The 230,686-nt window shown below is 48.1% G+C and carries 190 protein-coding genes, 8 pseudogenes and 1 riboswitch (2 of these 199 cut by a window edge); of the genes and pseudogenes, 31 read left to right on the top strand and 167 right to left on the bottom strand.

Annotation, left to right across the window (positions count from 1 at the left end; all coding sequences use genetic code 11):
- From FHS19_RS16430 to FHS19_RS34915, 10 genes and pseudogenes are all read right to left on the bottom strand, one after another.
- Positions 1-1,547, bottom strand: partial view of an elongation factor G gene (locus FHS19_RS16430; protein WP_183582814.1) — the 5' portion only. Its footprint begins 418 nt before the window's first position; 1,547 of the gene's 1,965 nt are visible here — the first part of the coding sequence; it begins with the start codon at positions 1,545-1,547; the stop codon falls past the left edge of the window.
- 956 nt (positions 1,548-2,503) lie between these two features.
- On the bottom strand, positions 2,504-4,390 hold the full coding sequence (locus FHS19_RS16425) for a heparinase II/III domain-containing protein (RefSeq protein WP_183582813.1): 1,887 nt from the start codon (positions 4,388-4,390) through the stop codon (positions 2,504-2,506).
- A gap of 1,111 nt (positions 4,391-5,501) precedes the next feature.
- A complete protein-coding gene (locus FHS19_RS16420; protein ID WP_183582812.1) occupies positions 5,502-6,542 on the bottom strand; it encodes a sensor histidine kinase in 1,041 nt (346 codons plus the stop codon).
- A complete protein-coding gene (locus FHS19_RS16415) occupies positions 6,539-7,240 on the bottom strand; it encodes a response regulator (RefSeq protein WP_183582811.1) in 702 nt (233 codons plus the stop codon). Before FHS19_RS16415 ends, FHS19_RS16420 begins: the two co-directional genes overlap by 4 nt.
- A gap of 23 nt (positions 7,241-7,263) precedes the next feature.
- Positions 7,264-8,013 (bottom strand): ABC transporter permease, encoded by a 750-nt coding sequence (locus FHS19_RS16410; protein WP_183582810.1) that lies wholly within the window; start codon positions 8,011-8,013, stop codon positions 7,264-7,266.
- A gap of 13 nt (positions 8,014-8,026) precedes the next feature.
- Entirely contained in the window at positions 8,027-8,812 is a 786-nt protein-coding gene (locus FHS19_RS16405) for an ABC transporter permease (RefSeq protein ID WP_183582809.1), read from the bottom strand.
- Complete coding sequence (locus FHS19_RS16400) at positions 8,809-9,549, bottom strand: ABC transporter ATP-binding protein (RefSeq protein ID WP_183582808.1); 741 nt, start codon at positions 9,547-9,549, stop codon at positions 8,809-8,811. The genes FHS19_RS16405 and FHS19_RS16400 overlap by 4 nt, the downstream gene beginning before the upstream one ends.
- Positions 9,546-11,069: a DUF1349 domain-containing protein gene (locus FHS19_RS16395; protein WP_183582807.1), complete on the bottom strand. Its 1,524-nt coding sequence runs from the start codon at positions 11,067-11,069 to the stop codon at positions 9,546-9,548. Before FHS19_RS16395 ends, FHS19_RS16400 begins: the two co-directional genes overlap by 4 nt.
- A gap of 210 nt (positions 11,070-11,279) precedes the next feature.
- A pseudogene (locus FHS19_RS35850) lies at positions 11,280-11,606 on the bottom strand (IS4 family transposase); the annotation flags it as partial.
- A gap of 762 nt (positions 11,607-12,368) precedes the next feature.
- Positions 12,369-12,656: pseudogene (locus tag FHS19_RS34915) on the bottom strand (L-aspartate oxidase); the annotation flags it as partial.
- Between the two features lie 252 nt (positions 12,657-12,908).
- On the opposite strand from FHS19_RS34915, the gene FHS19_RS35710 reads away from it, so the two are divergent.
- Positions 12,909-13,229 (top strand): 5' nucleotidase, NT5C type, encoded by a 321-nt coding sequence (locus tag FHS19_RS35710; protein ID WP_183583009.1) that lies wholly within the window; start codon positions 12,909-12,911, stop codon positions 13,227-13,229.
- A 226-nt stretch (positions 13,230-13,455) separates the two neighbouring features.
- On the opposite strand, the gene FHS19_RS16380 is transcribed toward FHS19_RS35710, so the two are convergent.
- The 7 genes from FHS19_RS16380 to FHS19_RS34905 all read right to left on the bottom strand — a co-directional run bounded on the left by FHS19_RS16380 (position 13,456) and on the right by FHS19_RS34905 (position 19,332).
- Positions 13,456-14,019, bottom strand: coding sequence for an RBBP9/YdeN family alpha/beta hydrolase (locus FHS19_RS16380; RefSeq protein WP_183582806.1), 564 nt, complete (start codon positions 14,017-14,019; stop codon positions 13,456-13,458).
- Between the two features lie 384 nt (positions 14,020-14,403).
- Complete coding sequence (locus tag FHS19_RS16375) at positions 14,404-15,630, bottom strand: serine hydrolase domain-containing protein (protein WP_183583008.1); 1,227 nt, start codon at positions 15,628-15,630, stop codon at positions 14,404-14,406.
- A 320-nt stretch (positions 15,631-15,950) separates the two neighbouring features.
- A complete protein-coding gene (locus FHS19_RS16370; RefSeq protein ID WP_204797535.1) occupies positions 15,951-16,856 on the bottom strand; it encodes a helix-turn-helix domain-containing protein in 906 nt (301 codons plus the stop codon).
- Between the two features lie 213 nt (positions 16,857-17,069).
- Positions 17,070-17,846, bottom strand: coding sequence for an alpha/beta hydrolase (locus FHS19_RS16365; RefSeq protein WP_183582805.1), 777 nt, complete (start codon positions 17,844-17,846; stop codon positions 17,070-17,072).
- A gap of 268 nt (positions 17,847-18,114) precedes the next feature.
- The gene (locus FHS19_RS16360; protein ID WP_183582804.1) at positions 18,115-18,414 is read right to left on the bottom strand and encodes a hypothetical protein; all 300 of its coding nucleotides are present in this window, start codon (positions 18,412-18,414) and stop codon (positions 18,115-18,117) included.
- Between the two features lie 92 nt (positions 18,415-18,506).
- Positions 18,507-18,968, bottom strand: coding sequence for an MFS transporter (locus FHS19_RS34910; RefSeq protein ID WP_246426591.1), 462 nt, complete (start codon positions 18,966-18,968; stop codon positions 18,507-18,509).
- A 28-nt stretch (positions 18,969-18,996) separates the two neighbouring features.
- Positions 18,997-19,332 (bottom strand): MFS transporter, encoded by a 336-nt coding sequence (locus FHS19_RS34905; protein WP_246426590.1) that lies wholly within the window; start codon positions 19,330-19,332, stop codon positions 18,997-18,999.
- 93 nt (positions 19,333-19,425) lie between these two features.
- On the opposite strand from FHS19_RS34905, the gene FHS19_RS34900 reads away from it, so the two are divergent.
- A complete protein-coding gene (locus FHS19_RS34900; protein ID WP_246426589.1) occupies positions 19,426-19,701 on the top strand; it encodes a hypothetical protein in 276 nt (91 codons plus the stop codon).
- Positions 19,702-19,715: 14 nt separating this feature from the next.
- Here FHS19_RS34900 and FHS19_RS34895 read toward each other — a convergent pair whose 3' ends face one another.
- From FHS19_RS34895 to FHS19_RS16345, 3 genes are all read right to left on the bottom strand, one after another.
- Positions 19,716-20,195: an MmyB family transcriptional regulator gene (locus FHS19_RS34895; protein WP_312887240.1), complete on the bottom strand. Its 480-nt coding sequence runs from the start codon at positions 20,193-20,195 to the stop codon at positions 19,716-19,718.
- The gene (locus FHS19_RS34890; protein ID WP_246426587.1) at positions 20,162-20,590 is read right to left on the bottom strand and encodes a helix-turn-helix domain-containing protein; all 429 of its coding nucleotides are present in this window, start codon (positions 20,588-20,590) and stop codon (positions 20,162-20,164) included. Before FHS19_RS34890 ends, FHS19_RS34895 begins: the two co-directional genes overlap by 34 nt.
- Before the next feature lie 329 nt (positions 20,591-20,919).
- On the bottom strand, positions 20,920-21,618 hold the full coding sequence (locus FHS19_RS16345; protein WP_183582803.1) for a class I SAM-dependent methyltransferase: 699 nt from the start codon (positions 21,616-21,618) through the stop codon (positions 20,920-20,922).
- Positions 21,619-21,771: 153 nt separating this feature from the next.
- Here FHS19_RS16345 and FHS19_RS16340 point away from each other — a divergent pair, with 153 nt between their 5' ends.
- Positions 21,772-22,539, top strand: a complete 768-nt coding sequence (locus FHS19_RS16340) for a helix-turn-helix transcriptional regulator (protein WP_183582802.1) — start codon at positions 21,772-21,774, stop codon at positions 22,537-22,539.
- 296 nt (positions 22,540-22,835) lie between these two features.
- Here FHS19_RS16340 and FHS19_RS16335 read toward each other — a convergent pair whose 3' ends face one another.
- The 8 genes from FHS19_RS16335 to FHS19_RS16300 form a co-directional block, all read right to left on the bottom strand.
- Complete coding sequence (locus tag FHS19_RS16335) at positions 22,836-23,162, bottom strand: hypothetical protein (RefSeq protein ID WP_183582801.1); 327 nt, start codon at positions 23,160-23,162, stop codon at positions 22,836-22,838.
- A 329-nt stretch (positions 23,163-23,491) separates the two neighbouring features.
- Entirely contained in the window at positions 23,492-23,938 is a 447-nt protein-coding gene (locus FHS19_RS16330) for an NUDIX hydrolase (RefSeq protein WP_183582800.1), read from the bottom strand.
- Between the two features lie 405 nt (positions 23,939-24,343).
- On the bottom strand, positions 24,344-25,699 hold the full coding sequence (locus tag FHS19_RS16325) for a sulfatase family protein (protein WP_183582799.1): 1,356 nt from the start codon (positions 25,697-25,699) through the stop codon (positions 24,344-24,346).
- 27 nt (positions 25,700-25,726) lie between these two features.
- Complete coding sequence (locus FHS19_RS16320) at positions 25,727-27,187, bottom strand: ABC transporter substrate-binding protein (RefSeq protein ID WP_183582798.1); 1,461 nt, start codon at positions 27,185-27,187, stop codon at positions 25,727-25,729.
- Between the two features lie 116 nt (positions 27,188-27,303).
- The gene (locus FHS19_RS16315; protein WP_183582797.1) at positions 27,304-28,128 is read right to left on the bottom strand and encodes a carbohydrate ABC transporter permease; all 825 of its coding nucleotides are present in this window, start codon (positions 28,126-28,128) and stop codon (positions 27,304-27,306) included.
- A gap of 11 nt (positions 28,129-28,139) precedes the next feature.
- Positions 28,140-29,075 carry a carbohydrate ABC transporter permease gene (locus tag FHS19_RS16310; RefSeq protein ID WP_183582796.1) on the bottom strand — a complete coding sequence of 312 codons (936 nt, stop codon included), beginning with the start codon at positions 29,073-29,075 and terminating at the stop codon, positions 28,140-28,142.
- Between the two features lie 5 nt (positions 29,076-29,080).
- Positions 29,081-30,064: a LacI family DNA-binding transcriptional regulator gene (locus FHS19_RS16305; protein ID WP_183582795.1), complete on the bottom strand. Its 984-nt coding sequence runs from the start codon at positions 30,062-30,064 to the stop codon at positions 29,081-29,083.
- A gap of 361 nt (positions 30,065-30,425) precedes the next feature.
- The gene (locus FHS19_RS16300; protein WP_446686412.1) at positions 30,426-36,500 is read right to left on the bottom strand and encodes a CLIPPER-2 domain-containing protein; all 6,075 of its coding nucleotides are present in this window, start codon (positions 36,498-36,500) and stop codon (positions 30,426-30,428) included.
- A 179-nt stretch (positions 36,501-36,679) separates the two neighbouring features.
- Here FHS19_RS16300 and FHS19_RS16295 point away from each other — a divergent pair, with 179 nt between their 5' ends.
- Positions 36,680-38,548, top strand: coding sequence for a beta strand repeat-containing protein (locus FHS19_RS16295; protein WP_183582793.1), 1,869 nt, complete (start codon positions 36,680-36,682; stop codon positions 38,546-38,548).
- A 421-nt stretch (positions 38,549-38,969) separates the two neighbouring features.
- On the opposite strand, the pseudogene FHS19_RS16290 reads toward FHS19_RS16295, so the two are convergent.
- The 4 genes and pseudogenes from FHS19_RS16290 to FHS19_RS16275 all read right to left on the bottom strand — a co-directional run.
- A pseudogene (locus FHS19_RS16290) lies at positions 38,970-39,431 on the bottom strand (serine hydrolase); the annotation flags it as partial.
- A 90-nt stretch (positions 39,432-39,521) separates the two neighbouring features.
- The gene (locus FHS19_RS35705; protein ID WP_183583006.1) at positions 39,522-39,668 is read right to left on the bottom strand and encodes an SDR family oxidoreductase; all 147 of its coding nucleotides are present in this window, start codon (positions 39,666-39,668) and stop codon (positions 39,522-39,524) included.
- 91 nt (positions 39,669-39,759) lie between these two features.
- A complete protein-coding gene (locus FHS19_RS35700; protein WP_183582792.1) occupies positions 39,760-40,023 on the bottom strand; it encodes an SDR family NAD(P)-dependent oxidoreductase in 264 nt (87 codons plus the stop codon).
- 17 nt (positions 40,024-40,040) lie between these two features.
- Complete coding sequence (locus FHS19_RS16275; RefSeq protein WP_183582791.1) at positions 40,041-40,316, bottom strand: hypothetical protein; 276 nt, start codon at positions 40,314-40,316, stop codon at positions 40,041-40,043.
- An 806-nt stretch (positions 40,317-41,122) separates the two neighbouring features.
- On the opposite strand from FHS19_RS16275, the gene FHS19_RS16270 reads away from it, so the two are divergent.
- A complete protein-coding gene (locus FHS19_RS16270; protein ID WP_183582790.1) occupies positions 41,123-42,508 on the top strand; it encodes an MFS transporter in 1,386 nt (461 codons plus the stop codon).
- A 298-nt stretch (positions 42,509-42,806) separates the two neighbouring features.
- Here the strand turns inward: FHS19_RS16270 and FHS19_RS16265 are convergent, their stop codons facing one another.
- Positions 42,807-43,433, bottom strand: coding sequence for a hypothetical protein (locus FHS19_RS16265; protein WP_183582789.1), 627 nt, complete (start codon positions 43,431-43,433; stop codon positions 42,807-42,809).
- 386 nt (positions 43,434-43,819) lie between these two features.
- Positions 43,820-44,104 (bottom strand): hypothetical protein, encoded by a 285-nt coding sequence (locus FHS19_RS16260; protein WP_183582788.1) that lies wholly within the window; start codon positions 44,102-44,104, stop codon positions 43,820-43,822.
- Positions 44,105-44,189: 85 nt separating this feature from the next.
- Between FHS19_RS16260 and FHS19_RS16255 the strand changes: the two genes are divergently transcribed.
- Positions 44,190-45,218 (top strand): phosphotransferase enzyme family protein, encoded by a 1,029-nt coding sequence (locus FHS19_RS16255; protein ID WP_183582787.1) that lies wholly within the window; start codon positions 44,190-44,192, stop codon positions 45,216-45,218.
- Positions 45,219-45,899: 681 nt separating this feature from the next.
- On the opposite strand, the pseudogene msrB reads toward FHS19_RS16255, so the two are convergent.
- The 6 genes and pseudogenes from msrB to FHS19_RS16225 all read right to left on the bottom strand — a co-directional run.
- Positions 45,900-46,370, bottom strand: a pseudogene (gene msrB / locus FHS19_RS16250) (peptide-methionine (R)-S-oxide reductase MsrB); the annotation flags it as partial.
- A gap of 304 nt (positions 46,371-46,674) precedes the next feature.
- Complete coding sequence (locus FHS19_RS16245; RefSeq protein WP_183582786.1) at positions 46,675-47,220, bottom strand: PadR family transcriptional regulator; 546 nt, start codon at positions 47,218-47,220, stop codon at positions 46,675-46,677.
- A complete protein-coding gene (locus FHS19_RS16240; protein WP_183582785.1) occupies positions 47,217-48,059 on the bottom strand; it encodes a sialate O-acetylesterase in 843 nt (280 codons plus the stop codon). The genes FHS19_RS16245 and FHS19_RS16240 overlap by 4 nt, the downstream gene beginning before the upstream one ends.
- Positions 48,060-49,191: 1,132 nt before the next feature.
- Positions 49,192-50,565 carry a copper amine oxidase N-terminal domain-containing protein gene (locus tag FHS19_RS16235; RefSeq protein ID WP_312887239.1) on the bottom strand — a complete coding sequence of 458 codons (1,374 nt, stop codon included), beginning with the start codon at positions 50,563-50,565 and terminating at the stop codon, positions 49,192-49,194.
- Positions 50,566-50,885: 320 nt separating this feature from the next.
- Positions 50,886-51,119, bottom strand: a complete 234-nt coding sequence (locus FHS19_RS16230; protein WP_183582784.1) for a hypothetical protein — start codon at positions 51,117-51,119, stop codon at positions 50,886-50,888.
- Between the two features lie 407 nt (positions 51,120-51,526).
- On the bottom strand, positions 51,527-52,579 hold the full coding sequence (locus FHS19_RS16225; RefSeq protein WP_183582783.1) for an oxidoreductase: 1,053 nt from the start codon (positions 52,577-52,579) through the stop codon (positions 51,527-51,529).
- Between the two features lie 154 nt (positions 52,580-52,733).
- On the opposite strand from FHS19_RS16225, the gene FHS19_RS16220 reads away from it, so the two are divergent.
- From FHS19_RS16220 to FHS19_RS35695, 3 genes and pseudogenes are all read left to right on the top strand, one after another.
- A complete protein-coding gene (locus FHS19_RS16220) occupies positions 52,734-53,162 on the top strand; it encodes an Lrp/AsnC family transcriptional regulator (RefSeq protein WP_183582782.1) in 429 nt (142 codons plus the stop codon).
- Between the two features lie 269 nt (positions 53,163-53,431).
- Positions 53,432-53,539: pseudogene (locus FHS19_RS16215) on the top strand (hypothetical protein); the annotation flags it as partial.
- Positions 53,540-53,575: 36 nt separating this feature from the next.
- Positions 53,576-54,013, top strand: a complete 438-nt coding sequence (locus FHS19_RS35695) for a tyrosine-type recombinase/integrase (protein ID WP_376771887.1) — start codon at positions 53,576-53,578, stop codon at positions 54,011-54,013.
- 372 nt (positions 54,014-54,385) lie between these two features.
- On the opposite strand, the gene FHS19_RS16205 is transcribed toward FHS19_RS35695, so the two are convergent.
- The 4 genes from FHS19_RS16205 to FHS19_RS16190 form a co-directional block, all read right to left on the bottom strand.
- Complete coding sequence (locus FHS19_RS16205; protein WP_183582780.1) at positions 54,386-55,132, bottom strand: SDR family NAD(P)-dependent oxidoreductase; 747 nt, start codon at positions 55,130-55,132, stop codon at positions 54,386-54,388.
- 129 nt (positions 55,133-55,261) lie between these two features.
- Positions 55,262-55,669 carry a MarR family winged helix-turn-helix transcriptional regulator gene (locus tag FHS19_RS16200; protein ID WP_183582779.1) on the bottom strand — a complete coding sequence of 136 codons (408 nt, stop codon included), beginning with the start codon at positions 55,667-55,669 and terminating at the stop codon, positions 55,262-55,264.
- 456 nt (positions 55,670-56,125) lie between these two features.
- Positions 56,126-56,548, bottom strand: coding sequence for a serine hydrolase domain-containing protein (locus FHS19_RS16195; RefSeq protein WP_183582778.1), 423 nt, complete (start codon positions 56,546-56,548; stop codon positions 56,126-56,128).
- A 65-nt stretch (positions 56,549-56,613) separates the two neighbouring features.
- Positions 56,614-56,928: a M3 family metallopeptidase gene (locus FHS19_RS16190; RefSeq protein ID WP_183582777.1), complete on the bottom strand. Its 315-nt coding sequence runs from the start codon at positions 56,926-56,928 to the stop codon at positions 56,614-56,616.
- Positions 56,929-57,601: 673 nt separating this feature from the next.
- Between FHS19_RS16190 and FHS19_RS16185 the strand changes: the two genes are divergently transcribed.
- Complete coding sequence (locus FHS19_RS16185; RefSeq protein WP_183582776.1) at positions 57,602-59,308, top strand: DUF4855 domain-containing protein; 1,707 nt, start codon at positions 57,602-57,604, stop codon at positions 59,306-59,308.
- Between the two features lie 669 nt (positions 59,309-59,977).
- Here the strand turns inward: FHS19_RS16185 and FHS19_RS16180 are convergent.
- The 7 genes and pseudogenes from FHS19_RS16180 to FHS19_RS16150 form a co-directional block, all read right to left on the bottom strand.
- The gene (locus tag FHS19_RS16180; RefSeq protein WP_183582775.1) at positions 59,978-62,173 is read right to left on the bottom strand and encodes an alpha-amylase family protein; all 2,196 of its coding nucleotides are present in this window, start codon (positions 62,171-62,173) and stop codon (positions 59,978-59,980) included.
- A gap of 55 nt (positions 62,174-62,228) precedes the next feature.
- Entirely contained in the window at positions 62,229-63,125 is an 897-nt protein-coding gene (locus tag FHS19_RS16175; RefSeq protein ID WP_183582774.1) for a carbohydrate ABC transporter permease, read from the bottom strand.
- 18 nt (positions 63,126-63,143) lie between these two features.
- Positions 63,144-64,106: an ABC transporter permease gene (locus FHS19_RS16170; protein ID WP_246426586.1), complete on the bottom strand. Its 963-nt coding sequence runs from the start codon at positions 64,104-64,106 to the stop codon at positions 63,144-63,146.
- Positions 64,107-64,138: 32 nt separating this feature from the next.
- On the bottom strand, positions 64,139-65,809 hold the full coding sequence (locus FHS19_RS16165; protein ID WP_183582773.1) for a type 2 periplasmic-binding domain-containing protein: 1,671 nt from the start codon (positions 65,807-65,809) through the stop codon (positions 64,139-64,141).
- Between the two features lie 182 nt (positions 65,810-65,991).
- Positions 65,992-67,047, bottom strand: a complete 1,056-nt coding sequence (locus tag FHS19_RS16160; RefSeq protein WP_183582772.1) for a response regulator transcription factor — start codon at positions 67,045-67,047, stop codon at positions 65,992-65,994.
- Positions 67,025-68,830, bottom strand: a complete 1,806-nt coding sequence (locus FHS19_RS16155) for a sensor histidine kinase (RefSeq protein WP_183582771.1) — start codon at positions 68,828-68,830, stop codon at positions 67,025-67,027. The genes FHS19_RS16160 and FHS19_RS16155 overlap by 23 nt, the downstream gene beginning before the upstream one ends.
- Before the next feature lie 577 nt (positions 68,831-69,407).
- Positions 69,408-70,045, bottom strand: a pseudogene (locus FHS19_RS16150) (IS3 family transposase).
- A 744-nt stretch (positions 70,046-70,789) separates the two neighbouring features.
- Here FHS19_RS16150 and pdxR point away from each other — a divergent pair.
- Complete coding sequence (gene pdxR, locus FHS19_RS16145; RefSeq protein WP_183582770.1) at positions 70,790-72,223, top strand: MocR-like pyridoxine biosynthesis transcription factor PdxR; 1,434 nt, start codon at positions 70,790-70,792, stop codon at positions 72,221-72,223.
- Between the two features lie 5 nt (positions 72,224-72,228).
- On the opposite strand, the gene FHS19_RS16140 is transcribed toward pdxR, so the two are convergent.
- The 11 genes from FHS19_RS16140 to FHS19_RS16090 form a co-directional block, all read right to left on the bottom strand.
- Complete coding sequence (locus FHS19_RS16140; protein WP_183582769.1) at positions 72,229-73,209, bottom strand: FecCD family ABC transporter permease; 981 nt, start codon at positions 73,207-73,209, stop codon at positions 72,229-72,231.
- Positions 73,206-74,234 carry a FecCD family ABC transporter permease gene (locus FHS19_RS16135; protein ID WP_183582768.1) on the bottom strand — a complete coding sequence of 343 codons (1,029 nt, stop codon included), beginning with the start codon at positions 74,232-74,234 and terminating at the stop codon, positions 73,206-73,208. The genes FHS19_RS16140 and FHS19_RS16135 overlap by 4 nt, the downstream gene beginning before the upstream one ends.
- 15 nt (positions 74,235-74,249) lie before the next feature.
- Complete coding sequence (locus FHS19_RS16130; protein WP_183582767.1) at positions 74,250-75,224, bottom strand: ABC transporter substrate-binding protein; 975 nt, start codon at positions 75,222-75,224, stop codon at positions 74,250-74,252.
- Between the two features lie 292 nt (positions 75,225-75,516).
- Positions 75,517-75,693 (bottom strand): S26 family signal peptidase, encoded by a 177-nt coding sequence (locus tag FHS19_RS35690; protein WP_376771886.1) that lies wholly within the window; start codon positions 75,691-75,693, stop codon positions 75,517-75,519.
- A gap of 740 nt (positions 75,694-76,433) precedes the next feature.
- Positions 76,434-78,053 (bottom strand): FAD-dependent monooxygenase, encoded by a 1,620-nt coding sequence (locus FHS19_RS16125; RefSeq protein ID WP_183582766.1) that lies wholly within the window; start codon positions 78,051-78,053, stop codon positions 76,434-76,436.
- Positions 78,054-78,254: 201 nt separating this feature from the next.
- Positions 78,255-78,878 carry a TetR/AcrR family transcriptional regulator gene (locus FHS19_RS16120; protein WP_183582765.1) on the bottom strand — a complete coding sequence of 208 codons (624 nt, stop codon included), beginning with the start codon at positions 78,876-78,878 and terminating at the stop codon, positions 78,255-78,257.
- 455 nt (positions 78,879-79,333) lie between these two features.
- The gene (locus FHS19_RS16115) at positions 79,334-80,104 is read right to left on the bottom strand and encodes a nucleotidyltransferase domain-containing protein (RefSeq protein WP_183582764.1); all 771 of its coding nucleotides are present in this window, start codon (positions 80,102-80,104) and stop codon (positions 79,334-79,336) included.
- A 408-nt stretch (positions 80,105-80,512) separates the two neighbouring features.
- Positions 80,513-81,400 carry a serine hydrolase domain-containing protein gene (locus FHS19_RS16110; RefSeq protein WP_183582763.1) on the bottom strand — a complete coding sequence of 296 codons (888 nt, stop codon included), beginning with the start codon at positions 81,398-81,400 and terminating at the stop codon, positions 80,513-80,515.
- 12 nt (positions 81,401-81,412) lie between these two features.
- A complete protein-coding gene (locus FHS19_RS16105) occupies positions 81,413-82,249 on the bottom strand; it encodes an excinuclease ABC subunit UvrA (protein WP_183583015.1) in 837 nt (278 codons plus the stop codon).
- A gap of 566 nt (positions 82,250-82,815) precedes the next feature.
- Entirely contained in the window at positions 82,816-83,196 is a 381-nt protein-coding gene (locus tag FHS19_RS16095; RefSeq protein WP_221223927.1) for a hypothetical protein, read from the bottom strand.
- A gap of 684 nt (positions 83,197-83,880) precedes the next feature.
- Positions 83,881-84,315, bottom strand: coding sequence for a GNAT family N-acetyltransferase (locus FHS19_RS16090; protein ID WP_183582761.1), 435 nt, complete (start codon positions 84,313-84,315; stop codon positions 83,881-83,883).
- Between the two features lie 295 nt (positions 84,316-84,610).
- Here FHS19_RS16090 and FHS19_RS16085 point away from each other — a divergent pair, with 295 nt between their 5' ends.
- Both FHS19_RS16085 and FHS19_RS16080 read left to right on the top strand, forming a co-directional pair.
- Positions 84,611-84,976 carry a hypothetical protein gene (locus FHS19_RS16085; protein WP_183582760.1) on the top strand — a complete coding sequence of 122 codons (366 nt, stop codon included), beginning with the start codon at positions 84,611-84,613 and terminating at the stop codon, positions 84,974-84,976.
- A gap of 26 nt (positions 84,977-85,002) precedes the next feature.
- Positions 85,003-85,521, top strand: coding sequence for a hypothetical protein (locus tag FHS19_RS16080; protein ID WP_183582759.1), 519 nt, complete (start codon positions 85,003-85,005; stop codon positions 85,519-85,521).
- Positions 85,522-85,860: 339 nt separating this feature from the next.
- On the opposite strand, the gene FHS19_RS16075 is transcribed toward FHS19_RS16080, so the two are convergent.
- The 3 genes from FHS19_RS16075 to FHS19_RS16065 form a co-directional block, all read right to left on the bottom strand.
- Positions 85,861-86,646: an SDR family NAD(P)-dependent oxidoreductase gene (locus FHS19_RS16075; protein WP_183582758.1), complete on the bottom strand. Its 786-nt coding sequence runs from the start codon at positions 86,644-86,646 to the stop codon at positions 85,861-85,863.
- A gap of 246 nt (positions 86,647-86,892) precedes the next feature.
- Positions 86,893-87,762 carry an aminoglycoside phosphotransferase family protein gene (locus FHS19_RS16070; RefSeq protein ID WP_183582757.1) on the bottom strand — a complete coding sequence of 290 codons (870 nt, stop codon included), beginning with the start codon at positions 87,760-87,762 and terminating at the stop codon, positions 86,893-86,895.
- 325 nt (positions 87,763-88,087) lie between these two features.
- On the bottom strand, positions 88,088-88,417 hold the full coding sequence (locus tag FHS19_RS16065; RefSeq protein WP_183582756.1) for a winged helix-turn-helix transcriptional regulator: 330 nt from the start codon (positions 88,415-88,417) through the stop codon (positions 88,088-88,090).
- 136 nt (positions 88,418-88,553) lie between these two features.
- Here FHS19_RS16065 and FHS19_RS16060 point away from each other — a divergent pair, with 136 nt between their 5' ends.
- Positions 88,554-89,756, top strand: a complete 1,203-nt coding sequence (locus FHS19_RS16060; RefSeq protein ID WP_183582755.1) for an MFS transporter — start codon at positions 88,554-88,556, stop codon at positions 89,754-89,756.
- 369 nt (positions 89,757-90,125) lie between these two features.
- Here FHS19_RS16060 and FHS19_RS16055 read toward each other — a convergent pair whose 3' ends face one another.
- On the bottom strand, positions 90,126-90,413 hold the full coding sequence (locus FHS19_RS16055) for an aldo/keto reductase (RefSeq protein WP_312887247.1): 288 nt from the start codon (positions 90,411-90,413) through the stop codon (positions 90,126-90,128).
- A gap of 1,071 nt (positions 90,414-91,484) precedes the next feature.
- On the opposite strand from FHS19_RS16055, the gene FHS19_RS16050 reads away from it, so the two are divergent.
- Complete coding sequence (locus tag FHS19_RS16050) at positions 91,485-91,688, top strand: hypothetical protein (protein WP_246426585.1); 204 nt, start codon at positions 91,485-91,487, stop codon at positions 91,686-91,688.
- A 187-nt stretch (positions 91,689-91,875) separates the two neighbouring features.
- On the opposite strand, the gene FHS19_RS16045 is transcribed toward FHS19_RS16050, so the two are convergent.
- The 3 genes and pseudogenes from FHS19_RS16045 to FHS19_RS35680 form a co-directional block, all read right to left on the bottom strand.
- Positions 91,876-92,814, bottom strand: coding sequence for a phosphotransferase (locus tag FHS19_RS16045; protein WP_183582753.1), 939 nt, complete (start codon positions 92,812-92,814; stop codon positions 91,876-91,878).
- A gap of 218 nt (positions 92,815-93,032) precedes the next feature.
- Positions 93,033-93,287, bottom strand: coding sequence for a cold-shock protein (locus FHS19_RS34880; RefSeq protein ID WP_376771911.1), 255 nt, complete (start codon positions 93,285-93,287; stop codon positions 93,033-93,035).
- Positions 93,288-93,317: 30 nt separating this feature from the next.
- Positions 93,318-93,515: pseudogene (locus tag FHS19_RS35680) on the bottom strand (phosphotransferase); the annotation flags it as partial.
- A 327-nt stretch (positions 93,516-93,842) separates the two neighbouring features.
- Between FHS19_RS35680 and FHS19_RS16035 the strand changes: the two are divergent.
- Positions 93,843-94,730 (top strand): aminoglycoside phosphotransferase family protein, encoded by an 888-nt coding sequence (locus FHS19_RS16035; protein WP_183582752.1) that lies wholly within the window; start codon positions 93,843-93,845, stop codon positions 94,728-94,730.
- Positions 94,731-95,552: 822 nt separating this feature from the next.
- Here the strand turns inward: FHS19_RS16035 and FHS19_RS16030 are convergent.
- Positions 95,553-95,933, bottom strand: a complete 381-nt coding sequence (locus FHS19_RS16030) for a helix-turn-helix domain-containing protein (RefSeq protein ID WP_183582751.1) — start codon at positions 95,931-95,933, stop codon at positions 95,553-95,555.
- Between the two features lie 121 nt (positions 95,934-96,054).
- On the opposite strand from FHS19_RS16030, the gene FHS19_RS16025 reads away from it, so the two are divergent.
- On the top strand, positions 96,055-96,705 hold the full coding sequence (locus FHS19_RS16025; RefSeq protein WP_183582750.1) for a nitroreductase family protein: 651 nt from the start codon (positions 96,055-96,057) through the stop codon (positions 96,703-96,705).
- A gap of 351 nt (positions 96,706-97,056) precedes the next feature.
- Here FHS19_RS16025 and FHS19_RS16020 read toward each other — a convergent pair whose 3' ends face one another.
- The 10 genes from FHS19_RS16020 to FHS19_RS15975 all read right to left on the bottom strand — a co-directional run bounded on the left by FHS19_RS16020 (position 97,057) and on the right by FHS19_RS15975 (position 109,088).
- The gene (locus tag FHS19_RS16020) at positions 97,057-97,815 is read right to left on the bottom strand and encodes a formylglycine-generating enzyme family protein (protein ID WP_183582749.1); all 759 of its coding nucleotides are present in this window, start codon (positions 97,813-97,815) and stop codon (positions 97,057-97,059) included.
- A 253-nt stretch (positions 97,816-98,068) separates the two neighbouring features.
- Entirely contained in the window at positions 98,069-98,929 is an 861-nt protein-coding gene (locus tag FHS19_RS16015) for a protein phosphatase 2C domain-containing protein (RefSeq protein WP_183582748.1), read from the bottom strand.
- 418 nt (positions 98,930-99,347) lie between these two features.
- On the bottom strand, positions 99,348-99,644 hold the full coding sequence (locus FHS19_RS16010) for a hypothetical protein (RefSeq protein ID WP_183582747.1): 297 nt from the start codon (positions 99,642-99,644) through the stop codon (positions 99,348-99,350).
- Positions 99,645-100,109: 465 nt separating this feature from the next.
- Positions 100,110-101,300, bottom strand: coding sequence for an N-acetylglucosamine-6-phosphate deacetylase (nagA, locus tag FHS19_RS16005; RefSeq protein ID WP_183582746.1), 1,191 nt, complete (start codon positions 101,298-101,300; stop codon positions 100,110-100,112).
- A 63-nt stretch (positions 101,301-101,363) separates the two neighbouring features.
- A complete protein-coding gene (locus FHS19_RS16000; protein ID WP_183582745.1) occupies positions 101,364-102,161 on the bottom strand; it encodes a DeoR/GlpR family DNA-binding transcription regulator in 798 nt (265 codons plus the stop codon).
- Between the two features lie 183 nt (positions 102,162-102,344).
- Positions 102,345-104,783 (bottom strand): alpha-mannosidase, encoded by a 2,439-nt coding sequence (locus FHS19_RS15995; protein ID WP_204797533.1) that lies wholly within the window; start codon positions 104,781-104,783, stop codon positions 102,345-102,347.
- 2 nt (positions 104,784-104,785) lie between these two features.
- Positions 104,786-105,718: a class II fructose-bisphosphate aldolase gene (locus FHS19_RS15990; RefSeq protein WP_183582744.1), complete on the bottom strand. Its 933-nt coding sequence runs from the start codon at positions 105,716-105,718 to the stop codon at positions 104,786-104,788.
- Positions 105,719-105,845: 127 nt separating this feature from the next.
- Positions 105,846-106,655 carry a carbohydrate ABC transporter permease gene (locus FHS19_RS15985; protein ID WP_246426583.1) on the bottom strand — a complete coding sequence of 270 codons (810 nt, stop codon included), beginning with the start codon at positions 106,653-106,655 and terminating at the stop codon, positions 105,846-105,848.
- A gap of 77 nt (positions 106,656-106,732) precedes the next feature.
- On the bottom strand, positions 106,733-107,668 hold the full coding sequence (locus FHS19_RS15980; protein WP_183582743.1) for a carbohydrate ABC transporter permease: 936 nt from the start codon (positions 107,666-107,668) through the stop codon (positions 106,733-106,735).
- Between the two features lie 97 nt (positions 107,669-107,765).
- Positions 107,766-109,088: an ABC transporter substrate-binding protein gene (locus FHS19_RS15975; RefSeq protein WP_246426582.1), complete on the bottom strand. Its 1,323-nt coding sequence runs from the start codon at positions 109,086-109,088 to the stop codon at positions 107,766-107,768.
- Between the two features lie 428 nt (positions 109,089-109,516).
- Between FHS19_RS15975 and FHS19_RS15970 the strand changes: the two genes are divergently transcribed.
- From FHS19_RS15970 to FHS19_RS15950, 5 genes are all read left to right on the top strand, one after another.
- Entirely contained in the window at positions 109,517-109,690 is a 174-nt protein-coding gene (locus FHS19_RS15970) for a Rossmann-fold NAD(P)-binding domain-containing protein (RefSeq protein ID WP_183582742.1), read from the top strand.
- A 221-nt stretch (positions 109,691-109,911) separates the two neighbouring features.
- The gene (locus FHS19_RS15965; protein WP_183582741.1) at positions 109,912-111,363 is read left to right on the top strand and encodes a spore germination protein; all 1,452 of its coding nucleotides are present in this window, start codon (positions 109,912-109,914) and stop codon (positions 111,361-111,363) included.
- Positions 111,364-111,385: 22 nt separating this feature from the next.
- The gene (locus tag FHS19_RS15960) at positions 111,386-112,471 is read left to right on the top strand and encodes a GerAB/ArcD/ProY family transporter (RefSeq protein ID WP_183582740.1); all 1,086 of its coding nucleotides are present in this window, start codon (positions 111,386-111,388) and stop codon (positions 112,469-112,471) included.
- Positions 112,468-113,541, top strand: a complete 1,074-nt coding sequence (locus FHS19_RS15955; RefSeq protein ID WP_183582739.1) for a Ger(x)C family spore germination protein — start codon at positions 112,468-112,470, stop codon at positions 113,539-113,541. Before FHS19_RS15960 ends, FHS19_RS15955 begins: the two co-directional genes overlap by 4 nt.
- Before the next feature lie 254 nt (positions 113,542-113,795).
- A complete protein-coding gene (locus FHS19_RS15950; RefSeq protein ID WP_246426581.1) occupies positions 113,796-113,945 on the top strand; it encodes a Rossmann-fold NAD(P)-binding domain-containing protein in 150 nt (49 codons plus the stop codon).
- 272 nt (positions 113,946-114,217) lie between these two features.
- Here FHS19_RS15950 and pgmB read toward each other — a convergent pair whose 3' ends face one another.
- The 16 genes from pgmB to FHS19_RS15870 all read right to left on the bottom strand — a co-directional run bounded on the left by pgmB (position 114,218) and on the right by FHS19_RS15870 (position 136,287).
- A complete protein-coding gene (gene pgmB / locus FHS19_RS15945; RefSeq protein ID WP_183582738.1) occupies positions 114,218-117,190 on the bottom strand; it encodes a beta-phosphoglucomutase in 2,973 nt (990 codons plus the stop codon).
- Between the two features lie 51 nt (positions 117,191-117,241).
- Positions 117,242-118,585 (bottom strand): FAD-dependent oxidoreductase, encoded by a 1,344-nt coding sequence (locus FHS19_RS15940; protein WP_183582737.1) that lies wholly within the window; start codon positions 118,583-118,585, stop codon positions 117,242-117,244.
- A 42-nt stretch (positions 118,586-118,627) separates the two neighbouring features.
- Positions 118,628-119,458 (bottom strand): carbohydrate ABC transporter permease, encoded by an 831-nt coding sequence (locus tag FHS19_RS15935; RefSeq protein ID WP_183582736.1) that lies wholly within the window; start codon positions 119,456-119,458, stop codon positions 118,628-118,630.
- 19 nt (positions 119,459-119,477) lie between these two features.
- Complete coding sequence (locus tag FHS19_RS15930) at positions 119,478-120,380, bottom strand: carbohydrate ABC transporter permease (RefSeq protein WP_183582735.1); 903 nt, start codon at positions 120,378-120,380, stop codon at positions 119,478-119,480.
- 206 nt (positions 120,381-120,586) lie between these two features.
- Positions 120,587-121,927, bottom strand: a complete 1,341-nt coding sequence (locus tag FHS19_RS15925; RefSeq protein WP_183582734.1) for an ABC transporter substrate-binding protein — start codon at positions 121,925-121,927, stop codon at positions 120,587-120,589.
- A 113-nt stretch (positions 121,928-122,040) separates the two neighbouring features.
- Positions 122,041-123,639 carry a response regulator gene (locus FHS19_RS15920; protein ID WP_183582733.1) on the bottom strand — a complete coding sequence of 533 codons (1,599 nt, stop codon included), beginning with the start codon at positions 123,637-123,639 and terminating at the stop codon, positions 122,041-122,043.
- Positions 123,636-125,468 carry a cache domain-containing sensor histidine kinase gene (locus tag FHS19_RS15915; RefSeq protein ID WP_183582732.1) on the bottom strand — a complete coding sequence of 611 codons (1,833 nt, stop codon included), beginning with the start codon at positions 125,466-125,468 and terminating at the stop codon, positions 123,636-123,638. Before FHS19_RS15915 ends, FHS19_RS15920 begins: the two co-directional genes overlap by 4 nt.
- 624 nt (positions 125,469-126,092) lie before the next feature.
- Positions 126,093-126,581 carry an ATP-binding protein gene (locus FHS19_RS15910; RefSeq protein ID WP_183582731.1) on the bottom strand — a complete coding sequence of 163 codons (489 nt, stop codon included), beginning with the start codon at positions 126,579-126,581 and terminating at the stop codon, positions 126,093-126,095.
- Between the two features lie 214 nt (positions 126,582-126,795).
- Positions 126,796-127,545 carry an alpha/beta hydrolase gene (locus FHS19_RS15905; RefSeq protein ID WP_183582730.1) on the bottom strand — a complete coding sequence of 250 codons (750 nt, stop codon included), beginning with the start codon at positions 127,543-127,545 and terminating at the stop codon, positions 126,796-126,798.
- Between the two features lie 1,385 nt (positions 127,546-128,930).
- Positions 128,931-130,406 carry a sulfatase family protein gene (locus tag FHS19_RS15900; protein ID WP_183582729.1) on the bottom strand — a complete coding sequence of 492 codons (1,476 nt, stop codon included), beginning with the start codon at positions 130,404-130,406 and terminating at the stop codon, positions 128,931-128,933.
- Positions 130,407-130,894: 488 nt separating this feature from the next.
- The gene (locus FHS19_RS15895) at positions 130,895-131,356 is read right to left on the bottom strand and encodes a GNAT family N-acetyltransferase (protein ID WP_183582728.1); all 462 of its coding nucleotides are present in this window, start codon (positions 131,354-131,356) and stop codon (positions 130,895-130,897) included.
- A gap of 343 nt (positions 131,357-131,699) precedes the next feature.
- Positions 131,700-132,548: a phosphotransferase gene (locus FHS19_RS15890; protein WP_183582727.1), complete on the bottom strand. Its 849-nt coding sequence runs from the start codon at positions 132,546-132,548 to the stop codon at positions 131,700-131,702.
- A gap of 176 nt (positions 132,549-132,724) precedes the next feature.
- Positions 132,725-133,636, bottom strand: coding sequence for an aminoglycoside phosphotransferase family protein (locus FHS19_RS15885; protein ID WP_183582726.1), 912 nt, complete (start codon positions 133,634-133,636; stop codon positions 132,725-132,727).
- A gap of 638 nt (positions 133,637-134,274) precedes the next feature.
- On the bottom strand, positions 134,275-134,655 hold the full coding sequence (locus FHS19_RS15880) for a hypothetical protein (RefSeq protein ID WP_246426580.1): 381 nt from the start codon (positions 134,653-134,655) through the stop codon (positions 134,275-134,277).
- Positions 134,656-134,865: 210 nt separating this feature from the next.
- On the bottom strand, positions 134,866-135,555 hold the full coding sequence (locus FHS19_RS15875) for a class I SAM-dependent methyltransferase (RefSeq protein WP_183582725.1): 690 nt from the start codon (positions 135,553-135,555) through the stop codon (positions 134,866-134,868).
- Between the two features lie 123 nt (positions 135,556-135,678).
- Positions 135,679-136,287 carry a YdcF family protein gene (locus tag FHS19_RS15870; protein ID WP_183582724.1) on the bottom strand — a complete coding sequence of 203 codons (609 nt, stop codon included), beginning with the start codon at positions 136,285-136,287 and terminating at the stop codon, positions 135,679-135,681.
- A 536-nt stretch (positions 136,288-136,823) separates the two neighbouring features.
- Here FHS19_RS15870 and FHS19_RS15865 point away from each other — a divergent pair.
- Complete coding sequence (locus tag FHS19_RS15865) at positions 136,824-136,994, top strand: hypothetical protein (protein ID WP_183582723.1); 171 nt, start codon at positions 136,824-136,826, stop codon at positions 136,992-136,994.
- A gap of 352 nt (positions 136,995-137,346) precedes the next feature.
- Here FHS19_RS15865 and FHS19_RS15860 read toward each other — a convergent pair whose 3' ends face one another.
- Positions 137,347-138,369: a zinc-binding alcohol dehydrogenase family protein gene (locus tag FHS19_RS15860; RefSeq protein ID WP_183582722.1), complete on the bottom strand. Its 1,023-nt coding sequence runs from the start codon at positions 138,367-138,369 to the stop codon at positions 137,347-137,349.
- 165 nt (positions 138,370-138,534) lie between these two features.
- On the opposite strand from FHS19_RS15860, the gene FHS19_RS15855 reads away from it, so the two are divergent.
- Complete coding sequence (locus FHS19_RS15855) at positions 138,535-138,912, top strand: winged helix-turn-helix transcriptional regulator (protein ID WP_183582721.1); 378 nt, start codon at positions 138,535-138,537, stop codon at positions 138,910-138,912.
- 264 nt (positions 138,913-139,176) lie between these two features.
- Here the strand turns inward: FHS19_RS15855 and FHS19_RS15845 are convergent, their stop codons facing one another.
- The 7 genes from FHS19_RS15845 to FHS19_RS15815 form a co-directional block, all read right to left on the bottom strand.
- A complete protein-coding gene (locus tag FHS19_RS15845) occupies positions 139,177-140,061 on the bottom strand; it encodes an RNA polymerase sigma-70 factor (RefSeq protein WP_183582996.1) in 885 nt (294 codons plus the stop codon).
- A gap of 38 nt (positions 140,062-140,099) precedes the next feature.
- Positions 140,100-141,398, bottom strand: coding sequence for a phytoene desaturase family protein (locus tag FHS19_RS15840; protein WP_183582720.1), 1,299 nt, complete (start codon positions 141,396-141,398; stop codon positions 140,100-140,102).
- Positions 141,399-141,814: 416 nt separating this feature from the next.
- On the bottom strand, positions 141,815-143,059 hold the full coding sequence (locus FHS19_RS15835) for a Gfo/Idh/MocA family protein (protein WP_183582719.1): 1,245 nt from the start codon (positions 143,057-143,059) through the stop codon (positions 141,815-141,817).
- A 1,147-nt stretch (positions 143,060-144,206) separates the two neighbouring features.
- Complete coding sequence (locus FHS19_RS15830; RefSeq protein WP_183582718.1) at positions 144,207-144,524, bottom strand: rhodanese-like domain-containing protein; 318 nt, start codon at positions 144,522-144,524, stop codon at positions 144,207-144,209.
- Positions 144,525-144,572: 48 nt separating this feature from the next.
- On the bottom strand, positions 144,573-144,842 hold the full coding sequence (locus FHS19_RS15825; protein WP_183582717.1) for a metal-sensitive transcriptional regulator: 270 nt from the start codon (positions 144,840-144,842) through the stop codon (positions 144,573-144,575).
- A 76-nt stretch (positions 144,843-144,918) separates the two neighbouring features.
- Positions 144,919-145,392, bottom strand: a complete 474-nt coding sequence (locus FHS19_RS15820) for a DsrE/DsrF/DrsH-like family protein (protein ID WP_183582716.1) — start codon at positions 145,390-145,392, stop codon at positions 144,919-144,921.
- A 109-nt stretch (positions 145,393-145,501) separates the two neighbouring features.
- A complete protein-coding gene (locus FHS19_RS15815; RefSeq protein ID WP_183582715.1) occupies positions 145,502-146,296 on the bottom strand; it encodes a sulfite exporter TauE/SafE family protein in 795 nt (264 codons plus the stop codon).
- Between the two features lie 112 nt (positions 146,297-146,408).
- On the opposite strand from FHS19_RS15815, the gene FHS19_RS15810 reads away from it, so the two are divergent.
- Positions 146,409-146,579, top strand: a complete 171-nt coding sequence (locus tag FHS19_RS15810; RefSeq protein WP_183582714.1) for a hypothetical protein — start codon at positions 146,409-146,411, stop codon at positions 146,577-146,579.
- 37 nt (positions 146,580-146,616) lie between these two features.
- On the opposite strand, the gene FHS19_RS15805 is transcribed toward FHS19_RS15810, so the two are convergent.
- Genes FHS19_RS15805 through FHS19_RS15790 form a run of 4 tightly spaced genes read right to left on the bottom strand, consistent with a single transcriptional unit; the run spans position 146,617 to position 149,026 of the window.
- Positions 146,617-146,844 carry a sulfurtransferase TusA family protein gene (locus FHS19_RS15805; protein WP_183582713.1) on the bottom strand — a complete coding sequence of 76 codons (228 nt, stop codon included), beginning with the start codon at positions 146,842-146,844 and terminating at the stop codon, positions 146,617-146,619.
- A 16-nt stretch (positions 146,845-146,860) separates the two neighbouring features.
- The gene (locus tag FHS19_RS15800) at positions 146,861-148,012 is read right to left on the bottom strand and encodes an MBL fold metallo-hydrolase (RefSeq protein WP_183582712.1); all 1,152 of its coding nucleotides are present in this window, start codon (positions 148,010-148,012) and stop codon (positions 146,861-146,863) included.
- Positions 148,013-148,034: 22 nt separating this feature from the next.
- Entirely contained in the window at positions 148,035-148,430 is a 396-nt protein-coding gene (locus FHS19_RS15795) for a DsrE/DsrF/DrsH-like family protein (protein ID WP_183582711.1), read from the bottom strand.
- Complete coding sequence (locus tag FHS19_RS15790) at positions 148,427-149,026, bottom strand: sulfurtransferase TusA family protein (protein WP_183582710.1); 600 nt, start codon at positions 149,024-149,026, stop codon at positions 148,427-148,429. Before FHS19_RS15790 ends, FHS19_RS15795 begins: the two co-directional genes overlap by 4 nt.
- Positions 149,027-149,139: 113 nt before the next feature.
- On the opposite strand from FHS19_RS15790, the gene FHS19_RS35675 reads away from it, so the two are divergent.
- Together FHS19_RS35675 and FHS19_RS34580 are read left to right on the top strand one after the other, a co-directional pair.
- Positions 149,140-149,442, top strand: a complete 303-nt coding sequence (locus tag FHS19_RS35675; RefSeq protein ID WP_376771884.1) for an alpha/beta fold hydrolase — start codon at positions 149,140-149,142, stop codon at positions 149,440-149,442.
- Positions 149,443-149,676: 234 nt separating this feature from the next.
- Positions 149,677-149,928: a hypothetical protein gene (locus FHS19_RS34580; RefSeq protein ID WP_204797531.1), complete on the top strand. Its 252-nt coding sequence runs from the start codon at positions 149,677-149,679 to the stop codon at positions 149,926-149,928.
- Between the two features lie 887 nt (positions 149,929-150,815).
- Here FHS19_RS34580 and FHS19_RS15780 read toward each other — a convergent pair.
- The 4 genes from FHS19_RS15780 to FHS19_RS15765 all read right to left on the bottom strand — a co-directional run bounded on the left by FHS19_RS15780 (position 150,816) and on the right by FHS19_RS15765 (position 155,038).
- On the bottom strand, positions 150,816-151,820 hold the full coding sequence (locus FHS19_RS15780) for an oxidoreductase (RefSeq protein ID WP_183582709.1): 1,005 nt from the start codon (positions 151,818-151,820) through the stop codon (positions 150,816-150,818).
- A 154-nt stretch (positions 151,821-151,974) separates the two neighbouring features.
- The gene (locus FHS19_RS15775; RefSeq protein WP_183582708.1) at positions 151,975-152,721 is read right to left on the bottom strand and encodes a 3-oxoacyl-ACP reductase family protein; all 747 of its coding nucleotides are present in this window, start codon (positions 152,719-152,721) and stop codon (positions 151,975-151,977) included.
- A 75-nt stretch (positions 152,722-152,796) separates the two neighbouring features.
- The gene (locus FHS19_RS15770) at positions 152,797-153,357 is read right to left on the bottom strand and encodes a TetR/AcrR family transcriptional regulator (protein ID WP_183582707.1); all 561 of its coding nucleotides are present in this window, start codon (positions 153,355-153,357) and stop codon (positions 152,797-152,799) included.
- 295 nt (positions 153,358-153,652) lie between these two features.
- Positions 153,653-155,038, bottom strand: a complete 1,386-nt coding sequence (locus tag FHS19_RS15765) for an MmgE/PrpD family protein (protein ID WP_183582706.1) — start codon at positions 155,036-155,038, stop codon at positions 153,653-153,655.
- Between the two features lie 768 nt (positions 155,039-155,806).
- On the opposite strand from FHS19_RS15765, the gene FHS19_RS15760 reads away from it, so the two are divergent.
- Positions 155,807-155,986: a TetR/AcrR family transcriptional regulator gene (locus FHS19_RS15760; protein WP_183582705.1), complete on the top strand. Its 180-nt coding sequence runs from the start codon at positions 155,807-155,809 to the stop codon at positions 155,984-155,986.
- Positions 155,987-156,718: 732 nt separating this feature from the next.
- Here FHS19_RS15760 and FHS19_RS15755 read toward each other — a convergent pair.
- The 34 genes from FHS19_RS15755 to FHS19_RS15595 all read right to left on the bottom strand — a co-directional run bounded on the left by FHS19_RS15755 (position 156,719) and on the right by FHS19_RS15595 (position 203,636).
- On the bottom strand, positions 156,719-158,467 hold the full coding sequence (locus FHS19_RS15755; protein ID WP_183582704.1) for an SgrR family transcriptional regulator: 1,749 nt from the start codon (positions 158,465-158,467) through the stop codon (positions 156,719-156,721).
- A 1,338-nt stretch (positions 158,468-159,805) separates the two neighbouring features.
- Positions 159,806-160,822 carry a zinc-dependent alcohol dehydrogenase family protein gene (locus tag FHS19_RS15750; protein ID WP_246426579.1) on the bottom strand — a complete coding sequence of 339 codons (1,017 nt, stop codon included), beginning with the start codon at positions 160,820-160,822 and terminating at the stop codon, positions 159,806-159,808.
- A 664-nt stretch (positions 160,823-161,486) separates the two neighbouring features.
- Positions 161,487-162,500 carry a LacI family DNA-binding transcriptional regulator gene (locus tag FHS19_RS15745; RefSeq protein WP_183582703.1) on the bottom strand — a complete coding sequence of 338 codons (1,014 nt, stop codon included), beginning with the start codon at positions 162,498-162,500 and terminating at the stop codon, positions 161,487-161,489.
- Between the two features lie 124 nt (positions 162,501-162,624).
- Positions 162,625-164,637 (bottom strand): hypothetical protein, encoded by a 2,013-nt coding sequence (locus tag FHS19_RS15740; protein WP_183582702.1) that lies wholly within the window; start codon positions 164,635-164,637, stop codon positions 162,625-162,627.
- 100 nt (positions 164,638-164,737) lie between these two features.
- Positions 164,738-166,960: a DUF6259 domain-containing protein gene (locus FHS19_RS15735; RefSeq protein ID WP_183582701.1), complete on the bottom strand. Its 2,223-nt coding sequence runs from the start codon at positions 166,958-166,960 to the stop codon at positions 164,738-164,740.
- A 24-nt stretch (positions 166,961-166,984) separates the two neighbouring features.
- On the bottom strand, positions 166,985-167,809 hold the full coding sequence (locus FHS19_RS15730; protein WP_183582700.1) for a carbohydrate ABC transporter permease: 825 nt from the start codon (positions 167,807-167,809) through the stop codon (positions 166,985-166,987).
- A gap of 19 nt (positions 167,810-167,828) precedes the next feature.
- On the bottom strand, positions 167,829-168,716 hold the full coding sequence (locus FHS19_RS15725) for a carbohydrate ABC transporter permease (RefSeq protein WP_183582699.1): 888 nt from the start codon (positions 168,714-168,716) through the stop codon (positions 167,829-167,831).
- Positions 168,717-168,794: 78 nt separating this feature from the next.
- A complete protein-coding gene (locus FHS19_RS15720) occupies positions 168,795-170,207 on the bottom strand; it encodes an ABC transporter substrate-binding protein (RefSeq protein WP_183582698.1) in 1,413 nt (470 codons plus the stop codon).
- A gap of 85 nt (positions 170,208-170,292) precedes the next feature.
- Positions 170,293-171,417 carry a glycoside hydrolase family 183 protein gene (locus FHS19_RS15715; protein ID WP_183582697.1) on the bottom strand — a complete coding sequence of 375 codons (1,125 nt, stop codon included), beginning with the start codon at positions 171,415-171,417 and terminating at the stop codon, positions 170,293-170,295.
- A gap of 27 nt (positions 171,418-171,444) precedes the next feature.
- A complete protein-coding gene (locus tag FHS19_RS15710; RefSeq protein ID WP_183582696.1) occupies positions 171,445-172,551 on the bottom strand; it encodes a glycoside hydrolase family 172 protein in 1,107 nt (368 codons plus the stop codon).
- A 107-nt stretch (positions 172,552-172,658) separates the two neighbouring features.
- A complete protein-coding gene (locus FHS19_RS15705; protein ID WP_183582695.1) occupies positions 172,659-174,332 on the bottom strand; it encodes a ribulokinase in 1,674 nt (557 codons plus the stop codon).
- A gap of 11 nt (positions 174,333-174,343) precedes the next feature.
- Positions 174,344-176,098, bottom strand: a complete 1,755-nt coding sequence (locus FHS19_RS15700) for an L-fucose isomerase (RefSeq protein WP_246426655.1) — start codon at positions 176,096-176,098, stop codon at positions 174,344-174,346.
- 87 nt (positions 176,099-176,185) lie between these two features.
- Positions 176,186-177,193, bottom strand: a complete 1,008-nt coding sequence (locus FHS19_RS15695; protein WP_183582693.1) for a LacI family DNA-binding transcriptional regulator — start codon at positions 177,191-177,193, stop codon at positions 176,186-176,188.
- Positions 177,194-177,652: 459 nt separating this feature from the next.
- Positions 177,653-177,907 (bottom strand): cold-shock protein, encoded by a 255-nt coding sequence (locus FHS19_RS15690; RefSeq protein ID WP_183582692.1) that lies wholly within the window; start codon positions 177,905-177,907, stop codon positions 177,653-177,655.
- Positions 177,908-177,988: 81 nt separating this feature from the next.
- On the bottom strand, positions 177,989-178,465 hold the full coding sequence (locus tag FHS19_RS15685; RefSeq protein WP_246426654.1) for an NUDIX domain-containing protein: 477 nt from the start codon (positions 178,463-178,465) through the stop codon (positions 177,989-177,991).
- Between the two features lie 293 nt (positions 178,466-178,758).
- Positions 178,759-182,172, bottom strand: a complete 3,414-nt coding sequence (locus FHS19_RS15680; protein WP_183582690.1) for a rhamnogalacturonan lyase family protein — start codon at positions 182,170-182,172, stop codon at positions 178,759-178,761.
- A gap of 910 nt (positions 182,173-183,082) precedes the next feature.
- On the bottom strand, positions 183,083-183,571 hold the full coding sequence (locus FHS19_RS15675; protein ID WP_183582689.1) for a hypothetical protein: 489 nt from the start codon (positions 183,569-183,571) through the stop codon (positions 183,083-183,085).
- A 330-nt stretch (positions 183,572-183,901) separates the two neighbouring features.
- Entirely contained in the window at positions 183,902-185,278 is a 1,377-nt protein-coding gene (locus tag FHS19_RS15670; protein ID WP_246426578.1) for a UDP-N-acetylmuramoyl-tripeptide--D-alanyl-D-alanine ligase, read from the bottom strand.
- 334 nt (positions 185,279-185,612) lie between these two features.
- The gene (locus FHS19_RS15665) at positions 185,613-186,044 is read right to left on the bottom strand and encodes a hypothetical protein (protein WP_183582688.1); all 432 of its coding nucleotides are present in this window, start codon (positions 186,042-186,044) and stop codon (positions 185,613-185,615) included.
- Positions 186,045-186,291: 247 nt separating this feature from the next.
- Positions 186,292-186,525 (bottom strand): DUF6199 family natural product biosynthesis protein, encoded by a 234-nt coding sequence (locus FHS19_RS35670; protein ID WP_376771883.1) that lies wholly within the window; start codon positions 186,523-186,525, stop codon positions 186,292-186,294.
- A gap of 490 nt (positions 186,526-187,015) precedes the next feature.
- Positions 187,016-187,828 carry a carbohydrate ABC transporter permease gene (locus FHS19_RS15660; protein ID WP_183582687.1) on the bottom strand — a complete coding sequence of 271 codons (813 nt, stop codon included), beginning with the start codon at positions 187,826-187,828 and terminating at the stop codon, positions 187,016-187,018.
- Positions 187,829-188,710 carry a carbohydrate ABC transporter permease gene (locus FHS19_RS15655; protein WP_183582686.1) on the bottom strand — a complete coding sequence of 294 codons (882 nt, stop codon included), beginning with the start codon at positions 188,708-188,710 and terminating at the stop codon, positions 187,829-187,831. It abuts the gene before it with no gap.
- A gap of 87 nt (positions 188,711-188,797) precedes the next feature.
- The gene (locus tag FHS19_RS15650) at positions 188,798-190,111 is read right to left on the bottom strand and encodes an ABC transporter substrate-binding protein (protein ID WP_183582685.1); all 1,314 of its coding nucleotides are present in this window, start codon (positions 190,109-190,111) and stop codon (positions 188,798-188,800) included.
- Between the two features lie 38 nt (positions 190,112-190,149).
- A complete protein-coding gene (locus tag FHS19_RS15645) occupies positions 190,150-190,944 on the bottom strand; it encodes a sugar phosphate isomerase/epimerase family protein (protein ID WP_183582684.1) in 795 nt (264 codons plus the stop codon).
- Positions 190,941-191,780, bottom strand: a complete 840-nt coding sequence (locus FHS19_RS15640; protein ID WP_183582683.1) for an AraC family transcriptional regulator — start codon at positions 191,778-191,780, stop codon at positions 190,941-190,943. The genes FHS19_RS15645 and FHS19_RS15640 overlap by 4 nt, the downstream gene beginning before the upstream one ends.
- A 28-nt stretch (positions 191,781-191,808) precedes the next feature.
- The gene (locus FHS19_RS15635) at positions 191,809-192,873 is read right to left on the bottom strand and encodes a zinc-dependent alcohol dehydrogenase (protein ID WP_183582993.1); all 1,065 of its coding nucleotides are present in this window, start codon (positions 192,871-192,873) and stop codon (positions 191,809-191,811) included.
- A 456-nt stretch (positions 192,874-193,329) separates the two neighbouring features.
- Complete coding sequence (locus tag FHS19_RS15630) at positions 193,330-194,436, bottom strand: glycoside hydrolase family 172 protein (protein WP_183582682.1); 1,107 nt, start codon at positions 194,434-194,436, stop codon at positions 193,330-193,332.
- A 1-nt stretch (position 194,437) separates the two neighbouring features.
- The gene (locus FHS19_RS15625; RefSeq protein WP_183582681.1) at positions 194,438-195,466 is read right to left on the bottom strand and encodes an ABC transporter ATP-binding protein; all 1,029 of its coding nucleotides are present in this window, start codon (positions 195,464-195,466) and stop codon (positions 194,438-194,440) included.
- Positions 195,426-196,424, bottom strand: a complete 999-nt coding sequence (locus tag FHS19_RS15620; RefSeq protein ID WP_183582680.1) for an ABC transporter ATP-binding protein — start codon at positions 196,422-196,424, stop codon at positions 195,426-195,428. The genes FHS19_RS15625 and FHS19_RS15620 overlap by 41 nt, the downstream gene beginning before the upstream one ends.
- Before the next feature lies 1 nt (position 196,425).
- A complete protein-coding gene (locus FHS19_RS15615; RefSeq protein ID WP_183582679.1) occupies positions 196,426-197,250 on the bottom strand; it encodes an ABC transporter permease in 825 nt (274 codons plus the stop codon).
- A gap of 21 nt (positions 197,251-197,271) precedes the next feature.
- A complete protein-coding gene (locus FHS19_RS15610) occupies positions 197,272-198,270 on the bottom strand; it encodes an ABC transporter permease (RefSeq protein WP_204797528.1) in 999 nt (332 codons plus the stop codon).
- A 90-nt stretch (positions 198,271-198,360) separates the two neighbouring features.
- The gene (locus FHS19_RS15605) at positions 198,361-200,301 is read right to left on the bottom strand and encodes an ABC transporter substrate-binding protein (protein WP_183582677.1); all 1,941 of its coding nucleotides are present in this window, start codon (positions 200,299-200,301) and stop codon (positions 198,361-198,363) included.
- Between the two features lie 96 nt (positions 200,302-200,397).
- Positions 200,398-201,897, bottom strand: a complete 1,500-nt coding sequence (locus FHS19_RS15600) for a response regulator (RefSeq protein ID WP_183582676.1) — start codon at positions 201,895-201,897, stop codon at positions 200,398-200,400.
- A 17-nt stretch (positions 201,898-201,914) separates the two neighbouring features.
- Positions 201,915-203,636, bottom strand: coding sequence for a sensor histidine kinase (locus FHS19_RS15595; RefSeq protein ID WP_183582675.1), 1,722 nt, complete (start codon positions 203,634-203,636; stop codon positions 201,915-201,917).
- 460 nt (positions 203,637-204,096) lie between these two features.
- Between FHS19_RS15595 and FHS19_RS15590 the strand changes: the two genes are divergently transcribed.
- Positions 204,097-204,381 (top strand): hypothetical protein, encoded by a 285-nt coding sequence (locus FHS19_RS15590; protein WP_183582674.1) that lies wholly within the window; start codon positions 204,097-204,099, stop codon positions 204,379-204,381.
- A 399-nt stretch (positions 204,382-204,780) separates the two neighbouring features.
- On the opposite strand, the gene FHS19_RS15585 is transcribed toward FHS19_RS15590, so the two are convergent.
- The 20 genes and pseudogenes from FHS19_RS15585 to FHS19_RS15490 form a co-directional block, all read right to left on the bottom strand.
- On the bottom strand, positions 204,781-205,107 hold the full coding sequence (locus FHS19_RS15585; protein ID WP_183582673.1) for an NIPSNAP family protein: 327 nt from the start codon (positions 205,105-205,107) through the stop codon (positions 204,781-204,783).
- Between the two features lie 140 nt (positions 205,108-205,247).
- Positions 205,248-205,328, bottom strand: a riboswitch (ZMP/ZTP riboswitch).
- Positions 205,329-205,752: 424 nt separating this feature from the next.
- Complete coding sequence (locus FHS19_RS15580; RefSeq protein ID WP_246426577.1) at positions 205,753-206,196, bottom strand: sensor histidine kinase; 444 nt, start codon at positions 206,194-206,196, stop codon at positions 205,753-205,755.
- An 11-nt stretch (positions 206,197-206,207) separates the two neighbouring features.
- Positions 206,208-206,528, bottom strand: a pseudogene (locus FHS19_RS35665) (histidine kinase dimerization/phospho-acceptor domain-containing protein); the annotation flags it as partial.
- Positions 206,529-206,729: 201 nt separating this feature from the next.
- Entirely contained in the window at positions 206,730-207,446 is a 717-nt protein-coding gene (locus tag FHS19_RS15570; RefSeq protein ID WP_183582671.1) for an SDR family oxidoreductase, read from the bottom strand.
- Between the two features lie 163 nt (positions 207,447-207,609).
- The gene (locus FHS19_RS15565; protein WP_183582991.1) at positions 207,610-208,725 is read right to left on the bottom strand and encodes an NADH-dependent flavin oxidoreductase; all 1,116 of its coding nucleotides are present in this window, start codon (positions 208,723-208,725) and stop codon (positions 207,610-207,612) included.
- Between the two features lie 371 nt (positions 208,726-209,096).
- Positions 209,097-209,672, bottom strand: a complete 576-nt coding sequence (locus FHS19_RS15560) for a TetR/AcrR family transcriptional regulator (protein WP_183582670.1) — start codon at positions 209,670-209,672, stop codon at positions 209,097-209,099.
- Between the two features lie 522 nt (positions 209,673-210,194).
- Positions 210,195-210,338: a hypothetical protein gene (locus FHS19_RS15555; protein WP_183582669.1), complete on the bottom strand. Its 144-nt coding sequence runs from the start codon at positions 210,336-210,338 to the stop codon at positions 210,195-210,197.
- Positions 210,339-210,405: 67 nt separating this feature from the next.
- Complete coding sequence (locus tag FHS19_RS15550) at positions 210,406-212,418, bottom strand: MGH1-like glycoside hydrolase domain-containing protein (RefSeq protein ID WP_183582668.1); 2,013 nt, start codon at positions 212,416-212,418, stop codon at positions 210,406-210,408.
- Positions 212,419-212,798: 380 nt separating this feature from the next.
- Entirely contained in the window at positions 212,799-214,358 is a 1,560-nt protein-coding gene (locus FHS19_RS15545; RefSeq protein WP_183582667.1) for an extracellular solute-binding protein, read from the bottom strand.
- A gap of 549 nt (positions 214,359-214,907) precedes the next feature.
- Positions 214,908-217,166, bottom strand: a complete 2,259-nt coding sequence (locus FHS19_RS15540) for a helix-turn-helix domain-containing protein (protein ID WP_183582666.1) — start codon at positions 217,164-217,166, stop codon at positions 214,908-214,910.
- Positions 217,167-217,319: 153 nt separating this feature from the next.
- Entirely contained in the window at positions 217,320-218,840 is a 1,521-nt protein-coding gene (locus tag FHS19_RS15535; RefSeq protein WP_183582665.1) for an extracellular solute-binding protein, read from the bottom strand.
- Positions 218,841-218,901: 61 nt separating this feature from the next.
- Positions 218,902-219,774: a carbohydrate ABC transporter permease gene (locus tag FHS19_RS15530; RefSeq protein WP_183582664.1), complete on the bottom strand. Its 873-nt coding sequence runs from the start codon at positions 219,772-219,774 to the stop codon at positions 218,902-218,904.
- 2 nt (positions 219,775-219,776) lie between these two features.
- Positions 219,777-220,634, bottom strand: a complete 858-nt coding sequence (locus FHS19_RS15525; RefSeq protein WP_376771910.1) for an ABC transporter permease — start codon at positions 220,632-220,634, stop codon at positions 219,777-219,779.
- 173 nt (positions 220,635-220,807) lie between these two features.
- A complete protein-coding gene (locus tag FHS19_RS15520) occupies positions 220,808-221,032 on the bottom strand; it encodes a hypothetical protein (protein WP_183582663.1) in 225 nt (74 codons plus the stop codon).
- Positions 221,033-221,385: 353 nt separating this feature from the next.
- Complete coding sequence (locus FHS19_RS15515; RefSeq protein WP_183582662.1) at positions 221,386-222,120, bottom strand: nucleoside phosphorylase; 735 nt, start codon at positions 222,118-222,120, stop codon at positions 221,386-221,388.
- A gap of 1 nt (position 222,121) precedes the next feature.
- Positions 222,122-222,796, bottom strand: a complete 675-nt coding sequence (locus FHS19_RS15510) for a sulfite oxidase-like oxidoreductase (RefSeq protein WP_183582661.1) — start codon at positions 222,794-222,796, stop codon at positions 222,122-222,124.
- 81 nt (positions 222,797-222,877) lie between these two features.
- The gene (locus tag FHS19_RS15505; protein ID WP_183582660.1) at positions 222,878-223,801 is read right to left on the bottom strand and encodes an ABC transporter permease; all 924 of its coding nucleotides are present in this window, start codon (positions 223,799-223,801) and stop codon (positions 222,878-222,880) included.
- Positions 223,785-224,852 (bottom strand): ABC transporter permease, encoded by a 1,068-nt coding sequence (locus FHS19_RS15500; protein WP_183582659.1) that lies wholly within the window; start codon positions 224,850-224,852, stop codon positions 223,785-223,787. Before FHS19_RS15500 ends, FHS19_RS15505 begins: the two co-directional genes overlap by 17 nt.
- Positions 224,849-226,345, bottom strand: a complete 1,497-nt coding sequence (locus FHS19_RS15495) for an ABC transporter ATP-binding protein (RefSeq protein ID WP_183582658.1) — start codon at positions 226,343-226,345, stop codon at positions 224,849-224,851. The genes FHS19_RS15500 and FHS19_RS15495 overlap by 4 nt, the downstream gene beginning before the upstream one ends.
- A gap of 72 nt (positions 226,346-226,417) precedes the next feature.
- Entirely contained in the window at positions 226,418-227,449 is a 1,032-nt protein-coding gene (locus tag FHS19_RS15490) for a BMP family protein (RefSeq protein WP_183582989.1), read from the bottom strand.
- A 425-nt stretch (positions 227,450-227,874) separates the two neighbouring features.
- On the opposite strand from FHS19_RS15490, the gene FHS19_RS15485 reads away from it, so the two are divergent.
- Both FHS19_RS15485 and FHS19_RS15480 read left to right on the top strand, forming a co-directional pair.
- Positions 227,875-228,657, top strand: a complete 783-nt coding sequence (locus FHS19_RS15485) for a phytanoyl-CoA dioxygenase family protein (protein ID WP_183582657.1) — start codon at positions 227,875-227,877, stop codon at positions 228,655-228,657.
- A gap of 116 nt (positions 228,658-228,773) precedes the next feature.
- A complete protein-coding gene (locus FHS19_RS15480; RefSeq protein WP_183582656.1) occupies positions 228,774-229,691 on the top strand; it encodes an AraC family transcriptional regulator in 918 nt (305 codons plus the stop codon).
- Between the two features lie 248 nt (positions 229,692-229,939).
- Here FHS19_RS15480 and FHS19_RS15475 read toward each other — a convergent pair whose 3' ends face one another.
- On the bottom strand, positions 229,940-230,686 hold the 3' portion of the coding sequence (locus FHS19_RS15475) for a phytanoyl-CoA dioxygenase family protein (RefSeq protein ID WP_183582655.1). The gene runs 90 nt beyond the window's last position; 747 of the gene's 837 nt are visible here — the last part of the coding sequence; its start codon lies beyond the right edge, outside the window — the gene reads right to left on this strand; the stop codon is at positions 229,940-229,942.

Below are 230,686 nucleotides of genomic sequence, written 5' to 3'. Positions count from 1 at the left end.
CGTAGTGCTCGAAAGGTAGCTTCACGAAAATCGCCGCCATGGGTATGTTCTTTATGCGCGCGACCCCTCAGCAACGTGATGTTCACGTCAGTGACCGGCATGCCGGTCAGCAGTCCGTGATGCTCCCGTTCGTAGAGGTGATTCCGAATCAAATTCTGATAGCTGACATTCAGATCATCGGCATGACATCTACTATCGAACGTGATTCCGTTGCCCCTTTCTCCCGGTTCAATCTGCAGATGCACTTCGGCATAATGTCTGAGCGGTTCGAAGTGGCCGTACCCTTTCACAGCCGATATAATCGTTTCCTTATACAAGATTTCCGGTTGTCCAAAAGAGATAGCAAAGCCAAACCGCTCTCTAACAAGCTGCTCCAGCACTTCCAGTTGTATCAATCCCATGACGCGGATAGAAATCTCCTGCAATTTCTCATCCCAAACGACGTTCAGAGACGGCTCCTCCGCCTCCAGCGTGCGAAAAGCACCGAGAACCTTCTGTACATATATCGAATTGTCGAATAATACCTTCGATTGTAACGTCGGCTCCGAGTCGTAAGCTAACTTGTCTGATATTGACCCCAGGCCTTGTCCGGTCTCGGCGGCGGACAATCCGGCAACCGCAAACAAATCGCCGGCTTCAACTTGTTCCACCGGCTGCGACTTAAGGCCGTTAAACAAGAAGAGCCGCGTAATTTTTTCGTCATATTGAACCCCGCTGCTCTCATAACTAAGCTGATCTCTCACCTTCAACCGACCACCCAGTGCCTTAATGAACGTGAGTCTCACTCCGCCTGCATCGTGCCGAATTTTATAAACCCGCCCCTGGAACAAAGCATCCTCGTCATATGTGGTTGTCGTCAGCAGATGCAGCTGATCCAGAAATTCAATGACGCCTGTGTCCTGAAGCGCAGAGCCGTAAGCACAGGGGAAGAGAAGACCCGCCGCTATCATCCTCTGCAAGGCCTCCAGCCAGAAGCCAGAATCACCTTTCCCCTCCAGAAATGCTTCCAGCAAAGCTTCGTCCCGCTCCGCCATGGCCTCACGCAGCGGCTCACCGATTATGCCGTCAGCGAAACCCTGTGTAATGCAATATACTTCCCCTGTCAACTGCTGATGGATATTCGCCTTGGTTCTGCCTGCATCCGCTCCGCTCCGATCCGTCTTGTTGATAAAGAAAAACGTTGGAACCCGATGCTTGCGCAGCAGCTGCCAGACTGTCTCAGTATGGCCCTGGACACCTTCAACTGCGCTCACAATCAGAATGGCATAATCAATGACCTGAATCGCCCGCTCCATCTCCGGGGAGAAATCGACGTGTCCGGGCGTATCTATTAAATAGTAGCTGTCTCCTTTATATTCTATTACAGCCTGATCTGCGAACACCGTAATGCCTCTTGCCCGCTCGATGTCGTGGCTGTCCAGAAACGCATCCTGATGATCCACCCGCCCTCGCGACCGGATACTATTCGTATGGTAAAGCAGCTGTTCCGCAAAAGTTGTTTTACCTGCATCCGCATGGGCGAACAGGCCAATCGTTAGTCGCTTCATAGAATCCCACTTTCACAATTTCTTGTTTTTACTGCTCATTTTATTAAAGCATAGAAATCGGGAGAGTGGGTAGGAGTCGGTTTGGAGAGAGGTCTTTTTTCATAGATAGAGGATACATATAACGAGTTACACTTCTATAACACTTTAACATGCATTAGTAATCTAAAAGAAAGACGGCGATCAACGAAAAAGTCGAAGAATGCCACTTTTTAATAGTCCTGATAAATTTCGCAATTTCAAGTTTCGCCCTTCTTGTGGTACAGTTCATCTTGGCTAATCTTCAACTAGATGTTGTGGGGTATTATCCCAGTATTTATATTATTCCTATAATCATTGGCGGATGGATTTTACGCAGAAATTTTAACATTCTTGTTGTTTTTTTATCAAAGCGGCCAGTCGTCGATAATCAATCAGCGACTGGTTATTTAGTTTCTTTGAATACTAATTGAATTATAGTAGTGGGCTTGTAGTTCCTTATGTACTCTCGCGTCCTTTACTTTCGAAATGTCGAGAAGTATGCCAAATATTTAATTGAGCTCATTAAACTAACCTGCCCGTTAGCTTAATAAGATCGCATGGATGTTAAATACTTATCTTATCGGTAATCGGCTCATGTTCTTGTCGATTACGGCAATCGGTACAAGTTCTTGTCCTGGGCTCGGGGCAAGAACTTGTACCGATAAAACAAAAAAGCCGCTAAAATAGCGACTTTCAATGGGAATATGTTCTTGTCCTTCGACAACCGAGTCAGCATACATTTCACTTTGGTTTTGACAAGAACTTGATCCCATAAATACAAAAAGCCGCGAATATCGCAGCCTTTAATGAGATAATGTTCTTGTCACCTGACAAGCTAACGTTAACACAAAAAAGACGCAGTTACACGGCTTTTAAGCGTGTATGTTCTTGTCGTCTTACAGTTGCCCTCATTGAGCTTAGTTTCCCTGCTCATCATTTTAGCATAACGCCACTATTTTGCTTATCCTGATTACACTCTCACCCTGAGCGGCGGGTTTAATGGCTGTAAGCTTAATCCGATACAAGGTATCTCCCCATATCTCTCTCATGATTTCGTCCTCGAGTAAAATTTTCTCTACCGAGTCAGCATACATTTCACTGTCATATTGTATTTTTACCCTATTGTATTTTTTATCTTGAAGGATAATATTCCCAATTCCTTGGGTTTGAGGAGGGTGAGGCGTTATTAGAATCTGTGTGATATCATCCGTCACTTGATTTAGAAAAAAATTGTCATTGATTTCAATATTCGGGGACAAATCACGATAGAGACTAACTGATCGTATCCAGCTTCTTATTCCGGCGAATTCGGGGTAGGCTCCCGCAAGATTCATTGATAACGAAGCAACTTTATCATTCAGGTTATACTCGACTTCATCGGCTCTAAATTGTCTTCCATCCCGTTGCTGAACGCCATTTACCATAGGCAGATTATGATATCCTGATTGCATCGCCCATAGGGTATACCGCTCCGAGAAGAACGATTTAGATGTATAGGTCAATAATCCGGGATCAATTATCATCGGGGAGCCATTACAATATACAATGAATTGTCCAATGTCATTGTGATTATGACTTTCACCGTTATGCCCGCCCTTGGCAGCTAGGAATAGCCCTTTGGACGAACCCTCCTGCTCTCGTGCCACCATGATTTGAATTCTGTCAAACCATGCATCTCGAATATAAGGAGATTTTCCGGAATATTGCTCTACTTCCGTATAATTAAATAAAGCCGGCAATAGGCGAAACATGGATGAAAACTCTAAGCGGGTCCCTTCTTCCCGCTTCATTCTCTGGACCCTTGCTCCAAGTTCACACAACCTCGAATCTCCAATACGGCGTCCATATCGATATGTAAGTTCCGCGGGGATATGGACTTGCGCCTGGCTGTCAGCGAAGTTGACAAAATACGAGTCATCGATAAAAGCTTTGTAAATATAACATCCTATTTGCCTAATTTGAGGTTCTTGGTATACATCAATTTTACCGCCGGAAACGCCGTGAAGCAGTTCCAGACTATCAAAAATCGTTCCTCCGGCATACATCCAATACTTGGGACCTTCCTCACAACCGCCGTCTGAAGGGAGTCTATGTAGATACATATCTAAGCTTCTCATCGCCTTGACCACCGCTGCCTCTCGTCGATTGGGGTCGTCTTCCAACAGCAAAAACGCCGCTAAGCAGTTTGAATTACACCATGAATTCCAATTGTTCAGCATCTTCTCCTGATTGAAACCCATCCACCAAAAATCATTCCGCTGTAAATAAGGATCAAGAATCCTCCTTTTCACCTCGTGCTGTATACGCTCGCTTACCATAATGCTTATTCCATCCAATTTGGTTTTCAGCAGATAATAAGTCCATGCAAGCAGCGCGGCCGTCTCGGCAGAGAATAATTCAATGATCCGATCCGATAGGTCTGGAAGGGGATCCTGCCTCTTCATCATATAACCGTGACTAGGGATCCCCCAGAATGTTTCTTCACATATACACCATATTCCGTTTATGACATCATCCATAAAGCGTCCCTGATTTTCAAAACATTCAGCGATGACTAAAGAAGCCAGCACCTCTCTTCTTTTCCACGAAGCAGTGTCATAATCGACCCGATTCCCCGTTCTGGTATAATCCATATATTGAGTGGCAGTTATAGTAGGCCATGCATAATGAAGCTTACTTGAGGCTTCATTGATCCAATATGACCTAAGATTCAATGGTAGCTGATTCCATTGATTTCGGTCTTCAATTGTAGGAAATGGTCTGTAATTATTCCGGTTAAGCAAACACTTTCCAAGATTGTCATTAATAAATCGCTCTGCTAACATGAACGTCAACCTCTTCCGAATATATCACTTATGAAAGCCTTTTACATTAGCCCAATAAAGAATACCTGTTATACGGTTGCACACCCATAACTTTCGTCCACGAATATTATCATCCACTCCAAAATCAATTACAGATGTGTTGGCAGTTTTACCCCGCAGCCTTCCTCGTAAGAACGAATGGTCGCTTCCGCCAGGAGGAGTGCCCGGTACGGTACCAGGCACCAGCGTCCACCGGCGGAGCCTGCCCATTGCGCAGCGCGTACAGCAGTGCATCGACATGCCTGTCAAACGTCCGATGGAACTCCCGGTCAGCATCATTAAAATAACCGGCTTCTGCATTAGTGGAGCAAAACTAATGGCTTGTTTGAAGCAAATTGATATACATGCCCCGCCACATGATCGTTAAAAAATACGAAAACCTTCCCCAATCCTGTGGGACGGTTATTTGTTATGCTTTCTTTAAGTATAGCACCTTTGACTTTATCCATTAAGTCTTTGTAACTCCATTTTTGCCGGCATCAGCTTATCGCTCTCGGTTCTTCTTTCGACCCTGATCAGCCACGTATTATAAGATGCTTAAAACTACATCTGAAATGAGAATCCTTATCAACCACGGTTAACCATATATGTTCTTGTCTTTTTCGGCAAACGATATATGTTCTTGTCGTCGGGTTTGGACAAGAACATGTATCGTTAAAACACAAAAAGCCGCAGTTACGCGGCTTTTAAGCGTGTATATTCCTATCGTCTTACAAAAATTCATTTTGTGTAAGCATTCAATTAATGTTACTTAGAATAATTTTTAATGGTATCACCATTATTTGTTGTACTCGATAAAAGTTGAGTAGTTAAACCTCCACTTTTCCAATTTCCCCGAATTGGTTAAGACCCCAAACGACAAACAGATTAGCTGCTTTTGGTGTTATTTTTTATGTACTACGGTCTGAGAAAGAGCATCCTGCTCTTCTGCTTGATGGTACAGCGGAAAGATCAACATGAGTATGATGGTCAAAAAGCCTGCATTCAAACGTGGTTCACTCCTTTATAGAAGACTTGTACCCCTTGTTTGACTAAACCGTTGTTACTGGATAAAAAGAGAATACTTCTCTTACTAAACAATGGGGAGCGTAAAGTTGAACTTTGTTATGGTATTCGGAATGCTTTCAACCCATATGGTACCGCCATGATTTTCGATTGCTTTTTTGCATATGGCAAGCCCAAGTCCTGCGCCGCCGTAATTGCGAGAGCGTGATTTCTCGGCGCGATAAAATTGGTCAAACACATGCGGCAAGTCCTCCGGCGATATGCCGGCACCGTCGTCTGCCACCGATACAGTCAAATATCGATCATCAGCTTTTGCCTGAACGGTAATAATGCCGCTTTCACCGACGTAACGTTTCGCATTTGCAATCAGGTTGTCAAACACTTGAGAAAGACTTCTTTCATTCGCAAGAATCTCAACCCTTGGAAACGGAAGGACAATTTCAAGCCGTATTTTGCAGTCTGTAAATTCAACCTTATACGGTCCAAGTATGGCTTCAAGCATTTCTTTCGAGTTACGCCTGCATAAATCATGATCGCCTCCACTCAGCTCAAGCTGGGAATACTGAAACAGACTTTCAATCTGGTTATCAAGGTATTCGGTTTTGTTCTTAATTACAGAAATATACCGATTAAATTTCTCCCGGTCATGGACGATACCGTCCTCCAAACCTTCGACATAACCGCGAATAGAAGAAAGCGGCGTGCGCAAATCGTGAGATATACTGGCGATAAGCTCTTTGCGGGATTGTTCAAGGGCGGCTTGCCTTCTTAGGGATCCTTTAAGCTGCACACGCATTTGCTCAAACGCCTGACAATACCTGCCCATTTCATCACTCTTCTTGTATTGGATTTCATAATCCAGGTCACCGGACATGATTTTTTCCGTCGCTTGATGAAGCTCATCCAAAGGCTTGAGAACGCTACGGATAATAATGCCGGAAACAATAGATGTACAGGCAACAAGCAAGATACTCTGAGCGATGATGAGCGCGAACGCGTTTTCTACCCCGCCGCTTTTGCTGCTCCCTTCAGCCAAAAACACGAGTACAGGAATAACAACCGTTGCCTCAAAAGCAAGAACAAGTTTCGTACGGATGCCAAGCCTCATTTTTTACCTCCGTCAAACCGATAGCCGACACCCCAAACGGTTTTAATATATTGCGGGTTTGAGGGGCTGATTTCAATTTTTTCGCGTATTTTCTTGATGTGAACCGTTACCGTGTTCAAGTCGCCGATATGGTTAAATCCCCAGATGTTCTCAAAGATCTGCTCTCTGGTAAGCACCTGGCCGGGATGCAAAGCAAACAGTCGTAAAACTTCGAATTCCTTCGCAGAAAATTCAATGGGCTTGCCATTTATGGCAACCGAGTAACCTTTCAGGTCAATCTCCATATTATCGAATCGCAGCAGGTCACTCAGCGTGTCCGCGGACGACATCATATGGTAACGCCGAAGCTGTGCCTTGACCCGCGCGACAACCTCTCCGGGACTGAAGGGCTTTACGATATAATCGTCGGCCCCCAATCCCAAGCTCACAATCTTATCAACATCCGCCTTTTTGGCGCTCAACATAATAATGGGAACATTGGATTCCGAGCGGATGGTCCGGCAGACCTCCATGCCGTCAAGAACAGGGAGCATGATGTCCAATACCACCAGATTCGGCTGATGGGTTCGGAACACTTCAATCGCTTCCTTCCCGTCCGCACAGATCATAACGCTGTACCGTTCTTCCTCCAAATAGTCCTTTATGAGTTCTGCAAGTTCCAGTTCATCATCGACCACCATAATTTTTGTGTTTGCCATACATCCGCTCCGTCCCGGGCTCGTTATATCAACAGGTCTTTTTTACGAAAAAGCAGAACGCACCCTGTATAGAATATAATGATATACGCGGCTATCACCGCAATATTGATTATAACTTGTTCCCATTCAAATTGAAGAAAAAGGTTCTTATAAAATGCCTGTATCATGTAAATGATGGAGTAGTCCCGAAGTTCGTCCGAAATCTCAAGCATTTGCGATATAAGCAGAAGCCCCACCGTACAGCCAACTGTTACAGCCATATTCTCGGTGAGAACGGCGATAAACAATACAAGCAACCCAAAGCCAAACACGGGAAGCAGCGTTACTGCGCCGGATTTCAATATCAATAACAACTCGCCAATTTTTATATGTTCTCCCCAACCTGATAGGATTGCTCCGACGGCATACGCGGACAAGAGCAAGAATCCCATCAAGGCAGCCGCACAGACAAAATAGGAAATCACCTTGGCATTTAGAAACGCGATTCGATTTACGGGACGAAGCAATGACAATTTCAGCACGCCGCTTCTATATTCATCCACCCAACTGTCTGTAAAGAACACGGCTGCAAATATCACAAATAAAAACGGCAGGTAATCGAAAAGCAGTATTGGGAAATACTGAATTTTCAGTCTCCGCAATTCGGAAGGCACACCTCCGAGTTTGCCTTGCAGCGCGGCGGCTATTTCAATCACCAGCGCCACAAGTGTGAGAAGGTATAGCTTTTTCAATCGAAAGACTTTGTAGAGTTCATTCTGGATTAAACAGCCCATACGGTATCTCCTCTCAGCACAAAACATCTTTCTTTCGGAATACAACCAATGTCAGCAAATAAAAAACTGTGATATATGACAGATTGACCACAACACTTAACGTTATTTCGAAATGGTGATTGTTTTTCACAAAGTAATCGCTGAAAAAAAACAACTGGTTCACGATCAAGCAAGTCCTGATCACAGAAGGAATAACGCTTAAAGCACTTAAGAACTCCCCAACTATAAAAAGAATAAACGTAACCGCAACTACAGTGACCATGTTTTTCGAGGCAGCCGCAACAAATATGCAAATCATACCGAAAGCGATAATGGGCAGAAATGATGCGGCATATACTTTTGCCGTCAGCAAAAGCCCGTCCCCTACGGAATAAGTGACGCCGTGGTATACCGTGCTGTCGCCCCATCCAAACGCAAATAATCCTACTATATAGGTGGCCAGAACCAAGAAGAGATTTAATAAAACTGCAAAAGCAGCCATAGCGGCAAATTTTGAATTTAATAGCTGTGCCCGGCCAATGGGTCTAAGTAGTGTTAATTTGACCGTGCCGGTCTTAAACTCATCTGTGAGGATGTCCGCGATATAAATCCCCATGAAGATGACCAAAAACTGCACGGCGTCATATTTCATAGCAATTGGGAGTGATTGCGCGTTCGCAACTTCAATAACCGTTTGAAATTCTGTACCGGCTTTATACAAATATACAGCCATAATCCTCATCACCACGAGAATGAGTAAGAAAATATACAGTTTTTTTGTCTTGAACAGCTTATATAGCTCGTTTTGCAATAGCTTCATGCCAAATCTCCGCCTTCACCAGTTATGTCAAAGTAAATATCTTCTAAAGATTTCCCTTTTGATTTTTGTGTAAGTTCTTCAACCTCTGCCTCGCATAGCAGTGTGCCACTATGGATAATGCCGACACGGTTACAGATTTGTTCCACTTCGTGGAGCAAATGACTGGAAATGAAAAAGGTGATATTTCTCTCTGCGGCTAGCTGCACGATCATTTCTTTAATTTCCTTCATACCTTGAGGGTCAAGCCCGTTGGTCGGCTCGTCAAGAATGATCAGCTTCGGACTGCTCAGGAGTGCATTGGCAATTCCCAGCCTTTGTTTCATCCCGAGCGAATAGGTTTTAACCTTATCCTTTGCTCGGTGATTAAGCCTGACCATGTCCAAGACCTCGTCGATCCTGTCTTTTTTTATGCCGGGTATAAGATTTGCCATTAGCTTGAGGTTGTCATAACCGGAAAGATAGCCATAAAAAGACGGCGATTCCACAATTGCCCCAACATTTGAAATAGTATTCTTGAAATCGTTTCGAAGATGATGTCCATCGATGATTACATCTCCGGAATCGGGGAAAATGAGTCCGGTTACAAGGCGTATTGCGGTTGTTTTCCCTTGACCGTTACGCCCAAGGAAACCATATATATCACCCTTCATGACATGTAAGTTTAATCTGTTGATAATTTTTCTATCGCCAAACGATTTGGTGAGATTGCGTGTTTGCAGCAACAAATTCGAATTCATTTCATAATAACTTCCTTTCGATGGAATTGAAATGCAGACAGGCCGATAGCAAGCACCGTGTATCCGCAGAGCACAGAGAGGCCGGCCCACGGCGCCAATGGGTAGTAGCCGAATTGTGGTATATAGGGACCCACTACCTGTGGAAACCGAGGAATACTCTGCTGAATGGAGAACCCGGCGGCCGGGGTAAGCTGCAACAGCCACTTGGATACATCCCCCAGACGTGAAGGCAAGATATTTGCAATGACGTAGGGAAGGGCAATCCCCATGATACTGATCGTCACAGCCAATACACTTTTTCGGAGCAAGAAGGCAAGTGCAAAGGCAAAAACAGCGGCAAAGGCAAAAAGCATAGCCGTACCAAGTAAGACGCGCAATTCAGTAAGCATGGTAACCGGTAAGACTTGGCTGCCATTGGAGGTTAGAATTTGTTTGCAGATCACAATGACTGCAATTGCCGCAAACAAGCCGATAACAAATGATACTATGCTGATAACGCAAGCTTTTGCCGCCATTGTTCGGCCAAACCCTAGGCTTGCATTTTGAGCACTACGATTTTTATTCCGACGGTATTCGGTTGTGAAAAAAAGCACTGCCACAATCATCACTTCTATTAGTCCTGCGAATGTTCCAATAAGTGCGCGTTCAACAGGCCAGCCATCCACAGCCCCAAGCGGCGCAATATCTCCGTTTCCGTTTATGGTAAACGATCCATCAGATTCGTTACTATTGCCGTATAATATCGGGTTCCCCAAGCCTTTTTTGGCGCCAAAATCATCATTTCTCCATGTGCTGCTCAAGCCTTCCCCCTGAACGGCCACTTCATCAATAACAGCGGTGGCGCTGGCAAAACGATTGGCTCCGTCATCCAGTGTCACATTTCCTGGGGATGTAACGAATAGACCAATCTCTACCGTGGAAGGAAATCCAATTAAATGCGCCGTATCAACTTTTGTCCATTGTGTTCCATCCATCGATTCGTAACCTGTGATTACATCGCCTGAACGTAAAAGCCGCAGCCATCGGGGGGATTCCGGACTGACACTGCCAGGACGCCCCGCTGTATCATTTATGAAGTTATATTGCATCCGAACGCCCTGTTTACCGGTAACCATAATCGCGGCATAAGCCGATCCATGTTTGAGGCCATCCTTTATAAGGACACCTGCTTTTGCCCATGGCACAACACCTGAGACCATGTATTCATCATGGTTTGGTGGCGGATAAGTAATGATACCGGTTAACGAGGTTACCCTTACTGTAATGCTCCCATCACCTATAAGTGTCTTATGCACGAAATAGAACTTATCCGACACCGCTTCGCCATTAGGACCAATCGGAATAGTCTCGCCTTGATTTGTCATCATTGTCGAAAGGAAAAGCCCAGGAAGCACGGTAAGCAGCAATGCAACCAAAATACCGATTACCAAGCCACGCGCATTTCGAAATTTCGCCCATTCCATTCGAAGTAATTGAGGGAAACTGTTACCTTCTGAGGGTTTGGTATTTCTAGTTAACATAACTTTATCTCCTTATCTTCAGAATTACGTTCAAGGTTCTTCTTTAACCTTTCTTAAGTATCTACGATAAATATAAAATGCTGCATTTTGATAAATAAACAATCGATGTTGAAATTATTAAAATCTGATAAACACGAATCTCGAGTTGAATATCACAATATCTTTGGTTGCGTAATTGATATATCTATCTTTATATGCTCATGTTCATGAGCGCTGAATGAGGGCTGAAAGCTTTTTGCTTGCTTTTCGTGGCGACTTCGTGAATCAAATCGGGCAACTGTTGCAAGCGAGCGTCCAGTCGATTGTGCCGACTTCGTCGCACTGTAAGTAGATCAAGCCATCAAACGATCGCGTATCCGTACTTTGCCGATGCTGCCAAGCGATCAAGATATAACGCGTGAACACAATGGCGGTGTGGTCACACGAGCAAGTCGTACGAACGCCTTGGAACTCTTTTTGCAAGCACAGCAGCGATTTCGCGCACTTAAAGAAAATTTCTATATCCCGTGCATCCTGTAGATTCCGGATGATCTCCTGATCGATGCTCTTCTTCATACATTAGATACATAAATCATTTTCTAGCAATTGGTAGATTTCGAAATATGGTTGTGCAGCTGCTTCTTCCCACATTGGTTTCCCTCACCAGCTTTCGCCGTAATAGAAGCGCAGTATGCCGTTCTATTCGCCTCGAAATCCACGACAGAACCCTCAAAATAAAACGGTTCGGTAAACTGATTGACCCAAAGGATACAGTATGATAGCTCATGAACATTGATCTCCCGCTAGTAGCCTAGTGCCAAGGTGAACTTCAAACAATCTGAAAGCTATGATTTCGGCTCCCGTGCAATAGTCCATCTGATCGAGGGATAGTCTCGAGCAAACCAAAATATCTTAATAAAAAACGGCCTCTTCGCAACCGATGCGAATAGAGGTCGTTTTGTTGCGCTATCCTGCCCGTTAGCTTAATGAATTGCATGGAAACAATGTTAGATACTTATCTAATCGGTAATCGGCTCATGTTCTTGTCCATTACGGCAATCGGGACAAGAACTTGTACCGATAAAACAAAAAAGCCGCTAAAATAGCGACTTTCAATGGGACTATGTTCTTGTCCTCCGACACGTGGCCCTATTTATTTAGTGTCATACGACGGTCCACCGGAACGATCGTCGTGGTCGTAATATCGCCGTATCCGATGTCTTCCTCCAGCCATTCAGGAAAGCTGGGTTTCAATCGTTCACTGTTGATCTTAAGCATCTTGAATACACTCCACCAAATGGCCTTCCTCCCCAGCCGGTAGACGATATGCTTCACCCAGGCGTCGCTTCGCTGCGGAAAATCCACGCGGAAATGGCCGCCGCGGCTTTCCCGGCGCAGCAGCGCCGCTTTCGTAGTTAGCATTGCACAGATGAGCAAATTGGCAAATTCATACTCCTCGCGCTTCATCAAAGCATATTCGAAGAAGGCCGGCTGCCGCTTGAGTTCATCCAGCCCTCTTTGCAGCCCGGCGGCGTCGCGCTTCATTCCCACTTGGCGAAGCATGACTTTCTGCAGCTTGAGCTTTTTCTCGACGACCGCTTGCTGCGGCATCTCCTTTCGGTGAACCGCAACATGTCGGAAGCGATCGTCTTCGGCCGACGCATCATCGAACGGATCGCCGAGCTTTCGTCTTATTTGCACTTTAATAACAAGGTTTCTGGTTTATTTTATACTCCCAACGATGTTAACGATTTTTATTTTTACCATTTGTATGGATGGGACAATGCAGAACGTGAAAAAGTTTATCATAAGTATGGTCGTGATATTCAGTAGAAGTATTACAGGAATTATCTCTTAGTCATCAAATATCAAATATCAATAATTACTGCTCGTCCTTTACTTTTTCGGGATGTCACAATTGATTGGCTTAAACATCATGGGGTTAGATACAACAATATAGCTTTCACTGAGAACAAGCTTCAGGAATGTATAAACTCCGAGGTAAGTGTGTTAATAGATGATGCTCCGCATTATGCAAAGGAGTTTGCTGATAGGAATATTCCACTTATTTTGTTTGAACAGCCGTACAATACGTCTGTGAATATTGATATGGTTTACCGTGCCTCTAATTGGTTAGAGGTAAGGAGACGCATCAGTGACCTCGAAGTGTCATTGCGCTAACTGGGAAACGATAGTTTTATTGAAAGGGGCGCCGCACAGCGCCCCTTTCGAATGAATTTATATAATCTTCAGTAAGGGACGCCCGACATTAAAGATTTGCCGGTGCCACTGGAACTCTGCAATTCCGCTTCTCTGGTATCGCTTACGGTTCCTATGTGACGACCCACCCCACAGCTTTCACAGTTACTTCTCAAACCGTGGTCTTGTTGGGCCGTCCCTCCCCGAATCATAATGTAACTTGCTCGTTCAAGCATACATCAAGAATCCACGGCCACGGACCGTAGCCCGCATCTACGTTGATGTGACCCATTTTAGGCAACATAACGCAAGGAATCCCTAGATCAAAATACTGTGAAGCATCTTCCACCGAGCAATAAGGATCTGTTGACGATAAAACCAACAACGTTTTTTCCGCAGCCATTCCGATCTCATGCATGTTTTCCGGTACAGGAAAAAAAGTCATCACTGGTTCATATTCCAAAAATGGCGAGGGTGGGGCTATAAGAATGGCTCGCTGAATTTTTCGTTTCGGGTTTGAAGCCGCGTAGTGAAACCACATGATGCACGCTAAACTATGAGCCACAACGATGACTTCTTCATCGCTTGGAATTACTTCAAAGACCGAAGTTAAATGATCGAGCCAAACATCCTTGTCAGGTTGATCTTTGTCTGGAAAGTCAGGAAATCGGACTGTTTCACCTTGTTTTATCAGCTCTTGATGTAACCAAGTTTGCCAATGATCGGGGTCACTGCCGCCGACCCCATACAATAGCAGAAAACTTCTGCTCATGATGAGAGACACCTCCACAATGGTCGTTGTGATGTCATTGCTCACGATTCCTATCACTTTAATCTTCTTGTTCAAAGAGTAATTGATATTATACAATCAATCAAATTGATTCTATTCATATTTGATTTGAGGAAATACTCATGACATTTACACAACTCCAAGTTTTCTTGAAATGCCTATGGCTAGATCCTTCATTCAACTGGATAAGAACAATATATTGGATATGTCTATCTGTCGCTAAACTGCCCGTTAGCGTAACGAAAAAGGAGCAGTTGCGGCTGGAAAACTGCTCCAAGATGCGTTGCTATCTTGCTTCCAATCGGCCGTCAGGGGGCTGACCGCCCGGTGTCGTGGGTTGAGGGCTTACCAGGCGCGGGCTCGGCGTCAATCTTCGATTGCCTGATAGACCGTGGTCCAGAAGTCGAGCATAAGATGCATCGGATCCGGAACGGTCGACCCAAGTTGGGTGAGCAGGATTCCGATGAGCTGATTTTCTGGGTCGGCGTAGGTCGAGGTGCCGCTTCCACCGTCCCAGCCGAACTGGCCAATGGGCGCGTAGTCGCCGCGGTAGGTGCGCACCGCCATCCCCATGCCCCAGCCTCCGTGCTGCCCTTGGCCGAATGATATATGGACGCTGTTGGTAGCCATTTCGTTTCGGACGGCTTGTTGCTCGGGCGTAAGGCGGTTGGTAGTCATCAGCTCGACCGCGGCCCGGGACAAGATCCGTTTGCTCCCGTGCATCCCTTTATTCAGCAGCATCCGGAAGTAGGCGTGATAATCGTCGACGGTGGAGGAAAGTCCGCCACCTCCGCTCTCGAACGCTGGAGGCTGGCTATGGAGTCCCCCCTTGGCCTCGTCCCACACGATGAACTCTCCGGTTTGCGAATCGGGGGCGTAGAGGGGCGGCAGTCGGTCGATCTTGCTTTCGGGCACGTAGAAACCGGTGTCTTTCATGCCCAGTGGATCGAAGATGCGTTCGCGCAGGAACGTTCCATACGACTGGCCTGTGACTCTAGCAACGAGCACGCCGAGTAGATCGTTGCTGATGTTGTATTGCCAGCGCTCTCCCGGCTGGTACTGCAGCGGAAGCGAGCCAAGGCGGCGCATCCACTCATCCGGATCGGGCATCGGCGGTACATTGGCCGCGAGATTCTTCTCGAGGATCGCGTTCATGATCGGAGTGCCCAGCGCCGTAAAATCCAAGCCGAGCCCAAACGTGGAGGTTAGCAGATCCCGTACGGTAATCGGCCGCCGTGCTGGCACAGTATCGTCCAACGGACTGTCGGGCCGTTTCAGCACCTGCCGATTGGCGAGTTCAGGCAGCCACTGCTCTACCAGGTCATCCAGCCGCAGCTTGCACTCGTCGAGCAGAACCATCGCCGCCGCCATCGCGACCGGCTTGGAAGTGGACGCCATACGGAAGATCGTGTCCCGGCGCATCGGCGCGCCACCGTCATGGCGCATCGTGCCGATCGCTTCGACGTGCGTCTCGCCGTTCCGGCTGACCAGGACGACGACCCCAGGAATCTTCCCGGAAACGACATGCCGTGTCAGCACGTCGCGCATTCTGCACAGCCCTGTTTCGGAGAAGCCTCTGTTGCTTTGTCCCATCATCTTTTGCATCTGGTTTCCCTCTCTTTACTTTTTATTAGCCCTAATGTTTTAAACTACAAATTCTTTTTTTGTTATTCATGCTTGAAAGCCCTTCGTCAAAAAGGTGTTTTCGATGCAACAAATCGATTGAATATCTGCAATAGTCAAAATCTGACTCACCTATGTCCAACAGAGCTTTTCATTGAGGCTGAAAAAAAGTATATAGGAGTTATGAATTGCTGGATTGTAAGATACAAACTTCTTTTTGTACAATATAACAACCAATTTATTCCATATAAAAAGCCACAACGAATTGTGGCTCGTGATCCTTATACCAATTAAGATGACATGTATTCTCCCGGTGACAACCCTGTAATTTTCTTAAAATGACGATTCAAATGACTTTGGTCAACAAATCCGAGCATCACAGCAATTTCTCCTATCGTAAATTCACGACTCTTGATTAGCGTTTTAGCTTTGTCGATCCTTAAGTGTATGAAATATTGATAAGGACTTAGTCCCGTTGATTGTTTAAACATTCGATTCAACTGTGTCTGACTAAAATTGACCACCTTAGCCAATTCTTCAAGCGAAATATCTCGATCATAATGGACATGCATATACTCAATGACTCTTGATATTTGCCGATCCGTTAAATTTCGGGAAATATAAGGTTGTTTACTGGGATTGGCGATTATCTCCAATAGATGCTGGGCCATCAGGTTGGACAATGATTCTATGTATAGTTTGCCTCTGGCCCCATTGCCATTAACTTCATCCATCAACCATTGACTCAATTGAACTAGTTTGGAATCATAAATAGAAAGTTTATTCGTTAATTCATCTTGGCATTTAAATGTCATATCCAATTGGCACGCGACATCATGAACCAAAGAAGGAGACAACAAAATGCAGCTATAGGAAGCTTCAACTTTCTCCCATCGAAAATAATCAAAATTTCCTGGTACGAAACAATTAGCTTCGCCGGTTTTCATCACTCTCTCGTAATCACACCCATCGAAGCGTGATAGGGTCTTTATCGGCTGGGGCGATGTATGCATGGTAATCAAATAATTAGGCATTGCTTCTATATAGCCTTCCTGGGGACCGACTTTCTCCCATTTAGAAAAATGGATGTACTTCCACCCTAGATGTTGGCTATCCAGAACAGGCTTGCTGTTTGACATATATCGCGCCTTACTATCCAGCCACGACCACACCATGCCGTCACTTTTCAAAGTCATTCCGTACTGGCCTCCTTTTCATTATTTACGGTGCAATCCCAGACCCAGATTTTTGCATTATATCTAATCACCGAAAATATGTGTACTCATTAACCGGAATGCAACGATTCGGCAGGCGTTTATCAGCCCTTAAATCAACTACAACCTCAGCCCTCCGCTTTACCACTATTTGTGATACGTTTCCTCGCATTGTCTATAACGGCAGGTATGAGTTTAGGCGTTGACGTTTAAAAATTTTATAATACACGCTTTAAGTTCTGTGAGGTGTCGCGAGAAGCCATGGTCTGCACCTTCAATGAGGTGCAGCTCTTTTGGACCTGAATACTGATTGTAATACGACTTGGACCCGCTGAATGGAACCGCATCATCTTCCGTACCATGAATAAGAAGAACGGGACAATCATAAGACTTGCTTGCTTCTATCGGATCGTGTTTTTTGTCCAACATGTCACGTACAAAACCGGGCTCCAGTGAATAACTTTTTCCAAAAAAATGAGAAATGATCTTCCCATTCTCTGACTCTCTCCATAGCACCGGACCTAGAATCGAGTTGCGATAATTCTCTTCAGGGAAAACTTCCGGAGCAATAGCGATGCGTCCGGCGATCCGATGCTTTGGATCATCACAAAGCAGTGCAATACAGCCTCCCAAACTATGGCCAAGTATATAAATCGGGGAGTTTTCATAAGATTTTTGACTTGTAACCCAAGCAATGACATGCTGCAGATCGGTTGTCCAGCCAGTAACTGTCGTATCGATAGCAAATTCCCCTTCGCTTTCTCCTGATCCCGCGTAATCAAATCTAAGTGCGGCATAACCTGCAGCCTCTATGGCGTTTGCAAGATGTAAATAAAATTGGCTGCCTCCTACTTTCTCACCTGTGAAGCCATGACAAAAAATAACGATGGCCGGGTCATGACTCCCCTCCTGCTGATGAAGCATGGCGGATAAACGTTTATTTCTGCTATTAATCCAAACATGTTCTTTCATAAAGTTTCCTGCTCCTTTGCGGTTAATGACTGTACCACGGAGGCCACATTACAACGATATTGCAAGGATCTCTCTCCAGCACCATCTTTAGAAATTTTTCCGTTACCTGTGGTAAGATTCAGCACATCACACTTCCGACTCTAATCTTCTCTTTCGTCGCCTTTTCGTGCAAGGACATTCACGGCAATAACCGCAAAACCTTCACTTGAAAGTATATATAATGATTTTGAAACACACAAAGCCCCTCCCGCGAGGGGGATTAATTTTTTCAGGAGGGAAACACTTGCGAATTATCAACGCTCGGCAGGACGTCGAAGACCTTTTCCGGGTCAGCGCCACAACCGCAGCGCTGACCAAACACATCGTCGGGTTCTTTCGACAGCCGGAGGCCGAAATAGCCGACGACTAAGGTGCGTTCCGCCTCGACCAACACGTGCCGATCATCTTGTAAGATGCTGACGGCGAACGAGCTCTTCGTCCAGAAGCTCAAAGAGACATTCTCCGGAAAATAAGTATATTGAAGTACGGGGCCCAGTATAATGGGAATTGCTTTCACGAAGCGTTTCATCTTAACCCTCCATCATATCGTGCATCGTATCCGCTAGCTTCGTCATTGTTCCGGATGCCATCGTTCTTGGCGAGTAATCTTTTTATTTATAGCTACGTAAGATTGGCCCGTTCTTTTACACTTCGCGGCGACAGCATCAAGCCAAGCTGCGTCACGACAACCCCGAGCGCCGTCACGAGCGAGGCGAACAAAGGGACGAAGTGGAGCCCGTACTTGCTGTCAATGACGACTCCGCCCAGCCAAGCTCCCGTCGCATTGGCGATATGCAGCGCGGAAACGTTCATCGTTGTCGCCAGATTGGGTGCGCCCATGGCCTTATTCATGACGTTGATCGTGAGACAAGGAAGGATGCCGAAGATGAAGATGCCGAGCAGGAAAACATCAATTACAGCCGCCGCCTTGCCATGGGATGCCCATGTCAGGGCAAGCAGGCTCGCACCTAAACCGATCGTTAAAGCTATTAGGGAGATGTTCAGCTTCCAGTCCGCCAGGCGGCCATCAATGTAATTACCCAGCGTCACGCCGACGCCGAACAGGACAAGAATCCAGCTCACGGATTTCGCTCCAAACGAAGTTATCTGCTCAAGAATCGGGGTGATATACGTAAACGTCATGAATACCCCGCCGAAGCATAGTGCCGAGACGACTAGAGCGAGAAGCACCTGCGGAGCGCCAGCCGAACCATTGCCCCAAGAACGTACCGAAGGGGACCCCGACGATGTTCGCGGCCGAGGAGCCGCTCACGATCATCGATACAGCCCAGCCTCGCTTGCGCTCTGGTACCATGCCAGAAGCGACGACGGCAGCCGCTCCGATGAAGGAGCCGTGCGTCAGGGAGGCAAGTACGCGGGCGGCCATCAGCATGTTGAAGCCAGAAGCGGCGATGGCCAATCCGTTGCCGACGACGAACAGAATCATAAGAAACAGAAGAAGACTGCGGCTGGAGAACTTGCCTGTCAAGAGAATGACGAATTGGCGCGGTCAGCGCGACACCGAGAGAGTAGGCCAGTAATGAGCGAACCGGTAGTCGGTATGGACACGTTCAAGTCGGTTGCGATATCCGGCAGGATTCCCATAATGACGAATTCGGCCATTCCTATGGCGAACGAGCACAGTGCCATGGCTAGCAGGGATCGAAGCGTTGCGGCGGGCATTTTGGTTTCCGTCGATGACATTAGATCCAACCCTCTTTCAGCGCATGATGATTTACAAGATACATCACCAAGGAGAAGAGAGACAGATCCGATTTTAACTAGCATGATTTCTACTACTTTGATTGCCGCTTAAAGAAGGAAAGCAATTTAGCAACGATCCGGATTCAGCCACGATGCGGAAGGAACGGGGCCGGCACCGGACGCTTCCAGCATCTTCTCCAGCGTTCCCGTGCCGGGAACGGGAGCGTAAATGCAGCTCATCAAATGTTCCTGATCGTTGATCTGATTGAACGTAATCATTTCGAACTGCAGCCGCCCCATCTCCGAACGGTGAATTTCTATCTGGAGACCGTTCTTGTCCGCCACTTCGTGTAGAGACCACCGTTCAGCGAATTCCGGGCTCCCTTTTCGTATGTCGGCAACCAACTTCGAGTACCACGGTAGGCGGGCGAAGCGGTCGTACGTTTTCCTAAAAAAAGACAGCGACACCTTCGACACATGCTCCCAGTTGAACGTTTTGGTGCGAAACTCCGGGTCTTGGAATAGTAGCCGGAGTGCTTCCCGCCGACCGGACGGTATAGCGGAGTAGTCGGTCAGAACGTCGCAGGCGATCCGATTCCATGCCACGATCCGGTTACGCGCTCCAATAACGAGAAAGGGTATGGCGTGCGATCGACCCAATCGCGAAAAGCGGGGGTCAACTCGTGCTCGGGTGGATCTTGCTCAGGCAGGGCGTACCGGCCGGTCAGCAAGTACAAATACTCGCGCTCCGCAGAGATGAGGCGCATGGCGTCCGCGATTCGCTCCAGCACTTCGGGTAAGGCGGACACTTCTCGCCCCTGTTCGAGCCATGTGTACCACGTCAGACTGACGTCGGCCAGATCCGCCACTTCTTCACGCCGTAAGCCAGGCGTTCTTCGCCTCGTATGTCCTTCCGGCATGCCGAACTGCTTTGGAGACAGGGCCGATCTTCTTTTTCTCAAAAATTCCCCGATCGATTTGCGTTGGTGTTCCATCTCCATGTCGGTCAACCTCCTGACGAGTATTTTTTATGGTACAGCCATCTCCGATCCCCAGATCTCGCTACCGTAGGAGATCTTACAGTCGATGGACAGCACGGCGTGATACCTCTACGAATTTTTCTCTTAAGTCAATTGATAAATTCTTGAGCTGCCCAATCATTTTTTCTTAATGAGAGGCTTCTTCGATTCGAGATAGAGCCTGTATTTTCCACAAGATGGTATATTTCCAAATTCTTAATAAATCGACTTGATAATAAATAGTAACAAGGTTGGAATGTGGAAACAATTGTTGATTACTTCACAGGTGGTATGCCTATTAAAGTGAAGTTTTAATTTTCTTTTTTACACATGTATGTTGCGTAGGTATTCCCGCTATATTCTGCACTCATCAGAAGAAATCCTGAATTTCTAAGCATACCTTCCAGAATCCATCCAAATGTAGAATATTCATCCCTCACATGTGCACACCACTCGGCCTCTTGAAAAGAGGAACCGTTTCGGGTCATATCCTCAATCCATGAGTCAATCGATTCCTCATAGTTTCGAACCGGAAATGAATATACGACATCCTGAAGATACAGCACTCCACCTACTTCCAATTGATCATACATTCTTTGGATGGCGATGGATTTCCAAAAATCCGGAAGATGGTGAAGGGCGAAATGAGAAATGATTCGATGAATAGGCTCCTTAATATGCTGATAAGTCAAAAAACCTCCATGATTAAATGTGATATTATCAACCTCGTGAAGACGTGCTTTTTCAGACGCATACTCGAGCATCGTCTTTGATACATCAATTGCATAGAAATGTTTGCACGCAGATGCCAAACCGACCGCAATACTCCCGGTACCGGTACCTATCTCCAATACGGTTTGTGAGCCGTCCAGCTTCAAGACACTAATCAGTTTTTTAACTTCACCGGATCGATCGGACATGTTTGAATCGTATTTTTTAACCTGTTCCATATTCGTAAAATCAGTCCCTACCTGCCGAACTTCATCATAAAACCAATCAAATTTGGACATGCTGTTCCTCCTTATGGTTTTTAATACAAAATGGCTTCGTTGTCTTGTTGTAAATTTTCTTTTATCATAATGGAAAGAAAGCATTTGCAGCTATCGGAATCCGGCTAAAAGATTTGCAGATTATGGCTAATGTCATTACGTAAGGAGGACACGATGGGCGCAAAGATCGAATATCTGTATTATGAAACAAGAAGTCCTCAACACTATCAAGACTTACACAGACATCACTGTTACGAAATTGTTTATTATCGGACCGGCGTTGGATATACAAATATTGATAAAAGGCCCTTTCCTTACCATGAAAACACCTTCTCTTTTATGAATCCATTCTGTAATCATGATCGGCACACGAGTATGGAGACGGAATTTATTGCGATCGGTTTCTCTTTTGATTTCCCTGTGACTTTTGAAAATGGAGTATTCTACGACTCTCATAATGAAGTATTGAGGCGCTTGAACCAAATGAAGGAAGAAATGTTTACCGGGAGAATTCATTATAGGTTTAGGTTAGAATTGCTTGTTCAAGATTTGGTTATTGAACTAGATCGAATGCTTAATGGGCAGCGAAAAGCACATGAAGAAGAGTGGCATGCCTATGTAAAAAACTATATGGATCTCCATTTTAACGAAAAAATAAACCTGCAAACTCTTGCTAGTCTGACGGCTTACAGCTATGACCGGTTCAGACATAAATTTAAGGAATCGACCGGTTTTTCGCCTCATCATTATTTATTGGTAAAGCGGCTGGAATCGGCGAAAGAAAAACTTCTACTTACGAACAAAAGTGTTACCGAAATCTCACAGGAGTGCGGGTTTTCCAGCTCGTCGCAATTTTGCCATCTCTTTAAAAAACGCTTTAACGAAATCCCGAGTAAATTTAGAATCGATAAGCTGTTTTCCGAAAATAATGAATCTAATTAAGAATCATATATTTTCATTGCAATATATGATCATTACGTTCAGTTTTTTGGTCCAGGCGGAATATTCCCGAAAGTTCTACACAAAAGAAATGATTAATACAAAAGAGGAGGCTTTGGGGGCTCCTCTTTGAGTCTCTTGCCTCCTCCGGAGTGGAACCTTCTCTTGGTGATGTTATTAAAGTGATGAACTAAAAAAAGAAGAGGTAAGCCTACTAAAAGGGGCTCCCTCTTCATTTTTTAGTTAACGAAATCAGAATTGTTTCAAGTAAAATTCACCTGAGTATTATCACTAGCTGGTTATTCCACTAATTTAAGTTTATAAAATTTGTCGTTCATTTTAACTGCAAATGTATTTCTATTATCCTTCAATTTATATAACTTATCGGTATATTTAATATTTGGAGCCTTAGACTCTGAACAATTAATGTTAATTCTATGAATACTCCTCTTATCAGGAAACCCCATCTCATCTCCAATCTCTTTTGTACTAACCTCTTCGTTTGTTAGTACATAGGTAACCTTATTAAAATTCAATGCATCTGGGGAACCCGAAATATTCAAATCATTTTTGCTTTCACATCCGAGTATTATTAACAAAAGTGAAAAAACAATGACACTATCCAACTTTTTACCATCTTTTAATCCTCATCTTTTTTAGTATCCTTTATATCCTTTAATTTTTCCTTCTTTCCTTCTCTGCTTGGTCTTTGGAAGTGACATTCATTTCAATTGGGTCGTTAGTTTCAGAATCAAATACTGTTGTTACAAGTGGCCCTAATCTAATTTCGTATCGACCTAAAATCAAATTGTTAAACCTCCGTCAAATGGTTAACTCCAGAATAACAAGCTTTCCAGGTGAAATAAAGATTGAACTATCCTGCCGTTAGCGTAATGAAGCTGCCGATCAGCACCGGCAGCTTATTCTTGACCGTTTATTCAACTATCGTTACCCGTTAGTTTAATAAGTATTGCTTGATGATTGGTAAATCGGGTGGACTGATTTTAGATGGGATTTCCTTAGAATCAAAAAAGCGTAATTCCATCACTTCTTCTCCATCCTTTTCTAAAGTGCCGATATAATCATTACATAGATAAGCGGTCACAACATTATACACTTCGTCACCATGAGGATATCTGTAATAAAACTCGTTGCCTGAAAACACATCAAACAATGTTAATGAGTTCGCGATTAAACCCGTCTCCTCAAATAGTTCTCTCTTAGCTACATCTGGGAGGCTCTCTCCTGGTTCTAATGAGCCGCCAGGTAACCCCCACAAACCATTGTCGGTTCTACGTTGTAATAATAAACGATTCTTATCGTCGGTTAATAACACACATGCACCAGCCATGATTACGGGGTGTGTGCCTATAAGCCGTCTTAATTCCATAATATAACCCAAGATGATTGCTCCTCTGAAAGTGGTATGATTTGAATTATTATTTCGTAGTAGAATGTCTATGTTCCTGTCTATTCCTTACTGAAGTTATTGCGATATCCTGCCCGTTAGCTAAATGAACAATGGAGCAGTTGCCATCGGCGGAATTTCTTTATTTGTTGAATTTGACACTCGTAACCACTCACTTCATAGTCACATCGGGAATGCAGTCGGAAATGACATCAAGCTCTTGTCAAAACGAAATGGCATAAATTTGATGTCATAAAAACAAAAAAAGCCGCTTAAATAGCGGCATTAAATGATACTATACTTTAGTCGATCGATGGTTTTTTTGTTTAACATCTGAGGCCACCAGATGAACACCGGTAGAGTTCTTGTCATTAGATTGCATCGCATTAATGATTTTATTTAAGCAGTGCCTGACTCGCGAATCGAAACCTTTCGCTGACCAGATGGCCTGCCCTCCGCTGGAACGATAGTGGGTCTCGTGCGTTCCACCTCTGATATGCGCTGCAACAGCCGATCCCGAAGCTTCGCGGCCACATCGTTGTAGCTGTCAAGACCAACCAGGTTTGTTAATTCGTACGGGTCAGCCTCCAGATCGTATAGAAACTCTTCCACGTATACATCCGATGCCGCATCGTTCCATCCATCCTTGTCGGGCGCCGTAACGCCGTACTTCCACCGCGGCGTCCGGATCGCGCGAGCAACTTGAGTTTCGCTGATTTGCACGAATACGTCGTTTGGTCCCTTCTCTTCTTTATGGCGGATCGTCGGAAGCAGCGATCTCCCTTCCATTTCTGAGGGTACCGGAATGGAAGCCGCTTCAAGCAAAGTAGGCGGGAGATCCACGAGACTGACCAGTCGTTGCAATCTGCCTCCCCCGTTGAATCCTGGTCCTATGAGGGCAGTCGGCACGCGGATCGAGCTGTCGTGGCAGGACCGCTTGTATTCCAAGTTTCGAGTCTTGAAATGACAACCGTGGTCAGATGTGAATAAGATGATCGTATTATCGGATAACCCCAAGCTACGCACTGCATCGATTAGCCTGCCTAGCGCTTCGTCGAGGCGCTTAACCATACCGTAATAACCACCGAGATGCTGCGGTGCGCTTCCGCCGAGCGCCGCCAAATCCGGCGGCATCCATTTCCCAGTATAAACGCCCTCGTAGCCGATTGGTGCAGGATAATTGTCCAAGTGATTCTGGTGATGCGGCTCAATATACGAGAGAAACAAGAAGAACGGGTCATGCCGATGCTGGTCGACATATCGGATGGCCGCATCCGTGAGCGCGTCCACCCGATAGCCCGGCAGCTTCACCGCTTCGTTGTCACCGTTATACATTACGGTATCGTAACTGTCTGACGTGAACTCGAGCAGGTTGGAGGCAAGCCAGTAATCATAACCTCCACGCTTTCCGGTGGGGACCGGCTCTTCGTCAGCGAGGTGCCACTTCCCGATATAACCGGTATGGTAACCGGCCGCGGAGAAATGGTCGGCCAGGGTGTCGTGTCCCGCGCTAAGCGGGATGCCGTTCCGATAGCTGCCCGTCGTCGTTGCATATTTGCCGGTCTGCAGGCAGGACCTGGCCGGACCACAAACAGGCTGGCAGGTAAAGGAATACGCCGCGTGGGTACCTTCCTGCGCCATACGGTCAAAATTCGGAGTGAGGCCCAGTGGATTGCCGTGAACGCCCGTTGTGTCCCAGCGCTGCTGGTCCGTGAAGAACACGATCACATTGGGCTGTTGTTGATTCGTACGCATAAACCGCTCCTTCGTTGCCATTGGCCATTATTTTTTTGTGCCGTAACCGTTCCCTTCATTCCAACCCTGCGACTGCATGAGTGATGCCGCTTCCTGCTTCGCCACCTCGTTCATCTTGCCGAGGAAGGCGTCGAGCGACAGCGAACCGTCGAGATAAAGCTGCCCGTCCTTCCCAAACGTATCATACAAATTTTTGCTGAATGCCGGTCCGAACAGGTTCATCTTGAATGGTTCGTTAACTGCAAGAAACGGTTTGATGTTGTCGGGGAACTCGGCGTCCTTCAAAACCGGCACGCGGTACAACTGCTCAGCGATTTCCTTCTGAACAGCCGGTGAAGTCAGGTACATCAGAAAATCGAGGGCTGCCGCTTTCTTCTCTGCCGAGATCGTTTTTGGCATAACATAGACACCGTCAGGATTGCCGGAAGCCACTTCGTAATATTTGCCCTCTGCCATCGGGTGGTTCTCCTTCGTAAGGTAAGGCACCCGCATCACACCGTAATTCATACCCTCCAGCTGCTTGATGAAGTCGGGCGAGGCAAGCGTCATCGCCGCGTCGCCGCGGAGGAACATCTCATTCGCGTCGTCCACGGTGATGCCGTTGAACCCTTTGGGCCAATAACGGGTCCAATCCTTCAGGATAAGGAAAACGTTTTTCCACGGATCCTTTGTGAAATCGAGAAGGCCGCCTTCAATCGCAGCGACGATTTCATTAGAGCCAATCAACTTGTTTTTGTCCAAATCCATTTGAGGGATAAGTCGTTCGACCGTCTGATCGGACAAATACCGCAGCATCCAGTCGGGACGGTCGCCACCTTGCTTGGCAAAGCCGATCGCCATCGGCGTAATGCCCTCCTTCTGGATTTGATCCTGTACAGCCAGAAAGTCGTTCCAGGTTTCCGGGAGCGCCGACACGCCGGCTTTCTCGAAGAGATCCTTGTTGTAGAAGAGTCGGATCGTCCCAGAATACGTAGGAATGCCTGCATATTTATCGGTACCGGGAACGAGCATGTTCGCCATGACGGTATCGGACAGTGTATCGCGCCAATCCGCGCCACCGTTGTACGGATTCGGCTGCGACAAATCGCTGGTCAGGTCCACGACAAGCCCTTTTCCATAGTCTTCCTGCGACCATAAGTACTTGGACTGGAATAGATCCGGCGCATTGTTGCCGATCAGCTGTGTCGTGACCCAGGTACGTTGTTCTGTCCCGTTCTCCCCCCAGTTCGCCAGTGTCAGATTCACTTCGGCCTTGGCGTTCGGATCGGCATTATAATCACGGATGAGCTTCTCATAAAACTTGTTGTCGTCCTCGATTTTGCTTTTGCTGGTCGTGAAGTTGATGATGGCTTTGGTGCTCTGCACTCCGCCGGGATTACCAGATTGGCTCGCATCCGTGCCGAGAGGCGCCTCGTTATTCGCGCAACCCGCAAGCAGGGCAAGACCAATCGCCAGAATCACGGGGGTTTGCAAACGTTTCAATGACATGGTTGAGATTCTCCTATCCTAAGTATTAGGTTGGTGCTATAAAACATTAAAGCAAAGCGTTACTCTGTCGTGAACGAGTGCCTCTCACCTCCTATCCAGAATCGTGGCTTGAACGATCAGCCTTTCATAGCGCCGGACGTTAGACCAGAGATAAACGGCTTGGTTGCGAACAGAAACAGGACGAGAAATGGCAAGGAAGAGAATACGTATCCAGCTAACTGCAGCCCCGTTCCCTGTTCAACCGTACCGGAGATCTTGCCAAGCACCAGAATAACCGGCTTCAGCTTCTCGTCGGAAATGATGACCAGCGGCCAGATGTAGTTGTTCCAGCCGCTGATGGCCGTCAGAATGCCAACAACCGAAAGGATCGGCTTCGCCAGAGGCAGCGCAATTCGACCGAAGATCCGCCAAGAGCTGGCCCCGTCCAGTTGCGCCGATTCAAACAAGCCGGCCGGCAGCCCCGCCAGAAACTCGCGGATCAGCATCGTGCCCATCGCGGAGCCGACTGCGGCGGGGGGCAGGATTTGGCCGCTGTACGAATTCAGCAGCCCCATCGACTTCACCAAGGTAAACTGTGGGACCAGCAGCAAGAAGCCCGGAATCATCATCATCATGATAACAAGTACGTACAGCGCACCCTTCCCGGGAAAGTCGTAAGCAGCGAAAGAAAAGGCAGCCATGGATGATAAGATGAGTACCGTAAGCACGATACCGATGGCAACGACAAATGAATTCAGCATATATGGCAGCAGGTAATCGGCAGCGGTTTTGTAATTGTCAACGTAAAAGTTAGTAGGCCAGCCCCAGAAATGCTTGTAGATGTCCATACGGTGTTTCCACGAATTGATTAAGGTCATATAGAACGGAAATATGGTGGCAAATAGCAGCACCGCCAAGACGGCATAATGGACAATTGACCGGAAGGTCGTTCTTGCAACCATAAGCATCCCTCCTAATCCGATGACTCGGAAGATTTAATTAGCTTCTGTACCGCTTGCGTCAGAAGCAAAATACCAGCGAACAGCACAATCCCAAGCGCAGACGCGTACCCCATCTCGTTGTACGTGAACGCCCGGTCATATAGATAGAGCGCCGGTGTCAGCGAAGATTCGCCGGGTCCGCCTCCTGTCAAAATCAGCGGAAGTTCGAAGTTTTGTAGTTGTCCGATGATCACGAGTAGCGAGACGAGGCGGATTTGTCCACGGATGAGCGGCAACTCCAGGTATCTGAATCGCTGCCAGACGTTCACGCCGTCAAGGCTGCCGCTCTCGAAGAGCTCCGCCGGAATATTCATCAGACCGGCAAGATAGATTAAGAAATAGATGCCGCCGATCCATGGGAAATTGTAGAAAATCAGCGCCCATAGCGAGGTCTCGCTCTCGCCCAACCAGGCATGGGTCCAGCCGTCCAAGCCAATCTGCTTTAACAGACTATTGAGGATGCCATTCTGTCCGTCGTAGATCCAGGTCCAGATTTTGATGACGACGAGGCTTGGTACGATTAACGGTACAATGAACAGCACACGGGCCCATTCCGCCAGCCGCTTGCGCCGAATATGAAAGACGAGCACGGCAGCGAGCAACGGAAGCGTCAGCGATTCGATCAGCGCGCCGGCAGTCAACGCGATGACATTGTCTATCGACCCTAGGAACGAGTCGTCATGGAGCACCTTGGCGTAATTCGCAAAGCCGACGAACCGGTTGACGTTCGCGCCGTTCCAGTCGAAGAACGATTTCTGCATAGCGATTAAAAGCGGACCGTATTTGAACGTGCCGAGCAACGTGAAAACCGGAATCAGGAAGAAATAGGCGTGACGAACGCGCCACATTTTACGAAGTCGTCCAATTTTGTTCATCTTGGCGTCCGTGCTCGGTAGAGCGGTTGACATGGGCTTCATTCCCCCTTAGTAGACGCGCGCACGATTAACCGCGCCGGCAGTAACTTTTGAATTCGAACATAGTCGTCTTGCCTAATCAGTTCATCGAAAACGATGACGGCCGTTCTTCCGATGTTCGCAATCGGCTGGTGCACCGTCGTCATCGGTGGATTCATCAGCGGCGATACGTCATAGTCGCCAAAGCCTGCAATAGCAATGTCCTCCGGTATGCGCAGTCCCAGAACCTGAAGCTCGCCACTGACGGCCAGCGTGCCTCGGTACGTCGTACAGAAAACGGCGGTGGGCTTGATTTCTTCCATCACTCTCTTGACCGTATCCTTAACTGGTTCGCGATAAGCATTCAACTCCTGAATCCAGCTGGGGTTGACTTCGATGCCCTCCTGCTGTAACGCTTCGTAATATCCCCGCACCCGATCTGCATCGCACGGGTGAATGACAGGCGCATGGAATAACACGATTCTTCTATGACCCAGCTGGAGCAAATGCCGCACGGCCTGCCTGCAGCCATCGGCGTTATCGACGTCGACCCAAGACAGGTCGGTTTTCGGGTAGGCTGCGGCTACGACGACGTGGGGAATTCGACTCGCGACTAGCGCCTGTGGCAGGGAAGATTGGAGAGGCGGATTAATCACGATTAAACCCTTTAATCCGTTTGATCGGCAAAAATGCGCGACTGAACCAGCATCCTTGAAGACTTTGCCATGATAGGGAACCAATGTCAGGTACAAATCGAGCGTATAGGCTTTCTCCATGATCCCGTTCATGAGCTCGCCCATGTATTCCGGTAACGATACCACTGGCGTTACGATACCGATCATTTCCTGACGATTGGTAACGACAGTAGGCTGGAAGCCATATTCGTTCATGAGGCGAATCACTTTCTCTCGCGTCTTCGCATTGACGTCGGGCTTGTTGTTGAGAATGCGGGATACGGTAGAAACCGACACGTTGCACAACTCGGCGATTTTTCGAATATTCATGAAATTTCCTCCTCCTTCTCATTTTCGGAACGTTTTCGGTACAGTACCGAAAAACGCAAAAAAGGAGACATCGCTTCAATCGCGTGTCTCCGGTGATCCGGTTAACTAATGTTAAATTTAATAATACCTATTTATTTTCTTGGTTTATTGTAACAACTCTAATAAAACCAGTCAACTTGATTTTCGAAAGACTGCTCCCTCCGATGAAATTGCGGTTTTACAGCCCAAGCCACATTTTCGAGACGATTCCCCCCCATTTTTTAACAACTTCAAGAAATTTTCAATGGTCTTAACAGCAAAGAACCGCTTTTTGGATCAACGGAGTAATACCCCGGTTCATTATAGGCCGGGGTATCCTCCTTCACTCCTCTTCTTCCGCGATCACAAGCACAGAGGCACTTGCCCGTCTGGTCGGTCCATTATCAGAAGTGAAAGTCACCGGACTCGTGATTGTGGTATTTTCTTTTACATCCGGAAGGATAAACGATACATGGAGCGTTTTTCCTGTGCCAGGGTCTAAACGGTCAATCTGTTGTTGCACGCCCAGCAGCGGAGCGATTAATTTTCCGTTAAAGAGCGTGATGTTTCCTGTGTTCACGACTTGAATGGTGAAAATCACGGTTTGCCCCGGCCGGCCTTGATTCGGGTCTACCGTTTCGGTCAGTTGAGCATCGGCTACTTGGGCCTCCACAATCACCTCGACCGATGCACTTGCCGTTCTGAACGGCCCGTTATCCGATGAGAACGTGACCGGACTGATGATCACTGTGGTTTGATTCACGTTCGGAAGGACGAACGGTACTTGGATGGTTTCGATTGCACCAACTTCGAATCGTGAGATATGAAATTGGATGCCCAAAAGCGGGGCAGTCAGTACTGCGTTGGTAAGCGCGACGTTTCCCGTATTGCGTACCTGGATGGTGAAAATCACGGTTTCCCCCGGCCGGCCTTGAGCCCGGTCGACCGTTTCGGTCAGTTCGGCATCCGGGATCACTGTCGTGTTAATGAATACCGTCTCCTGCTGTAGCGGGGTTTGATCAGATATGATCGTGACGATGTTCGGGAATACCGTCCCGCCGGTCGTCCCTGCCGGAATCGCAAAGGGCAGGTTGAACACACGCTGCTCGCCGGGCGCCAGTGACGCGATGACGGTCCGGAAGCCGACAAGCGAATCGGAGACACGGATGTGCGTAACCGTCCGGCCTGTTACATTCGTGATCGTGATCGTCTTGATCACCGTCCTTCCCGGGTTCGCTGTTGACGGATGGCCCTGAACGTCCAATTCCAGCAGGACTATCGGATCGGCGACCGTGACGCGTGTTTCGCTTTGCGCCGGAGGAGAACCCGGAGGCTGCTCCGTCCAAGTAGCGGTCACGCGGTTCGCTATGACGGTTCCGTTCACTGCCGTTACGGGGATCGTAAATGCAAAAGTTACCACTGCCGTATTGCCCGGCGCGATCGCCGCAATTGTCTCCATCGTTCCCGTCAGCGAATCGTTGACGACCACATTCGTCGCCGGATTGCTGCCGGTGTTCGTGACCAGTACTGTATAATGAACCGTTTCGCCTGGCGCTGCCTCATTGCGGTCCGGAAGCTTCAATACCTCCAGCGTCGTTTCCACCCCTAGTGCTGATTCTACGACGACCTCAACCGTCGTCTCCAGCGGCGTCGTTTGATCGGACGAAACCGTGATCGTGTTGGTGATGACACTGTCAGCAGGTGCATCCAATGGCACGGTGAACGTCACGGTTCGGGTAATCGTTTCGCCCGCAAGCAGGACCGCTACCGTTTCGCTCAGGCCCAGCAGCTCATCTGTCAGGATTACATTCGTCTGCGGAATGCTCAGCAGGTTCGTTACCGTCAGCGTATACGTGATCGTCTCGCCAGGGAAAACCGCGTTGCGGTCCGGCAGCTTCTGAATGACTAGAGACGGAACGGGGAATGCCTGCACGACGACATTGGCCGTCGTCTCTATTGCCGGCGTTTGATCCGACGAAACCATGAACGTATTGATAATGGTACTGCCCATTGGCGTACCCACAGGTACGGTGAATGTCGCGGCTCGGGTGGTCGTTTCGCCCGCGAGCAGGACCGGTACCGTTTCGCTCAGGCCCAGCATCGCATCCGCCAAGACTACATTCGTCTGCGGAACCGCCAGCAGGTTTGTTACCGTTAGCGTGTAAGTGATCGTCTCGCCAGGGAAAACCACATTGCGGTCCGGCAGTTTGTGAATGACCAACCCCGGTCCGGGCGCCGACTGTACGATAACCTCGGCCGTCGTTTCCAGCACCGGCGTTTGATCCGACGAAGCCGTAAACGTGTTGGTAATGGTACTGCCAATCGGCGTATCCAATGGTACGGGGAACGATGCAGTGCGGGTAATCGTTTCGCTCGGTAGCAGGACCGGTACCGTTTCGTTCAGGCCCAGCAGCGTATCCGTCAGGACTACATTCGTTTGCGGAACGGCCAGCAAATTCGTAACCGTCAGGGTGTAAGTGATAGTTTCGCCGGGAACCACTCCATTGCGGTCGGGAAGCTTTTGAATGACCAATCCTGGCCCGGGCAGAGCCTGCACGGCGACCTCTGCCGTCGTAATCAACTGCGGCGATTGATCCGACGAAACCGTAAACGTGTTGGTGATGACACTACCAGCTGGCGTAACCGGAGGAACGGGAAACGTCTCGGTGCGGGTGATCGTTTCCCCAGGTAGCAGGACCGGTACCGTTTCGCTCAGACCCAGAAGTGGATCCGCCAAAACTACATTCGTCTGCGGAATGGGCAGCAAATTCGTAACCGTCAGCGTATAAGTGATCGTCTCACCAGGAAAAGCTGTATTACGGTCCGGAAGCTTGTGTAGAACCAGAGACGTGACGGGAAATGCTCGTATGACCACTTCGGCCGTCGTTTCCTGCGGCGGCGTTTGATCCGACGAAACCGTAAACGTGTTAGTGATGACACTGCCAGCAGGCGCATCCAATGGCACGGTGAACGTCACGGTTTGGGTAATCGTTTCGCCGGAGAGCAGGACCGGTACCGTTTCACTCAGGCCCAATAGCAGATCTCTAAGGATCACATTCGTCTGTTGTCCGACCATTAGATTCGTGACCGTCAGCGTGTAAGTGATGGTCTCGCCGGGAAAAGCCACCGCCAGGTCCGCCTGTTTGCTAAGCGAAAGCCCGGCGCCCGTAACAGTTACGGTGGATTCGACCTCCTGCGTTCCAGCCTCCGCCGAGGTAACCGTAAGCAGGTTGACGATATCCGATCCGATCGGCGTTCCCTGCGGTAGGGTGAAAGGGATCGTCAGCTCCGTGGTCTCTCCGACTTCAATCGTCCCAAGCGTCTGATCAAGCCCGAGCAGCGGATCAGCGAGCCGGATACTGGTCAGCGGAACGTTGCCGATATTCGACAGCGTGATCGTGTAGGTAATCGTCTCGCCCGGCGTGACGGTTAAGGATGACGGCACCTTGCTGACCCCTAGCAGCGGGCGGGCTGATACGGTCACTTCGGCGCTGGTGGTTACAGGTTCCGTCTCATTGCTCACGGCCGTAACCGTATTGATGTACGTCTGCGGCGGCGACTCCAGCGGAACAAAGAACGGCACATGCAAAATATCCGTCTGTCCAACCGCAATCAGGGGAATAACGGTGCTAAATCCGGTTAAATCGTCCGTGACGGATATGTTCGTTAAATCGCTGTTCCCGCTGTTGGATAGGGTTATGGTGAACGTAACCGTTTCTCCCGGAGGCACCGCGGTGCGGTCTGCGGTTTTGGTCAGCGTGAGGCGCGGAACGGCGAGGACCTCGACAACCGCACCCACGGTCTCGGGTTCAGGCAGATTGTCAGCGGTAACCTGTACCAGGTTGGCAATCGTGACTCCGGCCAACGCTTCAGGCGGGATGACAAACGGCCAATTGATCGTGACCGTTTCCCCCACCAAAATTTCGTTGATGGTTTCATCGAGCCCGATGAGCGGATCGGTAATCCGTACGTTGATCAAGCCGACATTTCCCATGTTCTGGATGGTGATCGTGAAGATGACCAATTCTCCCGGGGCCGCGGCGGGTGGGTTCACGGTCTTGGTAAGCAGGAGGGCAGGTGCTTCCGTGACGAGGATTTCCGACTTTGTAAATTGCGGTTCAGGAATTTGATCGGATATTACCGTTACGACATTCGTAATAAATCCCGGAGGTGCTTCCGGCGGAACATGGAAGAAAACCTCGAAAATTTGCACTGCAAATGGAGGCAATTCAGGCAGCACTGTAAAAAAGCCGAGCTGCGGATCCTCAATCCTTACATTCGTAAGCGTCACGACGCTTGGGTTGGTTATTTCGATAAAAAAGGTCACCGTCTCTCCCGGTCGGACTTCGAATCGATCCGGAAATTTCAGTAATGATATCTCTGCATTCGCTCCGATCTTCGTAACGAAGGAATCGCCCCCTCCGGCTAAAGATTGCTGAAACGCTCCCGGTGTGATCGGATAATTCAGAGATACGGTTTGTCCCGTCAGGTAGGCGCTGCCTGAACCATCAACCGCAATGCTCGTAGCACCGTCGTTCGAACTGCCGCCAAAGTAGGTAGAAAAGACAAGTGAGGAGCCGGTTACGTCGAATTGGGTCAAGTAAACGTCGCTTCCCCCAGATAATGTTGGCTGAATAGAGTCTGGCGTGACGGGAAAATCACTAGAGCCGGTATTCCCCGTCACATAAGCGCTGCCTGCGAGGACCTCGATTCCGGTTCCGTCTTCACTCCCGCTTCCGCCAAGATAAGTAGAATAGACAAGCGAGGTACCATCCGAACTCAATTTGGTCACAAAAACGTCCGAAACGCCGCCAAAAGAGGGCTGAAACGCGCCTGGGGTGACTGGAAAATCAGCCGAAAAGGTAAGCCCCACTATATAAGCATTGCCTGAACCGTCAATAGCGATGGCTTTGCCGGTATCACTCCCGCTTCCGCCTAGGTAGGTGGAATACATTAGCGCGGTACCTCCGGCATTCAATTTGAATGCGAAGGCATCTGCACTTCCAGCAGACGCGATCTGAAACGCCCCCGGCGTGGTCGGAAAATTAGCGGAAAGAGTGCGTCCCGTCACGAAGGCGTTGCCTGAACCGTCGACTGCGATACCAAAACCTTCATCAAGACTACTGCCGACAAGGTAGGTGGAATAATCAAGCGCGGTGCCATCGGCGTTCAGCTTTGTAACGAATACATCGGCCAAAGCGCCTCCACCCGTAGTCTGAAATGCCCCTGATGTGGTGGGGAAATTGGTGGATGCTGTTGACCCCGTTACGTAAGCGTTGCCCGTCCCGTCAACAATGATCGCATTGCCGACATCCCCGGAACTGCCGCCAAGATAAGTAGAATAGACGAGCGCGGAGCCGTCGGCGTTCAATTTGGTTACGAACGCGTCCGAGCCACCGCCCAATAGAGTTTGTAAGGCGCCGTTGGTAACGGGAAAATTAGTGGATTGTGTTTGCCCCGTCACATAGGCGTTGCCTGCACTGTCGACCGCGATGCCAAAACCGATCTCAAGGCCGCTGCCGCCAATAAACGTAGAATAAACAAGGCCGGAGCCATGGGCATTCAATTTGGTCACGAAAGCGTCCGAAGAGCCGGCAAAGGTTGCCTGAAAGGCTCCCGAAGTGAGCGGGAAATTGGAGGAAACCGTTTGTCCCGTCACATAGGCATTGCCTGCACCGTCAACCGCGATGGCAAAACCGGTCTCCGTACCACTGCCGCCCAGATAGGTGGAATAATCAAGGGCCGGATCAATGATCAAAGCATAGCCGGGATGGAATTCGTCGATTTCGAATCCGTAGACACACGTGCCCGGTTCGCTTTGCTTGATCACAAACCGGCTTTCCACGGCTGCCCTTTTACCCGCAATCTGCTGAAAGCTTACGGGGCGTTCCTCAGTCAAGACACCGAACGGGGTATGAATAAGAAGATTTCCTTCCTTGTCCAAAGATAATCGGTCTGCGCCGCGGTAGGCGAATTGAATGCTGTCCAGTTTGGCTTCGGGCTGAACAACAAGTTCGTATTTCAGCTTTCCGCCCTCTCCAAAGAAGATCATATCGACACCTTGCCATAGCTCCCGATAGATAATTTCCCGGTAAGCGGAGAGACCGGTTTGCCACTTTGCAGGATCGTTTCCGAGCAAGTAGTTGATCTTCTCCAGGCCTTGGCGGCGAGCTTCGAGCTTTACTGCCGGGCTAGCGCGGAGAAATTCCAAGGAAAGTGCCCGCCCTTCCCGCTCTTCACGTGCATCCCCATTGAACACAAATATAGCCTCTTTGGGAGTAAAGCCAACCCCACATCCCAATCGATTTGCTAAAAATCGTATGTTTGCACTAGCTTGGCCGGTATTGGCAACAAAGGCCAAAGGAAGTTTATTGTAATTTTCAGTAACGGTTCGCCGATGGGTTCCAACAGTTGACATGAATGGGCCTCCTGAATAGGTATTTGCATATAATATATTCACCGAGTGCCATCTGGTACTTCCTCACAAAAGATAAACAATGCACATAATTTAAAAGGAGTAATTTCAAATCATAAATTAAAGCAGGGATTAAATGAACAAGTCAATACACATGAACATAGGACAGGGGCTGAAAAGCAATGGCGAATGAATCGGTGAATACTTATGCAGGTTTGTCCGCCGCCATCAGCAGCGCACCTGCCGATGGTACTCAATTTACGATTGAAGTGACCGGAGATATTTCAAACTTCGGAAACGCGCTTACGATTGCAAGCGGGAAGAACATTGTCATTACGTCGGACGCCAATGGCCTTTGGACATTAACCAAAAGCACGAGCGGGTTTCATTTTATCGTCAACGGAACCTTGACACTTGAGAACATCTTGCTGAATGGGAACTGGAACGGTGTGACTACCACCAGCAGATTCGGCGGTGTAACCGTTGGCACCGCCTCGATCGCCGGCGGGGTTCTTTATTTGAATGCAGGTGCCGAAGTGTTCAACTGCTTTACCAGCACAGCTGCTGAAGGAGGTGGAATTACCTGCGTCAATGGGGGCACGGTGATCGTCGATGGCGCGACGATCCGCGATAATACGAAGACAGGGACTAACGGCGGCGGCGGCTTTTACGTGAACGGGCCTGCGAGCATTTTTATCATGAACGGCGGAATCATCACCGGAAATAGAGCCACAAGCAACACAACCGGGAGCGGCGGCGGTATCAGCGCAACCACTTCGAGCTCGGTGACCATCAACGGCGGCCTCATAAGTAGGAACACGGCAGCCATTAACGGCGGCGGTGTAAGCTGTGGAAGCGGCGCAGGCTTTACGATGGCTGGCGGGACGATTAGTGAGAATACATCTTTGAGCATTGGCCCTACAGGAGACCCGTCATCTACTTTCGGCGCCGGCGTGTTCGTCTCCAACGGTCCCTTTACGATGACTGGCGGTACCATCAGCCGTAATATTTTGCCTAGAGGCAACGGAGGCGGCATTAGCATCAATTCCACCATCGCCGCAACCTCTGCCTCCATCCTTATCAGCGGCGGCACGATCTCCGGTAACGAAACCACATCCAGCGGCAGCGGCGGAGGGATTTACATCAATTTATCCGCAACCACGGCCGTTGCCGTCTCTATCAGCAGAAGCACAATCAGCGGAAACAGTTCGGCAATCAACGGCGGTGGCGTTTATGTCAATTCATCCACAACGGCTCGCGCCGCCATAATAGTCAGCGACAGCGATATCATCGGCAACCGAACTAACAGCAACGGTGGCGGCATTTATGGCGGAAATTTCAGTACAATCGAAATTCATGACAGCACGATCAGCAATAACGTATCAACTGCCAGCAATAGCACGAGCAACGGCGGCGGAGGCATTTTCGGGAACACAAGCAGTCAAATTACCGTTGGCAGCAGCATCATCAGCGGCAACTCAACGACCAGTAATGGCGGCGGCATTTACGGCGGCGGTGCCTCCAGTCAAGTTAACGTTATCGGAAGCAGAATTTTCGAGAACTTGGCGACTGTCAACGGCGGAGGCATTTTTGGTTTTAACAACTGCCAGATAACCGTCACCGGGGGCGCCGTCATCGGAGGCGAACAAGGCAACAGGGCCGGCAATGGCGGAGGTATATGCGGCTTCGGAGGGGCTAGTGGACCGTCCCTCGTCACCATTGACGGAGCTGCGGTTGTCGGTAATGTGGCTAGCACGAATGGCGGCGGCGTCTATCTCACGGGCTCCTCAGGCAATGTAAGTATCTTGGTGATGGAAAGCGGAGCGATTGCCGGCAACACAGCTCTAAACGGCGGCGGTATCCATACAGGGGGCACGACTTATAATAATCTGACCACCGGCAGCGGAGCCGTGTTTGGCGGCAATACGTCAACTGCGGCGTTTCTCCCACCAGCCAACGCGGCCTTTGTGCATCCCAACATCCTCTTCGCTAGTGCTAGCATTGCCAATCATCCGGTCAACAACTACGACATCAACTTTATAAGCGGATAACTTCTCGACTATCTGTGATAAACGACGCCGGCAGAGCACTTGTTCCACCAACGAGGGCACCCCATCGGGTGCCGTTTTTTTCGTCTTAGAGATGTGATACAAAGTGGATAAAGAAATAAAAGGATTAATAGTTCTGTAATGAAATCACGATCCATTCTTTACAATTTATAACAGCAGCCAAAATTGGCGGCTATATGCTTTATTTCAGTTATAGTACTTTTATTTATACCACTGTCATAGTTGTCAATTAAATTCTGGTTGCTGCTTACCTGTCACAGTAAGCGCAAATCTATGATAGTATTACTCTTCTCCTCCGCGATCACTAGCACAGAACCAGTGGCAATTGTGGACCCCCTCTAACATTAAGGACAATGGATTTATTAGCCGTGTTGGACAAAAATTAACTGTTACCGGCATTTTCCAGCGAAAGCGAACCAAGGCGGCACATCCACTCATCCGGATCGGGCAGCGGCGCTACATTGGCCGCGAGATTCTTCTCGAGAATCGCATTCATGATCGGAGTGCCCAGCGCCGTCATATCCATGCCGAGCCCAAACGTGGAGGGGAGCATATCCCGTGCGGTAATCGGCCGGCGTGCCGGCACGGTATCGTCCAGCGGCCTGTGGGGCCGTTTCAGCACCTGCCGGTTGGCGAGCTCAGGAAGCCACTGCTCTACTAGGTCATCCAGCTGCAGCTTGCACTCGTCGAGCAGAACTATCGCCGACGCGACCGCGACCGGCTTGGAAGAGGACGCTATCCGGAAAATCGTATCCCGACGCATCTTGCCGATCGCTTCGACGTGCGTCACGCCGTTCCGGCTGACCAGAGCGACGAACCCAGGGATCTTCCCGGAATCGACATACCATGCCAGCACGTCGCGAATTTAGCACAGTCTTAGAAGCCTTTGTTGATTTGTCAAGTACCTTACCTATTCTTAATTGAAAGCTGGACTGGCCGGTTTATTAAATCTGTTTTAATGAACCACCATTACCATATTTTCAGATCCGGTTACAAAGGAAGCTTGATCTGAGGCAACGAAAGCGATCACTGCGCCTACTTCATCTGGAGTTCCCAAATGCTCCAAAGGTAACCCTCGAACATTCTTCGCAAAATGCTGAATCGCGTCTCTTTTTCCATCTTATATGTCGTAGCAAATCCTTCAGCAAAGCCGCCAGAACGATCCCAAAGTGGAGTTCGCCACTCTTCATCACTTACACTGAAGAAGCCATTGCGAATAGGTGCGATTCCAACATTGTTGACAAGAATGTCAATCTTCCGAATGAATCAATTGCAGTCTGGATCAGTGACTCAGCCCCTTCCGGATTACTTAAATCTATGGAAGCAGCAACGAGATTCTCAGAATCGATACTCTGCAGCATATCAATCCCCCGGCTGGCTCCAACAACCTTTACTCCTTCTTGTAGGAACAGTTTCGTTGCTATTAAACCAATGCCTGAATTAGCTCCAGTAATCACGGCCCACCTCAAAAGAGCTAGGGTATTTGCTTCCAAGCGATAAGATGTGCCTTTTGGATATTAAACAATCCAATCCTGCGTTCTTTATTTTGCTTACCATTGAAAAAATCAATAAAAGTATCACTTTGATTTTTAACCCATAAGTCAGGGATTCCTGACCATTGTTTATCATTAATTAAGTTAATATATGTTGTGACTATATTTTCAGTTGTACCTTCATTTGAATATGCTGAATTTCCCGTCAGCATGTTCATACATAATAAAAGTAAAAACGTAATTATTTGTTTAGGCACTTCGCATCCCTCCAGAATTGTTACCGGAGCTAGTATGCCCAAACAATTTTATAACGAGTATCCTGTCGCTATCCTTCCCGTTAGCGTAGCCGTTTTTTACGACTTCCAAGACTCCTTCATCCATCCACCAACAGGCCCAAGCACGTATGAACAGATGTTTTGTAACTCTTCCGTCGAACCAAGCGAGCTAATACATTTACTAAGATGACTGGCCATGATGGGATCATGTGCTTTTAATTCTTCAATTTGATATTTAGTTTTGACTGCCCACCTGTTTTGGAAGATAAAATGTGCCTCTCTACACACTTTTGAAGTATATCTAACGCAAGCCATTTGCTGTAACATGTTCCATTTACTTATTGCGTTATCCTGCCCGTTAGCTTAATGACCAGTAACATATGTGTTGGGGTACTTGAAGCAATCCGCATAGAATTTCAACGCTTCCAAATAAAACGATCAATGTTCCTCATTATCCACGTACTTTCAACACCTCTCAGACATTTCCCCAAAGAAAATTTTTTGCCGTCACTTATGGGAAGGTTCACCGCGTTGCCCCTCACCCTGTGTATGCCCTGGGGATTCCATAATACATTTCGAATTGAGGACCCTCAACCTGTTCTTATCCAGATACCGGAAACCATTCCGTATAGTTTTTGTAGCTGGAATGGTTCTAATTCAAGTACGGCGCTCAGTTCTTGATGATTATATATAGTTAATTCCTATTAATATAATACATTTTATATATTAGAACTATAACGCTTTTGTGTTTTACAATAAGTTAACAATATTCTAATGGGGGTAGATGCATGAAGGATTCTGCTGATCAAAGTTTGGTACACAATGAGTCTTATCTCTCCATCGTACTTGTAGCTGGAACAGGTATGTTTCTTACGACCTTAGACTCAGGAATACTTAACGTTGCTATCTCTTCCCTTGTTCAAGAGTTTCATTCTTCTGTCACGACGGTAGCCTGGACCATTTCTCTTTATACGATTGTCATATGCAGCTGTATTGTAGTCTTCGGTAGACTAAGCGATCGTTATGGACGTTTAAAAATCTACTCAATGGGATTAACGTTATTTGCGCTTGCTTCAATGTTTTGCGCCTTTTCAGAAACAGTAATGCAGCTGATTTTATTTCGAATTTTACAAGGGATAGGGGCTGCCATGCTTCAGGCAACTTCAGTTGCCCTAATAACAACCTTAGTATCACCTAATAAAAAGGGCGAGGCATTAGGGGCTCTAGCGTCATTCTTTGGTTTAGGGCATGTCCTCGGACCTGCGGCGGGTGGAGTGATCTTATCGACTGTAGGCTGGAAATGGCTTTTTTTAATGAATATACCCATTTGTCTCCTTTGTTTACTTGCATGCCGATCTGTCTTAAAAGGAAAAGGATCACCAATAAGTAACCATCAGCCGTTAAATTTGTCCGGCAGTCTTTTGCTGTCAGCCTCCATTTTTTTTCTTGTTTATGGATGCTCTCAGCTAGAATCTCTTCATCCCGGCACATATATTTACATTCTGATTTTTGCAATCCTTATGTTCCTGTTTATTCATAGAGAAAAAAGGGTAGTCAATCCCATTGTTCCCTTATCGTTATTTAAGAACGGGTTCTTCACAATCTCTCTATATGCGATTTTTTCTTATGGGGGCGTTACACGCCTTTGTATGGTTGTCGTACCCTATTATTTAGAAAAAAAACACGGTTTTGTCCCTTGGCAATCCGGCATAGTAAATTTGTTGTTACCCCTGGGCATTGTCCTGACTTCTAGCATAGCCGGCAGGCTGATGAGGAGCTGGGGCACGTTTCGATTAATGATAGTTGGACTTTGCTGTATGTTCGTTCCGCTACTGATTCTTGCTTTTCAACAACTGAACTGGCACTTAACAATCGTTTGCTTCATGCTTTTTGTTTATGGTTTAGGCGCAGGGCTTTTCCAACCCTCAAACATAGCGGCTATCATGGAAGCCGTTGGTCCAGCGCATCAAGCAACAATTGGCTCTGTCCAAAGACTTGTGCAGAACGTTGGAATTTCATTGTTCACTGCAGTTACAGCCGGATTCCTACAATCCTCCACTCATGATGTATCGTTAGGCTCACGCAACTCTTTCTACTTGGCAGCTGCGGTCACTATCTTAGGTATTTTGGGGTTTATCATAGTAAAACTATTTGAAAAATCATACAGGAAGTAAATAAGGCTCAGCAGAGGAAGAGACTTCTTACCACTGACAAAAAGGAGCAACATCAAGAGCAATTTAGAAAAATGATGTGCATATTAAAGCACGTCATAATCTCAGTTGCTTGATAAATCCATTACATATTTATCTATATAAAGTTGCGCTATCCTGCCCGTTAGCTTAAAGAAAAATGGAGCTGTTGCCAACGGCCAACTGCTCCTTTGCTGGGCTAAACTATAAACCGTGTGAACACTGGACTGCGCAGCAGCCCCGCCTTGGTCCAGTTCCTCATTTTTACCTCGGCGCGGATCGGTTACTTCTTATGCTTTTGAATATATTCATTGATTTCGGAGTAACTTCCCTTTCCTGCTTCGTCCCCGAACGTCAGTCTTGCGGTATCACTTACGCCCCAATAGTCGCCATGACCAGTACCAAACGCCCAATAATCCAAGTCATGCAAGATTCGGTGCATATAACGCATAGCGGTAACGTCGTTTTCGTTTTGGGCTATTTCGGCAAGGTCGGCAAGCCGCAATAAGTCAATTTCAGCGCCTTGGACCTTTACAAGAACTTCCGCAAGATGGCGGTACGTTTCGGGCTTCATTTCGTCGTATGTGCGGGCGTCCTTCCAGTTTCCGTTTTCGTCGTCTTTTTTAAAAGTCTTGTACGCTCCGTAACCTAGCCAAGTATTGAATTGTTCGTGAAATTGTACGATTGTTTTCCTAGCTTCGTCTTCAGTTGGGTCAAGACTCTTAACGTCCGTACCCGCGAGCGCTTCAACACCTTGGGACGTTGTTACCGGGTTCGGCGCTGCTTCGTCGTTTGAAGTTGCGTCGGCCTTGGTGGGATTTACGAACGCGTTGACGCCATACCAAGCGCCAACCCCAACGATACAAAGCGCAAGAGCGGCGGAAGCGACTTTAATTTTCCAAGTAATCATAATTCAATTCCCCCTAAATGCCAAAAATCGTATCATAAAATTATAGGTTGACGTTGGTAAGATATGCACTAAAAGTTATAGACGGAAGAAAGTCAAAATGAGTTTCAACAAAATAATACCCCGACAAATAGCTTGTGCATGAAAATGATTATAAAAAGATTTCAACGACCCTGCGGAGGTAATATACGCGCCGCCTACCTTTACGCAATCTGCGTCAAACTTTTCAATTATCGTGCCTTCTTCGTGAACAAATTCTTCCCCGGTTTCTTTATTTGACGTTTCGTTGATGAATCGCTGCGGCGAACAATTCAACGTTTGACTTTAACATTCTTTTTTCCATTGTTACGTCCCTTCTTTATTCCGTTAAAAAAACAATAATACTCATTTTATCCAGGTAGCCCGATTACTCTAGAAATACTGTACTCACCAAGGTTCTTTTTAGTTTCAGGATTTGTGAAGTATACGATATCGCCAGGGCTAATCGCTTGGTCATTGTAATACTTCAAATCAATCACAACCTGTCCTTCTAAATCATGATTTCCACGATCCATATTGTCATAATTATGATTATAGATGATCTGCCCTGAATCCAACTCATTATTGGTTACTGTACTAATCATTGGTCTTGTTATGGAATCAGTGATAATTTTACTTGTGTCACCGAACTGCATCCTGCAAAGACTTACGGATAGCCTTGGTAAGCAAGTAAAACATGCCCAACAAACAAAATATTGGTTTGGTATAGGGGGGATTTTTATGACAAATGCATTGCAATCAATTATTGAACATTACTTTCCTCTAAAAACTGTAAATATTGAACCTGTTCCGTTCGGGTTAACGAATACAACCTGTTTCGTAACGGTAAGCGACCAAAAATACGTAGCTCGTCATTACGACCGTTACACCAAGTCCGTAGAAAGTTTGCACTTAGAAATGGAAGTGACATCATTTCTGCTACGCTCGACTCTTTCGTTTAATATCCCTTCGTTTCTGCCAACGCAGAATGGAGACATGTTTGTGACGTTATCAGATGGGACAATGGGTGCTCTCGTATCTTATATTCAGGGCACGGTTCCACCGCTTCAAACACCAGATGATGCACACTTATTGGGTCGCGTTGTCGGTGAAGTCAGTGCGAGATTGAGCGAATATGAAAGACCGAAAGATATAAAATACGATGGAATCCAATTTACTGACCTTTATCGGCTACATCCCCTTGCGAGTGCGGAAAATGTAGCTTCTTTCTGGAAACGACCGCCTTTTCCAGTTACAGACGAGCAAAAACATTTTTATAACGAAGCACTGATTTCTGTTAAGGCAAATCGTGAAGCTCTATTGTCCCTGCCCCGACAACTGGTCCATCACGACTTATTGGTCTTCAACTTATTATCAGTGGACCGCTGTATTATGGGGGTCTTAGATTTTGATTTCCTTGCGGTTGATATCTCATTTTTGGAATTCGTGATAAGTCTTAATCATGTTCTCCAGATGTCTGGCGGCTCACTTGAATTGGCGGCGGCTTTTATTGAAGGGTATGCTGTGTTTCGGACCTGTTCATCTGAGGAATTGCTGCAACTACGCACATTGACCCGTTTGTACCATATTGCTGTCCTACACATATATATTGGACAATACGGGGCAGGTAAGGATAATTCTACTGCTTTTGCCTACATTGCAAATCAACTAATTGAGCGAGATAACTGGTTAAATCAAAATGAAGGTCATCTAGAAGAGTTGCTTTCACTGTTATTAAGATTAGGAAAGTCCCAAAAATCAGAAGAATAATCGACCGCAGAACAAGCGTCGATTATTTAACATGAAAATCAACAATAAAATTTAACATAGCCTAAGACAAAAATGTCTTAAATAACAGAGCAAGGTAATCCAAGTATTGAGTAACCGATCACAGTATACAAAAAATAAATTGAAAACGGGGCATAACCATGAAATCTGACGAGAATAATTGAAAGACTTGCTGCCATGAATATACTGGAGATCAACTTCCTGCCAATCCATACTCCTGCGACTACTGTGAATTCCCCCTTCATGAACCACGGAGCACTATTTTGAAAATATCCCGAATAACAAGGACGTATTAATTATGTAATAGTTACGTTATCCTGCCCGTTAGCTTAATGAATTTTTGCATGGCTACCCTGTTGGGATACTTATCTAATCGGTAATCGGGCTATGTTCTTATCCATTACGGTAATCGGAACAAGTTCTTGTCCTCGACTCGGGACAAGAACTTGTTCTGATAAAACAAAAAAGCCGCTAATAATAGCGACTCTCAATGGGACTATGTTCTTGTCCCTCGACATTATTTTTAATAAAATCGACAAAGGCTATGTCAAGTCCTATTGTTGATTTATAAAAGAAGACCACCTTGGTGAGAAGGTGGTTTATTGAGCTCTTGTTTCCCGTAAAAGGACTCTGTATTGGAATCAACTGCGGATCTCATAAAACTCAGTACTCCGAGGAATCATTATCAAACCAGTGAAGGTATTCCCCGTATCCTTCCTTCTTCAGATCCTCCTTCGGAATAAAGCGAAGCGCCGCCGAGTTAATGCAATAACGCAACCCGCCTTTATCCTGCGGGCCGTCGGCAAAGACATGGCCCAAATGGGAATCCCCTTCCTGGCTCCTCACCTCGGTACGAATCATGCCATGGCTTTGATCCATCTTTTCCGTCAGGCGAGATTCACCGATCGGTTTAGTAAAGCTGGGCCATCCACAGCCTGAATTAAATTTATCAAGCGAACTGAAGAGGGGCTCTCCCGAAACAACGTCCACATATATCCCTACTTGATCATGATCCCAATATTCATTATGAAATGCCGGCTCTGTGCCGTTATTTTGGGTCACTTCATGTTGAATCGGCGTCAACTTCTGCTTTATTTGCGCCAGATCCTTCCTGTGCTTCCAATGCTGTTCTTCATAATGTTTATCGTTTATGCCGTTCATTTCAGCACCTCTTTCTTCAATATTCAAGATGACGAAGGTATAAGAAACATGCCTCATTACAATGATCAGCAGCTGGCCGGCCAAATTAAATTTACTGCTCTAACTGGGTATCTATTTATGTAGAATCCCCAATTCCCGTGATTTTATCAACTCCCTCACCGTACCCATAACCTGGCGCCGGCTGCAGATCCTTTTAAAGAGCACTTTCTAATTACGTCAAATCATATACCGGAAGCACTCGGATCTCTATCCAGGTGCTTCCGGTATATAATGAATTTCAAAGCCTTGACAAGTGTCCCTCTATTTCTGCTCTCAATTGTTCAAACCACTCTAAGTTAACCAAGTGATGGGAACGGGAATTTTCGTTCATTCGGCGGTAGTAATCGATTGTGCCGGGAAGCTCTTGTGTTTTGGACAGGTATTCATCAAGGAGGGCGATTCGGGTCTTAGTCTGGTCAATTTGCGATTGGATCAGTTCCAGCAATTTGTTTTTGTCGTAATCATCAGCAAAGAGCAACGCCCCATAAAATTGCAGATTCACATATTCCGATTTGGTGCCGTATTTGACCATTAATTTTTCGAATTCAGACATTCCCGATTCGGTGATTATAAAGTTCCGAGTTTCGCGCCCACTGATTGAAGAATTCTGCTGAATCTGTTCAATCCAACCTTTTTCTTCAAGTTGCTGCAGATTGTAATAAAACGAGCCTTTTGTGAAATTTACAATGTATTTGTAATGGCGTTTTTCCATTAAGGCCAGCAGTTCATAGCCGTGAGCGCCGGGGTTTTGGATGAGCAAGCCAAGGATGAGTAAGGGAATCAAGGCTGCATCACCTTCGCCATCAGCGTCTCGAATTCTGCGTACGTGATTTTATCCGAAGCCAAATCCATGCTATGAAGGTAAATCTGTTCTGTTTTCGAATAGTTTCGCTTCACTTTCAGCGACTGCTCCTCCCCAGGGATGGGTTCCATGACATGACACTTTTTCGAAAAAGCTTCGAAATAGCGGTAGCCGAATTTGCGTTGGGAAACAGCGTCTAAATGAATGCCATCAGGATTCGCGGTCAAATCTGCCGCTGTTACAAAATAACAATTTTGCTGTTCATTAGCGAAACGCTCTAATTGTTCATTGACCTGTCGATACTCTGTCGCGTGCTGTCCAAAACCGGTCATCCCAAGGAAATCACCAAGTCCGCCAATGATCAAAGGTACCTCATTAAGATTTAATTCTTTTCTTAGGATCTCGATGATAAGGGTTAATTTCTCATCATAAGTTTCATGTAGTGAACCATAACTATCGCTCTCACCCTGGTGCCATAGGATTCCTTGGATTTGACTGGACCGCAGGGCGAAGCGGGCTTCGGACAAAGCATGCTGAAAAAGGATGCCATCCGGATGCCAGTCATCCAAGGAACTGCCGCCTTCCGCACAAGGAATCAAACCAATTTCTTCATCGGGATTGGCTTTCGACCAGGCATCGGCAAAAGACGCCGCCAGGCTTATACCGGAAACCGGACGGTCGTAATTAATCGGCTCTGTCATCATCTGCCACTGTCCATTGCGCAGCATTTTTATTTTTTCATTATAGATAGGATCGACTTCATTCAAAAATCCTCGACCCGCCATATTCGATTGCCCCAACATTAAGAATGACTTTATCATTTACTCTTCATTCCTTTTCATCACTATTATGGTCTAATTAGACTTAAAAATACTATATAGTCTAACTAGACTATAGTCAATGGAATTATAAGGGCTCAATTCTTTATCTAACACCATATTCACGCTTCTGGGCATCCGGCAAGGTCCTTTACACTGGCGTAAACCTTGGACAGAATTCATGTTGTATTCTCCTTGGTTTTGTTTTGGTATCCGTTCGCTGGCCAGCTACCATCTCAAAACAATTTTACCAAGGAGTCTTTTTCTTTCTCATAACTGATATTTCTGCGTTATAGGAATGCTGCCTGTTAGTTTAATGAGCTTATCGGTAATCGGCTCATGTTCTTGTCCTGGGCTCGGGACAAGAACTTGTACCGATAAAACAAAAAAGCCGCTAACATAGCGACTTTCAATGGGACTATGTTCTTGTTCTTCGACATCGGAGGACAAGAACTTGTACCGTTAAAGTACCCATTACAGCCGCTGCTGCGCCCTTTTCGCTTAGTTGCAGAAAAAACGGGCTACCTATTACCCCCATCACTTTGCCCTTAATTTTATCCCCGGTGGTATAACGAGAAAAGGTCGCTGCATAGAGGTTATAATTTCGCTCAGCTAAACTGCCCCGTTAGATTGATTGATTAAATCACATGGAAACATAGTTAGTCTTATTTAATCGGTAATCGGCTCATGTTCTTGTCCATTACGGCAATAGGTACAAGTTCTTGTCCTCGACTCGGGACAAGAACTTGTACCTATAAAACAAAAAAGCCGCTAAATTAGCGGCTTTCTATGGGAATATGTTCTTGTCCCTCGACATGTCACATGCAATGGCCCATTCAATTCCCCTATGATCGACAACAGCTCATGCGCCGGAGGTCGGGTGGCTTTCTCTTGCCCACAATTTACTCAAAAAAGCTGCCGTGAACGCCAAAAACGAAAGAGCTAAGCGAGAATAGACGCCTAGCTCCTTGGTTTTTTACGAGCAACATCCTATTTTGTTGCTGAGGGTGTTCCAAGGTTTACTTTTGGGACACCCTCTTCAGTTGAATCAAAGCAGACCTTCGAGCCCTAATTAATTGTAACTTGCCTTGCGGCAAACTCGTGGGTAACCAATTTTACTCAAGATGGTAATTCATTATGGCTTCAAAAGCTCGTGTTGGTGCCCACTCAGCTTGATTTTGTACTGTCCAAACGTTTTTTTCCTTTCATCTGAACTTAGATTTCCAGCGCGTTGATAACCGAATGTAGAGATCCCATCTTTATCAATGGGCCAATCATAGACCTTACCTAAGGTATCAAACCCATAATAAAATCCAGGCATACCTAAATAATCTGAGGACCATTGTCCATTATTGTGTGTTGCATATTTCAAATTGGTTGTTTGATCGGCATCTTGCGAGCCACGTTGATACTGAGTTAGATAATAGACATTGCCTAAATATGTTTTTACCGACTTTATTGGCATATTTTCAGTAGCTACTCTTGAAATCGATTCTCCATTTACCTGATATAAAATAAATTTTTGCGTTGTAATCCAGTCATAATTCAGATAGAAGTCACTCTTCTCAGTTTTGAACCAAATATCTCCAAGATGAATTGTGTTCTTGTCGTCATTTGTTACATGATAACTAAAGTCGTCGAACGTATAGAAATCTTGGCTTACCCGTAATTTATTGTTCTCTTTTATTACAACCAAATATTTATCACTATAAATAACATTCTTACCTTCGTAGGTCAGCCCATAGACGCGAATTAGTTTGGACTCTTCAATCGTTGAAGTATTGACATCCCTTATAATAATAAGTCTATATGGCTGAGTTTTAGTGCTTTTTTGATATACTACTTTTTTGTTCAGAGCCTCCCCAATGTATCTAAGAGGAATATAGGTTGAGCCATAGTAGATGTTTGCAGGTACATCCATAGCAACGGTTTTACCGTCTATAGTGATGTTTTTATTTTTTATTTTCATTAAAATTGTTTTATTTGAATACTGAATGCGAATGGACTGACTTTTTGTATTGAAATCTACTGCTGCACCAAATCCTTCAGATATCAAACGAAGTGGCACTAATGTTCTGCCATCTTTAACAATCGGTTTTACAGCCGGTTCCTTTTGACCATTGATTAATGCCACGGAACTGTCCAGGGAAAGAACCATCGTGTTTTTAAAATCAGTACTCGTATCATTTTTAGTTTGAATACTCTCTGCTTCAATCGTACCCATTAAGGAAAAAAATAATGTGGAAGAAACAATAGTTAATAAAAGAAAAAGCTTTGACTTCATAAATACACCTCTCTTTTTGTATATTAGCTTTAAGTTAACAATATATGTATAAGCTGTATTATACACGTAATTTACTGGAATTACCCGAAAGTTACCGGCTTTCCTAACTTCGACTCCCCGGAAGTCCTGGGCCCGAGCCACGTGCTTAGACTTAGCGATATCTACCCCGACTATGAGAGTCGTTGATGTGATTTGAGTTATTCGCTCGTTTTGAGTAGAATTCATGTTGTATTCTCCTTGGTTTTGTTTTTGGTATCCGTTCGCTGGCCAGCTACCATCTCAAAACAATTTTACCAAGGAGTCTTTTTTTTCTCATAACTGATATTTCTGCGTTATAGGAATGCTGCCTGTTAGTTTAATGAGCTTATCGGTAATCGGCTCATGTTCTTGTCCATTACGGCAATCGGTACAAGTTCTTGTCCTGGGCTCGAGACAAGAACTTGTACCGATAAAACAAATAAGCCGCTAACATAGCGACTTTCAATGGGACTATGTTCTTGTCCTTCGACAACAAAGTCAATTGTGTTGTGCGACTTCCAATGGGACTATGTTCTTGTCCTTCGATACGGCCATAGCGGCAGGTGGTTGCTGTCCAAGTCCTGCAGCCGGGTTAACCAGACCTGCTCCGAGCGAAGGATATGACTTAGCAAACGGACCGCTTCAGGCTCGGCGTTCCCGTCCCCTGCAGTTTGCAGCGAATCCAGTATGCGCCCGTCGGCCCAATAAAGCTGTTCGAACATGCTGCGAATCGTTTTCATTTTGCCAATACCCTCTTTCAACAGTTTCCCTTCTTAAATCAGGGTAAATGAGGAGTTCTCCAACGGCCTATTGTTTCCTTATAAATCATTTGCAATTTCAAGGATATCATCAAGCTTTTTTTGTTTAATTTCAAAAGTACTCACCTTTGTATAGTGTTTGCCCAGATAAAACAAAGAAGCCGCTAAAATAGCGACTTTCAATGGGAATATGTTCTTGTCCTCCGACAACGGTTAACCATATATGTTCTTGTCTTTTCCGGCTAACGATATATGTTCTTGTCGTCTTACAAATGCAATGAGTCTGTTACGTCACACTATCTAAGATCAGTAGTAAATAATACGTAAATATGCCGCCCTCATCTGAGGGCGGTTTTAAGGCCATCCACTCCATGGATGACTTCACCAAAACTTAACGGCTTACCGATGGATTATAGCAGCTGCTTCAAATGAACTTCCGGCTCGTAAGGGATTAACGGTTGATTATTCCGAAGCCGCCACACGAAATCTGGATTTGCTAACAATGGCTTTCCAAATGCGGCTATGTCGATGACACTTGCGCGAATCGCATCCGCCGCAGAACTCGGGGTCAACCCACCTACGCCAATTATGGCACCGTCCCAGCGCTTGCGGATGAGCTCGTGCAGCGTCATACCGTCAGCCACTGGCTGGGTGAACGTATTCGTCGAAGGATGAAGCACACGCAAGTCCGTCTCCCGAAACACCTCCAAATACGCTTCTATTTCCGCCATTGGATCCTGCCACTTGAAGTTGGGTTGATCGTCCTTCAATTCAGAGAAGCGAACGATAACTCGATCCATGCCTATAGCTTCTCCGACGGCGCAAAGCACCTCTTTCATGAACTGAAACCGCCCCGATCTCCCTCTTCCGTAGCGATCGGTCCGGCGATTCGTGACCTCCCAGGCGAATTGGTCGATCAAGTAGCCATGTGCTCCATGGAGTTCTACGCCATCGAACCCCGCTTCAATCGCGAACCTCGCCGCCTGTGTATACTGTTGGACAGCTCCCCCGATCTCCCGGATTGTCATCGATTCGGGCATTGCAAAAGGCTTGCGAAGCCGGTGCACGAGTCCCTCCGCTTGCACGGCTGACGGGGCTTGCGGTGCATGTCCTCCGGTAAGATCGGGATGCGTCAGCCTCCCGACATGCCATAGTTGCGCGATGATCGTGCCGCCTTCCTCATGCACCGCTTCCGTTACTTTACGCCATGCGTTTGCTTGCTCTCTCGTATATAAGCCTGGAACTCCGAATGTCCCTTTGCCTCGGGGCGACGGTGTAATGCCCTCCGTAATAATCAGGCCGATCCCATCTTGAGCCCTACGCTGATAATAGGCGACAACGTCTTTACCGACTGTCCCCGTTGTATCATCCGCAAAGCTACGCGTCATCGGCGCCATCGCAATGCGCGTCCGAAGGTGCCAGTTTCCGATGCGTACAGGCTGTAGTAATTCTTTATATTTCATTTTGTCTCTCTCCTTATCGATTTCATTTCAGTGAATAAATTTTATATAATTAATTCGATAGATCACATAGAATTTTAAAGGTATTAAACCTGAATGTTTGATATAATCATTTAATTTCTCGAAATTCACATTAAATATAAAGGGGTCTTGCCATATGGACGACTTGGACAAACAAATATTGCTCGTGCTGCAGGAGCAAGGACGCATCTCGATGACGGATTTAGGCAAAACCGTCTCCTTATCACAACCCGCCGTCACCGAGCGAGTGCGCAGGCTGGAAGAGAAGGGAGTCATCGACCACTATCGTGCCGTCGTCGCTTCGGAGAAAATCAACAAGCCGATCGCCGCGTTCGTTCTGTTCTATACGAAAGGATGCGACCGGTTCGTGGAATACTGCGAGCAAACGCGCGATGTTGTCGAGTTGCATCGTATCAGCGGTCACCAATATAATTTCCTCGTCAAGCTGGTCACCGAATCGCTGCAGACGCTGGAGAGTACGATCAATCAGTTGGGAGCCTTCGGCGATTCCACCACGCTTATCGTATTATCATCTCCTCTCAAGCAGAAACCACTGGCTCCTTAATTCGAAACGAACCTAAAGAACAACCAATTGGGTGCCCTTAGAAACTTACGGAACAAACTTGCCGTTACTTATGATACGGTTTAGCGCGAATTATCTTAAACTATCCTGCCCGTTAGCTTAATGAATAATGGAGCAGTTGCCATCGGCGGAATTTCTTTATTTGTTGAATTTGACTTGAATTTGATGTCATAAAAACAAAAAAGCCGCTTAAATAGCGGCATTAAATGATATTTTTTTGTTTAAACATCATTTTATGAGTAGAATATTCACTTACTGAATTTGGTCTTTCGTTGATTCCCATTATTAATTTAATGCGCGCTTGGGGTGATCAAAATGAAAATGTAATTATTCAACGGAGAATGGAACATTTTTCTTGAACTCCACTTAGATTGATTTATTTTTAAGCGTACCGGTTGCCTCCAGGCGTTTTAATTTTGCCATCTCCTCTCGCACATTCGAGAGAAGCATTTGATAGTCTTCCCTGCTCGTTGCTTGGCTCGGACATACTGAGAACTGAGTGGATTGGTATTGATCTCCCCCTAGATCCCAGCTCTAGAAGGATACACATATATCCAACTGATCTCACTCCCTTTTACCTTAATCGTTATGGTAAGCACTATTCTTTGCCTAGTTTATCATCTGCTCTTTCTCGATATATGGAGGCAGCCGGTCTAAAAACGATTAAGCTCCAAAGGGTTACGCCACATTTTTTGCGTCATTATTTCGCTCAGGCTGCCCGAGCTGCAGGAGCATCTGTATCTGATATTGCAGAGACACTTGAACATGAGTCAGAACGAACCACTAAAGAAAATCAATTTGCGTACACAACTAAAAAAGGAAAAGGATGTTAGCGATCTGGTTGATATTTTAATTTAAATATTTTTTAGTTAACTATTTTAAACTTGAAAAATCGGTCTGATCTTACATGCTAAACATCTAGGTGTCTCTTGGGATAAAAAATGCTTGGACATAAGAATGCCCAAAAACGTTGATGAATTAGAATCTACAGCAGCTGAGTTTTCTGAAGAAAATATATAAAATTCACAACAAAAAGACGGCATACCGGACCGCTGCCGTTTTCTCAACTAACGGGCAGTAAAGCGTGATTAACACTATTGTTTATAGAGTCTTGTGGCACGCAGAAAAAGGAGCTGCAGTATTAGCAGCTCTTTCGTAATAAAGTAACAATCGTTAACCCGTACTAGTCATAGAGCACGACAACATCATGCGATGGTAAGTCCGCCGTCAACCGGAAAAACTTGTCCCGTTATCCAGTTTGACTCGGGATCGGCCAAATGAACGATCCAGCGCGCTACGTCATCCGGTACTCCTCTGCGCCCTAGCGGGATGGACCGGATCTCCTGTTTCTTGACCGCATTGATTTGCTCCTCGGAGAGACCCATACGTTCCCGGAGGAAGTCGGACTCGACCGGTCCGGATGCAATCGCGTTCACACGGATGCCCTTTGGGGCGAGCTCAAGCGCCCAGCATCGCGTCAACTGTTCTAAGGCAGCCTTACTCGCCGAATAAATTGACAGCCCGGCACTTGCCTTGCTTCCGAAGGTACTAGATATGTTGATGATGGTGCCTTTGGTTTTCTCGAGATGCGGAAGAGCGGCAGCAGCAAGTAGCGTAGGAGCAGTGACATTTACGCTGAATATATCATTAATCTCTTGTGCGTTTGTTGTCGCGAGCGGCTGGACTGAGCCGTTGCCCACATTGTTGACGACGATATCGAGGCGACCCCATCGCTCGATGGCTTCGGTGACCGTTCGGGCAGCCGCTTCGGGATCAGCGGCATCTGCAGTAAATCCTTCGATGTTCGGATAACTGGCGGCAATCTGTTCAAGTACGTTTGTTCTGCGTCCGGTAATGAGGACTTTTGTTCCTTTTGTGGCGAGCAACTGAGCCGCAGCAAGTCCGATACCCGCGCCGCCTCCTGTTATAATAGCAACCTTGTCTTTATACATAAATAACATCCCCTATTGGTTTATAGTATCAGGACGATATCCCCGTTTGAGAGATCTAAAAATCAATTAAATAGATAATAATTAATTGGTTAATCAAAATATAGGTGCCTCCGCTTAAGAGGCGTATGGCTAAAACAATTTTTTCAGCAATTCCTTTAGCTGTTCCTGCTCCTGAGCGGTAAGCTTTTCTCCGACATGATGAATGATCGTCTGCTCATAGATCGGCCAAACATCCGTTATGAGCTGATGGCCTTCGGCTGTTAAACGAACCAGAATTCTTCTCCTGTTTGTGGGATCGAATTCCCGCTGGATCCGACCCGTCTTCTCTAAAGCATTCAACAAGTTGCTGATATTCGCTCTCGTAACCGCAAGGTTGTCGCTGATCTCGGAGGGAAGCATTGCTCTGTCGCTGGTGCGTAGAGCTACTAGCAGGCACCAACGGCCGAGTGTCAGGTCGAAGGTTGCCAGCTGCTCCTCTAACTGTTGGACCAGATGGTGATTAGTTTTATACAACGTCAGAAAAACATCGACCGACATGACGGGTTGTTCAAAAGGATTCCATTTCTCGATAACAAAACCTCCTCGGACGCAAAAGATGCGATTTTGAAATTTTAATGACAGGGTATACATAGTTAATTGATTAACTATTCGTAGATTAACAATAAAATTAGACTCTTGTCAAGTAACCTAAATTAGTTCAAGAGAAAACTGCTTGAGATATTTGTGGATATATTCACAGATATTATCGTAAGACCGTAGCCTTAAGTGTTATTCCCATGATCTTTTCCCCCACTTTTAGAATAATGTAACAAAGCCTTTAATAGAGTGTTGGAAAAAATATCACTGAACTTCCTGCCAGTTAGTTCAACAAAAACAGCAGCCGATTAGTTGCCGGCTGCTGCTGTGTTGTTTTGAACTATTGTTCCCCATTAATTCAGATGGCTCGACGATTTATTTTTGACTTCTCCCCCCCCATTGCTAGCACATGTTGTGCTAAATCAAAACAACAGATTTCTCAAGAATTTCCTTATGAATATCTCCATAAGTTTTGCTTGATGGAGTTGAGATAGCTTGGATAACTGTTATCATGTTTTGTTTAGGCAGAATATTTATCTCTTGTCCCCCGAAACCCCTACATGCATAACCATTCTCCAGTATCCACCATAAGTATCCATATGAACTGTTGTTTTCGTTTGGCCTTAGCATTTCCTTAATGTATTGTTCAGAAACAATCCGTTGGCCTTCTACAATGCCGTTGTTTAGAACTAGAAGTCCTATCTTTGCAAGATCTCTGGCAGATAAATCCGAATGTTCCTCTCCTTTCATTACAGTATACGATACACCACAAGGACTTTCAGCCCATCTTGCCGCTAAAATAGCGACTTTCAATGGGACTATGTTCTTGTCCTTCGACAAATGTCAATAAGTATCCGTCGGAAGCCGCTAAATTATTCCTTGTGGCGAACACCAATAAATATCGGCTATAGATTGATTGGGATCCGCCCCAGTACTTCCGCGCGAAGGTGGTGCTCTTGAATCCCTTCCCCGGATTCGTACTGCAGATACGCGTTCACCGCATGACCCATTTCGTGAATCAGGGCAATGAGCGCGAAGAACGATGGACTGAAATTACAAAATATAAATGCGTTTTGGGTCGCTGGCAGGAATTCTAAAAACCCGCCGGGCGCCTTTCCTTGACGAACCTCCAGATCGAGCAGGCCATTCCCGCGCATGTGACGGAATCTTTCCTGGAAGTAGGGATCGGTCATGCCAAGCATCTGATCCACGCCGTCCATCAATTCGGTAACCGTTTGGAGGTTCCGGGAAGAGATTGAAGAGGCAATGTACGGCCACCATCATCAGTATAGATTATACTTTTAAGTTCGTTATTTCCGTTAACACTAACGATATTCCCATTTTCATCATATTTGTATGAACTGAATATCCCCATCTGATATGTTGCTGTTGATTAATTGGTTTAACCCGTCATTTGAATAAGTGATGATTTCGCCATTTGGCTTTTTGGTTTTGACAAGATTACCGTTCGAATCTAACGAGCGCGAAAATCGTGTTGGTCGTGCAGTACTAATCCAAATCGGAAACTTTCCGTGAACGCTCTATCAGTTTCGACACTGCTTCACCATATGTCCAATAATCGCCTTGCCTCCAACGAACCAGTTTTCCTCCATGCTCCTGTGCCTGGTTCAGCGCCTCCTGCCGTAATTCCAATAACATCAATTCATCACCACACAAATCTTCTACGTAATCTCTGTCGCCAAAACGTCCGACGAAGTAACCCCTCTTTCCCCGTTTCAGCGAGTAACAACCATTAAAGCACGGAGCTCTGAATATTTTCTGAAAAAGAAATTGCATAAATACGAAAAAACAAAAGGAGATGAACTTATCTTCATAGAAATAATTCTCCGTAAAAATAAATATGTAAGGCGATATCCAATCTGAGGAGGAATCATGATGAGATTTCGGCGAATCGGAAGCTATCTTTTATCTGCATTGCTGATGACGGGCATCCTGCCGCCCGTTGCCGCGCAAGCTGGTTCATCGCATCCGCAGTTAGCGACCGGTAATAATGGAGGCGGCGAAACGAATTTAGCGCTAGGCAAGCCTTATACTGTCTCGGAGGCGGCGAATGATCCGCACCCCGATACGGGTGGCGGAATGACCGACGGCGTACTAGCAAGCGACGACCCTGCCGACGAGGCGTGGACCGGATTCTACAAGGGTTCCAGTCGGGTCATCACCATCGATCTTGGCAAAGAACAATCGATCACATCCATTCACGCAAACTTCCTGCAGATCCCGTCCGCAAGCATCCAGTATCCGAACGCACTGTCTTTCTACACCTCGAAAGACGGGAAGAATTGGACGGCCCTGAAGCATGCCGGACCGCCTGTGGCATTCTGGATCGGCGTCAAGCCTCCTCAATACACCTTCGAATGGGACGCGGCGAAAGACGGCGTTCCGGGGGGAGGGGACAAGTCGTCAGCGGCCTTCTCCCGTTATGTCAAAGTCCGGTTCACGACCAAGGATTGGGTGCTTCTTGACGAAATTCAAGTCATGGGTCAAGACGGAAATACCAAAGGGGCAACGGTTCTCAATGCAAAGAAGGAACAATATATGCAGCCTGGCGCCCAGACTGGCGGTATCTCCAATTTGGCGCTTTTGTATAACGGATCTTACCAGAATGGACTAGGGGACTGGACAACGGAAAAACTGATCCCTTATCTCGCGCACGTAAATCCGAACGGAACGCCGAGTGACTGGTTATTCGACGGCATTCTCTATTTGGGTCTCAGTTCGCCTGCAGGACGTGCATTCAGCATGTCCGTGAACGGGTCCAATTGGGACGACTGGAAATGGTATCTGGACAAGACTTTCGCCAGCGACGGAGATCTGGATGCCTTGAACACTGCCGTAGGAGAAGTGGTGACGAAGCTCGGCAAGCCCGACGGCAAAAACGGAAGCAAATACCCGGTGGTGCTAATGATTCCCTACCCGGCTGAGCCGCAGACCGATTTTGGAGATGTGGATAGCGACGGCATCTCGGAGAACTTCAACGCCGTTCAAGTAGGTGCCGATGCTTCGCTCGCAAGCAAGAAGAAAGCGGTCGACTGGTATATCGAGCAGTTGATCCAGCGCTGGAACGCGAAGGGTTATAATAATCTTAAACTCGCCGGATTATATTGGCTGAACGAAGAAGTAGCACCGGACGGAACGATGGATGCAGAGTTAATTCAACATACGGCCGACGTCGTCCATGACAATGACTTATTATTCTACTGGATTCCACATCTACGCGGCTATCAATTCTTCACCTGGGAAAAATTAGGGTTTGATGCCGTAACCTATCAGCCGAACTATTTCTTCCAAGCGGATAGTCCGGCGGATCGCATCCGGGATACGGCCGACTGGGCCAAATCGCTCGGGATGGGGATGGAGATGGAATTCGATGAACGCATCCTGACAGATGCCGCCTTGCGGCAGAAATATTATAACTATCTTAATGGTGCTGCCGAATTCGGTTATGCAAAGGATGCTTTTAAAGCCTACTATCAAGGTAATGACACTTTGCTCCAAGCAGCACGATCCGACGTACCGGCAGTTCGCGCCAGCTATGACGACATGTATAGGTTCATAAAAGGGAAGTACAAGCCGTAAATAGCCCGAACCATCATGCGATATTTTAATAAATAAGAGTTGTACAGAGGCCGTCCCGATGGGGACGGCCTCGCTTTATTTGAAGAAGACGCCTCTCCAAAATGCATCTGCACTTTTGGTGAATCCTCTAGGCCAGTTGGTATAACCAGTCATATCCCCCAGTTGCCGGATCAACCTTGATTAGACGATCAGCACCGTACGGAATCAACCATATACTCGTGCCATCGAAAATAGAACCATAGAATGGATAACTGCCGAGATTTGTTCCGCTTGGCCAACTATTATAACTGGTCATTGCTCCAGTCGTTGTATCGACCTTGATTAAACGACTGCCGGAATAAGGGGTGAGCCATATGTTGGTACCGTCAAAAGCACCTCCAAAAAATAGCTCGCTCCCTCTCGATCCTCTGGCCAATCGCTATACCCTGTCATTACACCAGTAGTAGCGTCAACTTTAACAACCTGACTCGCACTATATGGAATTAGCCATACCGTCAAGAAAGGTGCCCATCACGTATCCGCCGAAACTACCTTTTCCATTACCCGCTCCCGCAGCACCTGCAAATCCTGCATGAGATACCTTCGTACTTATCATTCCTAAATTAAATACGACTAGAGAATACGGTTGCTGAAAAAAGGTGAATTTATGTTAGCCCTTGGAAAGGTGAACTAATCTACGGCACTATTGTTTCCTCTTTTATCTTCTTGCGTCTGATCCATAAATGTCAGTATCACTTCTGCTTCTTCCTGGTCAAAATGAATTGTAAGCCTAACCGTTTCGTGCTCTGACGTAATCCGGGTGGAAGCTCCATCGGTTCTTTCCCCAGATAAAGCAAAATGATCAGGGACGAAAATCCAGTAATCCTCCGACGTCCCGACTACACCCTTCAATTTTAATATCAGCTCACCGTGATTCCATTGCTCCTCCTGTACACTGATTACATCCATACTAACATGGCGAGAAGAAGCTATCAGCATCGGACGACCGTTAATCGGGTGAACAGCTAGGATCTGGCAACTGCCGACATCAAGTTCCCGGCATGGAATAGAAGCCGTATGCCTTCCCAAGTACTCTTGTTTCCAAAAATCAAATACCGCATACTCTCGGTCCGGAGCAAGTCCCAACTTCACTGTCTCCAAGGCTGAAGCCTGCAATGCTTCCGTAGCAAAGCGACCTGCTACGCACCAGCTTCTGTCTACGGTCTGTATATGGATAGCCCACAGAGTCGTAAAGGGATGAAGCGCCGCCTTCGCGCTTTCTGTATAATCTTCGTTCCTTTTCTCATCCTTCTGATCTGCTTTATGCAAATCAACCGCATACCCCTTAATATGGGTCCAAGCAAAAGCAGGCATACTCATATCAAGCAATCCAGTTTCAGCAGTCACTGTAGTGAGCGGTGGAAGATTGCGCTGGATCATGTTGATTCTTTCATCGTCGTAATGTTCTGGCTTGTCGCTGATCATTAAAAGTCCTCCCGTAAGCGATACCAGGGATATGGCCGACTTGGCCCATTCCTGCGGCGCCCGGACGCAAACATGATCCGGATCATTCAGATAAAGAATTCGGTGCGTATGGTACCAGCGTGCCGTCTCCACAAGTTGCATGCGGATGGCAGGCCAACTTGGATTCGAGTCTGTCGCTACACGACAGGCGTCAGCAAGCCCCACGGTCTCGCTAAGTACGCCCCAACACGACAGGAGATACGCATCCGTGCCAATCTGCCCCCTCGCGCATTCAATGAAAGCCCTAAACTTCGCCTCTGCCTCGTCACCCCTGATGAGCCCCAACTTGACCGCTTCGTGCAGTCCGTCATAGATCAAGTGACGGATGGCATCGGTTTTAAAATAAGTATATCCTGCATCTCTCAGGCCTCTATAATAAGGAGCCACATGCTCAGCCAGCGTTTCAGGCGAGCAGTCCAGGACATATTGAATCCACTTCCCCTTAATCGGATTCCCTTCCTCATCTTTGATGCAAGCCGTTCCAGAAGAAGCAAATTCCGAATTGGTGACGACTGCATTCGTCCATATCCCCGGTTGCAACCCGTGAGCTTTGATGCCAGATACCAAGCCCGCGTGACCGGAGGGAAACTTATCATTGGTTGTCAGCCACGCATCGGCAACGATACCAGTGGCCTCCGGCGGAACCATTGGCAGCTGAAAGCCATCGTCGATTTGAACATATTCAAGACCATAGGCTTTGAAATGCTCTCCTACAAAATGGGCAGCATCCATCACATCTTCCTCACGAATTTCACTGCGGTACGCTTCCCAGGAACACCATCCTGCTACCGGCTTTAAATCCGGCCGCCAATCCCATGGCTTATGGTAAGCGTAATTTAAATGCTTTCGATAATACTGCATTCGCAGATTGATTACCCATGGAGTCGTACCGACCTCAACGTCGATTTCTGCAAAAGAATTGCCCTCCTTCGTCATCTGAATCCGGTCATATACCCACTCCCACTCGGCACCATGCCACTCAATCAGTAAATCCTGCAGTACATCATATAATCCGTTAGCACCGTATAGGGTGGGACGGCCGCATTGCCCTAAAATAGCTTCTCCGTCTTCCGCCCGCCGCGGCCGCATATTCAATGCATCCCCGCTTAGCTCAAACCTCACCCGAATGCTCTGAGGCTCATCAAAAGCCAAGTACAACTGTTGAATAAATGGACTGCTCTGAATGTTTCCATCCGAAATGCGTCGGTAGTATTCTTTGCCTCCGGGAGGCAGATCAATAGAAATAATCGTGAACCCATTATATTTATATAACAGTCGGTTCGTTTTCTCGTCCAGAAAATGATTGGCCTGGGCGCACGGCGGCTCCAAGGCACCAGACGGATATGCCTGCTTTAACTTCATTCTTCATTCTCCTTTATCTAAGTTATTACGGTAGATTAAACATGAATTGTCCGTTTTACCCTTTTACCGCACCAAGCGTGATCCCCCCAACAAAATACTTTTGAAAAAAGGGATACACGAATATAATCGGCAGCGTGACCACCATCGAGGTCGCCGCACGCAGCGTCAATGGCGAGATATTACGGTATTTACTGTAAGCGAGCTGTTGGTCCGCCACCTGCTGCAAGGCCTCAACCTCAAGCAGCAGCCTTCGAAGATATACCTGCAGCGTATCCCAATGTCCATTCGAATTGTACAAAATCACGTCAAACCAAGCATTCCAGTGCCCCACCGAGCTAAAAACCGCAATCGAGGCGAATACAGGCAGCGAAACCGGAAAGATAATCCTGAAGTAAATCAGGAGTTCTCCCGCTCCGTCGATCCGCGCGGATTCCGAAAGGGACTCAGGGAGATTTTGCATATAGGATGCCATAATCAGCATGTAATACGCGTTTAACAGGCTGGGTATCCAGTAAACATGAAATGTGTTGATCAATCCGAGCTTCATCATTAGCATATATGTGGGAATAAGCCCACCGCCAAAGTACATCGTGAATAAAAATAACAGTCGAATCATTTTCCGTCCTGAAAATCCTCGGATTGTGACGATATAAGCCAAGAGTCCGGTCATAAATACGCAGGTTGACGTTCCTACAACAACCCGTAGTATGGAAATCCCAAGTCCGGAGAGCAGATGTTTATTCTGAAACAGGAGCATATAGGAATCCACAGAAAACTGGCGCGGTACAAAATAGATTCCCCCTCTTGCCGCATCAGCGCCGTCGTTCAAGGATAAGGCCAGCAGGTTGATAAAGGGGTACAGCATGGCGAATGATAAGACAAGCATAACCACCACATTGCATAAGTCGAACACCCTGCTTCCAAAGCTCGGCTTCAAGAACGATTGCTCCATTTCCCTCTTCCTCCCTCCTTAGAATATTGAAGTATCGAGTACTTTTTTGGAAACGCGGTTCGCACTGAACACCAGAATGACGGCGATGACCGCTTTCATGAGCCCAACGGCTGCCCCATAGGAATAGTTTCCTAGCTGGATCCCGTATTTGTAAGCGTACGTATCGACAACTTCATAATATTCTCGGGTCTGAGCGTTCCCGATCAACAACTGCTGTTCAAAGCCAGCGTTCAAGATGCCCCCAATCCCCAAGATCCACAGCAAAACAATGGTCGTGCGAATACCTGGCAGCGTAATGTGCCACATCGCTCCCAGGCGGCCCAATCCGTCCACCCTGCCAGCCTCATACACTTCCGAATCCACGCCGGCCATGGCGGACAGATAAATGATCGTAGACCATCCAATATCCTTCCATATGTTCGCGGCTGTGATAATGCCCCAGAAGTATTTCCCTTCCCCCAGAAAAGAGATCGGCTTGCCGATCCATCCTAGGCGCAGCAGAATATCGTTCAGAATGCCTTCGTTGCCAAGGAGCGTAAACAATATGCTGGCAACGACGACCCAGGAAATAAAATGCGGCAAATACGATATGGTCTGCACTATTTGTTTGAACTTTTTCTTTCTAAGCTCATTCAGTAAAAGCGCCAGCACAATAGGAGCAGGAAACCCGAACAGAATATTTAGTCCGCTGATCGCCAGCGTATTACGCAGCACATGGCCAAAATCGGGCGAATGGATAAAATCCTTAAAGTGTTTCAATCCCACCCAATCGCTCGTAAAAATCGACTTGCCCGGGATGTAATCAACAAAAGCCATCAGAATGCCATACATCGGTACATAATTGAAAAGAATTACCCATGCGATGAGCGGAAGGCAGATAAGCCACAGATTCCGCTCCCGGTACAATGTCCTTTTCCAAGTTGCCGGCTTGGCCGAGCGGACCGGTGCGCTTGGGATGTTCCCATGCATCGTTTTCTTCATACCCAGCCTCCTCCCTCAAAGCATCGTGCGCATTACTTCCATTCCTTCATCCGTCTTTGATATTCCTTCGTACGATACGCTTCAATGTCGTGCAGCCCGGCGCCATTCAGCTTATCGCGCATTTCGTTAAACCCGGCTTCCGCATCCGCTTCCGTTTTGGCCGTCACCGCCTTGGCCCACAGCGTCTCCAGCAGTTCATCAATTTGCGTGTTGGTCACGGCGAGCGGATCGTTTCCAGGGATCTGGATCACGCCTAGTGTATTGTCATAAATCGTATCCTTTAAGTTTTCGTTCATCAGCTTCTTCCATTCCGCTTCGTCGTTAAAGTTTTGGTCATACCAGAAGGTGCTTTTTCCGTCATCCTTCATCGTCCCGATGCCTTCGACGAGCGTGAAGACACCTTGCCCAACCTTGTCGCTGTTTGTAAAATCGTAGGTGCCGTTAATGACGCCCTGTTTCATGGCATCCACCCATTCGATTTTGCCGTCCTTATATGTCCATACGGATTGTTCAATATTCGGGACGCCCCAACCGATAATCCGGGTGCCCAGGTCTGTAATGGAGAAGTTAAACCATTTCATAATATCTTCCGGATTTTTCGCTTTATCTGTAATGATCGTTCGGTACGATCCCCTTGCGTTTAAAGCAGTCAGTTTTGCTGACTCGGCATTTGCTGATTTCGCTTGCACTTGAATAAAACGCTGCTCGTCAGTCCAGTCTTTATTTGCTTTCTGCCATACCTCATGACCCGCATTCCATGTCACCCACCAGGAACCGATATGGCCCATAATGCGCTCCGCTGAAAATTTCGCTTTCCAATCATCGAAAGTGTTAATAAAGCTGTCAGGATCTAGCATCCCGTCACGATAAACCTGATTCATAAACTTGGTAAGTTCGAGGCCCTCCGGTGTATTTACCCAATGGGTATTGGTACCGTCTGCATCAATTTTATACCCAGCCTCGAGGCCCCACATGCCTGCCAGTGTTGGAAGGACATTTTTAATCATCGGAGAATACCCGGAGAGAGCGTAGGTTTTCTCTCCCTTACTATTGGTCGGATGGGCTTCCTGCATTTTCTTCAAGATCTGATAATATTCTTCCGGCGTCTCAAACTCTGGTGCCCCCATCTCCTTCCACCAATCATAACGAATGTGGGCCGATGCCCCAGGGATAGGAAGGACACCCCAATAACTTGGAAGCGCATACAATTCTTTCTTGTCGTTAAGGAAAGACTTATATAGATCACCCAGTTGGCTCTTCACATTAGGCGCGACCTTATCGATATACTGGCTGAGCTCGACCGCCTTTCCTTGTGCGATCCATTTCGCGGCTTGCTCATCATTCAGGCCCGTAATAACCTCCGGATAGTCGCCCGAGGCGAGCATCAGATTCAGCTTCTCGTTCATGTCCACGTCATACACAATTTTATTCAGCTTCACATTAAACTTGTCCAGAAGGAATTGCTGCATTAATTTGCTGTTCTCTTTTACGGTTTCTGGATTATCCTGTCCCGCATAAAAGTTGATTTCCAATGTCTTGCTTGGCACTGCCCAGCCGTATTCATTGATCTTTTCCTCGCCATCCGTTTCTTGGGCAGTTTTGCTTTGATCCACAGCTACTTCACTTTCATTACTCTTGGAACACCCGGACAGCATTGTCCACACCAGAACGCACACCAATGTCAGGATCATACCCTTCTTCATACCGCACCTCCCGATAATATTAATGACAGTTTTTATGGTACATTAGGGTTTCTTCGGCGTATATGGTATTTCATATCGCTATGTATCATTTCTTACACAAAATAACCCCACCAATCCTGGGGGGTATCCATGCCTTTATTCGATTCTTGGTCAAACATCCGCTTGCAGGATTAATTGTTCCTTTATAAATTCAATGTTTGAATCTTCTTATACTCTGTTGGCGTAATCCCGGTATTTTTTTTAAATGCCTTGGCAAAATGATGATAATCGGAATAGCCTATCCACTTCGCCACGTCGCCAACCATGCAATCGGAGCTTGCCAGAAGCTCCCTAGCCATTTCCATTCGAAGGCGTGTCACGTATTTCATAAAACTCAATCCGGTTTCTTCTTTAAACATGCGGCTGAAATATGTTACCGACATCGAGGCCCTTTTTGCAGCACTGGTCAGCGATAAGTTACAGTCTTGGAAATTTGAATCAACATAGCGGATTGCCTTCCTAATTTGTAACGACTGAGCGTGATTACGCAGCTGGACGACATTATTATACATACCCATGCAAGTCACGAGGAACTTCTCGTGCAACTTTTCCAATGAAGGATGCGGATCCTGCTCTGTATAAGAAATTTTATACGTTAGGCCACCAAGCTCCGACAGTTTCTGAGAAATATACACTAACTGATTCATGTAAATTTCCTTGGCCAAGACGATATCCATCCCAGCAGTCTCAACCTTTTCGCGGAATCCATCGATTTCTCTTCGAAGGCCCGTTTCCTGTAGCGTCCATATCATCAGGATAATTCGTTCGGTGTCTTCCAAAAAAAACCACGTTTGTTCACTACGGCCCATTAACCGCTGGAAGTCCCTCCGATGTCTTTCATGAATTCGCTGCAACGTAAGAACAAACTCATCCGGGTCAACAGGCTTTAGCAAATAATCTGTTACGTTATAGCGGAGCGCCTGCTGTGCAAACTTGAATTCTCCGTAACCTGATATAACGATAATTTCAGTCAGGGGGTACTGCTGTCTGACTTCAGAAATCAACTCGAGACCATCCATTTCAGGCATGCAAATATCCGTTATAAGCAGATGTGGCGGATGTCTATGGATCAGTTCCAGAGCGTTCCTACCATTGGTGGCTTCTCCAGTGACGCTATATGGTTCTCCTGCGCGTTCTATCATTGCCCGCAGGCTTCGCTTTATCATTTTTTCATCATCAACAATCATGATCGTGAACAAGGGCCTCGCTCCCATCGCGAATGGAATAAAAAGGAAGAGTAATACGGATGATCGTACCGCTTGCATCTGAACTGAGGATATGTAGACCGCATCCATGACCAAAAAACAGCCGGATTCGACTGTGAACATTCCAAAGACCCAAGCGAGCATCTTCAACCCTATCCTCCCCGCCAGAATCCTGAAACAGACGATTATAATAATCCTTTAGCTCTGGAGCCATCCCCCTCCCGTTATCCTCCACATCAATAATAAAGAAATCTCCCAAACGGTGACCCTGGATTACCAAGGAACCGGGTTCCAGTTTATGATTCTGATATCCGTGCCTGAAAGCATTCTCCATCAAAGGCTGAAGCATCATGGGGACTGCCATCATCTTCGCCGATTGATTGACATCCATTAATATTTCGACCCGCAAGTTTTCGAAGCGTTCCATTTGAATATCCAGATAGTCCTTAATATGAGCCAGTTCCTCAGACAAAGGAATCGTCTTCGCGTGATTTTCCACACTATAACGAAAAATCCGCGCCAAGGATTGGACAACCCTGCTAATGACAGGTATATTCTCAATAATTGCATACGAATTTACAATTTCCAAAGTATTGTATAAAAAGTGGGGATTGATCTGATATTGGAGTGCCTGCATTCTGGAATCTAGCTGTTTGATTTCCAATTCTTTTTCCTTCACCTGTAGCGCAGAAATCGTGCGGATTAGATTTTTAATTTCGTTCACCATGGCATTGAAACTACGGTATAAATAACCGATCTCCCCCTTCTTATTGTCAGGGGCATGTACATCAAGGTTTCCGATCTCCACTCGTTTCATAAGTCTCTGCAGTAAAAGTATGGACCTGGATAATGAAAAAGAGACTGATATGGCAACCATCATGCCAAGCATAAGTGCGGTGACTCCAATCAGAATCGTCGTATTCCTAAGCTTAACCAGATCATTGTTCACTTCAGCCAGAGGGGTTTCTGAGAAGAATGCCAGGTTGGTTAATTCGGATTTGCCGTAGGTTACAATCATTTTTTTGCCTCGCGAATATTCGATCCCCCCACCTTCACCACTACTCTGAAGCCGCTTCCAAAATGGCTCGGGAATCCTCTCGCTCCATTTGTGGCTGTCAGGATAGTATAAGTAGCGTCCTTCGGTATCTGCAATCCATATGAACCCCGTATCCCCTAAAGTCACGTCTTTTGCAATGCTACTGATCTTGTCCAGCTTCAAATCAACAATAAGGATACCCCAATGTTGGGTTCCCGGGCTGAAAAATTTAACCGCCATGGTGAGCAGCCTTATATTGTTGTAATTCTCAACGCCAGTAATAACAAATTTACCAGGCTGGTCCAATTTATTGGAGATCTTTGAAAAGCGTTCCTGGGCGAATAGGTTACTGTAACTGGAGGTACTCACCTGGTCTTGGGATACGACCGATATGCCGTAAATCTCCGGCCTACCCACCATAACATTGTAGATCATTTGGTTCACCGGCTTCGCATAGAGCAAACGCTCGTAAGGACCCCCGCTGGATTTATCCAAGAATTGTGCGGATACGTTCCTGGCCGTCATGGGCAGTGTTAGATTTACAATTTCCATAAAGTATGCATCCACGCGGCTGTTCATTTGATTAATAATTTGCCTGCTTAATTTCATAGTGTTGTCTTGTATCGTGAGGGTGGTCATGCGGTACCAATAGATTCCTGCACCAATCAGAAATATACAAAGGACTAAAAACATAACGATAATCTTATGTCTTAGCGAGAGAGATTTCATGGTTCGCTTCATTGCCTATTTCCCCTTTTGTTGTGATAGATGTGGTATTTCAGGGGTTTCCCTCCAAGATTAGCATCTACTCCTCTGTAAAAAACCACTCGCGTCAACTTTCCTTTTCCCCCTTATCTTTTATCTTGATTAAAACACAAATGACCCACAAAAGGATCACTTTTTTAAAGTGTCCTTCTTATGGGCCACAGTTCAAAATATCGGGTAGGGCTGACCGCCACCAACATAAGCTACTCCATATCCTCATATTTTGGTTATAATAACGGAGAAATGTTATTTTTTATGTATATTAATATAAAAATTATGTGGTCCTCAAGCAGCTTGCCGAGATCTCCCATGTCTAAATTTTCGTGAATCAAACAGTGTCTCGTTGTCCAGGCAAACAATATCTGCGCCGATTTCCCTTGTGATGAACTTCCACTCACTAATAATCCCATCGTAATCCTAACCCAACCAGTCGAGTGCACCCACATGCACCAGGTACCCTCACGGATCATCGATGTGCATGGCTTGGTAACGCGGTCGCTCAAAATCTTTACCACTCTGCTTACCAACGAATATATGGATTGTCAATATTAAATCAGACAGCTTTTTTAAGGGCTGCTTGGCGATACTGAACAGGCGTCATGTATCCCAGTGATCCATGAATTCGATGCTTGTTAAACCAGTTGACGTAGTCGTATAGTTCCAACTGCAGGTGATCAAGGCTCTGGAACTCCATCTGATGGATGAACTCCGTTTTCATAACCTTGTAGGTAGCCTCCGCCACAGCGTAGGCTTTTCGGTTTTTATGGAAGATATCCACAATAGCTTCCGTGTTCTCGTCTTCGTTCGGTTGTTCTTTCGCTTCATAGTAAAAGGTACTTCTTGCGATTTGCAGGATGTCACACATTGCTGATACCGAGTATTTATCAAGGTTATTTCGAACGATAGCTACTTTCGTCCCATGATCAGCGCGGCTTGCTTTAAAATATCGACCTCCATCTTCAAACGCTGGTTCTCTTTTCGCAAGGCTGCCCGTTCGTTTTCATCTGAAGAACGATTGTCTTTCTCCTTGAAGGAACCTGACGTCTGGGCTTGCTTGATCCAGCGATCTAAAGCTGAAGCTGTGAGGCCGTATTCCTCCACAATAGCTGCTCTGGATTTCCCGTTTTCATAGAGTTGCACCATTTGCTTTTTAAATTCAGAAGTGAAGGTTCGCCGTTGTTGTTTTGGCATTGTAGAGATCCGCTCCTTAGCATGATAGGTTTATTCTACAAGCCCTTATTTTTTCTGTCCAATTAAGTGTAGTGATCCAGTCCGCATAACATCGGCCAATTGCCTCAAGACTTCCGCCTTTCTTCGTCTTGTCCTTTTCCCTGTTTCCTCTGATGGCGTCCCTGATGGTTTTTCTGTTAGCTTTCTTCTACTCTCCGATGTGACAGAACTTTCAAGTCTCCCTACGGTTTCTAACTCTATATCCCGAATACAGGACTGACAGACGTACCATCCCCGGAAATAATTTAACCCCTCCATCGACGCGCAAAAAAAACAGCCCGTATTGTACTGGCGCTACTTCAATCGGCTCGTCTGATCATCAACAAAAACCTCCAATGTGTTCCGATAAAACAAAAAAGCCGCTATAATAGCGACTCTCAATGGGACTATGTTCTTGTCCCTCGACACGCGTTTTTTTCAACTAGCTTTTGACTTTGGATATAAAAGTCTTTGCGCTCTTTCGGGCCAGTCCCCAACTCGATAATCCCCGCCGGACGAAGCTTTCCGGATAGATCTGGTACAGCGGCCAGCCATCCGAATTCGTCCTTACGGTATCTAGTAAGGAATACCTGGCCGGGTATATAAAAGGTGAATATACTCTAGGAGAATTTCCGCCTACCCATATAAAGATTTGCAATTTACTTGAATGCTCCCTATGATAAGGGGGCATCGAATCACTACATATATTTTAGCAGGTGAATAAATGTGTGGAAACCAGACCGACAAGGCCATAAGCCATTATATATCCAAATCGCAGATCACTTGGAGCGCCGGATCCGTGAAGGCGAATTTCCTCCGGGTAGTCCCCTTCCATCCGAGCGCAAGCTGTCGGAACAGCTTGGCGTCAATCGGAGCACCGTGGTCCTTGCCTACGCAGAGCTTCGCTCCCACGGCATCATTGAGACTCTTCCCGGAAGCAGAACTCAGGTAAGCGGCGATCCGCAGGAACTATCGTCCCATCATACGCCCCCGTGGCACGATTACACTGAAGGAGGCAATTTCGCACCCAATTTGCCGTATATACGCCGAATCCGGGAAATGCTTGAGCAGTCTCCGTCCGCCATCGATTTTGCCAGCAACAAGCTGTCCGTGGATTTGTCTCCGATCGAAGAAATCAACCGGCTGGTGAAATCCTATTTTCACCTTCCCGAGGAAGGCTACGACAGTCCGCAGGGATTTTTGCCGCTCAGGCAGGCGTTGGTTTCGTTTTTACGAGAATACAGAGGGATTCGGACGACGGAATCGTCCATTGTGATTACAACCAGCTCCCAGCAGTCGATCTATTTGATTATGCAGTGCCTGCTATCCCCAGGCGATGCGGTCGGGGTCGAGGATCCGTCCTATTATCGTTCGCTGTCGGTGTTCCGGTCCGCCGGGCTTAAATTGATTCGCCTGCCGGTTGATGAACACGGCATGATGACCGATGATTTGTACGATTTATGCAAAAAGCACCGGATCAAGATGCTATTCGTAAATCCGAATTTTCAAAATCCGACAGGCACCGTGCTGAGCCGGGCCCGGAGAAGCGCACTGCTCGATACTGCAAGCGAGCTGGGGCTTCCGGTGATTGAGGAGGACTCCCTTAGCCTCACCTCATCCGATACCTTTCCCCCTTCGCTGAAAGCAGCGGATCGGGCAGCGACCGTTCTATATACCGGCTCGTTCTCAAAAATCGCAGCCTCCGGGCTACGGATCGGCTGGATTGTCGCCCCACAATCCGTGATTCAGCGCCTGTCCGACGCGAGACGTCAGCTGGAGCTCGGATTTAGCGTGATTCCGCAAAAGATAGCTGCGCAGTTTCTTGAATCGCCTTATTTCACGCCCCATTTGGAGAGGTTACACCGGCAGCTGGTCCTCAAGCGGGATTTGATGGCTGGGGCGCTGCAGCGGGAACTGTCAGGACTTGTAGAGTTTACCGTTCCGCAAGGAGGGCTGCATTTGTGGTGCAGGATCATCCCGGAAATCCGCGATGGACGGATGCTGAGCGAGGCGCTGAAGAGAAACGTTGCCTTCGTTCCCGGCAGCGTATACGGGGCCAAGTCCGGCTATATGCGATTGTCCTATTCACGTCCTCAAGCAGTGGAGATCGAACCCGGCATTGCCCGGCTTGCGGAAGCCCTTCGGGCCGTGCTGGAATGAAAGGTTCAATTGGACTTCGGTCTACGGAAGCTGAGCACGTATATGAAATACGGAGCGCCAATCAGCGCCGTGACCAGACCGGCCGGGATTTCCAGCGGAGGAAGGATGATTCGTCCGAGCATATCGGCCAGTGTCACCAGCAAGGCTCCGAGCAGTGCCGATATAGGCAGAAAATGCGAACTATCCGGTCCAACAAGCAATTTCGACAACGGAGGAACAACAAGTCCCACGAAACCGATTGTACCCGCAATAGCTACGGCACTGGCAGCAAGCCCTACCGCGGTACAGAGCAGCACAAGCCGGACCAACTGAACCCGTATCCCCAGCCCCTTCACCGTATCTTCATCCAGCTGCAGGGCATTAAACTGCCGCCGGCACAGAAGGGACAAGCCAAGGCCGACCAAGGTCCACGGCCACAGCAATTCCACATGCTTCCACGTCCTTGCGTAAAGGCTTCCCTTCAGCCAAACCAAAGCTTGTGAGGAGTCGAGCGCGTATTTTACGATCAGAAGCATGATCATAGCCTGGAAGCCCGCGGAAATAGCCACGCCGGTTAAAGCCAGCCTTGACGGCTCGATTCCGCCGGGCCGGTATGCAATCAGGTACACAAGCGCCGCGGCGAGGATGGCACCCATGAAGGCGGTAACTGGAAGCGCAGACGACATCAGCGCAGGGAAGACCAACAACACGAGCACCGCTGCGAAACCGGCCCCGCCCGACACGCCGACGATATCCGGGGCAGCCAACGGATTACGGGTGATACCTTGCAGAATCGCTCCCGAAAGAGCCAGGTTCGTGCCGACCAAAACGGCGATGATAAGCCGCGGCAATCGATATTTCCATATCAGCCCGTCCCCGCTCAGAAGACCCTGGACGACGTCCTGAACGGGAGTGGCCACGGCCCCGAGGCGCAGGCTCAACACAGCCGCCGCTGCAAGCAAGGCCGTAAGCGTCACCGCCACGATGACGAAACGATAGGATTTCATGAACGCATTCCCCCTTTCCTGCGCAGCAAATAGAGAAAAAACGGGACACCGAGAAATGCGGTCACGATTCCGACCGGAATTTCGGCAGGGTAGGTTATCCATTGAGCCGCGAAATCGGCCGCGGTCAGCAAATTTGCGCCAAGCAAAGCGGCTAAAGGCAAAACGATGAAATGATTCGTCCCGCCCAGCCTTCTTGCCATATGCGGTACGATTAGGCCGATAAATCCGATGGGGCCCGCGACTGCCACGGCGCTGCCGGCGAGTACGATCACCAGGAAACCAAGAAGACTTCGGATTCTGGTCACATGGATCCCTAAGCTTGCCGCCACCTCATCGCCCTGCACCAGCACGTTCAGGCTGCGGGAGAGCAGAAGAGAAACAATTATGGCGGGTCCGTCCAAGAACAGGATCAGCTGGTCGTCGGACCAGGTTGCCCCGGAAAGTTTGCCTGCCATCCAGTACATGATTTCGGTCAGCTGCGTCTCATACAGCAGAATCGTGCCCGTCGTCAGAGAACCCGCGAAAGCACTGATCGCCACGCCGGCCAATACAAGCTGGGGGCCGCCTCTGTTATGGCGGGCCAGCCCGTGAACCATCAGGCCGCATACCCCCGCGCCGCATAAAGCCGCAACCCAAATAACGGAGGAGCTGTCCGTCCCTCCGAACATCATAATAGCCAGGACGGCAAAGCAGGATGCGCCCTGATTAATGCCCATAATCTCCGTATCCGCCAAAGGGTTGCGGGTCACGGCTTGAAGAAGACAGCCGGCGACCGCCAAAGCCGATCCGAGCAGAACGGACAGCCCCGCTCTGGGCGCCCGGACATGCCAGACCGTATAATATGCGCTGGTTATCCCTTCGGCTCCCGCACCGGGCAGCCAATTACGCCATGTCATGCCGTCTACCCGGAAAGAAACGCTAAGGCAGCCGAGCAAAACAAGGGATGCCGCAAAACATACGAACAAGAAGAGCAGCGGAAGGGAAGAGCGGCCTTTTGCAGGCCATTTACTCATGTTCATTTCCATTTGAATTCCCGCTTCCTATTCGGATGCCGATTGAGGCGACAAGATCGCAAGCAGTTCATCCAAAATGCGATTCGCCGCAATCGGCCCCCTTCCGCGCGACCAAAGGTTGCGGTCAACGGAAATAAAATGATGCTCCTTCACGGCTTTCAGGTCCTGATACAACGGGTTCGTCTGCAGCTTGTCCGGATTATCTCCGTAAACCAAAATGTAATCGGGATTAAGCTCATGGAGTCTCTCCAGCGTTACCGTGGCTCCCTCTCCTTTGCCCTCCAGGTTGGCGATTTCTCCGTCAAATGCATAATTTACGCCGGCTTCGCTCAGTAAGGAACCGATAAAAGAATGTTTTACCCACACTGTAAAATCGTCGTCGAAAAATCCTGCTACAACCATTGTAGGAGCTACTTCAATTTGATCGCGGACCATGCTGATCTTGTCCTTCAAGCCGTCTATAACGCCTTTCGCCGCTTCCGGTTTGCCTACTAACGTTCCGAGGCTATGCACGTTGTCCAATACTTGCTGCAGACTAGCGTCATCGAAAGCAGCGGTAGGCGCAATATCCGTCAGATCTTCACGGATCATGCTGTGCCGGTCGACGCTGGCGATAATCAGATCGGGATTCAAGGACTGGACCACTTCCAGATTGGGCGCTTTTCGCTCACCCACATCCGTCACCCCAGTCACCTGGTCTTGCAGATATTCCGGGATTTTCGTCGTGCCTACACCTGCGTTGCCTATAGGAGTGACGCCTAAGCTGGTCAGCGTATCGATAAAAGAAAAATCAAGTGTTACAACCCTTTGGGGAGTTTCCTTCAGCTCGATTGTGCCCCACTCATGCTTTACAGCGATGTTTTTGCTTTCCGAAGCCGCTGCCGTTTCCGTTCCGTTCCCCACAACGGATGCGGATGGTTTCGTTGTATGGCTGGCACATCCGGATAGTGCAGCACTCAGCACCAGAAGCAGAAATAGTAATCGTCTTTTCTTTCCGGTCAATGCGTGAACCCTCCTTATAATGAAAATGATAATTATTATCATTCACACATTGTAATGAACGTTCCCCGCTTTGACACCATCCGGTTTTTAGATTTGGTGACCATCCAGTTTGAAATCCACCGCGCCCGGTCTTAACTCTGCGACTATTTTTCCAGGGTAGTTGAGTCTCTCGTTAGCGCATGGTCAAAAGGACAGGGCCAAAAAGCCGGCTGCCTTCAATTGTCTTCATTGAGTTATCGTTTCCCGTTAGCTTAACGGGCTACCTATTACCCCCACCACTTTGCCCTTAATTTTATCTTCGTTTTTCGCCAGGTAGTCCGATTACTCTAGCAATACCGTATTTACCAAGGTTCTTTTTAGTTTCAGGATTTGTGAAGTATACGATATCGCCACGGTTAACCGCTTGATCATTGTAATACTTCAAATCAATTACAACCTGTCCTTCTAAATCATGATTCCCTCGATCCATGTTGTCATAGTTATGATTATAGATGATCTGCCCGGAATCCAACTCATTATTGGTTACTGTACTAATTATTGGACTAGTTACGGGATCAGTGATAATTTTACTTGTGTTACCCGAATTACATCATGCAAGCAAAAGCACGAAAATGACAATGATTTTTACGTTATCCTGCCCGTTAACTTAATGAGATTGCATGGAAACAATGTTAGATACTTATCTTATCGGTAATCGGAACAAGCTCTTGTCCTCGACTCGGGACAAGAACTTGTTCCGATAAAACAAAAAAGCCGCAATAATAGCGACTCTCAATGGGACTATGTTCTTGTCCCTCGACATCTTTGAAAAGAAACTCAGCGAATCATTGGTTTTAGCCAGGTATACAAATACCTTGTCTTCCCCGGTCACCAGCTTTTGACTCTTGATATAAAAATCTTTGCGTTCTTTCGGGCCAGTCCCCAACTCGATAATCCCCGCCGGATGACCTTTTTCCACTCGGCTGACCGTCGGCTGACATACCTGCTGAGATGAATTCTTCTGCTTCGCCCTGGTAAAAAACAAGAATTCTAATGCAGTCTTATATAGGGCGTATTCTAAACCACATGATGAAGTTGATTGGGAAACTGTCTCACAATGGGGACCCAATTTGTGTCATTAGACAATTAAAGTTCAGGGCTCCTGCTTCATCGATTTCCCAGCCGCTTCGATAGGTAGGCGTTGAACATCGCAAACCACTATAAGGTTTATTATTTTTCTAAGGATAACAATTGTCTAATCACCGATGACAATATTTCGGTTGAATTTTCTATCTGACAAGAGCGCCAAGCGACAAAACCGTCTGGGCGAATGAGTACAGCTCCACCGGCTGGAACCTGATAGGTTTTATGCCACTGGTTTTCAGGATCTTGTAAGTTTCCTATATGACCGATAGTGAACATATCGATAGGTAGGTTTAATTCACCAGACACATATTGTGCGGCATAGGCCCATGTACTATGTTCATCGGCTAATAGAACATAGTTTTTGTGAAAGAGATCAATGGTGGAAATGGGCTGTCCATTTTGTTCTAACCAGAGATGAGGTGCACGTGTGCCTGGTTTTCCATCAAGCTGTTCGACATAAGGTGATAAGTTACTCTCTGAATCAGTGTGCTCAGCGATGACTGCTGATGAACGATATTGGTACCGCATAATGACATGATTATTACTAGTAACAGGTGCTTTACTCACTTTTTTACTAACCATATTAAGCTGTCCAGTATTCGCGATCAGACCAGCTTGCTCGGTGGTGAAATGAGAAACTGTTTTTCGTTCGATCTCATATGTGTTTAAGAGCTCAGGTGCGGCTGTGCCTTTTAGAACAGCAGCTAATTTCCAAGCTAAATTATGTCCATCTGCGATCCCTGAATTTCCACCAAATCCTCCAGTAGGAGGCATGAGATGTGCCGCATCCCCGACTAAAAAGATACGACCTACTTGAAAATGATCCGCTACCTTTACCGCAGCTTCCCAAGGAAGGACACTGATTATCTCCACATCGAGCTTAGGATCACCCACCGCTGTGCGAATTAGTTGAATACACCGCTCATCAGGAAAATCGCTCAAGCCTTCTCCCCTAGTCGGATCGAAATTAACATGGAAGGTCCAAAGATCGTCATTATGATTGATCGATACCAACGTTCCGGTCGCCTTTGAATGATTAATATTACAAATGCTAAACTCATGACCCTCAACGTATGGTTTCAAATTGGCTCGAAAATATATGTTCATATTATAACTAAGTGTTCCTCGTCCGCTCATTTGAATTCCTAAAGCTTGGCGAATCCTACTATTCGCACCATCGGCTGCGATCAAATATTGCGCAAAAACCGTCTCACGAGTGCCTGTTTCACGATTTTGAACGATTGCTGTAACCCCTCGTTCATCTTGAGTAAACGAAACTAATTCCATATTAAATTGGACATCTCCTTGACGTTCTTGGATCGCCTGCAGTAAGATGGGTTCCATTAAATCTTGGGTCGTAAAACTACCAATGGTGGGGCTAAGTTGGTCATTCTCCTTTTCAAGTTTTTGAATCAAGTTTTTCATGGTAGAGAAATCCGCTTCAAGCAGGGTATTTGCATGGAGTAAACAACCGCCGCCTTTGTTTAATCCTGCACCTGCTACGCGAATCTGCTCTTCGATCTGAAAGGGGCGAAACAACTCCATCGACCGGGTATTAATCCCACGCGCTTTGGGATGGATGGATGTTCCACGATGCCGCTCAATCACGCGAGAAGTAATGTCATGATGACTTAAAAACAAGGCTGTTGATAAACCGACCAATCCTCCGCCAACGATCAATACAGGAAGTTGTTGTTTTTCCATAGTGTTTTCCTCCAATAGTATGAACTGTGTTCTTCATTGAATTAAGAACCGCTTTACTGAGTGAGCATTTTGCATGGACCTAAACCCTTGATACAATGACGAGCGCAGGCGTATGCTGGTTTTCAATTATTAATTACTCTATATTTTTCAATTCACTAACTTAACGTTCGTTGAGTTAAATAATCAAAAAAATAACAGGCCCTATGTAGACCACATCTTGACATAGAAGTCGACCATACGCTCCAGTTGTGCAGAGTCTCTCTCTTTGCCAAATAAAATATGCTGGAAAGCACCAATCGCTACATGCGAAATTAACTGGGACGCCGCCATCTCAAAATCCATCTGCCGTATTTCGTCAAGCTCTGCCCGTCTTTTCAAAAAATGTACTAACGCTTCGAAGGGCTGTTCCGCCATACGATTTAACCATTTCAATTGCTCGTGCTCTACCAAGCTACGTTCCCGAAGCAAAATCTGAAAGTATTCCTTGTCGTTCATAAACCGTTCGTAAAAGCCATCAATCGCATTCAGCAGCACCTCCCGCAATGGCGTATCGTCGCGGAATGTACTTGAAAATGATGTAAGAATGTTGGCCATCCGTTTCTCTTGTGAATTTTGCAGCACAGCCTGTAAAATTTCATACTTGCCACCGGGAAAATAATGATACGTCAAGGCCTCGGCCATACCAATCTCTTTATTCAATTCGCGCATGGAAGTCGCATGAAATCCCTTCTCCGCAAAAAGCCGCCTAGCGATATCGAGGATCTGTTGTCTTCTCTCTTCGGCCAAGAGATCGCGATTCGTTTTTTTTCTTCCAGTGTCAGACACCAAATCACACCTCCTTTTTTATTTCACCTAACGTTCGTTGAGTTAATAATATACTGTTATTTCTTTCCATGTCAAGTAGCTCATCAGCATTTAATTTCTGTCACGATCATTCGAAGCAAAAAATAGCTTTCGGGTTTTGATCTAAAGTAATGAATAGCGGGTGAAAACCGATTAGATTTATACCTAATCGGCAATCGGATCATGTTCTTGTCCATTACGGTAATCGGTACAAGTTCTTGTCCTTGGCTTGGGACAAGAACTTGTACCGATAAAATAAAAAAGCCGCTAAAATAGCGACTTTCAATGGGACTATGTTTTTGTCCCCCGACATTAGGCCATTGTACGTTTGTTCTAAAATTATATTGTTATATCCATCCTTCCCCAGATCATAGAATACGATATGCTGCTTCATACACCCGTTTATGATCAGAGTGACCAGGAACGTCAATATGGTGTTAGTCGAAGGAAGTTCTGGAAGCAGCCATTGCATTTAAGGCGTTCTCAAAATAGCTATATACTTCATCTGCAATTCCCAGAAACTCTTCAACAAGTACATTATTACCATCCAAGTAACAAGCATACAGATAATCAACTAAAGCGGAGTCAATCTCACAATGGTTTAATATGGCATTCTTCATCTTAATAATGTCATCTTGCCATACACCTGTATCTTCTAAAACCAAAGAGTATAATGCACGAATTAATCTCTTAGAGTAACCTTTAATTAATCTAGTTTTCATTGTGTTATCACTAGCATTAGAAAGTAAACTATGTCTACGATCTACTTCCTTCTTGGTCTCTGTATTTAAGTCTAAAATGAACTCTGGAGAAATAATTATCGGTGGTACTTTTTCACCAACGTCATGACCATATATGCAAACACAAATTATCTTAACCCAAAAACCCCAATCATTTGGTTTACTTAATACATCGTCAATTGAGCAAATTGTCGTATCAATCTTAGATACTACTGGATATTCTTCCAAAAGCCGGTCATTAATATTTGACAATCTTTCGTAATCAATATCTTTGGGATTTACACATACAATAGTAAAGTCTGCATCTGACTTAAAAGGTTTAGCAGTTCCTTTTGGAATCGAGCCACACATATAAATGCTATGAATCTTACCTTTAAATTCGGTAAGTATATTATCTATATACTTATCAACAAAATCCTTATATTCACTTTGTATTACAATTTTATTTATAACTTTTTCTAATATCATATAGACTCCTCCTAAACGAAGAACTTCTTTCGGCTAACGTCTTATCTACGAACTTCGTAAATAACTTCATATGTAGAGTATTCGCGAAATCAATAAACTCCCCTGCCTGTTAGCTAAATAAATTCAATTAATAGTTCAATGCCTATCTAATCGGTAATCGGTACAAGTTCTTGTCCTTGGCTCTGGACAAGAACTTGTACCGATAAAACAAAAAAGCCGCTAAAATAGCGACTTCATATGGGACTATGCTCTTGTCCCCCGACATTTCATTAAGGTATGGCACAAAAAGCGGCTTGCTTCCGACGTTTTCAGAAGAAACTAAACGACCGTTCCCCAGTGGAGTACCGAGAAACGGTCGGCAAACGGCTTGTGGTGCCCGTGATAGTATAGAGGGCCCACCCCGCCCCCTTATTTCAACAATCGATCAACGATTTCCCTCGGATTCTTGAATCGCTTGAGATGTTTAGTCTGGAATACGACCACCATACTCTGCTCTGGGATCACGCGGATCAACGATCCACCTGCACCGGATGCTGAATACCCGTCTTCCTCGACCCACCATAAAAATCCATAGTTCCCGATCTGCCGGCTTGTCGATGCATGGATCCATTCCTTAGGAATAAGTTGACACCCACTCCACATGCCCTGCTGCAGATAGAGTTGACCGATAGTAGCCATATCTCGTCCGGTCATCGATAATGTACCAATCCCTAATTGCTGTGGATCCTCTGCATGCCAAGGATTGATCGATAATTCGAGCGGTTCGAATAACCATTCCTGCGCGATCTCTCCAATCTTCTTACTCGTAGAACGGCACAGACAGGCTGCAAGGAGAAGTACATCCGTATTCTTGTAGACCATTTGCTGACCCATTACGTCTCTTACTGGAAGGGTTAGACTGAATTCTACCCAATGGCGACTCCGCATCGTCCGCTCCCAGATGGGCTGAGCGTCTCCTGCTAACCGCGGGTAATAGAATCCTGAACTCATCGTCAGGAGATGTCGCAGTGTTAGCCGTGATGTTTGGGGGTCCACATCTTTCCTATTCATCTCAGGAAAAAAGTCCAATACGTTCCGATCAAGATCCGAGATGATCCCTTTATCCAATGCAATCCCAACAAGGGCAGATAAAATGCTCTTATTGACCGACATCACCGGGACAGCATGCTCAGGCCCAGTATTACGATAATAGCGCTCATGAACGATAGCACCGTTACGTAGTATGACCATACTAAGGACATTCGGATATTTCGCGATAATCTCCATATCTGCTTGAACCCATGATGAAGCTTCCATGGTCCGACCTCCTTAGAAATATGTACCGATTATGGAATTTGGCTGACGCATAAGCTCAGCAGGCGAACCTTCAGCTATAACTCTGCCACCTTCCTCTCCCCCGTTTGGACCGAGTTCAATGATCCAATCGCATGCCTTTAGCACCGATAAATCATGCTCAATAATCAACACCGAATTACCATGATCGACTAGGCTTCGCAATACGTCCATGAGCCGCTCTGCATCCGCGCAGCTAAGTCCCGATGTAGGTTCATCCAGAATATAGAGTATCCCGCCACTACGGCTTCTTCCTAAAGCTTTGGCAAACTTAATCCGCTGCGCTTCACCGCCGCTAATTGTTGTCGCCGGCTGTCCTAACCTTAAATAGCCCATGCCGATCTTCTCTAATAGATGAAGTGGTTCAGAAATCCGAGTTTCTTGCGCGAAAAAGTCGATCGCTTCTGTAACGGACATCTCAAGCACTTCCGCAATGTTCTTGCCATTCAACTTAATGTCCAGTACATTTCGTTGGTATCGCAATCCCCCGCACACATGACAAGTCCATGTAAAGACATATCCACGCGTCTCCTTCTGAATGGATCCCTCACCTTGACATTCAGAACATCCACCAGTGGAATTAAACGAGAAATCCCCTACAGTGAATCCCTGTTCCTTAGACGATTGCAGATGAGCGAAAATCCCACGAATATGATCAAATATCCCGATGTAGCTTGCTGGCGGGGATGTCCTAGACCGCCCGATTGGGGATTGGGTGACGACAGATACGCCGCTTATGTCTGATTGGCCTTTGAGTGCTGTTTCCGTCTGGTTATCAAACAGCTGCTCTTCATCAAAGTCAGCTTCCTCCACCGCCTATAACGGCTTTTGGTACATGCCTGCCTTAGCTATGGATACTAACGAGGTGAAACTATTTCGTACAGACCGAATTGTAACGCTCAAGAAGTTAGAGCGGGATCATGTTCCTAAGATCACGCTTTACGATTGGTTGCTTAGCCATACCAAACTAGAACCAGTTACCCCATTTCGGCTATACGTTGAGTTATCCAGAGAAGGACTTCGTCAATGCCGAAGCCAGCCATGGCTAGAACCACAAATCGTTGTGAAGAATGAGGATTTAGGTTATATTGACACAGTAATTGATCGCAACGAAATTGAATTCGTCTCCCAGTACTTTTCCAGTTAGGAACTGATGCTAAAGTAATAGAGCCAGAGATAATCGTGAATCGTATAATCATACTTCCCCAAAAACATCTACAACATTACACAGTAACGAACCATACTGACAAAGCATAAGCAGTGTTATTCAAGTATGCTGCCCTTTAGTTCAACGAAAAACGGCAACCGATCGATTGGTCGGCTGCCGAGTGTCATGATTTAACTATCGTTCCTCGTTAGCTGAACATCCAACAAATTGTCTAAGCATTTATCGCAGTAATTAGAAAACAAATCGCTGTGAGAAAAGCTAATGGTGTCATAACAAGCTTTTCCTTTTTACTTTTGGACAAAGCATTTATAAAGGTATTCACTATTAAATAAAATGCAAAAAAGTAACATACTCCTTTTGCACTGGTTTCTAAAGCATCTATCGAGATTACATTCCCTGCTTGTAGTATAAACATGATTGCAACCAACTGAATAAATACCGAAATGGCACATGCAACTCTCATTTGTTTTGGCATTACTTTATACTTACCGCCCATTGCAAATTCTCCGTAAGGTAAACCCATAGCTAACAATATGTACCCAATAGCAAGTGCCAAAAAAATTACACTTCCAATCAACGCAGCAATAATCATCACTTTCTCACCCCAATTTCATTTATTGTTTGCTTCCAATCTTATTGCAATAATATAGCATTTATTCATGCATCCTGCCCGTTAGCCACCCATGCCCCTCTCGGGGCACCGCAGAATCATGAAAATTATGCCCATTCATTTTATACTAATTTTACGGCTGGCGAGAGAGGTCGATCAACTATGGTGTTGCGAACCCATCCGTTAGCCCAACGACCTTGGTGCACCACGGAATGTCGCTCCCTTTTGGGAAGCACGCAGGGTAGATTAATCCGTTTTGGTTGTTGCACCGGCCCTCAAATTCGGTTTGCCGTAGAAAGGTGAGCTTCATGGATGTTCTCATTGCATCATGACGATCGCTTACCATCTGCTTACCCGGCAAGAAGACTACAAAGACTTAGGGGCCGATTACTTTGAAAAACGGCACCAAGACGCCTTCGTTAAACAGACCGTTCGAAAGCTAGAGAACCTTGGATTTACCGTAAACACTGGCCACTTCAGAAGCATCCTGATTCCATCTCTTATTGAACGAGACGCAGCTTTTTAAAACAGTTGAAGCTGCGCATAGTTTCGCATTGCCTTTTTTGGACCTACGCTATGAGTTATTTTTAGGGTAGTTCAATAAAAACAGCAGCCAATTAATAGCCAACTGCTGTTTGTTGTTTTGAAGTATTGTTTCCCGTCAGTTTAATCCTGTCTAATCAATACCAGCTTGAATTTTTGCCGGCTACCGCCTTCTGGGCCATTTGGAATCAATTCTTCTTGAGGTTCAAATCCAAACTTTTGATACAACCGCCTTGCAGGTTGCCCGTCTGGGACTTCGTCACCAAAAGTTGTAACAGAAATTTCTGCAGGGACATTAACAGTCTTCAATGCATGTTTCAGTAATGCGGTGGCTATACCTTTATTTCTCGATATGGAAGAAACAGCTAACCATCCAATTTTGTAACTTGGTGCACTTGCTGACGAAAATAATATACCACCGAGTAGACGAGATCCAGGTTCTCCATTGTTTTCTCTAACGCAGAATGCACTGCCTCGGCTAATATTTTTCTCTATTGCCTGAATAAATTTAGAGTCACTCACCATTGGACCAAATAAGTATTCAACTTCCGCTGCCAAGTCTAACCACCCGTTCAAGTCATCTTTTGTAGCACTAATAACGTTCATAAAAACCCCTTAAAAATGATTTTAATAGATGTTGAATTATACCATATACTGAATCAAACTACCCGCTAGCTCAACAGGCTGACATTGATGTTGGCAGCCTGTTTATGACGCTCTCGTCCCTTTTCGTCATGTTATGTATAGAGAAGAGTACGAACCAAATAAGGCGAACTCATGGGTAAAAATTAGAACTGTTCCATAAATATAATTCATTTTTTTGTAAAACATACAAGTTGAAGGAGTGATTGAATTGAAAATCATAATAAAGTTGATTTTCCTTCTGTCGACATTATTACTTCCTATGAGCGTATGCGGGATTTGTGTAGCAGCACCTGAGCAGGTAGAGAATTCAGTACAAGACATACGAACCTACACGTTATCCATTCTTCATAGTGAAATCAATGACTCGATTTCAAGAGAATTTCATATTACAGATTGGGGGTTCATTCCTAAGAAGGTTTGTGAAATAAATGGCACCAGCCTTACTTTGGAAGGGGATCTCTTTAAGGATAATAAAGTCCAGAAAAAAATTAGAGTCGATTTAGAGAAGATGGATAACTCAGGCTATATGGTAACCCGTGTTTCGGAAATTCCCGAAAGCACTAATACAGACTAAACACAATCAAGGAGTGGCTTAAAACAATGCTTGAATTATCTTTAGCTGCAGCCTTAATCAGTGCTAATGACAGCGCCCACGCAATGCATCTTGAAAATAAAAAACAGTTAACAATTCCCGCCGAAATAAGTACGAATCAGTTATCAAATAACTCAATAACTGATACCCGTGAAAAATTCAAAGCTCTAACCAACAAGTCATTCCTTGTTCCACAGTATGTGCCTTTTAATGCTACACAGGTTCAGGGATCATTTAATGATCTTGATCCGCACGTGGCCATCAGTTATTTCAATGCAAAAACTGGCCAAAGAATGACTATCCACGTTTTCTCTTCTTCAGGATTTAAAATGAACGAACACACCGAAGTAGTTCACCTGTCCGACGGCACGAAGGCCATTTATGAACATGACAATCCGAAGCGTTTAGCAAATACCCTTATTTTCGAAAAGGACGGATTAGAATATCGCATCGGTATTAAAAAAGGGGCATTGGCAAACCTCAACACTTTGAAGAGTGTAGCCAATTCGCTTGATAATCCGAACTAAGAACAAAAAAGAGAACATCCACACTAAACTGCCCGTTAGCTTAATGAATTTTTGCATGGGTACCCTGCTGTTGGGATGCTTATCTAATCGGTAATCGGACTATGTTCTTGTCCATTACGGTAGTCGGAACAAGTTCTTGTCCTCGACTCGGGACAAGAACTTGTTCCGATAAAACAAAAAAGCCGCTATAATAGCGACTCTCAATGGGACTATGTTCTTGTCCCTCGACACCCTTGTTAGTGTAACGTGACACCCAGTTGATTTTATCTTGAGATGAATACTTTACGTACTACATGGTTTCTGCATACGTTCGTACGATTTGGAATCTCACTCACTCGTTTAGTCGACAATTTCACCACAGGTCACATTTGCCACAGCTCCAGTTATCGCGCTGGCTCGATCTGAGGCCATAAGGACGGCCGCATTCGCTACTTCGGCGAGCCTTGGAAGCCGCTTTAGTAGTGTTTTTTCAGCGATACCTGCCTCAAACTCTTCACGGGAAATGCCGGCATTGTCCGCATGACGTCGGAAGACCTCGTCCACCCCGGGTGCGTCGGGAGAGCCAGCCGAACGTAGACAAACGACACGGATGCCCTGTGAGCCAACCTCAATCGCTAGTTGCCGGCAAAAGCCCTCTATCGCAGCTCCTGCAACCCCGAAGCCACCAACATCGCGGTAAGGCTTACGGGCGGCCTGGGCGGTGAGAGCCAGGATGACTCCTGACCTGTTCTTAGCCATATGGCGAGCCGCTGCGGTAGCAGTGATGAAATGTGCTTGCATGGCTGTGACGATTGGGTTAATGAATCGCTCCTTCTCCATCTCCACGAGCGGTCCCCCCTGAGTATCGCCAAGTCCGATGATGTTAAAGGAGACGTCGATACTCCCAAATTTGTTTGCTACTTTGGCGAGATGTCTCTCTACCGCCTGCTCGTCGAGAGCATTGACTTGAGCAGTCTCTACTACACCCCCTACGTCAGAAATCTCTCTGGCCACCACGTTAAGTGTCGCAAGAGTCCGACCCGCAAGGAAGACATTTGCCCCTTCTTGGGCGAATGCACGGGCAACAGCACCTCCGATTGCGCCTCCAGCACCGTAAATCACAGCGTTCTTGTTCTTAAGTAACATTTGAATGCTCCTTTTATTTGATCGCATGCCAATTTGATTCAATTATATTACATGGTATATAAAGCGGTTTCTTTTCGATTGCGATTTAATTAACCAAACCTAGAATTATAAACTATCCTGCCCGTTAGCTTAATGAAAAAAGCAGCCGGCTTTGGGGTCGGCTGCCTTCAAACATCTTTATTGAGCTATCGTTCCCCGATAGTTCAATGATTGTTAGAAGTTAGTGATTCTTTTCTTAATCAAGTATTACTCTGATAGTACTAGATCGAGCCAGGATCTCGCCTCCTGATACAGAACTGGATTGTTTTCCGGCGTGTAGTAAGCCAGTACTCCCACTGCCTGAGAAACGACCCATCCGCGGGCTCTTGCCCACGTAGCCTCGTCCGTCGGAAGATATTCACGGAACGCATCACGGGCCGCCGGCGAGTGTAACTTCCAAGCGACCATGACATCGCATGCAGGATCGCCAATACCCATTGTAGCCCAATCGATCACACCGGTGATACGTTTGTTTCGCACGAGCCAGTTACGCGCGTCAAGATCACCGTGATGCCAAACCGGCGGGCCTTTCCACGTAGGCGCAGCAAGCGCCGATTCCCACACAGCAGACACCGAGGGATCGCCATCGAACCGCGCCAGCCAGTAGCGGAACTCCTCATCCTTTTGAGCCAAAGGAATGCCGCGGCCCGGCGGCCCGCCCGATGGATCGAGTTGCTGCAGCGTTGCAACGAACGCCGCAAGATCACGCGCGGCCTGAATCGCATCAATCTCCTCTATCGGTACCGTCTCGCCTTCAACCCACGTATGGATCTCCCAAAACCACGGATATTCCCTATCCGGATGTCCTTGAGCGATAGGTACGGGGATTTCAAGCGGAACCAATGGCGCCAGCTTAGGCAGCCAAATAAATTCGCGACTATCTGGTGTCGAAGGTCCCTCCCGCCGCGAGAGCCGAACAGCAAATTCGTCGCCTAGCCTGAAGACGGCGTTCTCTGTGCCAGCAGGCTCGATCCGTCGCAGGGACTGCCCTGCCCAGTGGGGAAACTGGGCGACAAGCAGACGGCGCACGAGCGCCTCATCAATTTCTATTTCGTCGTCGTGCATCTTCTCACCCATTAGTCGACTCCTCCTCGTCCGCATTCACGTTTGTAATTCGAGTCCTGCATCATGTGATCAAATGTTGTTCCCACTCTAACACCTCTTTAGTTCGTAGAGATCGTATAACGAGTCCTCACAGCCGCTTGATCAAGAGAATTGCCGGGTTTTGGCGTTTTAGGCAAATTGCGTGTACGTCATAGGTGGGACCGTATCTGCGTCCGATGTTATGATGATCGCTCCGGCTCTCATGATGCCGGGAATCGATTTGGTCGCGCTGGCATTCATTTCTCACCGCAGCGAGACTTTTCGAATAACGATTAGACCGGGCGGATGAGGGCAAAATTTAATCCTGATTCAGTCGGTCCACATGAGCAATTCCCCATTCGTGCATCTTGAACAATAACGTCTTAAGCGTCTCCCCATACTCGGTTACGGAGTATTCAACTTTAGGCGGCACCTGCGGGTAAACAACACGTCGAATAACACCTGCTTCTTCCAGCTCTCTAAGTTGATTAGTGAGCATTTTTTGCGTTATGGATGGAATCAGTTGCTTCAATTCACTGAACCGTTTGGTTCCGCCGTATAGCAAGTGCAATAGAATAATGGGCTTCCATTTACCTGAGATTATGCTTAATGTTTCTTCCACTTTGCATAAGGATGGTTGAACCTCCACGATCTTCACCTCACCGATATCGTAGTATCATTTAGGATACAATACCACTTTAATGTGCGTACTTCCACCTCAGAAAGTCGAATATTATAATGACTCCTATAGCGATCGCAATAAATTATTATATAGGGGTGAGGAAATGAATAAAACATTTTCGGGCGGTTTACTCATAGCTGCTCTCTTTTTGGCTGCACTTAATTTAAGATTGTCTATTAACTCCATTTCACCAATATTGGAATCAATCCGAAATGATCTAAACATGAGCGCTTGGCAGGCAAGCCTGCTCACAACGATTCCGGTACTCTGTATGGGGATTTTCTCGCCACTTGCCGCTAAAATTAGTGGGCGATGGGGACTAGAGCGAGTGATCAGTTGGTCTTTGCTTTTGATTGGAGTGGGAACATTGCTCAGATTTGTAGTGGACTCCACAATTTCGTTAATTATAACGGCTTTCATAGCTGGAGCAGGGATTGCTTCAGTCGGCCCGCTACTGTCGGGGTTTATTAAGCGGCACTTCAGTTCAAACGTTCCATCCATGATAGCTGTTTATACACTCGCCTTAACGATAGGCGCAGCTCTTGCATCAGGGCTGTCCGCGCCGATTCAAACATGGCTGAATTCGTGGCAGGAGGGGCTCGCGATTTGGGGGATATTGGGGATCCTAGCCATCGGTGTATGGGTACTTCTAATACGTCGGATCAAACACAGCACAGAAATGGGAGCCGATGATAAGGCTGATAAGGGAGCAAAAATCCCCTGGGGAAACGCAAAGGCATGGCTTCTAACGTTATCATTTGGCTTATTGGCGATGTTGTTTTATTCGGTAACGGCCTGGCTGCCACCGATGATTCAAAGTATGGGCTATAGTAAATGGTATGCGGCTAACGTATTAACGATCTTTGCCGTCGTGCAAATTCCTGCAGGACTGTTGATGAGATTTCTTTTGAAAAAAATCCCTTCCCGATTGCTATGGCTTCTTGTTGCATCAACGGTTGAACTAGTAGGTTTTATCATGATTATGTTCAACATACAGCCTTGGATCGCGGCCATGTTGATTGGACTTGGAGCCGGCACGTTGTTTTCACTGAATTTATTGCTTCCCATCGATATGACTGGAAATCCACAGGAAGCTGCTTCTTGGGCAGCAATGACACAATCTGTTGGGTATGTTATAGGTGCTGCAGGGCCCTTGATCCTCGGCTGGATTCACGACACGACACACAGCTTCTCCATCGCCATCATTGGCATGATCGCGGTTAATCTCCTCATGATTGGTTTTCAGTATTTAGCCGTGTCCAAGAAACCAAAGAAACAAGCCGAAGTCAATGTAAGTAATGCATAATTTGAATAGTAGTTCTGTCGATATTTTGATCTATATCCTAAGGTATGAAAGCAACTAAGTAAATATGGGAACGTGTAGGTATCAGTTGATTAGCTCAGTGGACGCCTCTTCGTATTTTCGCCGAGCATTGAACATAGCGCAGTAACAGCCTTATGGATTGGAAATTGGATTAACGTTGCCCAGTGATATTTTTTAAATCTAATAATAACCGCGCCAAAGTTGCGCGCCGCATCCGCACGATGGGGACGACGTCGCTGCGCAAGCAGCTCATTTAAAGCACCTCAGAAAACACCTCTGTTGAAATCTAAAGTTCTTATTCGAAAATCGGTCCCTAATCCAGGGGACGGTCTTTCTCGTGGGTCTTTAGCTTCAATCCTCATCAGGGATAAGTTGGGTAATGGTGTCTACTTCCTCCGGCGCCAAACGAATGCTAGCTGCGGCGAGATTCTCCTTAAGGTGATCAATGCTGGTTGTCCCGGGGATTGGCAGCATCCGCGGAGAACGATGCAACTGCCAAGCTAGGGCGAGTTGCTGGATTGTGACGCGATGTTTCTCCGCGATGGGGTCCAGAACGTCGCGGAACCTTTTGCCTTCCTCGCCCGACGGCACGGCAGCCGGGTGCCAAGGCGAGAAGATGATACCCGCATCATCTGCCACCTTGAGCAACGCTGCGCCTTAAATCGATATATTTGGGAAGTTGACCCAAGCACAAAGATACCGTTCATTGAAGGTTATCAATCGATTCGCCCTATGTTGTCTCTGGAAAAAGTGCAGCCATTTTATGATTTTTAAGATGCCTTCTGCGCAGTTGTTTGGTGTAAAAACAGAGGAATTGAAAAAAATCAAACGTTCCTTAAGGAAAATATTCTTACCTTAAGGAATTCGGTGAGTTATTGAGTTCAGGTGTTTGATGTTCATTAGATATACTAGAAGATGGCTGCCGTTTACGGAGTCCTGGGTGTACTCGTTGTCCTCGGGATCGTGAGCAATCCGGAGGGGGAAAAGGTTATGCGGATAAATAACAAGGACAACAAAAATCAGGAATGACGAAGACCCTGCTGGCTACGCGCTGGCAAGGTCTTTTTTATTTCATCAGTTTTTTAATGAGCATGAGTATATCAAAGTTGTTTTGTTGTACACCTTATTGAATACGACCTTATGCTATAATGTGTAAAAATAACCGAAAGGGGCTAAAAGAATTTATATTATTCCGAGTGGATACGTAGTTCTGCTTCTTTTTAGCGCATTCATATTATTTTTTGTGTTTAGCTGGGTACTTTATAAAAAGGCTCCATCCAGGAAGTGGACCTTATTAGTTTTGTCTGTTGTCTTGATTTTAGCTGCGGTTTATTTTTATGGTCGAGGGAGTGCCACTTTGGTTTATGTAATGGGTACTATTATATTCGGATTAATAATAACCCTTTATGGATTTAGAAATGAACCGTCAAATAAGAAATAAAAAACTTTGCCTCGCGTGTTGGGGCAAAGTTTTTTTATTATAAGAACCTGCTGGCAAATTGTTAAATAATAAAAGGCACGGCAGCTGGGTGATCTGGCAGGGTCTTTTTGTTTAGATGTATAAATAAAACCAAGATTACCCAAAATGGTTATATAGGTATGCTCCTATAAGCTACATCTGTTTCTCCTCTTCCCGGCCGTCCTTTTGGGCGGCCTTTTTGTTTGCCCATTATTTGTTGAATATGGTGAAATTTCGTGGATAGGTGAAACATGATGAAAATCAAAAGATTTATGATGCATCTGACTTCCCCGATTCATTTCCATACCGCCATGATAGAGCAAATCCCTGTGGCCGTCTTTACCGGCCAAGAAATGATCGGCAGCGGGAAAATCCTTGAAATTACAGACTTCGCAGTGAAAGTCGGTGACGAATTCTACGTGCGTGAAACCTGCACGTTTAAATTTGCAGTATAAAAAAGGAGCAGCTGGCGCCGGCGAATACTCCTTTTTCTTGAGCTAACGTTTCCCGTTAGCTTAACGATCCACCGCCAAGGAAGAACAAATTAGGGAGTCAGGATTGAACTATCGTGTTCCATCCCTCGGTTCAGTAATGTTCTTCACACTTGGTTGAATTGAGATAAGAAACACCGATCATTTTCTGCTAATCCATAATCATGTCAATGACTTGTTTCGCAAACGCAGCATAGGGTTTGATCAGATCAGGACTTCGATCAATAGCCCACCTGAGGTTATCAAAAGCCCTTAATAGCAGAAAATGCCTCGTGACGGAAAGGTCTTCTTCAGATAATCCGTAACCGTCCATAAACGCCTCTAATTCTTCAACGTTTGGGCTCTCCTCTATCCCCAGCATTTGGTATTGCATCAATCGAGCAACAGTTACATGGGGTACTACGTTTACTTCCGCATTCCAATCCAGCAATATTACTCGGTTTGCTTGATTGACAATAGCATTCTTTATAGAGAGATCCCCGTGGTCTAAACCGAAGCGGAACGGTTCACGCTTCAAATTCTCAAACAGTTCTCTTACTCTATGCGATTCCGCCTGAGTAATTACTCCAAGCTCGATCAAGCAATCATGTTCAGTCAAACAATTGATATTATACTGCACATACCCTTGCCAACTGCCGTCTGATCCGGCATGAGAAGGTGACTGAAACTCACCGTGGACTGGATCAACCAGATTCCCACCATATCCTTTCACTTGAATTGAATGAATAAGCTTGGCATATTCGCCCAGCTTCCTCCAAACATCGGTCTTGGGAACAGTACTGTCTAACCCGTTGTCCCCCTCAACAAAGGCTTGAATCATAAATGCGGTTTCGTCAACAATGCCAATAGACAATACCTCGGGTCCAGGAATGCCAACTGCGGCTGCTTGTTCAATACACCATTTTTCTTTGACGAATTCCGGAAATGTATCTTTATCATTCATGCGGACAACAACTTTATGGCTCTCCGTTTCGACTACGCAAACCTGATTCGTGATGCCTTTACCGATGATCTGATATGATGTTTTTACTTGTTCCTGAAGAAAATCGCCTGCAATTTGTTCTGCTTTTATAACAACAGTGTCTACCATAGTTTCTTTAATCTCCCTCAACCGTCGAGCTTCGATTAGTTTACCACATACTATTTTGGAAAGTACGTTTATAACTAAACCTTACTGCCCGTTAGCGTAATGAAGCTGCCGATCAACACCGGCAGCTTCTTCCCGGTCGATTATTCAACTATCGTTTCCCGTTAGCGTAACGATGAATACCGAGAACCCATACATTCATCAAGTACGTCACGATGCCTTCAATCCTCAAAAATTTTCACATTCTTAGCTGTCCTTCGCTGGGAATCCGCTATACTCGGAAATTCAAATAGCTCGAATGCAAATTTTTGGCCCTCTTTAAGACACCGAAAACCGTTTGGTAACCTAATTGGGTCTGGTAGTATTTCGCTAAAGTGAACAAATACATGGTTACCGTCCTGGCCGTCTAACATGATCCGCCCGTAACCTTTATCTTCTTTGAACCATAACGCCGCAAGATCACGCGCGGCCTGAATCGCATCAATCTCCTCTATCGGTACCGTCTCGCCTTCAACCCACGTATGGATCTCCCAAAACCACGGATAATCCCTATCCGGATGTCCTTGAGCGATAGGTACGGGGATTTCAAGCGGAACCAATGGCGCCAGCTTAGGCAGCCAAATAAATTCGCGACTATCTGGTGTCGAAGGTCCCTCCCGCCGCGAGAGCCGAACAGCAAATTCGTCGCCTAGCCTGAAGACGGCGTTCTCTGTGCCAGGTCACAGCCGGTTGTTCCTGATATTAGAAGAAAATAAAGTTGTAGACTGAAAAATAAAGTATTAGACCGTAAAATAAAGTATTAAACTGGAGTTGGCCATTAAGCTAACGGGCAGATTAATTGAATTAAATTATTCGTTACCTAGATTGCTGATTATACATCATTGTATAATAACTTATCCTTTAAGAAAGCGAGTGATTTTCGTGAAAACCATTAAATCCGTTGGCAATACATTTATTTTCGAGGTATGGAAGGGATAATAACTTGCACTGATCCCTTCCGTGCAAATACCAAACACGGAGGGAAGACCTATATGTCTTTTAGTGTTGACAAAATAAATACCGATTTAGTTCGCAGGTTAATAAGAAAGCAATTTCCTAAATGGGCTGACTTGCCTGTCAGACCCGTTGAAAAAGGCGGATATGACAACTTTACATTTCATTTGGGCGATGAGATGAGTGTGAGGCTGCCTAGAGACGAAGGTCATGCTCCGCAAGTTGAGAAAGAAGCTGAATGGCTGCCAAAGCTAAGACCTCATCTTTCGCTGCCTATTACTGTTCCTCTGGCAAAAGGAATACCCGACGAAGGCTATCCCTTTTATTGGTCAGTGAATAGGTGGATTACCGGAGAAACCTTAAGGCAAGACAATATCTCAGATATTAATGAATTTGCCGTTGATCTTTCTAGGTTTATTAAGGAGCTTCATCAAATCGACGCATCGAATGGTCCTGCTGGTGGGGAGCACAACTACTTTAGAGGTTGTCCCCTTACAGTGTGGAAATTCAACGAGTGGACTTTAGGAGCCCTTGAAACATTAGGAGGGGCAGTAGATGCAGAAAAGTGCCTAAAAATATGGCATCAAGCAACAGCATCAAAATGGACAAAAAAGCCTGTTTGGATTCACGGTGACATTAATCCAGGAAATCTTCTTGTAAAGGATGGCAAATTATCCAGTGTGATTGACTTCGGCGTAATGGCAGTTGGCGATCCTGCAGTAGAAATAACCATGGCATGGACCTTTTTTGATGACAAGAGCAGGAAAGTGTTTCTTCAATCTATAGGCCTTGACGCTGAAACGGAAAATAGGGCAAGAGGCTGGGCGTTATGGAAAGCACTAATAACATGGGCATCGGAAGAAGATAAGGAATCCATCTCTGTAAGAGAAGCGAAGAAGGTTATCGATATCTTACAGAATGAATAGCGGATACGTGATTATGAGATTCATTTAGCTTAGATTGTTAAGGTAACGGAGAACGATAGTTGAATGACAACAGCGGACGGATACACCTACTTTGCAAAGGCCCCCAGCCAAATGCTCGATTGGTTTAACACTTATATGAATTGATTCAAGAGCGAACGTTCAAGGATGCAAAAACGAGTGCAGGCAGGAACCCAGGCGGTTTCGATTCTTGCACTCGTTTTTTAGCCCGGCTCGACGAGATCCTCATTTTTTACAGTATCCCCAATTCATCCAGAAAATACGGACGTCTGACATTTGCCAAGTGATTCAACTATCCTGCCCGTTAGCTTAATGCCCGAAGCCTGTTTAGGTTTGAAACTCCGTTTGAGGACATCAGCTTATCGCACTCGGTACTTCTTTCAACCCTGCTCATCAACTGAAATCGGAATCCTTATCATCCACGGTTAACCATATATGTTATTGTCTTTTTCGGCAAATGGTATATGTTCTTGTCGTCGGGTGTTGACAAGAACATATACCGTTAAGACACAAAAAGCCGCTGCTACACGGCTATTAAGCGTGGATGTTCTTGTCGTCTTACAAGTTAAAAGACATTTTTTCATATGTGTCAGAGGACAAAGTCTTACATTTTTATCCATGTGTTTGCGGGTGGTGTCAGTTACGCTGGTATTACCCCTCCATGGCGTTCATGGTAACATGGAGAACAATTGGTTTCTCGATGTTTTTTCTCGTATCGGCGGAGAAACACGTACAAAAGCATCCGATTACGTTGATCGGCTGCCTTCTTGTTTTGATTGAGCCATCGATACCTGTTAGTTCAATTCATGTATCTTTTAATTTATATTTTCCGAACCCATCCTCACATGTAATATCCAACTCAAGAATGTCGTAAAGGTTTTCTTTGGAATCCTCTAATTTTTTTTGAACCTCTTCGATTTCAGATATTTTCTCTTTAATGATACGTGTTTGATCATCTTTTGACATCCCATTTTTCGAGATCATAGCTTTTATATCGTTTATTGAAAAACCAACAGCTAAACATTTTTTAACAACCTCTAGATGATGAGTGATTTCTAAAGCATAATCCCGGTAATTATTCTGTTCTCTCCGAATGTAATCATCAGTGATAATGCCTATTTTCTCATAGTAACGGATAGTTGATATAGGAAGGTCAACCATTTTAGCGACTTCACTAATCTTCATATTAATCACCTCAATGCTTTCTCTTGCTATAAAGTATACTTCATAGTTTACAATCCTCAAAGTGAGGTTAAGCGATCAGAATCTCACAACAAACTAATATAGATGAGGGAGAGAACACTACATGAGCACAATCACCGGCAAATTCCACGAAAGTAACAATTTCAATGAAATCGTCTTGAAGCGCCGTTCGGTTAAAGTCTACGATCCGGAAGTGAACATTGGCCGGGAGGAAATGACCGAAATATTGACGGAAGCTACCCGCGCCCCTTCTGCTATTAACATGCAGCCATGGCGTTTCCTTGTCATAGACAGCGCTGAAGGCAAAGAAAAACTTGCACCGCTGGCATCTTTCAACCAGACGCAAACTCTGACTTCCGCGGCTGTCATTGCGGTATTTTACGATGCTAACAACATTGAATATATTGACGAGATTTTTGGCAAAGCTGTGGAACATGGATACATGCCACAGGACATCATGGACATGCAGTTGCAACAAGCGAAACCCTATTATGCGAACATGTCCGCATCCGACCTACGAGACATGAACTTGATTGACTCGGGTCTCGTATCCATGCAACTCATGCTTGTTGCACGCGCCCATGGATATGACACTAACCCGATGGCCGGATATGATAAGGAACGAATTGCTGAAGTTTTTGGTCTTAATAAAGACCGGTTCCAACCGGTCATGTTGATCTCAATCGGAAAAGCAGCCAAAGAAGGCTATCCTTCTTACCGCCTGCCCGTTGAAACGATTACTACTTGGGCATAATCAACCATTGCTAAAGTCTAAAATCAAAAACCGATACTTCTATGCCCTCAAGCGCCGTTGATTGCCCTAAGTAGACGGGCCACTGATGTGTAACTGAAGAAAATAAGTTATTAAATAATTTCGAATCTACAATTACACTATCCTGCCCGTTAGTTTAAGAAAAAGGCAGCCGGCTTTTGGGGCGGCTGCCTTCAAATGTCTTCATTGAGCTATCGTTCCCCGCTAGCGTAACGACATAACGTACAATTGCCCAGCGGTAAACTTCGGAGTGGTGTATCACCATTCTCTAAACGTATCAGTAACTTACGGCCTGTAAGATTCGCAGGACTTACTCAGCATAGCCTTTATATCTCAAAGATTTGTAAGTGCTATTCTAAAACCAAGATCATCTATTTTAAAATTGGGCATACTTTTCCTTCTACTCGTAGAACCACAATTGTTCTCCACTTCAGCCCAACTGCCTCCCCGGAAAACTCTATAATTCCCATATCGTTTTGTATCATATAAATCCCAGCACCACTCCCAGACATTACCAATCATATCGTAAAGTCGCCATGGATTAGGGAGCAGCTGTCCTACTTTATGAACAGATCCATTGGAATTTTCTTGATACCATGCAATTTGATCAATTTTTGCATACCGATATCCCGTTGTTCCTGCTTTACATGCATATTGCCATTCAGCGTCTGATAGTAATCGAAATCCATTCGCTGTTTTGTTGTATATGGTGTTCTCACTTTCATTTGTAACTGTGTAGCATTCCGTCCTGCCAAGCTTTCTCGATAATTCATTACAAAAGGCAATAGTCTCGATCCACGAAACTTCCGTAACTGGCAGCTTACTCACAATCGTATCTATTTCTTCTTCATGCATGACAAAATGATACAACTGCTGTGTTACTGGATACTTCATTACATGGTAAGGCTCTAAAGTTTCAGTCCATGTTATAGCCCTTTTACTACTTCCTGGGTTAGATAAAGTGTAATCAGAACTTAGCCATTGATCCGTATTACGATAATCGCGTAGTTCAATTGATCCGCCTTCTATGGGTACCATCAAATCCATTATTTCATTTAGGAATCGTGCGTTGTCACTTCCGTACTTTTCCATAGTCTTATTGACCTCCACTCTAACTTATCGCCAACTAATTCCAACCAGAAACTATATTATCCTGCTTAACTCGTCGATACAGCCACCAACTTTTCTTTTGTACGTCTTCATGACCATCACCCTATATAAGCAAAGCGTATATTTCTTGTAATCATTAGTGTAAACTGCCCCTTAGCTTAATGAAGCTGCCGATTAGAATTGGCAGCTTCATCCTTGTCGGTTATTCAACTATCGTTTCCCGTTAGCGCAGCTGCTAATGAAAATTAATCACCATTGCTGTCTTGTCGTCCGATTTCTTAAAGCGGATATGTTGAATACACTCAGGATCGCATTCTTCAAGTTCTATTAATTCTTGAGTATATAGTTTTATACCTTTATTCAATATGCTTCGCGCAACAAAGCTCCAATACGAACTCTGTTCGGGCACGATATTTGTTGGTACAAACATCCCATCAGTCAACAAAATGATATGTTTTAAACACGTCGGATTAATTTTTCCGTATTCGAAAAAACGAACTGCATCCTTTTCCCCATTTAAGACGCCGTAACCACCATCTGTATTAGCGCGGTATCGGTTCTTTCTTATTGTATCAATAACGGTTTCATGAAGCTCTGTCTGGCTATTTAAGCCTTTAGTGATTCCTTCCTGCCATTTAGCGAATGCTGGAGCTTCTAAGTGAGAAACTTGTTTCCATGTTAATGGGCGAACCTCCCCATCTTCATATACAGCCAGAATCATGCAATCCCCTGTCTGTATAAACTCCACACCATTATCCTGAATACGAACAATTGCCAATGCTGCTCCCCATAGTTCTTCCTTTTTCCTCAGATCAATATTAGCGAACACCATTTGTTCCCTAAGAAGATCATTCACCTCAATCATGTGGTCCATTAGTCTTCTAGGATCAGTAACAGATTCGAAGTAGTTTTTTACCAGATTCGCGGCAGTAAAACCGCCTGTTTCCTTTTTGGTGTTCAGATAGGGTACCAAGGAAGATACACCGTCCAAAACTCCATACAAATTTGCTTTCGGATGCGTAATAATGGCATCCTCATTTAGTACCCCTACGCCTTTCCTGGTGATCTCCTCATAAGTAACAAACAAGTTGTTCACTCCTTACTCATATTATTTTGTAATATCCTCAACCTATTTTACCATTTCCCCTTTTACCAAGTATTGTAACGATCCTGCCCGTTAGCTTAATGAATTTTTGCATGGGTACCCTGTTGGGATACTTATCTAATCGGTAATCGGTCTATGTTCTTGTCCATTACGGTAATCGGAATAAGTTCTTGTCCTCGACTCGGGACAAGAACTTGTTCCGATAAAACAAAAAAGCCGCTATAATAGCGACTCTCAATGGGACTATATTCTTGTCCTTCGACACATGATCATCTTCAAACATCCTATTTTGTTGCTGAGGGTGTTCCAAGGTTTACTTTTGGGACACCCTCTTCAGTTGAATCAAAGCAGACCTTCGAGCCCAAATTAATTGTAACTTGCCTTGCGGCAAACTCGTGGGTAACCAATTTTACTCAAGATGGTAATTCATTATGGCTACAAAAGCTCGTGTTGGTGCCCACTCAGCTTGACTTTTTACTGTCCATTCCGATACGTGGTAGATATATGAGAAAATTAACTGATTCAACAAAGTAAAAATCACCAGTGCTGAAAAGGATTCATAGTCCACTTTGTCATAATTATCCTCGCCCTTGACTGTGAATAAACCTTCCAGTGCCACTTTATGCTCAATGTAACGATAACCTGCCCGATGTCTTAATGAAAAAAGCAGCCGATCAAAAAAACTGCTGCCTTCAAAAGTCTTCATTGAGCTATTGTTTCCCATTAGCTTAATGAGAATATAAAATAGTGAGCAAAAGCCGCGGTGTTGGCGGGCTTGTACTTGGATATTGGATTACAATGTCCCTTTAAATTTCATTCTATACTCAAGTTGGAACCGAGGAAAAATATATATTAACATTGTTAAACTATATGATTAAGAGGAGCATCCCGCGTCAACGGGATGACGAGGGATGTTCCTCTTAATCAAACAACTTATTTAAAAGACGTACTGCCAGCACATCGTCAGCCAGAGGCTCCCGATGTGTATTCTCCAGATATATATACTTCTCCGTCTCTGGCATCAGAAATTCCTTATACCACATAAAAAAATCCGGACTGTCGCCGTGAGTGGACGTTCCTCATACATCCCGATTTTCTTATGTTGAATCAGCTTAACTGTTAATGAAACGCCCGTTTCCTGGCTCCCTCCTGCCATTTGAATAGATTACCATTAAATATGATGCTCATCGTGTATCACGCGCCCGCCAATCATGGTCCAAACGACGCCGAATCTCTCATTTAATAGGACAAGGTCAGCGCTGTTGCCGATTTCTATATTGCCGATTTGGTCTAGCCCAAGCACCCTGGCAGGGGTCATGGATGCCATCTGCACGGCATCGGTTAGCGATATTCCGAGCTCTACGGTATGTTTAAGCGCTTCATTCATCGTTACCGTACTGGAAGCGAGCGTTCCGTCCTTAAGTCTTGCCGTCCCGTCGGTAACGGTCACTTCATGGCCGCCAAACTGGTAAACGCCATCCCCAAGTCCCATGGCTTGCAGAGCATCGGTGATTAGTACCATTCCACTCGCCCCTTTTAAACGATGCATTAGCCTAACAATAGCAGGATGAAGATGTACATGATCCACGATGGCCTGCAGGCTAACATGAGGCTCTTCAAATGCGGCCGCGACCAGGCCGGGATCGCGGTGATGAATAGGCCTCATCCCGTTAAAACAGTGTGTCACGTGGCTCGCGCCGGCTTGGAACGCCAACTTGGCCTCCTCATAGGTCGCGTCGGAATGAGCCAATGCCACGATGACGCCTCGATCTATCAACCACGTAAGCAATTCCATCCCGCCGGGCAGCTCTGGCGCAATCGTGACCATCCGAATAAGATCGCCCGCTTCTTTAAAGATATGCGCCATCTCTTGGATATCAGGATGCCGAAGGTATTTTTCGTTTTGCATACCTTTTCGTTTAACGTTTAAGTACGGACCTTCCAAATGGATGCCTGCTATCCGTGCTCCAACTTCCTTCCCGGCAACTTGCTTTACACTTCGAATCATGGACATCAAATCCTCGAGTGAGGAAGTGACGGATGTAGCCAGAAACGAAGTGCATCCGGTGAGCGCACAAATACGGGACACCTCCTGAATACTCGATTCCATGCCGTCCATCATATCAAAACCGTTTGCTCCATGAATATGAACGTCAATCATGCCGGGAATCAGCAGTTGTCCTTGGCCATCGACCGATTCGCACAATGCCGTAGGTATTTCCCCTATTTCCAAACGGATGGTACCGCTTGGGGTATGTTCCTGAATACCAGTGATCCGGCCTTCCTCCACCCAGACCGTCGCATGATCTGCAATCCGATCCGGCAATGCCACCTGTACATTGTAAATTTTCCAGCTTGTCATGAATGGTGTCCTCCCTTCATTCCGAAACGGTTACCAACCGATTCCTGGTTATACCTGGGCCACTCATGGCATCCGTTCTCTTCCAACTGGTACAACCATGACTTCCACGCCCTGCTGCTCAATGACTTTCAGTACAGAGTCATCCGTCCACTCACTCGTAATGAGAATGTCGGCATCCTGAAAACTGCTGAACGAGATGAGCGCATGCCGATTAAATTTGGTATGGTCCGCTAAGATAACGACTTTCTGGGCCGTCCCGACCATCGCCCTTTTCATTTCGGCTTCATAGAGATCTGAACTCGTAAATCCCTTTTTAATCGAAATGCCCGAAGTGCCCAAAAACACGACATTTGCAGCGTAATTTTGCAGTTCTGACTCTGCCTGTGGATCGACGAGACTCATCGATTTCTTAACTAATTGACCGCCAAGAAGAAAAATTTTCGCATCTTCCGAACTTGCGCATTCCTCCGCGATATTAATGCCGTTCGTGACGATCGTGAGATCTTTCAGATGCTTCATATGGCTTGCAGCGCACCATGTCGTCGAACCTGCGTCAAGAATGACGATTTGTCCATCTTCGACAAGGGATGCCGCTTTGGCACCGATGGCATCCTTCTCCTCGAAATGCTCGAATCTTCGGACTTGCACGGGGGCGATCTGATTGACCGCCACGTGCAGCTCATCTACCAGAACGGCGCCCCCGTAATTTTTGACTAATACTCCTTCACGTTCCAACTGATTCAAATCGCGCCGGATGGTCTCCTCGGATACGTTAAATTCACGCACCAGGTCGGATACCTTCACACTGTGTTCCTTGAATAGCAGCTCTTTGATCTTGTTGCGCCTTTCCTTAACGATCATTACTTGCCCTCCTTGATTTCATCCTGCCGATTCCTCACTTAGGAAAATAGACCTGACTCTATCATACCCGATGAAGGGTGGACTGCAAATGATCGACAGCCTTATACCAAAATCAGAGATTTCCCAAACGGCATGACATTGAACGCAAATGGCAGCGAAGAGTTATCGTTACGCCAGCCGTTGTTACCATTCGATCAAATTGGTTTCCCGGACTGGAGCATCCGCGTTTTTGGGAATAAGGAACGTCTTGATTTCGCACGGGCCGAAGTCCGCCTCAATGATGCGATTCCATTTCGGCAGCCTGATCACCGCACGGGTAGCCGATTTCGTCGTTTCATACGCGCGCAGGATCAGGTCATCACTGTCCTCGGCCTTTTTCAATACGCTTACCACGACCTGATCTTGGTCAACCGACAAAAACGAATCCCTCTGCGACAAGCTGCCCTTATGATACGTTTCGATGACGGTAATCGGGCGCTGGTTAAGTTCGGCGGCACGCATGACCGTACCTGCTGTCTCCCAATTACCTTCATGCGGCAGAATGGAATAATGAACGATTTGAATACCTTGATCTATGAATGAATAATGTCCGTTCGGCGATGGAACTAGCGGATCGTGATGCGCATAAATCGGACTTCGCAGCATCGTAATTGCCATTTCTTTGTTATGAATGCTGTAACTGTATTTAGAATCGTTCATTAAACTAACGCCATAAACGGTGTTATGTTCTCTCGTTATACCGGAATAATCGATCCACGCTTGACCCGGCTCCTCTTCGCCGTTATGCTCGCGTTCAATGAAGCCGTAAGGCTGCTCGTAGGATTGTCTGGTAAAAATAAAATTTACCGGAAAGACCAATTTCAACATTTTGAATTGCTCCCGCCAATCGATCGTCGCTTTGACGTCAATCTGGTCCAGTTCCCGATACATCGTAAAATCCTGCACAAGGCGGGAATTCCCGTAGACGCTCTTTACCCGAATGACAGATTTGACCGGTCCATGCTCAACCAGCTGCATGCTTTCAGCCTTAAATTGCCCGATGACCCGGTTGAAGTGAAACACGTTATGGCTCCACGTATCGGTCTTGTCCTCGATAACAACCGGTCTCGCCGCTAAATCTCGAAACACCTCGACTCCAGCTCGTTTATCCATCAGCGATGCAATGTACCCGGTTTGAGGATCGAATTCCATACGAAACCGGTCGTTCTCCAAGGTGTAATCGCTCGCTTGAATGGGAGATGCGGACGATTTCGGCACGGACGGATTCATCGTCAGTTTGTATACACGATAACCGAGCGACGGCAGCTCAGCAATGAAGCTCAAGCGGGTGCGCCCGCTGCAAGTCGCGGCAGGCTGCACGCTTTGGAACGGGACAGCCCTGCTCTCGTCGTCCACAAGGATATGCTCGTCTTTGAGACCGCCAACCTCGACTTCGACGTTCACCCGGCTGTACCATGCGTGCGGATTAAAGACGACAATCGGCTTCATATGCTCTTCCTCTTCAATATCAATGTTCCACGAAAGGGACTGCACTGCATAATTAAGCCCTCTTGCCGCGATTGCGAGGGACTCGCCGTATTCGTTACGGGCATCTTCGTAGGCTGACTCAATACTTGTGCCGGCCAATATGTCGTGGAATTGATTAAACAAAATATTTTTCCAGGCACGGTCGTAATCCTGGGGATACGGCTGCCCTGTCGTCCAGGAAGCAATCGAGGACATTTTCTCGGCGGCAGCCATCAGGTTCTCTGCCCTGCGATTCCACTGTTTGACGCCCGAATGTGCTGCATAACAGCCGCTGGCATGATGCTGAAGATCGTCATGTACGACCGGAATCGGTAATTGACGCTCTTCCATTTCCGCAAAAAAGTCATTGGGGGAGCTGAATACAAGCTCAGCCGTTTCATCTTCGAGTTGCATCCGCTTGATGCTCTCTATATTTTCTTTCGTGGGACCTCCACCGTGGTTCCCGACGCCGTAAAAGCACATCAATTGGTCGAAAGGCGCCCTAAGTTCCGTTTCACAGCGCCGGATATGCTTCTCGAGATCTTTACTCCAGGAGCAATACTCGAACAGAATACGAAACGTCAGCACGCTGGATCCATCGTCGGATTCCCACTTGAAGAGCCGCCCCGGCAGCCCTTTTTCGTTCGGCATCGGACGCATCATCACATAATAATCCATGCCACTTTTCTTCAATATTTGCGGCATCATGCCAAAATGGCCGAAGCTGTCCACATTGTATCCAACCTTGGCGGTAACGCCGAATTTTTCCTTAAAATAACGCTGCCCGTACAGCCCTTGACGGACGAAGGACTCACCGCTCGGAATGTTGCAGTCCGGCTGTACCCACCAGCCGCCGACAATGACCCAACGACCTTCGGCGACGCGTAATTTAATTTCCTCGAACATCGCCGGATCGTTCTTCTCGACCCACTCGTAGTACTGAGCGGAACTGGAAGTAAAGATGAAATCGTCGTATTCATTCATTCGGTCAAGCGCAGAACGGAAAGTCGCTTTCGTTTCCTGGAAGCCTTCTTGCCACGGCCAGAGCCACACCGGATCCAGATGGGCATTGCCGATCATGTACAGCTTATTCTGCGTACTCGTATTTGATTTCACGATTATCCCTCACTCCAATCGATGGATTCAAAGGCTGCTTTCCCCGAGCTGCCGAGGAAGTTGGCGATCTTATCGGATACGACGGCTTCGACTGCAGCGCGGCCTTTCTCAAGGTCTTCCGGGGATAAAAGCCGGCACTCTTCGTTGGTCATGCGCTCTGATCTGCCCAGCGCTCCGAGAAATGCAAGTTCCAGGTCGGTGGCGATATTTACTTTGCTGACACCGCCACCAGGAAGGGTAATCGCCCTTCTTATCATCTCGGCCGGGACCCCTGAACCTCCATGCAGAACAAGATGTACCGGAGTCAGTTTACGGATCGACTGCAGCCGGTCGTAATCGATGCGAGGCTGCTTCACCATATAGACGCCATGCGCCGTCCCGCAGGATACGGCTAGGGCATCGACCTTCGTATCTCGAACGAATCGAAGAGCTTCCAGGGGGTCCGTGTATAGTTCCTCGTCTTTGTCCGTCTCCACGAAATCGGTTGTACCGATCATGCCGAGTTCTGCTTCCACCGAGACGCCGTGACAGTGAGCATAGGCAGCCGCTTCCGCTGAGGCGGAAATATTCTCCTCTAGCGGTTTTTCGGAGGCGTCGATCATGACTGAAGTGAACCCCGCTTCGATCGCGTCACGGATAACCGCCATTTCTTTCGTATGATCCAAATGCAGCATGACCGGCACGGTAATCATCTCCGACTTGATCATCTCGTAAAATTCATCGGCGAATTCTTTCGGAGTGATCTCATAACGGACAAGCTCCTTGCTTGAAATTTGTACGATGAGCGGCGATTGTGCTTTTTGCCCGGCTCTTAGAACAGGGGCGATCATCGGCGTATACCTTGGCGAGAACGAACCCAGCGCATAGCCGTTCTTCTCTGCTTGCTCCAATCCTTCTTTCAGAATAATCACATTGCCCGGTTTCTTTCTCCCCATCGTGATCTATCTCCTTTAATGTCTGTCTATTCATGACGACTTCGCAAGCGTCCCCACGGTGACTGATCTTGTTTGACTAGTGTCCAGATTGTCCATAAACTCGCACCCTTCGCTTCAACCGTTAACGTTAACCTTTTGTACCCGACGAAATGTTCATGCCTTCAATGAAATAACGTTGAAAGAAGAAAAATAGGGCGATCACCGGAGCCAAGACGATGAGTGACCCCGCCATCAAATAATGCCACTGCGTCGTTTCCTGCCCTTTGAAAGACTGCAAACCGATTTGCAGATTGAACATCGATTCCTTGCTGATATAAATCAGAGGTCCCAGAAAATCATTCCATGCTCCCTGAAAAGTCATAATCGCGATGACAACGACGGCCGGCTTGGCGAGTGGAATCATGATTTTCCACCAGATGTAGTAATGGCTCGCTCCGTCAATCTTGCCTGCTTCAATCAGTTCGTTCGGAATCGACATATAGAACTGGCGAACTAAAAAAATCTGGTAAGCCGATCCGAACAACCCCGGCACCATTAACGGCAAGTAAGTGCCGACCCAGTGGATCTTGGCGAACATAATATACGTCGGAATGAGCGTTACGAAACCAGGAATCATCATCGTTCCCAGCATAACGGTAAACAGCATTTGCCTACCCGGAAACTTGATTTTGGCAAACCCGTATGCGATGAATGTATTGGACAGAACATGAGTTATAACGCCTACCCCTGCAAGCAAAAGCGTATTGAGCGTATAACGGGTGAAGTTTCCTCTGCTCCAAGTTAGCCTGTAATTCTCCCAATGGAACGATTCCGGAATCCAGGTCGGCGGATAGCTCATAATTTCATTCAGCGATTTGAGCGATGTTGAAATCATCCACCAAAGCGGCATCAATATAATCATGGCTAAGGCCGTCAGCACTGCAATGAGTACAGCCATCCCCACTCGCTGCCTTAACTTTCTACTTTGATAATAATTGCTATGGGCATGCACCATCCGGCTACTCATTCGGGTGCTCATCGGTTATCTCCCCCTTCATAGTGAACCCAGTACTTTGAGAGCACCATGTTAATGATCGTTAAGACGATAACGACCACAAAAAGGAACCAGGCGAGTGCCATGGCATACCCCATGTCAAACACTTTGAACGCCTTTGTGAACATGTGGAGATTGAAGAACAGTAATGAGTTCATCGGAGAACCCGGCGTATTCATGTCGCTTGACATGACATAACCCTCCTGGAATATCTGGAACGCTCCGATCATGTGAGTTATGAGTTCGAACAGAAGCACCGGCGTGATCATGGGCAGCGTGATATGCCAGAATCGGCGGATGACGCCGGCCCCATCGATTTCCGAAGCTTCATAGAGCTGCTCCGGCACATTTTGCAAACTTGCCAAATACAACAGCATGCCTCCACCGACGCTCCACAGCTTCATCAGGATTATCGCGGGCTTGGTCCAGGCGGGATCGACCAGCCATGCCGGGCCCTCTACTCCAAACCAGCCAATCACAACATTGACGAGGCCCGTTCCAGGCGTCAGAAGCATTTGCCATAAAATATATAAGGCGACGCCGGATAAAATAGACGGCAAGTAAAAAATGGTCCGGTAAATCTTGATGCCCGGTATTTTCCGGTTGAGCATCACGGCAAGCAGGAGCGATCCAAGCGTTGTGAGCGGCACGCTGAAAATGACATAATAAAACGTGTTCCAAAGCGACTTCCAAAACAGCGGATCATGAAAAAGCATATTGCGGTAATTGGTTGTGCCTATCCAGTCATGGCGGGACGTAATATCATAATTCGTAAAGCTTGCGTATAGCGAGAACAACAGCGGACCTGCCGTAAAGGCCAAAAATCCGATGATCCAGGGCGACACGAATACCCATCCTTGTCTCGCTTCCTTCCGCTGCTGCAATCCCGATCTTTTTTTATCGACGGAAAGGGCCATCGTCATCCCCCTCTTTCCAAGATCATTCGTAACTTCGATTCATTCGTTCGGTGGGAACGATCCTTTATTCGATCATTCCCCGTCCAAGAGAATCCGGTTACTTCGTATTTTGCTTCATGAGGTTCTCGACATCGGCCTGCGCCTTATCCAATGCTTCCTTAGGAGACATCTTGCCCATGATGGCCGCGTCCCGCTGCGGATTGATCAGATTCAAGAAGTCAGGAGCGTTCAGAGGCACCGGGAACACTTTCGTCACCGCCATGTTATCGACCGCGGCTTTGTACACTTCGTTTTTAAGCAGTTCCGGATCATTGGCCGCCTCCTGGTTTGCCACACTGTCGAAGTTTTTCTCCGCCCAATACTTCTGAGCCGATTTGTCCGTGAGATATCTCATGAACTCCCATGCCTCTTGAGGATGCTTCGCACCTTTGGGAATTTCGAGGACAAAGCCGCCGCCGACGCTGTAATGACCGGAATCCTTTGAAATTTCTGGAATCGGGGCAATGCCGAAATTCAGGTTTTGTCCAAAATCCCTGATTTGGGTATAGAAGGTTGTTGCATCAGGCCATATGGACACTTGACCGGCTATAAACGGATTCGCCTGTTTGCTGCCGAAAGAAGCTTTGAACGTATCCAAATTCTTTTGTCCGATCCGATTCGCGTTATCAAGCACGTAGTTCATGGCATCCAGATGTGCCTGGTCGTTGATGACAGGCTTGCCGGTATCGTCAAAAAAATTGGTCCCTTTATCAAAGTTCATGGCGATGCTGCCCCAATCGAATCCGGCGTATTGAGGAGAGTAGCCGATCCGCGTGTATACGCTTCCATTTTTTCGATCCAGTTTTTTCGCCGTCTCTTCCAGTTCCGCCCACGTATCCGGGAACTTATCAGGATCAAGGCCGGCCTCTTTGAAATGATCCTTGTTATAGAACATCATTCTTGTGTCTGTCGTAAACGGCAGTGCGTAGGCTTCTCCTTTGTAGAGGACCGTGTCCCATAACTCTGGGAAAAAGCGTCCCTTGATATCCTCTTTCTTTAAAAATTCCGAAAGATTCGTGTTCTGATTCTTATCCGCACGCTGCCCTGTCGCCTCAATCGTGTTGACAATGACGTCGGGTGGATTTCCAGCCGCTACTGCAGCGAGTTCCTTGGTCCAAATATCACCGAACGGGTAGTATGTATGTTTTACCGTGATCCGATCCTGTGATTTGTTGAAGTCATCGATGATGTTTTCAATAATGGGCCGTCGGGTTTCCGAACCCCAGAAGGTCCAAAAATCGATGGTCACTTTTCCCTTTGATGCAGTCGCTGTTTCCGTCTGTTGGTCTTCCCCATTGCTGCCTCCTCCACAGCCTGAAAGGAGTAAAACTGTCGAAAGTGCCGTCATAAGAATTGCAGATAAGGGTTTCTTCAATTTCATTACAAATCCCCTGCCTTTGTGGTATTTTGAACAGTTCCCAACCCTAAACAGTCAATAATCCCATAGAAATCGCGAATAAATATGGGATATTGTGGTTTATTTATGAATAATATCAACGTAATCATCAATTGTCAACGCTTACATTTAGAAAAACCACAAACACCCTCATCTCCCTTTTGTCCCAGTATCATTAACTTCAGCTGAAGCAACATCGGTCCCCATATCCTTTAGCATCATTAACTCGGCCTCTTCAGCATTTTGAAAATTACGATTCCAAAATAAAAAAACCAAGAACTCCTTTTTGGGTTCTTGAGGTTATCAATGGTTTTTAGCTTTTATTAAATCTTTACGGGAATTTGGGTCGAGCTAATCACATTTACTAGATTGCAACTCTAAATTGTTGGTCCGTTGGAGAGCGGCAACTCTTCTTGCTGAAGGTAGTCAACTCCGCGCACCCGGGTTGGGTGAAGACCGAAATCGGCGGCCAATATGCTGAAATCGAAGCTTCGGAAGGCGGTAAGTCGAGTGTGCTGCTGGCTACGCTGCCCGCGGACGGACCAACCGGCCAATTCTTTTATATGAACCATCAATTGCCTTGGTAATCAGTTTGTAATAAATCACCGCAAGCCGCGGCTCTATCGCCAAACAAATAAAGATGGCCCCTGATTTTACCAAGGGCCGTCTTTATTTGCTGCTTTTCTTGGGACAATATTAGTCAGACGTCCTCCTTCTAAGCAAGTCTGACGATTGGCATAATTGTCCTCTGCAAGTGAGATAATATAGCCGATTTTCTAAAAATCAGGCCAAACGGTGGTGATGATGAATGATTACTGTACCCCAGATATGGAATGAGCTTAAGGAATCTTCCGATTTTGTTTGCCTTCAATTCGAAACCCAAACAGAGCCTTATTTTATAGGTTATTTCAAATCACTTACCGATCCGGAAGTCTTGGATCAGCGCATCATGGCTTCCTTAAGCATGGAGCCGGAAACTCCTTTAGATGATTTATACCCGCTGATCCGGGTTGCGGATAAAGAAATTTCTTCTGACTTGAGTCAAATTCATAATAAATTGTTACGCGGATATGTGGCCATTCAGCATGGTCTACATCATCCGAAATGTATACTGGTGAATGCCGTTTTATCCAAGAGCCGCGATGTAACCATACCGGAAATTGAATTCAATGTAGAAGGTTCGAAAGAAGCCTTTGTTGAATCACTGGACACGAACCTTAACTTGATCCGCAAGCGAATTCCTATCTCCGCGTTACGGGTCAAAGAAATTATTGTAGGAAGTGTCTCCAAATCGAGAGTCGCGATTTGTTACATGGATGGCGTTACGAATGACCAATATGTAAATACCTGCATTCAGCGTTTAGAGAACATACAATTCGATATGATCCCGGACATTACTGTCATTCAACAATTAATCGAGGACAATTCGAACTCGATCTTCCCCCAGATGCTTGGGACTGAAAGAACGGATCGGGCCTCATGGGGGTTAACGCTAGGACAGGTTTGCATTTTTGTTGACGGGTCCCCGACTGCAATGTTGGGCCCCGTGTCCCTGGGGTCATTTTTCACCTCCTATGAAGATTACTTTTTGCCATGGATCATCGGCTCTATTATGCGGTTAATCCGGATTATTTCCGTCGTGTTTTCTGTTTTTGCATCGGCCATATACGTGGCTATTCTTACCTATCACGGACACGGTATTTCAAATATTTTTTTGCCCACAATTATTTCTTCCAGAATTGATGTGCCCTTTTCTCCTGTTATAGAAGTGCTCATCATGGAGCTTTCCATTGAACTGTTGCGTGAAGCGGGTGCCAGATTACCTTCCAAAATCGGACAAACCATCGGGATTGTTGGGGGGATCGTGCTGGGTACCGCAGCTGTTCAAGCCGCACTAACCAGTAATTTTTTATTAATTATTGTGGCGTTATCGGCGATGGCTTCTTTCACCATGCCTGTTTTTCAGATGAGCAACGTGATACGGATCATTCGGTTTCCATTTATTATTGCTGCACAAATATGGGGGTTGTTGGGGATCTATATTTGCGCCATTGCCGTTATCACTCATCTGCTGCGATTAACTTCTCTCGGAATGCCATACCTGGTGCCTTTTTATCCTTTACGTCACAAGGGCTTGTTCGATACGTTAATACGTCCTCCGCTTTCAAAATTTTATCAACGCCCCGGTTTTTTAAGAACAAAGCATCCCATTCGATTCGATAAAAAACATGCAAGTAAAAAAAAGGACATCGACGAATAATTCGGTGATGGGAGTGGTCACAGTGAATTCAGTGCACGAACGATATACCGTATCGCCCTATCTGATTTTCTTTATGGTGCAGCCCATGCTGTTCGGGCTGGAGTTTTTGTCCATGTCGATCAAGCCGATTCAATTGGCGGGTCAAGATGCTTGGTTTCCCCTTTTCATATGCGCATTCATTGCACATATCGTCATGTATATGATTTATCAAATCCTCAACCAAAACCAAGCGGATCTTATCCAGATTCATCAACAGTTCTTCGGGAAATGGGTCGGCGGAGGGCTTAACATGATCTTCATCACTTATTTCATGCTGGTTTCCATTTATCAAATTCGGCTGTTTATAGAGATTATACAGGTGTGGATATTTCCTGACCTCGAAACATGGCCTGTTGCTTTGGTTCTCCTGGCGCTTACTTATTACATGGTTTCAGGAGGATTTAGAGTTATCGTGGGCATCTGTATGCTTAGTTTTCTAAACCAAATCTTTTTTTTATCTATGTTTTTTACATTTCCATATCTTCATTTTAACAATTTAACGCCCATCATGGATCACTCACTAATGGATTTCATCAAAGCAACCAAGGAATTGTCCTTTTCTTATAGAGGAATGGAGTTCCTGTTATTTTGTTACACCTTTATAAAAGCACCGCAGAAGTCACAAAAATGGTCCCAATGGGCCATTATATCGATGACCATCTTATATTTGGTCGAGATTTTCTTTTCGTTATTATTGTTCAAACCTGAACAATTACCGACGGAAATTTGGCCGGCCCTATCTAAGTATAAATTTGTTCAATTTCCCTTTATTGAACGTTTTGAATTTATTGGTTCGTCTGCAATGATTTTGCGAATATTCCCTATCGTATGCTTAAGTACCTGGTCTTCGGGCCGAATCATGAAATCCATGTTTTCAGTTAAGCAACGAACCATGCTGCCGTTCTTTTTAGTTCTGATGTTCATTGCCGTATGTTGTGTTCCCAACCGAAAGAGTATTGAAGGGATTCAAACATGGATATCGATGACCGGATTCTGCATTCTATATGTGTATATCCCGTTTTTGTATATCCTCAATGCAATTAAAATGAAAGTGAGAAGAACAGCGTGAAACGTCTTCTACTCGTATTGACATCCTGCTTGTTGTTAACGGCGTGTACTAAACAACAAATTCTGGACCGAAGTACACTGTTTCTCGTCTCCGCTCTTGATAATGCGCCAAACGGACAACTCGAAGTTACGCTGGGGCTTACTAAGTTTAAAGCTGGGGATCCGGGCTCCGTTTCAGACGAATTCTTTTCTAAAGTAGGTCATACCAGCTCGGGGATTACAGACTTAATGAACATGCAGTTAGTCCGGCCTATAAATCCAGGAAAACTATCCGTGGTTTTGTTTGGAAAAGATAAGGCAGCCCATGGTTTGTCTCAGGAGCTGGATGTCATTTTAAGGAACGCTCAGTATTCGCGCAGGATGTATTTGGCTGTAGTCGACGGAGAGGCAAAAAAGCTGCTGGAAGGGAATTTCAGCTCCGGAGAAGAAAAAGGATTGTTTTTGTACAATTTATTTGATACAAACACTCGCAAAGGGCTCATTCCGAGCAGGAATCTTCACCAATTCGAATATTCCCTTGTAGGTAAAGGAATAGATCCTTTTTTACCGCTCCTTAAAATGCAAAACGGCAAAGTTGCAATCACGGGCATGGCTTTATTTAAAGATGATCGATATGTTGTAACCATTAACGAAAAACAAGCACGTATCATGAAACTGCTTATGAATCAAACGAAGCGCGGCATCTTTGAGGCAAAACTTGGCGAGGGCTCTTATGTTTCAATAGATAATACCGGATCAAAGGTAAATTATCGAATCTATAAAAATTCGAGGTATCCAAGTGTGATGATCAACCTTGTCATTGAGGGTAAAGTTAGAGATTCAAGGGAGGTTACTTATCCGAACCAGGAGCTGCGGAGAATTGAAGAAAGTATAAAAAAAGATATCCGTACATCCGGATTGGAACTCATAAACTTGTTAAAAGAAAAAGAAATCGATCCGCTCGGACTGGGTGATTTCGTAAGAAGTAAAACTAGAAATTGGAGCGAAGAAGCATGGAAGGAAATGTATCCATCATTGAATGTAAGGTTACTCGTTACGGTACATCTCACAGAAACGGGTGTCAAGAAATAATGTTGGTATACATTTGATTTTGATCATCACTCACTCTGCAATCTCGATTAATCTGGGCAAGGACGGTAAAGGTCATATCGCTGATGTCACCAGTGCATAAAGCAATTTGAATCTATCTGCGTGTTATATCTATCGTAGAAGAACTTCTCGGATTCCATGACAACCGGCATAGACTCCATCCTTTTTCTTTGGTTTTGAAAATCTCAAGTCCTGAGAGGTATGTCCGCAATATCTGTCTCGGACAATTTACGTTCGTGCCAGGATTCACAACCACCGATCTCAACGGCAATGCCACAGGCGGTAAATCCAAGGAAGCCGCTGCTGCCATTATCGTGGGTTATGCCATAAATGGCAAACGTCATAACGGCGAGTTTCTGTATGAGAAAGGTATTTACGCTTGGTAATCAACTTCCTTTGTCCTTTGCTATCATGCAGCGGCTTGAATGTTTGTGCTGTTCATTTTCTGAATTGTAGGTCTGCCCGTTAACCGACCAGGCTGCCGATGATCTCGGCAGCCTGTTGTTATGCCGCTAATTAATGTAATAAGCAATCCTACTACATAGGAAGTGATATTGCTCAATGATTTTGGAGAATTTAGACTGTCTAGTCGTTATACAGGAGCCGCGGTGAATCGGGCTCGTGAAAAAACCGGCACCCGAATGGGGTGCCGGTTACGTTAATTAACGACGGAATGGTACGTATCCGACAATAAGGCTAGGTTCAGTATCCCTGTGGAAGGAAACACTCGATGGGCGTCGCCCAACGTCCCGGGGTCGCCGATGCCAACGGCCACCATATTAGCGCTGCGGATCGCTTCCACGCCGGAGGATGCGTCCTCAATGCCGAGGCAGTTTCTTGGCGGAACGCCAAGCACTTCGGCCGCTCGCAGAAAAATTTCCGGATCGGGTTTGCCCCGTTCGAGAATGCCGGCGTCCACGATCTCGTCGAAGTAGCCGGTGATCCCCAGCGAAGCCAGAATAGCCGGGGCGTTGCGGCTTGCCGAAGCGACGGCCATGCGGATCCCGAAAGCCTTCAGCTCCTCCAGCAGCTCCCTGATGCCCGGGAGCAAATGTTCCGGGCGGATGCGACGGATCAGCTCCCGGTACCGCTCGTTCTTGCGCTGCATGAACCGTTCTTTTTCGTCTTCCGAATAGTGGCGGTCCGAACGTTGCAGCAGAAATTCGAGAGAAGTCCGGCGGTCGACGCCTTTCAGGTTTTCGTTATACGCTTTATCGAAGGGTATCCCGAGTTCGTTCGCCAACTCCAGCCAGGCCTCGTAATGGAATTCGGCCGTATCGGTCAAGATACCGTCCAGATCGAAGATGACGGCCTCCAACGCCCGGTTCGGCAGGGTAACTTCTTCGTCGATCTCGACTCGCTTGCTCAAATGGCAGATTGTGAGTGGTTTGCCTTCCGCTAGCCGGTAGATGGTGTGATCCTTCGTCACCTGAACAGACAGCAGGCTTCCCGCAAACCGCAAATTAAACGCGTAGCTTGTCCATTGGGCGGGGATATCCGGAGCGAAATGCAGTGCCCCGTCCACCACACTCATCCCGGCGAATCCATCGACGATCATCAACCGGCTGCCGGCCATCGAGGCGGTATGAATCCCGTCCTTGACGTTGAGGTGGTAATCGTCCAGATCGACCCGGGCCGTTTGCTGAAAGAAGCCGTAGGCTTTGTCCATATAGCCGAGTTCGGCGCCGACGATCCCGTGGATGCAGGTGGATAAGGAGGAATCATGCGTCGTCAGCGGCTCGTAGTAGTTATAGTTCCGCTGCTTCTCCCACATCGCAAACCGTCGGCTTTGGGTAAACATCGCCATGACCAGGTCAGCCTGCTTCAGTACCTGATGGCGGTTAATCTGCAAGCTATGGTAATGCATCATCAGCGGATAGTTCTCTTTGGGCGTCGCCGCGAAATCCCATACCGGCTTGTTCAAGAAGGAATCATCCTGACCGATTAGCCCGTTCTGCCGATGAATGTAAATTCCCGCCGCCGCTTCGCTCCACCGGGTAACCTCTTCTTCGCTTATCCCCAAGGCGGCAACAAGTTCCGCCCAACGTTCCGGACGCTCCTCCCTCAAGGCTGCCGCAACCCGTACCGCATATTCGAGCTGATCCTTGATCATCAGGTTTGTGTAGGCATTATTATCGACGATGGTCGTATATTCGTCCGGCCCGGTCACGCCTGTGAAGCAGAAGCCCCTGCCTTCAATCCATGCCCCAACGCCGGCGAAATAACGCGACGTTTCGAATAGGATTTCCGCCCCCTCCTCATACAGAAAGGGCTTGTCTCCCGTCGCTTCCACGTACTTCTTCAAAGCGTAGCAAATGTCCGCATTGATATGGATTTGGGCCGTGCTGGCGGACGGATACGCCGAGGTTTCCTCCCCGCCGATCGTCCGCCAGGCATACAGCGCCCCGGCCTCGCCCATTTCCCGCGCTCGTTCCCTGGCTTTCGGGAGAATGTAATGCCGGTATTTCAACAGCTGCCTGGCGATCTCCGGTTGAATGTACAGGAAATAAGGAAGAATATAGGTCTCCGTATCCCAAAAATAATGGCCATCGTACCCTTCTCCCGTGATCCCTTTCGCCCCGATGTTGGTCCGGCCGTCCCGGCCGACGGACTGCAGCAGATGGTAGGCGTTGAATCGCAACGCTTGCTGCAGCTCGGCATCCCCCTGAATTAGGATATCCGCGGTCTTCCAGTACTCGTCCAGATAGGCTTGCTGCGCGGCGGCTAACTCGGCATAACCTGCCGTAAGGGCAGCTTCCAGCTCATCCGTGACCAGCTGTAGAAGCTCCTCCTCCGGGTCATCCTTGGATGTATAATAAGCGATGAATTTATCGAGGACGACGGTACCGTTCTCCTCTGCCTGCACGCGGAAGCGCTTTTCGACCCGCTGTTCCGCCACAGCCGTTTCCAGCTTGTAAACATGGTTGAGAATGTGCTCGACGCCGCACATCACTGCAAAATTCGTTATGCTCGTCGATTGGATCAAAGCACAGAACGTCCTATGTTCATACGACTCCTTCGTTTGCAACACCTGCCCGTTGAAGGCGGAACCCGCCCGCGGGTCGCCTCCCCCGGCCTGATTCGCCACTCGCCCGTCGACCGCCGACGCGAGCAGGATCTCCCCCGAGAAATTCAACGGCCTCACTTCATACCGGATCGCAGCCAGATGCTTGCTTTCAAACGAGGCAAAACGCTCGATGCGAATCCGTAGTTTTTTGCCTGTCCCCGTCTCCCAGACCTGAGTCCGGATGACTGTCCCTTTCCGCATGTCCAGCCTGCGGCTGTACTCGCTGATCCGCTCGGAGAATAAACTGAATTTCTCGCCGTCCACGTACAGTTCGACAAGTTTGCCGTCCGTGACGTTTAGCATCGTTTGATGCACCAGGGGATGGCCGTAATGCCGCGCCTTCGGGTAAGTAATCGGGGAAGAATCGTAAAACCCGTTCAAATAGGTGCCGTGCAGCGACGTTCCCGGAGGACCGTCATACCCCTCCTCGAAGTTGCCGCGAATCCCGATATACCCGTTGCCGACGGCAAACACCGTCTCATCCCGCTGATTCGTCTCCGCGTCGAACGACGATTCTGTTACCGTCCAGGGCTCGAATGGATAGATAACCTGACCTGACCGCATGTATTTCTCTCCTCTCTTCTCCCGCTTCCAAGACGGGTTCTCGTTCTCTAGCTAGGACAAAATCGCTCCGCTTTGCGCCAGCGTCTCCTGTAGCGCCCGTATGTCCACGTCCGCCGGCGAAATGCCCTGCGCCGCCGCCATCGCCGCGGCTGTACCTGCGGCTTGTCCGGTCGCCATGCAGCTCGGCGTCAGTCGGGTGGTGGCCAACGCTTCATGCGTCGTAGAGATGCAGCGGCCCGCGATCAGGAGATTATCGATGTTCAGTGGAAGTAGGCAGCGATAAGGAATGTCGTAGGCGCCGTCGCCGTTGATCCAAGCCGCTTGTACCGCTTTGCCCGAAGGATCGTGAATGTCTATCGGATAACCGCTGCGGGCGATCACGTCCTCGAAGCGGTGGCCTTGCACCACGTCCTCCATCGCCAGCGCATAGCGGCCGACGATCCGGCGCGTCTCCCGGACGCCGATCTGCGTGCCGACCTGCGTGATTTCGGCTTTGGCAAAGCCCGGGAGATCACGTTTCATGAAATCCGCAATCATCAGCACCTGCTGACGCCCAAGCTCCTCCGCTTCGGTCAACTGCTCCACGTCGGTGCCGTCCAGCCCTTGCACACGGACCATATTCACGACGATTTCGTCTTCGCCCGGCCCGGTGAAAAACAGCACTTGATCGCGGTTGATAGGCAGGCCAGCTTCCTTCCAGTGCTTATAGAAGCCCTGCACCGCCGTTAAGGGAAGCTTCGCCAGGTCGTCGAACGGCGTCTTGCGGTAGAATTCATCCGGATGTTCGATCATGTACTGCTTGACGGCCTGCAGATCGACGCCCTTCATGCGGAACTTCATCGTCATCGGCTGGGTTTTACCGTCCGATTCCCGACCCTGCAGGACGGGAGCGCCGGCGAAGAATGCCAGGTCGGCGTCACCTGTCGTATCGACAAACTGCTTGGCGCGTAGTTCCATTGGCCCTGACTTGGTCGCCAATCGGACAGCCCGGATCACTCCTGATTCGCTCACCGCTTCGTGCATGAAGCTGTGGGCAAGGACTTTCACCCCGGCTTCCCGCAGCATTTCTAAAGCAAGCAGCTTGTACATTTCCGGATGGTAAGGCGTCACCGTTCGCACGAATCCGCAGGTATCGCGGACATGGCCGGGCGAAGCCCCTTTCGCCATCAACCGTTCGACGATTTCCTGGGCGATGCCAGCGATCACCTGCTTGCCCTCCATCGTATGAAATGTCATCCAGGGATACACGAGCGCAATCGTGGACATGCCGCCGAGAAATCCGTAACGTTCGACCAGCACCGTCCGTGCGCCCTGCCGCCCCGCCGACAGCGCGGCGTTGATGCCTGCTGGCCCGCCGCCAACCACGACGACGTCTGCCTCCAATATTTGATGCATAAAGTACCACCCTTTCTTGAAATGTCTTGTAAATGATCTAAATCAGCCTTTGACCGCTGAACTGGCAATTCCCTCTACGAACCAGCGTTGAAAAAAAGCCACCAGGAGGATTAGCGGTAACAGCGCCGATACCGAAGCCGCCATGATCGCGGTATAGTTGGTCGTATTTTCGTCCACGAAGTTCGTAAGCGCCAGCGGCAGCGTATAAAGTTCGTTCGTTCGCAGGAAAATAAGCGGCCCTTCGTATTCGTTCCAGTGCCAAGTGAAGCTGAGGATCAGCAAGGATACCAATGCCGGCTTAGACAGCGGCAGGCACACCTGCCAGAAGGTGCGAAATACGCCGGCGCCGTCCACTTTGGCCGCTTCAAGGATTTCGTTTGGCAGGGTACTGAAGAACTGGCGCATGATAAACGTGCCGAGCACGGAGAACATGCCGGGCAGAATAATCGCCCAATGGCTGTCCACCAAATGCAGCTTGTCGAACAAAATGAATCGCGGCACGAGCAAAATTTGCGTCGGAATGATCATCGTTGACAGATAGAGTAGGAACATCACTTCTTTTCCCCTGAAATCGAGCTTGGCGAAGGCGAAGCCGGCTAAAGCGCTGGTCGCGATCGTACCTAGCACGCTGATGGCCGTAATTTTGATCGAGTTCCAATAATACAAAGCGAACGGGTATTTCCCGGCCCAGACTTCGATATAACTGTCGAAATGGACCGTGTTTGGAATCCAGTCGATCGGCGTCTGGAACATTTGCGACTGCAGCTTGAACGACGACGAAGTCATCCATAAGAACGGCAGGATCATGCCGACCGCCAGCGCGGCGAACACGATCGTGAGAATCCACTTCATAAGCTTGCGTTGTAATGTCATTTCTTTCGTCCCCTCCTGTTTAGAACTCGTCCTGCCATTTCTTCTGTCCCTTCCACTGCAACAGCGTGATCAGCAGGATGATCAGGAAGAGCGCCCAGGACACGGTTGCCGCGTAGCCGACCTTATAATACTGGAAGGCTTGAATGTAGATGTAATACGACAACACCATCGTGGAATTGAGCGGACCGCCTTTGGTCATGACGGATACGGCGGCAAATACCTGGAACGTCGAAATGATCAGGGTGATGGCGATCATGAAGCTGGTCGGTTTCAGCCGCGGGATGGTGATGCTGATAAATTGTCTCAGCTTCGAAGCCCCGTCCACCTCGGCTGCTTCGTACAAATCTTTGGGAATTCCCTGAATCCCGGCCATGTACAGCACCATCGTATAACCGGTATAGGTCCAGGCCACCATGATGATGATCGCCGGCAGCGCCCAATGCTGGCTTGCCAGCCAGCCCGGGACGTTATCGATGCCAAGCCCCCGCAGAAACTGGTTGATCGGTCCTTCCGACGGGTTGTACATGACGCTCCACACGACGGAAATTGCCACGATGCTGCTTACGTATGGAAGGAAAAACAGCACGCGCAGGAAATTTTTTAAATACACGAACGAATTCAAGAAGACCGCTACGATCAAGCCGACGAGCATTGCTACCGGTACGGTAACCCCGGTGAAGATCACGTTGTTCTTCAGCGACTGCCAAAAGTAATCGTCCTGGAACAGCTGCTTGAAGTTATCGAGCCCGATCCAATCGATCCCGTCGAACCCGCGCAGATAGTCCCAGTCCATGAATACCATGGCCAAGCTGATCAATAGCGGAAACAGGATGAAGATGAATACGCCCAAAAAATTCGGCAGAATAAACAAATAACCCGCCAGATTATCTTTGTATCGGTTTTTGCGGATTCCGTTTTTCACGGTTGGTTCAGCTCCCTTCTCTCATAACTGTATACTAAGAAAAATCGCCTCCGCCCGGAATGGACAAGACTTGGCGTTTTCCGTCCGATTCCTTCTGGGAGGAAATGCCCTGATGTTGTCAAGAATTCTCCCTTAAAAACAAAAAGGCAAGGAGCCCGGTTCAGGGTCCTTGCCTTGCTTTGTGATCTCTAGCCTTGTCACGTGAATTATTTGCTCTCGGATTGGATCACCTTGTCGGCACGTTCTTGCATGGCAGAGAGCGTGTCGTCCACCGATTGCTGATCCATGAAATATTTCTCGGCTTCTTCCTTGGAAATCGTGGTGATTTGCGGGAACGCCGTCGCTTTCTCTCGGACCGCAAAGGTGTAATCCGCCTTCAGCACATTACCGAGTGATTCCTGGTCGATGACGTCCTGCTTGTCGCCTACGATCAATTGGGTCACTTGGTCGAAATCGGCGGTTTTGTTCGTCGGGATGCGTCCGCCCGGAATCATGTCCATGTTGCCTTCCTGCAGGTACCAGGACATGAATTGGAAAGCTTCTTCTTTATGGGCGCTGTTATTGTTGATGGACATGAAGTCGTTCATGCCGCCATTGTTAACGTTCGTGCCTTTTTCGTATTGCGGCGCCGGAGCGAACGCCACGGCGAAGTCGCGTGGCCACGTGTCGGTATCCTTCAAGCTTCTCATCATCCAAGCGCCGCCATAAACCATCGCCGCCTTGCCGGTCAGAAGCTCATTCGCCGGATCCAGCTTGTTGGCGATGCCTTCGCCCCAGCCGACCATGGCGCCTTCGTCATACAGCTTCTTCTGGATTTCCAGGCCCTTCTTCATAGCCGGGTTGTTGAAGTTCGACAAGCCCTCCGCAGTGTAGAAGGAATCCTTCGGTTGGCTGGACACCAGCGTAAACTTCCCGATCAGCAGATCCGCGCCCGGCGTGACAAAGGCACCCTTGCGACCGTCCTTGTTCAGCTTGAGCGCCAGGTCGGCGAATTCGTCCCAAGTCCAGTCCGTTGGTACGGGTTGGCCGATTTCATCCAAAGCGGCTTTGTTCAGCACGACGAAGTCGATGTTCTTGTAAGCCGGCAGGTAGTGGATCTGATCGTTGAATTTTAACAGGTTTTCACTGCCGATGACTCCGTCCACGTCAAAACCCTGCGCACTGATCAACTCGTCCAGCGGCGCCGTCATGCCGGAATTTTCACGGCGAAACAAGTTGTTTTCCCCATAGCTAAAGAAGATATCGGGCGCGTCACTTTGCATCATAAGCGCCGTATCCAGCTTCGTGTTGCCGGAATCGTCGTTGATATAACGCACATATTTCACCTGAACGTCGGGATGGGCCGCGTTCCATTTGTCGACCACGGTTTGCGGACCATTCTCTTCCGGAACTGCCCCCCAAATCGTCAGGTCAACGACATCGCTGCCGCCGTTGCCCCCTTTGCCCGTCGCTTCGCTATCCGCGTTCTCCTTGCCGTTCGAGCAACCGGTAACCACAATCGTGGCCGCCAGTGCCATGGACAATATACCTTTGAACCATTGCTTCATTCCTAAGTCCCCCCAGGTAGTGGTTTGTTTCTCTTGCTATGAATAAGGTAACAAAGCCCGTCCAGGGAGAACATGGCCTAATCCTCGGCAAAACAGGGTGATTCTTATCGAATCTATTTTCCAAAATACAACCTGCGGAATTCCAGGGGATAAACTCCCTCCATGCGCTTGAACTGTTTGCTGAAGTAATTGGAATCCCCGTACCCGACCATCTCGGAAATCTCATAGATTTTGTACGTTTGGTCTTTAAGCAGCTCTCGGGCCCGGTCCATGCGAATTCGTGTGAGATGGTCCATGATCGTTTGTCCGGTTTCTTTCTTGAACAGGATACTCAGGTAATTCTCCGTGAAACCTACGGATTTGGCCAGCTCCGACACTTTCAGAGGCTGGTTGAACTGCTTGTTGATGATCTCAAGTACGACCTGGATCTCCGGGCGAACCTGCTGGTGGGACAGCGACTTAACGTACTCCAGATACACAGGCAACCAGCCACTGCACCACATGTAGATTTCCTCCAACGTCTCCAGACTGCGTACGGCATGGTACGGGTACATTTCCTCGTGCAGCGGTGCCGAATACAGATCTCCTCCGAGTCGTCGGGCGAAACCGTCCATCAAATGGATCCAGTGCACCCAGTTCTCCCGCTCTACATCCGGGGGCAGTATAGGACCGGCAAGAACGGTGCGGTACCAATGATCCAAGTAAGCCAACAGCGCCGTCCCGTCCCGGATGTCTAGCAGCTTCTCCCATTGCGCCTGAAGCCACGGCGCCGCGATTTCATTTGGTTTGGCATACTCGATACGGTCAAAATACACCAGAGCCTCCGGCCCGGCGTAAAAACGGAACTCGAGAGCTTTCTCCGCTTGGTCGTAGGCGTGATGCAGGTCCAGGATATCCTCGAACGGACCGGATATCCCCACACTGACCGACAGCTTGAGGAAAGTGTTAACGGCATCTTGTATATCGCGGACCATCGCCTCCTGATAGCGGTCGGTCAGAATTGCGAACAAGCCGCCGCCCATGTCAAGTAGCTCGCCATCGGAATATTTTTTGAACACCTCGCCTATGACGTTTGCGACGGTGTAATGTAGCAAATGCTCACTGCGGAAGTTGTTTTGCTTCAGCACCTTCAGATATTCGTCCAGCCGGAGGTTGATCACATAAATGGGCGGCGCGTAGGCGCGCAACCCGAATTCCTGCATGATTTCCTTCACCTCGGCGCGCGCGCCCTGCCTTTTGATCAGAAGCTCTCTCAGCCGTTTCTCCTTGGCTTCCTTGCCGTATCTGCTAACCTTGACCTCCAGCCGTGAAGCCTCCAGCGATTTCTCCTCTTCTTGGAGGATCGTCTCCTTCATGGAGTTCAGTTTCTGCAGCAGTTCGGAGGGCTCCATCGTCAGCTTAAGGATATAATCCGCCGCGCCGAGCCGCAGCGCTTTCTGAACATATTCGAAATCGTTGTGGTTGGAGAGGATCAAGCACCTCGTTTGCGGCGATAGCTTACGGATTTCCTCCATCAACTGCAGCCCATCGCAGCCGGGCATGCGAATATCCGTCAGGACGATGTCGCATGGATTGTCCCGCAGCAGTCGCAGTGCTTCCTCGCCGTTAGCCGCTTCCCCTATCAACTCAAAGCCATTGTCTTCCCAAGGGATGATCGTCTTCAATCCGATCCGCACGAGGATTTCATCGTCGACAATCAATACTCTAATCATGAATCTTTCTCCTTTCGCTCAGCTGCGCGTGGGAAGGGGGCCCCATCCTCAGGGGCCGGACGGTCCAGACGCGGAAGCAGGATCTTCACGACGGTTCCCTTCCCGATGACGCTGTTCATCCGCAAGCCGAATTCCTGCCCGAAATGCAGTTTGATGCGCTCGTTTACGTTATGGATACCAATGCCGCTATATCGGGAATGATCCTGATTCAGTTGGCCGGACAGTTCCTTCAATTTCGCTTCGGCGATGCCCACCCCGTCATCGGACACAGTCAACGCCAACCCTTGCTCCGTCTCTTCGCCTTGGATGTCGATGGTCAGCGGCGTTCGCCCGCCGTGAATGATGGCATTTTCGACGATTGGCTGCAGGGTGAATTTTAGAATCGCGTTGGACCTTAACCTATCCGGCATATCGACCTTGAATTGAACATTTTCATGAAAACGAATTTTTTGCAGGTCAAGATATACCTTCAGATGGGTCAATTCCTCCTCCAGAGTGACAACCTCCTGCTGCGTTCTCATCGTATATTCCAGCAGCCGGCCCAAATTGGTAATCATCCCGCTGACATGCTCTGCGCCGGACAAAGCAGCCATCCATTTGATGGAATTTAGCGTGTTGAACAGGAAATGTGGATTGATTTGAGCCTGAAGCGCCTGAAACCGCGCCTCCTCCTTGCGCTGCTGCTCCTTGGACAACCGCCCGATCAGCTGCTGCAACCGCTTCAGCATTCGGTTGTAGTGCTTGCCCACAATGGCGATCTCGTCGTCCCCGCGCACTTCCACGTAGGCCTGCAAATCACCTTCGCCCAACCGATTCATCGAACGGACCAATTGCTGCAGCGGCTTCGTGAAGCGAATCATGAAATAGATAAACACGATCGAAAACAGGAAGGAGACGCCAATCAGCCAAAGGATCGATTGATTGCGCAGACCGCCTAGTTCCTGCCTGAACAACTTTTGCGGAACGAGTTGAATCACATGCCAACCCAGCCGGGGAATTTCCCGGCTGCTTACGGAATAATCCCCGATTGAATAAAACGTCCCCGCGTAGGTTCTCTTATCTGCACTCCGAATATCCTGCAGAAGTCGGGCCGTTTCCTCTCCATTCATAGGCGAGACGCCGCCAAGCAGGTTGCCCTGCCCGTCGGTAAGCAGAAAACTGCCGCCTCCCTTCGGCTGCGCGCCGAAAAAGACGGAACCGGGAACGCCTATCATGAGCAGATCGGCACCTTCCCACTGGCTGCCACCGATCCTTCGGCTTAACGAGAAATAAGGCTCATTCACCCCAGTTAGCTTGCTGATCTCGCCGGTATACGGATATTGCCAGACCGGCCAACCTTTCTGCGCGATGGCGGCATCCGTCCAGGCCTCCTTCTTCAGGGCGGCCAGCAGCGCTTTCTCCCTGCTGCGGTTATTGGGCCCGGAGGCCGTCGAATACACGTAGCCGCGGTCGTCAATCACCGCGATGATCGCATCGCTGCCCAGCAGAATGTCGCGGATATTGGCCAGTTTCTGTTGAATGTTGTTGTAGCGGCGTAGAGATAAATAATTCGTCTCCCAATCGGCGTTCGACTCCAAGAATTCAATGAATTCAGGATCGTTCATGATCAGGTTGGAGGCCTTTAACACCCGTTCGGTCAAATCGTCCATATTGCCGACCACCTGGCGATGTGCTTCCTCGTTGCCGCGTCGAGCCTCGTCCAACACGACTTTGCCCGATGACATGTAATAATTGTAGAAGATCGTCGTGATCGGAATTACGATGCAAACAAGAAAAGAGACCAAGATTTTTCCCCGAATCGAACGGGAAAGGACTTTTAGTCTTCTCATGAGAATTAACCTTCTTTATTCGTGGGAATATGAACCTACCATAGCATATCGGACGCCATTGAACATGGTCAATTGTTGACAACTTTCTGCTAATTCTTTGTTTTTTCAACCTTGTAACAATAGTTCTAACAGCAAAAATAGCTTCGGCAACTGGTTTTCATTTTCGGTCTCGGTTATAGTGCCAGGCCAAGGCAGATGGGAATGGATTAGATTTGGCGATATCATTGTAGCCAGTACATAAAGCAAAAAGGACTTCCACTTCGCTCGGAGGTCCTTTTTTTATTTCTGCTCATGTATCAGATCAGAAAGCAATTTCACTCTAAAAGTGACAATTAACCTTTTCAATGGACCGCACTTGTCTTTGTATTTATCTTTTCCGCTATGTTAATCTTTTCTACATAATCCAATGAAACAAGTAATGGTACCAAACAAATTACTCACAATATGATACCCCATGTTGGAATTTAACTGCCCGTTAGCGTAATGAAGCTGCCGATCAGCACCGGCAGCTTCTTCCTGGTCGTTTATTCAACTTTCGTTTTTCGTTAGCGCAATGAACTCTGATGCATGACCGATGCGTGAATTATGTATTAGGTGATGTTCCCCTCTTCTCAAAATTAATTTTCAATTTATTATTTCTTTTATTCTTTCGAGAATCTCTTCTATGGCACTTTCACTTGTATCAATTATATTAGTGTCCATACTCTCATATAATCTTAACCGCTCGATGCTCAAAATAATTTGTTCATTCGATCTATTATCTTGCTTCATTCTTTGTCGTAATGCAGCTTCTGAACACATCAAAGTAACCTTTTTAACTTGAAAATCTAAATCACTTAACCGATTAAGTAAACCAGTCAGGATCTCCTCACGATGAAGAACCCAGTTGAAAATAACATATGCGAATGTAGAGTTTGTTAAAAAGTTCCTAAGTAAATACGTAATATTATTCACAACCATTCTTATGTTTTCTTCATTAAAAATCCAAGGATTCATCATCCAACACCAATCACCATCTAACCACACTGATTTATCCAGTGACTTGTATAATTCTTTACAGATTGTGGTTTTTCCGACGCCCATAGTTCCATTGACTACAATAAGTTTTTTCATTGTACACCTTCATTTTGATTGATTTAGGGAATTTCGCCTAAGTTCTATTCGTGAACTTAGTAAATTCACCATGCTAAGGTATTCAGCGAAATGATTCAACGATCCTGCCCGTTAGCTTAATCAAAAAGCGGTTTTGCCATTGAGATTCAGGAGTGCATGGGGGTGGCATGGCGGTTTTTGCCATGACGGGGTTCACATACATATAAGCAGATTATTACAATATTTCAACCATCTCATGCCCGATTTCTTCAAACACGATATATTCGTGCGGAATATTCAATGAATTTAAATATAAATGTAAAATCTCATTATCGCAAAACAATACATCAGCCGTTCCGACATGAATTTTTATATGTAACTTAGAGCGTATTTTTTCCGCGTTTTGACTTATCACATATAACACATTGTTTTCTTCTAAATACCTCTCTTCTCTCATCATATTTTCATATAACTCGGCGGCTTTTTCCGGCGCTTCCCCCACACCGTGGTAATCTTTGTGATAATAATGGTGGTATGTGCCTGCGTAGGCAGTCACCAAAGCAAACAGTTCGGGATATTTAACAGCATAATAGAACGCCATTCCGCCACCCATTGAAAAGCCAGAAACCGATCTGTTTTCACGCGTCGCGTTCGTCCTGTATTCACGGTCGATATGCGGTATCAACTCGTTAATAATCATAGATTCAACCGGCAGATTCTCAAACACTTCGATAACTGGTGAATTATTCGGGAAAACGGTAATCGATTTCCTGTTCGAATAAACCTTTTCCATTGTCCATATGTCGCTTGTTTCGTTGCCCGTCCACCCGTGAAGATGGTAGGCGACTGGGTATGTTTTTCCGCTTTGTTCATAATCAGGCGGAAGATAGATATTATAACCGATTTCATGACCGAACAGTTCGCTATAAAATGTTTTATGGGTAACATTTTGAGGTGATTCTGTTGGTGGATTTATATAATTCATTTATATTCGCTCCTCGCTTTATAAAAATTGCCAAGTCCGTGATTAACTTGGGTAAGTCTATCATACCGCCACCGTTCGGAAAATTAATGCTCACATGGTCGCCTACTGCCACAGAGTCGTAATCGGCTTGTTCAACCGAAATCCACATCGCGTTCGGTTTGGCGTTTTTCAATATTTCGCTAAGGGGGCTTCGAAATCGGACGGCTTGTCACCAACCACGAGGATTCTCCCGCTTTCTTTTGAGACGATGAAACCTTTATTGTAATCCCAACGGTCATGGGAATTGCTTGAAGACGAACAGCCCGCAACGACCATCACCGTTAACAAAAAACATAATAACCAAGCTTTTATGACCGGGGAATGATGATATATAGTCAGTTTTAAATTTTGCGTCCTTGCCATATTAGACCTCTAGATCAGCTGCCATTTTGTTGTTCTCAACTAACGTTCCCCGTTAGTGCAGCGGGAAGCGCTACAATACAAAAAGATCGATGGATTATTCATTGAAAGCTATGTGTTGCTTAGACTCTTCAAGGAATTTGGTAACTTGGGAGTACCTACTGACATATCCTTTAACATTGCATACTAATTTTTTATCATACTCGTATGCTAGTTTTGCAATAAAATCGAAAACTCCCAACTTGTCTGTAATATCTAATTGGGACAATCTAATATGGGGTGGCAATTGTTCTTCGTATCCAAACCTATGTACATTCGTACCGTGTATAATGTCCCTTTCAATCATCTCAACAACTAAATAATCCCGAATTAAGTCAAGAAGCAGATGCAACCCAATCAAATGATCATTTCTTGCAAATTTCTTAATTGCATATAAAAACTTAAACCAAGTGTTATTACTTTGATACGAATCGAACGAATAGGACTCAGCAGGACTCGGTATTCTTTCATTAAGATGAAGGTCCCCATAAATAATTGTGGAATCCTGATCCTTATGCGATTCTGTCACCTTCATTTAATACAATTAACAAGTCAGTATCTGACCATAAGTCAACTATGTCATCTGTTTGTTGGGAACCACGCAGAACAATACCCCTTACTCCCTTTAGATTTGCTGTAATTCCGCTAACTGTATGATTCAAGAAAAAGTTCACGCTTTACCCTCTTTTCGAAATAGATATAATTATGACACATTTCCCTTGCATTCATAACATGTCTCTCAAATCAATTATGGTAGAAAATGAATATAACTATCCTGCCCGTTAGCTTAATAAAGCTACCGATCAGCGCCGGCACCTTCGTCTTAGTCGTTTATTCAACTATGGTTTCCCATTAGTTGAACGAAAGCAGCCGATCGTTTCTGGCCGGCTGCCTCCGTGAATGCATTAAACTATGGTTCCCCGTTAGCTTATTATCCCTTGGATTCGTCACATCCGCCGGTTAGTTTTCAACGGCACCACGTCCGCTGTCTCCATAAAAAATGTCAGCAACCGCTCCTTGAGCGCTGCCAGCACGTCCTCCAGCGTGGAATCGTCGATCCGATTATCGACCTCCATCGGATCTCGCTTCAAATCGTACAGCTCGTCCTGCTCATAGAATCGACGTACGTATTTATAATTATGCGTCCGGCACATGACCGCCTTCGTATGCTCGGGCCCCTCGAGTTGCTGCAAGCCGACTCGCGGCCAATACAAGCCGCTCGGCACGCTCATCGACGTGCTCTCCAGTTCCATCGCCTGCGTCTCTCCGTGAAGCCGCCCGCCTTCAGCGAACACCGCGTCCCGATGCTCATCTGTCTCGCCGGCAAGCAGTGGCAGCAATGAACGACCAAAATGGGTGTGTCCGGGCGTCAATTTCAGCAGCGCCTCGACCGTGGCGGGAAAGTCGATCAGCTCGACCAGCGCTTCGCTGACGCGCGGCGCCACCTCCACGCCGCGCGGTGGCTTGATGACTAACGGAACGTTGGTCAGGCAATCCTCGAAGGTGTTCTGCGTCTTCTCGACCAACCCATAATCTCCGGTGAAATCGCCGTGATCGGAGAAGAAGAACACAGCCGTGTCGTCGTAAATCCCCATCTCCTTCAAAGCATCCAGCAAGAGACCGAACTGATGGTCGACTCGCGCGCACATCCCGTAGTAGGTGGCGCGCAGCTCGCGCCACCGTTCCTCGGTCCATCCCTGCAGCTTCTGCCGGTCAAAGATGCCCTTCAGCAGGCTCGGCTTTTTCGCCCAATCCGGCGCCGGCGTCCGGAGCGGCAGCTTGTCGCGGTCGATCATGCCAAACCAGGGCTCCTCGACGCCGTAAGGCGGATGCGGATAAAGAAGCGGCAAATAAATGCAGATCGGCTTATCCTGTGGCGCACTGCGGATAAAATCGATCGCACCGAGCACCATCGCCCAGTCTTCGTCGTAATAGGACTCCTCGTCCGGAGCCTTCTCCAGTTTGCCGGTATAGAACGAGTAGTAGTTGTCCCCAGCGGGATCGCCTCGCCATCCGTCGGCGGCGTGAAGGTTCGTTTCCGGACGCGGCCGCTTCTCCGGCACGTATTTGATATTGCAATACGCATCGAATCCGTTTTCCGTCGGGATGAGATCGTTTTTGCCGCCCCACCATACCACATAACCTTCGTCCTTCAGCGTCTTCAGCAGCACCGGCTCATCCTCGTGCATCATATGAAACATCGTCCGGTGACCGTGAACATGGGGATACCAACCGCTCATGAACGAGCATCGGCTCGGCGTGCAGACGGGGTTCTGACAGAAAGCATTACGAAATGATACTGCTTCGGTCTCCACGAGGCGGTCCAAATTCGGCGTTACCGCCGCTTGATTACCGAAATGGCCGATGACGTCCGCACGCCATTGGTCAGGATTAAAAATCAGGATGTGAGGTCTGTTGGACATATCATGATCTCCTCTTGCTTTATTTTCGGTCGTTGTGATCCCAAAGTCGGTCGAAATAGCCGATCTGTTTCTGGCCGGCTGCCTTCGTATATGCATTGAACTATGTTCTTTAATCGAGATCCTAAGCAGGGCATAGCCTCAACTGAATGAATTCGCCATACTGTTGAACTATCCTGCCCGTTAACTTAATGAGATCGCATGGATTTTAAATACTTATCTTATCGGTAATCGGCTCATGTTCTTGTCCATTACGGCAATCTTTACAAGTTCTTGTCCTGGGCTCGGGACAAGAACTTGTACCGATAAAACAAAAAAGCCGCGATAATAGCGACTCTCAATGGGAATATGTTCTTGTCCTTCGAACAAGATATGACTATTAGATGCGTCGACCGCTTTATTCAGCTATCGTTTCCCGTTAGCGTAACAAGCAATTGGTGGACTGGATATTTATTCAGATGCGGTCTTGCGTGTGCCTCGTCAAAAAAGACTTACAGCTTTTTGTATGCAATTTTCCTATAATCCACAAACCCTTGTTTGGTATAGAAATCACTTGCATGTTTATTATTAGCATAATAACTTAGTTCAATCAGGTCTATCCCTTTACTTCTGGCAATGTCATATATATGACTCATAAGATGCGATCCATACCCTCGCCTTTTTTGCCCTTCTATGATACTGATATCATGCACTAATACTGACTTTCTCTCTTTCGTTATGGTATCTTCGGGATACTCGACGATTTCGACACATGCGTAGCCAAGTGCTTCTCCCATATCCTCCAAAACTAAATAAACCCGATTCTCATTCGTCACCAACTGCTTAAATGTTTCTCGAATATTTTCGAAGTTGTATGGCACAAACAACTCTGGGTATAACGTTACATGTAATTCGTGGATGTGTTTATTTAAGCGTGCAAGCAATTCATAATCTGTAGTTTGGGTAATTTTCATAACTATCCCTCCATTTTCTGATGATATTGAAATTGAATTCTTCTTGAACTGAAACGGTAAACGTCATACCACTCGACTCTTTTTTAAAATAACCAACGAAAATACTGTATTATTTCCACCGCCGCCACCCATCGCACTTTGATTTACTACTTTCCGATCACCAACTTATTTGAGTATTTTGGTTTATTTACATGTTCCTGAAACCCCCTCTTATTTCCTTTTTTATGACGTGTTTTTCTGCGTTATCCTGCCCTTTAGCTTAACAAAATGAGCAGGCTGCTGCAGCGCTGCTCATCCATTTATGGTATTCAACTATCGTCTCCCTGTAGTTCAATATGTAAAGCTACAAGTTCTTCCAGAGTAACGTCCAATAAGACCAGGACTGGAAATACGCGGTGAAATCCTTAGGATGATATCTAAGGCATGTAGATAATCGGCTGTACAGAGCCACGAGCATATCCCCGATTAGCTCCCGCCTGTCGGTTTCTTCTATGGTCTCCGCCTCGCGAATTGCTTGTATCAGTACGGGCATCGTCAGCTCGTCCGGCGAGGAACAGAAAGCATAGAGCAGATCATACCGCTTACGCCCAATAGCCGGGATTGGATCAATAACTCCGCTCAGCTTCCCCTCAGAGAACAAAAAATTGTGAACGCCGAAGTCGCCGTGTAGCACGTATTTGTCTTCGTTGGCGATTCGTTCCACCTGGGTTTGTACAATGTAGGCTACGAGTTCATGATCTTCCGGCGTAAGATTTGCGCCGATAACCGAACTGGCATAGCTAATCGATTCCTCCATATTGGCCCGAGACTCCACATGCTCATAGTGATCACCCGGTTCCGGATGAACATACCGGTTGATTACCTGCCTCGTGAGCTCGTGCATAAGAGCGGTTTTCTTACCACGTTCATATCGTGTATCCCCAGGAATGAAATCGTAGACGAAATAACGGAATTCCGGGTCGACATACCGAACAGATGGCAGTAGATCGATACCATCGTACAGCCTGAGAAACCAAGTCTCGTTTATGACTAACTCCCTTGGATTTGTTTTGACAACGTAACGCTTCGGCATTTCGGATGTCCCTAGCACACCGAGCATACTCATCGTGCCACCCTTCAACTCGCTCCACTGGGTAACCGGCTCGGGCAGCAACTCCCTAGTGATAATTTCATTTATGATGTCCTGTAACATCACGATCCTCCATTCTGATTACAGCCGCTCCGCCAGTTACAACAATCCTCATTTGCTGATGACCTCTCTTCTTACTAATATTTAATTTTATATTAGCATATATTGGAAGTATCCTGCCCGTTAGCTTAACGAAGGTCGGCGGATAAGCCCCTTTAAGCCCCCACTTTGGATAGGTCTCAATGCAGGCACTTGGCAAAGCGTTCCGTTATTTGTATGCCCCTGTACCAATCCGTTCCTCCGTCTTCAATCGTCCAGCAAGCCTCAAGCACGCCTCGCGCCACACCCCACATTGCGATTCGGCGAGGGTCCAGGCCGAGACGATCGGCTATTATCGCAATACGGCCCCGCAGAACCTGCTCGCAGTCACCGCCTCGATCCTCATAATTTAGCAGATACTGAATAGTATCAAAATGGATGTCACCAATGATGCCTTTGGGATCAATGACAGCCCATTGTTCTTCGCCATGGCGAAGGATGTTTTCATGATGCAGATCGCCATGCAGTAGGACATTCTCACTCGTGGTCGCTATGAGATACGCCAGACATTCTTCAGCATTTTCCACCCAGTTCATAGGCAGTAGCGCGGCAATGTTCACATCGTCGAATCGCTCGCGGTATCGTTCGATTGCCGCAAAATGCTGCCTCATGGACGGGTACCGACTACCTGTTGGCGCAGGAAGGTGAAGGCGGCGAAATACTTCGCAAAAGAGACCCGTCGCACGCGCATCATCCTCGATTGATGACAACGGTGTGCCAGGGTCGGCACTCTCTAGCAGGGCCACGCCCCACTCCTTGTCTGCATCTAGGACATGAATCGCCCCCCGGCCCTCATATGCACGAAGAACACTAACTTCCCTAGAAAGCTCGTCTTTCATAAAAGATGATTTAAGGACGGCGGGCTTCCCATTGCTGCGCTTTACTCGGATCACGAAGTTATAGGATAAATCGGAAAACGGAGCTTCTGGGGTAAAGTCGAAACGGCTTGCACAGTCGGCAATCAACTCAGGCAACGCTTCCGACCATATTACGCCTTGTTTACCGTGTAGTTCGTGCATTCTTTCAATAAAAATGTCAGGGATTACAATCATACCAAATGACTCCTTTCAGAAAGTAGTCTACTTCCTCTCTTCTTCGACATAAGGTGTTGTAAAACCCTGTTTCGCCCAATTCCAACATTCATCTGATTAGTAAGGGGATAATTTATGGTGAAATCGAATTACAAATTAATAAGCACATCATAAGTACTTGTAGCCTGCTCAACAAATTGAACTAACGTTCCCGTTAGCTCAATGACTTCGGTTAATAAAATTCCTAAAGAATCCATACAAGAACGCAACAATTCCAATGACGAGAAAGGGGATAACGAAAATATTATCTTTGGGATCAACCCATGGTTCACTCAAAGTTCCATTGCCAGAAAAGGCTGCTAATCCCTGTGCGGATAGCCCACTAGAAATCCAGTTTGCACATCGTTCCAGGGTATACAGAACAGCAGAGAAGATCACAAATATTATTCCAATAATTTCATAAAACCTCCCTTTCATATAACCACTCCTTATGAATTTTCAAAATGTTACCTTACGATAACTACCGATTAGTTTAAAAAAGGCTACCGATCTTTTGGGTGGCGGCCTTCTGCTGGTTTCACTGAGCTATCGTTTCCCGTTAGCGTAATGAAATCGCCAAATTGTGATACTTATGTGTTTGAATCTGTTCTGCTTTTGCTTTAATAAGTTTGTGAGAGCATGAAATCTGCCTCTGCTACGGCATTACAAAACAATTCGTCTGCCAAATTGATTCCTTCTATTATATCTTGCACGGTTTTTACGCCATACAGCTTTTCCAGGGTTAACACCACTTCGATAGGAAAATCACGAGACGCATGAACCAGATAGCAGTCAGCTTGGGATGGTGTATGAATTAGCCGAAGTACATCCACAAGTGGATTCAAAACATACTTCTGATAATAAATCAAGGATTCTAAAAAAAGCCCTCGCTTTGTATATTTGACCGCTCGGCTCCTTTGACTGTAAATGCCCTGTGCTTGTATCAACTGAGTATGTAATTGTGAGCGATGAGAAGCAAGATCAACATTTTGATATTTCACAATATCCGCCTTGTCCACCAAAATAACTGGTACGACGCTATCGTCTTCGTTAATGAACGAAACAGGAAAACTCTCGCTCTGGATTGTCACATCACAAGAGACTATCTGATGTCTCCTGTAGGTGATATACCTTGTAGCGGTTATTAATGGGTCGACCAGGCTGTTCGTACTATCGTTTCCAGTGAGCATGACAAGTGAGTAATTATGATTTTATTGGCCCAAATGTTTCTTTTTTCCTATCACAGCAAACATTAAGGGTAATTTGTCTACGGAATTATCGTCCCGTTCCAATTCATCGACTCTGATTAATGAGAATCCGGCTGTTAGAAAATCATTCAAATACTGCGAGAGTGGACGATGATATGCTCCTAAAGTAGAACGAATCGTACCAACTCCTTCTGATTTCCAAAATTGCGAATCATACTGAATTATCTTCCTCGAACCATCACCTAACGGTTGACTAAATGGTGATTGAAAGCAAGGATGCATGATCACCCAGATCATAACTCCATTTGGTTTTAGAATACGATATGCTGCTTCATACACCCGTTTATGATCCGGAACATCCATTAGCATCACGCTGGAAACAACATAATCAAAGGCTTCGTCGTCTAATTTTTTCAGCGACATGGCGTCGTCATGGACCCAGGAAACTTGATTAGTGCGATTACGGGCGTACTCTAAAAGCTTGTCACTTAAGTCGACTCCAGTTACTTTTGCTCCAAGCAATGATAAACGGTAGGCTAATTCCCCTTGGCCACAACCGATGTCGCATATTTTTAAGTCGGCGAGATCAGAAAGACTATGTAGTTGTTGTAGAATATACCTATAGGAACCCTCTGGCCCCCCTGAGTTCACCATATCGTTATATTGTTTCGCATAACTGTCATAGCTCCCCATATTCGTCCTCCTTTTAACGTTTAGTCCAAATATATTCCGTGGTTAAGTTATGTAATCCTGCTCGTTTAATTGAGAAAAAAAGCAGCCTACCAAAAAGCAGGCTGCTTTTTTGTTGATTATCTTCTAAATATCTACTTCTGCATCTATAAAGTATCGTTCTTTTACTCCGTTCACAACTTTGAAGGTTTCATCCATAACTCTGCGCTCCCATTCTGGGTCTTTCCACCAATTATCACGTTGCCCTACTGATCGCTTATCCGGACACCATATCAGCTCGATCCACGGAGGCATAAAAGTTCTACACATTAAAATACATCTGCGCATATGTCCTGGAGAACTAACAAGCAGCAAGCGTTTTATTTTATGTAAACCAAATTTGCGTTCTAATACTAAAAGAGAGCAAATGATATTTTCCAGTGTATTGTTGGATTCAGACTCAATAATTGTTCTATCTTCTGGCACCCCTAATTCAAGTGCTTTATTGCGTAACATAACTGCTTCAGAAACACGATGTTGACCGTATTTATCCCCTCCAGTAAACAATATATACGGCGCACTTCCATTATTAAATAATTCAACTGCCTTCTCTGTGCGTTCCATATATGTTCCACCAAATACAAAAATGCAATCCCCTATAATATTACCTTTATCCAGTTCAATGTTCTTGCCATACAAGAGATTAGTTATCTGCTCACGATTCAACGTATTTATAGAAATTTCTGATATCAGCATATTAGCCCCCCATATTAACTCCTTATAAGCGTCTTATTCACGAACTTCATATTCGATATATTGGGTATTCTCGAAATTTTTGAACTATCCTGCCCGTTAGCTTAACCAAACTCGCTAATTCCTCCTTTGCTATGTTCTGTATTTACGCAGAAGATAATGGAGGCGGCAGCTACCCGTTTGCGCCGGAAAATGACCCGCCGATGATAACCAGCTGCTTTTTTTGAAGTTCACAGGGCAAACACTGATTTTGGGATTACTCCTAACTAAATTGTCCCGTCAGCTAATCATTAATATGTAACCTTTGTTCACGAATGAATGAAGGGTTTCGCATAGAAACCTTGCCACTCACGACTGATAAGAATCTTCAGAAATATAAGGTAGTGGGTTATTTCGTATTGGTGGATAGTTCGTAAAGCAGTGGGTTATTTCGTGAAGGTAATGGTGGATAGTTCGAAGCATCTAAATAGACATGGCTGAGCAGTGACGAAAGAAGAAGCGACATTCGGCCACAGCTTTTATTCGCCTGTGGGTCTTGCTTGCTTTTACCCATAAGTACGGTACAACAGGCTTGGGACAACCGCATTCGTTTGGTGACGGATTACGCCTTGTTCGCAAGCAAGTCCAACAAGACAGATTCCGAGCTGTTTATGAATGTGGACGAAGCGGCGTCCCTTCATGTCGTTTGTGAACGGTTCAAACCGGCTTAGGGGTAACTATCATTTTTTGTATCCGTCTTTGCTCATTTATAGGTTTAAATCAAGAAGCTCTCATTCAAAACTTGTTACATCGTTTAAGTTGCGATAATGATCACTCACCATATTGATAGACTCTGCTCGGGATCGCTAAAATTAAGCCCACGCTATTTCTCGATGGGAGAGATCTTCGAATTCGCAAAGATAAACGAGTTTTGGATTTTCACCGACTACGACATTCTAGTATCCAAGCGGTGCTTCCTCAAACCGCTTGTGCAAGTCGCAGTTTTGCCTGGAGCTATTGTATATTCACGCCATTCATGTATCATTCTGAATCCCCTCCCAACTTTGCCGTAGCTTTATACGATTAAAAATTTTCTATGGCAATTTTGCCAATAACCCTGCCCGTTTCCAGTAATGAATGAGCTTTTCGTAAATTCGCTGCATGGATAGGGGAAAGACGTTCGTTCAGGGTAGTTGTTATCTTTTTACTATCAATTAATTCGGCTACTTCGTTCAAGAGTGTATGTTGTTGAATCATGTCTTCCGTTTGAAACATGGCTCTTGTAAACATCCACTCCCAAACAAAGGTTACACTTTTGTTTACGATCGATTGTATATCAAGCGGCCCGTCTGCAACGATTGAGCAAATTGTTCCTTGAGGTGCAATCGCGTTAGCCATGTTTTTCCAATGCTTAGCTGTTGCGTTAAGACAAAGAATGTACGGAACGGTGTCATATCCTAACTGCTTTAATTGGGGGACGAACTCTTCGAAGTGGTTGATGGTGTGGTCAGCCCCTTGTTCCTTTGCCCAAGCAACGGAATCAGGTCTGGAGGCAGTTCCAATAACGGTCAGTCCAGCCCATTTTGCTAATTGGACAGCTATAGAACCGACCCCACCTGCAGCTCCAATGATAAGAATAGTTTTATTCTTATTTTCGTTGGGTTCACGACTAATGTTCATACGTTCAAACAATGCCTCATAAGCAGTCAGCGTTGTTAATGGTAGAGCAGCAGCTTGTGCAAAGTCCAAAGATTTTGGCTTTTTCCCTACAATCCTCTCGTCAACAAGATGGAATTCACTATTACCTCCTTGCCGAGTAATGTCACCAGCGTAATAAACCTCATCACCTGGACGGAATAACGTGCAATCTGGGCCAACTTCTTCAACAATACCCGCCACGTCCCAGCCTAAAACTTTGGGGTTTTCTTCAACCTGTTCTTTAGGTGATCGAACCCTATAATCAACTGGATTAACGGCCACAGCTTTTACACGAACGAGTAAATCTCGGCCAGTAGCAACCGGCTTTTCAATTTTTAGATCCAACAAACTTTCTGGGTTTTCAATAGGCAAATAACGATGCAAGCCGACAGCCTTCATAGTTTCCATAGTTCATTTCATCCTTTCGTTGTTCAACGATATAAAAATGGGAGTTAGTTACCTTTCATGCTCCAACTTCTGTTATAATAATGCAGCTGGTGATTTTATGTAAGTAAGCACAATTTTGTTATATAGTATCATTTTTTATACTAAGACTTGAATGGAGGCATTCAAATGAAAAGTAATAATAATGAGTACCCATCTTGTCCTGACCCCCGCGGATGTCCAGTGGAAGTAACATTAGAAGTGGTTGGAGGTAAATGGAAGGGCATTATTTTATATCATTTACTGTCAGGGACAAGGCGCTTTAATGAATTTCGCAGGTTAATGCCAGATATCACACAGCGAATGTTGACCCTTCAGCTTCGTGAATTAGAAAATGATGGGGTAATACACAGGGAGATTTATAAAGAGGTTCCGCCAAAGGTTGAATATTCGTTAACGGAATTCGGTCATACCTTAGAACCCATTATTAACCTCATGAGAGACTGGGGGGAGAGGTATAACCAGGAGATTGTAAACAAAAGGGATATATTGGTCAAAGTGGAGTGACTTTTGATGCAGCGCCCGGTGGATTCAAAAAGGCACCCAATTGGGTGCCTTCGACAAGACGCTCATTTTGATTAGAATTAACGGATTAGCACTTGAATCTCAAGAACTGCAGAATCATCTCGGTTCCAAAAGATCGACGGTGTATGCTGATCATGCACCATATTGGGTAACCAGTCACCAATGAACTCTTCTAATGAGATACATTGTGCTTAATAATTTGACCAGTCTTCATAAGCACAGTACTCTGCAAACTCTTTCCCGTTATCATCTGAACACATTGCCCATCGTCAATTTATCCGGATTGACTACAAAATAGAGATCCGCGATGCGGCCGTCCAAAACCTTAATGGAAAGAACCGACCACGTTTTCCCATCCCTATCGATGACGATTCCAGGCTGTCCGCTAACCACGGCAAACCGATAGGTAAAGCTTTGCGGAGAATTTTTCAAGAAGCCCGAAACGATGCGGGAAATTCGGATGTGCCCCTGGAGGGGCCGTGTCAGTGCGTTTACTTTGCCGCCGCCATCCATGAAGAGTATCGCATCAGTTGAAAGGAATTTCATGATTTGAGCCGCGTCGCCCGAAGTAAGAGCACGTATGAATTGTTCCACCAAGCCGGCGTCCTGCCCGCTTTCCAAGCGTTCCAAATGTTCCGGCTTATGGTTTACGCGAAGACTGCGTTTCGCGCGATGAAAGATTTGTCGGCAATTCTCAGGGCTCTTGCCCACAGTGTCGGCGATTTCCTTGTAATCGTACTGCATCGCTTCGCGCAGCAGGAATACGACCCGCTCCACATGCGATAATTGCTGCAGGAGCAGCAGGTAAGCGGTCGAGATCGATTCCTTCTGCAAGTATGCCTGCATCGGATCCGTATCATCGCCCGCCATGGTCACGAGCGGTTCGGGCAGCCAGGTACCGACGTAGACTTCCCGCTGCCTACTCGCGGAACGAAGCCGTTCGAGACAGCGGTTCATTACGATTTTGCATAGGTAAGCTTTCATATGGTGAATGTGGTCGGAACCCGATTTATACAAGGTTAAAAAGGTCTCCTGGACAATATCTTCCGCATCCAGGACGCTGCCCAGCGTACGGTAAGCCAGTGAGAATAATAGCGGTTTATATAAAGCATAGACCTGCTCCGTTTCCATGTTTTCCAAGATGACGGCCCCCGCTTTCTTCCTGTCACTCACAGCAATAAGGTTTTCTGACCGGACTTGCGGACGGCCTCTATATCCGTTATCGCGCGCCGAGCCGCACGCCTTCCGCTTGCCGCGGCAGCATCGGCCAAATTTTCGCCATGAGTGGCCCACTCTCCAGCCACGTAAAGCCCTGCGATTTCGGGTACGTCCGGACCTGGGAATCGATCTTCCCTGCCTAGGTGCATAAAGTCGTAGGCGACCGTAATATTAGGAAGATACTGCCGGGCGACGACTTCCTTTCTCCATCCCGGTTGAATCAAGTCAAGCATTTGTTCGAGAAAGCGTTCATCCGCCTTCGGATCAGCTACGCCCGTGCCATTGCTTTTAGTGAGGTTCACCACCGAAGTGCCATCTTCGCTTAACCGGGTAAATTTCGACTGATTGATGAAATACACGGGCTGATCCAGACCTAGAACAGCGAAATGATCGGGGGCCGGAAGGTGTTTCAACGAAAGCGTCAAAGTGGCCGCCTTAGTGACACGCGCCTGCTCCTTCCAGTTTGTAATCGAACGGCTGCCCCCATCGCTCAGGAGCTTGAAGGTGACCTCTGGCGGGGTGGCGGCAATAACATGCGTGATGTCCATCTCCTGGCCGTCCGCAAACTTCAGTTGACGTACGGCCCCGTCATGCTTGATTTCCGTTACGTTTTTTCCCGTAATTATGGTGACGCCGGACCGAACTGCTTTTTCATAGAGTTGATCCACCAAAGTTATCCAGCCGTCCTGAATGTAGACAATACTGTTCTTTTTGGTCGTGCGTGCTACAGAACGCAGGGCGGGGCCGGCCATTTGGTGATCGATGGCTGCCGCGTACGAATTCGTCCGTAACATCGCATAAATGATATGACGTGTCATCGGATCGTTAAATTCTTGTTCGGCCCAGCTCCGCAGGCTGATCGCCGGCACGGAATCGGCATCGAATCGGGTCAAGATTTTAAAAAACTTGATAAACTCCATTTTACCGGACCAACTCAGGTTTCGGGAGAGTATAAATTTGAACATGTGGGTGACTTTATTATTCCATAAAAACGATACGTTTGTCCCAGGAGATCCTCCCTCCATTCGGATCCCTAAATCTTGAAAGATTTCATATAGTGCGCCACCCTTGATGATGGCATGCGAGCCCATATCGAAGATCGCTCCGTTCTTCTTGACCGATATCGCCCGACCGCCTAGCTGGCCGGCCTTTTCAAAAAGGACAACTGACTTGCCTCCCCGGGCCAAATCAATGGCTGCTACCAAGCCTGAAATGCCGCCGCCAATGATCGCCGCATCAAATGTTTTCATCCGCCAGACCTTCCTTCACTGTTTAGTCTTTTCATAACCTAAGATGGAGGAGGCTGCGAATCTGTGACAGGATTTTTGAAAATAGGCTTAAAGTTCATGCGTTAGTGAATGGAAATATGAAATGCTTCCAGCACCAAATCAAACATCTAGATGAAACAATACTTTGCAGAAATCACAAACGAAGCTCCAACCCTGTGGTCGATAACCTTATCTACCACGGTTAACCATATATGTTCTTGTCTTTTTCGGCGTTAAAACGAAAAAAAGCCGCAGCTACGCGGCTATTAAGCGTGTATGTTCTTGTCATCTTGCATCTTTCCATATCCCTAAGCATTTGTATATAATCGGCACAAGTGTTTCTCCAACAGTGGGGCCCCCTGCTGCGAAGCGGCAACAAGAGCCCGGAAGGGACGCTTCTAATTGGTCGGTCGACCGTTGCTTGCGCGCATGTCGGCAGGCAGCTCGAAGCGCCTGTAACCCTCCATCCGGAACGGACGGGTCGGCGTGGCCCAAGGAAGCGGGTATTCACTGTACAGTTGCCGCTTCGCCGCCGCGTCCCTCATCTTCTCGGACAAGCCGGGCAGCAAGCACACCGTGGAGTCGCCATCCTCCCGCTCGGTCACAAACCGGCTGGGAATGGCGCGAACGGCGCGTGCCGACTCATAGGCGCCGTTGGATACCATTACAAAGCTACGGCACGCCTCGATCGGCGAGAAGAGCGGCTTGCCCGGGGTCTCGATCGCTTCCATCAGGTTCAGATACATGTTGCGCATCAAACCGGCCGGACCAAACGCGAAATCTTCTTCGCCGTCCTGCGTGCGAATCGTCAGCTTGTTCTGGTAATTCCAATGCGCCTCCCCGCGCGTTCCGTACACGGCAATGGAAGGCACTTCGTTCGCTTCGTGGCAAAGCATGGCGTAAAAATAAACGCTCGTACCGTTAGCCATAACGGCGCGAATACAGGAGACGTCATCCCCCTCGATGTCGTTGACGTGGTAAAGCTCGGCCTGTACCGATTCCGGGTACAAACCTGGATCGCCTTCGACTCCGGCCGCCAGCAAGCAGTTGTGCAGCAAGTGGGCGAACGGATTGTTGAACGTCCCGTCCAACACATACTGACCGTCGCTGACCAGTTTGCCAGCCCAGCGGGTTCGATCGTAGTACGAGCGCAGCCGTTTCCACATGCCAACGCCGACCACATGCTTCACATGCCCGAGCACGCCGGAGCCGAGCTTTTCCATCAGCATTCGTAACGCCTGGCCCGACGTAGTCTGGAAGTTCACCTGGCACAAGCGGCCGGTCTCCCGCTGCACGGCGATCATCTCGTCTAGGTCTTGAATCGTTATCGCCGGGGGCTTCTCCACCAGCACGTGAAAGCCCATCCGCATCACTTGGATGCACATCGGCTTGTGGGTGGGGATCGGCGTGACGATCACGACGAAATCGATGTCCGGATGAAGTGTGAGCATCCGCACATAGTCCGTATAATGGATTGCCCCAAGCGCGGTTAGCTTGCCGTAAGACTCCTGATGAGCGCCGACATTCGGCTCCGCAAAAGCAACAACCTGCAGGCTGCCCTCTCCGGCCAGCTTCTTCATGATATTCACATGCTCAACGCCGAATCCCCCGATCCCGATCAGCGCGGCGCGACAAGTCTTCACATTCCTTCCCTCCATAACCTATGACTTGACAAGCCGGGAAGCGATCACCCGGCCCGCCAAGGCCGCAAATAAAAATTCATACGTGCTGCAAATAACGTTCCTTGATTAGCCGAGCGCTTCGTCTCCCGGCATATCCCTTACTTGCCGGTTGAAGATTACCACCTCGATCGCTCCCGATTAACCGGCCGCCTCGACGGCATGACGCATCCGGCGCAGCTCGATGACGATACATATTCGCGGCAGCTTCGTTAATTTCCTTTAATTAACTATCATGTCGATGCGGCAAGCTCCCGACAGGGAACATGTACAGGAGTCAGTGGTCCTGATGTTGCCGAGGATGCCGATAGAGATAATAATTTTCATACTATTCTATGTACTTAGATTTTTTGAAAATCAAAGCGGACAAATAACCAACTAGGAAGCTAACGACTGAAATGATCGGTACAAGAGTAGTTGCTCTAGCAGAAAGTCCATTTTTATGAAAGTACTCGGAGAAAACCAAACTCATTACAAATGTTGTAATAACTAAAATGACAAGTGGTATTAAGAGATACAATCTCTTCATCAGAAGTAGTACCCTGAAATATTAGTCGGGTAGTAGTAATCTATGAATCCCGTTAAAAAACTTCCCTTCCATTTCATAACCAATGCACCCCATATCATTTGAATGGCTTACTATCTACAAAAAAATTATATCAGGTCTATTACATTCAAAAAAAGGGGCCTACTAGCTAAATAAGGAATTAAACTATCCTGCCCGTTAGCCCGAAGCCTGTTTAGATTTGAAACTCCGTTTGCGGGCATCAGCTTATCGTACTCGGTTCTTCTTTCAACCCTCTCATCAACTGTAATCAGAATTCTTATCAACCACGGTTAACCAAATATGTTATTGTCTTTTTCGGCAAACGATATATGTTCTTGTCGTCTTACAATTACGCGGGCCTAGATCAACCAACTGGTTTGATCCAGATCATCTACCTCAATAAGATCTTGAACCGGCCAATACTGTCTCGTATTCCACAGGATCAGCACAACAGGAGCAATCGTTAGGAGTGTCATTTTCGGTTTTCCTCTCTAAGATGATGACAGCAGCCGTGATCAACACGACGGCTGCTGCCTCTGGCTGCTGCCTACGTAGTTCATTCGTTTAATCGGTAACAAGCTCATCGATCCAGGCGTTAAGACCGCCTGTCATATTGATCACGTCGAATCCTCTTTCAGCGAGCAACTCGCAAGCCAGTCCGCTCCGATTGCCGCTTCGGCAGAGGACGATGAGTTCTTCTCCCTGCTTCAATTCATTATAACGCTGGGATAGCTGCCCCAGCGGGATATGCTTGGCGCCGGCAACATGACCGACCGCCCACTCTTCCGGTTCGCGGACGTCCAGCAGGTTGAGCTGCTCCCCGCGTTTCAGTTTTGCCGCTACTTCCTGAGGGGTCACCGTCTTCGCTACGTTGAATGCCATGATGTTCTCTCCTTTGTGTTGGTCAAATTTAGGAATACGCTCAACGAGTTAACGGCTCTTTACGAGCAGTTCGACCGCTTCCTTTACCATCTTCCCCGTATCATGGTTACCCGCTGCCCGCTCGGCTAGAATGCATTGCTGCAGGTTCTCCGCTACGATCTGGGCAATGGCTTTGTCTGAAGCGTTGCGCACAGCCGACAGTTGGGCGACCACCTCTTTGCATGATTTGCCTTCCTCCATGAGTCGGAGCACACCACGTACCTGCCCTTCAATTCTCCGCAGACGCATCTTTAGTTCATCCGTGTAGTTGTAATCCATGTTCAATTCCTCGCCTTCTCCATTGATATACCGGTATGGGTATAGTATAGAGCAAAAAAATAGAGACTTCCATTGTTTAGATAAACAGATTGACCTTGCCGTTCGATGCATCACCTAGATACGCGGCAACGCCGGCATACTCAATTTCATCGATGAGCTCCTCCTGCTGCAGGCCGAGCAGATCCATCGTCATCGTGCATGCTACAAGCTTAACCCCCTGCTCCTGTGCCAGCTCAATCAGCTGCGGCAGCGAAAGTGCATTGTGCTTCTTCATTACATGTTTGATCATTTGAGGTCCCAGGCCGCCAAAGTTCATTTTGGACAGGCCAAGTTTCTTCGGTCCACGCGGCATCATCCAGCCAAATGCCTTCTCCAGCAACCCCTTCTTTGTTTGGATTGCTTCATCTTTCCTAAGCGCATTGAGACCCCAGAAGGTAAAGAAAATCGTCACTTCATGGTCGTAGGCCGCGGCACCGTTGGCAATGATAAACGCGGCGATGGCTTTATCCAGATCGCCACTGAATAGGACAATCGTTGATTTCTCTTTCATTATGAGCTTAGACCCTCTTTCATATGATTTTATACATATACCCCTATAGGTATTATTATAGCTGAAAACGGGCGCGGTAACAACCCCTTTCCAAAAGCTTCCGATGCATTTATAGGATGCTCGACCATACTTTGACCGCGGTCAAGGCGATAAGGACAACAAGTCCGTAGCGAAGCACCTTCACATTGATCTTCGCGCTTACCCTGGACCCAAGAGGCGCCCCGATCAGACTGCCGATTACGGTGAATACCGTCGGCCATAAGGGGATGCCGCCACCGCCGATTTTGCCAATGACTCCGCCAATCGCCGATATGAAAACGATGGCCAGCGAAGAAGCAATCGTCGTCCGTGTAGGAATGCGAAGCACGGTCAGCATGATGGGAATGAGGATAAAGGCGCCACCAGCGCCCACGATGCCCGAGACAATACCGACTATAAAGGCTGACCCAATTGCGACCCCTTTATTAAAATGCAGTTCAGCGGCCGGTTGGTCATCCTTCCCTCTGGCAGGAATCAGCATCAGAATGACGGCCAGCACCGCAAGAATGCCATAAATGAGATTGATCATATCCCCATTAAGCATACCAGAGACAAATCCGCCGATCAGGCTGCCCGCCAGGATGCTACTCCCCATATAAACAACCAGCCCTTTGTGTACAACTCCAGCGGATCCCTTGTTGCTCTTCTTGCGGAAAGCGATCACGCCGGCCAGCGAAGCAAAAAAGACTTGGAACATACTGATCGAGGAAACCTCATGTGCCGAAAAATAAGCCGCGCCCAGCACCGCAGGCACGTAAAGCAACAACGGATAGTTGATGATGGCTCCGCCGATTCCCAACAAGCCGGAAAAGAAGGAACCCACCAATCCGAGTACGACCATGACGAGAAATAGCAGAATATCCACGTTTTTCTCCTTTCCAACCCGAATTTCGGAAACTATAAAAAACCTGTATACGAAACGGCTGATTATGCGTATAATAAATCCAAGTAAATTCATGTGAAATGAGTGATTAGCCATGATTACGATGTTGAAAAGCTTGTTTATCGATAAATGCCCCGTGTGTGCGGAGCGGCTGATTGCGGAAACCGACGCCGCCTGCTGCACCAAAGCCTGCCCGGATGGCCATTATAAAGAAGAGAGCTACTGCGCCCTCGGCGTGCGGGTTGTCTATGACGGGTTAAAATAAGCGAACACGCCTCGCGTGTTCGCTTATTTAATGGTGCTTATACCTTCTTCACGTAAAACTTGTAGACGCCGTTCTCTTCCTCGTGCTTGATCAGCTCATGCTTCGTTTGTTTGACCCACGCCTGAAAATCGTTCACGGAGCCTTTGTCCGTAGACAGCACTTCCATCACTTGCCCGACCTCCAACGTATCGAGCGCCTTCTTGGCCCGGACGATCGGCATTGGGCAGGCAAGCCCCTTCGTATCGACAACCAGATCTGCTTGCATCTTCTCTATTCCTCCCTTATTTATCGTGCACCGCGCATCGGTTCGGACCTATTTCCATTTCACGCTGTTCGTCTTCGCTAGGCGTTATTTTACCCATATTCGTCTGTCGGATTTCCTGGTAGGCGTTCGGCTGCGGCGGCAGGTTTTCCGTTACCGTCCGGCGGAACGTATCCTCCTCCCGGATGTTCAAGCCGGGGTTATTGCGGTATAGGTCCGTCAGACGGGCCATAACGCGTCCGCCCTCGCCCAGTTCGGTTACCTTGCCGAAGTGAGCCGGCAGCACAATCAGATCTCCGGACAGCTCCTTGTACCGGTTGTAGAGGGTGTTGCGAAGATCACTCACCCAGTCCTCGGCTTTGCCGGCCAGGTCGGGGCGTCCGATCGACTCGATGAACAGGATATCTCCCGTCAGCAGGTACTGCCCATCCACGATGAACGATGTGCTGCCGATCGTGTGACCTGGCGAGTAAATCGGCTGGATCTCAATTTTCGTCCCGCCTACGGTGATATCGCGGCCCTCTTCCAGCTTTTCATACGGGAATGTGACTTCACCGGCATCCTTCGGCGGCAGCCAGTAAACTGCGCCCGTTTGCTCCGCCAGCCTACGTCCGCCCGAAATGTGGTCGGCATGTAGGTGCGTGTCAAGCGTATGCTTGATCACCGCGCCTTGTTCTTTGGCAAACTGTTCAAACACATCGGTCATCCGCAGCGTATCGATGACGGCTGCTTCCCCGCTGGAAACGACCATGTAGGATAGGCAGCCTTTGCCGATCCGAACAAATTGGTACAGCGAGCCGCCGTCCTTCAGGTCGCCGATCTTGACCGGCTCCAAATGCTCGCTCCATGACTTCATGCCGCCTTCCAGGTAGTGCACGTTCGTCCGGCCGGCCTCGACGATCTGCTCCGCGATGAATTTGGACGAGCCTTCTTTCGCACACACGACAAGTACCTTTTTGCCGTCCGGAATCCGGTCCAGCGCTGCATCGACACCATCCAGCAGTTCGAAATACGGGATATTGATGATCTCAATACTTTCGCCTTCGATCTTCCAGTCGTTAAAGTCGCTTTCGTTGCGTACGTCCAGAATGAACAATTCTTCTTTAGCCAGGACGATTCGGTTGAGTTCCTTGGTTGTAGTCTTGTTTAGTTGTCCTGTTGTAACGCTCATCGTGCGGTTCCTCCTCTTGGTTTTAGAATGTCAGGGACACGTTCGCATCCTTCGCAAAATCCAGGAATGTTACGGCCCCGCCCACTTCAATGCCTTCGATAAAGTCCTCTTCTTTGAGATTCATGACATCCATCGTCATTTGGCAGGCGATGATCTTGACGCCCATCTCCTGCGCCATCTCGACGAGCTGCGGAATGGATGGAATGTTGGCGTTCTTGAAGCCTTCTGCAAAATGCTCGCGGCCGGCTGGCAACGGCAGCTGGTGATGAGCTTCCTTATGAATCAAGTTCAGTCCTTCAAAGGTGAAGAAAATGGCCACTTCCGCATCGGTGGCGGCAGAAGCCGTGGCAATGTTAAACACTTTGTAGGCGTCGAAGAGACCGCCGTTGCTTGCAATGATCGCAACTTTTGTACTCATAAAGGATCAGCCTCCATTTTTTCATGATTTTGTTCAACAGGTCCCGTCCATTCGGACATGCCTTGCTCGACGTTCTTTACATGCTTGAAGCCTTTCTCGGCAAGCAGCCGGCAGGCCATATCGCTCCGGTTGCCCGTTCGGCATACAACATGAATTTCGTCTTCCGGGGTCAGTTCACCCATGCGGCTTTCCAATTCGCCGAGCGGGATCGACTTCGCACCCGGGATGCGGTTAAAAGCATATTCGGCGGGCTCGCGGACGTCGAGCACCTTTACCTTCTCGCCGCTTGCCAGCTTCTTCTTCAGCTCCTCATTGGAGATGGTGTGCGGAAACTTCTTCGGCTCCTTTACTTCAGCGGCGGTCGACTTGCGAAGGTAATGCTTCAGCAAATCCCCTTCCTGAACCGTACCTAGATACTGATGACCAGTATTCTTGGCCCAGCCTTGAATATCCGCAATCGAGCCTTTATCCGTCGCCTGCACTTCGATAACCTGACCGGCCTGCAACTGGTCCATGGCCTTTTTGGTCCGTACGATCGGCATCGGACAAGCCAAGCCTTTACAGTCCAGCGTTTGATCTGCTTTGATCTCTGGCACAGAGCATCCTCCTTCAATGGTTGAGACTAATTGTTCACTTTCAGGACAAACCAATACGGGTTAGTCTGCCCAATAGGTATAGGCATTTATAAACTTAATATACATATACCCCTATGGGTATGATTATAGGTGGGGACAACTCGTTTGTCAACTTATCACCTCGGCCGATTTTAGTTCGCTCGTTCATTAAGCATTATAGATTACGCTTCACTATGTATCAGCAGTGGACTACTGGTACTCTAATCCTACTGGTTCATGGCTTTCCTGAAACTTGGTGTACATTTCGAAAACTGATTCCACTTTTAGCCGAGAATCACCATGTTTTTGCCGTAGACCTTAGAGGTTTCGGTGATTCAGACAATGGGCCTGGTAATTACAACAGCAAGACCTGCCGAAGACTTGCATCTTCTCATTAAAGAGCTTAATGTTGATCCAGTTCACCTCACAGGCCAGGACGTAAGCGGAGCAACCGTTCTTCGCCTCGCTGCTACCTACCCGGAGGACGTACTCAGCTTCACCGCGATCGACCTGGATTCGGCTTAGAGATGCTGGCTGACGTCACGCATGGGGGCACTTGGTACATCGGCGTTCTTGCCTTGCCACTCCGAATATTCCCGAGATGCTGCTCTCCGGCCGAGAACGTGAGTTTCTTGGACAATTTCGTATTCCCAACTATAAGCACGACACCAGAAGCAATCACAGAAGACGACATCGACGAGTTCGTTCGTACTTACTCCCGATCCAACGATTTGCGCGGAGCGATTGGCCTTTACCAGTCTATGCTTCAGGAGGGCGAAGACATTGCAGCTCTCGTCGCCGCCCGCAAACTGAGCATGCCCGCGCTGGTAATCGGAGCCGGAGGCGGTAAATTCACCTTCACAACAATGCGCCTGGTAAAGTGAAGTCCGGTCGGTCTCTCTTAAGGGCGTCGGTCTCTATGCCGCACTAGAGGCACCCGAGAAGGTGACAGATTGCACCTTCTCGAATTCTTTGACAGCTTAAATATTGCATCATTCAAATCGGAATATTCATTGTATTTCTTCAAACAAAATCATTCGATATTCATATTTCCCTATCGTTGTCAGGGATAATTCTTTAGCAAATAAACTCACAAAAGCCCGTTTACGCTTCGTTTCAACCGGAGTGTTGTCTACCCACTCCTATGGCCGCATGCTGTGAATACAGGCTGCTGTGAGCTTTTTATAAAATGCCCTTATTTATGATACGGTTCTAACGCATGTAGCCAGTTATAGATTTGTTACTGCGTTTTTGCGGGCATCAGCTTATCGTACTCGGTTCTTCTTTCGACGCTGCTCAGCCACGTATTATAAAATGATAAAAGCTACATCTGTAATGAGAATCCTTATCAACCACGGTTAACCATATATGTTCTTGTCGTCGGGTTTGGACAAGAACATATCTCGTTAAAACAGAAAAAGCCGCTGCCAAGCGGCTATTAAGCGTATATGTTCTTGTCGTCTTACACTTTTACATTTAGGACAGTTCAATTTACTCACCATCCTGTATCTTCTGTACCGAATAACCCTCTTTATAGACCATGTATCCGAACTTTTTCGCATCATATGCATTCCGATTTTATCCGTAATTCCTAGCAGTCAAATCAACCTTCTGCGCTTTACCACATACACGTGATACGGTTCAGCGTACCATCTATAGAGCGAAATGAAGAACACCCTGATTAGGTGTCCTTCACAGCGGGAGGGGTTAAAGCGACGAAACAGCCTTGGTAAATCTACAATCCCCGACGCGTGATGCTTAAAATGACAATTCAGATTTGAAATGAAACTCCTGTCAGTTTCTCACTCAGTTGCCAGAGCCGCTCGGCTGCTTGAATGTCCATCGCCCACGGGAATACGCCGGGTATGCCGGGCTCATGGATTCGTTCCTTGGGCACCGGCTGAGCAATGTCAACATTCTGACAATAAACGCCTCCCTTGCCGTCCAACTGCTTACTTACGGCACACCAGACAATCGTGGCCGCTCCTTCCGGAATCGTCTTGTGTTCTGACGTCATTTTAGTAATAGTACGCTGCCCCTGTTCGTCAAGCGCTCCCATGGCCTTCATCTCATCATCGGACAAGTGGCGAGACAGATCGGTCACAATGGTGCCGGGGTGAACCGAGAAAGCCCGTACATGGTGAGCGGCCCCCTTCTTATCCAACTCTAGAGCAAAGAGTGCAGTCGCTGTTTTCGATTGCCCGTATGCCTTCCATTTATCGTAGGGCTGGCTCAAAAAATTCAGATCTTCGAAGTTGATGCCACCCAATCGGTGTGCGCCTGAAGAAACAGAGACGACACGCGCCCCATTCGCACGTTCCAACGCCGGCCACAGTCTTGCCGTAAGCTGAAAGTGTCCCAAATGGTTTGTGGCGAACTGCAATTCGTACCCTCTACCATCGCGTTGCTCCGAAGTGGCCATAATACCGGCACAGTTGACCAAGATGTGCAGCGGACGCCCAGATCTTTCGAACGTGTGGGCAAACCGATCGATGGAGACGGGATCAGCCAGATCCAATTCCGCCAGTTCCACTCCCGGAATAGATGCTACAGCGGCTTCCGCCTTTTGCAGCGATCTCGCGGGGACGATAATGCGAGCGCCAGCCTTGGCAAGCACTCGGGAAACTTCAAGTCCGAGACCGGCATATCCGCCCGTGACAATTGCCGTTTTTCCATTCAAGTCGATATTGCCGATCACTTCCTCTGCAGTGGTACGCGGTCCGTAACCGGTATTGAGCGGCCACTGAGGTGTTCTTTCCCAATTTGCTTTATCCATCGCAAGGCACCTTCCTTTTCTTTCCCATCTTTAACTTCCTGACAATGTTCAAGCTTGAACTTCGTCAACTGAAGTGTTGTGTTCAGTTCGGTCAACTGGCACTCCATTGACGCACGAACTTCATCGAGCAATGCATAGCAAGAGTCTTCAACGCTTAAATCATAAAGCCTCCGTTAATATCGAGCGATGCACCGGTAATATAGCTTGCTTCCGGGCTGGATAAGAATACAACCAAGCTGGCGATGTCATCTGCGGTACCATAGCGGCCAAGAGCGATCACATTCTTTAATATGGAAGCCATAGGCCCTTCAGCTGGATTCATATCGGTATCAACCGGACCTGGCTGAATATTATTAACTGTTACCCCTTGCGGTGCTAGATCCCTAGCAAGACCGCGAGTCATAGCGGCCACTGCGGCTTTGGACATGCTATATAAACTCATTCCGGGAACACCGGTTACATCAGCATTTACACTGCCTATCGTAATGATTCTGTCACCACTCTGCATTTGGGGACCGGCTGCTTGAATGGCAGCAAAAACAGCTCTAACGTTAACAGCAACCGTGCGGTCGAACTCTTCCATAGTAAATTGGTCATATGGTTTAACATCAAGGATCCCTGCATTATTAACCAGTATATTTAAATGACCGAAAGTGTTAATCGCTTCGGCAACGGCTAACTTCACAGAGTCGGCATTTTCACTATTGGCTCTAATGGCCAGAGCTCTCCCACCCTCAGCCTCAATGCTCTTAACCAACTCATTAGCTTTCTCAGCAGAATTGGCATACGTGAACGCTACAGCCGCACCGTCTTTAACCAACTTTTTAACAATCGATGCCCCAATACCGCGAGAACCGCCTGTAACAAATGCCGTTTTTCCATTTAAAAAATTTTTATTCATGATATTTAGTCTCCTTTTAAGTGATTTACATTTGTTTTTTAAGGGAATGATCATTCCAAATTAGAACAAAAAAAATTATCTTAAAAAGTAAAGTGAGGTCTCTAAAATGGTATCCAATGTTTTTCGATCGGCATTCGCGGACGTGACGGTTATTCCATTCGCAACGTTTACAAGGTATTTAGAAAGATCACGTAAATTGGGATTGCCTTTTATTTCGCCATTGGCAATTCCGCGAGAAAGTAATTGAAAGAAAGCTCGTTCTCTTAAGTTATTATTCGTACTAACTCTTGCTCGAACTTCCGGATGCTCACTCCTTTCCAAGGATGCATAGATGAGTAAGCAAGTTCTATCCCGATTATGTTCAAACAACCTATTGAAAAACCTCAAAAGAACATCTTTACAAGTGCCCGGTTCATATAAGATGGAAGTAATATCGCTCGTTTTCTCGCCATAGCGATCCAGTGCCACTAAATACAAGTCTTCTTTACTTCGGAATGTTTGGTAGATACTGCTCCTATTTAAAGACAATGCACTAACCAAATCCTGCATGGACGTCCCCTCATAACCTTTTTCTCGAAAAACATCAATTGCCTTATCGATTATCTCTTCTATCTGAAATGTTTTTAGTCTGGACATTACTCATCACCCCCTCGTACGTATACTATCTGAATTTAGAAGCACAGTCAATGCTTTCGGAAACGATCATTCCAATTCAAGCGTATCAAACACGCTATTTCCTTCTCCTCCTTTAAGTTGAACGAATAGAAATTTTTTTATTCATCGATTCGGAACAACTCATCCTGTGTTCACGATACGATGTTCAGTCGTTGAAAAGTGGCCTTCTATTCATACAAAAAATATAAATTTGTTGATATACCCGTAAGTAGTAAAACCGCTCATTTCTGAGCGGTCGTGTACATACAAACCCATTTCAATGATTGGGATTCGAACTAAGTAAACCTGTTAATCGATGCACCCTGTCCATTCTTTCGATTGACATCACGGAATCTAGAATATCTGTCGCCCTCATAGCTGAGGATACACGAGTGAGGTTTTTATAAAACTTGTCCTGGATATCTTTTGAAGTGGCTGGCGATACGGGATGTCCTCGGAAGCCACGTTGGTATCTTTCATAGCCTCGGCCATCTTTCATAATAATTTCAACGTTCGCACTAAGGGCTGGATCACCTTCAGGGATCTGGATTGCATACGTCTCGATAAGATCTATGATAGAGAGAATATCAGGGTCCTCCCATCGGGATTGATCAAAATAATCATGTGGCGAATTTTGTCCGGAGATGAATTGTAGCCCAATACCGAATCCAAGGCTAAATTGTGCTGAGATTGCGTCAGTTGGACGGGTTATAGAAGCCCCGTGACCAATGGCGAAGCTGTCTAGTCCGATTCGGATTTTTTTAATACCTCGCCAATCGATGTCATTCTCCTCCCGTAGGTGCAAGACGGCTTCAAGTGGTGCATGCACCGTACCCACTCCTGGAAAGAATCGAAAAATGGTATCAAGAATATGCCAGTGATTCCATGCATCTTCAAGTCGCTGCGGTTCCTCGGTTCCACCAAAATTTTTAAAGATCCCCCGTTGTCCCTCAAATATTGTTGAGGGGCCGGTAAAGCCACTGCGAGCCAAAAGCGCAGCTTCCAATCCAGAACGAGATGCAGACCCGGCATGTAATCGTTTCACTTCTCCGCCACTTTGATCATATTCCATCGTTCCACCTGCATCACTAGCCGCGATGCCGAAAGCATGGGCTAGTTCAAATGGGGTAAGTTTGAGGATTTTGCCGGCTGCTGCTGCGGCACCAAATACCCCCATTACCTTTGATCCGTGCCATCCGACCGTCTGCATAGCTTGTCCCATTGCAGTACCAAGGATACACATGACCTGTACACCAGTCAATACTGCGGTAATGAGTTCTTTGCCTGAAGCATTCTCTCGTTCGGCTAAGGCCAGTGCGGCCGGAATAACGGCCGAACTGCTATGCCATGCAAGCATGTGTGCATCATCGTATTCACAACTGTGACCAAATGTGCCATTGACATACGCAGCCGTTGCGGCATTGGTGCGAACACTTCCTTGTGAAATTGTGCTTTCTGGTACGGCTTTGATCGAATCTGCAAGACGTCGGACAGGTTGGACATTAGGTAATGTTGAACCCATCAGTTGAACACCGAGTTGATCTAGAATTAACAGCTTTGTTCTCTCTATTACCTCCATGGGAAGATCTTCATATCGTAACGACTCCACCCACTTTGCCAGTCGTTGAGATATTGTGTGAACGTTCTCGGACGTGACTTTCATTTTGACATCATCCTTTTGTAATTTTTGATAAACTCCATTCGTAAAATCTTTGGGTATTCAGTGTTAAAAAGCATCCGGATTTCGTGCAAAAGAACGATCATTTTATTTACGGCAAAAAAAGAGACGGCTAAATCTATATCTCCCGGTGATGCTTGTGCTGCTTTATCTATTATCGTTTGATCATGAGAGGATCGAATTACAATTACCTATAGGTTGACAGGCGATTTCCATTTGCCACCGATATAGAGCTTTTCATAAGTATTCATATTGTTACTCCTTTATAAGTTATTGTGTATGATTCCATTTAAATCAGACAGGCGGTCGCTTTTTTTCGCCCCCTACGATATGTTGCTTTCTTGCCACTTCCATATATGACAGGCTCTTTGGAATATTCATTCCAACGATCACAGTATACCTCTATCCTCTTCTCTCGTCAATGGTTTTTGGAATAAACATTCCATTCATCTCTTTTTGTTATACGGGTTATGCATAATATAATTGCTAATTTCAAGAACTGTAGAAGCAGTAGAAAATTAACCTGGGATATGTATTCCGATAACTTAATATATAGAAATAACTTTTGTGTGGCTATCAAAGTTTTCTCTTTTGTTTAATTTTTTTTGCATATTGGAATTTATATTCCATTCGTCTATTATACCGTGTATAGTGAGATCACAACCCAAGTTAAAAGGCAATTACCTTACAGATACTCCTGTCTTTTTGACAATTATCTTGATTTCATACTAAATTATTAAGGTGTGGAATGTTATGGGTAAAAAGCAAGACATTATGACTGCCACACTTGATTTGATTCATGAGGAAGGGTTGCCATCGGTTACATTCGCCAAGTTGATCAAGCGGGCAAATGTTGGTTCAGGAACGATCTATAACTATTTTTCTAATAAAGAGGATTTGGTGAATGCTGTTTATAAAAATGCTCGTGGGTAAATGGGTGAATGGCTGCTGAGAGACTACGATCCAGGAGCTAGTTTTATGGAAGCTTTAAGCGATTCCAATTGAATCGGCTCCCATATGGACTTGAACTTCCTAAAGAATTTATGTTCATTAACCAAGCAGTCCTTGTATAATTTTTGTGATACAAAATATTTTAGGCTATAACCTTATCTAACCTTATAACCATAAAGAAAGATGCATGATTTATTTGTGCGCTTTCATATGGTTTTTTGTTGTATTGCCCTCTGCTCTCGAAACCACCACATTATAGAAGACCTAATTCCTCTATTCTCGATCCGTGAGCACAAATTAGAGGAACCAGGAACTATCTTCATCAGCGAGTCTCTAAAATCCCCACTTTCTCTGGTCGGTTATTAAAACAGCAGCTAATCGATTGGATTAGCTGCTGCGCTGAGCTTCAAACAAGGATGATGTTGTTGTTTCCAGATCCATTTCTGGGTTCATTTTGGCAGCAACTCATACTTTGAACGATCATGCATCTTTAATGAGTACTGAATAGGTGATTTATATGGAAGCTCGCGAACCAGTTCTTCCATTTTGCGCCCGGCTTAACGTATCGCTGGTCAATTTGACTTCAACATTTATTGCCGGATGGACTGTTCATGTAATTCCCCCGGTGGAATAACCACAAGTTCTTGTTCATAAACTCGTTTATTCAAAACAAATGTTTTCCGGATGGGTACCGGTCGCTATCCGATGCCTCCGTCATGCTTGCTCCAGCCAAACCTCCTTGAAGTCAACCCAGCCGAGCGGATTCAGGCAAACACCTCGTACGGTAGGATGCAAAAAGGTGCTCAGCTTCCGATGATGTAGAAAGATAACTGTTGCTTCATCCCGGATATGCTCTTCAATCTCCTTTAGGAACATGCGTCGCTGCTCGGTTGATTCGGCCGCCACTGCTGCATTGATCTGGCTGGTAATCCACGCCTTCCGTTCTCCATCAAAATAAGTCTGCATGATGTAATCAGGGTGTTCGTAAGCTTCGATCTCGCAAACCTCGTCATCCGCCAATATTAGGCACGTGACGGCAAAGTCCGAATCCTTCCATTGGTTGTAATCCATGATTTCGGTTTGAATCCCCCAACTGGCGAGCCGGTTTACGATCCACCTGCCGTCTTCATCATATTTTTCTGGGAATGCAAAACGAAGGACCTCCCCCTTATAACCTGACTCTTCGAGCGCCCTATGGACGCGTTCGGGCAATATAGACTCCACCATATGCGTACGGCTTGCCTCTGAGCGAAAGCCAAGAACAGGGAGCCCCCGCTCGCCTCCCAACTGGGCGACCATTTCTCCGGGATGAAGAATCATTCTAACCGCCCGACGAAACGCTTCCGATCGCTGCGGACCTTCACGCGAAACGTTCCAAGTCAGCAGGATATTACATTGGCCGAGCTTCTCAATGTGCTGCCAGGCATCTTCAGGAGCATCCCGATCCATCCGCATCGTATCCAAGCTGTGATAGACCTTAGCGATACCTTCCATTTCCGGACCACAGTCCTCCGGCATGATCACGATGTCCACGCCATCCAAATAGGGTCTGCCTAGGAAATAGGTGTCATACGCCGCCATCTTGATTCGTCCGGCTTTTTTTTCCACCCATCGAAACGGCCCTGTCCCGATGGGATGAGTCCAATAAGCCTCCTCTTCCATCCCCGCGAAACCGTACGGAAGAATGGAGGCAGCTGTAGAACTCATGAAACGGTCAAAGATCCGATTCGGCCGGCTCAGTCTCACACGGAGCGCGCGAGGACCAATCGTATCGACGCTTTTTACGCCGCTCATTAACCAGCTATTTGACTTCCCGTTCTGAAGCCGGTTGAGCGTAAATTGTACATCCTTGGAGGTCAGCTCCTGCCCGTTATGAAAACGAACGCCTTTACGCAGATAAAAAGTCCATTCCGTGGCACTAGAGTTGGGCGACCAAGTGTGAGCGATCATGGGAACGATTCGACCAAGTTGTTCGTCGAAATGGAGCAGCCTGTCAAAAATTTGCCGGGTCAAATGGGAATCAAACGAATTAAGCAACTTGGCGGGATCCAGTGTCTGCGGTGATTTGATCACTGGGAAGATCAGCATATCCTCGAGATCTCCATTTTCCCCTTTTTTGTAGCCAAAGTGGTTATCAAGCCACTCAAGAAATTTCGGCTTGGCAAGCGTTCCTATCCCATGCCCGCCGATCAGATCGAAAGCCCGCTTGTAATCTCCCTGCTCTAAATGGTTCTGGAGTAACTCGTTCAAGTACACTTCTTTGTCGACCTTAAAAACGATTCTAGAGTGGTTTCCCCTGCCCAGTCCGGGCAGCCATTCTATCAAATGATCACTTTCCAATTTCCTTAGAATCAGCTTGGCGTTGCGAGTGGTGCAATACATTGCATCCGCAAGCTCCTCCAACGTCACTTCCACAGGTAGCCCAAGCTCCGTGTTGCCACCAAAACATTCGTACAGCAGCAAATATCTATCTTCTAACAGCATGCCGGGTCCCCCCTAACCTTAATCTATACCAAAAAAGAGGAAGTCATTTTTTCGCAAGTATACACCTTCTATCCCCTTTTGAATAGACCATGACATCCCGTAATCGCCTCGATATGCTGGTACATCTCTATCCCATGCTTTATCAATTACGCTTATCGAATCTATATGTCGTCCGATTTTGTCAAGTTAAGAACCTATAATGAATAAAGGACGTTCTTTTCATTCCTTCTATGTCTTCAGAACATACCTCGACTCGATTACTAGTATTTAACTGACAATTACACTCAAATAATTGGTCGAATTATACCACTCATTTGGATAGAATTTGATTGGAAACAAATACAGGAAGCACCAATAAACGGCCTTGCGGCTATCTACAGGTGCTTCCTGTCGCTCTAGTCGATTACCAACAACATTACATTCTCTTGATGATGTCACAATATACTGTGAATTAATTCCGTCATCTGCCAGCTTGTTAAGATACTCTTTTCTATTGGAGTCATACTGTTCTTCACTTATGCAAGTGCTATTCCAAGTCCCCTGTGAAGAGTAGTCATAAGAGTATGCATTATTTCACTATCCTCATTGTATCTTCATTATTATTTAGAATACCATCCGTATTATCTCAACGCAGCATACTTATTGTTGATTTAAGGGCATAAGCAAACCGCCTATTTTGGATTGGAAGCATTTTTCAAAGGGCCTCATCGTTTTTCTTGGAGACGCGGGTTATGGCGCAACCCTAGGTGGTATTCATTATCTTCACGAAATAACCCATTGCCTTATATTTCCGGGAACTGAACAACATTTCATTATCCAGGCAAGCACATTTGTGGTTGATAATCCTTATCAACCACGGTTAACCATATATGTTCTTGTCGTCTTACACCCTCCCAAGACCTGAAACAATCACATTTATAATTGTCTCACTATCACGACCATCTGGTGATCTACTGTTCTGCATCGCAATTGCTTCCTCGGGTGATTTTGGTAGCTCACCGTCTAGTTTTTTTCAGAACATATCCTGCAGTGCCATCCACACCTATAGCACTGATTCATTCCGGTTCCATTTCTGGAGAAATATCATCTGCGCAGAACCGTATGTCTGTCCGTTTTTATTTTTAGGAAAGTTCATATTCTTAGCGCTTCGATGCGCTTCTACTCACAGATTTCGTAATACGCAGGCATCCTAGCTAGTCTCCCCTCACGACCGGACTTTCACTGGATAGAAGATGTGTGCTTAGCCGGGTACGCCATACAAAAAAGCCAAGGCGCCGGTCTCCGCGATTGAAGCGGAGATTGGCTCCTTGGTGCGAATCAGTTCATTACGATCTGCGCCTTTAACATGTCCGGGTCGCGCTGACCGGCCAGCAGTGCCGGAACCTCTTCTAGCGACAGCGTATGCGTGACGAGCGGTGCCAGCCGGATGCGACCTTCCTTCACCCAGCGAAAGGCGGGCAGGAACGTGTTGTTGATGGCCATCGATCCCAAGATGGTCCAATCGTTGTTGTATACGCTGAACGGGTTGATGCTGACCCGCGCGTCTTTGGCGGTCACGCCAAACTGGAGAAACTTGGCAGCGCGCCCCATATAATTGAAGGCTGACTCGATGACGGAGGGCACGCCGGTGACATCGACGACGACATCGAACCCTTGTGGATACGCCTTCCGCAGCTCATCTGCTTGTGCAGCGGAGTAGACGAGCGTGGCCCCCAACGCCTTCGCCATCTCCAGCTTGCTCGGCGAGAGGTCGACGGCCACCAGCTCCGACGCACCGAGATGGGCGACGGCCTGAATGATCTGCAATCCCATCGCGCCTGCACCGAACAGCAGCACCCGGTCGCCCGCCTGCACCTGGAGGCGGTTCATGCCGTGCACGACGCAGGCGAACGGTTCGATGAACGCGCCTTCCAGGAAGGTCATCTCGTCCGGCATGACGAACGCGTTACGGGCGGGAACCCGGACATACTCGGCCATCGACCCGTCCGTCGTATTGCCGAGCGCTCCCCATTGCTCACATTGATTGAAGCGGTTCGTCCGACAGTAGTCGCATTCGCCGCAGAACAGCGTCGGATCCACCGCCACCCGGTCGCCCGGCTTCAAATGCCGGACGTGGCTGCCGACCTCATGCACGATGCCGGAGAATTCGTGTCCGGGTATAATCGGATATGGCGACAGAAATTCTCCTTCGAAGATATGAAAATCCGTTCCGCAGATGCCGCATTGCTGAACTTTAACCGTAATATCGTCCGGTCCGGGGGCCGGATACGGCACCTGTTCGATCGAGGCCCGGTGCGGGGCGTGAATGACGAGAGCTTTCATCATGTTCGGCATAAATTTACCACTCCTGTAGTTGTTGATAATGGCGGCCGCTTCTTAGAAGCGAAGAAGAAGAGACGGTCCGCGGCGCTTTGGATACGGGATTGGTCTCCTGGCCTTGCATCCGGATAGCAGCCGCGATAATGAGCAGCGCTCCCGTAATAAAGAATACGTAATGTATGCGCTCGCCCGCTCGAATCCTCCGAAGTATTGCAGCAGCTCACCGCTGACAATGGAACCGAAGGCGGCGTCAGCCAATCGCCGAGAAATTGTTGCCGAGCGCAGTGGCGGTCTTGTCATCGGCGCCACATCCGCCGTTGTGGCCAGCAAGGTGGAGAATGCTAACACCGTCACGCCCGTACAGCGGTTGAGCCAGAAAGAGCACCAGCACGGAAGAGGTGCGAAGGGAACGACGCACAGCATGACCACGCTTTGCCAGATGCCAGCCATAACGATAACTCAGCGACGTCCCTTACGGTCGGATAACTTGCACCCAGTCTTTTCAGAATGCCTTCTCGCCCGTACCGGTAAGGGAAGCCCCTCAGACCGCTGCGGTCGATGTGCTCGTAGGCTTCGTCTGCAACTCCTTCACTATTCATTTATCATTGTCAATATGAATCCGGAAGTCGGGTAAATCACTGCCGTGACCTCCCGCACGCTGAGATTCCAAGTCCAAAGCTCATGTTCTCAAGCTGGAATCCCGAATAACCAACTGCGGATGAAGCTTGACGGCTCGCTCTTTCAGGGGAATGCCGCGGATGCGGCTCATGAGAATCTGGGCGGCTTTACGGCCGATTTCCTCCTGCATCAAAGAGACGGAGGTCAGCTTGGGATGTACACGTGACGCGAGATCAAGATTATCCATACCTACCACGGCAATATCTTCTGGAATGCTGAGGCCGGCTTCCTCACAAGCCTTCATGACGCCAATGGCCATCAAGTCATTCGTTACGACGACGGCATCTGGACGACCCGGACCTTGCAGCCATGTCCTGGCCGTCATATAGCCGCCGCTTTCCGTATAATCCGATTCGGCGATTAATCGGGGCACCACCGGGATGTTGGCGTTCAGCATCGCGTCCCGGAACCCGCAAAAGCGCTCATGCCCCGTCTGTTCACTCAGTTTGCCGCCAACGAAGGCTATGTTTCGCATGCCCTGTTCGATCAAATGCTCCGTGCTTAGTTTTATTCCTTCGTAGGTGTCCACGTAAACATAATCGAACTGGTCCTCTCCCTCCGGAGAGACGTATTTGTTCGTCAGAACGACGGGCGACTGCAGCGCATTGATGGCGCTGATGTTCTCTTCGCCAAAATGGAACGACACCATAATCATGCCGTCTGCCACATTCTCCTTCAAGTTCTGAATAGCCTTCAGCTCTTCCTTCAGGCTGTGCTTCGTATAGAACAAAATCATCAGGTAATCATGCTCTTCCAGCACCTGATTGATTCCGTTGATCATATCGAAATAAAAGGGATTGCAAATATCGGGAACTGCAAAAATGACCTTATTCGTCTGCCTCATTTTGAGCATCTTCGCCGCATTGTCCGGCGCATAGTTCAGTTCTTTGGCCGCAGCGATAATTTTGCTCTTCGTCTTGGCCCCGCAGTACCCTCTTCCCGATAACGCTCTTGATACCGTGGACGGTGAAACACCGACTCGTTCGGCAATATGGTAAATCGTATGCTTATCCATCTTATCCTCCGTACGACTAGAAACCTTCCGGCGAGCAGGGAGCTCATGAATTCACACTATCACCTTATAGGCTGGTTATCAACACAAGCTAACCATATTTTACCTAAAACTGCCTCGTGTATCTTCAAATCTCATCATGATATCGTTCCTTCAACACACCGCTAAGATGGCTCTTGATACGCATATAGGCTTCCGCGGCAGCTCCATTGCCCCAATCATAGATCGTAAACGTGCCCATGCCGAGCCCTTCCGCATTTGTCTCTCCCCCATGTCCGTAGTTCTCCATCAGGAAGCCGTAATCTTTTTCATTAAAAAATGGGTAGACCTTCTCCCATTGAATCCGGGTCCGGCTGTTTTCGGGACAATACATCATGACGAAGGATGCCCGGAGGGCTGCTATTCCACGTTCAATATACTCGGTGAGGTCAAGCTCCAATCCATACAGCAGGATCAGTTCAGCAAACAGGCTTTGGCGCGCATCATTCCATTCTCCGTCGCAATTCATGACGCCGAATCCTCCGAGCGCCTCCACATAGATATAAGGCGGCTGCCATGAGGCCTGCGTCATCAGCAGCTCATCCAGACAGCGCTGTCCGCCGTCCAAATACCGCTTGTCCCGGGTTGATTGGTAGCAGGAATAAAGTGCCTCTGCCGTCCAGTACATCGAGAAATTGCACTGCTTATACATATTGTTCCGCACCACTTTATTGCCGGGCAAATCCTTTTGCCCGTAAGAGCAACAGGACCAATAAGTCTCGAAATCCTCCCAGCGGCCGGCGGGTACGATCTCCGACAATACGACTTCCATTGCGCTTAAAGCGGCATCTTTGTATTTCGGATCCGGAACGATCTCATACATCTTAAGCAAAAAAGTAACCGACAGCGAAGTTTCCGGCGATTCAGCCAATGATGAGACCGGTTCAAGCGTCCGCTGATCGAGCCAGGCGGGGAAATAGCCTTTCGAATCTTGCAGAGACAGCAGCGCATCGGCATACCGAATGGCGTATTCGACGAGCCTCTCATCCGGCTCCAGTTCGTCATACCAGCGCAACATAAGCAGCGCAGTCCAGCTCATGTCCAGCACGTGGTAAGGCGCATCGGCAATGGAGCCCCAGGGAAACAGCGGGTTGCGGTTGGAATTTCCCCAAAAGGAAGCATCCCAGCTCCCCGACCGGTTAACCTCCTGCCCCTCGACCATAACCCGCCTCATCTCTGTGGCGATGACAGCCGGGAAGAAGCCGCCGCGCTGCGGAGCAGCCAGCGCCAGCTCCTTCGTCAAGAGCGCCTTCCGTACAAGCTCCGGATCTCCCTGCTCCTGCCCGTATCGGTATAATCCCTGCGCGGAGCGCAGAGAGCTGAACCAGGCTTGATTCCAGATCGACCTGCTTTCCCGTTCGCTGGGTATTCCAGGATAATTCGGACTTTGGCTGACGTCTACGATAAATACGGGTGCGCCCACCATGCGTCCGTCCAGTTCAAATTGCTGCCACACCTCGTCTTTCCAATGGTGAAAAGCCCACTGATACGTATGCCGGACATAATTTGGCAGCGGAGCAACCTTGGGCGCTCCTTCGCGAAATTGCGGTCCGCCCCATTTTCGCCACATCCATTCAAGTGCAGGGCGCCATGGATTCATGGCGATATTCTCATCCTCAAACATCATCAAATAGAAGCCGACCGATACGTATCCCGGCGGATAGGATGCCCCTGGGGCCTTTTCGAACAGAACATGTCCGTCGACGCGGGTATTTCCCATACCAAGCACAAGCCGGTTGTTCGGAGCATCCAGATCCATGTACCACCTGACGGGTGGTTCCTGTGACAGCAAATCCAGATCGGGAACCAATATTAACGTGAGGCTCCCTTCCTGAGCGATCAGGGCAGGAGATCGGAAACAGTGCTGATCCATCTTGTGACGGTCCGTAGGCGCCAGATGGGGGGCCCAGTGGAAATCCGGCCGGAATGCCGGAACCAGCCACATCTGCCAGTCATCCTGTCTCACTTCTTCAACCAGCTTAAATGTCAGCTTGCAGTGATACGTATGTTCATCCAGTGGACGGCTATTCACTTCCGGAGCATGATGTCCCAGTGAATCAAATCCGCTGCTCTTGATAAATCGCTCGGGAAAATCAATCATGTCTTCTCCTCCTGCTCAGTCATATTCAATCAGAATGATCATTCCTCTATTCCACCGGCTACCGCTTTAAGGACATAACCATCCCCGCATGGAAATATAACTATGACAACTCCAGCAGGATAACGCTATGGGAAGGGATACGAAGCTCCGTTTCATCGACTCCTGTAAAGGAACAATGGAAGGGCTCTTCCTCTTTACCCTGCATGAACAGCCGCCCGGATGCCCCGGATTTCCCGTAGTCATTCGGCTTGAGACGGATAAGAATCGACTGTTCCTCTTCCGTCACATTCGCAAAAAATAACCCGACGCTTTCCCCGTCGTAATCCCAAGCCGAATGAACGACCGATTCGACGAGCAGCTCGCCCGAATTGTTATATTCAGCGGAATCCTTGCCGTGATTGTAATGGAACCAATCCATGCGCGCCTCTGAACATTCAAACGGGATCGGCCGAAGCATCCGTCCGTAAGCCCAATACTTATTGGCAGCCCCGGTTCGCAGCTTGGCATACAGCGACAGGTAGCCGGCCCGTTCGTCCGAAAATGCGTAGCCTCTAGGCTCAAATGGATAGTAGTGATCATCGGGAGCATTCTCCGCTCCCCCGAGTGATTCCATCGGACTGTATTCATAGTTCAGCTCATATAACCCTCCCCATAGATAGGTTCGCGCAACCGTATAATAGTAAAGCGAGCCGATTTCCTCCGTCAGCTTCCCCCAACCATCTAGCCGCAGCGCGCCATATTCATGGTATACATAGGTAAACATCGGAATAAGCGAGGCATCTCCTGTTTTTAGCAATTCACGGATGGGCCATCCTTCCAGTGGAGCCGCAGGCTGTCCCCCGGCACGCGCCTGGTAATAGTCGATCAAATCCAGCATCGTCTCATTCATCATCTCGGTACCCATCGGTACATACCGCCCTGCAGCCTCGATCATGGCGGCTTTGGTGTCGGCGTAGTTGCGCCGGTAGGCGTCTTCGATTGCCTTGCCTGCGCCCACCGGATGGCCATGGGTATCGTCCATGCAAATTTTCATAATATTGTTCGCGGATATATCGTAATAAATCGAGTCGACCCGATCGCATTGCTGCAGCTCCCTATCTCTCCTGACGTGAAAATCATGGGTGTAGGGATGCGCCGGGCACAGAAACGGAAAACGGTACTTGTCGATGCTTTTTTTCTCATCGGGGAATTTCTGAGCGGCCTCCTTCCCGAGCGGGCCGTCCGCTCCTTCGAAATTGTACAAATAATCAAATTCGAAGGGGGCAAATTTATCGCCATGCTCCTTCATCAGGGCAACATTATCCCCATGAAACCGGGTCGGAAACCAATCGTTGAACCCGCCGGGAACGCCCTTGTAGAAGGTCTGCGGCGCGTTCGTCCAGTCCGGTCCGAGAATATGAAACATCGGTGTTCCGATGCGGTCATGATAAACCTGCAGCCAGGGTGTTCTATCAGACCCGGCATTGATGCCAAAGGTTGCGGCGCCCATCTCCTCATGCAGCCAGCCGCTTCCGTCTATTTTCGCACGGTCTAACAGCTTGCCGCGGGAGCACCATTTCTGGCGAACCGCCCAGCGTTTGTACCGATCTGCGGCCTCGTACCAGCCGCTTCCAGCAAGGAGAGCCACCTGAACGGTGTAGCCCGGTTCGATTCCTTTCCCTGCGCCCATGTCCTCGCAGCCGTGGATAAACGAGGCTTCCAGCTGGCCGCTATCATTCTTGTAGAAGTTAAGCCATTTCGGATGGCCTTCCCCATCCTCAGCCGCAAAGTACAGGCCCCCCTTGTCATTGCCGTAATACGCAAAAAACTGCATCGCTGCCCCGGAGAAGCTCTCCGGGTACGGCATGAACCGAAAGCCGGTCCCTCCCACTTCAAAATGCTTCATCGGGTTCTGCACTTCGAATCCCGTGGCAAACGGGTGCGCGACAAAATCCTGCTCACCGTCCACCGTGATGGCCGTCAAATCTGGAATGACCGGATACTCCAGGCTGAGCAGTCTCTCCCCGAAGCCGTTGACCGCGGAACAACGAAATTCGATGAAATCATTTTCGCCTTGAAGCGATACAGTGGCATTGACGATGACCCTCTCTGAAGTATGCCAGCTTAATTGCAGCATCTGATTGCCGCCACCGGTTTGCTCCATGCTCCATTCGAATCGTTCGAACGCGCTGCTGAAGCCGGCATCCTTCTCCAGGCGGAACGGAGTGGCGGCGGATGAATGTGCGATAAAGTCGATGTTTTTGCGAACGTCACGCAAACGTTGAAGCGTTCCATCGGCTTCACCCCATTCGAGCCGAATCCGGCTGTTCTCCAGTACAATCATGACCATCATCCTCCATGGTTTCTATTATTTCAAACCGGAAATCTTGATGCCCGAAATAATGTGCTTTTGGAAAAACAGGAATAGGATAATCGTCGGCAGACATGACAATGCCGAACCAGCCATCAGCATGCCCATCTCGGTTGACCTCTCGGACCGGAAGGTGTACAAGTACTGCATGATTTGGAACAGATCGGGATTGGTAACCGTCATCGTCGGCCATACGAAGGAGTTCCAGTAAGCCAGGTAGGAACCGATGCCCACGATAACAAACACGGGAAACGACATCGGGATGAAGATATGCGTGAAAATCCGGATCCGCCCGGCTCCGTCGATCAGCGCCGCCTCCTCCAGGGCGAGGGGAATATTCAAGTAAAACTGGCGTACAAAGAACATGTGGCCGGCCGAGGCCACGCCGGGCAGAACGAGCACGGCCAAGGTATCGAGCATGCCCATTTTATTGACCACGATAAAGGAAGTCAGCAAAATAGCCATGCCGGGAATGAACATCGTTATGATGACGTACACCCACAGGAACGCCTTCAAGCGGAATTCGAGTCTCGCAAACACATAAGCCGCCAGGCTGTTCACGATCAGGCTAAGCACGGCAAACAGCACGGCGCCGCCGAAGGTGACCGCCATCGACTTCAGGAATGCCGGATCGCCCAATATATCCGTGTAATTCTGAACCATCCATTTCTTCGGGAAAAACCGGAATGGCGTGGCAAGAACCTCCGCTTTCTCTTTAAACCCGGCAATAATGACCCAGAGCAGCGGAAACAAAGCCATCACGGTAATCAAGCCGGTAATTAGCGTGAGCACCGTCTTTTGAACCCAATTCATCGTATTCATGAGTATCCTCCCTGCCTTCTTAACCATCGATCGCTTTCTCAGAATTCAGAACCCTGAAAATAATTGCCGAAATGCTGCCGAGCACCACAAATAACAGCAGCGATGCCGCAATCGAGTTACCGACCATGACGTCGTTTCGGAAGTGGTTCAGGATGTAAAGGTTAGGCGTCGTCGTTGAACTAAGCGGACCTCCCCCTGTCATCACCAAGGACAGTTCAAACTGCGAGATTTGCGCCGTGAATCCGGTAACCAGCAGATATAGAACCACATTGCGCATCAGCGGGATGGTGATGTACCCCATTTTCACGAATGTGCCTGCGCCTTCAAGCTCCGCTGCTTCATAATAGCTCTTGGGAATGTCGTGGAGGCCGGCAAGCATGATCAGGGTCGTAAGGCCAAAGCCCAGCCATACGGCAGGAGCCGCGATGCTAGGGAGCGCGCTTGCGACTTCCGCGAGCCAGGCTTTCGGTTCATACCCGAAAAGGCCGACGATATAGTTCGCCAGACCGCCGGCATAATCGAAAATGAATACGAAGATAACGGAAGCGACAATGCCGGAAATAATGGTTGGAATATAAATGGACGTCTTCACAAAGCTGGCAAACCCGGAACCCATATTTTTAATGATGTTCGCAAACAGAAACGAGATGATCAGCATCGTCGGAACGACCATGAACGCGAATTTCAGACCGACCCAAATCGATTCAAGGAACAAGTCGTCCGTCAGGACCATATAGAAGTTCTGGAAGCCCACAAAGGTGGATTCCTGATAAAAGCTCCAGTTATAGAAGCTGACTCTCAGCGCGTACACGAATGGAATGATCACGAATATCGTCAGCAAAATGACAATCGGGGCCAGCAGCAGATAGGCAACTGCGTTATCCTGCCGAAAATTTTTCTTTAACATGTAGTTCACCACCTTACGCTTTCGAATAAGGCAGCCATCCGGTATAACCAAGAGCGGCTCCCCGGATGGCTCCTGACATTATTGTTTGGGATTTGTGCCTGCAAGCTTGGATTTCGTAATGAAATCGTTAATGTCCTTATCCGCTTTCTCCAGCGCCTTGTCCACGGCTGTTCCCTTCATTGCCGATTCAATCGCGGTTGCAAGCGCGAAGCTGATGTCCCACGGATACACAGGCTCAGCTTTTGAATAGGGGATGACCTTTTCGGAAATCAGGGCGCGCCAAGTGTCTTTGGAGGCTTCCGGATCGGATTTCATGGCTTCATCCACCGATTTGCGCGGAGAAAACTTGGAAAACTGGGAGGTCTTGAAAAAGTCGATCATGATGTTGGGATCACCCGCCACCAAATATGAGATGAAATCGGCCGCCTGCTGAGGGTGCTTGGATTTGCCGTCTATCGCGAGTGACCAGCCGCCCAGTGTTGCGGTCGGTTTGGTCTGATCCCCGTCGATGGATGCCATTGGCGCCACTCCGACGTTATCGAGGATATTCTTGTACGTATTGCGCAGTTGGCCAATCGCCCAGGATCCGCAAATTTGCATGGCGATTTTGCCTTCCCCGAAAGGCTTGATGTCCGTGTACCCGGCCAATGCCTGCTTCGGCATCACACCGGATTGGTAAGCCTTCTGATAGAAATTGAGCAGGGATTTATACTCATCGTTGTTCACATCCGCTTTCGACCAATCCTCCGTCACGGCAAGATGGCCGGCCGCATTATACTGCAGTCCCCAGCTCGACCAGCCCAAATCCCCGGCCGTCTGGGCAATGGAGAGACCGAACACGCCTTTTTTCGTTAGCTTCTGAGCCGCGTCCAGCAGTTCATCCCATGTAGCCGGCGCTTTTTCCGGATCGAGTCCCGCCTCCTTGAACATATCCTTGCGATAAAATAGGACAGCAGACGGCTCTACCAGTTTGGGATAGGCATAGTACTTTCCGTTCACGGATACGAAGTCCTTCATGTTGTCGTACAGGTCGTCGAACGCCTTGGCGTCCATCAGATCGTTAAGCGCGAGGATCTGCCCCGTCTTGGCTGCATTCGCCACGTTACCGTAGTTGATGGTACGCACATCGGGTGCTTTGCCTGCGGCCTGGGCCGCCTTCATCTTCTGATCCCATGCGTCTCCCGGGACAATCGTCAGCTTGACTTCAACATCGCTTTGGGATTTGTTGAATTCGGCAACCCATTTTTTAAACCAAGCATCCGTCGTTTCTTCGAATTTCTGAGCCCAAAATTCAATCGTAACCTTCTCCCCGGGTTTGGCCGCGTCTCCTCCGCCTCCATTATTGGTTGCGCTTTCATCGTTGGAATTCGCAGTGGATCCGCTGCTTCCGGCACTGCCTGAACCCCCGCATCCCGTTACGAGCAGCGCCAGAATCAGCAAAGCGGATAACAGGACATTCCAGGATTTGAACCTAACACAATTTTTCTGCATAGGTGATGCCTCCCTTTTTAATGGTCATGCTATTTAAACGCATATCACGCTTAAACCGGGGTCACAGCCTTACATGTATCCGTTTTCATTTTTCCAGCGACGCCTTGAACCAGAAAACATTATAAGGATCCCACAAGGATAAGGTAAAATAGATCGTCTTGCCCCCATCCGCCGTGTAGCGGTCATTCATGAAAGGGGCGTACAAACCAGGATACTCCTCCGCTTTTACCAGGTCGAGCGCTTCTCCCCAGGGTCCCCAAGGCGTGAGACCCTCGCGGATAACGACACCCGTGCCTTCCTTCAGATACGTCATCAGCCATCGCTCCAGATAAGGATTCCATACCACGGACAGCTCGCCTGTGGTATCGTCCACCACGGTCTTGGCTGCGTTCATGTCAGAACTCCATACAGGATTGCCTTGTTTGTCATTGCCGGCGTAATACCGGTATTCTGCCATGTTCTCGATATGCTCTTCGTTCACTTTCATGAGCTTAACTCCCCCGTAGCGTCCCGAAGGAATACACCAGAAATAGACCTCGGTCCCGCCGTCAGACGTCTTCACCTTATACGGGCTTACTTGTATAAAATTGCTGTCTGCCGGCCATTTCAACCCGTCCAGCAGGGTCCAGTTCTCTCCACCATCCACCGATTTGGCCGCACTGCTGTAGTTGGTATCCCATTTGCCCGGATCTCCCCAGTGGTTGACCGACATGTAGTACAGATACAACGCCCCGCCTGCGGCAACGCCGTGGGTCGGAATTTTGGTCATCTCATCAAAATCAATCTTTTTGGAAGGGAGCAGCTCCTTGGCCGTGTCGATGTCATCTGTAATCATGCCGTCCAGCGTAATACCGTCCACTGGATCGCTGTCGGTCGTGTACCCGATCGTGTTGGACCGCCAGTAGCTGCCCCCTCCTCCGGTCTGGCCCTCAGGCCGTTCACCAAACGTGTCGCCGAACACAAAGTACGTCCGGTCTCCATCATTCATCATCGATCCAAGATCTGTACCGTAGACGGCATAAAGGTCGGTGTGATTTGGCGACTGTGCTCCTGTAATTTGGGAAACCTGCTCGAGCCCGGTGACTCCTTTCAGAAGGAAGCTCTTGCCTCGCGCCTCGAGCATTGGATTAACCTTGCTCCCGCCTCCGCCCATGCAGCCTGACAGGAGCAGGATGAAACATGAAGCAAGCAAAGCGGCTTTCCCTTTCAAAATGCGCTTCCTCCTCTTCCATGTGGATTACGGATTGGAATGCCCGAAAATGCGGCCCAGACTGTTCTGGTCAAAAGGCTTGGTATCCGGCAGCGGCAAACGCTGCTCCACCTTTGGCAGATCGGGGAACGGACGATGGGGCTCCGCCTGATACCAATAAGCCGTAGATGAAACGTCATCGCTGCGATGGTTGTTATGGCCGTGTTCGATCGTCACCTTGATGCTTTTGTCGAACATGATGGGGTCCAGAATATGATAGCGGTAGGTTGATATTTTCCCGCTCCAGTTCGGTCCTCCGCCAAGAATGATGCCATGATAAGGCGTGCAGACCTCCTGCTGCGGGCACCAAGCTGTATTAAAATAATCCTCCATGCCTGTTCCGTGCAAGGTCGGCGGCCAAGGCTCCCCGTCAATGAAGATCATGTCGTCGCCTTCGCCATACCAGTTCCACTCCCGGGTATCCCGCAGATTGTGAACATTGAAGTTGCAGCCGATATAATGCCCTTTGCCGACCGCATCCAATATGACGTAATTCCCGTCACCGGTCGTGTTCTTGCCTCCGAATTCGAAGAAGGCGTTATCGACCCCGTCGGCGATCCCGTCGGTCGGATTCTCCCGGTGCCACTGTGTGTGAAATCTCAGTTCTTCATCCGGTAGCCGGTCGTATTGCTCGTAGTCGATGTAGAAGTAAAATTTAATCGGGGAAGCAGCTTCGCTTTCGATGGTGATTCTCGCACCGTCCGCATACGGCATACGGAAGAAGCAGTTCAAGGCTTTACCGTCCTCCGGGCTCATCATCAATGCCGCCGAGGTGTAATTTTTGGTGATCCCGTGTCCCATGCCGAAAAAATCCCCGATCGGCGCTTCCACGCTCGGCTCTATCTCGTTGTCCCAATACATGCGAAGGACGATTTTGCGGGGAAGATATTTCTCCTCCACCGGGACATCGCTCGCCATCGTCATCCAGATATGCGTGATGGCCCCGGCGCCCTGCAGCCGGCAAATTTCGGTGTGGTCTCCGGGACGGATCGAGAAGTAGTCCTTATTGCCTCCCGTGCGGTCGTAGCTGGACTCTCGCATTCGTTTTCCGGATCTGCTTAGACTCAGTGAAGATAATTGGTTGTGAAGCTCCATCGGTAAGCACTCCTTATCAAGTCTTTTTGCTCGGGATTGTACGAAATGTTCCTCAATCCAAGGTGTGGAATCGATTGCAGTTTTAGTGAAAAATATTAGCGGAAACTTCAGCGGGAGTTGTTTGTTTTCATGGCCTTCAATCGTTTCATTACATCACTGCCGCCTCTTCCGAAGTAATCATGCAGTTCTTTATAATCGCTGTACAGCCTGTCATAGATCCGAACATTGGCCTCAATCGGCTTGAACGTTTCCTTACGAACACGCGCTATTTTTTCCGCTGCTTCCACAATGCTGCCGAAGCCGCCCTTCTCCGTGCCCGCGGCCACAGCTCCGAACATGGCCGCCCCGAAGGCCGCAGTCTGGGTTGTGTCGGCAATCTTGATCTCCCTTCCGGTCACGTCGGCGTAGATCTGCATCAGCAGCCGGTTGCGCTGCGGCAATCCTCCGCAAGCGTACAGTTCATCGACTTCAACGCCACCCTGGGTAAAAGCATCGATGATCGCCCGGGTTCCATAGGCAGTCGCTTCGAGCAGCGCTCTGTACATTTCCTCCGGCCTCGTCTGAAGCGTCAACCCAACGATCACTCCGCTGAGGTCGGCATCCATTAATACGGACCGGCTGCCGTTCCACCAATCGAGGGCCAGCAGTCCGCTTGCGCCCGGACTCAGCTTGGCGGCCTCGCGCTCCAGCCATTCATGGATCCCCATGCCCGCTTCTAAAGCCTGGCGCTTTACATCAATCGGTGCCGCTTCATTCACATACCAGGCGAAGATGTCTCCTACAGCGGATTGCCCGGCTTCATAACCATAGTAACCGGGGAGGATTCCGTCCTCCACAACGCCGGCAATGCCTTCGGCATGAACTTCATTGTCGCTTAGAATCAGGTGACAGGTTGATGTGCCCATGGTCAGAACCAGCTTCCCTGGCGTGACGACGCCGACGGCAGGCACCATCGCGTGGGCGTCGATATTGCCGACAGCGACTGCCGTACCGGGAATAAGCCCTGTCAAGGAGGCCATTTCGTCAGTCAGACCTCCGGCTCTTGTGCCCAGCGGCTTGATCGGTCCTCTCAGCTTGGTGTCCGCGAGCTGCTCCAATCCCGGATCAAGCGATTTCAGAAAATCCCGCGACGGGAAGCCGTCGCGCTTATGCCATACGGCCTTGTAGCCCGCGGTGCAGCTGTTCCGTACCAGCTCCCCCGTCATCTGCATGACGACCCAATCCACAGCTTCCATCAATAAATCCGTATGTCCATATACATCCGGTGCTTCATTCAGAATCTGCCATGCCTTGGCCAGCATCCACTCCGAGGAGAGCTTGCCGCCATAACGCGGAAGGAACTTCTCCTTCCTCTGTGCAGCTGCTTCGTTGATCCGGTTGGCCTCATCCTGTGCGGCATGATGCTTCCAGAGCTTTACCCAGCTGTGAGGATTATCCTTCCACTCCGCAAGCAAGCATAAAGGCGTCCCCTCGCTATCGAGCGGCATCATCGTACAGGCAGTAAAATCGATGCCGAGGCCGATCACCTGCTCGGGCTGCACCCCCGATTGCGAGAGTACCTCCGGAATCGATTGCCGCAATACGTCTATGTAATCTCTCGGATGCTGCAGCGCCCAATCATGCCCGAGCTTCTCACTTGTTTCCGGCAATTCTTCGTCAATGACACCGTGGGGATAAGGCGTAACATGGGTGGCCACCTCTTCGCCCGTAGACAGGTCTACGAGCAGGGCTCTTCCCGATTCGGTGCCGTAATCGATACCAATCGCATATCGCCGTTTCATTTGACCTCCTCCTATTTATACAACGGACCGTAAGCGGTACAAGCCCGGTAATCTGCTCCAACCGGATCCATTCCTCCGAATGCCGTCCAGGCGGTCGGCCTGAATATCCGTTCATCCGGTACATTATGCATGCATACCGGAATCCTTACCATCGAAGCCAGTGTCATCAAATCGCCGCCGACATGCCCATAGCTCATGGCAGCATGATTGGAGCCCCAGTTGCTCATAACCGAATATACATCCTTAAACAGCCCTTCGCCTGTCAGATTCGGCACAAACCATGTAGTCGGCCATGTCGGATTGCTCCGCTGATCCAGCACATCATGGACCTCATCAGGCAGTTCAACCGTGTATCCTTCCGCCAAATGCAGCACAGGTCCGACTCCTTCCACCTGGTTGATTCTGGCGATCGTTACTGGCATTCCTTCCCGTGTCGTGAAATCCGTGGAGTAACCGCCACCGCGGAAAAAATCAATGGCCGGGCACCACTTGACGGCATCAAGACAAGCCTGCACTTCCTCCTGGGAAATCTCCCAAAACGGCTTCATTGCAGGTGCCCCGTCTATGGACTGTCTTCCCGTGCCATCCAGCGCGGCAGGACCGGAATTGATTAAGTGGATCACACCTTCCGCTGCTCTGCCTTCAAGCTCCCGCCCCGTTACCCGCTTAACTGCCTCAGGGCTCCAGTACGTACGGACATCGGCAAACACTTGTGCGGCGTTCGTCAGCAGGTGGCCAAACAGCATTGTAACGCCGTTCAGGTTGTCATTTTCGGTGGCTAGGATATACGGCTCACGAATTCCGTTCCAATCAAAGGAAGAATTCAGAATGGCCTCCATGAAATCTCCTGTGGGGAAATAATCGGTCCACGCCCGCTGGCCTTGGAAACCTGCAGCAATGGCATGGTGCCCCAGCGCTTCCTCGCCGTAACCCATCTCTGCGAGCTTGGGATTTCCGACCATTAGATCGCGTGCGATCAGTGCCATTTTCGCTACAGTCTCCCAATCCTGCTTCTTCTGTTCAACCGTGCGCTTCAGATGCTCCGGGTTTACATCGGCTCCCGGCTTGCAATTTTCTTTGATCCACGTCATAGCGCGCTCATATTCCTCGTGGTCGTAAATGCCCAGCTCCATCCGGCGGACGAATTCCGTCATGTCCACGTATTCATTTCGCATGCCCAAATACTTCTGGAAGAAGGTTTCGTCCACAATGCAGCCTGCGATGCCCATCGACACCGTGCCCATGGATAAATACGATTTGCCCTTCATTGCAGCAACGGCAAGGCCGGATCTGGCAAACTGAAGCAGCTTCTCCTGCACATCCGGGGTAATCTCCGTATCGCCGATATCCTGGACGTCGCGGCTGTAAATGGAGAATGCGGGAAGACCTTTCTGATTATGCGCACCGAGTGCGGCGGCAAGGTATACCGCCCCCGGACGCTCCGTTCCATTGAATCCCCAGATGGCTTTCGGCCGGGTAGGGTGTGTATCCAGCGTCTCCATCGGATAACACCAGGAAGGAGTAACGGAAATCGTCAATCCAACATTCTCCCTGGCAAACTTCTCTTCGGTACGGGCGGCTTCAGCGACCCCGCCGATACAGGTATCCGCGATCACGCATTCCACGGGCAGCCCGTTGCTATGTCTCAATTGGTCCGACAAAAAAGCCGCCGTTCGGCGCGCCATATCCATCGTCACTTCCTCTAATGATTCGCGGATTCCGCCCCTGCGCCCATCCACGACCGGACGAATTCCGATCTTAGGCATATCACTCTGCAATCGATTGCAGAGTGGTGCGTCATTGCCCTTCACGTTTGCAGCCTCTCCTTTTTTCATTATCGCTCGATCACATTTTCAAGAAAGCCGGTTGACCTCATTACTGAAGATTTCATAAACCGGTATAGGCTTTGCTTCCTCATCACGAATCCGGCGAAGCAAAATTTCTCCCGCCTTTACTCCCATATCATAAGGATGCTGGTCGATATAATAAAGACCCGATTCCTTAAGTAGAGGACCCGCTTCCACTTCCCCAAAGGAAGCTACCGCCATGTCCCCCGGGATTCTCAGCCCGCTGCGGACGATTTCCAGCAGCACTCCTAGACTCATCCGGTTGTTCAGGGAAATGATCGCGGTCGGGGGCTTCTCGGCACTGATGAACTTTCTTACGGCACGAACTCCGTCTTCCGTCGAAAAATCACCGTTGTACACGATGGGTTCTGATTTCAATCCGTACTCTTTCATCGCCTTCAGGACGCCCATGTACCGTTCCCGTCCGGTACTGGATCTTGTCGGTCCATTAACGACCCCGATTCTCACATGACCGTCCTGCAGCAGCCGGGTCGTCAGACGCAAAGCACCTTCCGTGTTATCTTCCGCTACCAGGTCCAGATTCTGTCCCGCTTCATCCGAATCCAGCTTCCGGTCCACAAGGACAATCGGCAGCCTGGATTCAGCCAACTGCTTAATCATCAGATCATTCCCGCCGGAAGTGGCGAGCATGATCGCATCCACCCGCTTCTCCTGCAGAAGCTTCAGCAGACGTTTCTCCTTCTCCGGATTCTCATCGGAACTGCAGAACATCAGCTGGAATCCTTCGGGTCCCACAACATCCTCGACACCTTTGGATATTCCCATGAAATAAGGATTAGAAATATCGGGAATGATGACGCCGATCATGAACGTCTTATCCTGCTTCAGGCTTCTGGCAATCGCGCTTGGTTGATAATTGAGCCGATTGACTGCAGCCATAACCCGTTCCCTGATTTCTTCGCTGACGTAATCGCTTTCATTTAGGACCCGGGAAACGGTCGCCGTTGATACTTCAGCTGCTGCTGCCACTTGTTTAATCGTTGCTTTAGACAAACATCTTTCACCTCGAAACCTGAGCTTTATGACTATGTAATCGATTACGTAAACGATTACAGGTACAGATTACAAGATGATATGCCTTCCTGTCAACCCATTTTTTGATAATTAAATTAACATAAATTAGTGAAGGTATGGGTATTTGCCATAGAAGGTTTCAAGCTTAGAATCATTAACATAAATTTGTAATCTTTATCCGTATCCTCTTACCTAGCAAGGCAATGATTCTCCCTATACTATTTTCTGGAAGGTATAATTATTAATAACTACATCGTATTGTTCGAAATTTGATCGCTATAAAATTTTATTTTGAGATAATTTGCTAGAGGGTCCTTAATAGTCTCTATATCTTCTTTTTGTGCCATGTCCGTTATAATTGTAAATGCTGAGAAATTCTTGGGTAAAACAGGTGCGTTTAATATTTATCTCTTTACCGAGAACCCATGTCACGATGCTTCAATCCTCTAAAATTTTCACATTCTTAGCTGTCCTTCGCTGGGAATCCGCTATGCTCGGAAATTCAAATAGCTCGAATGCAACTTTTTGGCCCTCTTTAAGAAACCGAAAACCGTTTGGTAACCTAATTGGGTCTGGTAGGATATCACTAAAGTGAACAAATACATGGTTACCGTCCTGGCCGTCTAACATGATCCGCCCGTAACCTTTATCTTCTTTGAACCATTTGACAATACCCCATCGTCTTTCCCCCATATCGGGACCTCCTTTGTCGCTTATTAAATTATCACTGGAATTCGGCTATCGTATCCAATAGCTTAATGCCTCAATAGAATCTCAAGTTAATACTTCATATTTAGTCCAGCTATTGTTAGTTTGGACTGCTTTCTGCAGTTGACGCAACCCATTATTATTCAAACGATATCCAAGTATCATTTCTTTCGTTAAATCGATTACCAAAGGATCTCGCAATGCTTCTTCTACAGGTAAAAATCTAGCTTCAGCAACCTCATAACCATCGATACAAACAGTACCCGAAGTTACTTCCATTTCAAATACTAAGTATATTCCGTGTTCACTACCATTCGGAAGAGCTCTAATCCCATCTCTTAGACCAAGAAGGCTTTTTACTTTGGCTGTCAATCCACTTTCTTCTTGCACTTCTCTTATTGCGGCTTCCTGAAATGTTTCTCCTTCGTCAACAAAACCTCCTGGTAACATCCAGCGCCCATTATTTGCTCCATAAGTAACTTTTACAAGAAGAACATGACCATCTTCTACAATTAAACCAGCTGCAGTACAAGAGACATTCATCTCCACACTTCCACCAACTAATTTATGGTAAATTATAACCCATAACCATTATAGTGCTAAATAATTAAAACTTATGGTTTTATTCGAATTACCTTTAACAAAAGAAGGGCGATTATTAAGCATAACTGCCCGTTAGCTTAATGAAGCATTGTCAGTCTAATACTTTATTTGCCGAGTCTAACACTTTATTTTTCGATCTATAACTTTATTCTCTTTTGATATGTACGCATCGGAGGGCGCCATCGCGCCGCCCTCCGATTGCTTTTAATTTGTTGTGCCGGTCTCTTGGAGTTTTACTTCACGATGTAGCACTCACGGACCTGGGTGTTGCTCTTGGTATCGACATAGACTTCGTACGGACCGACCACATAGGTAGCGACGGCGTTGTTGTTGATGCTGTAGCTCTCCGTGTAATTCGTCGGGGTTCCCTCGAGATTGTTTTCCGTGACCGTGATCGTCAGACCGTTCTGGTTGCCTTTGAGCTTCTTGACCGAAGCCTTGACGGTAGCCGTCTTGGTCGTGACATGCAGCGGGAGAGATCCCACGCCTGAGTTCACATCGTCGCTCGGGGTCACGGTGTAGCTATACTCTTTCCCCTGCTCGAGGCCCTTGTCAAGATAGCTCGTACTGGTGATTTTATCGATCTTCACACCGTCCCTGTACAGGGTATAGGAAGTAGCGCCTGAGATTGGGGCCCATTCGATCCCGATTGCGTTCGCCGTCACGCTTTGAACACTAACCTGGATTTGGGCATTGGGGGCCATCGTCGGAACAGCGATATCGGTCCTCATGGTGGGCAGCTCAGCTTCGTCGCCCAGATAGAAGCTGGCGAACCCCATCTGATCGTAGCCGGTGTTCTTATTGGCCACGCCGTTGCGGTACATCGGGTCATGCATCAGCGTGCGGATGCCGTACTCGGTCGGCGACAAGGTCGTGACGATGGCCAGACGGTTATTGCTGGCCCGGAGAATGAGCTCCTCGCGCCAGTCTCCAAACATGTCGGCCTTGAGTGTAGGTGTGTTTTTATTGCCGGTCGACGTAAGGTCGGTCGCGAGATATGAGGATGTCTCGAAGGTCTGGTCGTTGACCGTGCTGATAGTGGCGCTGCTGACGGCCATGGCCGTCAGGCCGCCACCAAACCAGATGGCGTACTGGCCACTGCCCAAGTTTCTGCTGCCGTTCAGGAGCTCGCCGGTGATCATGCTCCTGGCGCCGTTCTGTGAGTATCCCTGGGCGCCGGGCCAGCGGTTAGAGAAGTTGCCGGCCACCGCACCCTCGGCGTCGCTACCGGCGTATACGCCGAAGATGAGTGAGTTTTCATAGATGATCTCGCCCTGCTCGTTCAGCCGCTTGCCCTTCATCGGGTCGTGAGCCTCCGGCCCGGGCAGCCATCCATACTGCCTGCCGTTGCGTATGTCGTCCAGCAAGTGCTCCTCGTTGCCGGACCACATGCGGATGTTGTTGTCCTTATCGACCGGAAGCAACGCGCTGCGGTCGCCATGGCGGAGAGGAGCCCACACATTCAGCTTGTTGTTCCGGACCGCGTCAGTGGCGAACTCAAAGCTGTTAGCAACCGGAGGGATGCTGTTCTGCCCTTCGATTGTCGGCATGATGTCGCCGTTGACTACCTTGGGCAGGATCATGGTCTTATCGGCGTTCAGGTCGAGGACCATGGCTTTCATCACGATCTCATCCCGTCCGTCGCCGTCGAGGTCGGCGGATTGGGTCTGATGGTTGCCGCGGTTCTGGTAGTCGTAGGCGGTGCCGCCCAAGGCCCAGTACCGCGGGTCAGCGGAGTCGAAGCAGGCCTGAAGGTTTACCTTTCCGTCCACAATGTTGTAGGCGGCGAAGGTCGTCCTTGCGTAGTAGCCGCGCTGGGAGACGGCGTAGTTGTTAACGCCATCAAGGGCGGCCACGACGCCGACGTAGCGGTTGGCGCGGTTGCCCTGCGCGTCTCCCCACACGGCCGCCTTCCAGGGATGCTCAAGCCAGTATGCCTCCTTCTCGGCCATGATCTGCGCTTTATAATCACTCGAAGAACTACCAGCGCCGGGGCCGGGGAATGCCAGATAAGAGAAATTGCCGCGCTGGGTCTCGGCCGTCATGGCCCAGTTCTCGCCGTCGACGCTGCCCTCGTAGGGGAAGGGATATTTGGCGCTGTCCACGAGCACGCCCTTGCCAGTGTCGGGGTCCCACTTAAAGGCCGAGAAAAATTCCTGGTCGTCTTTGGCGGGGCCGATCGGGCCGACGTGGTATGTCTTGATCCACCGTTTTACGGCCGGATCATTGATTCCGTCGTTACCACCTCCGGCTATCGGGCTACGGTAGGAGATGGTGAAGCTGTTAAGGAGCGCCCAGTAGGTATCGAGGGCCTGTTCGTTGCCGGTGGCGAAGTATTCCTTGAACTTGTCCGTGGTGGCATTCAGGCCGTCATCGCCGCCCACGACAGTGTTGAGAGTGTCCGGATAAATGACGGACTGCGACTCTTCGTCCCAGTTGCCAATACGGGTTCCTAGTGCGGTCTTGAGCATCAGCTCAGCCTTGCCGTCACCGTCAAAGTCTTGGCAGAACAAGGTGGTCTCATGGTCGTTGCCCGCTCTTACGTTATAGCCCATGTCGACGCGGAACAGCAGCGTGCCGTCCAGCTTGTACACGTCTATGTACTCGGGAGCGGTTGTGGTATTACTGCCACCAAATATCGGTTCGGAATACATGGGATCTTGCTGGGTACTGCGCCACTTCACGACGATCTCGTATTCACCGTCGCCGTCAAAATCGCCCACCGTCATGTCGTGGGTGGAGTAGGGGCTGCTTTGTGACGTATATATCGCGCCGGTGCTGGTTTTCGCGTAAGGGAGCTTGGTGCCGTAGTCCAGATCCTCGACGTATTTTATGAACTTGGCTTCCAGCTCGGCGAACAGGGCGTCGCTGATGATTCCATCAGTCCCGAGGGAATGGGTCGGCTGCCAGGTTTCATGGTTGTACCCGTTGAGCTTGTCGACCCATCCGCTCAGGTCCGTAACGCTGACCGGGGTCTTGTTGTCATGGGGTTCGCGGAAAGCCCTGAGCAAATCCATATCGACAACGTACCAGTTCTGGCCGCCCGTACCGGGGATAACCATGTTAGCCGTGGTTAGATTGGTACCCGGGCCAAACCTGTAGTCTCGGTAGATGAAGTGCGCGAGCGGCACCGGAGCCGGGGCCGGTTTCATCGGGATATATTGCACGGCGCCCCTGTTGGCCTGCCCCGAGCTTCCCGCCAAGGCCGACAACATGGGTACGGACATGCCCTGCCTCAACCCCTCAACGCCATGGATGACCGGCGCCACCTCATAGATGGATGTTATGAGGCCGTCCGGGTCGGTGTAGTTAGACGGGGTGACGTTTTCTTTCACAATTCCAGGGTTTGTCTCGTAGTTGCTCTCGGGCTGTACATCGCGGGGAGTGATGGTGGTGATCTTCACAAAGCCCGCGTCACCGTCTTTGCGGTAGACGTTCCAGGAGAGGCCATCGGGCTCGTCTCCCAGGAAGCGCCAACTCAGGAAAATGCCGCTGGGGACCTGGGCGGCGACCAAGCCGCGTGTCAGGTACTCCATCGGGCGCAGACTGGTCGCCGTATCATCGGCCTCGGCAGGGACGCTGAAGGCGAACAGCGACAGGCACATGGCCAGCGCCAGGGATACGAGTTTGTGCTGTGACTTTCGCATTTTTTCTTTCCTCCTTTAAGAGATTTGAACTGTCGGGTTTTTAGTTTGCATACATTCCTGAAACAACGATAATGAAAAAATAAAAAGACTTATACTTTGAATGCGCTTACAAAATAATCAATATAACCCCATTCCCCCCCTTTTTTCAGTTTTGTAACCCGTAATCCAAGAGATTGTCGATCGGAGCGAATCATACATGATGAAAATTCTTTTTACATTATAGTTTCAATAATCTGAGTTGAATATTGAAAAAACAGTCATTTTTTGTTCAAAAACCCGATTTCTTGTTTTCCTCTTTCTGCCCTGGTCTGACCCTTTATACTTTCGTCGTTATGATCTCCCCAGAGGAGGATCATCCTTACTTCATTTCGATTCCGAGTTGAGATCGGACGATATCGAAAAAGTTTCCACCCTGTGCGGGAAAGTCTTTTGTTATCGTACCTCAAGTCCGCTGATTACCTCTTTAATCCAGACATCGGCATCCAATCGGAAGCGAAACAGGCCTAAAAAACGCAGTTGATTCAAATCCCACTTAGATGGTTTCCCTACGGTAGACCGCCCTTCGTTGTAACGTATTATTTACTTGTCTATGGAGGGATTTTCACAGGTCTATTATTGGCTTCGAATGCTGCCGGATGTGGTAGTGATTTATATTCGTTTTATATGACCTTGAAGCATTGGAAACGGATTGCTTATGTCATAGATGATGAGGAACATGTGTATTTTCGTTTTCATGACAGTAGGGTTTATGCCATCTGTCCTTAAAATTAAGTAAAGGCAGCTGTCAAAAATAGACGGCTGCCTTCAACCTTCTTTATTTAGCTATCGTACCCGTTAGCGTATCGAAGTACACCGATCTGGATCGAAGCAGCCGCATTTGCCTGGATTGTATCCGTACAAGCAGTTCTGTCTATGACTCCGTTACGAGCTCTTGTAACTTTAATGAAAAATTATCCCAGTTTGTATCAAACCTTCTATTAAAACTCCACCCGCTAGAACGCAGCTTCTCGCCTAAATAGATGTAATCGGCACGTTGCTTATCGTTTAGACTAATATCTAAAGATAAAGTTCCATCACCAACCACGATCTTTTTCATGTAATCGTGTAATTTCCATAGGAGCGTTTCCTTATCGTCTTCTCTTTCCATTCCTATGCGCATAATAATTGATTCCATAGCATCATCCAGTTTCTGGACAACAAGAGCTTCATTTTTCCAATTATGATCTTTTTGATCCTGTATCGTTGCTTCAAGTTGAGCTAGATCTCGATAAATGGATGCATTCAATATCTCATATTTCAATTCTTGATTTCGGTTATCATGTTTATGATTCATAAATAAAAAAACATTTACGAATAACGACAATGCTAGAATGACTTTGATCCAATCAATTTTCCTCATACCATCCTCCAATCACTTAACAAGTTGTTTGGTGGTCTGCTCAATCGGGTATCCGGTTCCAATGACCTTCAAAGAAAGCTCTGCTGTAACACGTTAACCTGTTCATTTTCACACAACGTAGCTATGATGGAGGTTTGATCCCATTCGGGTATAGAGGTAATTATCAGTGATTCCACTGACATCCCCCCTTTCAATTTCAAATTTTATTAATGTATCATTTTACCACGATATATGCTATCAATGCGGTGTTGCGTAAAACTGCCCGTTAGCGTAAAAAATAGAGCAGCTGCCGCCGGCAGGACTGCTCCTCTATTTGTTGAATTAAAGTGATTACTTCACTAAGAATGGGATAATTGAATCAATCTGTATCCCTCTTGATGCTTTTAACAAAATCACATCATTTTTCTTAATTGCTTGGTTTAGTGCATTTGCCAACCCCATTTTATCTTTAAATGTTTTTACAGCACCTGTTGGATATCTCTTTATTGCTTCTGATGCAATATGGTAACTAAGATCACCGAATGTATAAATATAGTTTATTTTATCCGGATCAAGGTTTTTACCAATGACTCGGTGGAACTCTTCTTCATGATCACCAAGTTCAAGCATATCACCAATGACTAAATGCTTATCATTATAACCCGTCAGCTCTTGAAAAGTCTTAATTGCTGCATTTACCGAATCCGGACTAGCATTCCATGCATCATTAATTATGGTGAATCCCGATGGTGAAATGATCTTCTCCAATCTCATATCAGGCAATTTCAAATGAAGAAATCCTTCATTTATTTCAGCAGAATTTAAGCCCAACCTTAGAGCAATGGCTATTGTAGCAAGCGCATTATTAATATTATGGGCACCGAGAAGTGGAAGGTAATAATGATCGTTTGCAACAGAGAATTGGGAACCATTGGAGTTTGATAGTGCGCTCTCGACAATCACATCATTAAAATCCCCGTGACCAAAACTAATGGTTTCTAATGAGCTATTTTTTTTAATTTTGAAGATTTCTTTAGTCAATAATGGCTCGTCACCGTTGAAAACAAAACATCCACCATTCTTTAGACCAGTAACGATTTCCAACTTTGCTGCTGCTATTGTTTCTCTGGAGCCGAGGCTTGATAGATGGGAAACACCTATCATTGTAATTACAGCTATGTCAGGGTTGGTAATACGAGAAAGTTGCTCCATTTGCCCTCTTTCACTCATCCCCATCTCAATTATTGCAATTTCAGCATCTTTATTTATCCCTAATATCGTTAATGGAACACCTACTTGACTGTTTAAGTTTCCTTCTGTTTTATAAACTCGAAATTTTGTCTGTAAAACAGAATTTAGCATCTCTTTTGTAGTTGTTTTACCATTACTACCTGTAACACCAATAACTTTGACTTGTAATTCTTGTCGATATTGTGCCGCTAATTTTTGTAAAGCTTCTAAGCAATCATCTACATAAATTAACGGTAGATGACCTGGAGGATTGGGGTGATCCTTTTGCCAAAAGGACGCAATTGCTCCTTTAGATATTGCTTCATTAACGTAATTATGTCCATCTAACTCTCTTATAATGGGGACAAATAAATTACCTGGCTTTACCGTTCTGGAGTCAATAGACACTCCTTCAATCAATAGTCCCTTAAACTCCAAAGATAACCCATCGCCTTCAGACATTCGTTCAATAACTTTGAGTTCATGAGTAATCATCATTGCCCCCCAATTAAATACAATTTTTAAATCAGTGCTTTAAACCCTAACAGAACTGCCTTAATCTTGATAATGACACGTGTAAGAAGAGATCAAAAGGTCCATCACTATGGTTTTTTTGTTAAAGTGTGGTTCTTAATCAACTATCCTCCCTTTAGTTGTGAAAAGTCTGCCGGTCATCTCTATACGATGACCTCCATGTATTCAGTAAGGATTCCCAACACCTTGATGTTCTTACACATACACGCTGTTGCGCTATCCTGCCCGTTAGTTTAATAAAGCCAGCCGGTCAAAGTGATCGGCTGGCTTCTTGTTTTTATTAAGCTATCGGTTCACGTTAGCTTAAAGAGTTGTGACTCTTTAACAATAAAGCAATAGCATTCATTCCAGCCAATATGATCGGATAGAGTAATAATCCTGCAATGATAATGAATCCGGAAGCAGGATTAGCTTTATCCGCCGGATTCGTTATTGGAAATTGGGATGCAAAAATACTAATGTATAGCCAGTAATATGGAACCCAGATTATGGAGGAAAATAAGTTAGTCTTTTTAGAGGGGAGAAATCGTTTTTTTATCATGAACACAAACGTTATGATTGAAAAGGAAAAGCATAGAAGACCGATAACTGCATTAACCCTATCTATAACTGCAATTTCAACGCCAGTAATTCGATTTATTCTATAGACATTAACTAACATTTCACTCATTATAAATGGTAATAATGCAAAGATAGCGCTCAGAGCATTTATCATGAGAAAGTAGCGCATCAGTTTTCCCCCTTAAACTGGATTCTTAATTAGGTAACTATGGTCCACTTTAAGTTGCGTCATGTATAGGGGGAGCAGTTGACTTCCTATAACCAAAGATATACCAATTTACCCCATTTAAATACACCACATATTGGAACAAACCTGCCCGTTAGCGTAATGAAGCTACCGATACGCGCCGGCAGCTTCGTCTTGGTCGTTTATTCAACTATCGTTCCCCGTTAGCGTAATTCCGGATAGTTATAACTTATTTGTGTAAATATGGTGAGATTAACAATATAAGACCTAAGATTGCACATATTGCAGTTCCAATTCGAGAAAATATAAAATAGGCAGTTGAAGGTTCACGTGTTGCCTTCCATCCTTGGGTTAAACTCCAAAACGTTTTTGGTTTTATAGTGGCGAACAAAGCGGCTCCAGTCCAAAGTACAAGAAAAATAGTAATTCCTATAGAAATTATTTTTACTTCTGGCGGCACCATTCATCATCCCTTTCCCTAATTTATACATTAGTTCAAATACCATCAATATACCAATGTATAAATTAATAAGGAATATCGTCTGCCCCTTGTTTTTAAGGGGTTATCTCACATAAACCCGTTCAATCGTAGGATTTCAACATTCTTTATCACTGGGTCGGCTGTGAAGCAAGCTTCAGCCCGCGCAAGAACACTTTATATTGGGTATGGTTATTGCATGCTTACTTCACAATCAAAATTGTCTCCGGCTAACTAAATTATCCTGCCCGTTAGCTATCCCCCATTATCCTTACGAAATAACCCATTGCCTTATATTCCTGGTAACTGAACAACATATTTGAACGATCCGAAGAAGAGATCCTCCACGATGTCGGCTTCCAGTTTCTATGGAATCAGAATGCGACAACAGCCGCACTTTTAATCCCGAAATCGTGTTAATTCACGGCAAGAAAAAAGCGCTCCGGAACGTGTCCGAAGCGCCTTTACCGCCGAATCAAAATTTTACGCCGCCCTCTTGCATTCCGCTGACGAATTTCTTCGTCATAAGGAGGAATAGAACGACCATCGGAACGACGGTCATGACGCCCCCGGCGGCCATGAGGGCCCAGTTCGTGTTGTACTTGCTCGTAAAGTTCAAGTAGGCGACCGACACCGTTTTCATTGTATCCGTCTGCAGGATCGCGTTGGAGAGGAAAATCTCGTTCCAAGACGACAGCGTCGTGAAGATCGCGACGACAACGAACGCGGGCTTCGCGAGCGGCAGAATGATCCGGAAGAACGTGCCGATCGAGCTTGCGCCGTCGACCCTCGCCGATTCGAGCAGGTCCTTCGGTATGCCGAGCATGAATGCCCGCAAGAGGAACACGTTAAACGCGAACGCCCCTCCGACGAACGGGATGATGACGCCCCAATACGTATTGATCAGGTTTAGCTTGATTTCCATGAAGAAAATCGGGATGAAGCCGATCGGCATGCTCATCGTGATGAACAGATATGCGAGGAACAAGCCTGACCCCGGCGTGCTCATGAACGTCAAGCCGTAGGCCGCGAAGCCACACAGCACGCATACGAGCACGACGGTGATGCCGGTGATGATGAGCGTGTTCATGTAGGCGACGTCGAAATGGCCCTGCTCCCAAGCCATCGAAAAATTTTCGAACGTCCAAAACTTCGGCCAACCCAGGGGATTTTTCGAAATTTCGGCCTTTTTCTTGAACGCATTCATGAGCAGAAGGAGCATCGGGAAAAGGGAGAACGCCGTGACGATCAACAGGGGAATATGCCGCCAATTGAACCTGAGCTTCATTTACACATCCCACCCTTTCTTCTTCTTTAAATACGCGTAAACCGCGATCAGGATGAAGGCGATAAACATTTGGAACAAGGCGATCGCAGAGCCGTACCCCGCTCGTTGTCCCCTCGTGCTGAGCGAGTAATAGTAAGTCGATAGTGTCTCCGTAGCGTGGGCCGGACCACCTCCGGTCATGACGTACACCATCTCGAACGCGCCGAACGCGCCGAGTGCGGTAAGCAAGGTCACGACGACGAGCGTCGGGCGGATTTGCGGGAGCACGATGTTCCACAGAATCCGGAATCGTCCCGCTCCATCCAGCTTCGCGGCTTCCTCGATCGATTTGTCGTTTTGCGTGAGCGCCGCGAGCAGCCAGATGACGTTGCCGCCAAAGCCGCGCCACATGTCGGCTATGAGCACGGAGACGAGCGCAAACGACGGGATCGTTAGTCCGGGCCACTCCAGGAAACCGAGACCCGCTTTATCCAAGTAAAAGTTGACGCCGCTGAACGGGTTGTACAACCAAAACCAAATTTGGCCGGCGACGGTCACCGTAATGATCGAAGTCGAGAAGAAGATGGATTGGTAAGCCGTTTGACCCCGCTTGATTTTGGATAGCAGGTAGGCGAGCCCGAAAGCGAATATAATCGGAATGGTCACCCAGAACAGCATCCATTTAACGTTGTTGAGGAACGCGACGCCGACGATACGGTCTTGAAACGCTTCTACGAAGTTTTCGATTCCGATGAACTTGGGCATGGATATGCCGTTCCACTCCGTGAAAGGTAAATAAAGCGACAGCATCGCGGGGATGGTGACGGCGAAAATATGAAACAACAACCCGGGAAGAATGAACAGCCATCCTTTCCATCGAACCAGACGCGAACGTTTTATCACCGCCCATCATCTCCTTTAACGCGATATCCGATATCCGAAGGCCCCCTTCTCACCTTGAGCGTGGAAAGACTTCGGCCGTTCAGTCGTTTAATATTTATCCAGTCCAAAAATCCGGTTATCCGCGAAGTCTTTCTCCTTCAGCTTCTGGAGGTTGTCCAGCCAAGCTTCCGGCGTCGTTTTCTTCAAATACACGCTGGCGAAATCGGATTCCAGCACCTGAACAACGCTCGGAGGACCATAGGACCAAGCGACGTAACCGGTTCGTCCCGTCTTCTCCGCTTCGGAGATCAGGTTGAGCGCCTTGGCCACGTTCGGTTTCAGGTCGAACTGGGCGTAATCCATCTGGATCGGCTCAGGAATGCCGTGCTCTGCCATCGTCTTGACGACGTCGGGGTTGAAGAAGTAGTTCAGCAACTCGGCGACTTCATCCTTATGCTCGGACTTGGCGTTGATGACGAGGCCGCCGCCCACGCCGAGCGGGATGATCGGCTCGCCGTCCTGCTTCCAGCTCGGGAACGGCGCGAAGCCGATGTCAAAGTCGGGTTCGTTGTCGGCAGCCAAGCTCCACGTACCGTCCAATCTCATCGCGGCTTTCGAATTCAGGAACAGCTGGCTGCTGTCTTCCTGCGAAATCGCTTGCGATTTTTTGTCCGTCACGTAACCGGCGTTCCAGAACTCGTCGTAGCGCTTGATGCCGTCCACGATCGCCGGATCGTTCCATTTCACGTCGCCGGAATAAAGCTGCTTTGTGCCTTCTTTGCCCAGAATGCTGTTGACAATGCTCGTGACCCACCAGTCGTCGACGCCCGGGTTGTCCGAAGAGCCCCAAGCGAACGGCATGATGCCTTTTTCCTTGATTTCCGGCACAAGGCTCAAGAGCTCGCCGTAGTTTTTCGGAACGGCCCAGCCGTTTTCCTTGAACATTGTACCGTTGTAAACGAGAATGAGTCCTTCATAGTTCCAGGGTACGCCGATCGTCTTGCCGCCTTCGACGTAGGCGTTCTTTGCCCACCCGAACATGTCGTGGCCCCAGCCGTATTGGTCGTAATATTTATCCAACGGCTCTACGTAACCGGATTTGAATCTTTCTTTGGCCAAAGACGGATCCATGAGCATGAGGTCAGGCGCCTTGCCAGCCGCCAGCGCCGCGGACATCGCCTGGTCGTCGGCCATCGTCACCTGCTCCAGCTTGACGTCCGGATGGTCTGCCGAGAATTTGTCGTACATGACCTGAAGGGCTGAGCTTTCCTCGCCCCAGATCGCCGCGTCGGGAACCTGCAGCCTGATCTTACCGCTCGCCGCGCCGCCGTCGTTGGACGAACAGCCTGCAAGGACGAGCATGGAGACGAGTCCGACCACGGTCATCATTTTGCCAAACGTGCGTAATGCGGGTTTCATCATGAATGAACACCTCCATCGTTAGAATGGAAATACCGATTCTATGGCATGCACGCTTTCAAAAATCCGGCCATCTCTGCATACGCTTTCAATCCGTCGCCGGGAACAAGCTCGCATTCGACCGCCATGTAGCCCGTGAAGCCGATGTCTTTCAACGTCCTGAAGCCTGTCTTGAAATCCGTATGCCCGTAGCCGGGCTGCAGACGGTTGCTATCGGCGAGATGCACGTGTGCGACCAAATCCGCCGTCTTCCTGAGGCTCTCGGAGATGTCCCATTCCTCGATCTGCATATGGAAGAAGTCCGCCATCACTTTCACGCCGGAGAAGTTGCCTTCGCGAATCAGGCCTGACGCGTCTTCCAGCGTATTGATCATATGGTCCTCGTAGCGGTTAAGCGGCTCGAGCAGCAGCAAGCTTCCCGAAGATACGGCGTAATCGTTCAGCTTCCGCAGGGAATCGAGCAGTACTTCACGCTCCTCGTCCGCCGGCCGCGGGGAAACGAACGGCGGAAGCTTCCGGGAGAAGATGCCGAACGCCGCCGGGACGACGACGCCCGCCGCGCCGATGTCGGCCGAGCGCTCCAGGATCGCGCCGATGTCTTGGATCGCGAGTGCACGCTGCTCTTGATCGAAATCACCGATCCAGCCGCGGTAGCCCCCGCAGATCGAGCTGATCGGCACGCCGGTCGCCTTGACCGCCTTCTCGATCTCGTCGTACTTCTCTATCAGCCATTTCCCATCGATTTCCAGTCCTTCGAAACCGAGTTCCTGGAGCTTGGACAGCTTCGCTTCGTAAGTCGAACCGAAGAAACCTCTGTCTTGCGTAGCCAGCTTCATTTCATGACCCTCCATTTGCGGTTGAGGTCTCGGAATTGCGTCGGGGATATGCCGACGTAAGACTTAAACAGCCGCGTAAAATTTTGCAATTCGCTGTATCCTAACCGTTGCGATATTTCGGTCACGGACAGCTCGGAAGACTCCAGAAGCTTCTTCGCCTTCTGAATGCGCATTTCCCGCTGAACCTGCATCGGCGACTTACCGAACAGCTCCTTGAACCGGTTACTCACGTACGTAGGATGAAGATGCAGCTCGTCCGCCATCACCTGCAGCGTTAGTGGTTCCTCAGGCGACTGGACGATTCTCGACAGCATGTCCAGGAAGCTTTCGGACTTGGCAACGTCCGCGTGGGCGTCGCTCTGGCCGACCGCGCTGTTCAGGATGATGTACAGAAGCTCGAGCGACTTCGCCTGCTTTAGAATGGATAGAGGCAGGGAAGGCGTCTCGGCTTCCGCGGAGCCCATGAACTCCATGAATACCTTCTCGAAATAGTCGTTGTTCTGCAGCTGGAATACGTACGGAATTTGAAACATTTTCATCGCATCCATGATGCCTTCAATCTCGTACGAGAAGTGCCACCACAGAAACACGGTTTCTTCCGGCGAATCCTTGTAATGGTCGTGCTCCACATTCGGAGGAATGAAGATGACCGTCCCCGGCGCCAGCGTCTTCACTTCGCCGTCGATTCGCAATTTCGCGCTGCCCGACTTCAAGTACGACATGACGTACCAAGGAAGCGTGCGGTTAAACGTCTTCATTTCGTTCCGGCTATGGACGTCGAATTCGACAATTTGGAGCTCGGCATGTCTGAGGAGGGAACCCAGTCTATCGCTCATGCCGTATCCCTCCTTTCATTTCTGGCCTTTAGAACGTGACTCCTAGTTTAATGCTTTGGTCAGGACGCTGATCGACGTATTGCTCGTAGCCTTCCGCCGATTGCTCGAACGGAACAACCGGGCTGATGATGTCCTCGCAATCGATACGGCCAGCGGATAGGATTTCCCAGCAGACGTCCTCGATCCGGCGCCAGCTCCAGCGCGGATAATCCGGATTCGGCTCGCTGCAGGCGCGGGAGAAAACGATCTTGGCGTTGTTGAAGTGCGCTTCACGGCCGAGATCGAGCCCGCCCTTGAAAGCTCTCGCCCAACCGACGAACGCGATCGTGCCGCCGTAAGCGAGGCCTCTCAAGGATTGCTGGAGAGCGAATTCGCTCGCGCTAGTCTCGATGATGACGTCCACGCCGAGTTTGCCCGTCGCTTTCTTCAGCTCGAGGCCGACGTCTTCGTTCGCCGGATCGTATGCGGCGTCCGCACCGTTCTTGATGGCGACTTGACGGCGTCCTTCGATCGGATCGACGACGGCTACCCAGCTCGCGCCGGCCATCTTCGCCAGCTGCGCCGCGATTTGGCCGATTGCTCCAAGGCCGAACACTGCCACGCGGTCGCCCGCCCGGACGTGCGCATCGCGGATGCCGCCGAAGGCGAATTGTGCGGGATCGAAACAGACCGCGTTCTTCCAGGACATGCCTTCGGGCATTTTTTTCAAATAATAATTGTCTACCGCGTTCACGATATGCGTCTCGCGGATGCCACCGTAGCAGCAAACCCGGTCGCCGACCTTGTATTCGGTCACCTCGGAGCCGGCTTCAATTATGACGCCGACCCATTGGTTGCCGAGGTTCCAACGGCCGAAGCCGCCGTCCGTGGAAATATCTTTCGGATCACGCGGCAAAAACAAATTCCAGCCGTCCTTCTCGTCGAAGTAATCCGCCGTGTGCGGGCTTTCACCGCGGAAGCCGGCGAGCTCGGAGCCGTGCTTCGGAGAGGCGTGCTCGACGCGGACCTTCACTTCGTTCGGCTTGATGTCGCGGTCCTCGTATGTCGTAATCGCCGTTTTGCGCGGGGCTTGCGCGATCAGTTGTTTCGGCATTTCGATTCCTCCTATGGTTGGGCAAATGTTAATAATCACTGGTATTTAACGGCACGTCGTTTGCTGTTACCGCTTACAAATGCATTATAGCGCAAGTTTATACGTTGTTTATTATCCATGGTTGAGGGATATTTATCTGTTTTACAGGTTAACGGCGGGGGGGGGGCTCGCGAATGATCGAACGTTAGGCTCAACTCCATTTCCCTATACTCCACATGAAAGGCAGCACTCGCTCTTGCCTAACATCGAGATATACGCAAGCCAAGGCACGTTCGTCGTGCCAGACCCGCACTTCATATTACAATCCATCTCATAAAAAACGTTCTCTTCCCTAACTCGATTGTCCCAATGAAATACAAAGAAAGCGATCGTCATGATCGCTTCCCCTTGTTTTTCTTAGTTTCCGTAGATGGTAAACAGCCTCAAAAATATTGTTAGCCCACAACCTTATACCCTTTACCTCGGCCAGCGCCTCTCCACCGGCGGCAGCACCGGAAACGCCGCGTGCGGCTCCGCCTGATACCAATACGCGACGGAGGACACGTCGTCGGTACGCTCGAACAACTCGCGGCTGTTGTGGCCGATCTGTTGAATCGTTACCCGAAGCTCGCTCTCGAAGCGGATCGGATCCATCAGATGCCAGCGGTACAAGCCGTGCATCGGCACGCTGTCCTCGCCGAAGACGTCACTGCGCGTGTTGTCCGCTTTGGAGTAGAACGGATAGCCGAGATAAGGCGTATTATAAGTCTTTTCGACGATTTTCCCGTCTTGCTTCTCGTAGAAGCACCAGGCACCGCCGAAATAATCCTCCGTCCCGGTACCGCAGATCGTCGGCCATTCCTCGTCACCGTCCAGGAAGAACTTGATCTCTCCTTCTCCCCACCAGTAGCGCTCGAGCGCCGCCCAAGCCAGATAAGTGCCGACGTAATGTCCCTTCCCCTTGATCCCGTCCAAGATGGTGAAATCTCGCGCCTCCGTCGTGATGTTCTCCCGCCGCCACTGCGCGTGGAGGTAGCCGGCCTCGTCCGGCAGCCCGTCTACGAGCGTGTAATTGATTTGATAGAAGAAGCCGTTAATATCGGCTGCATGCTGGTTCTCGACCGTGATCCGCGCCGAGCTGCGAAACGGCATCGGGATGTAACAGTTCATTCCGCCCGTCGGATTGACCACGATCGGCAGAGAATTGACGTTGCAGCGGGTTCCGAAGCCGTTGCAGAAGAAGTCGCCGAGCGGGACCTCCACCGACGGCTCGGCTTCGCCGTCCCAGTACATCCGGAGCACAAGATCCCTCAGCACGAAGTACCCTTTATCCGTTCGGTCCGTCACCGTAATCCAGAAGTGCTGAAGCACGCCGGGACCCGAGATCTCCGCCAAGGTGACCGTATCGCCTTGGGGCAGGGTAATGCAGGGACGTCCCTTCCGGGCCGTGCCGAGATTGCTTGCTTCCTTGCCGCCGGCGCCCGATTCGCCTTTCGGATTCTCGGCGGAGATGGATCGGGTCTTGCCGTTCGTCATGAGCGGAGCGGTGGACAGGCCGAAGCCCAGACCTTGATTATGCAGCATATTAGGACCTCCCGGTATCGATGGTTTGATAATCGTTATGCATGATGCACAGCGCTTGATGCTTCGGCGCGATGTCGACCATATAAGGCTCGGCCGCGCGGCAAGCCTCGCGGACGTACGGACATCTGCCCGAAAATCTGCAGCCGGCCGAGCCGGCTTCCGCGGCATCCGTATCGGACAGAACGACGTTCTCATCCCATTTGTTGCCGACGCGCGGAATAGAGTCGAGCAGCAGCTCGGTATAAGGATGCGACGGATCGTTCAGGATGCTTCTCGCTTCGCCGAATTCGATCAGCTGGCCGCGGTACATCGTCGCGATATAATCACTGACGTAGTAAGCCGTCGACAGATCATGCGTAATATAGACAAAGCTGACGTTGTATTCGTCCTTCAGCCTGCGGAACAGGTTGACGATATTCATCCTCAGCGAGGCGTCGATCATCGCGACGGGCTCGTCGGCGACGATGAGGCTCGGCTTCGGGATGAGCGCCCTGGCGATCGAGATCCGCTGCAGCTCCCCGCCCGAGAACTGGTTCGGGTACTTTCCCTTGACGGCCGCCAGCTCAAGACCGACCGAACGCAGCACCTCCGTCACGACCTCCTGTGCTTCCTTCCTGTTCGCGGCGACATCCAGGTTGAGCGCCGTCTCGAACAGATAGGAATCGACCGTCCTCTGCGCGCTGAACGACGTGAATGGATTCTGGAAGATCGGCTGCACCTTCTTGAGGAACGCCTTCCGGTTCCTCCTCTTCCCGTAAACGGACAAAGGAACGCCGCCGAGCACGATGTCGCCGGACGTCGGGGTAAGCAGACGCAGAATCATCCTCGCGAGCGTCGTCTTGCCGCTCCCCGACTCGCCAACGATGCTCATGATCTGCGGCTTGTCGCCGGGCAGCCGCAGCGAGGCGTTGTCCACGGCGACGATCCGCTTGCCGAGCACCATTCCGCCGAGCTTGAAGCTCCGGCTGAGATTGCGTATTTCGAGCAGATTAGCGGGCAACGGAATCGCCTCCCCGAATCGAATAGTCATCCTCCAGCAGATGGCAGCTTGCGAAATGATCCTCGCCGACCCGCGTTTCGGCCGGCTCCTTGGCGCGGCACAGATCCATCGCCAGCGGGCATCTGGCCGCGAAGCGGCAGCCCCCGGGAGGATTTTTGAGGCTCGGCGGCGTACCGGGAATGCCCTCCCTCTGACTGTTGTCCCCGACCTTCGGAAGCGCGTTAATGAGCATTCTCGTATACGGATGCTGCGGATTTTCAAAAATTTGCTCAGTCGGCCCGACTTCGATCAGCTGCCCCGCGTACATAATGCCCATCCGGTTTGTAATCTGGTAGTGGACGCCCATGTCGTGCGAGACGATAACCATCGAATTTTTCATTTTTTTCTGCACGCGGGAGAGCATCGTTAAAATCCCCCGCTGCACGATGACGTCCAGCGCGGTTGTCGGCTCGTCGGCGAGAATGATGTCGGGATGCAGGAACGTCGCCAGCGCGATCAGCACGCGCTGCTTCATGCCGCCGCTCAGCTGATGCGGATACGCGTCCAGCACCTCGGCCGGAAGCTCCAGCTCCTGCAAATACCGGACGATTTCCTCCTGCAGCTGCTTCTTGCTCTTCTTATCATGATAACTGCCGATCGCGTCGAAAAACTGCCCTTTTACCCGCGCCACCGGGTTCATGACATGCATGGCTCCCTGCGGGACGTAGGAGATGACCTTCCACCAGCTCTTGTGTATCTCCCCGTTTCTATAGACGACCGGGCTGCCGTCCTTCCTCTCGGTATGGATTTCCACGGAGCCCGACGAAATTTCGAGCGGATACTTCACGAGATCGTACATCACCTTAAGCAGCGTCGACTTGCCGCAGCCGGATTCTCCCGCGATACCGAATATTTCGTTCTTCCGCACCTCGAAATCGACACGGTCAACCGCCTGCACATAGCTGCCCAGCATGTCGTAACGCGCGCTTACGCGCTTTAACTTCAGCATATTACTTCCCTCTCCTCAGCGCGGAATATTGTTGATAGCCCGTCATTGTCAGGAACAGGGCGATGAAGATAAGCGCGATCGCTATAACCGGAGAGCCGATCCACCACCATCGGCCGGCCAGCATCGCCTGATGCTGGTTCGCCCAGTAAATCATCGTGCCGAGCGTCGCCTTCTCGTTACTGGACATTCCGATGACGGCGAGCCCGGACTCCGAGCCGATCGCGACCAGAATCGTGTTAACGAAGTTCGCGAGCGACCATCCCGCCACGAACGGAAAGATTTCCTTGACGATGATCTTGAACGTGCCGCTGCCGGAGAAAACGGCGGTGTTAATGAAATCACGCTCCCGCAGTGACAACGCCATCGCGCGCAGCTGGCGGGCGGGCCAGGGCCAGTTGAACACGATCAGGACGACGGCGATATAAAGCAGGGACGCCCGGCCCTTCAGCATCGTGCCTAGCAGGATGAGAATCGGCAGCGAAGGGATGACGATGAAGGAATCGGTCATCAGCGTAATGAGCCGGTCGATGAAGCCTCCCTTGAAGCCGGCGATTAATCCGAGCAGCGCGCCGATGACGGTCGCGAAGAAAGCGACGAGAAGGCCGATGACGAACGAATTTTGCAGTGATTTGGCGAGCAGCCAGAACGTATCCTGACCCAGGTTCGTCGTGCCGAACCAATGGTCCGCGCTCGGCTTCAAATTTTTCGGGTAGGTGCCCCATTCGATCGGATTCCCCGTATAGAAGAACGGAAAGATCATGCCCAGGATAAGAAACAGGGCAAGAATGGCGACTCCAGCCTTCAGTCGAAAGTTCCAGTTTTTCATGGCTTCTCCTCTCTTCCCCCGTTACTTGTAACGCACACGGGGATCCAGAAACGGATACAGGAAATCGACGACGAACGTCGCTCCCGCCACGGCGATGATCGAAAGGGTGATCGTGCCCATGATCAGGTTGTAGTCGGCCTGCAGAATGCTGTTGTAGATCAGCGTGCCGACTCCCGGATATCCGAAGAGGATCTCGGTCACCAGCGCCCCATTGAAGATCGCTCCCAGCTGCAGCGCCAGCATCGTCACCTGCGGCAGCGCGGCGTTCGGCAGGACGTAACGGCTCATAATTTTGCGCTCCTTGACCCCTTTGAGCCGGGCGAAATGGACGTAGTCCTCCTCCGCGATCCCGGACGAGATCGTCTTCATACTGATCACCCACCAGCCGGTGCCGACGAGTATCATCGAGAGCGCGGGCAGCGTGGAATTGATGATCAAGCTCCTGATATGCTCCCATGTAAAGCCTGCTCCCTGGAACGTCGCAGTCAGCGGAAAGACCGGAAAGATATAGGAGAACAGCATGATCAGAACGAGAGCGAAGATATAGTACGGAATCGGGTATAACGCGATGGATATGGCTTCGAGCGCCTTAGAGTAAGGCTTTTCTTTCCGAAAGCCCGCGAGCAGACCGATCGCATTGCCGATCAACCAGGAGATGACGGTGGACGTCAGAAGCAACCCCATCGTCCAGGGCAGAGCACGGCCGATCAGCTCGTTAACGGGCGCCGGATAGTTTGCGAGCGAGGGGCCGAAATCCTGCGTTAGCAGCACCCGCTTGAAGAAGCCGAGGTATTGCGAAAGCACCGAACCCTGCAGCCCAAACGATTCGTTCAGCGTTTCCCGCAGCGTCTCCACCGCCTTCGGATCGAGGAACGCAGACTTGGACGTCATTTGCCCGATCATCGCCTCGACTGGATCCGAGGGAAGAAAGCGCGGCACGAAGAATACAGCCGTAATGCCGATGAACACGACGAGAATAAAGGTCAAGATTCGGGAAAGCAGAAATTTATAAAAATCCACGGGGTTCACTCCCTTATAGAACGCATGCCGGGCAAGGCGATCGTCGCGCGCGCCCGGCATGCGGTGTTTTGGCTTCGCCGATTCCAGCCGTCAGTTCCCTGACGGCTTATAATTCGGCGTATAGAACTTGAACTGGGACCACCACCACCAAGGCCCCTCGAATTCGTTCTCCGCGTTCTGGAAGCCCTGCCAATAATACGTGTCGACCGGCACGAATTTGGAAGTGCCGAACATCGGAATAAACGGCATACCCTTCACCATTTCCTTATTGATTTCCGTAATGTCCGCAATGACCTTCGGATCACTCGGCTCCATTGCATTCAGGCCTTCGAGCAGACCGCTTACGCGGTCATTCGCCCAGCGGTTCCGGTTGCCTGGCGCCTGCTGGCCGTTCGGAACGATGTATTCCTTGTTCCAGCCCTGCAGATTGGCCGTGCTGTCCGGCAGCAGGCCACAGGCCGGCCAGTAGGAGCCGACCTCGAAGTTGCCGGTCGATTCGCTGTCCCAGAACGTGGCGGCATCCATCTGCTGCACGTTCACGTCGATGCCGTTCTTCCGCCAGCTGTCCGCTACGGCGAACGCAAGTCGCATCGACTGCACCTCGAAGTTGGCCGGTGCGTTGATCGTTAGCTTCCAAGGGGATCCGTCAGGCAGCAGCCACTTGTCGCCTTCTTTCTTGAATCCGGCCTTTTCCAGCAGCTTGGTGGCCTCTTCGGGATCGTACTTGAACCAGCCGACGCCGAACGTATTCTCCATCTCGGCCGAATCGGTCGGCAGACCCTTAATCCCCTGCTGCTTCAGCATGTCGACCATATCTTTCGCGTAGGTATCCTCGAACGGTTTGTAGCCGTCGCTAAGCTGGAACTCCTTCAACCAGTCCTTCATAGGCTTATGGTAGGTTTCCTGCAGCACCGAAATTGGCGGAAGAATAATCGGCGAGACACGAAGCATACCGCCGAAGGTCGCCATCGAGACGTTTTTGATGTCGGTCAAGAGTGTGAGCGCCCAGCGCACATCTTCGTTATCGTACGGCGCTTTGGATGCATTGAACGACATTCCGCGTTCGCAGGGGTCGTTCATATCCGCATACGGGAAATTTTCGTACCAGGCTTTGGCGTACTCGTTCTTCTGACGGAGCACCTCCCAGCTCTCCGGAGTGATATCCTGGAGAATATCCATATCGTGCTGGATCGCCGCGACGATACGCTTCTCCTCCGGACCGAAATATTTGAACAGGACGTAACGCGGGCCAGGTTCTCCGACCAGTTTGCCGACATCGCTCTTCTGCCAGTCCTCTCGCTTCTCGTACAGGAACCAGTTGCCCTGCGGATCCCGCTTGCTCAACTTGTAAGGACCGACACCGACGGGGTCGGTAAATTTGAACTGCGTCGGGTCTTCCTTCTCCCAGATGTGCTTCGGCATGACCCGGAACGAGGTGCCCCAGATGACGACGCCAAGCTTCTGCGCGAGGCGCGTCTCCGGCTGGACGGTCTCTACCTCGATCGTGGTCTTGTCGACGGCCTTCATGCTCTTCACAAGGCTGGAGAAATACCCACTGTAGCCGATTTCCTTCGTCTTGAGCAGCATATCCGCTGTGTACTGCACGTCGTCAGCCGTAAATTCGACGCCGTCGGACCAGGCCAGCCCCTCTTGAATCTTGAAGCGGAACTTCGTATTCGTGTCGTCCAGCGGCTCCGGCATCGTGGCGGCCAGATCCGGGATCTGCTCACCTTTCACCGTATCGATCTCCCACATGCTCGCATAAATGAGCTGATGGAGACCGCTGTCCATCGCGACCGCGCCTGGCATATACGGATTCATGCGGTCGGGGTCCGGGCTTCTGCCGCTGAGGATGTCGACGATGAGCGTCTCGCTTCTCGGCGTTCCGACGTCCGTCATCTTACCGCTTCCGCTAGCTTCCTGATTCCCTCCCGATGCCGCCGGCGGCTGAGTCGCTCCCGAATCCGTACAGGCGGTCAATAAGACGAAAATAGCCATGAGATAACAAACGATCCATGCTTTATCCCTCACTCGGATTCCTCCTTGTCTAGAATATCTAGAGGATAGCATCGGCCGCCTTTAAAAAAGTCGAATTTCCTTGGGTTTCTTGTAATTGCATTGGCCCATCTATGAAAGCGTTTTCTGATAATCCTTCGGACTCATTCGCTCCAGATGTTTGAACACCGTGCTGAAATAGGCGGCATCCTTAAACCCGACCATCTCCGCCACCTCGTATACCTTTAAATCCTTCTGCCTGAGCAGCTGCTTGGCCATCCGGACGCGAACCAGATTAACGTATTCGCTGAAGGAGACGTTCATCCACTTCTTAAACTGCGTGCTGAAATACCACGGATTCAAGTACACTTTATCCGACAGGCTCTTTAACGTCAGCTCTTCCATGTAGTTCTCCTCCACGTAACGGACGGTCGTCTGGATATACCCCGGAACCGCCTCCTCGCCGTCCGAGCGAAGGAGCAGCGAAGCCGAGATATGTTTCACCCACCGCATTAGGTCACGAAAGGTAAGCTGCCGCTTTACCTCGTCCGCATAGTCGATCCACTCGGGGTGAGCCGGATGCGCGCCATGCTCCCTCAAATATTCGTTCAGCAACAGCGTTTCCTTGAGGACGTCGTTCTTCAGACGCTTCGGATCCCAGGCAAGACGCAGCCGTTCAAGCTCCGAGACGGCAGCGTCGGAGAGCTGTTTCAGCTTGCCACTGTCTCCTTTCAGGAGGTATTTACCAAGTTCCTGAATTTGGAAATAGTCTCCAAAGGCATGCGGCTTCTGCTTCTCCATATGTGCATCGTAAGACGCGCCATTCAAGGCAGCGGGAAGCTCGTTGAACGAAGCGAAGTCCATTCGCCGAAGACATTCCTCGTAGGACCGCCTAAGCTCATCCGGAGCGTCTACCCGGCAGCCGATGCCGATGTAAGCAGCGTAACCGTGGCTTTGCAGCAGCTGCCGGACGCTGTTCAGCCGACTTAAGAGCTGATCCTCGTTTAGCCCGGCGGGAAATAGCATAATTACATGTTCATCATGGGCGACGAGTTCCTCCATTTCCTTCAGAAGAACGCCTGCCTTCCATCGATCCTTCAGCAGCCGGGTGACATGGTCCGTGTCGCGGACCATCGCCGTCAGCGTCGCCAGACGCTTCGGCCATGGTCCGGACCAGGCGGTAGAGGCGGACTTCTCTCCGGAAAGAGTAGCCCTCAGCAGCTTTTGGTTTGCGATTTCCTCCACCTGCTTGCTCTCCTCCGTCCGTCGTTTTTCGATCTGGTGCAGGATATCGAGGATGCTTCTGTAATTGGAGGGCTTCAGCAAATAATCGCAGGCGCCGTGCTTCATCGTCTCGCGGACGAATTCGAAATCGGCGTAGCCACTGTGCACGATGACAGACGTATCCGGATAATGCGAACGGATATGCTTGGTCAGCTCGACGCCGTCGATATCCGGCATTTTGACATCCGTTATGACGCAGTCAACGTGCTCGGCCATAAGCAGCTGCATCGCCTCCGCCGCATGCTGCGTAGCCCCGACGATGTCGTAGTTCGGGCAGTATTGGGTTAAGATATGCGTCAGCCCTTGCAGGACGGCGCTCTCGTCGTCGACAAGCAATAATTTCAGCATCTTTTTCTTCCCCCTGTTCAAGTGCCATAGTCGCCTGCCGCAAGCAGATCGGATTCGATCCGGCCGCCAAGGCGCACCGTAATCGTTGTCCCTTGCCCGGCCGCGCTTCGAATCGTTATGCCGTAGCCTTCCCCGTATAAATAACGGGCCCTCCGATGCACGAGCGGGATACCCAGCCCCATTTCATCGGCGCCATCCTCGCTTTCAGAGACTCGCAGCAGCCGGTTCGCCTTTTCCTCGGCGATCCCGACTCCGTTGTCCTCGACTTCGAAGATTAGATCCTCTCCGCTGCGGTAACCGCGGATCGCAATATATCCGTCCTGCTTCGCGGGGTGAAACGCGTATTTGATCGCGTTCTCGACGAGCGGCTGGATGACCAGCTTCGGAATTTTATCCTCTCCGATGTCCTCCCGGATATCGAAGCAGTAACGCCACTTATCCTGAAACCGCATGGATTGGATCGTCAAATAGCTTTCCAGCTGGCCCATATCTTCCCGGACGGTGACGAAATCGCCGCTGTGGGAAATGGAGTAGCGCAAAATATTCGATAAAGCCACGATCGAGCTGCCGATCTCCTCCTCGCCCTTCATAATCGCTTTCCAGTAAATCATGTCGAGGGAATTGTACAGAAAATGCGGGTTCAGCTTGGAGAGCAGGCTGACGATCTCCGCCTGCCGATGCTTTCTCTGCTGCTGGAATACCGTTTCGATCAGCTCCTTCACCCGATCGACCATGTAATTGAATTGGAACGTCAGCTCGCCGAATTCGTCGTCGCCTTTATGCGCCAGCCTGACGTTTAGGTCGCCCTGCTGGATACGCTTCATCCCTTTCGAAATGTCGTGCAGCGGCAAAAGAATGGCTCTGGCCGACATGACGGCGAAAGACATGATCGCCGCCAGGATGACAATGACCATAAGCAGAAAAATCCGGTTGAACTCGTGAATCAGCTGCAGCGTTTCCTTCTGCGGTACGATTCCGACCAACGTCCAGCCGGGCTCGCTCATGGCATATTGCTCCTTCGCGACACTTCCGGCGGCTTGTCTCAGCCGCTCCATGGAGCTTCCGATATGGGAGCGGTCTTTCACATACAGGACGGTATCGCCGTTCGTCAAATAAATGTCCCCCTCCTTGCCGAGCTTGACGTCGTCAAGGAAACGGAAGAACGATTCGCTCAGGCTGATTCTTAGAATGCCGTAGCGCTCGCCGTTTTCCTGAATGGGCAGGTACGCCTCGGCTTGACCGGGTTTCTCCGGAGACGGCTTCCATAAAATCCGATCGGGCGGCAGCGTCGACGGGTCTTCCTGCATACCGCGGATAACGGCATCCGCCTCGAAGACGGGAACGGAGTAATACAGGTTGATCGGCGGCTGCCCGTCGACCGGATAAATGCACATGTTCTCGATCCAGCTCAGCTTTGACGCCCGCAAAATTTCGTAGCTGATTTTATATTTCGCGATCGTATAGCTGATCGAATGTCCCTTCAGATCCGCCAAGTAATTTTTGACGACCTGGTTGTTGCCGATCCCGAGTGCCATCGTCCCGAACTGCTCGAACTGCATGTCGACGCGCTGGCCGATCTGATAAACGGTCCCTTGAAAGTACGTTTCCGACTTTTCCAGAATGATGGAACGGATCCACTGCTGGAATACCCCCATCTGAAGAATTAAGATGAGACTTGCGAAAATAATGAACAGCAGCATGATTTTGGACCGCAGCGAACGAATATTGAGGCTTTTCATGCGGAATCTCATGGCTTGTCCGGTTCGATTGTCGTCATGGTGTCGTTCTTCCTCCTTTTTGCAAATAATTGAAAGCGATTACATTTTTCGTTAAACTAAATTTTAGTCTCCCCGTTTTAAGACCGTCAAGAACTATAAATTTTACGACACGAACCGCCAACCGGTAAGATGCTATTTTCACCCCCTCTGGATTTTCGTTGCGTTCATTAAAGTATCGGTATGCTTGATCATTCTAAGTTAGGGGTTGTCGGAATGGGAGAGCTTTAAAAACTGGAAGTGGATCGGCTGCGTTATCACGGTGATTTGGCTGCAACTTAAAGGTTTTGGGTCATGAAGTAATAGTTGCATCACGCTCCTTGGGTGTAATATCCTCACGGGTGAGGGACTGGCAAAAGCACTTCGTGGAGCTGAGGTCGTTGTAGACGCTTTGAACTCGCCTTCGTTCGAGGATAGGGCTGTTTTGGAGTTTTTCGATATATCCACTCGTAATTTACTTACCGTCAAGGCAGACGCTGGCGTGGGACATCATATTGCATTGTCGGTTGCGGGTACGGGCATAACTGATCTCATGGACGATGACAACGAATCACTCAATCACAAGGAAATTCAACGCTGGCTGTACGTATTCGTGGATTTATTGCATATATCGTCATGTACAGGAATTACAAATTCAGTTCCCGAACTGGGAACCGAAAGGGACAAAAATTTTGATGGAAAGTTTATTTGGGGTTGTTCTTGTAATTGAAGTTTTAGCTCGAACACTTAGTTGATAATCCTTATCAACTAAGGTTAGCCATATAATGGTGCAGGGGGAGTTCGCTCTTGTGGCTACAAGGGCCTCCCCCATTTTTTAAAGCTTAATGAACGATTTAATCTAAAAAACCGGCCTATTCGGCCGGTTCTCTGACTCACATCCATGATTGTTCGTTCAACTTTGAAGTTCTTATCGTCTCTTTCATATCAACTTTTCATCTTCAGCGAACCTCATTATTGCATATAAATATTTACTTGCTTATTTTCTATATGCTCAATATGGGATGCAATTACGCTATCCTACCCGTTCGTGTCGGCAAACGATATATGTTCTTGTCGTCTTACATGACTCAACACATGAGCAGGCTGCTGTGGCCTGCTCAACGTTGGTTTAATTTTCCAATCTGAAAAATTCAGCGTGATTCATAAAATATTCATCAATTTTTTCGACTATGAGCCCTCCATTTTCTTCCGAGTTGCGTTTTACTTGAATCCATTCGATGTCATTCTTAAACTGCTCCCATAGCCTTTGACGCTGCTCCATATCCTTAAATTCCATCACATAATATAGTTTATTTTGGCCTGTTGCATCTATCCAGAAATTCACGACCTTCATTCCCAGTCTTGTAAAAATTCTAAACGTATGCTCCTTAAATCTGTCTTGAATGGCATCCATTCGACCTTCGTAAATCGTATAGATTCGCAACTCGTATAGCATGTTATTTCCTCCCTGAATGAATCTGATTGGTAATCCAGCACACATCTATTTCGACTTTTTAAAAATCAGATCGAGCGCATTCTCTCTGGAACATCATGCTTACCTCCTAAAACACACAGAGGTAAGGGATACCTCTCCCTTACCTCTGCCCAGGCGTACGGCATATGACAATATGTGCTCCCTAGTGGGTCTCCACGTTTACGCCAGTCACACATACCAAATGTTCACTGTAATTATAGTTAGAATATTCACTGAAGTAAAGATGTTATTTTCGTTTTCCTGCCCGTTAATTTAATGCTGCCGATCAGCATCGGCAGCTTCTTCCTGTTCGTTATTCAACAAAACGTTCTCCGTTAGTTCAATGACCACGCTCAATAAAACTTCTAACGAATCCATACAAAAACGCAACAATTACAATTACGAGAAAAGGGATAACAAAAACATTATCTTTGGGGTCCATCCAGGGCTTACCCACACTTCCATCACCAGCAAAAATCGCCAATCCTTGTGCAGTTAGGCCACTAGCAGCAAAGTTTGCACATCATTCAAAGGGGGGCGGATAACACCAAACGCTGACTGTACAAGATATCCTCAATTAGACCCTGACATATTTGTTATAGCCTTGAGATAACCTGCCTCATATGTTCACGTTGCAGCATGAAGACGGCCAGACCGAAAGCCAGCGCAGTGTAACCGCAAAGCACAGCAAAGCCAGCCCATGGTGTCAATGGGTAATATCCCATCTGCGGTACATAGGCACCGATTACGTGGGGGTACTCCGTTAAACTCTGCTGGATCGCGAACCCAGCAGCTGGGGTGAGTTTTAATAGCCACGGTGATGCGCCTAGGAGCGGAATCGATTTCACTTTCAAATAAAATTTCTCCGTCGTGCTTTTCTACGATGGTTTTTGTGATGGAAAGCCCAAGCCCACTGCCTCCCAATTCCCTGGAACGGGATGCGTCAATTCTATAGAATGGTTCGAAGATATTTTCTAATTCCTCTTCAGGAATGCCTATGCCGTTATCCTTGATTCTGACAGTGACAAAATTACCATGCTGGGCTGCCGTAACCATTACTTCTTCGTTCAATTTATTGTATCTCACGGCGTTCTGAACAAGATTAAAGAAAGCCCTCTGCAAAAGCGCTCTTTCACCGAATAGCATAATATCTGAGATATTGTTTTGTATGCGGACATGTTTAACTTTGCTGTTTTCCGTTCTTTCGCATCAAAAGTTTTACAGGTATCAGCCTGAATGGCGTTATTCATCTTCAGCAAATCATATACCAGGGTACTCAGCCGCTGGGCGTTTGTAAGGGTATCGTCCAAAACCTCCTTATATTCCTGAACGGATGGATTTTTATCCAGTTGTAACACCTCAATATTCGCAATAATACCGGCAAGTGGCGTTTTTAGCTCATGGGCAGCATACGCGTAGGTGCTGCCACGCGGCTATAAAGCGTATGTGTTCTTGTCGTCTCACAGGCCCTCTTTGAATATAAGTAAAAAAAACACACAGCCGGCCCGTATGAGCAGGCTGTGTTGAGTCAACTATTCATTGCCCATCATTTTAATTATCGTTATCTAATTTTATCCTGTTATCATAACAACAATATATTATCTTTAGGACAACTGAGCCCCTCCATCAATAATAATTACGGATCCGGTGGTAAAACCATTTTTTGCGAGGTATACATACGTTTCAGCGATATCCTCAGGCTGTGCAATGTGACCAACCGGTAATTGCTTAGCCACGGAACTAAACAAATTTTTCCTTTCCTCTTCGGACAATCCTGCATACATAGGTGTTTCGACCAGCCCAGGAGAAACTACGTTTATTCGAATTGGGGCAAGATCTAATGTTAGACCCCTCATCAATCCCTCAATAGCAGAATTGACAGCAGCAAACAAAGATGCGCCTTTAGGCGGGCGTGTTGCGTAAATTCCTGATGTTAAAGTAATGGAACTCTTTTCGTTCAGATACGGGATTGCAGCTTTTACGATGATATATTGTCCCCAGAATTTACTATCAAATGCAGAATGGGCCTCTCTTATTGGTAAATCACGAAAGTCCCCCATTATTCCTTCTCCTGCCGTAATTATCAAATGATCAAACCGGCCCACTCTCTCAAAAAATTCAGCTACTTTTTCTTCTTCACGGAAATCTAACTCGTAGGCCTCAATGTCACCATTTAACTCTTGTTTTGCCTTCTCAAGGTTCTGGAGCGATCGACTCGCGATAATCACCTGTGCGGCTTCATTGATAAACGCTTGAGCAGTAGCCAAACCTATACCTGAAGTACCACCGATAATAACAACTCGATGTTTGTTTAATGACATTTCAATTGCCTCCAATATAATAGAATTAGACATCTCAAATCAGATCCTTGTATAGCTATCACTATTAAGCTTCCCGCTATCTATATAGAGCTGACAAAATGCAGTCTTTGTTCGTCTCATTTGGAGGTTGAATTTGGGCTTGAGCCACTCCTCCGAATAAATATCACGTAAGTTCATTTAAATTGTTCGTATCCTGGATTAATGGGAGAATATCAGGGTGTTCCCACATTTTCTTGGGAAATAAAAGTTCAGGTAAGTCTTTATGGAATAACTTGTTCTTGATTTGATCTTCCCGGCCTTCTCGAACCTTGTTCAACCAGTTCGGGTCGAGCAAAAGCGCTCTGCCCAGTGCAACAAGTTCCACACCGGACGATAGGGCGGACGCGGCTTGCTCCGGAGTCGTAATTTCGCCAACGCCAATGAGTGCCGTACGGTTTCCTACAAGCTCCTTCAAGATTTCCATCCGGGATCTCTTACTTTCGATGCCTCGGCGGGGCTTTGAAAAGAAATTATGCAGGGAGACATGAATATAATCCAGCTCCTGATCGGCCAGAACATCAACAATTTGAATGGCGTCGGCCATTGTTAATCCATTGGTAAATTGTTCTTCAGGCGAAATTCGATAGCCAATGGCAAACGATTTTCCACTTTCAGCTCTAGCTTTTTTCGCTTCCTTAATGAGAGCGAGCGGAACGGCCAGCCGTTTTTCGAATGTGCCTCCCCAGCGATCCTGCCGGCGGTTGTAATGAGGCGAAATGAACTGCTGCATCAGATAGCCATTTGCTCCATGAATTTCTACACCGTCAAAGCCTGCCTCGATAATCCGTCTGGTTGCATCCCCGAATTTCTTAATCAAATCCTCGATTTCAGAATCTGTCAGTTCATGAGGCGGTTCAGCATCAGAATTTTCCGGTGCTACGGCACTCGGGGCTTCGGGGTTTTTCATTTTTAGAGCTCCACCGTGAAACAATTGCAAGATGGCTACGGCTCCATTAGATTTTAGTAGTGAACTTAATTTTTTGAGCCCCGGTATATGTTCATCCGTCAACGCGGCCGGCGCTCCAGGATAATGTTCCCCTTCCGTAAACGTTGTTGCCGAAGTAATGATCATCCCGGCATCTTTGACTCGCGGTCCGTAATAAGTCAGTTCTTCCTCGGAAATAAAGCCTCCGGGCAAAGAGCCCCAATTACCCATTGGAGCCATGACGATTCGATTTTTTAATTCCTTTCCGCTACGCAGCCGAAGCGGCTCAAATAGAGCTTTATAAGTTTCCTTCATTTTCTTCATGCTCCTCTCCGATATAAATTTCCTTGAGTCCATTCGGGCATGCAGCGAAGATTTTTCTATATTAGATATAGTGGTTTCTCCATCTTGGCCTATTTTATTTATTTAACGAGATTTGTAACTATAATCGCTTCGGCCCTCTTTTCCCTTTGTCGCTTTCACTATGCGGGGCTACTGCTGTTTTTCCTTGACTCAAATTGCCTACTTGTCGGTACAGAATCGGCATAATAAATGGTCGCCAATCATCTGGGTACCCCTTCCTTTATGAACTAAGTTTATATAAAGGTTGTACCTACCGTTCGGTACAGACTGATCATAGCAAAATCTCTTCGCGTAAGCAATAGAAAAAAACGGAAGTATCGCGCTCAAGAAAGCCGATATTGCGCCCGAATGATCGCGATAGCGTTTGTAAGAAAGCTGACTTCCTTTTGGCTCTTCATTAATAAAATGGCGCCTTCGATCAAAGATACGATGGCTCGTGCATGCTGTTTGGAGTCGATGTCCGACGTTAGATGACCCTGTGCTTTCAACTCGTTAAGCGCACCCTCGATGGACGAAATCCATCGGTCGAAAATATATTGGACCTTTTGCCGAAACGTCTCGTCGTGTTCACTCATCTCGATAGCGAGGTTCCCCGCGGGACAACCTGATTTCCCATCTTCATTCGTATGGATGGTTAACATTCTGTCCAGCATCTTATTTAGTTTCGCGATAGGATCAAGATCGGTGGCGAAAATGCCCTCGAATACATCCTTGTCCCATTCCTTGACAAGATCATCGACGACGGCCAAGCCGAGTTCACGTTTGGACGAAAAGTAGTGATAGAACTGGCCTTTTCCGATGTGGGCCTCGTCCAAAATATCGTTGACCGATGTAGCTTGGTAGCCTTTATAATAAATAATTCTTCTGGAAGTCGTAATAATATCTTGGAGTTTCGACATCTCGACACATCCTTTATGATTTCTTTCTGATCGGAATTCCGTATCTACTTAACTGTTGGAAGGAGATAAATAAATTTTATCACAGTTTATATAGAATGAATAACGTAGTGAATGTTTCTCACCAGGGGTAATCTTCCCTGCGATGGCCATATTCATGTCTACTAACTTAAAGTACTTGGCTGTTCGGACTAAGGATTGAATCCCGATCTTTATTCTCCGAAGCACAGCTTATCGGACAATGCCCCTAAGCTTATCGCACTCGGTTCTTCTTTCGACCCTGTTCAGCCACGTATTATTAAATGCTAAAAACTACAAAACTACATCTGTCATGAGTATCCTTATCAACCAACTATATATAGTCTTGTCTTTTTCGGCAAACGATATATGTTCTTGTCGTGGAGTTTTGACAAGAACATATATCGTTAAAACAAACAAAGCCGCTATTACGCGGCTTTTAAGCGAGTATGTTCTTGTCGTCTTACACTTTCTTTCACCGTTCAGATAAGCTCGGTGATTTTTTCATCAGTCAAGCCGGCTGTCCAGTACGTATGGAGCGATTTGCTGCTTTTTATTGGCATAATCCATCCACGGTAATCCGTAGTGATCGCTGCAAAAAAACTCGGCTCTTCCTCCGGTGCCGACCTGTACAAAACGTTTTTTTCTCACTTCACCCTTTATCACGATAATTTTGGATTCAAGATGCCCAGTGAATGTTCTGCATATGTTTTTCCATTTATATAGTGCAGAGGGTGGGAGCACCTTCGTAAATGACGACGCCATCACATACGATTCTGCTATATCCCGGCTCCATATGGATATCAATGCTGCGGCCTCGGAATAAATAGCCCTCCACAGAAACTTTCCCTTCATGCGGCGGATGCGGTAATACCGTCAGCTTGCCGTCCGCTCCTGGCTTCAGGCCGGCCATTCCAAACAAAATCGCTTCCGCGCCGGACAAGCCAGCGATGACATTGGCTCGTTTGTGGCTTGGGACGGCCGGACGGTCGCAGTAGTGCTCCTGGGGAAAATACGGCAAATGCCGTCCCATCCAGAACAGTCGCTTCAGTACATCCCACGCCAGCTCAGCTTCGCCAATTTCCCATAACGTTTGAGCCAGCATGGTCGCTTCGCCTGTATAGCAGCCTCCGCCCGACCAGTCCGGATCGTTCAGTTCGTAATGAATCGTATCTTCTTCCGAAATGCTGCTGACACCGTAAGGGGCGAGGAATGCACCCTCTCGTACGTGCGATAACAAGGCAGACTTCATCGGTTCGGTACAAGCGCCCATTCGAAGCGTATCGTAGGCTTGAATCGTATACACCCGCTCCACATGCCCGTCCGGATAACGGCAGACAAACCATCCCGCTTCTTCGTCCCACAGTTGCTCGCGAATCGCACGCCGAATTTGTTCCGCTTTATCCCGCCACCGTTCCGCTTCTCCCCTTCCCAGCCGCTCGGCCAAGTCAGCCAGTCGGTCGTAGCACCATGCCCGCTCGGCGTTAGGACTTGAGACAACATGCTCATGCGCCGCGCTGCGCATTTCCAGCAGGTTGTGCTGTTTGCCGTAATCGAGCAGCACACCCCAGGCAGGCAGCCTGTCCTCGTCGCAGAGCAGCAGACTCCGCATCACGTCATACATCTGCTGGCCTTCACCATGCTGCTCCATATTGCTCCAGATCAGATTGAAGAACGACCACAAACTGTATGAGTACGGTACGTCCTTACCAATACCACTTGGAGAAAATCGCGAATGCCGCTCAATGCCACTGTTCGCCATGAGCTGTGCCAGTTCCATCATGCTTTCGCTGCCGATCATCATTGCAAGCAGTCTGCCTGCATACCCACCCGTGTCCCACGGGTAGCAGCAAATTCCCGCACCCTCGATGCCCGACACGACCGGGAACGGCTGCATAGCGAAATCGGGATGCTCCCACAGACAGATCAAGCCGCTGACGAGCGAGCGCCGGTAATAGTCTTCCAGACCAGGGATATCGCTTTCCAACTTCGGCAGGGATGCGCACATGTGGTCGATCCGATCCTGCCATCTCACTTCCGTCCGTTTTTCCCAAACCGCCAAGCTTTCGGTGTTGTCGCTTTCCTCGCCGCTGCGCGTCAGTACAACAGCCATGCAGCGCTCCACATCTTCTCCCGGTGCCAGATACGACGGCATCGAGGCATCGTGCAACAGGGACATCCGCACATCTTCGTTTTCCCATACGTCGTCGCTGATTGGTTGCGCAGGTTCTCCCGGTGCCGGATGCCCATAGTCCCAGTCGTCGAGCGGCTGCAAGCAGAGCCGTCCTGACGTTAACTGAGGCTTGACGAGCACCTCAATGCTCCGCTCCGTACGGTTGGCGATACGAACAGCTAGCAGAAAGCCAGCCCGGTCCGCGAGTGGCACAAGACGGCTCTGCACGAACAAAGAAATAAGCCTGCCCTCGTGAAAATAGTGATACGTCCCGCGTCGCGCAATACGGTCCGGCCGCCATTCTGCCCCAGCGTATAACAGTCCGCAGTCACCTTTGCCCAGGTTTCCGGTGTCGCTTACGGTATGACCGTCTGCTTCGATATTCAACAGCAGCTGTACATCGCGAGCCGCGAACGGCGGAGAAAATAAGCCTTTCACTCCCGCTACCGTATTGGGGAGCGGGGCTACCGTACTATAACCGCTGGCGACCCAAATGTGATTAGGCGGCGCCAGGCTGGCCCGCAGGTCGAAAGTAAAGTCATTCAATTGAAATTTCATAAATCAACCTTCCTTTGCACCTTTTTACAGTTGTATCACTGCAGAGATTGAATTCGCATTCCTGACTGCAGCGACTGTTCGGATTTTGTCTCTTCTACAATGTAAAGAAGGATGGTTGTTCAGGTCGATATTCATTACATGGGTAGTTTCTACAGTAATGTTTTGAATCCAAAGCAGAGATACGGAAATATTCATCTTCTTTCGATGCCTATTCATTTTCTGTTACAAGCGGATCAAAATGGATGATCGTTGATCTAACGTACTGTCTTTCACTCCGTCCTTTGCATATGAGATGAAAAATAGCATTATCCGCGCAGACAGCGCCTGCCGGCCGGTGTAGTTCCGGCAGAAAGACGCTGTAAAAGGAAGACGGCTCGTTATTATTTTTGCGCTTTATTATATTCCTGGGTAAATTCATCGATTATTTTATCGCCGCCTTGTTTACGCCAATCCTCCGTTGCTTTGACAAAACCGGCCTCATCGGTAGCACCCATAATGAATTTGACGCGCGCGTCGTTGATGATCTTATTCAACTCGGTGCCACGCTCCGCATAGGTCGGCGAAAGGTACGGCTCGATTACATTCGCTACTGCGTTTGGTGTTTCTTCTTTATACAGCTTCTTTACCTCCTTCATGACCTCGGATTCCGTCGGCCAGGCCAAATCCGAAGGTGCGATACGCAGCTGGCCCAAATCAGCGACCTGGTCTGCCCATAGCTGCTCGTTGGTAAACACCGGGTTTCCGTTTTCCGTTTTATAATGGACACCCTCGACACCGAATGCAAACAGTTTCAATATATCAGGGTCGAGATTTTTGTCGAAATAGGCTAAAATCTTCTTCAAGTCCGCTTCCGTTTTGACACTTGATTTTGGGAACATAAACACCCCGAAATAACCCGAGTTCGCCGGTAGCTTAACGCCTTTCGGCCCTTCAAGACCGAGGACGAAGCCGATCTTGGCTTTCGGATTCAGCTTGAACAAGTCCGAATGAGATGTGTTCGCATCGTCGATGCTTGAAATGTACATCCCCGCCTTCCCTTGATTGATGGTTTCCTTCAGCTTGGTACCTTTAATCGCTCCGAAATCCTGATTCATCAGCTTTTCATCGTACATCTTCTTCAGTAACTTGAGCGCATCCAAATACTCCGGGGTCATGAAATCAGGAGTAACTTTCCCGTCTTTAATGCCCCACTGGTTGAAGCCGCCAAGTGCCGTTACGAGCACTCCCGTTGCATCATTTACCAAGTTGTCGTCCGATATCGCAAGGCCGTACGTGTCGTTTTTGCCATTTTTGTCCGGATCGTTCAATGTAAATGCTTTTGCGATATTGTACACGTCATCGACCTTTTTCGGCGGCTGAAGACCTAGGCTATCGAGCCAATCCTGGCGAAAAATGAGGCCTTTGCGCGCGACGGGACGATCGCGGTAAATACCGTAGATTTTGCCATCCACGGAAATGTTGTTTGCGACCTGATCGTTCCAGTATTTCTTCAGGTTTGGGAATTCATTGATATACGGACCGATTTCCCAAAAGGCGCCGGAGCGGACCGCATTGATGACCGCGGCAATCTTGTTGTTGGTCACCACCATGACTTGCGGCAAACTGCCGGACGCGAGGGTCACATTCAACTTATCGTCATAGGTCGTGCCAGGGACAAAAGTGACATCCATCTGGACGCCTGTCTTGGCCTCTAATTCTTTGAATGCAGCGTTTGAGTCGTCCGTCGCCGGCGGTTGCGCAGCAAAAAACGGCGACATGATGCTGAATCTAAAAGGCTTGGCGGCTTCGTCCGTTGCCTGGCCGCTCTTTCCCGCCGTTTTGGTGCTGCCGTCGCCACCCGATCCTCCTCCACAAGCAGTTAACATGGATACGATTAACGCAGAGGCGACACCAGCTGTCATCCATTTTTTTAAATTAACTGATTTGTTTTTTGTCTTCATAGGACACCCTCCATTATTTTATTTATAAAAAGACAGCCTTCCGTTTGGAAGTCATCCTTTTAACGGGTTAGTAATCCTTCAATGGCAATACATCCGCAGAAAAGGCAATTCAAAACCATAATGTATCCGCTTACAAATCATAAATTGAAGCAGACGATCTTCGGCGCTCCCTCCTGTGATCTCTGCTTAACGACAGCAGTTATTCGCGTAACCGCAAATGGGACACACGTTATATCTACAAAAACGGTGTTTACATCAGCTTTCCTACTTCTACAATGTATAGAGGGATAGCTGTTCAGGTCGATATTCATTACATGGGTAACTTCGATGAACAGCATTAAACCCAATGTGTTTGGTACGCATACATTCATTTTCTTGCATCTCATAATCATTTTCTTCATCCAGCGGTTCGAAGCGGACATCGCTAAACTCTCATCGAGTACATAACGCTCCCCGTTTCATAAAAAAAAACAATCCAACACTTCGCCGACATTTGCCAGAGACGTTGGGTTGTTTTCGCTGCAACCTTTTTATAAATGACAGATATGATTAATTGTTAAAATAATTTTCCCGGTACTGGCCCGGAGTACAGCCTTCCAGCTTACGAAAATACCGGATAAAGTTCGCCGGCGTATTGTATTTCAGCTTCTCTGCAATTTCTGCTATTTTCATATCCGTCTCGATTAGCCATTTTTTTGCCATTTTCATACGGTATTGCGACAAGTAATCACTGAAGTTAACGCCCGTTTCCTTGCGGAACACTTTGGTCAAGTAGTTGGGACTGTAGTTCATTCGCCGGGCACAAACCTCCAGTGTCAGGTCGGTGTCGAAGCCGGTTTCAATCATGCGGATGATCTCGCTGGAGATACTATGATATTGTTCATTCCGGCGCTGCTCTAAATGCTGTAAGAGTGGCTCCATGACCGCATCCTGGAACCAGATTTCAACTTGCTTGGCCGTTTTCAAACGGAACAGTTGAATGAACAGCTCTTGCTCCGCGGCAAACAACCGGTTCGGATTAACTCCGGCATCTTTGATAGCTTGCAGCATTTGCAGCAACAGGCGAACGAAAGACACAAAATAGGCTTCGTGCGTCCGCTCGTCGGCAGCGATGGCAGCAATCAATTGCGGCAATAGCTGTGCGGCCAGTTCCCGATCCGCCAATTTAAGCGCGTCGAGCAGCTGCTGCTCGAGTGTGTCAGGATAATGCTGCGGAACCCCCTGTTCCGGTTGTACTTCCTCAATAAACAAAATGGACTCTTCGCCCAGCTTCATTCGGTATTTCAGCGCTGTAACCGCCTCCCTGTACGCATCACGGATATATTTGAAATCGGCGAAGACGCGGCTGAAGCCAATACTGATTTTCAGCTCCAAGTAGCGATTGATCGTACCCATGATTTGCTCTGCCATCGTGTCCAGATAAGCCTTAAACTGCTGTGCGTCGGACTCTGAGCTGCCCAGCAAAGTCACTTGTGAATCCCCCATAACCACAGGGAGTAGACGACATTCCGAGGTAATAAGCTCGGAGACGATGTTGTTCAGGGCGAACATGAGCAGATCCCGGTCCTGCTCCTGAAACCGTGTGCCGGCCAGTGTATCGATTTGAATAGCCATGACGCACATATCGCTCCAGCCGAGTGGGTGGCCGAACATGGCCAGCTTGTCGTGAATTTCCGTTTTGGCCATATCGCTCTGAAACAGCTTGAACACGAAGTATTCTTTCATCTGATGGGATTGTCCCTGCATTTCTTGCAGAAGCCGGTGCTCCTGCAGCAGCAGTCTGCGGAAACGCTCGTTCATAAATTCAAATTCATTGCTCGCCGCAGCCGTAACGGCGGATTCCGTCTCATTCCTTACAACTTCGTACAAGCGTTGGATCGGCCTGTACATTTTCCTTGATCCAAGATATGAAATGAGCAGTGCGACCGCCAATATGCCGAGGCATAAAAACAAGGTGAACCAGCCAATATTTTGAGACTCTTTGTTCAACTCGTCGATCGATACGACCGACAAGTACACCCACCCGTTGTATGATGAAGCGCGGTAACTAACCCCCACTCGCTCCTTGGCCGTACGATCAGTATAAAAGCCTTGTCCTGCGGGTACAATCTCCTTTTTGTCTCCAAACGGCAGAGCGTCGAACCGCTTTCCTAGAACAGCACCGTCGTTCCCGGCGAACACGTACTGCTCTTCATTCATAATCAAAACATTACTGAGCTTCGTATCGCTGCCGATTAGCTTGTTGATCTCATAGAGTGGAATGGACATCACGAGCAGTCCGGTCGGGTGGGCAGAATAGGCAGGAATTTTTTTGACCAGCTTCATAGAGGATGGCGTGCCTGACCAGAATGACGTTCTGGGGTCGGTTACCCACTTGTCATATTCACTCAGGTCGCTTGTGGAGAGTTCAGACAATCCGGTATCGCTAACCGACCACTTACCTCTCAGACTGACCAGTTCCATGCTCATTGCACCGAGCTCGCTGCTTTGAAGCTTGCTCATCGCATCGAGAAGTTTTTGCACCGTACCCACGCCGGTGGCGTCGCCTTGCAAGCTTCCCCGCAATGCGGCTATGACCCGTGGCTGGTTCATATATTGGATTGCCGAATAGTCGATCAACCGCAGCAGCTGCTCAATTTGCGACTCTTTTTGCTGCAGCAATTGTTGATTGCTTTCATAGACCTTCGTCTGCAACGTGCTGGATGCCGTTAAATAGGAAAAAGCCCCCAATACAATGACCGGGAACGTTCCGAGCAGTAAGCTGAACCAGATTAGCTTTGACAAAAAGGACGACGCATGCAATTTCATGGGTTAAACCTCCGCCGATCGTGATCTGATGAAATGTCTTAAGCACCACCATTTGCATTTACTGTGGCAAACTACTGAAATATCAAACGCTTGCAGCGCCTCCCGTCCGGAGAAATTCCGGCGGAAAGGCGCTGTAAAATAAAAGACTTCGTTTTATTTCTGTGCTTTGTTATATTCTTGAGTGAGCTCATCGATCATTTTATCGCCGCCTTTATTGCGCCACTCATCCGTTGCTTTGGCGAAGCCTGTCTCATCGATAGCACCCATAATGAACTGAACACGCGCGTCGTCGATCATCTTATCCAATTCGGTGCCAAGCTCCGCTTTGGTTGGTGAAATGTAAGGCTCGATTACGCTGGGAACTGCGTTCGGAACTTGTTCCTGATACAGCTTTTTTACTTTTTTCATCAATTCGGATTCCGTCGGCCAAGTCAAATCCGAGGGTGCGATGCGCAGCTGGCTCAAAGCATCAACCTGGTCTTTCCACAATTGCTCGTTCGTGAACACCGGATTTCCATTTTCCACTTTATAATGGACGCCTTCGACACCGAATGCAAACAGTTTCATTACATCCGGGTCAAGGCTTTTGTCAAAATAAGTTAAAATTCCCTTTAAGTCCGCTTCCGTTTTGACGCTCGATTTCGGGAACATAAACACCCCGGAATAACCTGAGTTCGCCGGCAGCTTGACGCCTTTCGGCCCTTGCAGCCCAAGCACGATGTCGATCTTGGCGTTCGGATTCAGCTTGAACAAGTCCGAATGTCTGGTGTTCGCGTCGTCGATGCTTGAAATGTACATCCCCGCCTTGCCTTGGTTGATATTGTCAACCAATTTGGAGCCCTTGATCGCACCGAAATCCCGATTGATAAGCTTCTCGTCGTACATCTTTTTGAGCAGTTTAAGGGCCCCCATATACTCTTGGGTCATGAAATCAGGCGTGACTTTTCCGTCTTGGATGCCCCATTGGTTGAAGCCACCCAGTGCCGTCTCGAGCACGACTGTTGTGTCATACATTAGGTTGTCGTCGGAAACGGACATGCCGAAGGTGTCGTTCTTGCCGTTCTTATCCGGATCGTTCAATGTGAAGGCTTTCGCAATATTGTATATGTCACCGACCGTTTTAGGCTGCTGCAAACCTAAATTGTCGAGCCAGTCCTGACGAAAAATGATGCCTTTGCGCGCGAACGGACGGTCGCGGTAAATGCCATAGATTTTGCCATCCACGGAGATGTTATCGCCGATCTGATCGTTCCAGTACTTCTGAAGGTTCGGGAATTCCTTGAGGTATGGTCCGATTTCCCAGAACGCTCCGGAGCGAATCGCATTAATGACTGCAGCGTTTTTGTTGTCCAGAACGACCATCACTTGCGGTAAATTACCCGATGCGAGCGTCACGTTCAGCTTATCGTTATAAGTCGTGCCGGGAATGAATGTAACGTCCATCTTAATACCCGTCTTGTCCTCCAGCGCCTTGAATGCGGCATTCGAGTCATCTGTCTCCGGTGGTTGCGCTGAATAAAACGGTGACATGATGCTGAATTTGAAAGTCTGCGCCGTATGACCAGATTCCACGTCCCGCGATTTGCCCACGCAAGCGGATAACAGAAAGAAGACTGAGACGGTAGCGATTCCGGGTACCAACCATTTTTTAAAATAAACTTGTTTACTTCTCATCTTTAACGATTATCCTCCATTACTTGTTGATAATAGGACTGCAAGCTGGTATTTAGTTGACCTACCCTTTTACTGATCCGAGCAATACGCCTTTGGCAAAATGTTTTTGCAGGAAAGGATACAGCAGCAGAACCGGCACCGCCGCCACTACGATAACCGCATATTTGATGCTCTCCGGCGGCACAACGACTTCTGATAAGGCATTCGCGTCCGTAAATCCGCCTGTGGACAGCATCACGATTTGCCGCAGCCAAACTTGAATCGGCCAGATGTTCGAATTGTTGATGTAGATCACCGCACTAAAATAGGAGTTCCAATGACCTACGGCATAAAACAGCGCGAAAGTGGCCATCGCCGGCAGAGACAAAGGCACGACGATTCTGTACAAAATCCGCAGATCGTTGCAGCCGTCGATTTTTGCCGATTCTTCCAACTCTTCGGGCAACTGCTGGAAAAAGTTCCGAAGCAAAACCAGGTTGAACGCACTAATCGCGATAGGAAGCCAGAGCGACCAATACGTATCTAGCATTCCCAGGCTTTTGACCACTAGGTAGGTCGGAATCATACCACCGTTGAACAGCATCGTGATCACAATCATCAGCATAATTTTATTACGCCCGCGCAGCTTCTTTTTGGCAAGAGGATACGCCATTAGTGTCGTCAGGAGCAAATTGATGAAGGTTCCGACAACGGTAATAAAGACGGTGTTCAGCAAGCTTTGATAGATTATTTTGGAGGAAAATATGTAACGATACGCATCCCATGAAATATGCGTCGGAATGAGCACTACTTTTTTAACGAGCAGTTCTTCAGAGCTGACCAGGGACCCGGATATTACGTAGAGAAACGGCAGGACTGTCACGATCCCGACAAGCAGCAGCACGAAATGGTTGGCTGCATCAAACACTTTACTTCCTAATGAGCGCTCCCGCATTGCTAATACACCCCTTCCTCGCCGAATTTTTTCGCCAGCGCGTTCGCAGAGATGACGAGAATGAGACTGACCACGGACTTAAACAGCCCCACTGCGGTACTATAACTGAACTGCGCATTCAACAGCCCGGACGTATAGACGTACGTATCGAACACTTCCCCCACATCGCGGTTGCCTGAATTCAGCATCAGGAAAATCTGCTCGAAGCCCGTATCCAGAAAACTTCCAAGCCGTAAAATGAGCAAGAGAACGATCGTCGTTCGGATCGCAGGAAACGTGACGTGCCATAACTGGTGCCAGCGGCCCGCTCCGTCGATACGGGCAGCTTCGTACAATTGCTGATCAACGCCCGCAAGCGCGGCAAGGAAAATGATCGTACCCCAGCCTGTCTCCTTCCAAACCACCTGCGATGTGATTAGCGTGCGGAACCAGTCATTGCTGAGCAGAAAATTGACCTTAGACGCTCCGAGCGACGCGATTGCCTCGTTGACAATGCCTCCTTCCGTGGTCAGCATCGTGTAAGTCAACCCTGCTACGACGACCCATGAAATAAAGTGTGGAATATAAATAATCGTTTGGACGAACCGTTTGAATATCTGCTTCCGCACCTCATTCAACATCAAGGCCAAGATGATCGGAAGCGGGAAGAAGAAGATCAGATTGTACACCGCTAGCAACAGCGTGTTTTTGAATAGCATCCAAAATACCGGATCCGTGAAAAAACGATGAAAGTGCTTAAGCCCGACCCAGGGGCTTTTCATAATGCCGGCAAACGGCTGATAATCCTGGAAAGCGATTACAGTACCGAGCATCGGCAAATATTTGAACAATACAAAAAACAAAATGCCCGGAAGCAGCATGAGGTAGAGAAGTTTCTCCCTCCTTATATCTAATATGAGCTGCTTCACATATCCTCGTTCGATCGGTTTCGACAACGGTGTTTGTGGAACCTCCTCGTTCCGCGCCATAGTACGGTTCATCTCTCATCTCACCCTTTCAGTAGCTTCGACACCCCCCATTGTAATGGCCGATTTCAATTTCCGTCGATAATCATTTCGTTGCTTTTTTGTTGAAGAACCCCATATAGAAACGGTTTATGGAGTGCAGTTGCAATCATTTTCTGATCATGCTTATCATCTTCTGGTTTCTCACCCCTTTCAACGTGACGAATATTGCCTGGCTCCGGCATAACCCGGCTGACCGCCTGTTGCTGCATATACGGCAAACGATATATGTTCTTGTCGTCGGGTTTGAACAAGAACATATATCGTTAAAACAAAAATAGCCGCTGCTCAGCGGCTATTAAGTGTGTATGTTCTTGTCGTCTTACATCATTTAAGCTCTTCATACTTCTTACTCTTTTTCGTTCTTTTATAGTATTGTTCGGACAATCATATAGTCTTCTGCATCTTGAGCCATTCTTGAAAAAAGTTCAAACAAAATTCTTCCAACCTTGGAAAAACTATTTTCTCGCCTTCACTCGTCCACATATTTCCCTGATGAACTGTTGCGATCAAGCAATAACGATACATATCAGTGACAGGAACGACAATCCGGATTGTAAAAAAACGGTTATCCCTGAGCTGACTTGCCCAAGAATAACCGGTGAGTTTAAAATGCTTGTTTACCTAGCTTTGCTACTGCATTTAATGCAGCATTGATTTCCCGTTCAATCGCATCGGCAACCACGTTCGTATTGGGGTCGTATTCTGCGGCTAGATCCGCGTCGGCAAAGCCGTCCATGGCTACGATCGCGCCTGCGCGGACACCCCGCAGTGCGGCAACGACGTACAGCGCGGCAATTTCCATCTCTACGCCCAAAGCGCCGGCCGCCTTGTATTTCGGATGCGGGAATTCCTCCACGCCATTAAAGAATACGTCCAGCGTAACCGTCATTCCTTTGCGCACCACACCTTCACCGGCTTCAAGTGCAGAGAGGTACAAAGCTTCGGTAATAGCACTGTCCGCTACAGCCGGAAAACCATCGGGCACCAGCTGCCGAGTGAGGCCGTCGGTACGTATGGCCGCCGTACTCACTACCAAGCTGCCTGCGGGCGTATCCGACCGGTAAGAGCCGGCGGTGCCTACACGGATAAGCGTCTCAACGCCAGCTCGTATAAGCTCTTCGAAACAAACAGCCGCCCCCGGGCACCCGACACCATGACTTGTGACAGCAAGCTTTACGCCCTCATAAGTACCGACAAAGGTCCTGTACTCCCTGCTGAATGCCAGCTCTCGAACATCCTGTAGTTTTCTTGAGATCAGTTCGGCACGTCCGGGATCTCCACAGACGATGGCAAACGGTGGTATATCCTCCGTGTGTACTTGCAGGATAGGCATCAGCATATCAATCATACTCCTTATGGGTCCATTCATCTTCTGGAATCGGCAGAGCCTCTCCGCTGAAACGTTCCTCCTTAAACGGGTCAGCTTCATTGTGGAACCCGTTTCGTTCCCAAAAGCCCGGCCGGTCTTCCTTCATAAATTCAATTTTCCGCAGCCACTTGGCGCTCTTCCAAAAATAACGGTGCGGCACAACCGTTCTGAGCGGCCAACCATGCTTCTCTGTAAGAGGCTCGCCGTTAAAGCGGTAAGCCAGCAGCACATCATCCCGGAGTAAATCCTCGATGGGCACATTCGTATCATAATCCGGGTCGGCATGGAACATAACGTATTTTGCTTCTGGCTTTACCTTAAGCAGCTTTAAAAAATCCCGGAACAAGATACCTTCCCAAGTTGTATCAAACTTGGACCATCTCGTGACGCAGTGTATGTCGCAGTTTACCGCAACTGTTGGAATGGCGAGCAGTTCTTTATAGGTGAATGTGCGAGGCTCTTCCACCTCGCCGGTGATCTGCAGTGTCCACTCCTCCATATTATAATGAGGTACATCTCCCTCATGAAGAATCGGAAACTTGTCCGTCAGCGACTGCCCCGGCGGCAGCTTTGCAAGCTGCTCCTCGGACAGATTACCAACAGGTACAGGTTTCATTTTCTTGAGGCGTTCCGCTTTGTTGTGCATAGGGTTTCACTCCTCTTTTTTGATCTATCCCTGCTAGCGTATTTTGGAAAATAACGGGAGGACGTATGATCCTCCCTCTGTTTATCTGGAGCTCGAGCTCTGTTTTTGGGCATCTTTCACGAAGCTTTTGTCCTTGAAGAAAAACATTGCGGCAATCGTAACGACATAAGGCAGCATCTGGGTAAAGTGCGTCGGCAGTGCTAAACCTTGGAACCGGATGCTGACAGCCTCCATAAAACCGAACAGCAGACTTGATGCTGTAACGCCAAGTGGTCCCGACTGCCCGAGCATGGTTGCAACCAGGGCGATAAATCCGCGCCCGGCGGTCATGCCCTCCGTAAACATGGTTAGTTGACCCAAGGAGAGCTGGGCGCCTGCAAGAGCGCATAGCACGCCGTTTGCCAGCACGGCGCCGTATTGATAGCGGCGAACCCGGATGCCGATGCTGCTTGCGGCAAGCGGATTCTCACCGGCGGCGAGAAAACGGAACCCGTTCTTGGTACGGTAAAAGTAATACCACATCGCACCTGCGATAACAAAAGCCAGATATACAATCGGGGTATGTCCCGAGATGATCGGACCCAGAACCGGAATATCCTCAACCATAGGAATATTCCACTTCGGCAGACCGACCATTTCCTTATCATAAAAAGCACCCTTCACATCAAACAGTGTCCGCAGACTGAACGTTGTCAGCCCTGCCGCCAGAGCATTCATAGCAATACCTACCACGATCACATTTGCCCTAAGATTAATCGACAAATAGGCAAATATCAACGAGAATACCGAAACAACCAGAATCGCGAATAGGATTGCCAGAAAAATATTGTGAAAATAATAGTTGCCGGCAATGGCGCTGAATGCCCCCAGCAGCATAAACCCTTCCAAACCGACGTTAAAAAGGCCTGCCCGCGAGCAGAGTGCACCGCCCAGCGCAGCGAGTAAAATCGGAGTAAGAACACGGAGGGTCGTATTCAGTAGAGCAAGATCAAACAGCTGTTCCATGTGACTTAATCCCCTTTCTGCGCTTCCAGAAGCTGTAAGTAAATCGTGCGGAAATAAACAGAATAAGCACCGACTGGATAATAGCCCCTACCTCGAGAGGGACCTCGGTATTCCGCTCTACGCCCATCCCGCCCGTCTGCAGCGCAGCCAAGAATACGGCGGCAATCATCGTACCGATCGGATTCGAACTGGCAAGGAGTGCGGCCATTATGCCTGTCCATGCGTAATCTGCACTGGTGAGGGCACCGTCGATGTAGCGGTATTGTGATCCCAATATTTCCACCGCACCGCCGAGACCGGCCAGTCCGCCGCTTATGAACATCGAAATGATCATCATAGAACCTCTGTTAATGCCTCCGTATAAAGCAAACAACGGATTTCCACCGAGCATTCGAATTTCATAGCCGGCCACGGAACGTTTAAGAAGAACATAAATAATAAGCGAACCAACGACAGCAAAAACAAATCCAAGATGAAGAGGCATTCCGGAAAATATCTTGGGCAGCCATACGGATTTATCCAACATCGCTGACTGCGCCATCGCAGCGGAGCCTGAAGTATCCTTCAGTGGATAAGCCACAAGATAACCGGCAAACAGATCCGCGATGTAGTTCAGCAGCAGTGTTGAGATCAGCAAATTCACAGCGAATCTGGCATCAAAATACCCTGCCATTACAGACCATAATCCCCCTGCCGCCACTCCGGCTATAAGAGCTGCAATGCACACCAGCCAACCGGGACCCGGCATGTATAAGCCAACCAAAGCCGCCACCAATGCTCCGAAGATCATCTGTCCGGGCGCCCCCAAGTTAAAAAAGCCTGCTCGAAAGGCAAAGGCCGCACCGAGCCCTACTAAAATAATCGGCGTTGCTCGTGTTAAGGTATTCGTCGTGAAATAAAATCCTCCGAATGCGCCCTTCCATGCCTCGGTGTAGGTTTCAAGTACATCTCCACCGGATATCATAATCGCGATAGCTCCAGCCAATAGGCCAACCAGAACAGCTATAAGAGGTTGGAGCAACGGCGAAGCATATTTTGTTAATTTGTTCATTGTATACTTCCTCCTGCCATCAGCAATCCCAGCTGTTCTTCCGTTGCTTCCGCCGCAGAAAGCTCTCCGGCAATCTGCCCTTCATACATGACCAGAATTCGGTCGGACAGCTTCAAAATTTCCGTGAGCTCCGATGATACTAATAGGATGCCGGTGCCTCCATCCCGCCTTTTCAATAGCTCGCCGTGGATCGTCTCCATGGCACCGATGTCTACACCCCGGGTTGGTTCGGCAGCAATGAGAAACGGAGCACCCTGCTCGAGCTCCCTTGCCACAATGAGCTTTTGCAAATTTCCGCCGGATAAATACTGCGTTCGAGTTTCAAGCGATCCGGTTTTAATTGAAAATTTACTGACCCACTGCGAGACGAGAGCCTTTAGTTCTTTTTGCTTCAGCAATCCGCCTTGCTGCAGCCTTCGGTGGTGTGCCATGATACCGGTATCCAGCACCGTAGCTTCCCGGTTTGCCCCCCATACATAACGGTCTTCCGGAATGTGCGTCAGGCCGCGTTCTCGGATGGCTTTCGGGGACATTCCTGTGACATCGGTGCCTGATATCCGTATGTTGCCCTTATCAGATCGGATGAGGCCTGAGACCACCTGAAGCAATTCAGATTGACCGTTGCCTGAGATGCCCGCTATCCCGACCACCTCACCCGCACGTACATCCAAGTAGATGTTCTCCAGGATCGGCTTGCCCTTCGTGCCTCTCAGGGTAACGCCGGATACCTCAAGAACCTTTTCACCGGGAATGGAAGGCTTCTTTTTCAACTCTTCCAGATCGCGTCCGACCATTAGGAGGGAAAGCTGACGAGCGTCTGTCTCACCCTTTTTCACCGTGCCCGTTACCATGCCGTCCCTCAGTACTGTAATGCGGTCCGCCACCTCCAAAACCTCATTCAGCTTATGGCTGATTAAGATAAAGCTCTTTCCTTGTTTGGATAGATGTTTGATGGCCTGGAGAAGCTCCTGAACCTCAAGCGGCGTAAGGACGCCGGTCGGCTCGTCCAAAATAATGATCTCTGCCCCTTGATACAGCACCTTTAATATTTCCACCCGCTGTTGAACGCCGGGAGGGCTGCTTCCGGCCACTGCCCTCGGATCCACTTTCATGCCGTACTGACCGCACAGTTCCTCAACGATTTGGATCGCATGCTTCCGATCGAATCTTCCTGATTTCCCAGGTTCGTTGCCAATAACAATATTCTCGGCGACCGTAAAGGAAGGAAACAGCATGAAGTGCTGATGCACCATACCAATGCCGTGACGAATCGCGTCCAGCGGGCTAGTAAAGGAGACTTCCCTTCCGTTCAGCCGTATAGCCCCCGATGTCGGTTGCTCCATACCGTACAATATCCGCATGAGGGTCGTTTTCCCTGCCCCGTTCTCACCGACGATCGCATGCACTTCCCCAGCCTTAAGCGAGAGACTGATCCCACGGTTTGCGCTGAACTCACCGTACTTCTTCGTAATATTGTCCATTTGGAGTTGCATGAAGGTCCTGCCTTTCTTCAATGAATTGAAAGGCCGACTGCAATAGCAGCCGGCCCCGGGCATTAAAAAGAATTATTGTTCCAGAGCGTTCGTAACCTTGATCTTCCCTGCAATAATATCATCTGCGATCGTTTTAACCTTATCGACGATTTCTTGTCCGATGAAATCATTGAGCGGTGTTTTGCTCTCGTGTGTAACGTAAGTAAGACCCACGCCTTTTTCCTTCAAGCCGTAATCTCGAACGTCAAAGGTGAAATTCCCTTCGGTGAAATCCTTTACCGTTTCATAAGTGACCGCGTCAGTCCCTTTTAACTGGGCAAGCACCACGTGTGCCGGATCAACACCAGTATTGTCCGTGTCTTGTCCGGATGTGAAAAAGCCCTTCTCCTTGGCTGCTTCAAAAACACCCAGATCACCTACGGCAGACATGCCTGCTACAAAATCAGCGCCTTTCGAGTTTTGCAACAGTGCAATCTCCTTCGCCTTTGCAGGATCATTAAAGCTTCCTACGTAATTGACGAAGATCTCTACATCCGGGCGGACCGATTTCGCACCTTCCTCAAATCCCGTAATATATTTGTGCATGATCGGAATATCGTCCGCAACGACGTTTCCGATTTTGCCCGTCTTCGTGGCCAAACCGGCTGCCGCGCCGAGCAGATAGGCCGCTTCGTGCTCACGGAACACCACGCTGCGAACGTTAGGCAGGTCCACGGTAGTGTCGATAATGGCGAACGGCACGTCTGGGTTTTCAGCTGCGACCTTCTTTAGAGCATCCTCCATCTGAAACGTTGACGTAATAATCAGATCGTACTTTTCGGCAACGGCCATACGAAGATTGGATTCGATCGAAGCCGGATCGGTTGATTCGATCGTCTTTACTTCTACGTCAAAATCCGTTCCTGCCTTTTTCAAACCTTCATCCATTAAAACAAAAAACGGATTCACGCCGATCTTTTCTGGTGTAATAAGCGCAATGCGCTTTTTATCCTTGGAATCGCCGGTGTCTTTAGCTGCACCGCCATCGGTTTTATCCCCGCCGCAGCCTGCAAGCAAGCCAGCGAACAACATCACTGCTACAACCACTGCCCATATCTTCTTCATTTCCCGCTTTAATCCTCCCCAGTTATCCATTATCTCAATCTCTTTCGTTTTATCGTATGGGATAATAGGTCTAATGTCAAAAGAATTTTAGAGAATTTCCCTTGTTTTTAACATATATTGGATATATTAACGACTGAATGTTACTTTTTATGTATATTAATATAAAAATTATGTAGTATCGTTCGCCTTTTAAGTAAATTCGGTTTCCTTTTTCCAACATCATTTTTAGGGCATATGTACTTAAATACGAGTCAGTAATGCGCTCTATCGTTGCGGTATGGACTTCCCCTTTTTCATCAGTTCCTACCAAATCAATTTGGCAAATAACCCTAATACCCTGTAAAAAACACCAAGAATTTGAATACATCCCTTTGGTAATGTGTTATCAAAGATCGCCACCCAATACGTTGGAAGGAGCTATCGTGATGGATGTACTGTTACCGCAAAACAAAATTGATTTTTATCAGGAGAATGGTTTTATTGAAATCGAGAACGCCCTCACAGAAGAAGAAATGAATGAATTATCCGGGTTTTTGGAGGAAGCCATGACTCAGGAAAGCAACCTTGCAGTTGCCACCTCTGTCAAAGGCGGAAGCTACTACAAGGTATTGAACCAGAAGGTAAACCTTTGGCGCGATCATGGCGGCATGAGCCGTTACACGTTCCACCCGAAGCTGGCTAAGATGGCAATGGAACTAAGCGGGGCAAGCGGCATTCGTATCTTCCATGACCACGGCTTGTGGAAAATGCCGCAGGATTCCAAGCCGACGGCCTGGCATCAGGATTTTCCCTATTGGCCGATGACCGCACCCGGCGCCTTGTCTGTCTGGATTCCAATGCATGATGTCGACGAGCACAACGGCTGCATGATGTTTGTTCCCGGCTCCCATAAGGTAGGCACGCTGCGGGGGATTAACTTAGCGGACCCCCAGGATCTATATGATCAGATCAAGGGTACAGAGCTGGAGAAGACGAAGCCAGTGAAGATCCCGTTGAAACGAGGCAGCTGCACGTTCCACCATGGTCTCACCTTCCACTTCGCGCATGCGAATCAAAGCAACGAACCAAGGCGTGTATTGGCAATCATTTACATGCCGGACGGAACCGTTTACAGCGGAAAACACCACCTAGTGACAGAACACGCAGGTCTTGTAGAAGGGCAACCGTTCGGAGGCGGTCTATTTCCTCTGGTCGCCAAGCAGCCATAAGAACGAAGGCGGGCGGGTCATTCGATCCAGCCCGCTTTTTCTGTCTTACCCGTTTGCCTGCAAAGCGTTATAATTTAGTTATGAATAGTCCAATGTCAAGTATTGGAGATGATCATATGGCACGAATGGTCAGCGGAATGTTCCTAGAAAGCCGTGATTTCCTGTTTCATGCCGCTCCCTACCGATTCAGTCCGGGAGAGATCGTTCCCTCCCATTCGCATGACTTTATCGAGCTTGCTTACGTTGCCCAAGGACAAGGAGAGCATTACTATAAGGGAGAGTACTACCATATTGCGGAAGGCGACGTTTTCATGATCGAGCCGGAAGAGGAGCATGCTTATCGAGCAGGCAATGAGCATCTTCCGGTCGTATATAACGTGCTCTTTCAACCCGAGTTGTTACGGCGCGAATTGGAACCGCTCGCCGATGTAGCCTCCTTCGTAGACTTCTTCTACTTAGAACCCTTTCTTCGAAGAACAGTACGGTTCCAAGGGCATCTCCGGTTAAAGCCCTATGAACAGATCGAAATGGAGTCACTGCTCCATCGTATGATTCTAGATTTCAAAGAGAAGAAGCTTGGATATCGTATTTTGACGAAGACGCGCCTGATTGAACTCTTTATTTTTTTAAGCCGCTGCCATCACGACCGGAAGCATTCCCCACTGCAGGAGTTATCGTCCGACGAGAAGGTCATCCTGCACATCAGCGAATTTATTCGCAAGCATTACGGACAGCCGTTAACGCTTGCTCAAGTTAGCGAGATGTGCCGGATGAGTCAGACCGGATTCTCAACCAAATTCAAGCAATATATTGGCAAGACGTTCACTGAATTCCGCAATGAAATACGCATTCGAGTGGCGATGCAGCTGCTGGAGCAGTCCGATCGCAAAATTATGGACATTGCCCAGGATGTCGGCTACGTGGATCTAAGCTTCTTTAATAAAATGTTTAAGAGTACGGTTGGGGTTTCACCCAGCCAATACCGCAAAGCCGACGCAACACCTACTCATGCTTCAGACTCTCCATCATCATAAAATATGCCATCGATTGGCCGTATGGCTTCGGGAAGTTTTTATCTGCATATACATATATCGTTATAACAAAAAAGCCGCGGCTACGCGGCTCTTAAGCGTGTATGGTCTTGTCGTTCTACACCTCGTTCTACACCAGAATATCAATCAGCATAATTTCATTACCCTCTTTAACCGTTCCGATCGGATCGTGCAAGAAAAAGGGGCACCCATTATCGAGTGCCCCTTCAACCTCTTTCACCAAGCCTTCATCACCCGTTGGCGGCCGATGAATAGACAACCGGGAAATGATCGCCCATCAGAATGTCCCCTTTGTTAACCGTGACATATGACAGCATCGGATGGCTGCCGTCCGGCTCGTAACGGGTATGGCCCGGCATGTAGTGAACGGCGATCGCCCGCCGTTTGCGCTCCGAACGGTTGTGGGGGCTTCCGTGCCAAGTAAGACTATGGTGGTAGCCAACCTGCCCCTTCTTGATTTCAAAAGGTACTGCTTCCACTTTTGCATCCTCTGGCAGCAGCTCCGGCTGACGATGATAAGGCATGAAATCGGGTGTGTTCCCCAAATATTGTTGATGGTTCCCCCACTTATGGCTGCCGGGCACCATCCACATGCAGCCGTTCTCGATGACCGCATCGTCAAGCGCGACCCAAGCGCTAACCAAATCCGCGGGCTGAATGATCGGCCATAGCGGGTGGTCCTGGTGCCAGTGCGTCGGGCCGCCGGAGACGGGCGGTTTGTATTGGATTTGATCATGCCATATCCGCAGCGTATCGGTGCCGCACAGCTGGGCGATCTCCTCGCAAATGACCGGATGCGCGGCGTGTTGGAAGAAAGCGTCGCTGGCCATCCAAATGTTGACGATTTGCACCACTTTCTCACTGACCGTCATTTTCATCCCCTCGTAAAGGGAATCACTGTTTTCCGCGAGCATGTTTCGGTTCAGGACCGGTTTATTCACCGATTTCCCTTCCATGACTAGATCAAGCTCTTCGCG

Source organism: Paenibacillus rhizosphaerae, from assembly GCF_014192015.1.
GTDB classification, from domain to species: Bacteria; Bacillota; Bacilli; order Paenibacillales; family Paenibacillaceae; genus Paenibacillus_AQ; species Paenibacillus_AQ rhizosphaerae.
This window is presented reverse-complemented; position numbering and strand designations above follow the sequence as displayed.

Bases quoted from the DNA above. Each gene is read 5' to 3' on its own strand.
- FHS19_RS15635 (WP_183582993.1), bottom strand. From the start codon at position 192,873: ATGCCGAAACAACTGATCGCGCAAGCCCCGCGCAAAACGGCGATTACG.
- FHS19_RS15830 (WP_183582718.1), bottom strand. From the start codon at position 144,524: ATGGCATTCAACGTAGCGAAGACGGTGACCCCTCAGGAAGTAGCGGCA.
- FHS19_RS15770 (WP_183582707.1), bottom strand. From the start codon at position 153,357: ATGTCCAGACTAAAAACATTTCAGATAGAAGAGATAATCGATAAGGCA.
- FHS19_RS16140 (WP_183582769.1), bottom strand. From the start codon at position 73,209: ATGAAATCCTATCGTTTCGTCATCGTGGCGGTGACGCTTACGGCCTTG.
- FHS19_RS15665 (WP_183582688.1), bottom strand. From the start codon at position 186,044: ATGCGCTACTTTCTCATGATAAATGCTCTGAGCGCTATCTTTGCATTA.
- FHS19_RS16050 (WP_246426585.1), top strand. From the start codon at position 91,485: ATGATGAAAATCAAAAGATTTATGATGCATCTGACTTCCCCGATTCAT.
- FHS19_RS15990 (WP_183582744.1), bottom strand. From the start codon at position 105,718: ATGGGGAGAAAGAAACCGGGCAATGTGATTATTCTGAAAGAAGGATTG.
- FHS19_RS16295 (WP_183582793.1), top strand. From the start codon at position 36,680: ATGGCGAATGAATCGGTGAATACTTATGCAGGTTTGTCCGCCGCCATC.
- FHS19_RS15570 (WP_183582671.1), bottom strand. From the start codon at position 207,446: ATGTCATTAAACAAACATCGAGTTGTTATTATCGGTGGTACTTCAGGT.
- FHS19_RS15550 (WP_183582668.1), bottom strand. From the start codon at position 212,418: ATGAAATTTCAATTGAATGACTTTACTTTCGACCTGCGGGCCAGCCTG.
- FHS19_RS15600 (WP_183582676.1), bottom strand. From the start codon at position 201,897: ATGCTGAAATTATTGCTTGTCGACGACGAGAGCGCCGTCCTGCAAGGG.
- FHS19_RS15760 (WP_183582705.1), top strand. From the start codon at position 155,807: ATGGGTAAAAAGCAAGACATTATGACTGCCACACTTGATTTGATTCAT.
- FHS19_RS16225 (WP_183582783.1), bottom strand. From the start codon at position 52,579: ATGAAATATAAAGAATTACTACAGCCTGTACGCATCGGAAACTGGCAC.
- FHS19_RS16400 (WP_183582808.1), bottom strand. From the start codon at position 9,549: ATGAATTCGAATTTGTTGCTGCAAACACGCAATCTCACCAAATCGTTT.
- FHS19_RS16035 (WP_183582752.1), top strand. From the start codon at position 93,843: ATGTCTTTTAGTGTTGACAAAATAAATACCGATTTAGTTCGCAGGTTA.
- FHS19_RS15750 (WP_246426579.1), bottom strand. From the start codon at position 160,822: ATGCCGAACATGATGAAAGCTCTCGTCATTCACGCCCCGCACCGGGCC.
- FHS19_RS15895 (WP_183582728.1), bottom strand. From the start codon at position 131,356: ATGAAAATTACCCAAACTACAGATTATGAATTGCTTGCACGCTTAAAT.
- FHS19_RS16420 (WP_183582812.1), bottom strand. From the start codon at position 6,542: ATGAGGCTTGGCATCCGTACGAAACTTGTTCTTGCTTTTGAGGCAACG.
- FHS19_RS15485 (WP_183582657.1), top strand. From the start codon at position 227,875: ATGGATGTACTGTTACCGCAAAACAAAATTGATTTTTATCAGGAGAAT.
- FHS19_RS15920 (WP_183582733.1), bottom strand. From the start codon at position 123,639: ATGATTAGAGTATTGATTGTCGACGATGAAATCCTCGTGCGGATCGGA.
- FHS19_RS16425 (WP_183582813.1), bottom strand. From the start codon at position 4,390: ATGTTAGCAGAGCGATTTATTAATGACAATCTTGGAAAGTGTTTGCTT.
- FHS19_RS16060 (WP_183582755.1), top strand. From the start codon at position 88,554: ATGAATAAAACATTTTCGGGCGGTTTACTCATAGCTGCTCTCTTTTTG.
- FHS19_RS15720 (WP_183582698.1), bottom strand. From the start codon at position 170,207: ATGCAGAAAAATTGTGTTAGGTTCAAATCCTGGAATGTCCTGTTATCC.
- FHS19_RS15595 (WP_183582675.1), bottom strand. From the start codon at position 203,636: ATGAAAAGCCTCAATATTCGTTCGCTGCGGTCCAAAATCATGCTGCTG.
- FHS19_RS15640 (WP_183582683.1), bottom strand. From the start codon at position 191,780: ATGAGCGATAGACTGGGTTCCCTCCTCAGACATGCCGAGCTCCAAATT.
- FHS19_RS35670 (WP_376771883.1), bottom strand. From the start codon at position 186,525: ATGGTGCCGCCAGAAGTAAAAATAATTTCTATAGGAATTACTATTTTT.
- FHS19_RS15615 (WP_183582679.1), bottom strand. From the start codon at position 197,250: ATGAAAAACTGGAACTTTCGACTGAAGGCTGGAGTCGCCATTCTTGCC.
- FHS19_RS15535 (WP_183582665.1), bottom strand. From the start codon at position 218,840: ATGAGAAGTAAACAAGTTTATTTTAAAAAATGGTTGGTACCCGGAATC.
- FHS19_RS15675 (WP_183582689.1), bottom strand. From the start codon at position 183,571: ATGAGGAAAATTGATTGGATCAAAGTCATTCTAGCATTGTCGTTATTC.
- FHS19_RS15740 (WP_183582702.1), bottom strand. From the start codon at position 164,637: ATGATTGATTTTCCCGAGCGATTTATCAAGAGCAGCGGATTTGATTCA.
- FHS19_RS16240 (WP_183582785.1), bottom strand. From the start codon at position 48,059: ATGATAAAGTCATTCTTAATGTTGGGGCAATCGAATATGGCGGGTCGA.
- FHS19_RS16170 (WP_246426586.1), bottom strand. From the start codon at position 64,106: ATGAAGAAAACGATGCATGGGAACATCCCAAGCGCACCGGTCCGCTCG.
- FHS19_RS15620 (WP_183582680.1), bottom strand. From the start codon at position 196,424: ATGCTGAAGTTAAAGCGCGTAAGCGCGCGTTACGACATGCTGGGCAGC.
- FHS19_RS16200 (WP_183582779.1), bottom strand. From the start codon at position 55,669: ATGTCGGTCGATGTTTTTCTGACGTTGTATAAAACTAATCACCATCTG.
- FHS19_RS15965 (WP_183582741.1), top strand. From the start codon at position 109,912: ATGATTACTGTACCCCAGATATGGAATGAGCTTAAGGAATCTTCCGAT.
- FHS19_RS16045 (WP_183582753.1), bottom strand. From the start codon at position 92,814: ATGGTAGACACTGTTGTTATAAAAGCAGAACAAATTGCAGGCGATTTT.
- FHS19_RS16235 (WP_312887239.1), bottom strand. From the start codon at position 50,565: ATGAATTCTACTCAAAACGAGCGAATAACTCAAATCACATCAACGACT.
- FHS19_RS16155 (WP_183582771.1), bottom strand. From the start codon at position 68,830: ATGAAGCGAACCATGAAATCTCTCTCGCTAAGACATAAGATTATCGTT.
- FHS19_RS15795 (WP_183582711.1), bottom strand. From the start codon at position 148,430: ATGAGTACAAAAGTTGCGATCATTGCAAGCAACGGCGGTCTCTTCGAC.
- pgmB (WP_183582738.1), bottom strand. From the start codon at position 117,190: ATGCGGTCAGGTCAGGTTATCTATCCATTCGAGCCCTGGACGGTAACA.
- FHS19_RS16340 (WP_183582802.1), top strand. From the start codon at position 21,772: ATGGGCGCAAAGATCGAATATCTGTATTATGAAACAAGAAGTCCTCAA.
- FHS19_RS15900 (WP_183582729.1), bottom strand. From the start codon at position 130,406: ATGTCCAACAGACCTCACATCCTGATTTTTAATCCTGACCAATGGCGT.
- FHS19_RS15705 (WP_183582695.1), bottom strand. From the start codon at position 174,332: ATGAAACGGCGATATGCGATTGGTATCGATTACGGCACCGAATCGGGA.
- FHS19_RS16030 (WP_183582751.1), bottom strand. From the start codon at position 95,933: ATGAAGATTAGTGAAGTCGCTAAAATGGTTGACCTTCCTATATCAACT.
- FHS19_RS16255 (WP_183582787.1), top strand. From the start codon at position 44,190: ATGACAAATGCATTGCAATCAATTATTGAACATTACTTTCCTCTAAAA.
- FHS19_RS16125 (WP_183582766.1), bottom strand. From the start codon at position 78,053: ATGGAAAAACAACAACTTCCTGTATTGATCGTTGGCGGAGGATTGGTC.
- FHS19_RS16110 (WP_183582763.1), bottom strand. From the start codon at position 81,400: ATGGAAGCTTCATCATGGGTTCAAGCAGATATGGAGATTATCGCGAAA.
- FHS19_RS15480 (WP_183582656.1), top strand. From the start codon at position 228,774: ATGGCACGAATGGTCAGCGGAATGTTCCTAGAAAGCCGTGATTTCCTG.
- FHS19_RS16135 (WP_183582768.1), bottom strand. From the start codon at position 74,234: ATGGAAATGAACATGAGTAAATGGCCTGCAAAAGGCCGCTCTTCCCTT.
- FHS19_RS15910 (WP_183582731.1), bottom strand. From the start codon at position 126,581: ATGAAAAAACTTATTGTAGTCAATGGAACTATGGGCGTCGGAAAAACC.
- FHS19_RS15860 (WP_183582722.1), bottom strand. From the start codon at position 138,369: ATGGAAACTATGAAGGCTGTCGGCTTGCATCGTTATTTGCCTATTGAA.
- FHS19_RS16175 (WP_183582774.1), bottom strand. From the start codon at position 63,125: ATGGAGCAATCGTTCTTGAAGCCGAGCTTTGGAAGCAGGGTGTTCGAC.
- FHS19_RS15645 (WP_183582684.1), bottom strand. From the start codon at position 190,944: ATGAAGCTGGCTACGCAAGACAGAGGTTTCTTCGGTTCGACTTACGAA.
- FHS19_RS16020 (WP_183582749.1), bottom strand. From the start codon at position 97,815: ATGGAAAAGTACGGAAGTGACAACGCACGATTCCTAAATGAAATAATG.
- FHS19_RS16220 (WP_183582782.1), top strand. From the start codon at position 52,734: ATGGACGACTTGGACAAACAAATATTGCTCGTGCTGCAGGAGCAAGGA.
- FHS19_RS16010 (WP_183582747.1), bottom strand. From the start codon at position 99,644: ATGAAGACTTTTGAAGGCAGCAGTTTTTTTGATCGGCTGCTTTTTTCA.
- FHS19_RS15530 (WP_183582664.1), bottom strand. From the start codon at position 219,774: ATGCGGGAGCGCTCATTAGGAAGTAAAGTGTTTGATGCAGCCAACCAT.
- FHS19_RS15940 (WP_183582737.1), bottom strand. From the start codon at position 118,585: ATGCATCAAATATTGGAGGCAGACGTCGTCGTGGTTGGCGGCGGGCCA.
- FHS19_RS16075 (WP_183582758.1), bottom strand. From the start codon at position 86,646: ATGTTACTTAAGAACAAGAACGCTGTGATTTACGGTGCTGGAGGCGCA.
- FHS19_RS15680 (WP_183582690.1), bottom strand. From the start codon at position 182,172: ATGCGAAAGTCACAGCACAAACTCGTATCCCTGGCGCTGGCCATGTGC.
- FHS19_RS15685 (WP_246426654.1), bottom strand. From the start codon at position 178,465: ATGAATGTCTCTTGTACTGCAGCTGGTTTAATTGTAGAAGATGGTCAT.
- FHS19_RS16180 (WP_183582775.1), bottom strand. From the start codon at position 62,173: ATGAAGTTAAAGCAGGCATATCCGTCTGGTGCCTTGGAGCCGCCGTGC.
- FHS19_RS15925 (WP_183582734.1), bottom strand. From the start codon at position 121,927: ATGAAGCAATGGTTCAAAGGTATATTGTCCATGGCACTGGCGGCCACG.
- FHS19_RS15625 (WP_183582681.1), bottom strand. From the start codon at position 195,466: ATGACTATTCGATTCGGGGAGGCGATTCCGTTGCCCGCTAATCTGCTC.
- FHS19_RS16260 (WP_183582788.1), bottom strand. From the start codon at position 44,104: ATGCAGTTCGGTGACACAAGTAAAATTATCACTGATTCCATAACAAGA.
- FHS19_RS16115 (WP_183582764.1), bottom strand. From the start codon at position 80,104: ATGATATTAGAAAAAGTTATAAATAAAATTGTAATACAAAGTGAATAT.
- FHS19_RS16315 (WP_183582797.1), bottom strand. From the start codon at position 28,128: ATGGTTGCAAGAACGACCTTCCGGTCAATTGTCCATTATGCCGTCTTG.
- FHS19_RS16415 (WP_183582811.1), bottom strand. From the start codon at position 7,240: ATGGCAAACACAAAAATTATGGTGGTCGATGATGAACTGGAACTTGCA.
- FHS19_RS16310 (WP_183582796.1), bottom strand. From the start codon at position 29,075: ATGTCAACCGCTCTACCGAGCACGGACGCCAAGATGAACAAAATTGGA.
- FHS19_RS15735 (WP_183582701.1), bottom strand. From the start codon at position 166,960: ATGATTGTACTGGAGAACAGCCGGATTCGGCTCGAATGGGGTGAAGCC.
- FHS19_RS15775 (WP_183582708.1), bottom strand. From the start codon at position 152,721: ATGAATAAAAATTTTTTAAATGGAAAAACGGCATTTGTTACAGGCGGT.
- FHS19_RS15525 (WP_376771910.1), bottom strand. From the start codon at position 220,634: ATGCTGCTTCCGGGCATTTTGTTTTTTGTATTGTTCAAATATTTGCCG.
- FHS19_RS15710 (WP_183582696.1), bottom strand. From the start codon at position 172,551: ATGGAGCTTCACAACCAATTATCTTCACTGAGTCTAAGCAGATCCGGA.
- FHS19_RS16405 (WP_183582809.1), bottom strand. From the start codon at position 8,812: ATGAAGCTATTGCAAAACGAGCTATATAAGCTGTTCAAGACAAAAAAA.
- FHS19_RS15540 (WP_183582666.1), bottom strand. From the start codon at position 217,166: ATGAAATTGCATGCGTCGTCCTTTTTGTCAAAGCTAATCTGGTTCAGC.
- FHS19_RS16325 (WP_183582799.1), bottom strand. From the start codon at position 25,699: ATGCGTACGAATCAACAACAGCCCAATGTGATCGTGTTCTTCACGGAC.
- FHS19_RS15650 (WP_183582685.1), bottom strand. From the start codon at position 190,111: ATGATGAAACCCGCATTACGCACGTTTGGCAAAATGATGACCGTGGTC.
- FHS19_RS15630 (WP_183582682.1), bottom strand. From the start codon at position 194,436: ATGCTGCATAATCAAGGTCTGGGCTTCGGCCTGTCCACCGCTCCGCTC.
- FHS19_RS15765 (WP_183582706.1), bottom strand. From the start codon at position 155,038: ATGAAAGTCACGTCCGAGAACGTTCACACAATATCTCAACGACTGGCA.
- FHS19_RS35690 (WP_376771886.1), bottom strand. From the start codon at position 75,693: ATGGATCGAGGGAATCATGATTTAGAAGGACAGGTTGTAATTGATTTG.
- FHS19_RS15490 (WP_183582989.1), bottom strand. From the start codon at position 227,449: ATGAAGAAGATATGGGCAGTGGTTGTAGCAGTGATGTTGTTCGCTGGC.
- nagA (WP_183582746.1), bottom strand. From the start codon at position 101,300: ATGACAAGCTGGAAAATTTACAATGTACAGGTGGCATTGCCGGATCGG.
- FHS19_RS16370 (WP_204797535.1), bottom strand. From the start codon at position 16,856: ATGACTTTGAAAAGTGACGGCATGGTGTGGTCGTGGCTGGATAGTAAG.
- FHS19_RS16410 (WP_183582810.1), bottom strand. From the start codon at position 8,013: ATGGGCTGTTTAATCCAGAATGAACTCTACAAAGTCTTTCGATTGAAA.
- FHS19_RS15810 (WP_183582714.1), top strand. From the start codon at position 146,409: ATGATTACGATGTTGAAAAGCTTGTTTATCGATAAATGCCCCGTGTGT.
- FHS19_RS16395 (WP_183582807.1), bottom strand. From the start codon at position 11,069: ATGTTAACTAGAAATACCAAACCCTCAGAAGGTAACAGTTTCCCTCAA.
- FHS19_RS16270 (WP_183582790.1), top strand. From the start codon at position 41,123: ATGAAGGATTCTGCTGATCAAAGTTTGGTACACAATGAGTCTTATCTC.
- FHS19_RS16320 (WP_183582798.1), bottom strand. From the start codon at position 27,187: ATGTCATTGAAACGTTTGCAAACCCCCGTGATTCTGGCGATTGGTCTT.
- FHS19_RS15840 (WP_183582720.1), bottom strand. From the start codon at position 141,398: ATGAAAACATTTGATGCGGCGATCATTGGCGGCGGCATTTCAGGCTTG.
- FHS19_RS16095 (WP_221223927.1), bottom strand. From the start codon at position 83,196: ATGATTATTGCTGCGTTGATTGGAAGTGTAATTTTTTTGGCACTTGCT.
- FHS19_RS15780 (WP_183582709.1), bottom strand. From the start codon at position 151,820: ATGGATAAAGCAAATTGGGAAAGAACACCTCAGTGGCCGCTCAATACC.
- FHS19_RS15820 (WP_183582716.1), bottom strand. From the start codon at position 145,392: ATGAAAGAGAAATCAACGATTGTCCTATTCAGTGGCGATCTGGATAAA.
- FHS19_RS15505 (WP_183582660.1), bottom strand. From the start codon at position 223,801: ATGGAACAGCTGTTTGATCTTGCTCTACTGAATACGACCCTCCGTGTT.
- FHS19_RS15515 (WP_183582662.1), bottom strand. From the start codon at position 222,120: ATGCTGATGCCTATCCTGCAAGTACACACGGAGGATATACCACCGTTT.
- FHS19_RS15560 (WP_183582670.1), bottom strand. From the start codon at position 209,672: ATGTCGAAACTCCAAGATATTATTACGACTTCCAGAAGAATTATTTAT.
- FHS19_RS16375 (WP_183583008.1), bottom strand. From the start codon at position 15,630: ATGGGACAAAGCAACAGAGGCTTCTCCGAAACAGGGCTGTGCAGAATG.
- FHS19_RS15980 (WP_183582743.1), bottom strand. From the start codon at position 107,668: ATGGCCCTTTCCGTCGATAAAAAAAGATCGGGATTGCAGCAGCGGAAG.
- FHS19_RS16165 (WP_183582773.1), bottom strand. From the start codon at position 65,809: ATGAAGAAGGGTATGATCCTGACATTGGTGTGCGTTCTGGTGTGGACA.
- FHS19_RS16000 (WP_183582745.1), bottom strand. From the start codon at position 102,161: ATGATCGTTAAGGAAAGGCGCAACAAGATCAAAGAGCTGCTATTCAAG.
- FHS19_RS15985 (WP_246426583.1), bottom strand. From the start codon at position 106,655: ATGGCTGTACTCATTGCAGTGCTGACGGCCTTAGCCATGATTATATTG.
- FHS19_RS15875 (WP_183582725.1), bottom strand. From the start codon at position 135,555: ATGGGGAGCTATGACAGTTATGCGAAACAATATAACGATATGGTGAAC.
- FHS19_RS15730 (WP_183582700.1), bottom strand. From the start codon at position 167,809: ATGAATACGATGAATTGGGTTCAAAAGACGGTGCTCACGCTAATTACC.
- FHS19_RS15800 (WP_183582712.1), bottom strand. From the start codon at position 148,012: ATGAGCGTTACAACAGGACAACTAAACAAGACTACAACCAAGGAACTC.
- FHS19_RS15510 (WP_183582661.1), bottom strand. From the start codon at position 222,796: ATGCACAACAAAGCGGAACGCCTCAAGAAAATGAAACCTGTACCTGTT.
- FHS19_RS15885 (WP_183582726.1), bottom strand. From the start codon at position 133,636: ATGATTGTAATCCCTGACATTTTTATTGAAAGAATGCACGAACTACAC.
- FHS19_RS15745 (WP_183582703.1), bottom strand. From the start codon at position 162,500: ATGGATAAGCATACGATTTACCATATTGCCGAACGAGTCGGTGTTTCA.
- FHS19_RS15845 (WP_183582996.1), bottom strand. From the start codon at position 140,061: ATGGAAACGGAGCAGGTCTATGCTTTATATAAACCGCTATTATTCTCA.
- FHS19_RS15670 (WP_246426578.1), bottom strand. From the start codon at position 185,278: ATGATGATTACTCATGAACTCAAAGTTATTGAACGAATGTCTGAAGGC.
- FHS19_RS15915 (WP_183582732.1), bottom strand. From the start codon at position 125,468: ATGAGAAGACTAAAAGTCCTTTCCCGTTCGATTCGGGGAAAAATCTTG.
- FHS19_RS15495 (WP_183582658.1), bottom strand. From the start codon at position 226,345: ATGCAACTCCAAATGGACAATATTACGAAGAAGTACGGTGAGTTCAGC.
- FHS19_RS35675 (WP_376771884.1), top strand. From the start codon at position 149,140: ATGGGTATGATTATAGGTGGGGACAACTCGTTTGTCAACTTATCACCT.
- FHS19_RS16205 (WP_183582780.1), bottom strand. From the start codon at position 55,132: ATGTATAAAGACAAGGTTGCTATTATAACAGGAGGCGGCGCGGGTATC.
- FHS19_RS16080 (WP_183582759.1), top strand. From the start codon at position 85,003: ATGCTTGAATTATCTTTAGCTGCAGCCTTAATCAGTGCTAATGACAGC.
- FHS19_RS16365 (WP_183582805.1), bottom strand. From the start codon at position 17,846: ATGAAAGAACATGTTTGGATTAATAGCAGAAATAAACGTTTATCCGCC.
- FHS19_RS15725 (WP_183582699.1), bottom strand. From the start codon at position 168,716: ATGTTAAAGAAAAATTTTCGGCAGGATAACGCAGTTGCCTATCTGCTG.
- FHS19_RS16345 (WP_183582803.1), bottom strand. From the start codon at position 21,618: ATGTCCAAATTTGATTGGTTTTATGATGAAGTTCGGCAGGTAGGGACT.
- FHS19_RS16360 (WP_183582804.1), bottom strand. From the start codon at position 18,414: ATGAAACGCTTCGTGAAAGCAATTCCCATTATACTGGGCCCCGTACTT.
- FHS19_RS15890 (WP_183582727.1), bottom strand. From the start codon at position 132,548: ATGTTACAGGACATCATAAATGAAATTATCACTAGGGAGTTGCTGCCC.
- FHS19_RS16185 (WP_183582776.1), top strand. From the start codon at position 57,602: ATGATGAGATTTCGGCGAATCGGAAGCTATCTTTTATCTGCATTGCTG.
- FHS19_RS15975 (WP_246426582.1), bottom strand. From the start codon at position 109,088: ATGAAATTGAAGAAACCCTTATCTGCAATTCTTATGACGGCACTTTCG.
- FHS19_RS16305 (WP_183582795.1), bottom strand. From the start codon at position 30,064: ATGAATATTCGAAAAATCGCCGAGTTGTGCAACGTGTCGGTTTCTACC.
- FHS19_RS16380 (WP_183582806.1), bottom strand. From the start codon at position 14,019: ATGAGCAGAAGTTTTCTGCTATTGTATGGGGTCGGCGGCAGTGACCCC.
- FHS19_RS16300 (WP_446686412.1), bottom strand. From the start codon at position 36,500: ATGTCAACTGTTGGAACCCATCGGCGAACCGTTACTGAAAATTACAAT.
- FHS19_RS15805 (WP_183582713.1), bottom strand. From the start codon at position 146,844: ATGCAAGCAGATCTGGTTGTCGATACGAAGGGGCTTGCCTGCCCAATG.
- FHS19_RS15825 (WP_183582717.1), bottom strand. From the start codon at position 144,842: ATGGATTACAACTACACGGATGAACTAAAGATGCGTCTGCGGAGAATT.
- FHS19_RS34890 (WP_246426587.1), bottom strand. From the start codon at position 20,590: ATGGAGATGGAACACCAACGCAAATCGATCGGGGAATTTTTGAGAAAA.
- FHS19_RS15870 (WP_183582724.1), bottom strand. From the start codon at position 136,287: ATGCTGATATCAGAAATTTCTATAAATACGTTGAATCGTGAGCAGATA.
- FHS19_RS15660 (WP_183582687.1), bottom strand. From the start codon at position 187,828: ATGAAGCTCAGGTTCAATTGGCGGCATATTCCCCTGTTGATCGTCACG.
- FHS19_RS15565 (WP_183582991.1), bottom strand. From the start codon at position 208,725: ATGAAGGAAACTTATAAAGCTCTATTTGAGCCGCTTCGGCTGCGTAGC.
- FHS19_RS15855 (WP_183582721.1), top strand. From the start codon at position 138,535: ATGAAAAGTAATAATAATGAGTACCCATCTTGTCCTGACCCCCGCGGA.
- FHS19_RS16070 (WP_183582757.1), bottom strand. From the start codon at position 87,762: ATGGGTGAGAAGATGCACGACGACGAAATAGAAATTGATGAGGCGCTC.
- FHS19_RS16190 (WP_183582777.1), bottom strand. From the start codon at position 56,928: ATGGACGGCGTGGATCAGATGCTTGGCATGACCGATCCCTACTTCCAG.
- FHS19_RS34905 (WP_246426590.1), bottom strand. From the start codon at position 19,332: ATGATTCTGTTCGTCGTCGGCAACGGATTGGCCATCGCCGCTTCTGGC.
- FHS19_RS15500 (WP_183582659.1), bottom strand. From the start codon at position 224,852: ATGAACAAATTAACAAAATATGCTTCGCCGTTGCTCCAACCTCTTATA.
- FHS19_RS34900 (WP_246426589.1), top strand. From the start codon at position 19,426: ATGAGCGAACCGGTAGTCGGTATGGACACGTTCAAGTCGGTTGCGATA.
- FHS19_RS15545 (WP_183582667.1), bottom strand. From the start codon at position 214,358: ATGAAGACAAAAAACAAATCAGTTAATTTAAAAAAATGGATGACAGCT.
- FHS19_RS16265 (WP_183582789.1), bottom strand. From the start codon at position 43,433: ATGATTACTTGGAAAATTAAAGTCGCTTCCGCCGCTCTTGCGCTTTGT.
- FHS19_RS15585 (WP_183582673.1), bottom strand. From the start codon at position 205,107: ATGCTATACGAGTTGCGAATCTATACGATTTACGAAGGTCGAATGGAT.
- FHS19_RS15700 (WP_246426655.1), bottom strand. From the start codon at position 176,098: ATGCCTAAGATCGGAATTCGTCCGGTCGTGGATGGGCGCAGGGGCGGA.
- FHS19_RS16025 (WP_183582750.1), top strand. From the start codon at position 96,055: ATGAGCACAATCACCGGCAAATTCCACGAAAGTAACAATTTCAATGAA.
- FHS19_RS15690 (WP_183582692.1), bottom strand. From the start codon at position 177,907: ATGGGGGAAAGACGATGGGGTATTGTCAAATGGTTCAAAGAAGATAAA.
- FHS19_RS15935 (WP_183582736.1), bottom strand. From the start codon at position 119,458: ATGACATTACAACGCAAGCTTATGAAGTGGATTCTCACGATCGTGTTC.
- FHS19_RS15905 (WP_183582730.1), bottom strand. From the start codon at position 127,545: ATGAATTATATAAATCCACCAACAGAATCACCTCAAAATGTTACCCAT.